Origin of the sequence: Streptomyces sp. NPDC050988 (assembly GCF_044456225.1) — a bacterium.
Taxonomy (GTDB): domain Bacteria; phylum Actinomycetota; class Actinomycetes; order Streptomycetales; family Streptomycetaceae; genus Streptomyces.
The window spans coordinates 567,563-752,786 of the sequence record NZ_JBITFQ010000002.1; the positions used below are offsets into that span (position 1 = coordinate 567,563).

Here is a 185,224-nt window from a genome sequence, read left to right on the forward strand (position 1 = left end):
GCGTCACATGATCGCGACGGGGCGTCTGGGCCCGGGAGACCGCATCCCGCCCGAGGCCGAGCTCGGCGAGGAGCTGGGCGTCTCGCGGGGTCCGTTGCGCGAGGCCGTACGGATGCTCGCGGCGCTCGGTGTGGTGGAGCCGCGGCACGGTTCGGGCACCTACGTCTCGCAGCTCCGGCCCGAGGACGTCATCGGAAGTCTCTCGCTGACCCTCGAACTCCTGCCGCTGTCCGGCCTGTTGGAGGTCTACGAGATCCGGCGGGTGCTGGAGGCGCATGTCGCCGCGAAGGCCGCCGCGCGCCGGACCCCCGAGACGGTGAAGACGCTCTACTCGCTCATCGAGTCCATGGAGGCCACCGAGGACCCCACCGAGGCCTCGGAGCTCGACCACCGATTCCACGCCGAGGTGGCGCGGGCCGCCGAGAACCCCACGCTCGCCTCCCTGCTCGCGGTCTTCCGCGCCCGCTCCCGCAAGTACCAGGTCTTCACCCTCCCCGAGGGCCCGGAGATGCGACGCAAGAGCGACGCGGACCACCGGGTCCTCGCCACGGCGATCGCCGACCGCGACCCGGGCGCCGCCGCCGGCGCGGCCGAGGCGCACGTCGCCCAGACGGAACGGTGGCTGCGCGCCTTCATGCCACCGGTGGAGGAGAACGACGGCGGACCGGAGGACACCGCGAGCTGACGTCGCCCGTTCTCGGAGCACGGTCAGTCGCGGGCGGTCACCCGTATCGGGTGAGGAGTGACTGGAGGTAGTCCTCCAACCGGTTGGTGAGCGTCTTGGGTGTCAGGTCATGTCTGCCCAGTTCCCGCCAGGGCCCGGCGACCTTCCCCGCGTCCGGTGCGAAGGCGAGGGCATCCAGCAGACGCCAGTACAGGTGGGCTCCGGGCTCCCAGTCGAGCGCTCCCCCAGCCGCCAAGTAGTCGTCGGCCAGGCCCATTCCGGCCTCGACGCCGTGCAGCAGGGCGAGCGCGGTGGAGCAGTGGGCCACGTCCAGGTCTGCCGGACCCCAGGAGGTCTCCACCCAGTCCACGACCCCGGTGACCGCCAAGTCCGCGCCATGGCCGGTGAAGAGGACGTTGCCGGGGTGAAAGTCTCGGTGCAGAAAACAGGGCCGGTAGGGCGGGGGCGGACGACGGATGACGTCCACGGCCCGTCGCCACAGCTCGGGCCGCCGCGTGCCTTCGGGCAACCGCACGCGATCGGGTGCCGTCCAGGCCTCGTACGTACGAGGCCGTGTCCGCGTCGGCACGAACAGCCCGTGGAGGTTGAGGAGTTGTCGAGCCAGTAGCTCGATCCTGCGCGGTACGTCCTCGTCGTCGTCCAGCCTGACACGTCCAGGCAGCCAGGACATCAGGAGCGAGGGGTGGTCGCAGTGCTCCGCCAGGGCATCCACACCATGGAAGTCGGCGGCCGGCACGGGCGTCTCCACGAGGAACCTCAGCATGTCCGCTTCGCGCGTGAGCAGCGCCTGCGCGTGCTTGACGAAGAACGGCTTGACGAACGACCGCAGGACGAGGGACCGGGGTTCGCCCTTCCCTGCGATGTCGAGACGGCGCATCTGCGAGGTCCAGCCGCCGCGCAGCGGGGCGACGGCCGTGATGCGATCGCCTTCATCCAGCGTCTTCTCCACCCAGGCACGGGTGTTGGACCAGCCCCGATCGTCCACTCCGGCACCCATGACGTCCGCATGCTCCCCCGTGTCCACGAGGACAGCCTACTGATCACCAAGTGGCCCGGAACTCAATAGAATCGCGCGATGGTGACCTTCGAGATCGACGATGTGACGCCCGCTGTCGAGCCGTTGCCCACCCGGCCTCTCGGTGACCTGGTCGTGGACGCGCTCGCCGTTGGCGGTGACCCGAACACCCCGGTCGTCGAGCCGAACGGTGTGCATCCGCTGCTCGGGGCGGTGGGGCGCGCGTTCGCCGATCACCGTCGGCTCGTGCTCACTCCGGACGCGGTGTGGCTGACGATCGCGCAGGGCCTCGCCCAGCACATCCGTCTGCACGCCGAGGAACTGCGGCCGAGGCTGGTGCGTCACGCGGGCCGCAAACGGCTCACCGTGACCGTCGACGGGCCGATGCCGCACGACCCGAACTCCTGGCAGGACGCTGTGGAGTTGTTCCACGAACTGCTCGCGGCGGAGATCGACGGCACCGGCACGACCGCCGACCTCTTCGAGTGCGACTTCTCCACCAGTACCGACGTCGAGCGGGTCGTGGGGCGCATCGTCATGCTCGACGCGTACGCGCCGTACTTCGCCGTGTGGATGACCTTCGTCTGCGGAATCCCGTCGATCACGCTGGCCGGCACGGTCGAGGACTGGCAGCGGATCCGCGCACGGCTGGACGCGGTCGCCGAGCTGGGCTTGGAGACGTGGTGCCGGTCGCTCGTCCCGATGGCCGACCAGTTCGTCCGTGCCGCGGCGGGCGACGTCGACACCGCGTTCTGGCGCCGCATCTACAGCCCGGTCGACGCCTACGGCGGCGAGGTGGTCACCGGGTGGATCGCGCGGTTCTATCCGTACCTGACCCGCCACGGTGTCGTCACTAGGCCGAATCCACTGCTGGAACTCCCCCTCGACGAACCGCGCGACCTGACCCTCGACGGCATGTTCTACACAGGCCCAGGAGTGCGCAGCGACGACGTGCCGGCCACCCTGTCACGGCTGGTCGTCCACATCAACGATCGGGTGGAAGGCGACAATCGAGTGGTCGCCCTGCATGCCGGACTCGTGGGTGTCGGCCAGGACGACGACGGATCGCTGCGGCCGGTGGCGGGCTGGCATCTCGCGTCGGCTGCGGTCGAGATGGACGACGTGATCGACCGGATCGTACGTGACCATGCCACCACCCCCACGCGGTCTCCGGACGGGCTCTGGTTCGAAGGGTGCGCGGACCTGGTGGCGCTCTACAGCCGTGTCGGCTCCGCGACACTGTTCGACGGCGCCTGGCGACTGCGGCCCATCGCCGACCGCCGCACGGTGTGGCGCGGCCACCGCGCGCACTCGATCGCGGTCGTCATCGACCTCGCGGACGGCCGGAGCCTCGGCGCTGTCGACAACTCCCTTACAGGGGCCACCCATTGGGTCGGCTGCCGGATCGGGGAAGCACCGTCCGACAGCGAAGACACGAACCGCCCGCGCCTCCACCTCATCGACGAGCCGAACGAGGTCCCGGTGTACGGCACTTCACTCGCCTTCCTCCTCGACGCGGCCCTGGAGTCGGGCGGTGACATCGCGCACCTGGAGACCGGCCGACTCGACGAACTGGACCGCGGCCTCGTCTGACCGAGGCGACCGGATCCAGGGTTCGGGAACCGGCGGGCGGCACGCCGCCGGGCGAGCCGCCCGGTCGGACCACCGGTGTCAGGCGCTGTACTGGTGAGCCGGATACGTCAGATATCCGGCGTCGCCGCCCTGGTAGTAGGTCGCCTCGTCGACGGGCGCGACGGGGACACCCGTGCGCAGGCGTTCCACCAGGTCGGGGTTGGCGATGAAGGCGCGGCCGAAGCTGATGAGGTCCGCTCCCAGACCGAGCCAGTGGTCGGCCTCGGACCGGCCGGTCTGCTTGGGCCCCATGGGGACGACCGGGTTCATGACGAGATTGCCCGGCCAGGCACGGCGGAGTGCCACCAACACCTCTTCGTCCGCGGTCGCTTCGAGATGGACGTACGCCAACTCCAGCCGGGCCAACTCGCCGAGCAGGGCGGTGTAGAGCTCCGTGACGTCCGACTCCCGCACGCCCCAGAACGTCCCACCCGGGGAGAGCCGGATGCCCGTGTGCGCCGCGCCGACCGCCTCGACGGTCTCGGACACCGCCTCGACGGCGAACCTGATCCGGTGGGCCACGGAGCCTCCGTACCCGTCCGTGCGCAGGTTGGCGTTGGACGAGAGGAACTGTGAGATCAGGTATCCGTTGGCTCCGTGCAGTTCCACTCCGTCGAATCCAGCGCCCACGGCCCGGCGTGCCGCGTCGGCGTAGGAGCGGGCGTGCTCCGGGACCTCCGAGGTCTCCAGCGCCCGGGGTACGGGGGCCGGCTGGGGCCCGGTCGGCGTGAAGACGTCGCCGACGGCGGGCACGGCCGACGGGCCGACGGGCCGCATGCCTGTGGTGTCGGGATGCGAGACGCGCCCGCCGTGCATGAGCTGGGCGAAGATCCGTCCGCCGTTGGCGTGCACGGCGTCCGTCACCGGCTGCCACGAGGCCTGCTGCTCCTCGGTGTGCAGACCGGGCGTGCCCGGGTTGGACTGCCCGATCAGGCTCGGCTGGACGCCCTCGCTCACGATCAGCCCGGCGGTCGCGCGCTGGGCGTAGTAGGTGGCCATCGACGGCGTCGCCAGGCCACCGGCAGCGGCCCTCACCCGGGTCATGGGGGCCATCACGACGCGGTTGGGCAGCGTCAGTTCGCCGAGCTGATGGCGCTGGAACAGGCTCGTCACTTCAGGACTCCTTCGCGATCCGGTGGCCCGGGTCCCGGGCACGTCGGCTACGCTAAAACCTGACATTGACGTCAGAGGCAAGGCCTGTGTCGCAGGTAACAACGGGGAGCGGGGAGAACGGCATGCGTATCGGAGAGCTCGCCGAACAGGCAGGCGTCAGCGTCCGGTCGCTGCGCTACTACGAGGAACAGGGCCTGCTCACCAGCACCCGCAGTGCCAGTGGCCAGCGGCACTACACGGACTACGAGGTCGAGCGGGTCACGTTCATCCAGCGGCTGTACGCGGCCGGCCTGTCCAGCCGGACCATCACCGAACTGCTCCCCTGCGTCGACTCTCCCAGCGAGGAGAACTCGGACGCCGCCCTCGAACGCATGGGCCAGGAACGCGACCGGCTCACCGCACACATCGAGGAACTCGTTCAGACCCGCGATGCCCTGGACGGCCTGATGGCCTCGGCCCGAGCACACCGCGAGCAGTTCCAGGCGGCCGCCTCCACCTGACACCTCCACCTGACACCTCCGCCTGACTCCACCGCCCGCGCTCCGCCCGACGCGGTGACACAGGACAAAGCGGGCCTCACCATGTACGTATGACGGACGAGACGATCGTGAACACGCATCAGGCCGAGGCCTGGAACGGCTATGAGGGCACCCACTGGGCCGATCACCAGACGCGCTACGACAATCTCAACGACGCCGCCAACGAGCCTCTCCTGGCCGCCGCCCGTATCAAGGACACCGACGCGGTCCTCGACATCGGCTGCGGCAACGGACGTCTCACCCGCCTCGCGGCCGGCCTGGGGGCCCGAGCCCTTGGTGTCGATCTGTCCATGCCGATGCTGGCGCGGGCCAGGGCGAGCGCCGCCGAGGAGAAGCTCGACAACGTCTCCTTCGTACAGGGCGACGCCCAGGTGTACCCCTTTCCCGAGGCGGGCTTCGACGTGGCGCTCAGCCGCTTCGGGGTGATGTTCTTCGCCGATCCGGTGGCCGCGTTCTCCAATATCGGACGGGCTCTGCGGCCGGGCGGACGCCTCGCCTTCGTCTGTCCGCAGGCCTTCAGCCGTATGGAACAGTCCGTCGTCCTCGCCGCCGTCGCCGAGCACGTGCCCCTGCCCGACCTGTCCCAGGAGACGACGACAGGCCCCGCCTCCTTCGCCGACCCCGGGCGCACCACGGGCGTTCTGCGCGGCGCCGGGTTCGAGGACGCCGACGCAGAGGCGATCGAACGGACTCAGCTGTGGGGCGCGGACGCGGAGGACGCCGCCACCTTCCTCTTCGGCTGGGGCCCCATGCGGCACTGGCTGCGGGACGCCGACCCGCAGGCCACGGAGCGTGCCCGGCGCGCTGCGGTCGACGCCTTCCGCGCCTACGAGTCGGACACCGGCGTGCGGCTGACAGCCCGACTCTGGCTGGTGACCGCCACCTGGCCGGCAGTCGCGTGAACAAGCCGACCGCGGGGCGGGGAGCAGCGATGGCAACGGGGGTAGCGGCATGATCCGGCCACTTCTCTACCTCGACGTGGACGGGCCGCTCAACCCCTACGCCGCCAAGCCGCACCGGCGGCCCGCGGGGTACGACACGCATCGGATGAAGCCCGAGGGCTGGATCGCTCAGCACCCCAGTACGCCACGGGCCTACGTGAAGCCGCTGCGGGTGTGGCTCAACCCCGAACACGGTTCCCGGCTACGGGAGTTGGGCGAGCGATACGACCTGGTGTGGGCGACCACCTGGGGCGCGGAGGCCAACACGTTCATCGGGCCTGTCATCGGCCTTCCGCGGTTGCCGGTCGTGGACTGGCCCACGACACATGACATACGCCCGGACGGCACGTTCTGGAAGACCCGTCACCTGGTCGCTCACGCCGAGGGCCGCCCTTTCGCGTGGGTCGACGACGACCTCGACGACACCGACCGCGCCTTCGTCGCCTCGCACCACGGGGGCCCGGCGCTTCTCCATCATGTCGACGCCCGGGTCGGGCTGCTCGACACCGACTTCGCCGTCCTCGACTCCTTCGCCCGCGGGCTGTGATCCTCGGCGGACCCACTCGGGCCGTACAACCTCCGGTCGGCTCGGAGGTCTTCCTTTCCGGGGTGCGACATGGGATCGGAACACCAGATCGCCTTCTTCCTGAGGGAGTTGGCGGGTCGGAATACACAGCGTCGCGTGGCGGCGGCGAAGGGGCTGGGCAAGGTCGGCCGTCGCGAGCACGCCTGGGTGCTCGCCGAGACGGCCGGTGACCCGGTGCCCCAGGTCCGCGAGGCCGCGGCCATCGGCCTCGGCCGGCTCGGGGTGCCGGAGGCGGGCGAGAAGGTGCTGCCGCTCCTGATGGGCGACATGGATCCATGGGTACGCCGCAGGGCCTCGCTCGCCGCGATCCACCTTGGTCTTCACGGCGACGGAATCGTGCGTGCCTTCACGAAGCTGCTCGACGACCCGGAGTATCACGTCCGTATCAACGCTCTCGTCGGCCTGACGGCATTGGGCGTGCCCGGCGATGTGCCGACGCTGGTGAGCCTGCTCGGCGATCCGGACGGCGCCGTGTGGGGACGGGCCCGGAGCCTGATCTACGAGCTGAGGGACGATCCGGCCGTGAAGGCCGAGGTGATCCGGACGGCCCGGCAGGGCGAAGGCGCCGCACGCGTGGAGGCACTCACGTTGCTGCCGGGCCGGTGCACCGAGCGACTGCTCGACTCGCTGCTCGCCGGGCTGAGCGACCCGTCCCCCGATGTACGGATCGCGGTGGCGTCGCGACTGTCCGACGTGGAGACACCACGGATTCGTGACGCTCTTGCCACCGCGCTCGACGTGGAACAGAGCCCGGCCGTGGCGGCGCGTCTGCTGCGCATGCTGGAACAGCCGGGCGACCAGCAACTGATCGGCCCGGCACGGCGATGGCTGCGCGACCCGGTGGCCGGTCCGGCGGCCGCTCGCGCCTTGGGAGAGGTGGACACCGGGACCGCCGTGGATCACCTGCGCGGCGTCGTCGCCGACACGGCGATACCGGGACCGACCCGTGCCGCCGCCGCGAAAGCCATCGGCGAGTGCGGGAGATGGGACGCCGTATGGCTCCTGCTCCCGCTGCTCGACGACCCGGACACGGACGTGCGGACAGGTGCCGTCGACGGCCTGGGCGCAGCCGTCTACGGCGGGCTGCGCCTCTGGGAGCGTCGGCCCGTGACCCGGGCCCTGGTCGCTCGCCTCACCGCCGAGCCGAGCACCGCCTGGCGGACGGCCTATGCCCTGATCGGGCTGGCGGACGCCCTGCCGGACCTGCGACACCTGGCCGACAGCGCCGAGGAGGACGAGGTCCGGGCCGCGGTGCTCCCGCTGCTCGTCCCGGAAGACCGCGATGGCCCGGGTCACGGGAACTACGGCGCCGAGGAGGACCTACGCCGCTTGGTGCGGGGTCTCGACGACCCTCAGGAGCCGGTCCGGTACAGCGCCGCGCACGCTCTCAGCAAGTGGCTCGAGGTCGGCTTCGCGCCCCCGCCGGACCGCGAGGCGCTGCACGAGCGACTGACGGCCCTGGCCTCGGACCCGTCCCCGCTGCTGCGGCAGGCCGCGGCCGCCGTGCTCCAGGCCCTTGCGGATCCAGGTGGCCGGAACTGACCGCCACGGAAAACCACCTGACAGGTCGACCTCGGGGCGCTACTGTCGCTCGCGATGACGACTCACTCTGTTCACAGAATGGGGGTCCCGTCCGCGCAAGGTGAGTGCTGATGCTCACTGACACCGCGTACGAGGATCTCCGCCTTTCCTTCTGGCCGCGCGTGCGAGAGTTCGCCGTGCCGCCCTCCATGATCGAGACCGCGACCGCCCGTCGCCGTGCCGGGGACTGGGCCGGGGCATGCGCCGCCGCGGGTGTGGATGTCGATCTCGATCTGCGGTCCCTGGCTCGTACCCGAGGCCGGGACCTCGCCGCCCAAGTCCGCGCGGATCTCCGCCACTTGGCTCCCGACCTGCTGCGCTGGCACATGCCGAGGATCGCTCCCCACGGGTTGCTGCGGCCAGGCCTGACGATCGCCCTGACGCGGTACGACGCGGTGGAGCGTGACGGCCCGGGCACGCGTGACAGCCCCGGCACGGTGTGTCTGGTGGTCCGGACGGCTCCCGCCTGGGCGGACGCCGGTCAGCGCATCAGCCTCGCGCTGTGGGACGGATCCCATGCCGATGCCGACGCCCGCCGTCACCCGCACCCCCGGCCGAACCGGCGGTTCCGCCTGGATCTGCACCGTCATCTGTGGGACGCGCGCAGGAGCGATGAGCTACGGGTCCGGTCGGGAGCCGATCGGCCGGCCGGCGAGGGCCTTCCCTCGGTGACGGCAGGTGAGGGCCTTCCCTCGCTGACGGCAGGTGAGGTCCTTCCCTGGCTGACGGCCGGTGAGGGCCTCGCCCTGGTGAACCCGGATGTGCCGGAGCTGGAGCCGGTGCCGTGGGATCCGCGCTGTGCCGTCGACCGGTGGGCCGCCGAGGCCCGGATACTGCTCCGCGCCGAGGGACGGTCCACCGGTACCGTCGCCGTACGAGTGGGATCCGGGCAGCGGTTGCTGCTGGACCTGGTCGCGGACGGTGAGGGCCCGGGGTCGCACGGGTTCACCGTCGCGGTGGCGCCCACGAAAGGCGCCACCGCAGCGCTGCCCGTCCTGCCCGACGCGGCGACCTGGACGCTGCCCGACCTGGAGCTGATCCGGAGCGGTTCGATCGAGCTCGATCAGCTGCACCCGCTGGTCGCTTCGGCGTTGGCACCGGACCACTCCCCGGCAGGTCCCTTCCGGACCCGCGAGCGGGCCCCCACGCTGCCAGGGCAACCGCACCTCGTGGAGTGCCGGGGAGAACAGCACCGGATCGGCCTGGTCGACGGTGTCCTGTCCCCGCTGGACCACGACCCCGGAGAGATCCGCCGGGAGGAACTCCTGGCCGAGCTGACCGGCACACCACTCCCCTGCCTCCAGACCATCGACACGGCCCACCGTCATCCGGACTGCCTCACCGGTGTCCGGGAGCGCCTCCACCACGGCGACATCGCCGGAGCGCTGGCCGTCGTCGAGGGCCTGCTGGGTCCCGACGCACTGCTGCGCGACGGCGCGCTGCGGGACGAACTGGAGAAGGCCGCGCGGCGGCGCGTCACGTACGGGCTCTTCCGGGCGGACCTCGTCGGCCCGGGGCCCGGCCGCGTCCGCCCGAGTCTGCCTCGTCCTCCCGGCCACCGCTCCCATCCACGCCACACGACCGGCCGCTGATCCAGGGACATCTCTCCCTGTCTTCCACTCCCGCCTGCCCCATCCGCACCCCTGTCCTTAGTCGCCCCTGCCTTTACTCGCCCCTGCCTCACTCGCCGCTCCACGAACCCTCAGGTGATCAAACATGCCCTCATACAGCCCGTTCGCCGCGCCCAGCGCACCCTCCGACTCGACGGACCACATTTCCCAACTGGACATAGCGGGCGACCTGTTGGCCCGTCTGCACGACACCACCACCGAACCGCGCCCCGACATCCAACTGGAGGCCCTCACGCTGGCCGTCGCCGCGGACCTGCCCGTCCTCCTGTGGGGCGAGCCGGGTATCGGCAAGACAGCGGCCCTGACACAGCTCGCCGCGTCCCTGGACCTTCCGCTGACCACCGTCATCGCCAGCGTGCACGAGCCGTCGGACTTCTCCGGGCTGCCCGTCATCGGCGACGATCCCGCGGAACAGGGCGTCCCGATGGCCCCGCCGGACTGGGCGGTCCGACTCGTACGAGCCGGCCGCGGGCTGCTGTTCCTGGACGAGTTGTCCACCGCGCCGCCCGCCGTGCAGGCCGCGCTGCTTCGCCTCGTACTCGAACGGCGCATCGGCGCCCTGCAGTTGCCGCCCGGCGTACGCATCGTGGCCGCCGCCAATCCGCGGTCCTCGGCGGCCGACGGCTGGGAGCTGAGCCCGCCCCTGGCCAACCGGTTCGTCCATCTCCACTGGACCCATGACCACGACGTGGTGGTTCGCGGTCTCGGCGGGACCTGGCCGCGGGCCACACTGCCGCGGCTGGATCCGGAGCGGCTGCCGGAGGCCGTGGGCTTCGCCCGTCGCGCCGTGTGCGAACTCCTCTCCGCCCGCCCCGGACTCGTACACCGGCTGCCGAGCAACGAGACGCGCCGGGGCGGGCCTTGGCCGTCACCCCGCAGCTGGGAGATGACCCTGTGCCTGATCGCCTTCGCGACCGCGGCCGGTTCCTCCAGGGAGGTGCTGTCCCTGCTCGTCAGGGGAACGGTGGGCGACGGCCCAGGTCTGGAACTGCTGGCCGGCCTGGACCGGATGGACCTCCCGGACCCCGAACTGCTGCTCGCCGACCCGGAGTCCGCCGCCCTGCCCGAGCGCGGGGACCTGCGCCAGGCCGTGCTCGACGGTGTCGTGGCCGCCGTCCGCAAGCGCCCGGACAAGGCGCGCTGGGACGCCGCGTGGGCGCTGCTGGTGCGGGCGCTGGACACCGGAGCCCCGGACCTGGTGGTCGTCCCGGCGACCACACTCGCCTCGCTGCGTCAGCAGGACTGGGACGTTCCGGCATCGATCGAACGGCTTGCCGGAGCGGTGTCCATCTCCCGGCGGGCAGACCGGGCGGCGGCCCGGGCCGCGGTCGCCACCGGGGCGAGCCGGTGATCCCGGATCCGCCGAGGGCGCTGGACCTCGACAAGCTCTTCGCCGCCCGGTTGCAGGCGGCCCGAGCCCGGCCCTACCTGGCGACGGCCCTGTTCGCCCTGCACACCGTGGAGTCACGTTCGGTACCGACGATGGGCGTCGACCGGCACTGGCGGTGCTACGTCTCACCGGCGTTCGTCGATCGCACGCCGGTGGAGGAGCTGGCCGGTGTGTGGGTGCACGAGGTGTCGCACCTGCTGCGCGACCACCACGGGCGCAGTGACAGGGTCGCCAGGGAGCGCGGACTGACCGGCCCCGGGGAACGGCTGCGGATGAACATCGCCGCGGACTGCGAGATCAACGACGACGCGTACGGCGACGGGTTGGCCTGGCCCCAGGACGTCGTCGAGCCGGGCACCCTGGGGCTGCCCGAGGGGCAGCTCATGGAGGACTATCTGCGACAGTTCCGGCTCGGGCCGCGCACCCAGGACCACGCCTGGCTGGACTGCGGCAGTGGCGCGGACGGTCTGGACAGGGAGTGGGAACTGGGACCGAACGGCGCGCACGGCCTCAGCGCGCAGGAACGCGACGCGGTTAGGTTCCGGGTGGCGCAGGGCATCAAGGGCCGTCCGGGGAGTGCCCCCAAGGCATGGCGGCGATGGGCCGACGAGGCCTTCCAACCACCGCAGCCGTGGCGGGAGTTGCTGGGCGCGGCGATCCGTTCGGCGACCTCGGGCTCCGGCGCGGGCCAGGACTACAGCTACGGCCGTCCGTCACGCCGGTCGGCCGGAGTGCCGGGCGTCGTGCTCCCCAGTCTCCGGCGCAGACCGCCCCGGGTCTCCGTGATCATCGACACCTCGGGCTCGGTCAGCGACGCCGAACTGGGCGGCGCTCTCAGCGAGGTTGCCGCGATCTCCCGTGCCGTGGGTGGCCGCCGGGACCTGGTCTCCGTGCTGCCGTGCGACGCGTCCGCCGAGGTCGTGCACCCGCTGTGCAGTGCCGAGGGGATTCCACTGCTGGGCGGCGGGGGCACGGACCTGCGCACGGGCTTCGCCAAGGCGCTCCGCACCCGGCCGCGGCCGGACGTCGTCGTGGTCCTGACCGACGGTCAGACACCCTGGCCGAGCGCGCAGCCGTCCTGCCGGACGGTGGTGGGTCTGTTCCCCCGGCCGTACGGCTCCGGGTCGTGGGACGAGGACGATCCAGAGTACGTCCCCGACCCCCCGCCCACGTGGGCTCGTGTGGTGGAGATCGGCTCGGCTCCCGCCGGTCGGTGATCCTTTCAGTTCAACTCGCTTATCTGGGGCCTGAGTTCATGCTCGTGGCCCGACTGGCGTGATGTCCGGCTCGGCGATCCCGGCCGGACATCACGTCTGTGCGTCTCGGCGGCCCCGCCGGACATCACGCCTGTGCGAAAGGACTGCGCGCCGACGCGAAAGACGGCATCCCACGGCCCTGCCAGAGTCGTCACCAGGCCGAACCCGGGACTGTCCTCGGAGCGACGGTTCGACAGCAGCCCATTCCCACCACACCCCGGCCCGCCCGCCCGACGGGCGAGTCCCGGGCGAGCATCGAAGGATCCGCATGACCTCGACCCCGCAGGTACAGACCGTCCGCGGCCCCGTGGCGGCAAGTGACCTCGGCGCCGTACTGATGCACGAGCACGTCTTCGTTCTCAGCGAGGAACTCCGGCAGGCCCTTCCGGAAACCTGGGACGAACAGGAACAGATCAGCGACGCCGTGACCCGGCTGAAGACCCTTGCCGCGACGGGCGTCACCACCATCGTCGACCCCACCGTCATCGGGCTCGGACGCAACATCGCGCGAGTCGCCCTGGTGAACGAGCAGGTCGACCTCAACATCGTGGCGGCGACCGGCCTTTACACCCTGGCCGACGTCCCCGACTTCTTCCGGTACCACGGACCGGGCACGATGCTCGGCGGCCCCGAGGCCATGACCGACCTGTTCGTCCGTGAACTCACCACGGGTATCGCGGACACCGGCATCAGGGCCGCGTTCCTGAAGTGCGCGATCGAGGACCAACTCACCCCGGGAGTGGAGCGGGTGATGCGAGCGGTGGCCCAGGCCCATCTGCGCACCGGCGCTCCGATCACGGTGCACACCAGCGCGAGTGCTCGTACGGGTCTCGTCGCGCAGGACGTCCTGCGCAGCGAAGGCGTGGACCTCGGGGCGGTCGTCATCGGCCACAGCGGTGACACCGCCGACCTGGACTATCTGCACCAGCTCATCGACAACGGCTCGTACGTCGGCATGGACCGCTTCGGCCTCGACATCCTCCTGCCAGGCGACCAGCGGGTGGCGACCGTCGCGACGCTCGCGCACGAAGGGTTCGCCGAGCGGATGGTCCTGTCGCACGACGCGTCGTGCCACATCGACTGGTTCCCGCCCGGCGTACGGGAGCAGATCGCGCCGAACTGGCACTACACGCACCTGCACGACAAGGTGCTTCCGGCGCTGCGTCGTGCCGGCGTCACCGAGGCGCAGCTCACCACCATGCTGGTCGACAATCCACGCCGGTACTTCAGCCCGCCCAACGGCTAGCCGCCTCTGGATTCGCGAGGTGTCATGCCGAACTCCGAACGGAACGCGGTGGCGAACGAGGCATGGCTGCCGAAACCGCAGGAATGGGCGATCTCCGCGATCGAGTACGTGGACCAACTCGCACTGGCCAGCCGGGATCGGGCGACGTTCAGCCGTTCGCGGCGGATGAGGTCGCGCGCGGTGGTGTCGGCCGCCTGCAGCACCTGCTGGACATAGCGCGCCGACCAGCCGAGCGCCCGCGCGACGCCGACGACGTCCAGGTCCCTGTCGCAGGCATGCTGGCGGATGTAGCGCCGGATCGCGGCCTCGACGGTCGCTCGTTGCCCGGTGGGCGCCGAATCATTGCCACCCTCCGCGGCCAGACACACCAGGTCCAGCAGCCGGTCGCACGCGATGTCGAAGGTCGACTCCGAGAGATGCTCGCGCTCCTCGTGCAGTGTGGCAGTCAACTGCCGGATGACCCGGCCCAGTCCGCGGTCACCGCTGAGCATGTGCGGTCCCCCGGCCGCTACCGGGCTTCGACCGGCGACGTTCTGGCCGGCCATGAGGAAGGAGATCCCCACGAAGTCGTCACCGTGCGCGAACGTCAGCGGGCGGTCGATGTCGCACAGCACCATGCTGCCGGGCGCTATCTCACCCGACGACGCACCCTGTTCGACCCAGGCCGTCCCGGCGAGCGGTACGAGGAGTTCGTACGTGCCTCGGGGGTCGGACCGGATGTGCCGGGTGTCCCTGTCGACCACTTCCTCTCGGCCGGCGCACAGGGCGAGGCCGTAGACCTTCGACCGCTGCCACTCCAGGCGTCCGGCCCATGGAGCGCGGCGATCCGGCACTTTGATGCGGCTCGCACCGTGGAGGCCGGTGAAGACCTCGTCCCAGGCGCTCGCCGAGGAGACCGTGAGGTCCTGGTTCCGGGAAGGCACGCCTCATCGTAAGGCCGGCCGAGAGCCGCTCCGCAGCTGTGAGCCAGCTCACGTCGCCGGGATCGAACTCCTGGGCCGGTCCCGCGTCTTGTCTGCGCGCAGCCGAACGGCCTCGTATCGGGATCCGCCTCCATGAGGCCCCTCAACCAAAGGATGGACATGTTTGACCGCGTTGCGGAATTGACGGTTCGGTGGCCCAGAGCTGTGCTTGTAGTGGCCTCCGTCCTCGTTGCTGCGATGAGCGTCGTGGGTGTGGGCGCCTTCGGGAAACTGGTGGGCGGCGGCTTCGACGACCCTGATTCGCAGTCCACACAAGCCAGCCGGGTCATCGACGACAAGTTCGGCGGGGAAGCGAACCTGGTGCTGCTGGTCAGCAGTGGCACGCAGCGCGTCACCGACCCGGCGGTGGAGCAGGACGGCCGACAGCTGGTCGCCGATCTGCGCAAGGAACCCGAGCTCAGCAACATCGTCTCCTACTGGGACACCCAGAGCGACTCGCTGCTTGCCCGTGACGGCCGTTCGGCCATGGTCCTCGCCCATGTGAAGGGCGACGAGTCGACGCGGGAAGAGCACGCGCACGACATCATCGACACGTACACGGGCCGGTACGAGGGACTCACCGTCCAGGCCGGCGGCGGTACGGCGGTGGGCGCCGAACTGTCGGAGCAGGTTCTGAAGGACCTCCTCCTCGCGGAGATCATCGCGGTCCCCGTGACGCTGCTGCTCCTCCTCATCGTGTTCGGGGGCGTGGTCGCGGCTCTGCTGCCGCTCGCCATCGGCACGGTGGCGGTCGCCGGAACCTTCGCGGAACTCGCGCTCCTGGGCAGCGTCACCGACGTGTCGGTCTTCTCGATCAACCTGACCACCGCCCTCGGGCTCGGACTCGGCATCGACTACGCGCTGTTGATGATCAGCCGTTTCCGGGAGCAGCTCGCGTTGGGGACGAGCGTCGCCGACTCGGTTCGAACGACGGTGCACACGGCGGGACGTACGGTCGTGTTCTCGGCCGGCACGGTCGCGGTCGCGCTCACCGCGCTCCTGGTCTTCCCGCAGTACTTCCTCCGCTCGTTCGCCTATGCCGGCGTGGGTGTGGTCGTCATCGCGGCCGTCGGCACCCTCTTCGTGATGCCCGCTCTGCTCATGTTGTTGGGGCATCGCATCAACAGCGGCAGGCTCCCCTGGCCCAAGGCCGACCGTCATCGCCGGCGCGCACCGTTCTGGGGCCGGCTGGCCGGGACCGTGATGCGCCGGCCGGTGCTGACGAGCGTGCCGGTCCTCGCGGTGCTCCTGCTCGCCGCGGCGCCGCTCCTCGGCGTCACGTTCGGTACCCCCGACGAGAGGGTTCTTCCCGAGGACGCCGCGAGCCGGCAGGTGTCCACGGCGTTGCAGGCGGACTTCGCGGGCGATGACGAGGCCGCCATCCAAGTGGTCGCCGACGGGTCCGTGAACTACGAGGCCGTCGACGCGTACGCGGAGAAGCTGTCGCTCCTCGACGGGGTCGTTCGCGTCGAGGCGGCGACGGGCACCTACGCACAGGGCAAGGCGCAGGCCCCCGGCCCGGCGAACGAAGCCCTGGAACGCCCTGACGCACAGCGGGTCACCGTCATCGGTTCCGCTCCGCCCAAGTCGGACGACGCGCAGTCTCTCGTCCAGGAGGTCCGGGACGTCGCGGCGCCCGCGGGCGCCAAGGAGGTCCTGGTCGGAGGCGGGGACGCGGAGCTGCTCGACACCAAGGACTCGATCGCGAGCCGGCTTCCCCTGGCCGGCGGCCTGGTCGCTGTCACCACCTTCATCCTGCTCTTCCTGTTCACCGGAAGCATCGTCCAGCCGCTCCGCGCGCTGGCGTTGAACATCATCAGCCTGGCCGCGGCGATCGGCGCGATGACCTGGATCTTCCAGGACGGCCATCTCAGCTCCGTGCTGGGATTCACCGCCCAGCCGATGGACACGTCCATGACGGTGCTGCTCTTCTGCATCGCCTTCGGTCTGTCCATGGACTACGAGGTGTTCGTCACCAGCAGGATCAAGGAACTCCACGACGAGGGCGAGAGCACCAAGGACGCCGTCGTCCACGGCCTCGGCCACACCGGGAAGATCGTCAGCGCCGCGGCCTGTCTTCTCGCGGTCGGCTTCTTCGCGTTCGCCACGGCGAAGGTCAGCTTCATGCAGATGTTCGGCCTCGGCAGCGGTCTGGCCATCCTCATCGACGCCATCGCCGTACGCGGAGTGCTGCTCCCGGCCGCCATGCGACTACTCGGCCGCTCGGCCTGGTATGCGCCGGGGCCGCTTCGCAAGTTCCACCAGCGTTTCGGAATCAGTGAGAACGGCCCCGCAAGCAGCCACGCCACCGCGGGAGTCGAATCAATTTCAATGAAGGAGTCCGCACGAAATGCGTAACCTCATGAAGATCGGCGTTGCCGCCGGAGTCGGCGTCGTCCTGCTGACCGGCTGCCAGAGCGACGATTCCACCGACGACGCGTCGAACGACAAGCCGTCGACGCCGGAAACAAGCGCGGTCCAGGAAGTTCCGAGCACCCCCGCGACTCCGAGCAACGCCGGCGCGAGTGGCCAGACGGACAGCCTCGAGGGCGGGTGGCTCGGGGAATCCGATGTCGACAAGGTCGCGATGATCGTCCAGAAGAAGAAGGTCATGCTCGCCTTCCAGTCCGCGGACGGTCAGAAGCGGCAGGCGTGCGAGGGCCTTCTTCAGCAGAAGTCGATCCTCCTCAAATGCGTCGAGGACAACAAGGACCGTGTGAAGGGCACCGTCGAGATTTCGAGCGGCGAGAAGATCGCGATTGCCTGGACGTCCGGAAAGAAGGATCTCCTGACGAAGAGCGGTAACGGTCAGATGGACTTCTCGCAGTGGGGCCTTCCGTCGCCTCCGGCGACGGGCTGACACCTGAGCTGACACCTGATTTGCCTCCCGCTTCGGCGGCAACGCCTCCCGAACGGAGACGAATGCCGCCGAAGCGGGAGACTGTGCCCGACCACTACGGGAGGCTTCATGGCACCCCTTTCACCGCCTGTCCCAGAAGGCGACAGGAACAGCACCAGCAATTCCTGTGTGAACTCGGTCGGTCGTCTCATTGGACGGTCAGCGGAAACGGCGATCATCGACGGGCTCTTCGGCACCGCCGTCGCGAGGGGTACGGCGCTGCTGCTGACCGGAGAGGCAGGGGTGGGCAAAAGCGCGCTGCTGGACGCCGCGGCGCTGCGTGCTTCCGAAAACGGATTCCGCGTACTGCGTGTCGTCGGCTCCCAGTTCGAGGAGGGCGTCAGTTTCTCGGCCCTGAACCAGATATTGCAGCCGCTGGCCGGAGAGATCTCCGCTCTGCCCGCGCGGCAGGCGGAAACACTGCAAGTGGTCCGCGGGCTGTCCGAGGGCCAGCCGACCGAGCTGCTGGCCATCACGAACGCCGTGCACATCCTGCTGTCGCGGGCCGCCGTAGAGAGCAGTCCCCTTGCTCTCGTCATCGATGACGTGGCGTGGGTGGACCGCCCGAGCGCCACGGTTCTGAGTGCCGTCGCCCGCTACATACGCACCGGCCCCATCGCCCTGCTGGCCGCGTCCCGGACCGGCGACGAGTCGTTCCTGAGCAGTTCCGGGATACCGACGTACGAGGTCCAGCCGCTGGACGACGTAGCGGCGAACGAGCTGGTGACCGAGCGGTTCCCGGCCATGGCGGCCAGGGTCCGTCGGCGCCTTGTCGCGGAAGCCCGGGGGAACCCGCTGGCGCTGCTGGAGTTGCCCGTCTCGCTCAACGACGCACAGCAGTCGGAGCGAGGAACGCTGCCGACGGTGCTGCCGTTGACCGAGCGCCTCAAGAGGATCTTCTCCACGCGGGTCGGCGCGCTCCCGGACGCCACCCGGAAGCTGCTCCTGCTCGCCGTCCTGGACGGCTCGGGCGATCTGCACATCCTCCGGCAGGCCATGGGCGACCCCGACGGTCTGACGGAACTGTGCCCTGCCGAGAGGAACGGCCTCGTACAGGTCGACACCCTGACGGGCCGTCTGGTCTTCCGGCACCCGCTCACCCGGTCCGCGGTCATGGATCTGTCGACCAGCGCCGAACGCCGGTGGGGACATCTGGCGCTGGCCGCGGAACTCCCCGAAGGATCCGAACGCCGTGCCCGGCACCTGGCCGAGGCCGCCGTGGGCCCCGACGACCAGGTGGCCGCCCTCCTGCACCGGGTGGCCTACAGCACCCTGCACCGCGGTGACGCCGTCGGCGCCGTCACCACCCTGCTGCGCGCCTCGGAGCTGAGCAGCACGGGGACGGCCAAGGGGCGAAGGCTGGCCGAGGCCGCCTACCTGGGCGCCAACATCACCGGTGACCTCCGCAACGTACGCGCACTGCTGGACCGGGCCGGCCGCGCCGATCCGGTCGGCGCCGACTCCTTGGCGGCCGCCGTCGCCGCGGCAAGCCAACTCCTCAACGGCGAGGGCGATGTGGACACCGCCCACCGGCTTCTCGTCGGTGCCGTCGAACACCACGAACTGCCCGACGGGGCGGACGACACCGTCCTCCGCGAGGCGCTGCACACCCTCCTGGGCGTCTGCTTCTTCGGCGGACGGCCGGACCTGTGGCGCGCCTTCGACCAGGCCGTCGCGCGATGCCGGCCGTGCTCCTCGGATCCTCTGCTGACGGTGATGCGGGGCGCCTTCGGTGACCCGGCCCACGCGGCACTGTCCGTACTGGACGAGCTCGACGGGCGCATCGCCGGCCTCCACCAGGAGACCGACCCCACGCGCATCATCCGGGCCGCCGTCTCCGCCGCCTATGTCGACCGGCTGCCGGGCTGCCGCAGCGCGTTGCGGCGCGTCATCGACGACGGCCGCGGCGGCGGCGCCATCACGTCGGCGATCGAGGCGCTCTTCCTCCTGGCGAACGACGCGTACACCAGCGGACAGTGGGACGAACTCCGAAGGACCACGGACGAGGGTCTCGGGTGGTGCACGACATACAACTACCCCGTGCTGGCGTGCACTGCCCAGTTCCTCCAGGGGCTGGTGGCCGCCGCGCAAGGAGACAGCGCCACCGCGCGACAGATCGCGGACCGCCTCAACTCCTGGGGGAACCCCCGAGGCCTGGGCATGCTCCGCGTCTACGCCTCCCACATCCGGGCCCTTTCGGCGCTCGGCGGCGCGGACTTCGACGCCGCCCACCGCTTCCTGGGCGAAGTGGGCACCCCCGGACAACTGCCGCCTCACATGCCGCACGCCCTGTGGCTCCTGCTGGACTTCACCGAGGCCGCCGCCCACTCCGGCCGCCACTCCGAAGCGGCCGCGCACGTCGCGGTGGTCAGAAAGACCGACATCCCGTCGATCTCGCCGCGCCTGGCCATGCTGACGGATGCCGCCGAGGCGATCGCCAACCCGGACTTCGTGGACCATGAACTGTTCGAAGCCGCCATCGCCACGCCCGGCGCCGAGCGATGGCCGTTCGACTGGGCCCGGATCTGTCTGGCGTACGGCGAGAGGCTGCGCCGGGCCAAGGCGGGCGTCGAGGCCCGTGTGCACCTGGAGGCCGCGCTCAGCACGTTCGATCGCCTGGGGGCCGCCCCCTGGAGCGCGCGAGCGGGCAACGAGCTGCGGGCGAGCGGGATCCCCATCAGGACGGTCATCCCCGGCGCGGCCCGACCGTCACAACTGACCCCGCAGGAACGGCAGGTGGCACAACTGGCCGCCACCGGGCTGACCAACAAGCAGATAGCCGCGCGGCTCTTCCTGTCTCCCCGAACCGTGGCCGCCCATCTGCGCAGTGTCTTCCGGAAGTTGAACGTCACCTCGCGCGCGGGACTGCGCGACGCACTGACCGGCCTGACCCAGCCGTCTCCACCGCCCGCGCCCGAGGACGGCCCGCCTGCGAAGGTGAACAGGCGGGCCGTCGCGGAGTGGTGACTGTCTATCGGCGCGTGCCGCGGTCGGCCCGCTCGATGAGCTTGGTGACGGCTTCCGGGTGGCTGATCATGACGGAGTGGGAGGCGCCCCGGACCTCGACCGTGCCACGCGCGTGGGCGCGCTGGTACTCGAAGCGCTGCAGCGCCGGCGGAATGGCCTTGTCCGAGGTCGCGACCAGACCCCAGGAGGGAATGGTGTGCCAGGCGGCATCCTGGGTGACATCGGTCAGGGAAGACGCGCTGAACGGCCTCTGCGCGGCGTGCATGACATTGGTGACCGACACCGGAAGGTCTCCGGCGAAGGCGCTGCGGAACTTGTCGGCCTTGAGGTAGAGGTCCGAGCCGGTGCTGCCGTCCGGGTTCGGGAACGGTACGGGGTCGACCGCGTCGGGGATCTCGCTGCCCGGGTACTTGCCGAGGAGTTCGCCGACCTGCTCGCCCTTGTCGGGCACGAACGCGGCGACGTAGACGAGTGCCTTGACGTTGGGGTTGCCGGCCGCGGCGTTGGTGATCACCGCGCCGCCGTAGGAGTGGCCGGCCAGGATGACCGGCCCCTTGACGGACTTGAGGACGCTCGCCAGGTAGGGCGCGTCGGTCGGCAGTCCACGCAGCGGGTTGGCGGGGGCGACGACCGGATAGCCCTCTTTCTGGAGCTGCTTGATCACGTCGTTCCAGCTCGCGGACGCGTCGGCGAAGCCGCCGTGCACGAGCACCACCGTCGGCTTGGCGGCGTCCTTCGGGGTGGACGTCGGCGCCGCTGACGCCGTCGTTGCCAGGAGGACAGCCACCGCGGCACCCGCGGTGCCCGCAGCGGCTATTCCTTGACGTACGACCTTCTTGCGCATGTTTCGGTTCTCTGCTTTCTGGTGGCACGAATTTCTGATGGCACGAAATCCCGTCGGGATTCGTGAGAGCTCGCGCTCGTTGCGGGTGACCGTTCCCGTGCGGGGGTTACGCCTGGTGGGCGGCGGCCTGCTTGATCAGCTCCGCCACGGCTTCCGGCTGGGAGACGTAGATGGCGTGGCTTCCGGCGACCTCGGCGACGGTGGCTCCGGTTCGCTCGGCCATCGCGCGCTGTGCGGGCGGCGGGATCATGCGGTCGTCGGTCGCGACGAGATACCAGCTCGGCTTGGCGCGCCAGGCGGCCTCCGTGACCGTTCCGTTGAGGGCACCCAGGCCCCAGGGAACCTGCGAGTCGGCCATGAACCGGGCGTCCTCGGCCGGCACGTCGTCCGCGAACGACGCGGCGAACTTCTCGCGGTCCAGGAAGAGGAAGCCGTCCTGGGGCGGCAGGATCGGCGGAACGGGCGCGCCGGGGGCCGGGTCGGCGATCAGGGTGCCGACCGACTCGTCCTTGTCCGGCGCGAAGGCCGCGATGTAGACGAGCGCGGCCACACCGTCGTGCCGGCCGGCCTCGGTGATCACGGCCCCTCCGTAGGAGTGCCCGACGAGTACGGACGGCCCGTCCTGCGAGTCGAGGACCTGATGGGTGACCGCCACGTCGCCTTCGAGGGAGTGGGTCGGGTTCTGCACGACGCTGACGTTGAAGCCGTCGCGGCTGAGGAGGCGGTACACCGCCTGCCAGCCCGAGCCGTCGACGAATCCTCCATGTACGAGAACGATGTTCTTCACGGTGCTCATGCGATTGCTCCTTGTTTGTCGGAAGCTTCCGGGCAGGTACAAGCTAGGTCGGGCCGTCCATGCGGGCTTCGACCAAATGACCTAGTTCACGAAGCGTGTGACTGCCCGTGAGAAGGCCTCCGGCTCCTCGATGTGGCCGAAGTGGCCGCTGTTCTCCAGGACCAGGAGTTCCGATCCGGGGATCAGCTCATGCAGTTCCTCGGCCCACCGGACGCCGCAGATGACGTCGTGGCGGCCGACGACGACGAGGGTCGGCACGGTCAGTGAGCCGAGGTCCGCACGGTCGTCGATGATGTGCGGGTCGAGGTTCTCGTCCAGTCCGGAGATGTGCGTGGCCCGCACGGAGTCACGCAAGGGGGCGAACTCCTCCTCCCGGCCCCAGTAGTCGGCGAAGTACGAGGGGAGCAGCCCCCTGGCTACGGCGGTCATCTGCGCGTCGTCGGAGATCGTGGGGATGGCCTGGAAGGCCGCGAGGACCTCGGGGAGTCCGGGGTGGTCGGCGTGCCGCTCGGCGAACAGCTGGACCAGGCGCATGGCCTCCGCGCCGTGTTCGGGGCCGGTCAGCGGTGCGCTGTCGTAGAGGATCACCCCGGCGACGCGCTCCGGGTGGTTCAGGGCGTGGTACTGGACGACGAATCCGCCGTGCGAGTGCCCCAGGAGGTGTACCTCGGGCACGCCGAGGTGGTCGATCAGCGCCCCGAGGAACCGGCTGTAGCGCGGCCGGGTGTAGCCGTGGGGGTGGGAGGGCAGTTTGCCGGAGGCTCCGGTGCCGACCGGCTCCGGGTAGACCATCGTCAGGTGCCGCTCCAGCGCGGGCATCCGCAGGTACTCCCAGAAGATGCCGGGTCCACCGGAGTGCGCGATGCACACCGGTCCGGTGCCGTGGACGTGATAGCGCTGCACGACTCCGTCGATCTCGACGGTGTGCGTTCCGGCGGCCAGGGGTTCGGTCGCGGAGGTGGTCATGGGGTACTCCGTATCCAGCAGGTGTCGATGACACCGGCAGGACGTCGGAGCGAGGACGAAGTTCGACCCGAACTACGTGACGCCCGTCACATGGGAGTGAGCGACTGGAGGGCCCGGACCGGCCTGGGGTGCACGAGGCGCAGCCGGTGCGGACGACCGGCGTCGTCCAGGGTCATCAGCCAGGCCACCGAGGGCGGGCAGTGGTCGGGATCGTCGGCGGGGGCGAGAAGATCCATCTCCCAGACGACGAGGGACCGGCTTGCCACCGCATGGACCAGGCGCTGCCGTACGCCGGCATCGAGGTCGCCGTCCATGCCACGCACGAGGAGGCTCCGGTCGCCCACCGGTTCGTTGCCTCTGAGCAGTGCGATCTCGGGCGACCAGCGTTCCGTCAGCAGTGCACCGAACTGTCCGCTCTCGGCGGCGGCCAGGGTCTCGCGTGCCTCGGCGCGGCTGGCACGGGTGCGCCGCCCGGTGTCGCCGTGCGGGGCGTCCGCGGTGGCGGTGAGGGCGGTCGCGAGCTTGGCCCGTCCCTGGTTGAGCCGGCTGCGGACCGTACCGACCGGGACGCCGCACGCGTCGGCAATCCGCTCGTAGGAGGTGACGCCGGTGCTGAAGTGACGCAGTACCAGGGGCAGTCGCAGTGCGGGGGAAAGCTCCTCGATGGCCTCCCAGATCCAGTCCCGCATCGCGTGGTGCTCCAGCCGGCGCTCCGGTCCGGCCTCCGTGGAGGGCACGTGCAGATCGTCGATCGGCCGGAAGGCGACGGAGCCTCGCAGCAGGGAACGGGCGGCGTTGCGCACGATCATCCGCAGCCATGGGCCGATGGCCGCCGGGTCGCGGACGTCGCCCACCCGGCGGAGCGCGGTCACGGCCGCGTCCTGGAGTACGTCGTCGACGTCGGGCCCCGGTCCCAGGATGCTGAGTGCCACCGCGCGCATGCCTGCCCGATGCCGTTCAAGCAGCAGACCCAGGGCGGTGATGTCACCCGCCTGCGCCGCACGCGTGAGCACCGCGTCCTCAAGACGTGCGGTGTCATCTGCGTTGGGGCTCATGGGGTGTTCCTCTTCCGGCGTCTCCCGTCCTGTGTGTGACCGTACTTGGGGCGGCCCGGTGCCGTCACGGCCGCCCTGGGAAAGCCGGGTTCCGGGGGTACTCAGCCGTCCTGCACCGTGACCTGCCGGTCCTGGTCGGGGAGGCGGAGGAGTGCCGCTCCCAGTGGGGTGAGGGTGTGCAGGACGGTGTTCGCGTGGCGGTGGCTGGCGATGAGTCCCGAGTCGCGCAGCACCGTGGTGTGGTGGCTGGCGTTGGCGGGGGACACCGAGACCGCGCGGGCGATCTCCGAGTTGGTGGCGCCGTACGTCACCGCGAGCAGTACCGCGGCGCGGGTTCGTCCGAGCAGTGCCGACAACGGCGCCTCGGCCGGGCCCTGTTGGGGAACGGGACCGCCTGATGCCAGCGGGTACAGCAGTACGGGCGGCAGGTCGGGGTCGGCGAAGGAGACCGGCTTCTGCCAGCAGAAGTACGAGGGGATCAGGACCAGGCCGCGGCCGCCCAGGTGCAGATCGCGATCGACGCCGCCCACGTACTCCACTTCCAGGACGGGGGCTTTCCAGCGCATGGCCGGCCCCAGCCCCCCGAGCAGCCCCTCCGCTCCACCGTGCAGCAGATCGCGGCCCCGGCGGGCGCACTCGGCGTCGACGCGGGCCTGCATACGGTCGCCGTAGGGGGCGATGACCGCGTTGTGGTACTTGCGCAGCGCCGCGACCAAGTCCTCGCGCACGTCCTTGTCGGCCAGGCGGTACATGTCCGTCGGCACGTTCCTCACCTGGGCCAGCAGGCCGATCTCGTGCCGGACCCGGGCGGGCGGTGTGTCGAGGATCGCGTCGAGCCCGCTCTTCAGCCCGTGGCTTGCCTCGGCCGGGGTCAGAAAGTCGGGGAAGTACGTGGCGCGCGGGAAGAGCGGCAACAGCAATGTGCGTACGACAGTGCCCAGTTGCTGTGCGGCGATGGCGGCCCGGGCGTCGCGGTGCCAGGCGGCATGGGCCCAGCGCCCCATCTGGGACTGCAACCGGTGCAGGCTGGCGGTGATCTCCCATAAGGGGTCGGGGCGGCAGGCGAGCCGCGTTCGGACGAGATCCTCCGACGTGAAGTGGATACGCAGCACGGTCCCCCCATGCGTGATTCCTGCCCGGCGCGGCAGAAAATGCCGCGCCGGTCCTCGTGAAGACAATGACTGGAACGGATCATCCTCCGGGCGTACACAGCGGGGTCAGTGCTGTGTACGCCCGCCCGAACCATCAGCCCTGGATCAGGGCGGCCACCTCTGTGCGTATGGCGGGCATGTCTGCGAGGACCGTACCCGGGCAGTCGGTGGCTGCCCAGTGCTGGTGACCGCCGATGGCCGGCGCGACGCGGGCGGCTCCGCTCACCGGATTGACGTAGGACACCTTCCCCAAAGGGGCGATCGCATGGCGCTCGGCCAGTTCGGCCAGGAGCTGGATGAGCGCGGTACGTGCGGCGGTCGTCGGGGGCGTGGTCGTCAGTGTCCCCAGAAAGGCGATTCCAAGGTTTCCGCTGTTGTATCCCTGGACGTGCGCGCCGGTGACGAGCCGTCCGGACGCGTCATGCGCGGGCGTGCCGTCGGTACCGGACCAACGCCCTTCGTACACAAGGCCGTTCCTGTCGATCAGGAAGTTGTAGCCGATGTCGCCGTAGCCCTTGCCGACGGTGTCGTTGCGGTAGATCGCGCGTACCACCGCGGCCGGGTCCGGATTGGTGCTCCCGTCGGCGGTGTGGTGCACGGTGAGGGTCTGGACCGGGTAGTACTCCGGCGGCCAGATCTCCGTGCCGTCGGCGCCGTACCGCAGGGTCTCGTCCGCGCCCCAGGCCGCGCGCGAGCGCAACGTGTACGCGGCGGAGGCGGCAGTGGCCGCGGGCGGGCGGGGCACGACGCTCAACGCGGCGGCGACTCCGAGGCCACCCAGGAACACTCGTCGCGATACCGGGGACGCCGTGCGAGCTGGGCTACGGGAGCCTGCGGGGTTCGAGTCCGGGACCGTCATCGCGTGATTCCTCCTGTGGGGGTGTCCTGGCCGGTCGAAGCTGCCCGCTCCTTCCCTCGGGGAGCGGGCAGCCGGTGGAACGGAGGAGTGCCCTAGATGGCGCAGGCGGGCTTCGGGTTGTAGAGGCGGTTCCAGGTGCTGGGGCCCACGATGCCGTCGGCTCCGCCGTCGGTGCCGTTGCACGTCTGCACGTAGTAGATGCCCTGCGCGGTGGCCGGGCCGTAGTCCCCGTCCACCTCAAGGTAGGTCGGGTACTTGCTGTAGACGTTGATGAGGCACTGCACCTGACGAACCGCGTTGCCCTCAGCGTTGGGACGGACCGTGGGCCGCGCGGTGTCGGCGATGTAGTTGCAGTACGGCTCGGCGACCGCGGCACTCGCGGAGGGCGCGACCACGAGGCTTCCTCCGAAGGCCAGTACGGCGGTACTGCACAGGAGGGCTAGGCGGCGGGTACGCATGATGTCTCTCCCGAGGTGTGTGTTTGTTGTGATGAAAGTAAGAGTGCGTGTGAACGCGACCGCCGGTCTACGAGATTCGAACAGGCCGAAAGAAGGCAGGTCAGGCACTCCTTCGCGCCAGACATGCCAGATGCGCCAGATGTCAGGACGCGGGATTCCAGACGCCGTCGAACAACGCCAGTTCCAGCACATCCGGGCGTGACCCGGGCCAGCCGATCCCCGCGGAGGCGAGTTGCTCGGTCGCGGAATGGACCCATCCCAGGTACACCCCGTACCGATGGGAGGTCCAGCCGCTGTCCGACCAGATCCAGGTGGCCACGTCCGACGCGGAGGCCAGTGCCATGTCGGCGCCGACCCGCGTGGCATGAGCCCTCATCACATGTGCGACCCGTTGGTCCAGGATCAGCGCGCGGGGAGCGACAGGAGCGTCCGTCGCCAGGTCGGGGAAGGACACCTGGTCGAGGAGGTACGCCTGGTCGAGGAAGTACAGGAACTTGGTGAAGAACGCCGGACCCAGTTCTTTCACCGCCCCGCGCAGGCCGTCGTACGCCGCGACGGCGCCCTCCCGGCGAAGGGTGTCGCCGGCCATGGCCAACGCGTCGTCGACAGTCGGCTTCGCCAGGATCTCCTTGAGGCGGTGCGGACCGTAGCCGGTCCGGCCCTGTCCCCATACGTACGACGCGACCAGGGCCTCGGACCACTGCGAGCGCTCCGCTGCCCCGCGGGTCGCGGCGACTACCTGGTCACGGCTGATTCTCGCGGTTCCTGTTCGCGACCGCTCGGGGAACTCGACGGGCCAAGGCTCGACGCCGGACCAGTGTGCGGGCTTGTACTCCACGGCATGGCCGCCGGCACCCGCCGCGTACCAAGCACCGGATCCGGTCAGCCAAAGTTCCAGCGCGCGCACCGCGGTTGGGGGCAACAGGCGCTTCCTCAGCTCGTCGTCCAGCGCGTCCGCGAGATCCTGACGTCCCATCCCGCACCCCCCGTTTCCTCTGACACCTCGAAAGCCCGCAGAGTACCGGGGGACTTACTGATTCCGGACTCGAAATCGGCCTGGAGGCAGGTCAGATTGGTCTCGGAGCAGGTGTTGTCAGTGGTCTCACTTAGAGTTCCGGTCACTTGATCAGTGAAGTGCGGGGAGGCACATATGGGGTGGGTCACGGCCGGCGACTACGAGGTCGGCCTCGATGGCGGAAAGGTGGTGTGCCGCAACGCCGCGGGGCGGCAGTTGAAGTCCGTACCGGCCAAACTCGCGGACGATCCCGCGGTCATGGGACTGCGGCAGCTCGCCGAGTGGCTGGAACGGCACGAGCGCCAGTGCCTCGCCGATGTCGAGAAGTGGATGGTGCGCTCGCTTCCGGTGCCCCTCGCCGTCATCGCCCGGGTGTGGCCGGATCCCGCCTGGCAGAGCGCGTTGCGCGATCTCGTCGTCACCGGTCCGGACGGCGCAGTGGCCGGATTCCTCCGGGACGCCGACCTCGACCGCGGGCTCGGCCTCGTCGACCTCGACGGAGACAGCGTGCGTATCGCCCCCGAGCTGGTCCACCTCCCCCACCCCGTCCTTCTCGACGACCTTGAGGAACTGCGGGAGTTCGCCATCGAACTCGGCGTCGAGCAGCGGGCCCAGCAGCTCTTCCGCGAAGTGTGGCGGCGCCCCGCGGGCCTCGACGCCGAGGCCACCAGCGTGGAGGACTACGCGGGCGGCGCGTTCAAGCAACTGCGCTTCCTGCACGGCAGGACCACCCAGCTCGGCTACCGCGTGCGCGGCGGCAACGCCGTCTGCCCCGTGCGGGAGGACGCCCGTGGTGTCGAGGCCCGGGTCTGGATCGGTGACTACGACGGTTACGAGGAGACGGAGACCGGCCCCCTCATGTGGACCGACGGCTCCGGCCGGGTGCTGAAGCTCGGTCAGGTGGGGCCCGTCGCCTGGTCGGAGGGCATGCGCATGGCTGCCGCCCTGTTCGCCGGGCGTGACATCGAGGACGAGGAGCAGGCGGCATGACCACCTACGCACACACCACCGCGACCGCGCTCCTCGAAGCCGGCGCCGTCCTGCCCGTGGGCACCACCACCGGCGAGGACGCCGACTCCCTCACCGTACGGACGTACACCCACCCCGCGCTGGACGGCAGGCTCGCCGTCCGTCTCGTGCCGGGCACCCTCGGCGAGGCCGAGGACCTGGCCCTGGAGTTCCTCGGTCTGGCCCGCGAACCGGAGACTCCCGAGGTCGGACAGGTGCGCCGAGAGACCCTCGGCTTCCCCGCCTGGGCGCTGGTCAACGACCCGGCCAACGGGCACCACGCACTGGCCTTGGTCAAGGACGTCGAGCGGCTGGCGCGCCAGGCCAAGTCCCGCCCCGGCACCGCCAAAGAGGGCTTCGAGGAGCTCGGCGTACGGCTCGGCCGTGCCGTGCCGCACTTCCTGCCCACCTTCTACGAGCAGGCCGCCCGGATCTTCCTCCAGCACGAGAACACGACGTACGCCGCGGCCTTCTTCGGCAAGGCCCGCGAGGCCGAGCGGGTGCACGCGCTCGCCGTCGACGAGGAACGGCAGCGCGCCGTGTTCCTGGAGTTCGCCTTCGCGGGGGCACTGACGGTCAAGGCGCTCAAGGAGTATGTGAAGGACCTGGCCCACCGGCTCGACCCGGCCACGGCGTGGTCGCAGTTCCGGCAGCTGTGCGTGGAGCGCTGCGCGGCGGGCATGCCTCCGTACGCTTCGCTGCCGCAGGACGCCCGCGGCCTGATCAAGGCCGCCGGGCTGAACCGGGTCACCGAGGAATGCGCCCTGGTGGCCGACCTGGTCGCCTCTCCCGCCGCGGTGCGAGCGCCCGTCTCCTTCTGGACCGCCTACCGAGCCACCCTCGCGGTCCTCGCCGAACAGCAACCGGCCGTACGGGCACGGCTGCTGGAGATCATGCCGACCACCTTGGGACGCGAGGTCAAGGACGACGAGTTCTGGTTGACGCTGCTCGCGGAGAGCGGCGCCGATCGCCTCCTCACCGGCGAGAACGACGAGGAGGGCGAGGACGGCGAGGACGGCAAGAACAGTCGGGACAGTCTGGTCAGCCGGGCCGGTCAGGACGGCGAGAAGACGGAAGCCGTCGACGCGGCGGAGTGGCTCAGCCGCTGGGCCGCGCACCGCAAGCACGGCGGCACGGTCAGCAGCCGCTCACCGCTCACCCTCCGGCTCGTCGAACGGATGGCACCGCGGCTGCGTGCCGACGGCCGGGCCGTGGACCTGTTCACGGGCCGCTGGCACGCCGGTGCCGACCTCGACCTGCTGGACCTGTGCGTGGCACGGGGAGTCCCCCTCGCGATGCCGGACGCGGACAAGGAGGTGTATCTGTCCCTCGACCGCTGGGTCCGCGATCGTCAGCCCGGTGGGCGCGACCTGGCCGCCACCGCCGCGGATCCGCGTTTCCGGCCCCTGCTGCACCGGGCCATCGATGCGCTGAGCAACGACCGGACACTCGCCGGCGTGCTGGAGGCTCTCGCCGCCCATCCCGTACTGGGTGACGTGCTGCGCGAGTGGCTGGACGACGCGGTCGAGAGGTTCCGGGCCTCGACGGGCCTGCCCGGAGCCCGCGCAGCACTCAGCCGCCTGCGCCCCTTCCGACCGGTCGCCGCCAGGGTCAGCCCTCAAGCGGTCGCGCGTGTCGGGGAGCACGAGATCGCGCCGCTGCTCGGCCGCACCCTGCGGTCCGGCATCCCCGACGAACTGGGCTGGCCCGCCCTGGACGAGGCGCTGCGCCTCCTCGACTCCGACACCGAGACCAAGAGCAAGAGCAAGCACGGCCGCAACCGCAACCACAACCACGACGACGACCCATTGCGCCTGACCGAGGCCTGGCCGGCGCTGATCCTCTCCCGCAGGCACAAGGCCGTCGTCGTCGGACCGGACAAGGTGCTGCTCGACCACGATCTGCGCCTGCCCGTCGAACTGGACCGCTGGCAGCAACCGCAGTTCCGCTACACCGACGGTGAACTGCTCGTGATGTGGCGGCAGGACAGCAAGCAGTTCGGCTACTGGTCGGCCCGGCCGTCCGAGGTGTTCACCCTCGGCGGGGAGCAACTGCCCCACTGGTACGGCAACGACGCCGGTGACCCCTCCATCCCCCTGTCCGGCGGCGGCCGTGCCACCGGCGGACGCACGCTGCACGCAGGTGACACCGTCCTGCCACCGAGCCGGTCAGTCATAGGCGACGGCACGACCTGCTGGCGCCAGGGCCGGCAAGGCCGACAGCAGGTCTGGCTGGAGTACGACCCGGACACCGGTACGCACGGACGGGCGTCCCTGCCCGCCTTCCTGCGGTCCGGTATCCGCGAGGACGCCACGCTCCTGCAGCACCTCTGCGAGGTCATGCCCTTGCAACCCGGCCTGGAACACAGCCCCTTCGGCACCGACGGCTCGGTGCTCGGCCGCTGGGTTCGCTCGCAGGTCGAAGACACCGAGACGACGATGACCGCCGGTACGCCGGACGGCCGGACCGTCACACTGCGGGCGGCGGGCTTCCCTCTCGGTGCGCTCCGACTGCCCGGAGGCGCCGAGCCCGTCGCCGCGTACCTCCATCAGCATGTCGCGCTGTTCGCCTCCGACGACACCTCGGACACCGGCGAGCTGGGCCGGGTGACACCCGGTCAGCGGGGCGGGGAGTACGCCGCCGGCACCCGGCTCGTACCACCTGTCGCCTTCTGGCACGCACTGCGTCCCCGTGACGAGCGGGCGTCCGCCCTACTGCGCGCTCTGACGGACGAGACGGCGGCCGACGTGCTGGAGGCCGCGGCCCAGGCGCTGGCCGAGCGTGAGGATCAGCTCGTCAAGGCCGGTGACGCCGCCAAGACCGGCGTCGACGGCAAGCCAGTCGTCCCGGCCGCGGACGATTTCGTTCGGCGTGCCGTGTCGGCGGCCCTGCCCGACCTCACCGACGAACGGCTGCTCATCGGCGTGTCCGCCCTGGTCCGTACTGCGCTCCAACTCGCCGGGACGGCCGCCGCGTTCGTGGCACCGCCGGCCGAGAAGAAGCGGCCCGAACAGCGGCAGAACGAGGAGATGTTCGCCGACTACCGCCCCAAGCACGGCGAGGACCGGAACCTTCGCGCGGTCACCGCCGGCATCGCCGATCTGGGGGGATGGTGGGGAGGCAACCACGCGTGGACCGCGCTGCGCCAGATCCGGGCCGTGAACCACGTGCTGTCCGGACGGCCCGCCGAGGGCAAGCCGCTCCCCGATCTCGCGCGGACGGGCGCCCTCGGTGACGGCTGGCGGAGCGAGGAGCGCACGACCCCCAGCATCGGCATAGTGTGGCCGTCTCTCCTGGGCGTGCTGCGGCCGCTGGCCTACCGGGCCGCCACGCCCGTCCTGACCGACGCCGAACGGGAATCCCTGCTCCTGCTGCTCGAAGCGGTCACCGAAGGACCGCTGGCCGCACCCGGAGGCGGGCTGCGCGAGATCCTGCTGAGCGAGCCGCACGACAAGCAGCAGCGTGCCGGCCAGGTACTCCGCCGGGACGGGCGCACCGTGGTCTTCCTCGGCTGCCACAACATCGACGCCCAGAGCGGCCGGGTCAATTGGCTCGCCCTCGACCACGACCCCTCCGGCGCGTTCGGCGCCGTCGCCCACTTCACCCTGGACAAGGAGACCGCGGTGCCGTCGGCGTTCCCCGCCGACGGGCTGGCCGCCCTCGCCCGGATGATCCGGGACAAGGGTGCCGCCCCCTGGCACTCCGGGGCGCCCGCAGCGTTCGCCGCCGCGACCCGCGACGGTCTGGGCCCCATCCAGGCCACCGTGCTCCTCGCCGCGCGTCCGCAGAACCCCAGCGCCGACGTACTCGCCACGATCGGTCTGAAACCCCGGCAGATGGACCTGGGCAACGGCCGTCTGTCGTCGCTCGGCCGGGAGGACCGGTTCGCCCTCATGAGCGCGCTGCTGCCCGAGGACCCTGCCGATCTGTGGACGACCGGACCGGACCTCACGGCAGCGGGCCGGGTGTGGGCCGAGCGCCTCGGTTCCGTCGTCCGCCTGCCCGAGGACCTCGCGGTCGACCTCGCCGGTCTGCCCGCCGACTCCGCCGAGGCCGTGCTCAACCCGGGGCTCACCCCGTGGATCAGCCGCACGACGGTGCAACGACCGGACAAGGACGGCAACCTCGTCCCGGCGGACCCCGCGGCCGTGCCCGGACGGTACGACCTGACCCGTGCCGTCGCCTCCCTGGCCGCACTCGCCTACGGCCTGCCGTACGGGAGTCCGCTGCGCGCCCTCCTCCCCGAGGGCCTCGCCGCCCTGCGCCGCCGGCTCACCGACCCCGGGCTGCTGCTCGATCTCGACGTCGAGTGGACGGACAGGGGCGGCTCGACGGCCGTCGAACTGCGCAAGGCATACGGGCTTCCCGCCACCGGAGGAGCCGACGAACACGGCCTGACGCCTGTCGGGGAGGCCCTCGTGCTGCGCCCCTGGTACGGCGATCAGGAGACGGTCCTGCTCCGCCCCGCGGCCCTCACCGGTCCGGACGACGCGGTCCTCGGGCTCCTGGAGGGCCTGGTGGGTCCTGACCGCGACGGTGGCCTCCAGGCCCTGCGCTCGATCCTCGGCGACGGACTCGACCGCGCTCTGGCGGCCGGCCTCGACCCAGAGGGACCCGTCGGTTACGCCCAGGACCCCACTGTCGTCGCACCCACACTGGTCACCGAAGTGGCCTCGGCACACGGTCTGAGCGAGGACGCGGCCGCGCTCTACCTCCAGTTGCTGGCCCTGCCCGATCCGACGGACCGCAACTGCGCCCGCTGGACCGGCTGGAAGCCCGCTCGGCTGAAGAAGGCCCGCACCGAACTGGCCGCCACCGACCTGGTCGTCGAGGCGAAGCGACCGCGCGCCGGACGCACCCTGTTCCTGCCCTGCGGCTGGCGCGACCTCAAGTCCCCCGCCCTGCCCGTGGAGACCTGGAAGGAGGGCCTCTACCCGGTGCGCGACCGCTCGCGCGCCGTGCCCCACCTCCCGGTGCCCGACCTGTTCGCCCGCGCCTGGCAGCGCGTCCAGGACGGTGACGCGCCCGCCTACGAGAAGCTCACCACCCGCGCCACCCGGAAGGGCCGCCGCCGATGACCACCACCGAGCCGACCTCCCGAGCCACAGGACGAGCCGACCGGACGAACCCTTGCTGACGGCTCCCCGGATGACGACCCCTCTGCCGACCACCCCTCTGCTCACGACCTCCCGACCCGACCGGACGGACCACCGATGACCACCACCCTGGCCGCCGACACGGCCCGCCAGATCACCCCGCCCGAGGACCGGCACGCCACCGAGCTGGCATTCCTCGCCGCCTACGACGACGGGCCGCGCCCACCCGCGTGGCGGCTCACGCCCCGTGCCGTCGTCACGTTCGTCATGGGCAGCGACGGCCGGGCCCTGCGGCTGCCCGACCACGCCCCGGCGCCCGAGGGTGTGCCGCGGCGCCTCGTCGTAGAAGGCAAGTTCGTCGGCGACCGAGCCCTGGTCGAGCGGTGCGTCGTCACCCTCGCGGGCGAGCGCGGGCTGCTGCTCGTCGGCGAGCCCGGCACCGCCAAGTCCATGCTGTCCGAGCTGCTGTCCGCCGCCGTCTGCGGCACCAGCGGCCTGGTCGTCCAGGGCACCGCGGGCACGACGGAGGACCAGCTGAAGTACGGCTGGAACTACGCCCTGTTGCTGGCCCAGGGACCCAGCAGGCAGGCCCTCGTGCCCTCGCCGGTCCTGACCGCCATGACCCGGGGAGCCGTCGCCCGGGTTGAGGAGGTCACCCGCTGTCTGCCCGAAGTGCAGGACGCGCTGGTGTCGTTGCTCTCCGAGCGGCGCATCGCCGTACCCGAACTGGCGGGCACCGAGGACTCCCTGGCGCACGCGGCGCCCGGCTTCAGTCTCATCGCGACCGCCAACCTGCGCGACAAGGGGGTCTCCGAGATGTCGGCCGCGCTCAAGCGCCGCTTCAACTTCGAGACCGTCGGCCCCATCGCGGACCTCGACGCCGAGACCGCGCTCGTACGCAGCCAGGCACGTGCCTCGGTCGAGCGGGCCGGAGCCCCCTTCCGCGTCGACGACGCCGTACTGGAAGCCCTCATCACCGCCTTCCGGGACCTGCGGGAGGGCAGGTCCGCGGAAGGCTGGGAGGTCGAGCGGCCCTCCACGGTGATGAGCACCGCGGAGGCCGTGTCCGTGGCGGGCGCGCTGGGGCTCGCCGCCGCCTACTTCCCGGGCGACCGTGACGTCCTCGGCCTGCTGCCCGGTCATCTCCTCGGCGTGGTCCGCAAGGACGACCCCGCCGACGCGGCCCGGCTGCGCGGCTACTGGGACGGCCCCGTCAGGCGCCGCGCCGAACAGGGCTCCGCCACCTGGCGCACCCTGTGGGACCTGCGCACCGTCCTGGAGGACTGACCACCGTGCCCCTCTCCCCCGAGGAAGCCGTCGCGGCCCTCACCGACCCGGCGGCGCCCTACCTCATCGGCGTACGGCACCACGCGCCCTCGCTGGCCGCGGCCGTGCCCGCGCTGCTGGACGCGGCCAAGCCCGATGTGCTGCTCGTCGAACTCCCCGGCGAGATGCAGGAATGGCTGCCCTGGCTCGGTCACGAGGAGACGCGGGCCCCGGTCGCCCTCGCCGCCGCTCCCGGCGACGGGGGCGGCGGCCGGGGTCCGGCCTTCTATCCGTTCGCCGACTTCTCGCCCGAACTCGCCGCCGTGCGCTGGGCCGCGCGGCACGACGTGCCGGTCGTCGCGTGCGACCTGCCGCTCGCCGACCGGGCGTGGAGCGCCGAACGGCACGCTCCCGCATGCCCGGACGACGGTACGGACAGGTCCTCCGCTCCGGAGCCGTCCGGCCCGACCACCGATCCGGCCTCTGCACAGGCGCCCGGCAGCCCCGCTGCTCCACCAACCGCACAGACAGCCGAGGGCCGCGCCCCCTCGCCGGCCACCGGCGGGACAGCGGACGCTCCTGATCCCGTCGGCGTCCACGACACGTCCCGCCGAGCCGGCCTCGCCACCGCGCTACGGGCCCGGCTCACGGGCCGTACCGGTGACGACCTGTGGGACCGCCTCGTCGAGACGGCCGCCCCGGGCTCGCCTCCCGAAGCGCTGCGGCGGGCCGCGCTGCTGACGGGCTGGGCGCTGCGCGAGGACGCGGCCGCCTCGGGCGGCGTGCCCGAGCTGGACCTGCGCCGCGAGGAGTGGATGCGCGCCCGGCTGGCCGCCGCCACCGCGAACGGCGAACGCGCCGCCGTGCTCGTCGGCGCCTTCCACGCCCCGGCGTTGACGTCACCGGGTACACCGGCGGAAGTCCAACCGCCCGCCCCTCGCGGCACAGACGCCGAGGCCCCGGCATGGACGACGTCGTTCATCCCCTACACCTACGCGCTTCTCGACGAGCGGTCCGGCTACCCGGCGGGCATCCGGGACCCGGAATGGCAACACCTGGTCCTGGGCGCGGCAGGCGACCCGGCCGCGTTGGAAGAGGCCCTGACACGGGCCGCCGTACAGATCTGTGCCCAACTGCGCTCCCTCGGCCACCCGTCGGGACCCGCCGACGCCCGCGAGATCTGCCGCCTGGCGGGAGACCTCGCCCGGCTGCGTGGACTGCCCGCGGCCGGCCGGGGCGAGCTGGTTGAAGCGGTGCAGACCGTACTCACCCAGGGTGAGCCGTACGGGCGTGGCCGGGCCGTCGCACAGGCGATGGAGCGGGTGCTCGTGGGAACGCGCGGCGGCCGCCCGGCACCGGGAGCGCCCCGGAGTGGACTCGCCCCGGCGGTGGAGGCGGAGCTGGCGGCATTGGGGCTGCCGGGGCCCGACAGCCGCGGCGCCGACGCCACGCGGGATCTGCGCCTGGACCCGCTGCGTTCCGACCTGGACGCCCGCCGCGAACTCCTGTTGCAGCGCCTGACCGTGTGCGGTGTGCCGTACGGAGAGGCCAAGGAAGTCGTCGGCGCCGGCGGCTCCGAGGCGCTGACCTCCCGCTGGGAGGTGCGCTGGACACCTGCCACGGCGGCCATGCTGACCGCGGCCGGTGTCCGGGGAGTCACCCCCGCGCAGGCCGCCGACGGATTGCTGCGCGAACGCCGGCGCGCGGAGCGGGACGAGGGCGGACCCACGGCCGCGCAGAGCCTGCACGGCCTTCGGCAGGCGGCGGAGTGCGGCCTGCCCACGCTCACGGACGAACGCCTCGCCGACGTCCGCGAGGTGCTGCCGCACTCCGCCACGCTGCCGGAACTCCTCGCCGGTCTGGCCCTGTTGGACCGTCTGCGGGCGGGTCACGTCGCAGGCCTCGATACCGACGAGGAACGCATGGCCGCGGTGGCCACCGTGGCCGAGCTGCTGACCGCCGCGGCGGTGCGGCAGGTGGACGGTCTCACGGGTTCCGAGGACCGGGGCGACGCGCACGCGCTGCTCGAACTCGCCCATCGCGCGGACCTCTTGGGCGGCATACGGCTCACCGACGCGCTCGCCCGGCTCGCCGCCGACGGCTCCCCGCTGATGCGCGGCGCCGCCGGAGCCGTACGCGTTCTCCTCGGTCACGAGGACCCGCATGTTCTCGGCGACCGCATCGCCTCCTGGGTCGACTCGGCCAACACTCCCGAGGCCCGGACCGCCCTCACCGACCGGCTCATCGGGGTGCTCACCGCCGCGGGACCGCTCCTGGAGGCGGCGGCTCCCGCCCTGGAGCCGCTGCTCAACCGCATCATCGAGATGCCCGACCGGCAGTTCCTCGACCGGCTCCCTTCGCTCCGGGGAGGTTTCGACACCCTCAGTCCGGCGGCACGCGACCGGCTTCTCGACACCGTCGAAGAGCGCCTCGCCACCACGCATCTCACCGACACCGGCGGCGTCGACCCCGCCGCACTCGCCACCTGGACCCGCGCGGACCTCGCGGCCCGCGCCGCCCTCCGCACGCTCGGGCTCCTGCCTCCGCCCCATCCGCCCAATCCACCCAATCCACCCAAAGGGGACGAGCTCGTTCCGGCGGCCGAAAACCCCGACGCGCGCGAAGCCGCCAAGGCACCTGGAAGCCCCGAGGCCGAGGCAAGCGAACCAACCGAAGCAACCGAAGCAACCGGGCGAGTCGTTGAGCACTCCCCCGAGGATCACGTCCTCGCGTCCGCCGACCGCTGGCGGCTCGTACTCGGCCGTCGTACGGATCAACTGCCGCGCTCGGCCTCGGCGTTCGCGACCGCGCTGGACGAGTTGTACGGCAGCGGACGCGGCGAGGGCAGCAGGGGCGACCTGACCGGACCTCGCCGACGCGGCGGGGGCGGCCGGGAGGCTTCGTACCCGGGAGTGCGTGAGTGGTCCGAGGAACTGGCCGCCCTGTTCGGACCCGGCATTCGGGAAGAGGTACTGGCGGCGGCCGCGGCGTCGGGCCGAAAGGACGTGATAGCCGAGCTCAACCCGGACAGCGTGCGCCCCTCCGTCGACCTGCTGCGCACCGTGCTCCAGCACGCGGGAGGACTGCCCGAGGCACAGCTGGCCGCGCTGCGCCCGCTGGTCCGCCGCCTGGTCGAGGCACTGACCCGGGAACTGGCCACACGGCTGCGTCCCGCGCTGCACGGCGCGGTCCTGCCGCGCCCCAGCCGACGACCGGGCGGCGGCCTCGATCTGCCCCGCACACTGCGCGCCAACCTCGCGACCGCGCGCCGCGGCCCGGACGGCACCGTCCAGGTCATCCCGGAGCACCCCGTCTTCCGTTCGCGCGCCAAACGCGCCGCGGACTGGCGGCTGATCCTGGTCACCGACGTCTCGGGTTCGATGGAGGCATCGACGGTCTGGGCGGCCCTCACGGCTTCCGTCCTGGCCGGAGTGCCGACCCTCTCGACGCATTTCCTGGCCTTCTCCACGGAGGTCATCGACCTCACCGGCCATGTCGACGACCCGTTGTCGCTGCTCCTTGAGGTCAGCGTGGGCGGCGGCACCCACATCGCCGCCGGGCTGCGCCACGCCCGCGAGCTCGTCACCGTGCCGTCCCGCACCCTCGTCGTGGTCATCAGCGACTTCGAGGAGGGGTATCCCCTCGGTGGTCTGCTGGCCGAAGTCCGCGGTCTCGTCGGGGCGGGATGCCACGTGCTCGGCTGCGCGAGCCTGGACGACGCCGGTCGCCCCCGCTACTCGACCGGCGTCGCGGGACAACTCGTCGCCGCGGGCATGCCCGTCGCCGCCCTCAGCCCACTCGAACTCGCCCGCTGGGTAGGGGAGAAAGTCTCTTGAGCCTCGACCTGCCTCCGGTCGCCCCGGCCGTGACCGCCGAACTCGTCCAAGGGCTCACGCCCCGCCTCCGCAAGCGGCTGGACGCCGGGATCACCAAACTGGCGGGACGGCCGTCCGTCCGCGACGGTGACACCGTACGCATCTCCGTCGACGACGACACCCACCTCGAACTGCACGCCCCCGGCGGCACCGTGACCAGCACGGCCGCGATCCGCTGCGGCTGTCTGCTGGCACCGGACTGCCTGCACCGCGCGGCCGCGGCCTCGGCGGCACCGATCGCCGAACCCGAGTTGGAATCCGAGCCGCAGTCACAGTCGACACCGGACGCCATGCCCGCGCCGGTCGGCGAGGACACGCCCGTCTCCCCGAACGCACCGGCCTCCACGCCGAGGCCGATCTCGGCGGACGCCCAGTCCACGTCGCCCACTGAGCCCGAGACCCCCACCCCCGACCAACGCGCCGCCGCACAATCCATGTACGAAGCCGCGGCCGCCGTACTCGAAGCCGGTACGGACGGGGCGGGGGCCGTACTGCAGGCGGAGTTGCTGCGCGCCGCTCACACCGCGCGGATCAGCGGCCTGCCCAGGATCGCCGCCTCGGCGCTCTCCGTGGTCACGCAACTGCGCGCCGCCCGCTGCGCCGACCCGGCGTACCGCCTCACCGATCTGACCACGGCACTCCGCGAAGTCCTCGGGACGGCCCATCGCCTTCCGGGCTCAACCGGCCCCGAACTCGCCGCCCTGCGCGGCACCGCACGGCAGCCGTACACCCCGGACGGATCCCTGCGGCTGTACGGGCTGTTCTCCGAGCCCGTCCTCACGGCGACCGGCTACGCGGGAGCGGTCACCTGGACGTCCGACGCCGAGGGCCGCCTCTACACGGTCTCGGATGTCGTCCCGGGCGGGGCCGGTCGGGCGGTGGGTGCGGCCGACCGGGCCGTACGCATCGGGGACACGGCTCTCACCCACCGTGAACTGTCAAGGGCCGGGCTCGCCGTGTCGGGGGCGACCGTCTCCCCGACGGGCCGACTGGGTGCGGGAGCGGGCGTACGGGCCGTGCGCGCGTCCGGCGCCGCCTGGCGAGAGGATCCTCTCGCCGGTCTGTGGGCGCTGCCCGTCGCCGATCAGGTTTCACGTGCCCTGACCGGCGGGGACGGCCTGCTGTTCCTCGACGTGACCCTCACCGGTACGGTCCGCGAGGGGGCGGGCGACTGCCTGCTCGCCGACTGCGACGGACTGACGCTCCGTCTCGCCGCCGCCCACGACCACCCCGCACTTCCCTACCGCGACAACCTCCGTCTCCTCGCGGCGGCCCCGGGCACCCGACTCCGGGTCGTCGCGCGCCTCGACCCGTCTCCCCTGCCCCGGGCGCTGCTCCTCGCCGCGGACCACCCGCGCGATCCCGAAGCCCATCTCGACCTGGGTCTCGACCGCCTCCAGCACGCGGACCTGCCCGCCCCGGCGATGGCACCCGCCGGATCCCCACCCGCCACGGACGAGGCACCACTGCATCTCCTGCGCCGCCGTGTCCACCAGGCGGCCTCGGCGGGCCGTCGCGTGCTCGCCTTCCCCGGAGACAGCGCCACCGACAGCCGACGCCTGGGCCGCTACGGTCTCGCCTGCGCCGGAGACCTCCTCGACGAACTCCATTCGGCCGCCGCGGACCGGTCCCGCGACGTCTTCGGCCGTCTCGTCCCCGCCGACGTCAACCGGTTCGCCCACGCCTGGCTCGCGGCGGCCCACTACACCGAGGAGGTCGACCGATCGCTGTGCGCCGCGGCGTGGGGAGCGGATCCGGCGCTGTCGCCCTCCCCCTGAACGAGGCCGGTGGCTCCCCTCAGAGCGCCAGGAACTCGGACAGGCCGTCCAGGAGCCGTTCGACGTCCTCCGTGTTGTTGTAGGGGGCCAGGCCGATCCGGAGGCCACCGGTGTCACCCAGTCCGAGTCGGCGGGAGGCCTCGATCGCGTAGAAGGACCCCGACGGAGCGTGGACGCCACGCTCCGCGAGGAACCGGTAGGCCTCCGCCGACGAGCGACCGTCGAAGGTGAGCAACAGGGTCGGAGTGCGGTCGACGGCCCTGGAGTGGACTTGAACCCCTTGGAACGAGGACAAGCCCTTGTCGAGTTGTGCGCGCAGGGCGTGCTCATGGGCTTCAAGGGCCATGAACGCCGAGGCAAGGCGCTGCCGTCGCGTTCCTGTGGCCTCCGGGTCGAGCTCGGCGAGGAAATCCACGGCCGCTTCCGTGCCCGCCAGGAACTCGTAGGGCAGCGTGCCCAGTTCGAAGCGCTCCGGCACCGCGTCGGTCGAGGGAAGGAGCTTGTCCGGCCGCAACGTCTCCAGCAACTCCGGCCGGGCGGCGAGGACTCCGTGGTGGGGGCCGAGGAACTTGTACGGAGAACAGACGAAGAAGTCCGCGCCGAGCCGCTCCAGGTCGACCAGCGTGTGGGCGGCGTGGTGGACGCCGTCGACGTACGTCAGCGCTCCGGCATCGCGAGCCAGGCCGGAGATCTCGGCGATCGGGGGACGCGTTCCGATCAGGTTGGAGGCGGCGGTCACGGCGACCAGTCGGGTGCGCGGAGACAGAACGGCACGGACGTCGGCGGCGGTCAGTTCTCCGGTGGCGGGGTCGAAGTCGGCCCAGCGCACGGTGGCACCGGCCTGGGCAGCTGCCTGAACCCATGGGCGGATGTTGGCGTCGTGATCGAGACGAGTGACGACCACCTCGTCCCCGGGCGACCACGTCTTGGCGAGGGCGCGGGAGAAGTCGTAGGTGAGCTGGGTGGCGCTACGGCCGAAGACGATCCCTCTCGGGTCCGCTCCCAACAGGTCGGCCAGGGCCTGCCGGGCCTTGGTGACGATGCTCTCGGCGTTCCGCTCCCCCGGTGTCCCTTGCCCCCGGTTCGACAATGGCTGCGCCAGCGCATCGGCGATGGCCCGGATGACGGGCTGTGGCGTCTGGGTACCGCCGGGCCCGTCGAAGTGTGCCGTCCCGGCGCTCAGCGCCGGGAACTGGGAGCGGAGGGCGGTGATGTCGTACGTCACGAGGGCTCCTGTCCATGTCCGGAATGCGGCCGCATCGGCGCTCCGCCTGACAACGGTCGCAGTCTCCAGTACGTCCACCAGGACGGGCCTGTGGGACAGCGGCCGGCCGCTGTCCCACAGGTTGCCGTCATCCCACAGAGTGTCCCCCTGCGCCAAGTCACCGCGACGGGCGGAGCATCCTCGGCGGAGTGAAGTCGGTGTACGCGGGATCCAACGGCAGGTCCGCACCGGTACCGAGATCCAGCACCTTCTGGTACTCCGGACCCATCGCGCGCACCGAGGCGTTGAGCCGTGTCGGTGTGGTACTCGGCCACTTCCCGTCGTCGATCCGGTCGAGCAGAGTCCGCAGCATGACCAGTTCGTCGGCGGAGCTGAACGAGCAGTGCCCACCGCGGTCCACCCAGAGCTGTCGCAGTGAGGCGGAGTTGCCGTGGCGGCGGATCTGGTCGGCGTACCACCTCTCCTGATCGGTCACCGCGCCGCCGTCGCCGGTCGAGTGCAGGGTGACGACGGGAGCCGGCGTCGTACCGCGGACGATGCCGTGGCGGTACTGGTAGGCCACCGCCTTCGCGTCGGGCCGGATACGCGGCGCCTTCGCCAGGCGCTTCAGGTCGGCGTCCAGGTCCCCTCCGGGTGCGGCGGCGTACGCGTCGCGGACCAGGTCCTGCCGGCTCGACTTGGCGAGCAGCCGACCGTAGTCGATGCCCGTGTTCCAGGACGGGTTGCCGCCCGCGCGGTCCTCCAACTCGGTCCGGCCGACCGGGCCGATGCCATAGCTGTACGCCCATTTCGTCCACAGCGACTGGGCGGCGACCAGTTCTTCGGTCGTCTTCGGCTTCGGACCGTGCGCCGCGTACCACCCCGGGATGTTCGCCACGGCTCCGGCGAGGGCCAACCGGGCGCGCCCCTCGGGCGTTTCGAGGGCACGGTCGATCGCGGCGGCCAACGCGTCCCGGCTGACCGCGGCATCCTCGCCGGCCCGGACCAACTCGATGTCCTCGCCGGGCGCGAGGAGGGTCCTGACGACGAAGGTGATGTCGAGACCGGAGTTCCACGTCGCGTGTGTGTCGTACTCCGCGCACATCGTGGCCACCCCGTCGAAGCGCTTCGGGTTCCGCTCGGCGAGCAGCGCCGCGATCAGACCGCCCTGCGACATGCCGCTGGACACGGTCCGCCGCGGCTCGCCCACGTGCTCCTCGAACCAGTCGAGCAGCGCGACCTGGTCGGTCACCCCGTCCTGGACGCCGTAGCCGATGCCGTCGTTCTTGAACTTCGACGCCGCCACCGCGTATCCGTGCTCGATCAGCCACTGTTCGGTCTCGACCCGGTTCGCCACCTGAACGCCCTCCGGCACCCATTCGGCCAGGAAGTACCCGTGGCTGTAGAGCACCAGCGTCCCGTTCCAGCGGGCGGGCAACTCGACGCGGTACTCCGCCCCGTCGATCTCACCGGTGAACGTCTTCCGTCCTCCGTCAGCGGCCGACGCCTCCGCCGACGCGCCGGCGGGCGGCCCTCCGACCACCAGCCCGGCCACCAACCCCGCCAGCGCCGCACCCACCAGTCCCACCCGGGCCGTCCGCCGACGCCACCGGCCCGCCCCACTCGTCCTTCTGCTCACTCTCGTCTCCCGTCGTCGTTCACAGCCGTACTCAAGGGCAGACTGCGTGACGGGCACGTTCTCATCGGTACCGACGACCTGCCTTCGGCACCAGCAACCGCGCGTCGGTGGCGAGGTTCGCCAGGCGGCCGTCGGTTGAGGCCCTGCCGAAGCATCCGTGTCGGTCCCAGCGAACCTTATGCGTTCCTCATCCGTTGTCCTCAAGGGCCGCCCCCCGTGGCGGCCCTACCCCTGACCGGGCCCGGAGAGACACATGAGGAGGAGGTGTCGCATGGCACAGCAAACCCGTGCGGCCTCCCCCGGTAGCAGGAACTTCACGCCCGTCACCGGCGCGCTCCTGTCGGTGTTGCTCGCTCTCCTCGGCGTTCTCGGTCTCCAGGGCATCCCCGCCGCTGCCTCTCCCGTCGCACCGGTGTCGGCCGCGGCAGCTGCGCGCCAGAGCCTGGCACCGGCAGCGGAGGTTCCCCCGGCGACGAGTGTGGCCACCACGGCCGATGCCCGTAGCAACGCCGACGACAAGTGCGCCACCACCTGCGGCCAGCAGCCCCGCGTGGGCAGAGCCACTCCGGGCGAGTGGCACACCCTGACTCCGGGCGGGGTGTCCGTCCCGCCCGGCCTGGTGCTGCCTCTGCCGGAGTCCGGGCCGCAACTGCCGCTCCCGCAGGGCACCTTCACGCCTCCACAGCACTCCGAGCGTCACAGCGGGCGGGGCCCGCCGCCCTCCAACGGCATCTGACGTCACCCAGTCGATCCCCACCGCACCCTTCTCACGGCTGCGGTATGCCTGTTGGAGGCACCCTTGACGCGCGCCATCCGCGTGCGGGCGTTCTTCGCCCTTGCCGTTCTCGCCCTGTCGCTCTACATCACGCTGACCGTGCAGGTCCGCCTCGGACTCGATCTGCGTGGCGGCACCCAGATCGTCCTGGAAACCCGGGACTCACCCACGGCCAAGGCCGACTCGGAGGCCACCGACCGCACTTTGGAGGTACTGCGCCACCGCATCGACGCGCTCGGCGTCGTCGAACCCACCATCGCCCGCTCCGGAGACAACCGGATCATCGTCGAGCTGCCCGGCATCCAGGACCCGCGTGAGGCCGCCGACGTCCTGGGCCGTACCGCCCAACTCGCTTTCCATCCGGTCCTCGGAACCGCGGACGGCGGCGAAACCGCACGACAGTCGATGCCCGAGAAGTCGGCGGAACGCGTCCTCCCGGACGAATCCGGTCAGCCATTGCGCCTGGGTCCGTCGGCGCTCACCGGCGCGGACGTCGACAGCGCCGAGGCGCGCATCGACCAGCAGAGCGGGGTCGGCTGGTACGTCGGTGTCGACTTCAAGGGAGCGGGCGGCGACGCCTGGGCCCGTCTGACGGGCGAGGCGGCGTGCCGTCCGGCCGGCGATCCGGCCCGCCGCGTCGCCATCGTCCTGGACGACAAGGTCATCTCCTCCCCGCAGGTCAACTCCTCCGTCGCCTGCCGTACGGGCATCGACGGCGGGTCCACCCAGATCACCGGTTCCTTCAGCCGTGACGAGGCCCGCGAACTGGGTCTGCTCATCAACGGCGGAGCCCTGCCGGTGCCGGTCGAGACCGTCGAACAGCGCACCGTCGGCCCGACCCTGGGCGCATCGGCCATCGAGGCCAGTGCCCGGGCCGCCGTCATCGGCACCGCGCTGACCTCCCTGTTCATCATCGCCGTCTACCGGCTCCTCGGTGCACTGGCCGCCGTGGCCCTGGCCTGCTACGGACTCATCTCCTACACGGCTCTGGCCGCGCTCGGCGCCACCCTCACCCTCCCCGGGCTCGCCGGGTTCGTCCTGGCCATCGGTATGGCCGTCGACGCCAACGTGCTCGTCTTCGAACGGGCCCGCGAGGAATACGCGGCCCGCCAGAGCAGGGGCCTGCGCGCCGCCCTCACCGCCGGATTCCGCAACGCGTTCAGCGCCATCGCCGACTCGAACATCACCACGCTCATCGCCGCGGGCCTCCTCTTCTTCCTCGCTTCCGGTCCTGTCCGCGGCTTCGGCGTCACCCTCGGCATCGGCGTGCTCGCCTCCATGCTCAGCGCCCTGGTCATCACCCGCGTACTCGCCGATTACGCGGTCGCCCGTCGATCCGTACGACGCCGTCCCCGTCTCACCGGCATCGCGGACACCGGGAAGGTCCGCGACTGGCTCGTCCGCCGCAATCCCGACCTGATGCGCCGTCGCCGCACCTGGCTGGCCGCGTCCGCCGTCGCCCTCGTCCTGGCCACCTCGGGCATCGCGCTCCGGGGCCTGGACTTCGGCGTCGAGTTCACCGGCGGACGGCTCATGGAGTACGCCACCTCCGCCCCGGTCGACGCCGACCGCGCCCGGGACGCCCTGGCCGACGCGGGTCTGCCCCGCGCGGTCGTCCAGACCTCCGGCGACGGCGACCTCTCCGTACGGACGGACCAACTGTCCAACGCCGAGGCGGCGAAGGTGGACAGGACGATCGCTGACATCGCGGGCAGTGCCGAGAAGATCCGCGACGAGCTCATCGGCCCCAGCCTCGGGGACGAACTGCGCCGAGGGGCTCTCATCGCCCTCGCCACGGCACTGGCCGCCCAGTTGCTGTATCTCGCGGTGCGCTTCCGCTGGACCTTCGGCACCTCCGCGGTCGCCGCGATGGCACACGACGCCCTGATCCTCGTAGGTGTCTTCGCCTGGCTCGGCAAGCCGATCGACGGAGTGTTCCTCGCGGCTCTGCTGACCGTGATCGGATACTCCGTCAACGACTCCGTCGTCGTCTTCGACCGGATCAGGGAACTGTCGGCCGGCGACCGGAAGACCCCCTTCTCGCGCCTCGCCAACACCGCGATCCTGCAAACCCTCCCCCGCACGGTGAACACGGGCATGGGAGCCGTGTTCATCCTCTCCGCCCTCACCCTGCTGGGCGGAGACTCCCTGACCGACTTCGCCCTCGCCCTTCTCATCGGCATCGTCGTGGGCACGTACTCCTCGATGTTCACCGCCGCACCCCTGGCCATCGAACTACAGGCCCGCAGCACCGAACCGCCGCCCAGCGCCACGACCCGATCAGCCCCACGAGGCGCGGCAGCGATCTAGGAGCACAGCGAGAATCCGCTTCTGACCTGGGCATACGAAGTCGATCGAGCATGGCGCGACATCTCCGGATCAGTCACCTCTCACCGGGCGGTCCGGCTGATATCGTCCTGGCCCACCGAACAGACAGGGGGTTGCCCCTGCGACGTCGGGACGAAGGAGTGCTGCGCCATGCGAGTTCTCTTGGTCGGAGCGGGAGGCGTCGGGACCGCGATCACGAGGATCGCGGCCCGGCGTTCCTTCTACGAGCACATGGTCGTCGCCGACTACGACCCGGCGCGGGCGGAGTCGGCCGTCACGGCCCTCGGGGAGGACGAGCACAGGTTCACGGCGATGCAGCTCGACGCCTCGGACACCGCCGGCGTGCAGGCCGCCCTCGCCGAGCACCGCTGTGACGTCCTGCTCAACGCAACCGACCCCCGTTTCGTGCTGCCGCTGTTCGACGCGGCGCTCACCCATGGCGCCCACTACCTGGACATGGCGATGTCCCTGTCCCGGCCGCACCCGACCCGCCCCTACCAGGAGTGCGGCGTGAAACTGGGGGACGCGCAGTTCGAACGGTCCGCCGAGTGGGAGGCGGCGGACCGGCTCGCGCTGGTCGGCATGGGTGTGGAGCCGGGTCTGTCGGACGTCTTCGCCCGCTACGCCGCCGACGTCCTCTTCGACGAGATCGAGGAGATCGGCATCCGTGACGGCGCCAACCTGGTCGTGGACGGCTACGACTTCGCCCCGTCCTTCAGCATCTGGACGACCATCGAGGAATGCCTCAACCCACCGGTCGTCTACGAAGCGGAGCGGGGCTGGTTCACCACACCGCCCTTCAGCGAGCCGGAGGTCTTCGACTTCCCGGAGGACATCGGTCCGGTGGAGTGCGTCAACGTCGAGCACGAGGAAGTGCTGCTGGTCCCCCGGTGGTTGAAGGCCGGGCGGGTCACCTTCAAGTACGGACTCGGCGACGAGTTCATCGGCGTCCTCCAGACCCTGCACAAACTGGGCCTGGACCGCACCGACCCGGTCACCGTGAATGGCGGCACCGACACCGGCATCGGAACGGCGGGCAAGGTCACGGTCTCCCCGCGGGACGTGGTCGCCGCCTGTCTGCCCGACCCGGCCGGCCTCGGGGACCGTATGCACGGCAAGACGTGCGCGGGTACGTGGGTCAAGGGCACAAAGGACGGCCGGCCCCGGGAGGTCTACCTCTACCACGTGGTCGACAACCAGTGGTCGATGCGGGAGTACGGCTCCCAGGCCGTGGTCTGGCAGACCGCGATCAACCCCGTGGCCGCTCTCGAACTCATCGCGTCGGGAGCCTGGCACGGCAGCGGAGTGCTCGGTCCCGAGGCACTGCCGCCCCGGCCGTTCCTCGACCTGCTGACGGCGTACGGGTCACCGTGGGGCATGCGTGAGGACACGCCCGTAACCGGGCCCGGGTCCGTCGGCCCCACCGTCTGAACTACCCGCTGCCGCTCACACACCCGAAGACGTCTGCCCAGGTGACATACGTATCCAAGAGGCCCTCAATGGCGTAAAAAGTTCCACAACGCCCTGTTGTATGGATTCACGCGCAACCGGAGCGAGGGAACATGGCCAACGACACCGCGGACGCGCCCCCACCTGTCGGGTTGAAGGCCATGCGATCGGCTTCGTCGACGCGCTCGTCATCGGTCTCAACTCCACCTCCCCGGCGTACTCGCTGGCGGCGGTCATCGGTCCGATCGTGGCGCTGGTGGGCATCTACGCCCCGGGCGTGATGATCGCGTCGTTCGTGCCGATGCTGTTGATCGCATCGGCGTTCTACTACCTCAACAAGGTCGACCAGGACTGCGGCACGACGTTCTCGTGGGTCACCCGGGCCATGGGCCCGTGGGCCGGCTGGCTCGGTGGATGGGCCATCGCGATGACCGGAGTTCTGGTGGTCGGATCGCTGGCGGACGTCGCCGTGAGCTTCGCGCTCCTCGCCTTCGGCCTCGACAGTTGGGCCGACGACGACTTCGTACGCCAGTCGCTCGCGGTGCTGCTCATCCTCGTGATGACGGCCGTGTGCGTCGTCGGCACCGAGGTGTCGGCCAAGGTGCAGAACGTCCTCATCCTGGCGCAGGTCGCCTGTCTGATCGCCTTCGTCGTGGTGGCGCTCTACCGGGTCTACGCGGACACGAGCACCTTCGACTCCATCAAACCGTCCTTCGAGTGGCTGGATCCCTTCGGAGCCGGCGGCGCGTCACTGACCGGGGCCCTGCTGCTGGGGGTGTTCATCTACTGGGGCTGGGAGTCGGCGGTCAATCTCACCGAGGAGGTCGAGAACTCCGCCACCGCTCCCGGCAAGGCGGGCGTCTGGTCGACGGTCGTGCTCCTGGTGACCTATCTGTCGGTCGGTTTCGCGGTCGTGGCCTACGCCGGTACGACCTTCCTCGCCGACAACGCCGACGAGGAGGAGTTCATCTTCGCCCTGCTCGCCACCGAGGTGATGGGCGGCTGGGACTGGGTCGTACTGCTGGCGGTGTCGACGTCCGCCCTGGCGTCGACACAGACGACGATCATCCCGGCGTCGCGCACGGCGCTGTCCATGGCCCGCCGTCACGCGTTGCCCGAGCACTTCGCACACATCCACCCGCGGTTCCGCACGCCCGACGTCAGTACGTGGTGGGTCGCCGGCATCGCCATCGCCTGGTACCTCGTCGTCAACCAGATCAGCACCAACGCCCTCTTCGACTCGCTCACCGCGCTGTCGCTGCTGATCGCGTTCTACTACGCGCTCACGGGTGTGGCCTGCGCGGTCTACTACCGCCGCCATCTCACCGAGAGCGTGCGCTACTTCGTACTCATCGGCCTGGGCCCGCTGGTCGGCGCCGGGCTGCTGGCCTGGCTGCTGGTGGAGTCGGTCTCCGACATGGCCGATCCCGAGAACTCCTACAGCGGTGTCTCGTGGTTCGGGCTCGGTCCCCCTCTCGTCATCGGCATCGGGATCGCCCTCGTCGGTCTCGTGCTCATGGTCGTACGGCGGCTGATGTCGCCGGCCTTCTGGTCGGAACGCCCGAGTGTGGCCGACGCCGATCTCGTCCACCGCAAGGAGTCCTGAGATGTCGGTTGTCCTCGGATACGACGAGTCGCCGGGCGCCGCACGTGCGCTGCGCGTCGCGATCGAGGTGTCCGCCGCGTTCGACGAGCCGCTCGTGCTGGTCTACGGTGCCGCGGCTCCGGGGACGGGGGGCGAGGAGTACGGGGCTCACCACGAAGCCGTCCGCGAGGCCGGGCGCGTCGCACTCGACCACGCCGTCAGGGTGGCCGACGAGGCCGACGTACGGACAACCGTCGAAATCATCGACCAGAAGCCGGCCCAGGCACTGATCGATGCCGCGTCACGCCACGGGGCGCGGTTCATCGTGGTGGGCAGCTGGGGAGAGAGCCCGATGCGCGGGGCACTGCTGGGCTCAACTCCCCACAAGCTGCTGCACCTGTCGAGCGTCCCGGTCCTGTGCGTGCCGACCGAACAGTGAGCCGTGCCTTCCGACCTCAGTGATGAGTTTTCGCGCCCGTACCCGTCACACCTACGACGGGACATTGCGAGGCGGAAGGATGACGTCATGAGTGCGGATGCGCGGCTGGAGGAGCTGAGTGTGAGCGGGCTGGGCGAGGTCGACGAGCCGACGTTCACGGGGCTGGCGGAGCGGCACCGGCGGGAGCTGCACGTGCACTGCTACCGGATGCTCGGGTCGTTCGAGGACGCCGAGGACACCGTGCAGGAGACGTTCCTGCGTGCCTGGCGGCGGCGGGAGACGTTCGAGGGGCGGTCGACGTTCCGGGCCTGGCTGTACCGGATCGCCACCAACGCCTGCCTGGACCTGCTCGCCAAGCACCGGCCTGAGCCCGCGACCGGCGGCGAGGTGCTGTGGCTGCAGCCCTACCCGGACCGGCTGCTCGACGAACTGCCCGCGGGCGACGCGGACGAGCCGGAGACCGTCGCCGTCGCACGGGAGACCATCGAGCTGGCGTACTTGGTCGCGGTCCAGCACCTCGCACCGCGCCCGCGGGCCGTGCTGATCCTGCGGGATGTGCTCGGCTGGCCGGCCAAGGAGGTCGCGGAGCTCCTCGGGGACTCCGTCAACTCCGTGAACAGCGCGCTGCAGCGCGCCCGCGCCGGCATGCGGGAGCACCTGCCCGCCGAGCGCCAGGACTGGACCGGCGGCGAACAGGACGCCGGGACACGCGAGCTGGTGCGCCGCTTCACCGACGCCAGCGTCGCCACGGACATCCCCAGGATCGCCGCCATGCTGCGGGACGACGTCCGCTGCTCGATGCCGCCCACGCCGGGCCTGCACGTCGGCCGCGACGCCGTGGTGAACGACTGGGTCGAGGACGGCTTCGAGGGCATGAAGGGCCTGCGCGGCATCCCCACCTCCGTGAACCGGCAGCCCGCCGTCGCCTTCTACCTCTGGCAGGAGCAGGAGGGCGCGTACCTGCCGCTGACGATCGACGTGCTGCGCGTCACCGGCGGGGCGATCACCGAGATCGTCACGTTCCACGACGACCAGTTCCCGCGGCTCGGGCTGCCGGAGCGCCTGCCGGCGAACGGCACGGAGTAGTCCCGGTGCGGACACTCACGCTGCGCGCCGGCGCGCGCGTGGCGGTGATCGCGGCCCAGTGGCACGACGCGTTCGGCGTCGTCACCCATGGACGGGTGCAGCTGGAGCTGCGCGACGGCGAGCCCGGACCGGTCCTCGGACGCGACGCCGGGTTCTGGCTCCGCGGCACCGGCGTCCGCGCCCTGCGCAACCCCGGCCGTCGCACGGCGAGGGTACGCATCGTCACCCCCAGGGCCGACACCGCCACACACCAGTCGACAGACCCCGTACGCCAGTCACCGAATGACGGAGGAACGACATGAACAGCATGAATGACACCGGGATCGTCGCAGGCCCGGCCTCGGGCCGGACCAGCCACACCCACCGATTCCGCGGGCTCGTCGGCACCGGCTTGATCGCCACGCTCACGGCGATGGTGGCCACCACCCTCGCCGCGGCGCTCGCCCGGGCCGTTGGCGTCGACTTCGAGGTCTCCGACGGTGGCGAGACGATCCCGTTGTCCGGGTTCGCCGTGGTGACCGGCTTCTTCTCGGTCGTGGGCATCGTCATTGCCGTCGCTCTTCTTCGTTGGAGCGCTCGACCCGCCCAGCGATTCGTGTGGACGGCAGTGTCACTGACCGTGATCTCGTTGGTCCCGCCCCTCCTCTCCGGGGCGGAAACCACCACCATCACGGCCCTCCTCGGGCTGCACCTCGTCCCTGCGGCGGTGATGATCCCGACCCTGGCGCGGAGCCTCCGCACCCGGACCGGTTGACGACCCCGCAACGGACAATGCGCGGTGGAGTGGCCCTCAGGGCCCCTCCGTTCCAGCTTCCCGCTCGATGACTCACCCGGCCATCAGGCTGCGGATTCGGCCAGCAGCGCGTCGATCTGGCCCAGGCCTGCGGACATGCCCTCGGCCATGCCCATGGACACCAGCTGTTCCATCGCCTCGGCCGTGGGGAACGTACTCTCGACCGTCATCAGGGTGGCGGCCTCGCCGTCCGCGGTGAGCCGCACGCGGACGATCATCGTCGGCATGTCCGGGTTGGGCTTGCCGGTGTCATCGGCGAAGCCGTCCTCGAACTCCAGCCCGTTCGGGCTGTCGACAGTCAGGACGCGCCACCACCCGTAGTGCTTGTCACCTTCCGGCCCGGTCATGAAGTACGTGACCGAACCGCCCGGAGTCAGGTCGTGGTCGACAACGGTCGCGGGGTAGGTCGGCGGTCCCCACCACCTCTCCAACTGCCGAGGGTCCTCCCAGACCTGCCACACCCGGGCCGGCAACGCGTCGAACCGCGCGGTGATCGTCAGCGCGAGAGCTTCAGGGTTCTTCTGGACATCGATCACAGTCATGACAGGTGCTCCTTGCCGTTTTCGGGATCGGAGTGGGGATGGGAATCGGGACCGCGCTCTGAACCTGGGCCTGGGCCTGAATCTGGGCCTGAATCTGGCTCTGGTCCTGGTCCCGGATCGGCAAGGATCGCGCCGATCCGGTCGATGCGACCACGCCACACATCTGCCAGCTGGTCCAGCAGCCGATGGGCCTCACCCAGGGAGTCCGCGTTGCCGCGTACTCGCTGCTCCCGGCCCTGCCGCTCCTTGGTGACCAGCCCGGCCTGTTCCAGGACCGCCACATGTTTCTGCACGGCCGCGAAACTCATCGGGAACCGCCGGGCGAGCTCCGAGACCGAGTACTCCCCGGCCAGAGTGAGAGCCACGATCTCGCGCCGCGTCGCATCGGCCAAGGCATGAAAGATGCGATCGGCTCGCTCTGCGGATCCCTGACGTACAACCATTAAGTTGTACGTTAGCCGCTACGGCCGGGCCGAGCAAGCGGGGCGCCGTCGCTGTCCCGATCAAGCGTTGGTGGACTTGATTGCGGCGTCCTCGTCCCGGCAGGAGACACTGGATCCGTGCTGATCATGGACGCCGTACTGGAGACACACCTGACCGCCGACTTCGCTCTGTGGCCCGTTGCCGAATTGCCTCCGGATCGGCTCCTGGTCCTGTCCGGTGAACTGTCGCCACACGAAATCGGCACCGCCATGGCGGTTCTGACGACCTACAACAAGGGGCGGCGCGAACGCCGACCACGGGCGCCCAAGGACAGCCTGGAGCAGGTCGGGCGTCTGGTGGCGACCGAGTGCGTCGTCGCTCCCGGCGGCCTGCGAATACGGGACACGGCCACCGGGGTCACAGCGGTGCCCGGGTGCTGTTGCGGGCTGGAGAACTGGCGGGAGTGGCTCGATCTGACGAACGGCGACGAGCCGTGGCTCGGCCACGACCCCTGGCCGCGCATCGAGCATGCCGGTGCGATTGCCCGGCTGTGGCCCGATGGGGATCGACCGGAGGGTCTTCCCATCGAGCTTCCGCTGGCTCAACTGCCTGAGCAGCTGGGCCTGGTTCGGGAGCGGCTTGCCGGATTCCTCCGTGCGGTTGAGGCGTGGGCTACGAGTTACGCCCCGTCCATCGCCGACGCCGTGGTCGCGAAGCTCGATGAAGATCTCGCCGTCAGCGCCCCTCTCCACCGAGTCGAGAGCTGAGCGCCGACCGGTCGGGCCAGTCCGTCTCAGGCCGCCGGGGTGTCCAGTGGGCGCAGTTCGTCGGCGTACGAGACGGAGATGCGGCGCATCAGGCCGTCCTCGGTGATGTCGTACTGGCCGAGGCGCCACAGCGGTGGCGAGTAGGCGTGGATCGAGACGGCGTCGTCGGTGGCGCCGGTGAGCCGGTGGATGTGCTCGGGGCCGAAGCAGAAGGACTCGCCGGTGGTGACGGTGACGGACAGGTGGCTGCCGCCGATGCGCGGGTTGGACTCGTGGAGCGCGCCCTGGACGATGCCGACGGCGCCGGAGGAGATGTCGTGGTCGTGCCAGCCGGTGTCGTTCTGGCGGGTCCAGCAGAGCAGCCAGACGTCGACGTATTCGTCGCGGTACAAGGACGCGTAGTGGCGCTGTTCGTCGGAGAAGGCGACCTGTTCGCGCCAGAGGTCGGGGCGGGTGGCGAGGTCGTCGACGAGCGCCTGGAGTTCGCGCTTGTCGAGGGTGCGGTCGGGCAGGGACTCGTACGTCATGAGTGGCTCCCTTCGGGTCGGGTCCGCCACGGGGACACGGCTCGGGCGCCGCCGTACAGGAGGCGGGCGGGGTTGGTGATGCGCAGCGCGTGGACAGCGGCCGCCGCGCCGAGGTCGGGGATGACCGGAGGTGCATACGGGCGGTCGCTGCCGCCGACGACCACGTCGATGCCGACGGCACGAACGACCGCGTCCACGGCGCGAGTTCCGTAGGAAGAGGTCTCGTAGAACGCTTCGAAGTCGACCTGGCCCCGCCCGCCGCCGCGGATCGCGAGCCGTTCGCCGTGGAGCGGGGCGAGGCCCGCGAGGGCGGCGAAGCAGACGCGCAGGTGGGGGTGTCGGGCGCGACCGAAGGCGCGGAAGGCGAACCAAGACGCGTGCATCTGGTGCACGTACGGGACCAGGGCCGGCCACCACGGAGGGGCGTCTTGCGTGGGCTGGACCGCGCCTGGGTGGATGAAGAGCGGTTTGCCGAGGCGGGTGAGGACGTCGAGGAAGGGGGCGCACCGGGTCCAGCCGGCCGCGTCGAGGAGGGCTGTGGCGGGCAGTTGGAGGCCCACGCAGCCGCGCCGGAGTTCGCGTTCGACGGCCTCCGGGTCCGGTGCCGACAGGCAGGGTGCGGCCCAGACGCCGAAGGGGGCCGGCAGTGCGAGGGCGCCGTCGTGGAACGCCGCCAGCAGTGGGGCGGACTCGGCGGGCGGCAGGTACTCGATGCCGAGGGGGCTGGACAGGGAGACGAGGGCGAGGCCGAGGCCGTCGGTGGCGGCAAGACGCGTACGGGCCGTGATGTCGTGGTCGGCCGGGTCGACCTCGTAGGGCGGTTCGCTGTCCACGTGCAGGGTCCAGCCGTCGAGGTACGGCGGTGTGGTGCGGGAGCGCAGCAACTCGATGAAGTCGGCTGGCCAGATGTGCTGGTGGACGTCGGTGGGCACGCGGCGGTCCTCGGGCTGGCAAGGATAGGAGGCAAGGTTGAGGAGGGGCGGTCAACCAAGGTTAAGCGTTTCACTTATACGGTTAACTTAAGCGATTAACAAGCGGGCCTGTCAAGCATGCGTTGGCGGCGGCGAGCGGGCCCGCGCTCGAGAGCGACGCCCGAGTACGGACGGGACCGCGGCGGCGCCCGGCGGGCCGGGTGCCCACAATGCGGACGCGTCCCGGTAGGCTTCCCGGCATGGCCAGGCCCAGCAAGCGCACCACCCTTCGGGAGGTGGCCGAGGCCACGGGCCTCTCCACCGCCGCCGTCTCCTACGCCCTGCGCGGCAAACACGTCTCCAAGGAGACCGAAGAACGGGTGCGCCAGGCCGCGGCCGAACTCGGCTACGAGGCCGATCCCATCGCCCGCGCACTGGTCAGCGGCCGCACCAGCATGGTCGGCGTCCTCGCGGGCGACCTCCAGGACCTGTGGCAGCAGCAGTTGATGGCGGCCATCGGCCGGGAACTGCTGGCCGGCGACCGCTACGCGCTGATCCTCGACGCGGGTGGCGACCCCGACCGCGAACTGGCTCTCGCCAAGCAGCTGCGCGACCAGCGGGTCGACGCGCTGCTGGTGTCTCCCGTGAACCCCTCCGCGAAGGGCTGGGCATCCATCGCCGACTCGCTGCCGGTGGTGGCCGTCGGCGACTCGCTGAGCCGGGCCCGTACGGCCGGGCAGGTCATCTTCGACAACCGGGCCGGTATCGACGCCGTACTGGAGTATCTGCACGGCCTCGGCCACCGCCGGGTGACCGTTCTGACCCCGACCCGCCCGAGCACCCCGGACCGGCCCGCCGACGTCTATGTCCGCGAGGCGGCCGACCGCCTCGGCCTCCAGGCCGAACTGGTCCCCTGCCCTCAGGAGTTGGGCGAGGCGACAGCGGTGGCGCGCGGCGTTCTGGACGGGTCCCGCCCCGCGACCGCCGTGTTCTGCTTCTCGGACTCACTGGCGTACGGGGTGTACGCGGCCGCGGCGGACGCCTCACTGGAGGTCGGCCGGGACGTCTCCGTGGTCGGCTTCGACAACCATCCGGTGTCGCGGGTGCTCACTCCACCGCTGACCACCGTGGACTGGGGGTTGACCCAGATCGCGGCGGAGGCTGCACGGCTGACGGTCGCGGCGATCGAGGGCAAGCGCGTCCGGAAGAAGCGGGTGCTGTGCGCACCGCAGATGAGCGAGCGCGGGTCTGCCGTGCGGGTGTGAGACCTCGGCGAGCGCCTGGCCGAGGACGTCACTGACCGACCGCGGCGGAAACCAGAACCCGCCTCTCCCGATCCACGACGCTCACCCCTCCCACTCCCCCGCCGTCCAGGCGTGACACGCGACCAGCAGCCACACGGATGTGCTGGCGGTCGCGGCGGGTGTCTTCGTCACGCGGCCTTCGCTACCCGGCGGCCTCGGGCAGCGTGTGCTTGGCCAGGCGGCCCTCCTGCATGACCAGCACCACGTTGGCGGGGTCGGCGAGCACATCGATGTCGGCGACAGGATCGCCGTCGCACACGACGACGTCGGCGGTCTTTCCCGGTTCGATGGTGCCGAGAGTGTCGTCGAGCCCCATCAGCTGAGCGGCGTTCAGCGTGCCGGCGCGGATGACGTCCAGCGGCGACATGCCCAGTTTCACCATGTGGCCGAGCTCTTCGAGGTTCCGGGCGTGCGGGACGGCTCCCGCGTCGGTGCCGAGGGCCACCTTCACTCCGCGCCGGACCGCCTCGCTCAGCCGCTCGATGGCGGCATCGGCCATCCGCATCTTCTTCTCGTATGCCTCTGCCGTGTAGCGTTCCCGGCCCATGTGGAAGGTCGACAGGGTCGGTACGACGAACGCGCCCTTCTCCAGCATGAGATCGATGCCCTCGTCGTCGATGAGGTAGCCGTGTTCGATGCTGGACACGCCGCCGCGCAGGGCGTTCTTGATGCCCTGTGTGCCCTGTGCGTGCGCGGCGACCGGACGACCGCGATGGCATCGTGTCTCGTCCACCACCGCCGCGATCTCCTCGACGGTCAGCCCCTCGTCCTCGGGCTGGTCGCTCGGGCTGTTCACGCCGCCGGTCGCGCAGATCTTGATGACGTCGGCACCCTCGTGGAGCAACCGCCTCGTCGACAGCCGAACCTGGACCGGGTCGTCCGCCAGTTCGCTGAAGGGCTCGGGAAGGGCCGCCGACGGGTCGAACCCGCTCGGCAGGCTGAAGTCGGCATGCCCTCCGGTGTGACTCATCAGCCTCACCGCGACGTGCAGTCGGGGCCCCTCGATCAGGCCCTGCGCCACCGCGTCCCGATAGCCGGCGTCGATGCCGCCGAGGTCCCGCGCCGTCGTGATTCCGGCGTGCAACGTCTCGCGCATGCGCCGCGCCCGCTCGAAGACGGTGACCGTCGGCCGGTTGGTCAGCAGTCTCCCCCGGAAATCGGCGTTGCTGTCCATGAGGAAATGCACATGGCAGTCGAAGAAACCCGGCAGGAGCGTACGTCCGCCGAGATCGATGACCGTCGCACCCTCGGGCGCTGGTGACGAGCTCTCAGGTCCGACGTAGGTGAACATGCCGTCCTCCACCACCACGGTCACCGACGCGACGGGGGCGGCACCGGTTCCGTCGATCAGGCGGGCGTTGGTGAACACGGTGGGGCTCGCGGATCCGTGTACGTGGTTCTCGGTCATTTCCCACTCCTGTCCCGCGAGAGGCGCGGTGTCATGACTTCCGGTCCGTCCCCTGCCTGGTCCGCCTGGTCCGCCTGGTCCGCCTGGTCCGCCTGGTCCGCCTCGTCGGCCTGGTCGGCGAACACCGGCGGGCGCAGCGAGGCCCAGGGCCGCTCCGCCTCCAACTGCGCCGCCACGGCGACCAGCAGGTCCTCCCGCCCATAGGCCGCCGCGAGCTGGATTCCGATGGGCTCGCCGGACTCGGTCAGTGTCGCGGGCACTGCGATCGCGGGCTGCCCTGTCGTGTTGAACGGCGCGGTGAAGGTAAGCACGTCGACCGACTTCCGCAGGCCATCGGCTTCCTGCCACGGCCAGCCCACCGGCTTCGGCGTCGTGGCGAACACCGGGCTCAGCAGCAGGTCGTACTCCTGCCACCAGTCCGCCATGGCGGCCCGCAGCCGCTCCTGCCAGACGAAGGCGTCGGCCAGCTCCAGTCCCGTGATCTCCCGCCCACGCCGCAGCCAGAACCTGGTCACGGCGTCGAGGTCGTCCGGTCCTGGCCGCTCACCGAGTTCCGCGCTCAGCGCCTCGACGGTCTGGACCGCGGTGACGCTGAGCGCGTCGAAGAACGCCTTCAGGCACATCGGATCCAGCATCGGTTCGGGATGGGCCTCCTCGACCTCGTGTCCGAGCCGCTCGAGTATCCGGGCTGTGTCCAGCACAGCCTCCCGTACGGACCGCACGACCTGCGGGGCGTGGTCGGGCGTCCGGGCGAGGAAACCGACCCGGAGCCGTCCCGGATCGCGGCCGACCATCGCGGTCAGGCCGCCCGGGGGAAGGGGGGCGGGGCCGCCGCGGTCGCCCGGCGCACCACCGCTCACCGCGTCGAGCACCGCCGCGGTGTCCCGTACGGACCGGGTGACCACAGCAGGGACACTGTGGCCCCACCTGTTGGATGTGCCAGGGCCCGCGCTGATCCGCCCGAGGCTCGGCTTCAGACCTACCAGATGACAGAACGCGGCCGGCATCCGGATCGAACCGCCGCCGTCGCCTCCCTGCGCCACGGGCACCATACCCGCGGCGACCGAGGCCGACGCGCCGCCCGACGAACCACCGGACGTCAGGTCGGTGCGCCACGGATTCCGCGTGACACCGTGGACGCCGCTTTCGCTGACCGAGAGCAGGCCGAACTCCGGCGTCGAGGTCTGGCCGACGACCACGAAACCGGCCGCCCTGAGCCGCCGGTTGATGACGGCGTCCTCTTTGGCGACGCGGTGGTGCCGGGCCACCCAGGCGGACCCGTAGTGCGCCGGGTCGCCCTCGCTGTCGTTGAGCGCCTTCACCAGCGTGGGCACACCCGCGAAGGGGGCGTCCTCGCGGATGCGCCCCGCCTCCGCGATTGCCTGTTCGTACCGTCGGTGAGTGATGGCGTTGATCTGCGGATCGGTCGCTTCGATGCGCTCGATGGCGGCCTCGACCAGCTCCCTCGGTGACGCCTCACCCCGCCGGACCAGGTCCGCCTGGGCCACGGCGTCCATGGTGGCCAGGGCCCTCCTCATTCACGTACCTCCTTGTCCGCGATGCCCGCGTGTGCGCCTGCGCCTGGAGCTGTGTCTGCGGCTGCGTCCGCGTCCGCGTCCGCGGGGAAGTGGCACGCCGCCGCGTGCCCCGCCCGCACCGTGGACAGTTCCGGAACCTCCGCCCAGCAACGGGACTCGGCATGGGAACACCGGGAGGCGAAAGCGCACCCCTGAGCGTCTGCCCGCTGCTCACGCGCAGCCTCTTCCGACGGACTCATCGCGCCCGGTTCGGGCCGGTCCCGTGGGTCGGGCGACGGGACGGCGTCGAGCAGCGCCCTGGTGTACCAGTGCGCCGGTGAGGCGAAGAGTGCTTCCGCCTCCGCGACCTCCACGACACGGCCCGCGTACATCACCACCACCCGGTCCGAGACGGCCTGGACCACTGCGAGGTCGTGGGAGATGAAGACGTAGGTCAACTCCTCGGCCTGCTGGATCGTGAGCAGCAGATCCAGCACTTGTGCCTGCACGGAGACGTCCAGCGCCGAGGTCGGCTCGTCGAGGACCACGGCCTCCGGCCGGGCGGCGATCGCGCGGGCGATGGCGATGCGCTGCTTCTGGCCGCCGGAGAACTCGTGCGGCAGCCTGCCCGCGGCCTCCGGCGGCAGGCCGACCTCGGTCAGCACCTCGTCGATCCGCCGGCGTGCCTCGGCGCCCGTCACGCCGCTCGTGGCCAGTGGCTCGCGCACCGAAGTCGCCACCCGCAGCTTGGGGTTGAGCGAACCCGCCGGATGCTGGAACACCATCTGGACGGCACGCCGGAATGCCTGCAGCCGCTTGCCCCGGAACCCGCTGTAGTCGGCGCCGTCCTTCTCCAGCCGACCCGAGGTCGGCCGGTCCAACCGGACCAGCATCTTGGCGAGGGTGCTCTTGCCCGAGCCGGACTCGCCGACGACGCCCAGTACTTCGCCCCTGCCGACACGCAGGGAGACGTCCCTGAGCGCATGCACGGTATGGCCGTCCGAGCGGAAACCGCGGCTCAGCCCGTCCACCGTGAAGAGCGCGGAGCTGTCCGCATCGGCGGAGCCGTCCAAGTCACCGGTCCCGTACGTACCGGCGTTACCGTTCCCGTTCGCGGACTCGGGCCGGACCCGCTTACCCACCGTGGGCACCGAACCGAGCAGCATCTTCGTGTACTCCGAAGCCGGACGCAGCAGCACCTCCTCCACGGCGCCGGTCTCGACGATCTCACCGTCCTTCATGACCGCCACCCGGTCCGCGGTCTGCGCGATCACCCCGATGTCGTGGGAGATCAGCAGGATCGCGACACCGAACTCGTCGCGGATCGTCCGGAGCAGCCTCAGGATCTCGGCCTGCACCGTGACGTCCAGCGCGGTCGTCGGCTCGTCGGCCAGGAGCAGCCGTGGCTCGCCGGCCAGGGCGAGCGCCATGGCCACGCGCTGGCGCAGTCCGCCGGAGAGCTGGTGCGGGTACTGGCGTGCCCTGCGCTCCGGTTCCGGGACACGTACCCGGCGCAGCAGTTCGACCACTGCCTGCCGCTGTGCGTCTCCCTTCAGACCGCGGTGCCGTGTCAGCACCTCACCGATCTGCCTGCCCACCCGCATGCTCGGATCCAGCGCTCCCATGGCGTCCTGGAAGACCATCGCGACCTCGCTGCCGCGCAGTCGCGTGAGCGCCTTGTCGTCCACGGCCGACAGGTCGGTGCCGCACACCTCGAACAGTTCGGCGGTCACCTGTGCCTGCTTCGGCAGCAGTCCGAGGCAGGCCATCGCGACGGAGGTCTTGCCACTCCCGCTCTCGCCGATCAGGCCGACTATCTCCCCGGCCCGTACCGTCAGGTCGACCCCGCGGACGCTGGCCGGCGCCGTACCGTACCGGACGTTGAAGTCACGGAATCGCAGGACGGCTTCCGCGGGGTTCTCGTCGTCCATCTCCGTCTTCCCGGTGCCCTCCACCGCTGTGGCGTTCATCGGCGCTCCGTCATGCGATCCACGCGTCCTTGAAGAACATGCGCGTACTGGATGCCTCGGTCTTGAATCCCGCCAGCTTGCTGGACCAGACGTCGTACACCGCGGGTGAGGCATACGGGACGATCATGTACGCCTTCTCGGCCACGTACTGGTTCAGTTCCTGGTACATCCGGCTGCGGTCCTTGTCGCTGTCGGCCTTGGCGATGGCGTCCGACATCCGCTGCCAGAGTTCCGGGTCGTCGACCTTCGTCGTCTTCCCGTTCTTCTCGAACCACAGGCTCAGGTACTGACTGGCATCGGCGTTGAGCGATGACGTCAGCTGCATCATGTCGGCGTTCCACTTGCCCGACAGCAGGTTGCTGACCAGCTGCTCGAAGGGGATCTGGGCGATGTCCACCGTCACGCCGATCTTCGACAGCTGTTCCTTGACGAGTTGTGCGGTGGCGAGCTTGTCCGGCCGGTTCGACCGGATCGCCAGTTTGAGCTTCACCGGTCCCGCACCCGAATCGGCGAGGAGTTGCTTCGCCTTGGCCGGGTCGTACTGGCTGTTGGGCAGTTCTGCCTTCTTGCCGTCCAGGATCGGGTCTCCGGCCGGGATGACCCCGGAGGCGACACCGGCTCCCTGCGCCCCGATGCTGATCAGCTGCTTCCGGTCGATGCCGAGACTGATCGCCTGCCGCACCTTGTCGTTGGCCAGCGGGCCGTCCAGGGTGTTCAGGCCGAGCCAGTAGGCGCCGACGTCGTATCCGTCGCCCACGTTGAACTTGCGCTTCTTGAGCGAGGCCGCGTTCTTCGGCAGGGCGACCTGGATGCTGTCCACGGTCCCTGACTGCAGGGCCTGCACCCTAGTGGCCTCGTCGGGTATGACCCGGTACTCGACCTGGTCGATGTACGGCTTCGGCTTGTCCCAGTAACCGTCGAACCGAACGGTCTTGATGAGGGAGCCCTCCCGGAACTCCGCGAGCTTGTACGGGCCCGTCCCGTTCTCCTTCGTCTTGAGGGCGTTGGCCGATTGGGACTTGACCCACTTCTCGCTGACGATTCCGGCGCTCCACGGCTGGGCGAGCAGGTGCAGCAGGGACGACTGCGGCTTCGCCAGCGTCACCACGACCTTGTCAGCGCTCGGGGCGGTCACGTCCTTGAACCTGTAGAGCGCCGCGTACGGCGAGTGCACCGTGGGATCGGTGATCCGCTTGAGGCTGAACGCGACGTCACTCGCCTTGACCGCCTGGCCGTCGTGGAAGGTGACGCCGGGGCGCAGCGTGAACTCGTACCTGGTCGGCGTCGCCTTCTTCCACGAGGCCGCCAGTGCCGGCTTCAGGGTGCTGCCGTCGGGTCCCAGTGAGAGGAGGCCCTCGTAGAACTGTGCGGCCATGCGCTTGGCGTCGAACGCCTGGGCCAGGATGGGATCCAGACCGCTGAGCGGCTGGCTCTCGTCACCGACGACGAGGGTGCCGCCGCGGTGCGGCTTGCCGCTTCCCGTACCGGACTGCGTCTGCCCACCGCCTCCGCAGCCCGAGAGCGCCATCGACGCGGCGGTGATCGCCGCCAGGGTGAGGGCCAGTTTCCTGACCGGTTTGAGTGATATAAGCGATCTGGGTGATGTCGGCGATATCGGTGAGGACATGGTGAGGCCGCCTTCTTTCGGGCGTGGGGCAGGGACGGTTGAGCGCAGGCTCTGTGCCGTGCGGCTGAGGTCAGACGACGGAGCGGCGTGAGATCGCGAAACCCTCGCCGATGAGTCCCCATGCGACGGAGGACAGGAGCAGGGCTCCGCCGGCGCCGAGGACCAGCCATGGCGAGTCCGTCAGGTAGTTCTGTGCCTCGGCGATCATCCGGCCCCAGCTCGGCGTCGGCGGCTGAACTCCGAGGCCGAGATAGCTGAGCGCCGACTCCAGCAGGATGACGATGGCTGCCGAGTTGGCGAGCTGGACCATCATCAGAGGAAGCACGTTGGGGAGCAGATGCTTCAGTACGATCATGAAGGACGGCACTCCGGAGATCCGTGCGGAGAGTACGAACTCCAGCTCGCGGACTTCGAGGCAGCGCGCCCTCACGATCCGGGCGAAGTGCGGTAGCGACACGAACGACAGCACCGCGATCAGGGTCGTCGTCGAGGGCGAGAAGACGGTCACCGCGGCAAGCCCGAGCAGGAGCGAGGGAAACGACAGCATCAGGTCGACCCCGCCCATGAGAAGGGTGTCCAGCCAACGGCCACCGACGCCCGCCGCGAACCCGACGGCCGAACCGGCCACCAGCGCCAGCACGGAGCCTGCCAGCGCGATCGACAGCGAGGTGCGCCCGGCGACGCACAGCCGGACGAAGTAGTCCCGGCCCAGGTCGTCCGTGCCCAGCCAGTGGGTCCCGTTGGGAGCCGCGAAGGGCGGTCCGGCCACCTCGTTCGCGGAGAACGGCCGGATCAGGGGCGCCACGTATGCCATGGCGACCAGCACGACTAGGATGCCGAGTCCGACTGCGACCCCGGCGCTGGGCCGGAACTTGCGCCGCCGCGGGCGAACGGCGGATCCCTCGACGGCGTCCAAAGCGTCCACGGCGTCGGCTGCGTTGGACGCGTCAGGTGTGTCGGACAGCACCGGCGACTCACTCATCGTGATTCACCTACCTTGGGGTCGATCAGACGGTGGATCAGGTCCACCGCGAGGTTCATCACGATGTAGGTCAGGCCGAGCAGCAGGATGCAGGCCTGGGTGACCGCGTAGTCCTTCTGGAGCAGCGAGTTGACGGTGAGCTGGCCGATGCCGGGGATCGCGAAGACGTTCTCGATCAGGATGGAGTTGCCGACCAGGCCTGCCAGTTGCAGTCCGGCCACCGTGACCACCGGGCCCGACGCGTTCCGCACGCCGTGCCGGAGCGTCGCCTGCCAGCGCGTCGCTCCGGTCGCCAGAGCGGTGCGCATGTAGTCCTGTTCATAGACCTCGATCATCGAGGCGCGCATGAACCGGCACAGTGTCGAACCGAGGGGAAGTCCCAGGGCGAGCGCAGGGAGGACGATGCTCTGCAGGTTCCGCACCGGGTCGTCCGAGAGGGGTACGAAGCCGACGGCCGGCCAGGTCGGAACGACGTACGAGGCCGCGAGTATCAGGCAGAGGCCGAAGACGAACACCGGCGTCGCCAGCCCGAGGAAGGCCGATCCTCGCGCCAGCCGGTCGAAGAGCCGGCCCTGGCGGAGGGCCGCCAGCACTCCGGCGGGCACGCCCCACAGAACCGACACCACCGTGGCGGCCAGGGCGAGTTGCAATGTGTTCGGGAGTCGCTGCTTGATGAGGTCGAGGACCGGCAGTCCGTTGTAGACCGACTGTCCGAAGTCCCCGTGGAACAGCCTGCCGAGCCAGAGCAGGTACTGCTCCGTCACTGAGCGGTTGAGCCCGAGGTCCTCCGTGAGCCGTGCCCGGGTCGCCGCGTCGGAGTACGGCCCGGCCAGGACGTCCGCCGGGTTTCCCGGCAGCAGCCGGACAAGTCCGAACGCGACGATCGACAGCACCAACAGGACGGCGAGCCCTCGAAGGACCCTTCGGGCGATGAACGGAATCAGGGGCGGCAGGCTGGTTGCCCGCCTCAGGAGTCCCGCACCCGTGAGAGAGCGGCTGGGTGGGCCCAGTCCGGTGATGTGCTGCAATCCCAAAACCTCCCGGTTGGGATCGGATCCGTACTGAGTACGGTGGATGGTGAGCGGTACCCTGCCCATTCCGAAACGGCGGGTGAAGCATCGTGTCCCGTTCAGCGGACCGGTGTCCGCGCCGGCCATCCCGCACCCCTTCGACACGCCCGGGGGCACGACTCAGTCGGGTGCCGCCGGTTCGGCACCCGACGCGTCGTCAGGTCTGCTCAGCGCAAGGAACGTGCGATGGCGGCGGCGAAGCCTTGCGGGTTCTCGTGCATCAGGTCGTGTCCGGCGTCGGGAACCCCGATGACAGGAATCCCGGCGGCGCGCATCACGTCTTCCTCTTCGTAGGGCCGGCTGTGAGCCCCCACGACGAGCGCGCGGCGGTGCGGCAGGGCGAGGAAGCGCTCGGCCATGTCCGGTTCCGTTGCCTGGACGAGCCCGACGGCGCTGCGGTACAGGGCACGTGGATCGGTCACCCTCACACGGGCGGCGTAGGTCGGGTCGTAGGTGTTGAGCAGGAGGTCGAACCCGTGGTCCAGGTACTCGGATTCGGCGTACTGGGCGATGGACTTGCTGAACAGTCCGCCCCCGGCATGCCAGTTGGGCTCTGCCGCGATGACGCGGGAGAAGAGTTCCTCTCTCTCCGAGGCCAGGATGATGGCGATGGCACCGCCCATGGAATGGCCGACGAGGACGGCCTGCCGAATGCCGAGGTGGTCGAGTACGTCGGCGACGGTCCGCGCGTGGTCGTGCAGGGTGTACGAGAAGTCGGCCGGGCGGTCGCTGTATCCATGGCCGAGCAGGTCCACGATGACGGCTCGGTGGCCGACGAGCGAGGGCTGTGTCGCGATGTGGGTGAAGTCGGCGGAGCCCGCGCATCCCAGGCCGTGCACATAGACATGTGGTGGCCCCGTCGTGCTGCCCGGGATGTCGGTCCAGCGGATGTGACCGCCGACGGCTGGGAGGAAGAGCGAGTCCACCGACAGGCTCCCTTCGGTTCGTGGGGCGGTGTGCCGTTGAGGGCCGGGCCGCGAAAACCGCGCCATCGTATGCCCTTGGCGATCAGGGGCACCTGGGAGCGCCGGCCGGCGGTGGAGAGGCCGCAACGCTGAAAAGCCCTACGCCTCGTCGATCAGTTCGGCGGAACGATGATGATGACGACATTGCCGATCTTCTGCCCCGTCTCGACGTACCGATGGGCGTCGGCGATCTGCTCCAGTGGATAGCGCCGGTCGATGACCGGACGGAATTCTCCCGACTCCATCAGCTCCCGGAAATACCGCGCCATCTCCTGGTCCTGCTTCGGAAAGGGGAACTTGACTTTCCTGCCGCGGAAGAGAGGCGTGACGAGTGGCAGAAGGAGGTTCTGGCACCAGGGGCCAAGGTCGGACGACAGATAGACCCCGCCGGGTTTCAACAGCCGCTTGCAGTGGCCGAACGTGCTCTTGCCGACCGCGTCGAACACCGCGTCGTAGCTCTGCCGGTCCCTGGTGAAGTCCTGGGCCGTGTGGTCCACGACCCGGTCCGCGCCCAGGCCCTCCACCAGCTCCATGTGCGCCCCGTCGCACACCGCGGTCACGGTGGCCCCGCGATGTTTCAGGAGCTGCACGGCCGCGGAGCCGATGGCGCCTGTCGCGCCGTACACGAGGACGGCCTGTCCGGGCCGGATGCCCGCCTTGTCGACGAACGCCAGCGCGTAGTGGGAGCCCTCGGTGCCGGGAGCGGCCTCCTCGAAGGTCACACCGTCCGGCATGGTCGCGATGGCACCGTCGTGCGGAACCGACAGGTACTCGGCATGTGTTCCGAACCGGCCCTCGTTGTAGCCGAACACCCGGTCGCCTGCCTTGAAGGACGTGACATCGCTGCCGACCGCGTCCACCACTCCCGCGTACTCGGTCCCGGGCACCGTACGCCGGGGCCGGGCAAGGCCGGTGAGTACGCGTACGAAGAAGGGACTGGCCGCTCGATAGGCACAGTCCGTGCGGTTGACCGTGGTCGCGTGCACCTTCACCAGAACGTCCTGGTCCCCGATCGACGGCTTGTCCACCTCGGCGACCCTGATCACGTCGGGCGGACCGTACCGGTTGTGCACCGCTGCCTTCATGGGCGAACCATAGCGGCAGGCCACGTCGTGCTCAGGCGGTCCCGTCGTACCGCTGGAGCTTGGAGATGACCAGCTTGCCGAACGAGGTGGCGATCCCGCAGAGATCCTTGGAAGCGTCCGGTTCGTATCGACCGACGACGATGCTGAAGGAGTTGTACGAGTCGTCGGAACTGATCCTGATGTTCTGATCTCGCGAGGAGGCTGTGTGATTCCGTAGGCGGCGAGTTCCTGATCGTCGAGCGCGAACAGCATCGCGAGCACGATCGCCACAGGGCTGACACGGTGTCCTTCGAGGTTCGGGGACATGCGCCGGAGGCTATGTGTGTGGTGTGGGGAGGGGTCCCTGAACCGCCGGCCGAACGAAGCCGCCGTACGCGCGGCCGTCATCGCCTACCGGCCCGCACCACCCGGACAGGCCCATACCACCCGGACATTGGAGGATCGCGTGACCGAGACCACGAAGCAGGCAGTGTCCGAGGGCGCCGAGAGCGGACGGACCGATCCCCTGGTGCAGGTGTCCCTGCAGCAGTTGCGAAGGCGTACCAGCATGAAGTGGCGCGCCCATCCCGAGGACGTACTGCCCCTGTGGGTGGCGGAGATGGACGTTCCGCTGGCTCCCTGCGTCGCCGACGCACTGCACAGAGCCATCGGCCTGGGCGACACCGGGTATGCCCACGGAACCGCCTATGCCGAGGCCCTGGCCGCCTTCGCCGCCGACCGCTGGCGGTGGGAGGGTCTTCGCGTCGGGAACACGGCCATCGTCCCCGACGTCATGTTGGGGATCGTCGAGGTTCTCCGGCTCATCACGGACCCGGGCGACGCCGTCGTCGTGTGCTCGCCCGTCTATCCGCCGTTCTACGCCTTCGTGGGCCACGACGCCCGCGAGGTGATCGAGGCTCCCCTGGGCCCCGATCTGCGTATCGACCTCGCTGCCCTGGAGGACGCGTTCGTACGGGCGCGGCGGCATGGTCGGCGTCCGGCGTTTCTGCTGTGCAACCCGCACAACCCGAGCGGTGTCGTGCACACCCGCCAGGACCTGGAGTCCATCGCCGCACTCGCCCGCCGACATGGCGTCCGCGTGGTCTCCGACGAGATCCACGCCCCGCTCGTACTGCCAGGCGCCACGTTCACGCCGTTTCTCGGTGTGCCCGGATCGGAGAACGGCTTCGCCCTGATGTCCGCCTCCAAGGCGTGGAACCTGGCCGGGCTCAAAGCCGCCCTGGCCATCGCCGGCGAGGAGGCTGCCGCCGACCTCCGCCGGATGCCCGAGGAGGTCGGTCACGGGCCCAGCCACCTGGGGATCCTCGCCCACACGGCCGCGCTCCAGGAGGGCGTGGACTGGCTCGACGAACTGCTGGACGGGCTCGACGCGAACCGAACCCTGCTGGGGCAGCTCATCGCGGAACACCTTCCCGGCATCCGGTACCTGCCGCCGCAGGGCACCTACTTGGCGTGGCTGGACTGCACACGGCTGGGACTGCACGACGAACACCGGGCCCACGGTCCCGGCATCGTGTCCGACCTCGCCGGACCGGCACAGATGTTCCTCGACGAAGCCCGCGTCGCCCTCAGCTCCGGCCACGTCTTCGGCACCGGCGGCGCGGGGTGCGTACGCCTCAACTTCGCCACCTCACCGGCCATCCTGCGCCAGGCGCTCGACAGGATGGGGCGCGCGGTGCGGGAGTTGAGGTGAGGCCGACACGCGCGTTCCGGCCTCACCTCAGGTCCCGCTCGCGTGTCCCGGCGTCAGCGGCCCGCGCGGATCAGGCTCGTCAGATAGCTCCACAGTGATGAGCGCTGCCGGGCGGACGGGTCCGGCAGCACCGGCTCGGCCGGTTCCGCCGCCGGGTCGTGCGCCGGCGGCAGATCGGGCACCGAGGCGAGTTCGTACCGTACGGGCAGCGAGCGCAGGCCGCGCATGAAGGGCGAGGAGCGCCACGGGAGTTGGTCGACGGGGAGTGCGAGGTCGAGTCGGGAGAACCGCTCGAACAGGCGGCTCACGCCCACCGCAGCGACCGTGGACGCGAGTTCGCGCGCCGGGCACTGGCGGCGGCCCGCGCCCCAGGACAGGTGCGCCCGGGTGCTGACGGTGGTGCTCTTCGCCACGCTGTCCGCGAAGACCGGGTCGGCGTGCGCCGCCGCCGAGGAGACCCAGACCGGGTCGCCCGCGCGGATCGTGTACTTCCCGAGCGGGGTGTCCTTGGTGGCGAAGCGCGGCACGAAGTTCACCAGCGGAGGCTTTCGCATGACCACCCGGTTCATGGTCTCCCTGACCATCCCGGCGGACAGGCTGGCACGCGCGCCGCCGTCGCCCGACAGGACCTCGACCACCGTGTTGGAGATGAGGATGCCGACGTGGTCGGACGTCATGCCCAGCAGCATGAACAGCTCACGGGCCAACTCGTCGAGCGAGAGGTCCGGGTGTGCGTCCAGCAGGTGCGAGGGGAAGTCGTCCCCCGGCGTCTTCAGTTTCATCGCCGCCAGTTCGGCCAGCGTCGCCAACAGGCGCTCCAGGGCGGGCTCCGCGTCCGGACCCGCGTCCAGGACCCGCCACATGTCCATCAGCGCGTCGTCGCCCTGTGAACCGGGGAAGCCGAGCAGGTGACTTGCCACCATCAGCGGCAGGGGCCGGGAGAACTGGGCGGACAGATCAGCGAGGCCCGTTCCGCCTGCTTGGCCCACCAGGGTGATCAGTTCGTCGGCGTAGGCGGTGACGGCCGTCTTGAGCTTCTTCGCCTGGGGATGGCGCGGGTCCTGGAACGGCCTGAGAGCCGTGTCCCACGCCGTACGCAACCGCGGGTATCCGGGACCGCCCTGGATCAGTACGTGGTTGACCTCGAGGGACGGCCCGAGCGGCCAGTCGGCGGGGACGCGCCCCTCCGAGCGGGCTCGCCAGTTCTCCAGGCCCTTCGGCCAGGCGTCGTCGTCCTGGAGTACCTCGAGTGACTCCCGGTAGCCGAGGACCAACCAGGCGGGTACGCCCAGGAGATCGACCGGGGCGACCGGGCCGTGGCGCTGCCTCAGCCGTTCGTACACCAGTGAGGGACGTGTCTCGTAGTCCCGGGTGAGCAGCGGTTCGGGAGTCATCGCCTCCAACGGTGTGTCGTCCAGATCCACGGATCCGCCGTCGCCCAACTGGGATTCCATCGCCTTGCCGCCCCTTCCGCACTCCCCGTACCGACTCGCCTTCAGCCGGTAGTTGGAAACGTGGGGACCTTACCCCAGGGGGCATACGTGGGCGAACGACGGGTGCCGCCGTGGCGTCGTCGTTCGTGTGCGGGAAGCCGCGCGTCGTGTGTCAGGCCGCGGTGTACCCCAGTTGGCGCCTCATGTAGGGGGTCATCAGGGTCTTTGCCTTGGCCAGGGTGGTGGTCCGGCCGCCGAGTACCGCGGTCTCGCCGCCCAGTACGGGCAGCATGGTCACTCCGTCCGCCTGGCCGAACGGCACGATGAGCGGGGTGCGCTGGATGGGCCGGTACGAGCGGGACTGTGTGCGGTGCTTGCCCGAACTGCCCAGGTAGGCGCGGATGTTGTGGGCGGCGAGGTCCGCCTGGGCGAGCGCGGCGGGAGTGATCTTGAGCTCGCTCGCGTCGTTCACGTCGCCGACCGCGAATACATCCGATCGGCCCTCGGCCCGGAGCATCCGGTCGACCTTCACATGCCCGCTCGCGTTCAGCCAGTCACCGTGCCCACCCAGGCGCAGCCAGAGCGTGTTGGGGGTGGTGCCCGTCGCCCAGAAGGAGCGGTCGGCCGCCACCACGTTCCCGCGCGCGTCGCGGTACGTACCGAAGTCGTGGCCCGGGGACATGAACGAGTCGAGCCGCACCTCCACGTCGTGGGACTCCAGCCAGGCGCGGGCCTTGCGCCCGGCCCGCTCGCTGCCCGTCGAGTGGAGCAGGGCCGGGCCGGAGTGGGCGAGCGTCACCCGGGCGTCCGGCCGGGCCAGACGGATCTCGGCGGCCAGCTCGACGCCGGAAGGGCCACCGCCGACAACCAGTACATGATCCGCGGTGGCGACGCTCCGCTGGTGCTCGGCGAACGACTTGGCCGCCTCCTCGGCGGTGGTGCCGGAGAAACGAGCCGGTTCGGGATAGTCGGCGCCGGTGGCGATCACCACCACGTCGTACGGGAGGCGCTCGCCGGTGGCCAGCACCACCTCTCGCTCGGCGGTGTCGACACGGACCGCCTTGCCCACGGCCACCCGGCCGTTGCCGAGCAGCCGGTCGTACGGGATGAACGGAGCCATCGTCCATTCCGGACGCACTCCGGCGCGCAGGGAGGCGATGCGGTGGAAGAAGACGTCTTTGCGATCGACCAGCGTGACCCGCGCCGTCCCGTCCAGCCGTTTCGCCAGCCGGACGCCCGCGTAGCCGCCGCCTATCACCACTACATCGCCGTCACGCACGCCGAATCTCCTGTGCCTATGGGGGGCGAGGGCCGGGGCGGGTGGGGCGCCGGCATCGACCACTCGACTGTCGGCGAGCGTAACGGTTGAAACCTAAAGGGCTCATGAACTTCTGTGGACGTTCTGTGAAGTGACGGCATGAATGTCGACTTTCAGCCCGACCGGAGAACGCAAACAAGTCATTGGCCGGTGAACCACGGACAGGTTGGGCTGGTGGATTTACATGATCCAAACCCGGGGAATAACGTGGCTCTCCACGACTGGTGCTCGACAGTTTCGCGGTTCTCACCCTACGTACACACAGGAGTGTCCATGACTGATGCACGAGAGAACTCCGACCAGGAGGCACTCTCCAAGATCGACACCACCGTGCCGCAATCGGCCCGGATCTGGAACTACTGGCTGGGCGGCAAGGACAACTACGAAGTCGACCGCATAGCCGGTGACGCGTTCCGTGACATTTTCCCCGGGATCGAGACCGGAGCCCGCGCCGCCCGCTATTTCCTCGCCCGCGCCGTCCGTCATCTCGCCGCCGAGGAGGGAATCCGGCAGTTCCTGGACATCGGTACCGGGCTGCCGAATGTGGACAACACCCATGAGATCGCCCAGCGGGTGGCGCCGGAATGCCGGATCGTCTACGTCGACAACGACCCGTTGGTGCTGGCACACGCCCGCGCACTGCTGGTCAGCAGCTCGGTGGGGGTCACCAACTACGTCGACGCCGATCTGCGCGACCCGAGCACGATCCTGCGGGAGGCGGCGAAGACGCTGGACTTCGACCAGCCCGTCGCCCTCATGCTGATGGGCATCCTCGGCCACATCGAGGACCACGACGAAGCACGTTCGATCGTGCGGCAGTTGGTGGACGGTCTGCCGGCCGGCAGTTTCCTCGTGCAGTACGACAGCACCGACACCAGTGACGCCTATGTCGATGCCATCCGGCAGTACAACGAGGGTGGCTCGATCCCGTACATCCTTCGCAGCCCCGAGCAGATCGAGCGCTACTTCGACGGCCTGGAACTGCTGGAGCCGGGCGTGGCCTCGTGCTCCCGCTGGCGTCCCGACACCGAGGCATTGGGCCTCCCGGCGGAAGTCCATCAGTACGGAGGCGTCGCCCTCAAGCGCTGAACTCCGACGAGCGGCAGCCCACTTGGCCCACGCCGCCGCGACGGCCGCCGGACGCGACGACCGGCACTCACTCCATCGGTCACCGGGAGTCCTGATCCCTTCGGGTCAGGTCTCCCGAAGGATGCGATGGAGGATCGTGCACGTCGCGTCCGGCGAATCGGCCTGGACGACCAGGCGGTTCATGACACCCCAGTAGTACTCGATCTCGCTCGGCTTGTCGGGATAGACGGCGCTGGCGAGCTGTTCCAGGTACACCATGTCGGGCAGCAGTCCGCCGGGCAGGCGCACGATGGTGACCGGACCTCCGGCGGCGGCGTGGCCACCGGCGAGGAACGGCACGATCTGTACGGTGATCTGCGGGAGTTGGCAGATCTCGATGAGGTGCTGGAGCTGGGCGCGCATCGTGCCGGTGCCACCCACCGGGCGGCGCAGTGCCGCCTCGTCGATCACCGCCCAGAACTGAGCCGCTCGCTGCCGGTGCAGGATCTGCCGGCGTTTCATGCGCAGGGTGACCCGCCGATCGATCTCGTCCGCCGCAGCCTCCGGACAGCTGAGCCGGACGGCGGCGCGAGCGTAGTCGGGAATCTGCAGCAGGTCGGGAACGACCTGTGGCTGGAAGCAGCGGATGAGGCTCGCCGCCTGTTCGGCCCCGAGGTAGGCCTGCGTCCAGGCGGGCACGACGTCGTTGTACGGCTGCCACCAGCCGGGGGTGTTGGCCTGTCTGGCCAGAGCCATCAAGGTGGCGCGCTCGGCCTCGTCGGTGACTCCGTAGAGAGTGAGCAGGTCGGACACGTCACGCATCTTGAACCCGTGGCGGCCCCACTCCATTCTGCTGATCTTGGACTGAGAGGCGCGGATGGCCTCGCCCGCCTCCTCCCGGGAGAAGTGCAGTTCTTCCCGGAGCCGGCGCAGCCGTGCCCCCAGCACCAGACGCGGCACCGTCGGCCCCGACGCGGTACGGGCGTTCAGCTCGGCGTCCGCCTCCGGTGTGCCCACGGTCTCTGTGGCGCCCATGGATGTTCTCCCTGGCGTTGAACTCAACTCCCCGCGCATACAAGCTCGTTGGCCGTCATTCTAGATGACTGGGTCCACGGCTCGGCCGTCGGCGCTTGGCGTCGTTCGGCGTCTGGCTCCACCCGGGCCGGTCCGTGCCGGCCGGCCAGGTTTCCCTTGCAGAGTTCGGCGATCTCGTCGTGTCGCCCCTCCCTGCGGTCGCCACCCTGCGGGCAGGGCCGGCACGGAGCCACCGTCCACCACGGCGCTCAGCATCCTCACCACCCACGGCCATGGCGCCGTCGGGTGAAGTCCGGGCGCACACTGGTGACTTGCTCTGAGTAGCCGTACTCATGTGCGCTCCGCTGACCACGCACACACTGCGAGCATGAGACGACTTTCCAGCGAAAATCATCGCATTCACCGCATACCGCGCCCCTCGCGCGTCCGCCGCGGCGCGATACCCGCGGCGCTGTGCGCACTCGCCCTCACTCTCACCGCCTGCGGCTCCGAACGAGCGGCAGGCAAGGACCCGAAGGACGGAACCGACGACCGGGTCGAGGCCGGCTCGACCGCGACCGCCCCCGCCACGGTCTTCCCCACCGACTCCTCGGATCCCGAGTCCTCGGACCCCGACTTCCTGGCGTTCATGGAACTCCTCGTCTCCATCACCGAACCCTGCCTGAAGTACGAGCCGACCGAGGAGCCCCCTACGGAACCGCCGGAGGAACCGGATCCCACGGAGCAACCCGTCACACCCCTGCCCGAGCCGTTACCGCCGGACGCGACGCCGCCCCCGGTGGAGCCCAGAGACCCGGATGACGCCAGGAAAGAGGTGGAGCTGAGCGCCGTGGAGAAATGCGATGCCCGTGTCCACTCCCGCCGCATCGCGAAAGCCCTCAAGGACACCCCCGATCCGACACCGGGACAGGTCAGGGATGTCCTGCGCGGCCTCGGTTACGTCGACCAGCGGATCCACGGCCCACAACGCTCCGGCGAGAGCGTGGAGTTCACCCTCGACCTGCGGCTGCTGGGCGGTGAGCTGTGCCTCTCCGGCAAGGTCACCGGCACGAGGACCGTCACCGATGCGTACGGCGGCTCTCCTGAGGTCGGCTGCACGGATGTCCGACGCCTGCGCTGAACAGCGGCTGCCGGGCACGGAACCCCGTGCCTGGCGGCCGACGGCCGGGATCTGTCAGTCGCAGCGGGGGCGAGCGCGAATGTCGGATAGGTGTGGCATCATCCGCTGCCATGTCGTCACTACCTGTTGGGCCGTCAAGAACCGGTCGCCGTCTATTCGTTGGCCTGGTCGCGTTGCTCGTGGCGACCGGCACGACCGTGGCCGATGCCGTCACAGCGCCCAAGGCCAGGGCGAGCAAGTCCGAGGCCGCGACACCCGATCGCCTTCGCTACGACGTGACCCTGCGCGGCAACGCCGACGGCTCCCGCTGGACGGGCCGCCAACGGGTGACGTTCCGCAACGCCTCCGAACGCCCCCTGCACGAGGTGTACGTACGTCTGTGGGGCAACGGAGACGACAAGTGCGGCACGCCCGGCAAGCCGTCCCCCATCAGGCTGACCAAGGTGCGCGGCGGCACCCCCGGCCAACTCACCGTGAACTGCACGGCGTTGCGCATCACCCTGCCGAAGCCGCTCGCGCGCGGTGAGCGGACGGCCGTCGCCTTCGACGTGTCCATCACCGTGCCCGAGCGCAACGCCCGCTTCGGCCGTGAGGGCGCGTTCCGCTTCCTGGGCAACGCCCTGCCGGTGCTCGCCGTGCACGACGCGAAGGGCTGGCACCTCGATCCGTACGTGTCGACCGGCGAGAGCTTCTACGCCCTGGCGAGCGACTTCCGGGCACGCATCGACCACCCATCAGCCCTCAAGGTCCCGGCGACCGGCCGCACTTGGACCAGCCCCGGCAAGCGCGGACGTACGGTCACGCACAGCGTCGCGCACAGGGTCCGGGACTTCGCGTGGGCGGCGGGCCCGTTCCGCACGGCGACCGAGACCTCTCCCGGGGGCGTGCGCGTGAAGTCGTACTGGGCGCCGAACACACCCGCCGCGGGTGTACGCCTCAACCGGAAGGACGGCGTCGCCGCCATCGACCGGTTCGGCAGGGAGTTCGGCCGCTATCCGGACGGCGAGATCGACCTCGTGATGACCAAGGAGTTCGGCGGCGGCATGGAGTACCCCGGCCTGGTCCTCCTCGGCACCACCGAAGAGGGCGGCGCCGTCGTCCACGAGGTGGCCCACCAGTGGTGGTACGGCATCGTGGGCAACGACGAGTACGGCGCGCCCTGGCTCGACGAGAGCTTCGCCCAGTACGCCAACGCCCGCTTCTACGGCTGGGACACCAGCGACTGCTGGTCCGACGACTGGCCGAGCGAGAGCACCGCGCTCACCAACTCGATGGCCTACTGGGCCGAGCACCGCGACGAGTACCACCTGATCTACACGGCCGGCCCCTGCGCCCTGGCGCGCCTGGAGGAAACACTCGGAGCCGACACCATGGCAGGCCTCCTCAAGCGGTACGCCCGTGACCACTGGTACGGCCTCTCCACCACCGCCGATTTCAAGAAGGCCGCGCAGTCCGTGACGGACAAGGACCTGGGGCCGTTCTGGGAGAGGTACCGCATTCGCTGAGGTAACGCGGGGCGTACGACGGGGAGATGACTCCGGGATCAGCTGTCGGCGGCCATCACTTTGGTCACCTTGCCGTGGGTGTCGGCCTCCAGATAGCCGCTCTTGTTGTAGTCGTTGCTGAGGTACACGGCCATACCGGCCGGGGTGTTGAACACCTTGTCCGGCTGCCTGACCACCAAGTAGCGGCTCGTGGGGTCCTCGACCTTCAGCTTCTTCCGGGCCTCGACGATCAGCGCCGGGACCGCGTCCCAATCGAATGCGTCCAGGCTCAACGCCTGCTTTCCGCCCGCCAGTGAGCCCTTGATGATTCCCTTCTCCAGACCCCGGTCGACCCGGTAGGTGTACATCTCATACTGGGTCCGGCTGCCCTTGACCATCACGTAGGCGGAGATGTGCTCGGGGTACACCGTGAAATCGCCGAATCGGTCGCTGCCCGTCTCCTTCTTGAACGCCTTGATCGCGGTGCGGATGCCGTCGGGCGTCAGCAGATCGGTGGTGCTTCCCTTTTTCGTCTGCCCGGGCGTGGGCGTGGGCGTCGAGGCATCCGCGGACGATTCGGCCGTCGACGTACTGCTGCTCGACGGTGTCGCTCTCGCCCCGTTCCCCGCGCCCCCGGAGGACGAGGAGTCGGACTTCTCCCCGTCCGGCACCAGGGTCCACCCGAGGACGCCGACGAGCGCTGCCGCGGCGGCGGACAGCACGACCCTGGACCATCGCCTGTGCCGGGACGGCCGGCCGGGTGTCGGCGCACCGGCAGGGGCCACCGGGTACGGCGTAGGGGTGGCGGGCAGGCCGGGAACCGCGTCCTGCGGTGCCGGGTACCCGGTCGGTGGGCCGAACTTGCCCGATCCGGACGGAGACGGCGGGGCGGTCGGGGCGGCCGACGGAGGCGTCAGCCGGTAGGAAGTGGTGCCCTCGGCCACGGGGGCGGCCGCTCCGCCCTCGGCCACGGAAGCCAGCATCCGGTCGAGGGTCTCGGCATCCGGACGCGCTGCCGGATCCCGCACCAGCACACGCATCAGTACGTCCGCCAGAGGCCCGGCCTTCACCGGTGGCGGGACCTCCTCGTAGAGGACGGCCGCGAGGGTGGCCAGCGTCGTGCCCCGGCGCAGGGGGTGCCGGCCCTCGACGGCGGCGTACAACATCATCGCCAACGACCAGAGGTCCGACGCCGCTCCGCCGTCGTTGCCCGAGACTCGCTCCGGCGCCATGTAGTCGGCCGTGCCGATGATCGACCCGGTGGCGGTGAGGGCCGTCGATTCGCGGATCGCCGCGATCCCGAAGTCCGTGAGCACGGGGCGGCCGTCGGGGCGCAGCAGCACGTTGGCGGGCTTGACGTCCCGGTGCTGGATGCCCGCGTCGTGCGCGGCGCGCAGTGCGGCCAGCACCTCGCGTCCGAGCCGGGCCGTCCCGGCCGTGTCCATCGGTCCACGGCCCAGGCGGTCGGCCAGCGATCCGCCGCCGACCAGTTCCATGACGATCCATGGATAGGTGCCCTCGCCGCCGTCGACGATGTGGTGGATCGTCACGACGTTCGGGTGGTCGATCCTGGCCAGCGCCCTGGCCTCGCGCAGGACCCGCTCCCGCAGCATCCGCGCCCCGTCCGGATCGTACTCGGCCAGCCCCGCGTCCGGCGGCCGCACCTCCTTGACGGCCACACTCCGGTGCAGGACAAGGTCCGTGGCCCGCCAGACCGTACCCATCCCGCCGCCACCGAGGCGCGACTCCAACTGGAACCGCCCGTCGATGACGCGTCTGTCGCCGTCCCCCTCGCTCATGCGCGGGAGCTTAGAGGACACATCCGACAGTGCCTTCTCCGGGCAGGGCGGTAGGGGGCGCGTAGCAGATGCTGATCCCGTGAGCGGGGCCCGTCAGGCGCTTACTTCCCGACGACGGGGTATACAGGGCGTGCAGGCATCCGCGTCACCGGCCTCGCCCTAGGAGGAGTTGTGCCCGGGATGATCGAGAAGATCAAACGGTTCGCCAGGAGCCCTCAGGGGCGGCGCACCATCGAACAGGTACGCCGTGCCTCCGCCGATCCGCGGCGACGGGCCCAGGCCCGGGGGTTCCTGAGCAAGCTGCGTCGGCGGGGCTGACGTCACAGAGGTCGCTCGGACAGTCGCCGGGCACGGGTGCGGGAGAACGCCGCGATGTCCCGGCGTCCGCCCAACACCCGTGCCCGGCGCCGTGCGTCAGTCCACGATCATGACACCGCTCCGCGCTGCTCCGCCCGTGCGGGCCAGCGCGCTGCTGAAGTTGTCCTCGACCTCCGTCTTCTCCACCGTGTCCGGGTAGGGGTTCGTGCACGCGATTCCCGCGGTGGAGCCGGACATCAGGCTCGAGCACGGGCCGGGCTTGCGGTCCGGCAGGCCGAGGATGTGCCCCAGCTCGTGGGCCGAGATGCGGATCGTGTTGTAGCCCTGGTTCACGGCCTGGCGTCCGATGTAGACGGTTCCGTTGCCCAGTGTGGTGGGCAGGGCGCGGGGCCAGCCGTTGTCCGCCAGGACCCGGATGTTGGCGCGTTGCCCGGTCGCGACCGGGCGCAGTTCGACGGCGTCGACACTCTCGTTCCAGATCGCCGCACCGCGGTCGACGGCGGACTTGAACTCCGCGGACCCGCTCGCGTCGTAGGTGACGACACGGGCGGCGACGGCGCTGTCCGCGACCTCGGAGGGAGCGGTCACGGACGGGGTGGCCACGGCCTGGCCGCCCATCAGCGAAAGGGTCACCGTCAGGACGGCTGCGAGTCCGATCGTCGGCTTACGGACGTGCATGGTCGACCTCCTTGTGGGGGAAAGGTAGTCGTGCTCATGACATTCCATGGCCCCCTGCCCAGCGAGGCCGGACGCCAATCCGTCAATCCGGCCCCGAGGCAACGCCCTTCCCGATTCAGAAGCGGCGCCGCTGAATCCCATGGCGGGGAGCTGTTGGACTTCGGGATCAGGCAGGGGCAGTGTGGGCAGGCGGATCCCCGCGCCCCCGATGGGTCCGATGTGCCTGATGGGTCCGTCCCGTACCGCACCACCCGGAGATCACTCGATGAGTCACGTCATGAATCCTGACCGCTACGACGGCACCATGCGCTACCGGCGCACCGGGCGTTCGGGGCTCGACCTGCCCGTCCTGTCCCTGGGCTACTGGCACAACTTCGGGGACGACCGGTCCTTCGAGAGACAGCGCGCGATCGCTCTGCGCGCCTTCGACCTCGGCATCACCCATCACGACCTCGCGAACAACTACGGTCCGCCGTACGGCGCCGCGGAGACCAACTTCGGGCGGCTGATGAAGCAGGACCTCGCGCCGTACCGGGACGAGCTGGTGATCTCCACCAAGGCCGGCTGGGACATGTGGCCCGGCCCCTACGGCCAGGGCGGCGGCTCCCGCAAGTACATGCTCGCCTCGCTCGACCAGTCGCTGCGCCGCACGGGGCTGGAGTACGTGGACGTCTTCTACTCCCACCGGCTCGACGCCGACACTCCCCTCGAGGAGACGATGGGGGCGCTCGACACCGCCGTCCGCCAGGGCAAGGCCCTGTACGTCGGCATCTCCTCCTACGACGCCGAGCGCAGCCGCGCGGCGGCCGCCATCCTCCGAGACCTGGGCACCCCCCTCCTCATTCACCAGCCGTCGTACAGCATGCTGAACCGCTGGGTCGAGACCGACGGTCTGCTCGACACCGCGGAGCAGGAGGGTTTCGGGGTCATCGGCTTCACGGCTCTCGCCCAGGGGCTGCTGACCGGGCGCTATCTCGACGGGGTCCCGCAGGACTCGCGGGCGGCACAGGGGACCTCGTTCGACACCACGTGGCTGTCGGACGACATGCTGCGCAGGCTGCGCGCCCTCAACGACATCGCGGCCCGGCGCGGTCAGAGCCTGGCCCAGATGGCCCTCGCCTGGGCCCTGCGGGACGAACGCGTCACCTCGCTCGTCATCGGCGCGTCGCGCCCCGAGCAGGTGGAGCAGAACGTCGCCGCGCTGGAGAACCCCGACTTCAGCAGCGAGGAACTGGCCGAGATCGACAAGTACGCCACCGACGGCGGCGTCGACCTGTGGCGGGACGCCCGCCTGGGCAACCTGGGATGACCGGTGCTCCCGCACCAGCTGCACTCGCGTCCGCCCCTTGCCGGGCGACTTCGGCAGGCACCTTCCGCGGGTGAGGAACACAGCAGGCCGGGCCCGGCTTCGTCTCAGGAAGCCGGGCCCGGCGGGCCCACACGCTGCAGGCGCTCCACGCGCCGCACGTCAGCCCTGACGGGCCTTGAAGCGCGGGTTCTTCTTGTTGATCACGAACACCGTGCCCCGTCGGCGCACGACCTGCGCCCCGGGCATGGACTTCAGTGAGCGCAACGACTTGCGCACCTTCATGGCTCTGCTCTCCTCCTGCTCGGATGCCGACCCCTCGTCATCGGGTCGGTGACGCCGCACGTCCGTAGCGCCGCTCGAACCGCTCCACGCGGCCCGCGCTGTCCATCACCCGCGAGGTCCCCGTGTAGAACGGGTGGCTGGCCGACGAGACCTCGACGTCGATCAGCGGGTAGGTGTTGCCGTCCTCCCATTCGATCGTCCTCGTCGAGTCCGCGGTCGAACGGGTGAGGAACGCGACGTCCGCGGCACGGTCCCGGTAGACGACCGGGCGGGAAACGGGGTGAATGCCGATCTTCATGCGCTGTCCTTCCTCACTGCCGTCCACCGAAGGGCGACGGCATCGTCTGCCTCCTCAACTTGACGGAGGCATGTCATTCTGTCCTCTACAACAGAGGACCCCGCAGCCGTATTCCTGACCGGAACAGCAGGCCCCGAGCCCTCGGCCTAGTCGTCGAGTTCCGTGAAGAGCGTCAGCTGAAGATCGCCCGGTGCCTCGAGCCGGGAGTTCAGCGAGTTCCAGGGAGTACGTGTCGGCTCGGCGATCACCTGGGCCCCGGCGGCGGCCAGCTTCGACGTGGTGGCGGCGGAGTCGTCGACCTCGAAGGCGACCCGAATGTGGCCGGCCACGCGTCGGCCGACCTCGACCTCGTCGATGAAGGCGGCGTGGTGGGGATCGGTGATCTCCAAGGTGGCACGACCGGCGTCAAGGATGGTGACCCGTCCGTCGGCGGAGGCGAACGCGCCTTGCTCGGTCAGACCGAGGACATCGCGGTAGAAGTGCAGCGCCGCGTCGTAGTCGGCCGCCGTGACCACCAGGCGGAGGCTGCGGACAGCGGGTTCGTCGGACATGTCGGCCCCCTGAGGATCTCGGCTACTGACACGTCAACCCGGTGATCGGCCGGACGATTCCCCGTCCGTACGGGCCCGGCGCGGGGGTGGCCGATGCCCGGGCAGGCGGTGGCCTGCCAGGGTGGGTCACCCGGCAGGCCACCGCCCGATGTCAGCCAATCCTCGCTGTCAGTCGCTCCATGCGGTCAACCGCATCGGCCCGTCGGGCGGGTGCGGGTCACCACGTCGGTGACGCCGGTCGTCGCGTCCAGCCACACCACCTGGCCGCCCGCCACCGCGGCGGCCGACGACTGCTCGCCGCGGTTGCAGGAGACGCGGCCCTTGCGAGTGCCGGGGTCCTCGGGCGAGCCGCCCGCCGCGAACTGGTGGAGCTTGGGAACCGACTCGTTGCGGATCTCGGTGTCGGGAAGGTAGGTGCCGACCGTCACCGCGTCCTCGGACACCGTCACGTCGTACGCGTTCAGGGCGTCGGGCCCGGTCTGCGGACTGATGTCCACCACGCCGGAACCGTCGAGTGCGGCGCGACGCAGGGCCGTCCTGCCCTCGGCCGTGCCCTCGTCGAGAAGCCAGAAGACGTACGAGCCGTTGATGGCCGTCGGGCCGAGGCTCGTGCCGCCGGGGGCCGTCTGGATCTCCTTCTTCTCACCGGTCGCGACATCGACGACGACCGTGTTCAGCGCGTACTCGGCGCGCACCCGTTTCCGCTCCTGGTAGGCGACCTTGCCGTTGCTCGCCGACGAGGAGTACGCCCGGTGGTAGGTCCCGCCGCCGGTCGTCACCTTGTTGGCCGGGTCCTTCAGACTCAGGTAGGCCACGCCCTGACGGCCGCCGTGGTTCTGGTAGTCGAAGGCCACCACGTCACCGTCGACGTCCACCGAACTGCCCACGGCCCTGCCGTGCCACAGCACCTTCACGGGACCGCCCGCGAGCGGCCTGGCCAGGATGTCGACGCCGTCGGAACCGTGCGCCTGCCACACCACCGTCCTGCCGTCGGTCGCCGGATTGACGTGGTAGCGGCCGTCGTTGGGACTCATCAGCTTGAGCTGTCCCTCGCCGTCGGCGCGTCCGGCCCACACCGAGTACGGCTCCGAGCCCTCCTCGTTGGACTTGGACGCCGCCCACCAGCCGCCGCCCGCACCCAGGTTCGTACGGGTGGTGTTGACCCGGTCGAGGAGCGGATCGGAGTCCACGCCAAGGGCCAGCTCCCAGCCGGGCACGATTCCGTGGGCGGTGAAGGCGCGTTGCAGCGCCTTCTGGCCGCCCGCCGGTATGCCCAGGTCCTGGGCTGCCGCGAGCACGGCGGCCCGTCCCTCGGTGAAGCCGTCGAGCGGTGTGAGGTACTCGGTCAGGGCCTTGTAGACGATCCGGTCGGTGACCTCGGCGCCCAGGTCCTCGCGGGCGTCCCAGAGCGCCCCGCCGAAGATGGTCGAGTTGAGGTGGACGCCGCCGTTGTCGGTGGCGAAGCCGACGCCGAGGAACGACTTGGCCGTGTTCCGCCCGTCGTTGAGGTCGCGCAGGGCACACTCCCGGGGAGCCTTCGTACGGCAGAGCCGCTCACCGAGGAGACCCGTGTCGGGGTCCGTCACCGGGATGTCGTACACATCGGTCTCGATCGCGTTGCCGAAGTAGTCCGCGATCGCCTCGTTCATGGCGCCGGACTGGCCCGCGTAGACGAGGTTCGCGGAGTGCTCGATCACGCCGTGCGTCATCTCGTGGCCGACGACGTCCACGCTCGCGGAGAGCGGGCGGTACTCGGCGTCGCCGGTGCCGTACACCATCTTCTGGCCGTCCCAGAAGGCGTTGACGTACGGCTGCCCGTAATCGGTGACGCCCACCAGGGAGTTGATGGTCATGCCGCGGCCGTCGAGGCTGTTCCGGCCGTGCTTGTTCTTGAAGTAGTCGTAGACCTGCCCGGCGGCCCAGTGCGCGTCGACGGCTCCCGATTCGGTGGCCTCGGTGCCGAACGCGGGGGTCGGCGAGCCGAACTCCTGGATGCCGTCGGGCCATTGCCCGCCCACGTCACTGGCCCACTTGCCGCGCGCGTCCCAGGTGGACAGGACGTTGTCGGTGAGGTCGTCGCTCGGTATCCGGGTGCGGTCGCGCAGCACGTACTCGCCGCGCGCCTCGTCGAGTTCCACGTCGAGGGCGACGGTCGTGCCGTCCAGCCGGACACCGGATCCCTTCTCCGCGGCGCGCGCCCGCTTCTGCGCGGTGCCCGCCGCCGGCCTCCCGGCCACCGGGCCGGGGGCGCCGAACGTCTTGATACCGCTGTACTGGAGGACCGGGTATCCGGCGCGGGCGTCGATGTAGACCTCTCGCTGTACGGGTTCACCGCTCGCCGGGTCGGTGCCGCGCACGGTGACCCGCTGGGTGAGGACGCCCGCTCCGGTGGGCAGGACGACGAGCCCGCGGGCGGTACCGGTGAGCGGGGCCTCGCCCTCGTCCCCCTCCTGCGGGGCCTGCACGGCGAAGTGCTTCGAGTTGAGGTCGGCGAGGACGGCGTCGACGGCCCGCTCGACGGCGAGTTTCTCGCCGACCTCGGGCGTCGTACCGGTGCGCAGTTCGGTGAAGTACTTGCCCGAGGTGCCGGTGACGACCCGCTGGCCGTCCTTCTTCTCCATGCGGACGACGTACTGGCCACCCAGGACGGGCACGCCGCGGTGCCTCTGCTGAAGCCGGACCGTCTCCTGGCCGCCGGCGGTGGTGGTCCCGGCGGGCACGAGATCGCGCTGCGCGTCCGCGATGCGGTACCGGCTCTGCTTGTCGTCCAGGTACGTGCGGGCCGCGCCCGCCGCGCTGCCGGTCGACGGCGCCTGCTCCCGGATGTCCCGTACGAGCGCGGGTGTCCGCGTCTCCTGGCCCGGTATCACCTCGCCCGGGCTCGGCGGTTGCGGTGCCCCCGCCGTCGCCGCGTCGGCAGGTACCGCCGAGACGACGAGTGCGGCGACACCGAACAGCGCCGCCGCACCCGACAACCCGCTCGACCGCGCTCCGGAACCGCGTCTGCGGCCTCTGACCCCTCTGGAGTGCTGCACGCTCCCCAACCCCCTCGCCAGCCATGCCGGTGGCCGAGCGCCGCCCGGCAAAGGGCCATCGAAGCCGCGATACGCCACCCCATCAATGGGGCAGGCGTGTCCACAGGTGACTTCCGGCCGGTGGTCGACGCAAGGTGCCGAGGAGTGCCCGTGGGAGAGGGCGGACGCCTCGGATGATGCCTGGCGGCGTCTGCGCCGCTTGTACCGGTGCGCCTGCCTGGTTGCCGACAGCGCTGGTGGGTTGAGGGTGGCTGCGGGCCGATGGCGGATCTCCGGGACGGCCTGTCTGATCGGGTCGCTCGCGGCGTGAGCGGTGAACACACCCACCTGGGAGTTCTCGATCGCCCGGCCACGCCTGTGTACCGCCGCTGCTGCACGCCCGCCGAGGCGTGGTCCCCGCTCGACAGCCGACAGCAACCGAACAGGTGGGCGCGAGCACTCGCCCGGGACTCAACTCGGCCGAACCGTCCCGCGATCCGGACCATTGTCTCGTCGAACAATGCCCGTCGGCGGGCAGGGTCCACGCCATGGTCCGCGGCCACCGCACGATCTTCAGGGGTCCACCGGACCCTCGATGACGCGGATGCCCCGCACGCCGAACTCCTTGGCCATGTAGCGGGTCAGGACGATCAGGCCGCCCTTCATCGACACGTACGCCGAGTAGCCGGGCTCCAGACCGGAGGCCATCCCAGCGTTGCTGGTCGTGTTGACGACGGCCCCGCCGTCGGCCATCAACGGCAGCAGCGTCTGGGTCAGGAAGTACGGGCCCTTCAACAGGACCCGCACGAACCGGTCGAAGTATTCCTCGGTGGTGTCCTCGAACATCGCCATCCGCCCGAAGCCGGCGTTGTTGACGCGGTCGAGAGGATCGCTCTGTCGTTTTCGCGGGTCACGACAATTGAATGGAATCAATGGAATCAACGGATCTCGTGGAACACGATCAGCCGAGGATGAGCGGGAGTTTCGCGGCCAGTTCGCCCAGTTCTCCGTACTCCGCGTCGGTCGGGGCACGCCGTCCGGTACCGACCAACAGTGCGTCCCTGTCGGAGAACGACGCGGGGAACGCGGACCCGGCGATCTTCTCCAGCATCTCGCGGGACAGGGCGAGCCCCTCCGCGGGCGGGCCCGCCGCGTCCTGGAGGTGTGCGACCAGGTCGAGGTGGTGCAGCGTCCACTCAAGGACGTACGCGGAGAGGTAGTCGCCCGTGGTGAGGACCTGGTCGCGCGTGCCCACCCGGAGCCCCGGGTCGGCGAGTTCGGCGGCGCGACCGGCGGCCGAGCCGACGTCGTCCAGGTGGAACTTGAGCAGCCACGGCTCCCCGTACGCGGCCGCCAGCCGGACGGTCAGCGCGTCGAGCGGGTCGTCGCCCGTCGGTGGCGTTTCGGCGAGGTCCCAGTAGGTCACCGCGTCGCGGGTCGGTTCCCCCTCGGCGGGAGTCACGAGGGTGATCAGGACGTCCTGAGCGTCGATGACCAGGTGGCACACCAGGTCGCGTACGAGCCATCCGGTACAGCCGGACGGCCGGGCGAAGTCCTCGTCCGGCAGTTCCGCGACCGCCGCGCGCAACGCCGTCCAGGAGCGTGAGAAGAGATCCACCTCGGCAAGGTAGTGCGGTGCCGCGACGACGGACAAGCGCATTGCGAGGGCGAGATGAGTAGGGTGATCCCGGTGACGACGGTCTCCTCCTTCACGCAACTGGTGGTGCTGCGCGGCAACAGCGCGAGCGGCAAAAGCTCGGTGGCCGCCGGGTTGCGCGAACGATATGGGCGGGGTCTCGCCGTGGTGAGCCAGGACACCCTCCGCCGGGATGTGCTGCGCGAGCGCGACATCCCCGGCGGCGCGAACATCGGCCTGATCGAACTGACCGTCCGGCACGCCCTGGAACACGGCTTCCACACCGTGCTCGAAGGCATCCTGTACGTCGCGCACTACGGCGAGATGCTGGCGCGGCTCCTGACCGACCACCCGGACCGCGCCCATTGCTTCTACCTGGACGTCCCCTTCGAGGAAACCCTCGCCCGGCACGCCGGCAAACCGATCGCCCACACGGTCGGCGAGAGCGAACTGCGCGACTGGTACCGGCCGTTGGACCTCCTGCCGGGCGACATCGAGACCGTGATTCCCGCAGCCAGCTCGCTCACCGAAACCGTGGACCAGGTCATGCGCCGGTCCGGCCTGGCCGCGCTGGCGGAAACCGAAGGCACGCCACGGGCGCCCGGAGGTACGCGCCGCCGGTGAGGCGCGCGCCGATGCCGGCGCGCCCTTGAGTGCCCCAACTCACAAGGCGCCCGGCCCCTCTCACGGAACAACCGGGGAGGGCCGGCCGTTCATCCGTATGTGGCTGCGGCGGGGACAGTGTCCCCGGGCCTCACCTCAAGCCCATGGGGACGATCGTTCGGCTGAAGCCCCATGGAGCACCCCGCCGAGAGGCGACCGCCCTCCGCACGCCACGACCTACGGCCCCGGCTGGTCTCCCCCGTCCAGTCGGGGCTTTCCCCTGCTTGGGGTGTGCCCGAGCAGGGCGGCGACGCAGCCGCTCCGGCGGCCCTTCCCACGGCCGGTGGCGGCGGAGCGGCTGCCGTGACAGGGTCGGCGTGCTCGTGAACAGGTCGTTGGTAAGGGGAAGTTCGTGGACAAGCTGGTCTGGGACACGCTGGTCGAGTCGATGAAGAACGCGTACACCGCGGGTCTGGGCGAAGGTGCCGTGCCACGCCCGGTCATCATGCCGCTGGTGCGCGGCGAACTCGTCGGTCTGATCCGGGTACGCCCCACCAGCGCCGGCAGGGACGCGCAGACCGGTATCGCCCAGCTCTCGAACATCGCCGCGGCGGCGGGCGCGGACGAAGTCGTCCTCGTCTGGGAGACCCACGACGTCGCCACCGCCTGTCGGCTGCCGGTCACCGGCCCGGCCCCCTGTCTGAACATGGTGCACGCCACGAAGGACGGCGGCCACGTGCTCCACCGGCTCCCGTACACCGAACAGGCTTCGCCCCGCTCCCCCAAGGGAGAGGCATCGGCCGCGCCCCACTGGCTTCCCGCGCCCGAGCCGCAGCCGGGCGGCGAACTGGTCCCGCCGATCCGGGCCGCCGTCGACTTCTCCTTCACCCCGCTGGAGATGGACCACCCCTCGCCCTTCGGGGTCACCGTCGTCCTGATGGAAGAGGACGGCTACGACATCCGCCTCACGGACACGTTCACCCCCTGACAGCTCCATGGCGTACGTTCCGAGACCGTCCGCCTCGACGAGCCCCGGCGACGAGCCACCGTGTCCCGTGGCTACATGTCGCCCGTTGCCGCTCCGAGCAGGGCGACGAGTTCCCGTTTGAGCACCTTCCCGCTCGGGCCCAGGGGGAGAGCGGCGGCGAACTCCACGCGGCGCGGGTACTTGTAGGAGGCGATGCGCCGACGGGTCCAGGCGATGATGCCCTCCGCGAGAGACTCGTCCGTCGCGGCGCCGGGGCGGGGGACGATCACCGCGCATATCTCCTGGCCGTAGCGCGCGTCCGGGACGCCGATCACTGCGGCCTGGGCCACGGACGGGTGGCGGGACAGGATCTCCTCGACCTCGCGCGGGTACACGTTGTACCCGCCGCGCACGATCATGTCCTTCTTGCGGTCGACGATCGTCAGATAGCCCTCGGCGTCCTTGACTCCGAGGTCGCCCGAGCGGAACCAGCCGTCCACGAGCGCGGCGGCGGTGGCCGCGGGGTCGTCGAGGTAGCCGACCATGACGTTGTGTCCCCGGACCACGATCTCGCCGACCTCGCCCGGCGGGAGCAGCACGATCCTGTCCTCGGTACCGGCCCTGGCTATCTCCGCCTCCACTCCCCGGATCGGCTTGCCCACGGTGCCCGGCCGACGGGGCCAGGCACTCTGGTTGTAGGCGACGCACGGGGAGGTTTCCGTCAGGCCGTAGCCCTCGTAGACGGGGCAGCCGAAGGTCGCCTCGAAGTCCTGGAGCACCCTGACCGGCAGCGCCGAGCCCCCGGAGTACGCACGGGCGAGCGGCGGACGGCGGGCGTCGACGGCCGCGGCCTCCAGCAGCGTGATGTACATCGTCGGCACGCCCATGAGGACCGTGCAGTCCTCACGCACCATCAGGTCGAGGGCCGCGTCCGGTGTGAAGCGGGACATCAGGACGAGGGTCGCGCCGGCGCGGAAGCACGTCCCCATGCCGCAGACCTGGCCGAAGGTGTGGAACAGGGGCAGGCAGCCCAGGAGGACGTCGTCGGAGCGCATGGCGAAGGGCGAGAGCATCGTCGTGTCGATGTTCAGGACCAGATTGAGGTGGCTGAGCATGACGCCCTTGGGGCGGCCCGTGGTGCCCGAGGTGTAGAGGATCAGCGCGATGTCGTCCGGCGCACAGGGCACCGGGGCCTCGACCGGCACGGCCCGAGCCGCGAGCCTGTCCAGCGCCGTCCCGCTGCCAGCGTCGTCCGTCTCCACCGTCAGCAGCGGCACCTCCGCACGCTTCGCCGCCCGATCCCCCTCCCCTAGGAGCGACCCCGCGCACAGCATGGCCCGGACCTCCGCGTGCCGGAGGATGTACTCGATCTCCTCCGTCTTCAGCAGCGCGTTCACCGGTACGACGGTCGCGCCGACGGCGAGAACGCCGAAGTACGCCGCCGGGAAGGCCGGCGTGTTGGACAGCAGCAGCGCGACCCGGTCGCCAGGGCCGATGCCCCGGTCGCGCAGCACCGCCGCGTATCGGCGTGCGGTCAGCCAGAGGTCCCCGTACGAGATGCGCCGGTGGCCGGCCACCAGCGCCGTGTGGTCGGGGCAGCGCGTCGCGGAGTCGGCAAGCACATCCGCCGCGGAGAGCGTGGCACCGCCCCTCATCGGCGCGGTCCGCGCATTCCGGAACGGCCGGAAGAATCCTTGTGAATCCGTGGGAGGGAGATTTCACATTCGGTCATTGATACTCCGCTTTCACGCGAAGGCACACTTTGCAGGGACCGCACGGCATCCTACGATGAGGCGCGCCGGAGGGAAAGCGACAGAGAGCGAGTGTGAGACATGTCCGAGTACATGGATTTCTTCGCACGCCTTGGGCAGGAGACATCCGAGCGGAAAAGAGAGTTTCTGGAGCTCGGCCGTATCGCGGGCCGCTTCCCGGCGGCCGGTACGGCACACCATGGCGAGATCTCGATCTGGTGCAGCAACGACTACTTAGGTATGGGACAGCACCCGGACGTTCTGGCGGCGATGAAGTTCGCCGTCGACGAATGCGGGGCCGGCTCCGGCGGCTCGCGCAACATAGGCGGGACGAACCACTATCACGTCGCATTGGAGGCCGAACTCGCCGCGCTGCACGGAAAGCAGGACGCGGTGTTGTTCACCTCCGGGTATTCCGCCAACGAGGGCGCGCTCTCCGTGCTCGCCGGCCGCATCGACGACTGTGCCGTGTTCTCCGACCAGTTGAACCACGCGTCGATCATCGACGGTTTGCGGCACAGCGGAGCCCAGAAGTTCATCTACCGGCACAACGACTGTGCGCATCTCGAGAAACTGCTGTCCGGTGTGGATCCGCGGCGGCCAAAACTCGTCGTGACGGAGTCCGTGCACTCGATGCGCGGCGATATCGCGCCACTCGCGGAGATCGCCGACATCGCCAAGCGGTACGGGGCAGTGACGTTCGTGGACGAGGTGCACGCCGTCGGCATGTACGGCCCCGAGGGTGCCGGCATCGCGGCGCAGGAGGGCCTCGCCCCCGCGTTCACCGTGGTCATGGGGACGCTGGCCAAGGGCTTCGGGATGACCGGCGGCTATGTCGCCGGGCCCGCCGTCCTGATGGACGCGGTCCGGGCCTTCGCCCGCTCGTTCATCTTCACCACGGCACTGCCGCCCGCGGTGGCGGCCGGCGCGCTCGCGGCCGTACGGCATCTGCGCGGCTCCGAGCGGGAACGCGAGCGGCTCGCGGCCAACGCGACCCTGATGCATGGCCTGTTGCGGGACAGGGGCATCCCCTTCCTGTCCGACCAGACCCACATCGTGTCGGTCCTGGTCGGCGAGGACCGCCTCTGCAAGACGATGTCCGCGCTGCTGCTGGAACGGCACGGCGCCTATGTGCAGGCCATCAACGCGCCGAGCGTGCCGATGGGCGAGGAGATCCTCCGGGTCGCGCCCTCCGCCGTTCACGAGACGGCCGACGTCCGCCGGTTCGTCGACACGCTGGACGCGATCTGGACCGAACTCGGCGCGTCACGCGGAGACGCAGCGGTGGCGGCGGCCCCCTAGATGTGCCGGCCGCCGCGACGCCCGCGCGATCCGCGGGGCCGGACCAGGTGTGTTGTCCGGGGACGTTGGTGACGGTCGGCACGCCTAGGGGGATTGCGCCGAGATGCGCCGCATCTCCGCGGACTCGGCCAGCACCTCCTCCCAGGTCCCCGCCGCGTCCACGCGCCCGTCCTTCAGGACCACCACCCGGGCGGCGGCGCGCAGCAGCGCGGGCCGGTGCGACACCGCGAGGACGGTGACCGAGTCGTCCAGCAGCCGGTTCCACAGGAGTTGCTCGGTCGCGGGGTCCAGGGCGCTGGAGACGTCGTCCAGGACCAGGAGTTCAGGGCGTCGGGCCAGCATCCGCGCGATCGCCGTCCGCTGGAGCTGGCCGCCGGACAGCCTGAGGCCCCGCGGGCCCACGACGGTGTCGGCACCGTTCTGCATGGCCGCCACGTCGGGGGCCAGGACCGCGGTGTGCGCGATGTCCTCGAAGATCCTCCCGTCGTCGTCGCCGAGGCCCAGCAGGACGTTGTCCCGCAGCGATCCGCTGAACAGGCGCGGGTCCTGGGGGGTGTAGCCGCAGCGCGGAGGCACCAGGAAGTTCGCGGGGTCGGGGATCGGTTCCCCGTTCCACAGGACGGTGCCGCGCTCGTGCGGCAGCAGGCCCAGGACGGCCCGTATCAGCGTCGATTTGCCCGAGCCGACGCCGCCGGTGACCACGGTGACGGAATGGCGTACGACGGTCAGGTCGACGTCCTCGACCCCGCGCTCCGAGCCGGGGTGCCGTGCGGTCAGCCCGCGGACCGTCAACTCCCGGAGCGCGGGCACCCGTTCGGGCAAGGGTGCCGGTTCCTCGGCCGGCGTCCGGGGCCGTCTTCCGAGGAAGTCCGCGATCCGGCCCAGCGCCACGGAGACCCGCTGCAGTCGCACCGAGAGGATCCCGATCGAGGCCAGCGCCTCGGCGAGGATCTGCAGATAGAAGGTGAACAGGGCCAGGTCACCGACACTGAACGTCCCGCTGTGTGCCCGGCCCGCCGTCAGCAGCAGCACGACGCCGATGCCCAGGGGGGCCGCGTTGCCGATCACGGTCCGCTGCACGCCCGCGAACAGTTCCTCGCGCACCGCCGCCTTCGCCCGGGCCTCGTTCAACCGGCCGATGTGCGCCGCCACCTGGTCCTCGGCGGCCGCCGCCTGCACCGCCTTCACGGCCCCGACCGCCTCTCGCAGGGCGCCCGCGACCTCGGCCGAGGCGCTGCGGGTGGCGCGCCGGTAGCGGAGGAAGCGGCCGTGGATCGCCGCCGTGACCACGGCGACCAGGACCAGCAACGCCAGCAGCGCACTCGTGACGATCGCGTCGATCCGCATCATGACGGTGACGGAGGCGGCGACGAACAGCCAGTGGGCGAGGTTGGTGGGCGCCCAGGCCACGAAGAAGCCCGTCTCGTCGACGTCCTCGCCCACCACCCGCAGCCCCTCCCCCGGCGTGGTGCGGCCCGCGGCGCCCCGGCCGCGCAGGGCGGAGCTCAGCAGTTCCCGCCGCATCCGCATCGTCGTTCCGTACTGGACCCGCGGCTCCAGCCGGTTGATCATCACGCCGAACTGCAGGCACAGCCGTGCCCCCTCGATCGCGGCCACCCAGGCGATGAGCAGCCAGACCCCGCCGCCTGCACCGATCTCGTCGAACAGCCGCTGGAACAGCAGCCCCACCGCCAGGGTCCCGGCCCTCAGCAGGACCCACAGCCCGGTCAGTGTCCAGTACGCGCCCGCCGAACCGCGCAGCACTGCGCCGAGCCGCCGGAACGTGCCCCGTGCGTCGATGTCGGCCACCTCCCGCCCCGTCAGCCGGCGCGCAGCAGTTCGTGGAAACGCGAGGTCGGGTCGGCGGCGAGCACGGTCTGCTCCCCGTGCTCGACCACCGTCCCCGCGTCGAGGACGAGGATGCGGTCCACGTGGCGCAGCGCGTGCGGCCGGTGCTGGACGACGACGGCGGTCCGCCCCTCGAGCAGCCGCTCCATCGCGGGCATGAGCAGCCGTTCGGTGTGCGGGTCCAGCCGGGCCGTCGGCTCGTCCATCAGGACCACGGCCGGGTCCCGCAGGAACACCCGGGCCAGCGCGAGAAGTTGCTCCTCCCCCGCGGACATCCCGCGGGCTCCGGTGCCCAGCACGGTGTCCAGACCGTCGGGCAGTTCGCGCCACCAGTCCGTGAGCCCGGCCTCGTCCAGCGCGGCGCACACCCGGCGATCGTCGACGGAGTGGTCGAAGAAGGTGAGGTTGTCGCGGAGCGTGGCGTGGAAGACCTGCACCTCCTGGGTGACCAGGGCGACCCGGCCGCGCAGCGCCCGGGTGTCGAGTCCGGCCACGTCCTGGCCGCCGACGCTGACGCCGCCGCTCACCGGGTGGTGCAGTCCGAACAGCAGCCGTACGACGGTCGACTTGCCGCTTCCGGTACGGCCGACGATGCCGAGCCGTTCCCCGGGACTCAGTCGGAACGAGACGTCACGCAGCACGGGTTCACCGGGGTCGTACCAGAAGGACACGCGGTCGAGCCGGGCACCCAGGGGTCCCGCGGGCAGGTGGCGGGTGCCGGTGCGCCCGGCGTCGTCGTCCTGGCGCAGCAGTTCCTGGAGGCGCTGCACGCTCACCGCGGCCCCTTCCAGGTCGTGGAAGCGGGTGGTGACGGCCAGCAGCGGGCGGCGCAGCAGCATGGCGTACGACAGGCAGGCGAAGGCCGTGCCGGTGGAGAGCTGTCCGCGGTCGTGCAGCCATACGCTGACGCCCAGGGCGAGGACCACGCTGACCGTGGACAGGCCCTGGACCGTGGCGGGCCAGCGCACGGAGACCCGCGCCGCCAGGCGTGCCCGCCGGTACAGGTCGGCCTGCCGGGTCTCCAGGGCTCGCAGGGTGTGGGCGGAGGCTCCGTTGGTTCTGAGGTCCTCGGCGCCGGCGAGACGTTCCTCCAGGAAGCCCAGGAGTTCCGCGGACGCGGTCTGCCGGGCGGCGACGAAGGGCATGGCCTTCCCCACGAGCCGGCGCAGCAGCAGGAGCGTTCCCACGGCGAACGGCGCGAAGACCAGGGCCAGTCGCCAGTCGAGCTGGAAGAGTGCGCCGAGGATTCCGACGACCAGCAGCATCTGGGCGAGGACTTCCAGGAGCAGCGCGGACATCACCGCGGCGAGTCTGGTGACATCGCCGTCGACGCGGTCGACGAGTTCGCCGGGAGGGTAACGCTGGTAGAAGCGGGAGGGCCGGCGCAGACAGTGGGCCACCAGGTCGGCGCGCAGCCGGTTGGTGGTGCGCCAGGCGAGCCGCGCGGCCACGGCGTCGCAGCCGATCGTCACCACGAGCAGCCCGAGGGCCGCCGCCAGGTACCAGGCGGCGACCGCGAGCAGCAGGTCCGAGGGGCTCCGGGACAGCGTGTGGTCGATGAACCGGCGCAGCATCTGGGGTGCCACCAGCTGGAGCCCGATGCCCAGCGGAACGAGCACCGCGAGGAGGAGGACGGACGGCCGTTCCCCGCGCAGATAGCGGAACAGTACGGAGAGCTGCCGTAACGGACTGCCTGCCAACGCGTTCCTCCCCGGGCGCCGGGCGGCGGAAGGCCTCAGCATAAAGTCCGCTCCGGGCGTTGGGAATGACGCGTACACCGGTGAACTCGCCATAGGGAGGCGCCGCGACGAGGCCGGGAATGGGCCGCCCACATGCGGAATGTGATCCGCCGTTTAATGTCGGGTTAACGCCGTCCAGGACGCCGTTGCCGCCGATTCATCGCGCTGTTAGACTCCACGGGTCTTCTGGGCAATTCGCCTTGCACGCCGTTGTGCGTACTAACCATTCTCGGCCATGTTTCGCCGGCACCCGCGCACGCCAGGGTCGGCCGAGTTCGCGCACCCGCATTGGACCGACGCCCGGAGACAGCACCAGCACGGAGCACCGCCTTGAACGACCGGATACCAACGGAACCAAGGGGGATACTCAATGTCGGCCGACGCGCACAACGGGGTCAGAACCGCGGGAAAAGCAGTGGTCACCGGCGCCGCGGGTTTCATCGGATCCCATCTCGTCGAGGCATTGCGGCGCAGCGGCACAAACGTGGTGGCCATCGACAGGAAATCGAGCTGGGCCACCGGTGAAAGCCCGCCGACCGCCGAGCTGGGATCCCTCCACACGATCCGCGCCGACCTCGTCTCAGCAGATCTGTCGGCTTGTCTTGATAATGCCGCCACGGTCTTCCACTTAGCCGCATTGCCGGGTGTGCGCCCGTCCTGGACGCAATTCCCGGACTATCTCCACTGCAACGTATTGGCCACCCAACGCCTTATGGACGCCTGTGTCCGGGCCGGCGTGCCCCGCGTGGTCATGGCCTCGTCCTCGAGCGTGTACGGCGGGGCGGAGGGCACGATGAGCGAGGACGACCTCCCTCGGCCGCTGTCCCCCTACGGGGTCACCAAACTCGCCGCGGAACGGCTCGCGCTCGCCTTCGCCGCCCGCCGCGACGCCGCCCTGTCGGTGAGCGCCCTGCGGTTCTTCACCGTCTACGGCCCCGGTCAGCGCCCGGACATGTTCATCGGCCGGGTCATCCGCGCCACCCTGGAGAACAAGCCGATCGAGGTCTACGGCGACGGTACCCAGATCCGCGACTTCGTCCACGTGTCGGACATCGTGCACGCGCTGACACTCGCCGCGACAACACCCGACGAGCGCAGCAGCGTCCTGAACATCGGCACGGGACGTTTCGCGTCGATGAACGAAGTCCTGGCCCTGACCGGCGAGTTGACCGGCAGGACACCCGACGCGCGGTACGGTCCGGCGCGCATCGGCGACGTACGGGCCACGACGGCCGACGTCGGGCGAGCGCGGAAGCGGCTGGGATTCACCGCGCGGACCGATCTGCGCGCCGGGCTGGCCACGCAGATCGAGTGGGCCAGGCAGTCGCTCGCCCGGACCCCACCGCACGAAACCGCCTCGCCGGCCCAGATGGCGCCCACCCACCGGTCGTAGCCGGCATGTGCGGCTTCGTGGGATTCAGCGACATCAGCGGTGGCCAGGAGGCCGCCCGCGCCACGGCCGAACGGATGCTGGCCGCGGTGGCGCACCGCGGCCCCGACGGCAGCAACTGGTGCCACCACCGGGGCGTGACCTTCGCGCACTGTGCCCTCACCTTCGTCGACCCCGACCGGGGCCGGCAGCCGTTCGTCTCCGCGAGCGGTGCCACCGCGCTCGTCCTCAACGGGGAGATCTACAACCACGAGGAGCTCCGCCGCGAACTGCTGGCTGCAGGAGTCCGGTTGCGCACGGCCGGCGACACCGAGGTGCTCGTGGAGTTGTACGAGCTGCACGGCATGAAGGTGCTGGAGCGGGTGCGCGGCATGTACGCCTTCGTGCTGCACGACGCGCGCACCGCGACGACGGTGCTGGCCCGCGACCCGATGGGCAAGAAGCCGCTCTACTACACGCGTGTCCCCGGCGGGATCGCCTTCGCCTCCGAACTCACCGCGCTGCTGCGCCATCCCGACGCACCACGCACCCCGGACGTCCGGGCCCTCGCCGGCTATCTGACGCTCCAGGCGTTCTGTGCGCCCGGATCGGCCGTGACCGACGTGCACAAGGTCCGCCCCGGCAGCTACCTGGAGCACTCCGGCGGCCGGTTGCGCGAAGTGGAGTTCTGGCGGCCCCGGTTGGCGACAGCCTCGCGGACACCGGGCGTGCGGGAGGCCGCCGCACGCTTCGAGGAGCTGTTCCGGGCCGCGGTCACCCGCCGGGTCACGAGCACGGACCGCCGGCTCGGTGTGCTGCTGAGCGGGGGCCTGGACTCCAGCGCGGTGGCCGCCGTCGCCCAGCAACTCTCCCCGCAACGGCCCGTGTTGACCTTCAGCGCGGGGTTCGAACAGCACGACTTCGACGAGAGCGCCCACGCCCGCTCGGTGTCCCGGCATCTCGGCACCGAGCACCACGTCGTCCGTATCGGCGGACGCCAACTCGCCGACGTGGTGGAGTCGGAGTACGCTCGGGCCGACGAACCCCTGGCCGATCCCTCCCTGCTGCCCACCCGCATCGTCTGCCGGACGGCACGGCAGCACGTCCGCGGTGTGCTCACCGGGGACGGCGCCGACGAACTACTCCTCGGATACCGGTACTTCCAGGCCGAGCGGGCGATCGAGATGCTGCTGCGGCTGATGCCGGCCCCCCGGCTGGAGGCCCTGGTACGAACCCTCGTACGCAGGCTGCCCGCGCGGTCCGGGAATCTGCCCGCCGCCGCGGCCCTCGGACTGCTGGCGCGCGGGCTGCGCGCGGCACCCGAGCACCGCTTCTACCTGTCCACCGCCCCCTTCGGCCCGGCCGAACTGCCCGGCCTGCTCCGCCCGGACGCCCATGCGGCCCTGGCCGGGCACGACCCCTTCGCCGAGGTCTCCAGACTCCTGGACGGCCAGCCCGGCCTGACGGGCGTGCAGCGCAGCCAACTCGCCGTCGTCGCCCACTTCCTGCGCGATGTGATCCTCACCAAGACCGACCGCGGCGGTATGCGAAGCGCCCTCGAACTGCGCGCTCCCTTCCTCGACCTGGACCTCGTCGAGTACGGCAACGCGCTGCCCACCTCACTGAAGCTGCGCCGCTTCACCGGCAAGTACCTGTTGCGCCGGGTCGCCGCCGACTGGCTGCCGACCGACATCGTGCGGCGTACCAAGCTCGGGTTCCGCGCCCCGCTGGCCGCCCTGCTGCGGAATGAATTGCGCCCCCTGCTCCTTGACACGCTCTCCTCGTCCGCGCTGGACCGCGGCGGGCTGTTCGACGCCCGTGCCGTACGGCTGCTGACCGACGACCACCTCAGCGGCCGCCGCGACACCTCACGCAAGTTGTGGGCACTCCTGACGTACCAGCTCTGGTACCAGGCGCTCCCCACGCACACCCCGTCCCCTGCATGCCTCGATCTCACCGAGGAGCCCCACCGTGCGCCCTGACCGTCCGCACATACAGGTGCTGTCCCCCCGGACCTGGGGGGAGTTCGGCAACTACCTCGCCGCCACCCGGTTCTCGCGGGTGCTGCGCGGCGCCGTCGACGCGGAAGTGACGCTGCTGGAAGCAGAACCGATCCTCCCCTGGCTCGGCGAGGCCGGTGCCGAGATCCGCACGATCTCGCTGGAGAGCCCGGACGCGACCGTCCGCACCCGGCGCTACATGGCCCTGATGGCCCGTCTCCAGGAACGTTTCCCCAGCGGTTTCGAGGCCGACCCGACCCATGAGCAGATCACCGAACTGGCGCCGCTCACCGAGCACTTGCGCTCCACCGCTCCAGACGTGGTGGTCGGCACGAAGGGCTTCGTGGCGCGGCTGTGCGTGGCCGCCGTACGGTTGGCGGGACTGCGCACCCGGGTGGTCAGCCATGTCACCAACCCGGGACTCCTCCAGCTGCCACTGCACCGCAGTCCGCATCCCGACCTGACGCTGGTGGGTTTCGCCTGGGCGAAGGACCACCTCCTCGCACAGACCGGCGGCGATCCGGACCGGGTGCGGGTGGTGGGACCGCTGGTCGCCCAGCACGACCTGCGCGACTTCATGACCAGCGAGTCGGCCGCTCCGTCGGCCGGCCCCTGGGGCGGGGACACCGACTCCGGCCGCCCCCGGCTGATCGTCTTCTGCAACCGCGGCGGAGACGTCTATCTGGAACTGGTGCACCACATCGCCGCACACCATCCGGACACCGACCTGGTGTTCGTCGGCTACGACGACCCCGACCTCGCCCGCCGCGCCGCCGCCGGCGCCGAGAGGCTCAAGCACTGGCGCTTCCACAGCCGACTCACGCAGGCCGAGTACTTCGACTACATCGACCGCGCGTCCAGATCGCCGTACGGACTGCTCGTCTCGAAAGCGGGCCCCAACACCACCCTGGAGGCGGCCTACTTCGGGATCCCGGTGCTCATGCTGGAGTCGGGGCTGCCGATGGAGCAGTGGGTGCCGGGGCTGATCCACGAACACCGCCTCGGCCGGGCCTGCGCCGCGCCCGACGACCTGTTCCACACCGTCGACGACTGGCTGACCCGCCCGTCGGCGATCGAGGACCACAAGAAGGCCGCCATCGGCTTCGCCGAGTCCGTGCTCGACCAGGAGGCGGTGGCCCGCCGGATCGCGGCCGCCGTGCGGCCCCTGCTGGACGCCCGGTGAAGCCCCGCATCCGGCTCGTCGCCACGCCCGACGGGGTCCGGGCCGAGGGCGACAAGGAGGCACGGCTCGGGCACGCCCTCGGCGGGGACCCGCTGGCCGGGGGTGCGCCGCCCGAGGGCGTCTTCGCCGCCTGGAAGTGGGACGGCGAACGCCTCCTCGTCCGCAACGACCGCTACGGCATGCACCCGCTCCACTACCGAGCCGACGCCGACTCCCTGACCGTCTCCCCCGATCCCCTCGCCCTGCTCCTGCCCGGCGAGAGCGCCGAACTCGACGACGACGCCCTGGCCGTCTTCATCCGGCTGGGCTTCTTCCTCGCCGAGGACACCCCCTTCACCGCGATCCGTGCGCTGCCCCCGGCCGCCACACTGACCTGGACCCGCGACGGGCCCCTGATCCGTTCGCCCGCACTCCCCGTGCCGGGGCCCGCGGCCCTCACACAGACCGATGCCGTGGACGGCTTCGTCGAGTTGTTCCGCGCGGCCGTCGCCCGTCGGCTGCCCGCGGAACCGTACGTCCTGCCGCTGAGCGGTGGCCGGGACTCCCGGCACATCCTGCTGGAGCTCTGCCGCCAGGGGGCCACGCCGCGGCTGTGCGTCAGCGGCGCGAAGTTCCCGCCCGACCCGGGTGCCGACGCCCGCGTCGCCGCCCACCTCGCCGAACGCCTCGGCCTGCCGCACCGCACCGTCGCCCGGCCGCGCTCGCAGTTCCGCGCCGAACACACCGCCAACCCGGCACAGGGCATGGGCACCCTGGACGGCGCCTGGACGCTGTCCCTGCTGGCCTTCCTGCGCCGCCACAGCGGCCTCTGGTACGACGGGATCGGCGGTGGCGAACTCGCGCAGAACCCCAGCATCGCGCTGATCAGGAAGAATCCGTACGACGTGACGGACCTGCCGGGGCTCGCGGACCGGCTGCTGGCCGCCGGCCGCACCGGAGCGCACGTCGAGCACCTCCTGGGACCCCGCACCAGCGTGCTGTGGAGCCGGGAACGGGCCCGAGCCCGGCTCGTGCGGGAACTGGCCCGGCACGCCGACGCCGCCTTTCCGCTCGGCTCGTTCTTCTTCTGGAACCGGACCCGGCGGTCCATCTCCCTCGCCCCTTTCACACTGGGCGACGACCACGCGGTGATCCACACCCCCTACCTCGACCACGCGCTCGTCGACCACCTCGCCTCGGTGCCGCACCGCTTCCAGATCGACGGCACCTTCCACGACCAGGCGCTGCACAGGGCGTTCCCGGAACACGCCGGCCTGGGCTTCGCCTCGGCCGTCCCGCAGCGGCACGGGCTCGTCCTGGTGGGGCACCGGCTGGCGTACCTGACCCGGCTGCTCGGCCACACCCTGCACAGCGAACGGGACTGGTGGCGCAGCCGTGACCGGATCCTGCAGCGGCTCCTGGCCGCGGGCCGCGGCCCGGGGGCACCGCAGCGGGTCAGCCGACTCCAGCCGCTGGCCCTCTACCTGCTCCAGCTGGAGTCCCTCGCGGCCGGAAGAGCCGCCTGAGTCCGGACGACAACACCGCCCGAACTACCCCAGAAGGAGGGGACATCATGCGGAAGACACTGCCCGTCATCAGTACCGGTGCGGCGTCGGGGACCGCGTCGGGCGGCTGCTCGACGGCCGTCACCAACGCACCGGCCCGCCCCGGCCTGCCGCGCTGGCGCAAGCGGAACCTGCGGATCGCGCTGGTCCGCCACCACGACCTGTGCCTCAACACCCGTCAGATCACCCAGATCCAGAAGCGGGCCGGCGTCCTGCCGCACCTCGGACTGGGCTACATCCACACCGCGCTCAAATCGGCCGGCTTCCACAACGTCATCCAGGTCGACACCCCCGCCCTCGGCCTGGACAGCGAGGGTCTGCGCAAACTGCTCGCCGACTTCGAACCGGACCTGGTCGGCGTCAGCACCACCACGCCCGGTCTGCCCGGTGCCGTCGAGGCCTGCCAGGCGGCCAAGAGCACCGGCGCCAAGGTCATCCTCGGCGGCCCGCACAGCGAGGTCTACGCGCGCGAGAACCTCTTCCACGACTGCATCGACTACGTTGGCGTCGGCGAGGGCATCACGATCATGCCGGAGCTGGCCGAGGCGATGGAGCAGGGCGACAAACCGGAGGGCATCCGCGGCCTGGTCACCCGCGAACACGACGGCGGCGCCGCGCCGATGGTGAACCTGGAGGAGGTCGGCTGGCCCTCCCGCGACGCCCTGCCGATGAACAGCTACTACTCGATCATGGCTCCCCGGCCGTTCGCGACGATGATCTCCAGCCGGGGCTGCCCCTTCAAGTGCAGCTTCTGCTTCAAGCAGGCCGTCGACAAGAAGTCGATGTACCGCTCCCCCGAGGACGTCGTCGGGGAGATGACGGAACTCAAGAACCGGTGGGGGGTGAAGGAGATCATGTTCTACGACGACGTGTTCACCCTGCACCGCGGCCGGGTCCGGGAGATCTGCGAGCTGATCGGCGAAGAGGGCCTGAAGGTGCGCTGGGAGGCGCCGACCCGCGTGGACCTGGTGCCGGAACCCCTGCTGAAGGCGATGGCCGGGGCGGGCTGTGTACGACTGCGGTTCGGCATCGAGCACGGCGACTCGGAGATCCTCAAGCGGATGCGCAAGGAGAGCGACATCGAGAAGATCGAACGGGCCGTCACCTCGGCGCACGAGGCGGGCATCAAGGGCTTCGGCTACTTCATCGTCGGGTGGCTCGGCGAGACCCGGGAGCAGTTCCGCGCCACCGTCGACCTCGCCTGCCGCATCCCGCTGGACTACGCGAGCTTCTACACCGCGACCCCGCTGCCGGGCACCCCGCTGCACACCGAGTCCGTGGAGGCGGGGCAGATACCCGCCGACTACTGGGACCGGTTCGTGCAGGGTGAGTTCGACGCACGGATCGGCTATCTGGTGCCCGACGCCCAGCGCCGCGCCCAGGCCGCCTACCGCGCGTTCTTCCTGCGCCGCTCCATGGCGAAGCCGCTGCTGTCCCACATGGCCTCGACCGGCCAGTGGCGCAACACGCTGGACGGTCTGCGCAGCCTGGCCCGGTCGACCTCGAACACCGACCGTGACTTCTGAGACCACCCGCCCGGCCGCCTCCGTGCGACCGGGCCCTCCCGTCCGTCTCAACGCGCCGCTGCCGGCCCACGGCCGGAAGCGGCGCGGCGAACCGTTCCTCACCCACCACATCCGCAGGACCATGGCCCGCGGCTTCCGCCCGCCGCCGTCCTGGTCGGTCCCGGTGCGGTACCTCCTGCCCGACGGTCCGTCGGGCGAGGCACTCCCGCTCTCCGGTGCCCGGGCAGCCGCCGACGCCCTGCGGACCGGCACCCCCGCCCTCGCCCTGATCGCCCCGACCTACGTCTCCCGCGGCACCCTCGCCGAGCAGACGGAGCGCCTCGACGCCCTGCTCGACCGAGTCGCCGAACTGACCGAGGACCATCCGGACACCCCCGCTGTGCTGTTCGTGGGCATGCAGTGGTCCTCCGACAAGGAGGAGGACGAGTCCGTACGGCGGCTACGGACGCTGCTGCTCCGGGCCCGCACCCGGTTGCCGCACGTGCCCGTGTGCGGCCTCTCCCTGCCAGGTCCCGGCAAGCCCCGCACCCTCAACGCCGCGATCGAGGTGGCCGAACTGCTCGGCTGCACGGGCGTGGGCTGGGTCGACGACGACGTGACCCTGGACCCGGGCTGTCTGTCGCGACTGGTGCGGGACTTCCTGGCGGGCGGCTGCCGGGGCGCGGTGGGCGCCGCGAAGATCCCGCACACCAAGGAGTTCGCGACCTCGCGACTGCTGGCCCGTGCCAAGGCGATCGCGGCGCCCGCGACCAACTACCCGCACGGCTGCTGCATCCTGGTGGCCACCGACGTCCTGTCCGGCGGCATGCCCGGCCGCTACGTCTCCGACGACGGCTACGTCTGCTTCCGGCTCCTCGATCCCACCCTGCCGGATCCACTCGCCCGGCTGCGCCTCGTACCGGACGCCCGCTGCCACTACTACGTCGCCGGTCCCGCGGGCGAGACCCGCCGCAGGATCCGCAGGCTCCTCCTCAACCACCTCGTCGATCTCGCCGACTGGCCACTGCCCGTGGTCCGGCACTACTTCCGCCACATCCTGTTCGCCGGCCTGTGGCCGCTGACCGGCTTCGACGGCAGCGGCGGACGGCGGCGCGGTATCCAGAACGCGCTGATCAAGTGGCTCTACTTCGCCTGGTTCGCGGGGGTGGGGACGGAGCTGTACCTGCGCGGGCTGACCGGCCGGCCGCTGCGCGCCGTCGAGTGGGCCCCGTATTCGGCCGTACACCCCCTCACACCCGCTGACCAGGAGCGTTGATGAAGGTACTTTCTCTCCATTCCGCCGGTCACGACACCGGCGTCGGCTACTTCGAGGACGGCCGGCTGGTCTTCGGCATCGAGACCGAACGGCTCACCCGCGTCAAGCACGACCACCGTTCCGACATCGCGCTGCAGCACGTGCTGTCCCAGGAGTGCGTGGACACCGACGGGATCGACCTGGTGGCGGTCAGCACCCCGGTCCGCAGCGCCCTGCTGCGGATCCCGGACCTGGACCACGCGATGGAGCGGATCAACGCCGGCGCGCCCCACCACCGGACCACCTGCGACCTGCTCGGCCGGCGGGTCGACTGCGTGGTCGTCACGCACGAGCTCTCGCACGCCGCGCTCGCCGCCCACTACGCGGGCCACGAGGACGGCACTCTCGTGCTGGTCAACGAGGGCCGCGGACAGCTCACCCGCAGTTCCCTGTTCCGGGTCGAGGAGGACCGCCTGGAGTGGATCGCGAAGGATCCGCTGCCCTGGTACGGCAACGGCTTCGGCTGGACCGCGATCGGCCACCTCCTGGGCTTCGGCAAGAGCCCAAGCGTCGCCGGCAAGGTGATGGCGCTCGGCGGCTACGGGCAGCCGGACGCCCGCATACGCGAGCAGTTGCAAGGGGTCGATCCCCGCGTGATGCACGATCTGGAGCTGGCCGAGCGAGTACGCGCCGAACTCGCCGAACGCCCGGAGTTCCACCCCGAGTTCGAGACGGCGGCACACGTCGTCGCCACCTTCCAGGAACTGTTCACCGAAGCCGTGCACGACGTGCTCGACAGACATGTCACCCGCACCGCCACGGGCGTGGGACCCATCGCCCTCGGCGGTGGCTGCGCACTGAACATCGTCGCCAACTCGGCGCTGCGCGAGGCCTTCGGCCGCGACATCGCCGTCCCGCCGGCCTGCGGCGACGCGGGCCACCTGGCGGGCGCCGGCATCTACGCCCTCACCTACGTACTGGGCCAGAGGCCCGAACCTCTCAGCGTGTACGGCAACGGCACGGGCGAGCCCCGCGCCGACGTCCTGGCCGCCCTGGAAACCTCAGGACTGAAGGCCGTTCCGTACGACGTCCAGGCGGTCACCCGGCTGCTCGCGGACGGCGGTGTGGTGGCCCTGACGGAGGGGGCGGCCGAACTCGGGCCCCGGGCGCTCGGACATCGCTCGCTGCTGGGCAGCCCGGCCGCCTCGGGGATGCGCAAGCGGATGAGCGAGAAGCTCAAGCAGCGGGAGTGGTACCGACCGTTGGGAGCCGTGATGCGCGACGAGCGTTTCGCCGAGCTCTACCCGGGCGGCCGGCCGTCCCCGTACATGCTCTTCGAGTACCAGCTGCCGGAGGGCACGGCGCCGGAGGCCCGGCACATCAACGGGACCTGCCGGATCCAGACCCTGGGTGCCGACCAGCCGCGGCTGCACGGGCTGCTCGCCTCCTTCGAGGCGCAGACAGGTGTCCCGGCCCTGATCAACACCTCGCTCAACGGCCCCGGCCGGGCCATCGCGCACACCGCCCGGCACGTGCTGGACGACTTCGCGCACAGCGATGTCGACCTGTTCGTCTTCGACGACGTGATGGCCTACCGGAGCGAGCCCCGGTAGGCCGTCGGCCGACGGTCAGTGCACGAGGTGCCGCGGCAGCAGCCGGTCCAGAACGTCGTCGGTGTACAGGCCGACGACGGGGACCAGCCCCGAGGAGGCCGGCTGCTCCCGGACCGCGTCGAGCGCCTGGGCGCGCAGCCGCTCCAGCAGCGCCTCGACGTCCTTCGCGGGCACGGCCCCGGTGCGCATCAGATGACCGAGGTTTCCCTCCCGCTCGCCATTGCGGTCGTAGTCCGTCAGGTCGTCGGCGATCGTGATGATCGTGCCGAACGCCTCGGCGAACCTCCTCGCGGGGTCGACGGACCTCTCCTGCCGACCGCAGATCGCGGAGAGCGAGCCGTAGCAGCCGAGGAAGGTGGCGCCGTAGGTGCTGGCGTTGGCGCACCACTCGTCGAGGTTCTCCGCGCGGTGGCTCTTGGTGCGGATCTGGCCGGTGCAGACCGCGGTGAAGTCGTGTTCGAGCACGTCGGTCACGGCGCGGGCGTCCGCGGCGAGGGCACACATCTCGTGCAGCGCCGTCAGGTGCAGGTGCAGGCACAGACAGGCGAGTTCGACGCGGTTGAGCCCGGTGTCGTCGTCCATGAGGTCGTCGAGCAGCTTCATGGCCACGATGTCCATGGCCAGCGCCCGGGCCACCGCGGTGCGCCGCTCCGGTTCGGTGACCCACTCGGTGAGGAAGTGCGGCACCCTCAGGTACAGGCGCAACGCCGCGGTGTGGGCCACGAGTTCGGGCGAGCCGCCGTTGCGGGCGACGAAGTCGGTGACATGGTCGCGGTTCGCGGCCTCGGTGACCAGCATGGACGTGGTGTAGGCCTCGGGCAGCACCGCGGTCACGGCCGGTCCGCCGTGATCTCGGCGAGCGTGGATCGCCAGTCGCCGTGTTCCAGCGCCCCGGCGAAGCCCACGTAGTCTGCGCCCGCCTCCAGGTACGCGGTGACGTGCTCCCGTCGGCGGACGTTGCCGCTCACGAACAGGATCTGGTCGGGATGGAGCTGCCGCCGGAAGTGGCGGACCACGTCGGCGGGGACCTGGGCGTAGCGGGAGTACAGGTACACCATGTGGAAGCCGAAGCTGCGGGTGACCGCGATGTACCGGTCGATCTGTTCGGGGCTCGTGGTGGCCACCGGCACCGTGCCGAGCAGGTCGCCCGTCTTGTGGTCCTCGCCGAAGGTGAGGGCGACGGTGAGCAGGAGTTCGGGCCAGTCCTCGCGGTCGGCCCGGCCGGGCAGGTTGATCAGGGTCTCCAGGTAGCTCTTCCACACGTAGTAGTCGTCGCGGGAGCCGAGCAGCGCGGGCAGGATGACGGCGTCGGCGCCGCGGGCCAGCGGAAAGCCGAAACCTTTCCGCGGCGGGAAGTGCAGCAGCACCGGCAGTGAGCTGACCTCTTTGATCGCCGCGACGTACGGGTCCATGCGGGACTCGAACGACTCGTAGTCGGTACTGGCGAGGATGAGGGCGGGACAGCCGAGGTCGTCCAGGATCTTCGCCTTCTCCACGGCCTCGGCCTGCGGCACCTTGAACGGGTCGATGATGTGGACGGGCCCCCGCTCGTGACCCCGCAGCCGCCCGAGGACCGCTCCTGGGCCCAGCAGGGGTGGTACGGCCGGGACTTCCGTGCGCTGGACCAACTGCGGTGACGTGTTCACCGGCGTTCCCCCTCGTTGTCCGGTCGTGGCGCGCTGCGCGCCGTCATGCAAGGTCCGCGCTCGGCTCGGCCGCCGCCGAAGTCACCGTCACGGTGCTCGCCCTGGCCAGCGCGGCCACGACGGACGCGGTGGTGTAGAGCGCTTTCGTGTCCAGGACGACGGAGCCCAGCGCGGCCTTGCCGCGCCGCCCGCGTTCCCAGTGCTCACGTGCGTCGGGGTCGAACTCCATCGGGCCGGGCACCCGGCACCATGCGGACGGCCGCCAACTGCCGTCCTTCTCCTGCGAGTCGGTCAGGTAGGAGACCGCCCGGCGGACGGCATCACGGCCCTCCGGCAACTCGCCGGCCAGCACGGCACGCAGGGCGAATGCGGTGGCGAAGGCGGAGCCCTCCGGCTCCCACTCGGTACGCACGGCACCGTCCGCACCGATTCTGGCGGCGGCCCAGCGGGCGGCTGCCCGTGCCTCGGGACGGTCCCCGGCCGGTCGGCCGTCGGCGAGCGCCTCGGCCGCCAGCGCGGTGGGGTACTCGCGATCCGGCCACCAGTAGGCGGGCCACGATCCGTCCGGCCGCTGGATCTCCCGGAGTCTGCTCAACAGCCGCTCATGCACGGGCAGTTGCAGCAGCCCGGCGGCGGCCGAGGTCACACACACATGACTGGCGTACCAGGCGTCCCAACGGGGGGCCACCCGGTCCAGGAAGGGTGAGGCGATCTGCGGCAGATAGCTGGAGATGCCGCCGTCCTGCTGAAGGTGCGCCGCGACGAAGCGGTATCCCTCGTCCGCGCGGAGGTCGTCCTCGGCTCCCAGCGCCTCGGCCAGTCGCAGGACCCAGGAAGTGATGTCGGCGTCACCGGGAACCTGGGGGCAGTAGCCCCAGCCGTCCGACGGGCCGCGGGCCTGTCTCAGCAGCTCCCAGGCGGACTCCGCGGCCAATCGCCCGGGGCCTTCGGGTAATTCCGCGAGTGAGGCACCGACAAAGGCAGTGGCCCAGAACTGGCCTGGGCCACGGACTTCGTAGTCGTTCCACCAACCGTCCGCATCACGTGCGGTCCGGAGGAATTCCGTTGCCCTCGAAAGGGCTTGTTCGGCTGATTCGCCGAGGGGTAATCGCTGTGCACCGTTCACGAATCTCTCCTTTCTGGGGAGAGGCGACGAGCCGGGCCACCGTACCGACGCGTGGACACGCACCGGCAGGACGATTCCCCAACCCTACACGCGTTCGTATCGGCGAGACAGAGTCACTTTCCTCCGGCCCGCCGCACGGACTCGCGGCGGATTCACACGAATTGCATGTGGGTACGCCTCCGCAATCGCACCGACATGACGCCGCCGCTCGCCAGAACCAGCAGCGCGGTCACCACGACGGCATGCGTCGCGCCCGAGACGAGGGAACCGCTGCCGGCGCCGTCGACGGCGTACGTGATGATCTCCCGGGTCGACCAGAACGGCAGCACCTTGGCCACGTCCTTGGCCGGGTCGATCACCATCTGGGCGCCGATGACGGAGATCAGCAGCAGGGTGCCCTCCAGGTCCCGGGGCACGGCGAGGCCGAGCAGCAGCCCGAGCGGGACCGCCACCAGGGAGGTAAGCGCCAGTTCCACGGCGACCGCCTGCGGGTTCGCCACGTCCTGGTCCACGATCACGACCACGGCGTACAGCGCGGAGATCAGCAGCCCTGCCGTGAGGAGGGCGAGCATGCGACCCAGGTACAGATGCCGGGGCCGGAAGCCGGACAGGGTGAGCCGGGGCTCGATCTCCCGGCCGCCGACGGCAGAGAAGAGGGCTGCGGTACTCACCGCGAACCCGACGCCCAGGCTGGCGAACCGGATGGCCTGGCCGGGCTGGTCGTGCCGGCCGAGATAGAACACCAGCGGCACGAGGAGGAGCAGGCCCAGCACTCCACGCCTGCGCAGCAGTTCACGCAATGTCATCTCGGCCATGCGCAGGGTCCGGTTCATCGGCCCGCCTCCTGCTTCCTCGGGCTGAGGTCCAGCACATGGTCGACCTGGTCGAGCTGGTTGAGCATGTGGGTCACGACGACGATGGCCTTGCCCTGGTCGCGCCAGCCCCAGACGTTCTGCCAGAAGTCCACGTAGGACCCCCGGTCGAAGCCCTGGTAGGGCTCGTCGAGCAGCAGGACGTCCGGGTCGCCGAGGGAGGAGAGGACGACGTTCAGCTTCTGCCGGGTACCGCCCGACAGGTCCTTGGCCAGGGTGCCGCGGGCGACCTGCCAGTCGAGCTTGGAGGCGAGTTCGCGCCCCCGGCGGTCGGCGTCCCGGCCGCCCATGCCCCGGCCCGTGCCGAACAGCGTGAAGTGTTCGCGCGGCGTGAGGAAGCCCATGACGCCGGCGTTCTGGGGGCAGTAGCCGAGGCGTCCGGAGATGGTCACCCGGCCCTCGTCCGGGGCGAGCAGCCCGGCACAGATCTTGAGCATGCTCGACTTGCCGGCTCCGTTGCTGCCCACGATCGCCGCGACCTCGCCCGCGCGCACGACGAGGTCGATGCCGTTGAGGACGCGGCGGCGGCCATAGCTCTTGACGATCCCGTGCGCGTGCAGCAGGACGTCCCGCCCGGACGACGGCCCGGACGTCCCGCCCAACTGCTGTTCCGCACGTGCGGAATACCTCATGTGTGACACCTTCTTCCTTCCGCCGCCCGCGACGAATGGCGCGGAATGCTGTGCCGTCAGCCTGCCACAGAGCGGCGAGCGGGCCGCACACACCGCCGACACACAGGGTGGGGCGGAAAAATTCGGCCGACTATTTTCGGCCGTTTCCCGGATGTCGTCCGAGAGGAACTCCGCGCGACGGCAGCGGAATTCGGCCAGGCCACCATCCGATTCCCGCACGTCCGCCCGGACGATTCACCGAACCGGCGCAACCGGAACGCAGGCATTTCGGCCATCGGCCCGGAACAGGACGGCTGTCTTGTGATCACTTCAAGGCGCCGGTTAGAGTACGCCCCGTCGAAATCAGCACACTCCGCACATTGTGCTGCACGCACGTCGACAGTGAATTCCCCTTCGTCCGCGGATATCCGGCGAAGGGCCGGAACGGTGGTGCACGGGTCGGCCGGCGAAGGGATGCGGATGCTCGGGGGCACCGGAAGCGGGCGCACATGGTGGCAACGCACCGTGGCCCGCGGTTTCGACCCCCTGCCCCCACCGGACACCCTGGTGACGCTGGTCAGGCTGGGAGATGTCCAGCGGGACCCGGCGGACCTGGTGTCGGGACTGCCCTCCGGTGGACTCGGGGTGCTGCTGCCCACGTACGTGGCGCGCTGCGATCCGACGGCCCACGAGACCGCGCTGCGTCATCTACTCCACGCTCTCGACGACGTACGGGAGACCCGTCCCGGGCTGCCCCTGACGATCTGGCTGGGCATGCAGTACGGCCCCGGCGAGCATGCGGAGGCCGTCGCACGGCTTCGCAGGTTGACCAGGGCCACCGCCGTACCCGTCGTCGGGTTCGCACTGCCGGGCCGGGGGAAGATCCGGACGGTCAACACGGCGCTCAGGCTGTCCGAGCGGCTCGGCCACACCGGCTGGCTGTGGACCGACGACGACGTCGAGTTCGGCCCCGGCTGTCTCGCCCGGCTCGTCGACCGCTTCCACGAACGCGACTGCGCCGGCGCGGTCGGCGCCCACCTCGTGGCCCTGCCGCGTGCGTCGGCCGCGTCACGGACCATGGACCGTATCTCCGGCGTCACCGTGCCGCCGGGCTCCTACCCCGCGGCGGCCTGCATGCTCGTCGCGGCCGACGTCGTGGCCGACGGCATCCCGGCCCGCCGACTCGCCGACGACGGCTATGTGCTCTTCGAACTCCTCGACCCCGACGCGGCCGACCCGCTGCACGACCTGGAAGTACTGCCCGACGCCCGGGGCAGCTTCTACCGGGTGACCCGGACCCACGACACGCTGCGCCGGCTGCGCCGGTCCCTCTACAGCCATGTGACGTGCACGGCCGACTACCCCTGGGCGACCGCACGGACGTACCTCACCGGCACCCTGTTCCACGGCCTGTGGCCGCTCGCCGCCTGGGACGGCAGCGGCGGCCCCGTACGGGGACTGAAGCGCTGGACGGTCAAGGCCGTACACCTGACCTGGTTCTGCTCGGTCGCCGCGAGTCTCGCCGTACGGGGCGCGGCGGGCCGCCCGCTGCGGCACGTGCCGTGGGGCGACGACGGCGACTTCATGAGCCCGGCCGCCGAGGGACGGCCCGCGGCGGCACGCACCGGACCCTGACACGGGACGGCCGCCCGGCACGGCGGCCGTCCGCACGCCACCACAGGCGGCTGCCCGCTGCGGCGGCCCCGGAATGGAGACGCCGTGCGGACATCGGCACACAAGGAGGCGGCGGTCACCGTCGTCCTGCCTCACTACGACTGCGCCGACTATCTGGGCGCGGCGGCGGCCTCGGTCCTCGCCCAGGACCGGACCGACCTCCGCCTGATCGTGGTGGACGACCGCTCCCCCGACGAGACATGGACGGCCGCCCTGCGCCCGTACGCCGACGATCCGCGTCTGACCGTGCTGCGCACCTCCGAGAACGTCGGCCATCTGCGCATCAAGAACAAGGTCCTGGAACGCGTGGACACCCCGTACGTCGCCTTCCAGGACGCCGACGACATCAGCCTGCCGGGCCGGCTGCGCCATCAACTCGCCGTGCTGGAACGGGACAAGGCCGACCTGGTGGGCTGCGCCTACGAGTACATCGACGCCGCGGGCCGGAGCACGGGCCGCCGCCGGATGCCGCGCAACGGCAACCTGTGGATGCGCCTCGGCCGTTCGACCGTGGTGCTGCACCCGTCGTCGGTCGTGCGTCGCGAGGTGCTGGAGCGGCTCGGCGGCTTCGACGGCACCGTCCGGCTGGGCGCGGACACCGACTTCCACCTCCGGGCGGCCCGGCTGTACCGGTTGCGCAGCGTGCGCCACGTCCTGTACCGCTACCGGATCTGGCCCCAGTCGCTGACGCAGGCGCCGGAGACGGGCTTCGGGTCCGCGGAACGCAGCTCCTACACACGGGCCATGAACGCCCAGGAGCGCCGCCGCCGCGAGGCGACGACCCGCGAGGAGCTGCTGCCCCTGCTGGTCGCGCCGCCCAACGACATCGACTTCACGCTGGACCCGGTCGCGGTGGGCGGGTGACGGGTGACCGGCGTGGAACCGAAACCGACCGAGATCGGCGTGGTCGTCGCGGCACCCGAGGGCGAATGGGAGCCCGCGGTGCACAGCCTGCTGCGTCAGTCCCTGCCGCCCGCCGCGATCACGGTGGTCACGCCGGCCGACCCGCCGCCGGACCAACTGCCGGACCCGCGGCCGCACTTCGCGCGCTGCACGTCCGAAACCGCCGCCGAGGTCTGCGTCGAGGCCGCGCGCGCCACCCGGACTCCCTACGTCGCCTTCCTCCACGGCCGCGACGAGGCGCTGCCGGACTGGCTGCGCCACCTGGCCGGGGCGGCCCGCGACGATGCGGGCCTCGTCCAGTGCGGCGTTCTCCGGCTGCGGGCGGACGCGTTGGTCGAGGGCATCACCCTGACGCCCGGCCTCGACGGTGCCGCGTACGCCGTACGCCGTGATCTGCTGGGGACTACGGGCCGTGGGGCCGCGTGGGTCATGGTGCCGCGACTGCTGGTGCGACGCCGCACCGACGACACCACCGCCACCGTGTCCGCCGCCCGGGCCGCGGGGGCCCGCCTCGTGGAGGACACCCACCTCACCCCTTCCACCCACGCGCCCTCCGTGGCCGTGTCCGGACACGGACGGACCCCGGACCTCGTCTCCGTCGTGATCCCCGTCCGCGACGGCGCGCTCACGCTGCCGGCACAGCTGCGTGCGCTCGCCTCCCAGACCTACACGGCGCCCTGGGAGGTCCTCGTCGTCGACAACGGCTCGATCGACGCGACGCGCGAGGTGGCGGAGAAGGCGCGCCCCGACCTGCCGGGCCTGCGGATCGTCGACGCCCACGAGCGCCCCGGCGAGGGCTACGCCCGCAACCGCGGAACCGCCGCCGCCCGCGGTGACTTCATCGCCTTCTGTGACGCTGACGACGTCGCCGACCCCGGCTGGCTCGCCGGGCTGGCCGCGGCCGCCCCGGACGCCGACCTCGTCGGCGGCAGCCTGGACAGCAGTGTGCTCAGCCCCTCGTACGCCGACGAGCAGCCGATGCCGATGACCGAGCAGACGGACTTCCTGCCCTTCGCGCGAGGCGCCAATTGCGCCGTCTGGAAAGACGTGTTGACGACGATCGGCGGGTGGGACGAGAACTACCGGGGCGGCGGCGAGGACATGGACCTGTCCTGGCGGGCCCACCTGTGCGGCTTCCGGGTCGGCTACGCGCACGACGCCCGCATGCACTACCGGTTGCGTGCCGAACTCTCCGGCCTGGCCCGGCAGAAGTGGAACTACGGCAGGTCCGGAGCCCGGCTGTACGCCGCCTACCGCCACGCCGGATTCGAGCGCCGCGACAACCGGACGGTCCTCATGAACTGGTCCTGGCTGCTCCTGCACACCTCCGACCTCGCCCGCTCCCCGAGCCTGCGGCGCCGCTGGATCCGCTACGGTGCCCGTCTCTCCGGCTTCCTGGCCGGCAGCGCGGAACAGGGCGTCAGATACCTCTGACGCCCGCGTGTCACCGTGCTCCCCCGACGCCCGCGCGCCACCGTGTTCCCCGCCCGGCCACGACAGCTGCGACCGCGCCGGGACGAGGTGGGCCACCTTCTGGGCGTCGAGGCAGGCCGTCCTCAGGGCCGCCCCCAACCGGGCTTTGCATGATCATGCGTAATGATGCATACTCTTCCCATGTCTAAGGTCCTCACCTCCCTGCCCACCGGCGAGCGCGTCGGCATCGCCTTCTCGGGCGGACTCGACACCTCGGTCGCGGTCGCCTGGATGCGCGACAAGGGCGCCGTCCCGTGCACGTACACCGCCGACATCGGTCAGTACGACGAGCCCGACATCGCCTCGGTGCCCGGCCGTGCGCAGGCCTACGGCGCGGAGATCGCGCGCCTGGTCGACTGCCGGGCCGCGCTGGTGGAGGAGGGCCTGGCCGCGCTCACCTGTGGCGCGTTCCACATCCGCTCGGGCGGGCGCGCGTACTTCAACACGACCCCCCTCGGCCGCGCCGTGACGGGCACGCTGCTGGTGCGGGCGATGCTGGAGGACGACGTACAGATCTGGGGCGACGGCTCCACCTTCAAGGGCAACGACATCGAGCGGTTCTACCGCTACGGCCTGCTCGCCAACCCGCATCTGCGGATCTACAAGCCCTGGCTGGACGCGGACTTCGTGACCGAGCTGGGCGGCCGCAAGGAAATGTCGGAGTGGCTGCTCGCCCACGGCCTGCCCTACCGGGACAGCACGGAGAAGGCGTACTCCACCGACGCCAACATCTGGGGTGCCACCCACGAGGCGAAGACGCTGGAGCACCTGGACACGGGGGTGGAGACCGTCGAGCCGATCATGGGCGTGCGGTTCTGGGACCCCGAGGTCGAGATCCTCACCGAGGACGTGACGATCGGCTTCGACCAGGGCCGCCCGGTGACGATCAACGGCAAGGAGTTCGACTCCGCCGTCGACCTGGTCATGGAGGCCAACGCCATCGGCGGCCGGCACGGCCTCGGCATGTCCGACCAGATCGAGAACCGCATCATCGAGGCCAAGAGCCGCGGCATCTACGAGGCCCCCGGCATGGCTCTCCTGCACGCCGCGTACGAGCGTCTCGTCAACGCCATCCACAACGAGGACACCCTCGCCCAGTACTACAACGAGGGCCGGCGCCTCGGCCGGCTGATGTACGAGGGCCGCTGGCTGGACCCGCAGGCGCTGATGGTGCGCGAGTCCCTGCAGCGCTGGGTCGGCGCGGCCGTCACCGGTGAGGTGACACTGCGGCTGCGGCGCGGTGAGGACTACTCGCTCCTCGACACCACGGGCCCGGCGTTCAGCTACCACCCGGACAAGCTGTCCATGGAGCGCACCGAGGACTCCGCCTTCGGCCCGGTGGACCGGATCGGCCAGCTCACCATGCGCAACCTCGACATCGCCGACTCGCGCGCCAAGCTGGAGCAGTACGTCGGCCTCGGCCTGATCGGCACCGGCAGCCCCGCGATCGGCGCTTCCCAGGCCGCCGCGACCGGCCTCATCGGCACCATGCCGGAGATGCCGGAGGGCGGCGCCGAGGCCATCGCCTCCCGCGGCGAGGTCTCCGAGGAGGACGCGCTGCTGGACCGTGCCGCGATGGAGTCCGGCACGGACTGACCGCCCATGGAGGTGCACCGCACCACCGCAAGGGGCCGGGGGGGGGGGGGGCCCCCCCCGGCCCGCCCCCGCGGGGCGCCCCCCCCGGCGCCGCCCCCCCCCGGGGGGGGGGGGGGGCGGGGGGGGCCGGGGGGGGGCGGGGGGGCCCCGCCCCCCCCCCCCCCCCCCCCCGCCGCGCCCCCCCCCCCCCCCCCCGCCCCCCCCCCCCCCCCCCTTGCGTTCCACACCTGGCAGACCGACTCGGCACGGGTGTCAGGCGGCTTCGCGTTCACCTTGAAGGTTGAAATTGAGACAGCACGTGCGGGAGGTACTGAAGCCACCCGAGTGCACGCTTCTCCAGGCATATGCAGCCCAAGGCAGTTGTGTCCCGGTCATGGATCCGCCGGACAAGCCTGGTCAGAGTGAGGATCATGGCGTGGATGATGCGAGTACCATCCGGCGTCAGCACCACACAATGCAGGAGGAGAGGTAGCTGCCATGTCCGAAGTCGAGTCAGCGACCACGGAACTCAAGACGCAGTACGCCGCTCAGGTGGCTGCGGACCTTGAGCGCAACACCAAGGAACAGGACCGTATCGGCGCCGAAGTGGCCGCGCTCCAGGAGCAGTTGAGTGCCCTGCAGCACGACCAGGCCCTGCTGGTGAACCTGCAGCGGACGCTGGGCGCGGAGGGCCTCGAAGCCGGTTCGAGCGAGGAGGAGAGTGTCACGGCAGCCAAGCCTTCGCTGCCGCGACAGGCCTCGGCCGAGACCAAGTCGGGCAGGCGCAAGAAGGCAACTGCCGCCAAGCCGAAGAAGGCAGCGGCCAAAACCGCCGAGCCGAAGGCGTCCGCGCCTGCGGCGAAGCTGCCCACCCTCGTGGAGCTGATCCACAGCCACCTCGGCAGGCAGTCCGAACCGCGGTCCTCCGCGGAGATCAGCACCGCGCTCGCCCAGGCCCACCCCGACCGCGACATCAAGCCCAAGGTCGTGCGCACCACGGTGGAAGGGCTCGTCGCCAAGGGCCATGTCCAGCGCACCAAGCAGGGCTCGTCCGTCTTCTACACGGCGGCCGAGACTCCTGCTGCCGACAACTCCGCGGAGCAGGAGCCGGTCACCGCCTGACACTGCCTCGTCGGGGGTGACACACACGGTCGGGGTGACACGTCTCACCCCACGGTGGGGTACAGGCAGGTGGCACAGCGGCGGCCGGACGCGGCCGCCGCCCGGCGGACAGTACAACTCCGCGAGCCACCACACCGTGGCTGACATCGGGCCGCCGCGCGATGCCATGTTGACAGCACTCGGCGGAACTCACAGACTCATCGACATGACCGGACACTGGTTCGACACGACGGGGCCGCTGCGCGTCCCGGATCGGACCGGGTGCGAGCGCTCAGGCCGCTAGCCGGGCAGCTGTCGAGCCGTTCGCTCGCCGCGCCCCCGCCCTGACAGTGCCGGTCCTCCTTCCTCACGGTCCGGATCGACTCCCACTTCCTCATGGCCCGGACGACTCCCGGTGCACGGTCGCACCGCGTCGCTGAACTCCTCCGTTCGCGGCAGGCGAGGGCACGTCTCCTGAGCAACCTGCCGTCCGCCGCCGGAAGCACACGTGTGAAGTTCACGTACGAGGAGTTGGAAGCCATGACTGTCATGAGCGCCGGGCCACAGCCCGCACTGCGCGAGGCCCGTGTCCCCGAGGGCGGGATGTACGAGGGCGCACGCGTCCTGCGCCGCCTGCCCGAAGGGTGGGAGGAGCGCCCGTACGAACACTTCGAGGTGGTGCCCCAAGGGCGCACGATCGGGGCGGAGATACGGGGCCTCAGTCTCGCGCGGCCGTTGGGAGACGCCCTGCGAGAGGAGGTCAACCGAGCACTGCTGGAGTGGAAGGTGCTGTTCTTCCGGGGTCAGCGGCTGACATCCGCGCAGCAGCGTGACTTCGCCCGGCAGTGGGGGGAGTTGGAGACCAACCCGCTGCTCGCCCGGGGTTCCAGTGAGGATGTCGTCCGCTTCGACAAGGGCAGTGGATCCGCCCCCACCTTCGAGAACGTCTGGCACGCCGACGTGACCTTCCGGGAGCGGCCCGCGCTCGGTGCCGTGCTTCAGCTGCACGAGGTTCCGCCGCTCGGCGGGGACACCATGTGGGCCGACATGGCCGCCGCCTACGACAATCTGCCGCAGGAGGTGAAGGACCGCGTCGACGGGGCCACCGCCGTACACGACTTCATCCCCGGCTTCGCCCGCTTCTACCCGCCCGAGCGGCTCGTACCGCTCCAGGACGTCTTTCCGCCCGTGGAGCATCCGGTGGTGCGCACCCACCCGGAGACCGGGCGGCGGCTGCTCTTCGTCAACACCTCGTTCACCACCCGGATCACCGGCATGGACCGCGAGGAGAGCGACCGGCTGCTGCGCCACCTCACGCAGCAGGCCCATGTACCGGAGTACCAGGTGCGGTTCCAGTGGCAGCCGGGCGATGTCGCCTTCTGGGACAACCGCGCGACCCAGCACTACGCGGTGAACGACTACGCGCCGCACCCCCGGGTGGCGGAGCGGGTCGCCATCGCGGGCGACCGGCCGTACGCGTAGCCGGGCCACCCGGCAGCGACGGGCTCACCCTCACCCCTCGGACACAGGTTCCTGTCCCGGTGCGAGGGCCTTGAGCCAGTCCTCGACGGCGACGACATCCGCCCACTGCGGGAACAGCTTCTCGTTGAGGAACCTGTGCACCTCGGGGTCGGTGTCCAGGCAGACGTCCGACAGGACGGTCAGCCCGAAGTCCAGGTCGTTGGCCTGGCACAGGGTGTACAGCACGACACCGCTGGTGGCGATGCCCGCGAGAACAAGGCTGTCGATACCGCGCGCCCTGAGCACCAGGTCGAGGTCGCTGCCCGAGAACGCGCTCCCCCGCCGTTTGGTGACCACGATGTCGCCCTTCTGAGGAGCGACATCGTGGTGGATCTCGGTGCCGGGGTCTCCCTCGTCGAAGAGGCCGGCCTCCACGGCGGCGGTGAGCGCCCTGTTGCGCGGGCTGACTTCGGGCTGCCCCGGCCGTAACCCGATGACCACGTAGACCACGGGGACGCCCGCCCCGTGGGCGCCGTCGATCGCCCGGCGCAGGCGCGTCAGGTATCCCGAGCCGTCGTCGGCGATGTCGACGACGACCCGTTGGACGTCCATCACGAGGAGAGCCGTGTTGGCCATGGCGCGGTCCCTTCTGCTCTTCAGCGGAATCAGGAGCAAGTCTGGGCGATCGACCGAGCCGTGGTGGGGTGTTCCGAGTCTCTGTCCGCGGTTCCGAGGCTCGCCTACTCCCCTTCCTGTTCCCGCGGCACGTCCCAGCGGGCGAGGTCCCTGAGCCAGACCGCCGCCGTGCTGTCCGACGGGGCGCGCCAGTCGCCGCGGGGCGAGAGGGAACCACCGGCCAGGACCTTCGGCCCGTTCGGCATGGCCGAGCGCTTGAACTGGGCGAACCCGAAGAAGCGACGGCAGAAGGTCTCCAGCCAGTGCCGGATCTCCTTCAGGTCGTACGCCGTCCGCTTGGCCTCGGGGAACCCCGGCGGCCACACACCGGCGCCCTGGTCGTGCCAGGCGTGCCAGGCGAGAAAGCCGATCTTCGACGGCCGGAAGCCGTGGCGCAGGATGTGGAAGAGGGTGAAGTCGTGCAGCGCGTACGGGCCGATCTTGGACTCCGTGGACTGCAGTTCCTCTCCCGGCACCAGCTCCGGGCTGATCTCCGTGTCGAGGATCGCGGCCAGCGTCTCGTTGGTCTCCTCCTCGAACTGGCCACTGCTGATGACCCATCGGATCAGGTGCTGGATGAGTGTCTTCGGGACACCGGAGTTGACGTTGTAGTGGCTCATCTGGTCGCCGACGCCATAGGTGCACCAGCCGAGCGCCAGCTCGGACAGGTCCCCGGTGCCGAGGACGATGCCCCCGCGCTGGTTGGCCAGCCGGAACAGGTAGTCGGTGCGCAGCCCGGCCTGCACGTTCTCGAAGGTCACGTCGTACACCGGCTCACCGGAGGAGAACGGGTGCTCGATCTCCTGGAGCATGAGCCGGGCCGTCGGCGTGATGTCCAGTTCGGCGGCGGTGACGCCGAGCGAGCGCATCAGCTTGTGCGCGTTGCTCTTGGTGCCCTCGCTGGTCGCGAAACCGGGCAGGGTGAAGGCGAGGATGTCGCTGCGCGGGCGGCCCGCGCGGTCCATGGCACGGGCGGCGACGATCAGCGCGTGCGTGGAGTCGAGGCCGCCCGACACTCCGATGACGACCTTCGGGCCGCCGATCGCCGCCAGTCGCTGCTGCAGACCGGTGACCTGGATGTTGTACGCCTCGTAGCAGTCCTGGGCGAGGCGGCTGGGGTCGGCGGGCACGAACGGGAATCGCTCGACCCGGCGGCGCAGTCCGAGGTCCGTCGCGGGCGGGTCGAGCCGGAACGACACGGACCGGAAGCCGCTGGTGCGCGCGGCGTGGGTGCGGCGGTTGTCGTCGAACGTGCCCATCCGGTGCCGGGCCTGTCGCAGCAGGTCGAGGTCGATGTCCGCCACCGCGTACTGGTCGTCGAGCGGGAACCGGTCGGTCTCGGCCAGCAGTTCACCGTTCTCGTAGATCATGGTCTGGCCGTCCCAGGACAGGTCGGTGGACGACTCTCCCAGTCCGGCCGCCGCGTAGACGTAGGCGGCCAGGCAGCGGGCGGACGCGGCGCGGCACAACAACCGCCGGTCCTCGGCCCGGCCGACCGTGATCGGGCTGCCCGAGAGGTTGAGAAGGACGGTCGCCCCGGCCAGCGCCGCCTCCGCGCTCGGGGGCACCGGTACCCACATGTCCTCGCAGATCTCCGCGTGCAGCACCAGGCCAGGGACGTCCTCGGCCGCGAAGAGCAGGTCCGTGCCGAACGGCACGGTCGCTCCGCCGACCTGGATCGTTCCGCCCCGCTCGTCGTCGCCCGCGGCGATCTGCCGCCGCTCGTAGAACTCGCGGTAGTTCGGCAGGTAGGACTTGGGTGCGACACCGAGGATCCGCCCGCGGTGCACCATCACCGCGCAGTTGTAGACGCGGTGGCGATGCCGCAGCGGGGCCCCGACGACGAGCACCGTCAGCAGCTCCGCCGACCCGGCGACCACGGTCTGGAGCGCCTCCTCGACCTCGTCGAGCAGCGCGTCCTGCAGCAGCAGGTCCTCGATCGAGTAGCCGGACAGGCAGAGTTCGGGGAACACGGCGACGGCGACCCCCTCCTGCGCACATCGGCGGCCCTGTCGCAGGACCGCCTCCGCGTTGGCGGGCGGGTCGGCGATGGCCGCATGGCCGGTGCACGCGGCGATCCGCGCGAAGCCGTGCTGGTAGATCGACCAAAGATTCACGATTTCGAAGTGCCCTTTCCAGCAAGCAGTTTCACGATGGGTACCTCCCGGCACCCGACAAGCGTCGGCCCACCACCGTCAGTCGGCATGGACCGGCCGTTCGAAGAACGTCTCCAGTACGACCGTCGCATGCGTCCCACTCACGCCCTCGATCTCGTAGAGCCGCCGCAGGACGTCCTGCAACTGCTCCGTGGTGGCCGTGCGCACCTTCACGAGGACGGAGGCCGTGCCCGCGATGACGTGCGCTTCCTGGACCTCGGGAATGGCGGCGAACGATTCGGACGCCTCCCCCATCCAGGCCGACGAGTCGACCATGACGAAGGCGAGCACACCCCGCCCGAGGGCGGCCGGATCGACCTCCACGGTCGTACGGCGGATGACGCCGCGTTCACGGAGCTTACGTACGCGATCGTGGGCCGCACCGGCCGACAGGCCGACCGCCCTGCCGAGCAGCGCGTAGGCCTGCCCGGCGTCGCGCTGCAGCTCCGCGATCAGCGCCCTGTCGACGTCGTCCACGATCCCGTTGGTCATCCCCATGCCTCAACCATATCCGGTTCGGTCATATTAGGATCGCAGCGAATGGCGTTCAGGTCCGCATGACGCTCAGATCCACACGGAGAGAGGTTGGCCATGCCCGGCGAGATTCTCAACAATCTGTACGAGGTTCTGGATGAGCGCTTCCGCACCGGGCGGTGCGCGAACGGCGACGCGCGTCTGGAGCAGTTGTACTCCGACTGCCGCTGGGCCGAGGGGCCGCTCTATCTGCCCGCCTGGCGGCAGCTGATCTGGAGCGACATCCCCAACGACCGCCTGCTCCGGTGGGACGAGGCGACGGGCGCGATCGGGGTCTTCCGCTCCCCCGCCGGCCACGTGAACTGCAACACGCTCGACCGCGAGGGCCGGCTGGTGAGCTGCGAGCAGGGCAACCGCCGGGTCACCCGCACCGAGCACGACGGCCGCGTCACCGTGCTCGCCGACCGCTTCGAGGGCAAGCGGTTCAACAGCCCGAACGACGCGGTCGTACGCTCCGACGGCTCCGTCTGGTTCACGGACCCGGACTTCGGAATCACCAGCGACTACGAGGGGTTCCGGGCCGAGAGCGAGATCGGCAGCTGCGACGTCTATCGGATCGACCCGGTGACAGGCGGGATCGACCGGGTCGCGGACGGCTTCGGCGGGCCGAACGGCCTGGTCTTCTCGGCGGACGAAAGGCAGTTGTACGTCGCCGACACGAAAGCCGGACAGATCCGCGTCTTCGACGTGCGCGAGGATCGCACCCTCTCGGACGGCAAGGTCTTCGCCCAGCACACCGAGGGCGGCTTCGACAACATCCGCTTCGACGACGAAGGGCGCCTGTGGGCCGCCGCGTTCGACGAGGGTGTGCACTGCTACGACCCGGACGGCACCCTCATCGGACGACTGCGCGTGCCCGAGCCGGTCTCCAACATCGCCTTCGGCGGCCCGAAGAACAACCGCCTCTTCATCACGGCCACGACCTCGCTGTACTCGCTCATGATGTCCGTGACGGGCCTGCCCCGGGTGCGGTGAGGGCCGTACGACCTCCCGGCACACCCGCTCCAGGGCGTCGGTCGAGGTGTTTCGGCCGATTCTCGACGGGCCGCGAGATGCTCACCTCCGTGCATTGACCTCTTCGGCGTACTGCCCAACGGTGGATCCTCCCTACTCGGCGCAGGAAGGGAAGTTCCCGTGCGAAGACGGCACTTCGTCAGTGGATTGATCGGCACCGCGGCAGGGTTCGGGCTGACCACGGCGGCCGGGCCGTTCGCGGCCGCCCGCAGCGCTGCCGCCGCGTTTCCCCCGGGCTGGCAGCCCGTGCCCGTGCCGAACGGGCAGGAGGCCGCGCAGCTCGTCGACGTGGCCGCCGCCGGGCCGGGGCTCGCGTGGTCCGTGGGCGAGGAGGGCCGGAACGGCTCCGCACGGGGCAGGCCCCTGGCGATGCTCTGGGACGGTACGGCGTGGACACGGACCGGCCTGGGCCATCTGGACTTCGCCGGACAACTGCACTCCGTCGCGGGCAGCTCCCCCGACGCGGCGTGGGCCGTCGGCACCGACACCTCCGGCCACGGGCACCTGCTGGCCTGGGACGGCGTCACCTGGCAGGAGGTGGCGTATCCGGGGCAGGAGGACACCGGGACCGAACTCACCGGCGTGACGGTGGCCCCCGACGGGCGGGCCTGGGTCTCCGGCCGCAACAGTGAGGGGCAGGGGCTGCTGCACTGGAACAAGCAGGAGTGGCGCTGGTGCGCGCTGCTGCCGAGCACGGTGACCGAGGCGCCGTCGGGCGTCCACCGCACACCGGGTGGCGAGATATGGGTGTACGGAACCGGTGTCGTCGCTCGCTGGGACGGAGCCTGGACCGAACTGCCGCCGCCCACAGGGTTCCGCTTCGGCGTCACCGGGCTTCTCCCCTGCGCCGAAAACGACGTCTGGCTCACCGCCTACGACTACGGAGTCGGCGGGCCGCCCGGAAAGCCGCCCAGCTGCGTCCTGCGGCACTGGGACGGCACCACTTGGAGCCATGTCACGCCGCCGTTCACCGTCGGCCTGCTCAGCGGCATCACCGGCGACGACCAGGGACGGCCGGACCGTATCGCCGGCTGGGACTTCTGGGACCAGACACGGGCGCACTGTCTGCGCTGGGACGGCACGGCGTGGGTGAGCGAACGCGGCCCGCTCGCGACAACACCGGTCGTACTCAACGCACTTGCCCGGGTACCCGGAACCGGCGAGTACTGGTCCGTCGGTACGACCTCATCCTCCCCCTACCCACCCGCGCAGGCGCACGTGGAGCACTTCGGCCCCTGAGGCACGCCCGTGCAGCCGAGGTCACGGTTTACGGGCGAGGCCGCCGTGCTCGCCGACGGGTCCGGGAGTGGCAGAGGAGGTGTCCGGGCGCCAGAGGGGGACCGAGACGACCCCGGGCTCGATGAGGTCCAGGCCGTCGAAGTACGCCGTGATCTCGTCGACGGTACGCAGGTTGTACGGGACGGCGCCGCTTTCGTTGTAGGCGTCCTGGGCCTGCTCGAAGACCGGATCGATGCCCCGCGAGCCGTCGTTGATGGAGAGATGGCTCCCGGACGGCAGCGCGTCCATGAGGCGGGCGACGATGGAGCGCGCCTGGTCGTGGTCGGCGACGTGGCCCAGGATGTTGCTCAGGACGAGGGCGGTGGGGCGGGTGAGGTCCAGCGTCTCGGCGGCGGCCGCCAGGATGCGCTCCGGGTCCAGCACGTCGGCGTCGACGAAGGCGGTCGCCCCCTCCGGGGTGGAGTGGAGCAGGTCGCGGGCGTGTGCCACCACCAGCGGGTCGTTGTCGACGTAGACGATCCTGGACTCCGGCGCGATGCGCTGGGCGACCTCATGGGTGTTGTCAGCGGTCGGCAGACCGGTTCCGACGTCCAGGAACTGCCGGATGCCCGCCTCGGCGACCAGGTACGTGATGTTGCGACACAGGAAGGCGCGGCTGCTGCGGGCGATGGTCACGATGCCGGGGAAGACGGCGGTGTACGCGTCGCCGGCCTCCTGATCCACGGGGTAGTTGTCCTTGCCGCCCAGCCAGTAGTTCCAGATCCGCGCAGAGTGCGGCACCGAAGTGTCGATCTTCTGATGCGCCTCGGATCCGGGCGTCGTCGCGTGGTCGGTCATGAGTGCAGCCCGTCTCTCGGCCGAGGCATGGATGGTTCACCGCACAACGTACGTCCCAACTGGCTTGTCACATACACCAGTTCACGCATCCCACGGGTTCGAGCTGCGGCTTTCGTGGAGTGGCTGGGCGGGGTTGGGTTGGGTTGGACAGCGCCGGGCGGGACGCGGATCACCCGGCCTTCTAGGCAAGGCCTTTGAGCATGCCGTGCCAGTACAGCGCCGGCAGCCCGTAGCGCTTGAGCAGCCACATGTCCCGGCGTTCCTTGGTGGTGTCGACCAAGGGGATGCTGGGGGTGGGGCGCAGGTCGTAGTCGAACTCGGCGAGCAGCATCCTGTCGCGGGCCGTGACCAACGGGCAGGAGGTGTAGCCGTCGTAACGGCGCAGCTCACGGGGCTCACCCTTGGGATCGGCCTCGATCTCGGCCAGCAGGTTGGCGACCACGACGGGGGCCTGCCTGCGGACGGCGGCGCCGGTCTTGGAGGTGGGCAGGTTCGCGACGTCGCCAAGGGCGAACACATTGCGGTGGCGCGGGTGTTGGAGGGTGTACTGGTCGACCTCCACATAGCCGTACGGACTGGTGGGATCGGCGAGCGGGCTGTGCTTGACCCAGTCGGGGGCACTCTGCGGCGGTACGGCGTGGAGCAGATCGAAACCGAGGGTCTCCTCGTCGCCCGTGGAGCGATCGGTCACTGTCAGCCGGCGGGCAGCGCCATCGACCGAGGTCATCTCCGAGTTCAGTCGCACCTCGATGCCATAGCGCTCGGCGACCCGCTCCAGGGCCCGGCGCCAGACCGGCACGGCGAACATGGAGTCCGCGGGCAGGACGAGGACGACTCGGATGCGGTCCAGAACCCCTTGCCTGCGCCAGTGGTCGGCGGCCAGGTAGGCGATCTTCTGCGGGGCGCCGCCGCACTTGACCGGGCCGGTCGGCTGGGTGAAGACCGCGGTGCCCGAGCGCAGGCCACGAATCAGTTCCCAGGTGTACGGAGCATGCTCGAAGGAGTAGTTGCTGGAGACGGCCCCGTGTCCGACAGCTGCGTCCAGGCCGGGAACTGCGTCCCAGTCCAGCTGGAGACCGGGAGCCATGACCAGGTGGTCGTAGCCGATGGTGCGGTGCTCGGTGGTGGTGACCGTCCGCGCCTCGGGGTCGACGGATGCGGCGGCCTCGCGGATCCAGCACACCCGCCTCGGCATCACGGAGGCTTCGGGGCGGCGGGTGACGTCCAGCGGGGCCTGACCGCCGCCGACCAGGGTCCACAGCGGCTGGTACCAGTGGGTGCTCGCGGGTTCGAGCACCGCGACATCGGTGACACCGGCTCGGCGCAAGCGGGCAGCGACCGTGACACCGGCGGTGCCGCCTCCGACGATCAGCACCCGGTGGCGCCTCCGAGCGGAACGGCGGGCGGAGGACGTGGCTGGCATGAAGGGCTCCTCACGATCTTCACGCAATACCCCCGTAGGTATTTCGAGGGTAGGCGATGCTCGCCGTCAGGGCCAATGCCACACCGTCAAATTGCCTGGCAGGCAAGGTAGTTGACGTCAGCCGTCGAAGCTGCGGCGGGAGGCCTCGATGTGGCCGAAGTACCGGTGGGTCCAGTCACACATTCCGTCCACCGTCGCCCGCAGGCCCTGGCCCGGCTCGGTGAGGGTGTACTCGACCCGGGGCGGCACGGTGGGGTGCACCTTCCGGTCGACCAGGCCGTTGCGTTCCAGCATGCGCAGGTTCTGCGTGAGCATCTTGTGGCTGATGCCCTCGACCTCGTCCCGCAGTTCACTGAACCGCAGGGTGCGCTCACCGAGGGACTCGATGATCAGGAGCGCCCACTTGTTGGCGACGTCCGAGAAGATCTCCCGCGCCAGAGAGTCCGCGCGTGTCAGGTCCGCCTCGTCGGGCGAGTCGCTGAACTGCTTGGTCACCATCAAGTTCCCCAGTCACTGAAAAGTGCGTTCTTCCATGTCAGCGCTCACTCTCCTACGGTTTCCCAGTAACCACAAGAGACCACGGGATTCGTGGTTCGACGGAAACGAGCCCTCATGGCAAGGGCTCCACAACAAGGAGTCAGCATGGCCATCACTCTGGTGAACCCCGAAGGACTGACGAAGGTCGACCTCTACCGGCAGGTGTCGGTCGCCACCGGGTCGAAGCTGGTCCACCTCGCCGGGCAGGTCGCCTGGGACGCCGACGGGGTCACGGTCGGTGAAGGTGACTTCGCCGCACAGGTCGAGCAGTCCTACCTCAACGTCGGCACGGCCCTGGCCGGGGTCGGCGCCTCGTTCGACAACGTGGTGAAACTGACCGTCTACCTCGTCGACTGGACCCCCGGCAAGATGCCCCTGTTCGCGGAGGGGGTCGCACGCGCCGCCGCGAAGCTGGGAGTCACCCCGGCCGCACCGCTCACCGGGGTGGGCGTCGCCGCCCTGGCCGCCCCCGACCTCCTGGTCGAGGTCGAGGCCACGGCGATCATCGACTGAGCTGGTGGCGTTCTACCACTCCGCTCACCCTGGCTGCGCAGCCATGAGCTTGCGGGTGAACCTGTGCATGTGCGGGTCGAGGGTGTCCCCGGGCTCGGCGAGGACCTGTGACAGGGACAGCCACTTGATCGCCGAGAATTCGTCCTCGTCGAAGGTGACGACGCTGCCGGCATCCGCCCGCAGGACGTACCAGAGCGACACGTCAGTGTGCCGTCCCTGCCCGCGCGTCCGCGTGATGGTCAGAAAGAACGGCTGCCTGCCGGCGACCGCCGACGGAACGGCGTCGATGGACAGTTCCTCTCGGCACTCACGCACCACCGTGTCCCACGGGTCCTCCATCGGCTCGACATGACCACCGCTGGGAAGCCACAGACCGGCCTTCCGGTGGGCGACCAGCAGGAGTTCGCCGCGCTTCTCGTCCAGGACCACGAAGTAGCTGACGAGATGGACCGGCGGCACATCGGGTTTCCGTACCCGGTAGAGCGGAGCTCCGCCGGCAACCCACTCCACCGCCTCGGCGAGATGGACACGCTCCTGTTCGTCCCAGGGAGGAACACCCTCCAGCAGACTCGTCAGCCGTGCACGAAGAAGCTGGTCACGCTCGTCTGAAGCACCGGTCGCGTTCACTGAGTTCATGATGCCAAGAGCGGTGGTGCCGCGAGGGCGGCATGGACCGCAAAGGGTTCTTCGCAAAGAGGTCTTTGCGAAGAACCCTTTGCGGTCTAGAGTCACGCGGTATGCCCGAACCCAGCGAGCAGCCACAGGACTTGACTCCCCATCCGGACTCGGTCGTCCTGGACGCCACGGGGCTACGTGCCCTCGCGCACCCAGTGCGGGTGCAGTTGGTCGGACTGCTGCGGAAGCACGGCCCGTCGACCGCCACCCGGCTCGCGGAGCGGCTGGGCGTCAATTCCGGCACGGCCAGCTACCATCTGCGCCAGCTCGGTGCGGCCGGTCTCGTCGAGGAGGACACGGAACGCGGCAACGCGCGGGAGCGCTGGTGGCGTTCGGTGCACCAGCGGACGTGGTTCAACGATCACGAGCTGGTCGAGCGGGAACCCGAGGCCGCACTCGCCTACCTGCAGTCCGTCGCCGCCACCTACACCTCGCGCACCCAGCAGGCGCTCAACGAGCTTCAGACCATGCCTCGTGTCTGGCGGGACACCTTCGACATGAGCGACTGGCCCCTGCGGATCACCCCCGAGGAGGCTTCCGCGCTCTACGAGGAGTTGAGGGCCGTCATCTCCCGCTATCGGCAGGACACACCGGGGGCGACGGCGCAGGCCCCCGAGGGCGCCGAACGGTTCTCCGTGATCACCCACCTCCTGCCCGAACCCGACGCGCCCTCCACCTCGACGGGCACGAACGCGGGCACGGGCACGGGCGCAGGCGCGGACACCGACGCAGCCGCAGCCGCAGCCGCAGCCGCGGAGAGGCCATGACGAAGAAGGCTTCCGGTACGGGCGACTTAGCCGACGCGCGCACCCTGCGTGCGCTGGGCGGGGTGCTCGCGGCAATGGCGGTGTCGCTTACGGGCACTCGGATCTCCGGCATCGCGCTGCCTCGGACGCGGGGGCAGAGCCTCGAAGCAGTCGTCCGAGGCGCGCCCGCTGGAAGCAAACCCGTAACCAAGGGGTTACGCTTTCTGTCATGGACGACGTGGCCCACGCGATAGCGGATCCCGTGCGCAGGGAAATCCTTCTCATGCTGCGTGGGGCCACGCTCACGGTCGGGGAGATCGCGCGTTGCTTCACCATCAGCCGGCCGGCGATCAGTCGCCATCTGCGGGTGCTGCGGGAGTGCGGGCTGGTCCGCGACGAACTCGTGGGACGGCAGCGGATGTACAGGCTCGATGCGGCACCGTTGGCGGAGCTGGCCGAGTGGGTCGCCGTGATTCGCGCGCCGGGCGGCTGGGATCAGCGCCTGGACGCCCTTGAGACAGAGGTTCGTCGCACCCGCCGTGAGAGGTCCACGCGTCGCACGGCACCACATGGAGAACGTACGGAGGACACCGCATGAAACCACTGCCCAGTGCCCGGCTCGTGCCCACCGCCGACGGCAACGACCTGATCCTGACCCGTACGTTCCGGGCGCCCATCGAGGACGTCTGGGCGAGCGTCACCGAATCGGAGCGCACGGCACGGTGGTTCGGCCCCTGGGAAGGGGACGCGGCGCCGGGTCGTACCATCCGCGTCCGGATGGCGTTCGAGGAAGGCGAGGCGTGGACCGAGGTGCGCATCGACGCGTGCGAGCCGCCGCGGCACCTCGCCGTCTCCACGTCCGACGAAGCGGGCGACTGGCGCATGGAACTGCGGCTGTCCGAGGCGGCCGGGACGACGGAACTCCAGTTCGTCCACCACCTCACGACGACGAAAGGACTCGGCGAGATCGGGCCGGGCTGGGAGTACTACCTCGACATGCTCGTCGCCTCACGCGACGGCACTCCGGCGCCGAGTTTCGACGACTACTACCCCTCGCAGCAGGCCTACTTCGAGTCCCTGGCCGAATAGTGGTTCTCCGCCAGGGCGGGGTCGTCGGCCCCGTGCGGCGGACGTGCGTCAGTGCGATTCGCGGCTCACCTCCGAGCCGCTGGAGCCGACGAGGAAGTCCAGGTCGGCGCCGGTGTCGGCCTGGAGGACGTGGTCGACGTAGAGGCGTTCCCAGCCGCGCCGGGGGCTCGCGAAACCCGTGACGGTGGCCTTGGTGGGGGTCCTGCGGGCCAGTTCGTCGGCCGATACGTCGAGGTCGATGCGGCGGGCCTGGACGTCGAGGCTGATGTGGTCCCCCGTACGAGCGAGGGCGAGCGGGCCACCGGCCGCGGCCTCCGGGGCCACGTGCAGGACTACGGTGCCGTACGCGGTGCCGCTCATGCGTCCGTCGCAGACGCGGACCATGTCACGGACGCCCTGTTCGAGGAGCTTCTTCGGGAGCGGCATGTTCGCCACCTCGGGCATGCCCGGGTAGCCCTTGGGGCCGCAGCCGCGCAGCACGAGGACCGAGTCGGCGTCGACGTCGAGATCGGGGTCGTCGATGCGGGCGTGGAAGTCCTCGATCGAGTCGAAGACGACCGCCCGGCCCCGATGGCGCAGCAGGTGCGGGGAGGCGGCGGCGGGTTTGATGAGCGCGCCGTCCGGGGCGAGGTTGCCGCGGAGCACGGCGATGCCGCCCTCGGCGACCAACGGCTCGGTGCGCGTGCGGATGACCTCGCCGTCCCAGATCGGCGCGTCGTCGAGATGGTCCACCAGCGGTTCGCCGGTGACCGTGAGCGCGTCCGGGTCGAGCAGGTCGCGTACTTCGCGCAGGACGGCGGACAGGCCTCCGGCGCGGTGGAAGTCCTCCATGAGGAAGCGTCCGGCCGGCTGCAGGTCGACCAGGACCGGCACCCTGGAGCCGATGCGGTCGAAGTCGTCGAGCGACAGGTCTACCCCCAACCGCCCCGCGATGGCCAGGAGATGGACGACCGCGTTGGTCGAGCCGCCGATCGCGGCCAGCGCGACGATCGCGTTGTGGAAGGACGCCTGAGTCAGGAAGCTCCCCGGTCGTCGGTCGGCAGCGACCATGTCCACCGCCAGTCGGCCGGTGCCGTGCGCGGCCTCCAGCAGCCGGCTGTCGGGTGCGGGCGTGCCGGCCACACCGGGCACGACCGTGCCGAGGGCCTCGGCCACCAGCGCCATCGTCGAAGCGGTCCCCATCGTGTTGCAGTGCCCACGGCTGCGGATCATCGCCGACTCGGAACGGACGAACTGCTCCTGCGAGAGCGTGCCGGCCCGCACCTCCTCCGACAGCCGCCACACGTCCGTGCCGCACCCCAGCGGCGTACCGCGGAACGTGCCGGTGAGCATCGGGCCGCCCGGCACGACGACGGCCGGCAGGTCCACCGAGGCGGCGGCCATCAGCAGCGACGGGATCGTCTTGTCGCAGCCTCCCAACAGGACGACGCCGTCGATGGGATTGGCCCGCAGCATCTCCTCCGTGGCCATCGCCGCCATGTTGCGCCAGAGCATCGCCGTGGGCCGCACCTGTGTCTCGCCCAGCGACACCACGGGCAGATCCAGCGGAATGCCGCCCGCCTCGTGGACGCCGTCGCGGACCGAGGCCGCCACCTCGTTCAGATGCGCGTTGCAGGGAGTCAGGTCCGAGGCGGTGTTGGCGATGGCGATCTGCGGGCGGCCGTCGAAGGCGTCACCGGGCACACCGCGGCGCATCCACGCCCGGTGGATATAGGCGTTGCGGTCCTGACCCGCGTACCACTGGGCGCTGCGGAGCGTCACCATTGAGCTCCTTCCAATAATCGACACAGAGGTCTAATCTTTGGAACGCCATGAAGCATACGCAGGCGTTCGAAGGTTCGACAGACCTCGGCGCGGACGGCTCAACAGGCGCCGACAGCAGCCGACTTGTGGGATCGGACCGGGTGCTCGCCGTCCTCAGGGAGCTCGCCCGGTATCCCGACGGAGTGGGCCTGGAGGAGTTGACGCGGGTGATCGGCAGCCCCAAGCCGACCGTGCACCGGGCGCTCGGTGCGCTGCGCCGGGCGGGTCTGGCCGACCAGGACGTCCGCGGCCGCTATGTGCTCGGTGACGAGTTCCTGCGGATGGCCTTCGCGCACCACGAGGCCCGCCCCGAGCACGTACGTATCCGTCCCGCACTGGAAGCGCTGGCCCACCGGTTCGGCGAGACCTCGCACTACGCGGTCCTCGACGGGCGCGAGGTCGTCTACCGCGCCAAGGTCGACCCGCCCACCGGGGCCGTCCGGCTGACCTCGACGGTGGGCGGCCGCAACCCCACGCACACGACCGCCGTCGGAAAGCTGTTGCTCGCCCAGCAGTTGGACACACTCGACGACGTGGAGGCATGGATCGGCTCGACACCCCTGGTACGCCGCACTCCGCGGACCCTGTGCGCGGCCGCCGCCCTGCACGGCGAACTGCGGATCACGCGCGAACGCGGCTACGGTCTCGACGACCAGGAGAACGAGACCGGCGTCAACTGCCTCTCCCTGCCCGTGTACGCGACCTCACCGACCGTCCCCTCCGGCGCACTGAGCATCAGCGCACTGGCGTACCGGACTCCCCTTGACACCCTGGTCGGCGCCCTCGACGAGATCCGTACCGTACTCGGGCCGCTGGGAGAACCGCTCGGCACCCAGCACCGGCACGTGCTCGGGCCGCGGTGAACGCCCGCCTGATGCGTGCCTTCGTACTGACCGCGCCCGGGAAGTACGCGGTCCAGGAGGTTCCGGTGCCGGTGGCGGTTCCCGGCGAGGTCGTCGTCGATGTCGAGCGGGTCGGCGTGTGCGGCACCGACGTCGAGTTCTTCACTGGTGAGATGGCCTACCTCCACCAGGGCCACTCCACCTACCCGACGCGGATCGGCCACGAGTGGGCCGGTCGCGTGGCCGCGGTCGGCGACGGCGTCGATCCCGCCTGGATCGGCAGGCGGGTCATGGGCGACACGATGCTGGGCTGCGGCCTCTGCCGACGTTGCCGCCGGGGTCACCAGCATGTGTGCGAGAAGCGGCAGGAGGTCGGCATACGCGGGCAGCGGCCCGGTGCTCTGGCGGAGCAACTCGCCGTACCGGCCTCCTCGTTGCACGCTCTGCCCGATTCGGTCGGTCCCGTACTCGGCGCGCTGGTGGAGCCGGGCGGCAACGCCCTGCGCGCCGCACAGGCCGCCGAACTGCGGTCCGGTGACCGGGCGTTGGTGCTGGGTCCGGGGACCATAGGGCTGTTGGTCGCGATGTTCGCCCGTGCCGCCGGCGCGGAGGTGCATCTGATGGGACGCACCGAAGAGTCGCTCGCCTTCGCCGGCACGCTGGGCTTCGCACACGAATGGACGGAGGACTCCGTCCCGGACCTGCCGTTCGACGCGGTGATCGACGCCTCCAACGCCGTCCATCTGCCCAGCCTGGCGCTGGAGTCGGTCGAGCCGGCCGGCCGCGTCGTGTACGTGGGCCTGGCCGGTGAACCGAGCCGGATCGACACCCGCACGCTCGCCCTCAAGGACGTCACGGCCGTGGGCGTCCTGTCCGCCTCCCCCGGCCTCGACGCCACGATCCGCGCCTACGCCGACGGATCCGTCGACCCCAGTCCCCTCGTCGCCGCGACCGTCGGCCTGGATCAGGTCGGTGACGTCCTGGCAGGCATCCGCCCGGCCCACGCGGGGCCCGGTCCCAAGATCCACGTCGATCCCCGACTGGTCTGAGCGGGTCCCCGGCCGCGACGAACGCGGACACGGAAGCGGACACGGAGACGGACACGGACCACGGTGACGCGGAGCCTCGCCAGGTACTTCGAGGCGTTCGTGCGCCCTCCGCGCCGGTGAGAGGGGGCACTCGACCGGCGTGGGAGTGCGTGCTCGTCGAGTGCCTGCTTCGAGCCGTGGAGTGACGTCGTCGGGGCGTGAACACGCCCTCCGCGCGCGGTTACCGAGTGGCGGCCGGGGCTGTTTGGCTTTGACATGCAGCGCGTGCTGCCGAGTTGCCCGGACCATCACGAGGGTGCCGTCCGGGCGTTCCCCCCACCCGGCCTCCCTGACCGCGGGTCAGGTCCGAGCCGCCCGCACCCTTCCCGAGTCCCGATGCCCCCGACACCACCCTGTTCAGCCATGTTCGTGCGCGTCCCGTCACGTCCGCTCATGCCTTGGGAGGAAATGTGTCTGCCCCGGAAAGCTCGCCCGAAAGCGCCGCCGGGTCCACCGACGAGCAACGCTTCACCAGCCTCAGCACCCAGGCGGCGCGTCAGCTCGCCACCACCACCAAGTCCGAACCGCAGATGCAGGCCATCACCTCGCGATGGCTGCTCAAGATGCTGCCGTGGGTGGACATCAAGGGCGGCACCTACCGGGTGAACCGTCGACTCCAGCTCCGCGTCGGCCGGGGCCGGGTGCAGTTCGAGCAGAACGGCGCGGACGACATCAAGGTCATCCCCCAGACACTGACCGAACTGCCCGCCCTGCGCGGCTACTCCGACACCGCGGCCCTCAAGGAGATCTCCTCCCGCTTCCGGGTGCGGGAGGTGCGCGCCGGCCAGGTCATGTTCGACGCCGGGCAGCCCGTCACAGAGGCCTACCTGGTCGTCCACGGCCGGTTCACCCGCTACACCATCGGAAAGTACGGCGAGGAGGAGGTCACCGGCGTCATCACGGACGGCGACGGAATGGGCGACGAGGCGATCGGCCAGGCCGACCCCCTGTGGCTCAGCTCGGTGCGGGCCGAGACCGCGGGCGTGGTCCTCTCCCTCAACTGGGACACCCTGATGCAGTTCGTGGACCGCACCCCGTCCCTCGCCGCCCAGCTGACCGCGTTCGCGGAGCAGCAGAGCAAACCCATGAACCGCAAGGGCGAGGCCGATGTCCCCGTACAGGCGGGCCATGTGGGCGAGCCGGTCCTCGCCGGCGGCTTCGTCGACTACGACCTCGTCCCGCGCGAGTACGAGCTGTCCCTCACGCAGACCGTGCTGCGCGTCCACACCAGGGTCGCCGACCTCTACAACCACCCGATGAACCAGACCGAGCAGCAACTGCGCCTGACCGTCGAGGAGATCCGCGAGCGCCAGGAGTGGGAGCTGGTCAACAACCGCGAGTTCGGCCTGCTGCACAACGTCGACTACGGGCAACGCGTCAGTACGTACTCCGGGGCCCCCACACCGGACGACCTCGACGAGCTGCTGTCGATGCGCCGCAAGACCCGGCTGTTCCTGGCCCATCCGAAGGCGATCGCCGCCTTCTTCCGGCAGTGCAACCGGCGAGGCCTGGTGCCCGGCACGGTGAACGTCGAGGGCCACGAGGTGCCCTCCTGGCGGGGTGTTCCGTTCTTTCCGTGCGGCAAGATCCCGATCAGCCCGCAGCACACCAGCAGCATCATCGCGCTGCGCACCGGAGAGAAGGACCAGGGGGTCGTCGGTCTCCACCAGACCGGCATTCCCGAGGAGTTCGAGCCCGGGTTGAACGTGCGGTTCATGGGCATCGACACCACCGCGATCATGAGCTACCTCGTCACCGCCTACTACTCGATGGCCATCCTCGTGCCCGACGCCGCCGGGATCCTGGAGAACGTCCAGGTCGGGCGGACCGCGGAATGAGCACACCATCGGCTTCCGGTTCGCCGTCGCGGCTGCCCGGTCCGCCGAGCCTCGCCCGTCCTCCCCGGCGGGGCGGGGCCATCCCCGGGCTGCGGTACCGGCCCGTCGCCCCCGCCGACCCGGCCAAGGCCGCCGAGGTCGACCGCAGGCTGGAGGAGTGGGCGCGCGGGCTGGATCTGTTCCCGGTGGCGTGGAAGGGGGACTTCTCGGGCTTCCAGTTCGGCCGGGCCGTCGTCCTGCAGCACCCCGGGGCGGCCGACCTCGAACGGCTCACCTCGGCGGGCAAGTTGCTCCTCGCCGAGAACCTCGTCGACAACCTCTACTGCGAGGAGGACGAGGGCAAGGGGGGCTCACCGCGCGGGCTGGGCGGCCGGCTGATCATGGCCCAGGCGGCACTCGATCCCTACCACGGCACCCCCGAACTGGAGGAGGAGTGGCGTCGCGGCGTACGGGCCGACGGGCCGCTGCGCTCGTACCACTTCGCGCTGCGGGACTACGCCGTCTTCGCCACTCCCAGTCAGACCGACAGGTTCGTGCACGACATCGCTCGCCTGCATCTGGGCTACCTCGGCGAGGCCGCCTGGTCGGAGATCCGGTACGTGCCGCAGGTCTGGGAGTACCTGGTGATGCGGCAGTTCAACAACTTCCGGCCCTGCTTGTCGATCGTCGACGCCGTGGACGGCTACGAACTGCCCGCTGCCGTGTACGCCCGGCCGGAGATCCAGCGGATCACCGCCCTCGCGGGCAACGCCACCACGATCGTCAACGACCTGTACTCCTTCACCAGGGAGCTGGCCGGCGATCCGACACATCTGAATCTGCCCCAGGTCATCGCCGCGAACGAGCGGCGCGGGCTGAAGTCCGCCTATCTCAAGGCGGTCGAGATCCACAACAGGATCATGGCGGCGTTCGAGGAGGAGTCGGCGCTCCTGTCCGCCACCTCACCCCTCGTCGAGCGCTACGCACAGGGGCTGTCCGACTGGGTGGCCGGCAACCACGAATGGCACGCCACCAACACCCATCGCTACTTCTTGCCCAACTACTGGTGAAGCGCGCTGAACTGACACGCCGTCATACGCACCAGCATGAGGAGTCACCGTTGACCACCGCCCCCCACGCCTCCATCACGGCAGCCCCGGTGCCGACCCAGTCCACTTACCAGACCCGCGTCGCGGACTACTGGAACGCCGAGGAGAACCCGGTCAACCTCGAACTCGGCAGGATCGACGACCTCTACCACCATCACTACGGCATCGGCGCGGCCGACCGGTCCGTGCTCGACGAGACCGACCCCGACCTGCGCCGGGAGCGGCTCACCGCCGAACTGCACCGTCTGGAGCAGGAACAGGCCGTGCTCCTCTCCAGCCACCTCGGTCCCCTCTCCCCCGACGACCGCGTCTTCGACGCCGGCTGCGGACGCGGCGGCGGCAGCGTCGTGGCGAACCTGATGTACGACTGCCACGCCGACGGAGTCACCATCTCCGCCAAGCAGGCCGAGTTCGCCAACGCGCAGGCCCGCAAGCGGGGCATCGACGACAAGGTCGCCTATCACCACCGGAACATGCTGGACACCGGCTTCCGGTCGGGCGCCTACGCGGCGTCCTGGAACAACGAGTCCACCATGTACGTGGAACTGGACCTGCTGTTCGCCGAGCACGCCCGGCTGCTGCGCCGCGGCGGACGCTATGTGACGATCACCGGCTGCTACAACGACGCGTACGGGCGGGCCTCCCGCGAGGTGTCCCTCATCAACGCCCACTACATCTGCGACATCCACCCACGGTCGGAGTACTTCCGCGCGATGGCCCGGAACCGGCTGGTGCCCGTCCATGTGCGGGACCTGACCGCCGACGCCCTCCCCTACTGGGAACTCCGCAAGCAGGCCGACCATCTGGTCACGGGCATCGAGGACACGTTCCTCACCGCGTACAAGAACAGCAGCTTCCAGTATCTGCTGATCGCGGCCGACCGCGTCTGACGTACCACCGACGTACCACCCGGGAAGTCGGCGCAGACCGGTCGCGAGGACCGGTCTGCGCCGTGCCGTTGAGGGTCAGGGCTGCTGGGCCGTGGGATCAGCCTCCGGCGGTGGCTTCTACACGCGAACAGCCTCGGTGGGGAGCCGCAGCGACAACTGCGGCCAGGTGTGGATGTCGCGTTGCATCTGACGGTCGTGGGTGGCCAGGACGACGGCCGCTTCTGTGGTGTGGAGAGCCTCGGTGAGTTCGTCGACCAGGGCGATGGACAGGTGGTTGGTGGGCTCGTCCAGCAGCAGGACGTGTGGGCGGGCGGCGAGGGCCAGGGCGAGGTCGAGTCGGCGCTGCTGTCCCATGGACAGCTCGGCGACGGCCTTGTTGGCGTCGCGTGAACTGAGCAGGCCCAGCACGCCGAGTCCTGTCACCTCGCCCTCCTTCAGGACGCCCGCGCTGACCAGTCGCGCGGTGTGCTGGTGGTAGAGGTCATGGGCCCGCCGGTGGGTGGCTCGCGGCGACTCCTGTCCGAGCAGGTGCAGTCGCAGCTTGCGCGACCGGTGCAGCCGGCCTGTGGTGGGGGCGAGTTGTCCCGCCAGGACAGCCAGGAGCGTGGACTTGCCCGCCCCGTTCGGCCCGGTGACCGCCAGCCGGTCGCCGGATGTCAGCGACAGGCCGGTCGGCCGGTGCAGCCGCCCGTCGACGGTCACCTCCTCCACGCGCAGCAGAACGACGCCGGGCCGTGCGGGCAGATCGGGCAGACGGAAGCGCTGGGGCGGGACGGGCGCGGTCACCTTGTGCTGCTCCAGGTCCGCCTGGCGCCGATGGACTGAGCGGACCAGCGCACCGGCGCGGGTGGCTCGCTGGTGCTTGTCGGTGCCCTTGTCCGGCCGCCAGCCGGTGCTCAGGCGGTTCTGCGATTCGGACAGGGCCTGCTTGAGGCGGGTGTGTTCGGCCTGCTGCAGTTCGTACTCCGTCTCCCACCGGGCGAGTTCGGCCTCGCGGCCTTCGCGGTAGCCGGGGTACCCGCCGCCGTAGACGCGCGGGCTGCCGTCGCGGGTGGGATCGAGGTCGATGATCGTGGTGGCAACGTCCGACAGCAGCGCCCGGTCGTGGCTGACCACGACGACACCGCCGGAGTGGGCGCGCAACCTGGCGGTGAGGTACTCAAGACCCGCCAGGTCGAGGTGGTTGGTCGGCTCGTCCAGCAGCAGGAGGTCGTACTCGGCGCCCAGCAGACAGGCCAGCCGGATCCGGTACCGCTGTCCGACGGAGAGGGTGGCGAGGAGACGGGTGCGGTCGCTGACGGCGCCCAGCCCCGCGAGGGCGACGTCGACCCGGCGGTCGGCGTCCCAGGCGTCCAGCGCCTGCGCCGCCTCCAGGGCGTCGGCGTAGTCCTGTTCGGCACCGGGCCACGCTTCGGCGAGGCCCGTCGCTGCAGCGTCCAGCTGTCGGAGGGCGGCGCGGGCATCGGCGAGGTGCTCGTCAACGATGTCGCCGACCGTCCGCTCGTCCTCGGCCGGCATCTCCTGCTCGGCCAATGCCAGCGTGCCCACGCGGTGCACGGTCCCCTCGTCGGGCGTCAGCGTGCCGGCGAGTACGTGCAGCAGGGTCGACTTGCCGCGTCCGTTCTCGCCGACGACGCCCCAGCGCGAACCCGGGGCGACCTTCATGTCGACCTGGAGCAGGACGGTTCGGCCACCGCGGTCGACGCGAACGCCGGTGCAGGTCAGCTGGGCCCGATCGCGGGCAGGCAGATTGAGAGTGGTCACGTTCTTCTTCCTCCGGAAGGAGGCACACGTCACCCCTGGGTCGTCGGGGTGGAAGCGCGCCTTCGCTCTGACGGACGGCCAGGCCCAAGACAGGGCGGGCCGCGGGCGCATCACGGCTCCCGGCACCTCAGCTGCGGTGTGAGGGGCGGAGCCTGGGGCCCGGTCAGAGATAGAGGACGTAACTCATGTCTCCACGCTAACAACCCGCCGCACGTATCGCGACGGGTTTTCGGCGCACGAAGATCGGCTACGCCGTGGGGCACGTCCGGCCGCAGGGCGGGAGCGGTCCTGCCCCCGGGGGGCGGCGTGGGCAGAGTCGGTCAGACAGGCTCGGCCGTCGTGCCGCGTACGACGAGATGCGGCGGGGGCCCGCCTTCGACGTCCTGGGCCCCGGCGGCCGGGCCGCGCTCGACCAGCACGGGACGCTCCCCGAGGCCCTCGACATCCTCAAGGAGAACGGGCTGACCTCGGTGGAGGTCAGCACCGGTGGCTTCGTACCCTCCTCTGGTGCAACGCCTGGCCCGAGAACGCGGTGTGGAAGTTCGTCGGCGTCGGCATCGGAAACGACGTCCCCTACTGGACCGAGTTCCTGCGCGCCCTCGCGGAGATCGACCCGGACATGGCCGTGAACATCGAGCACGAGGACGCGGCCTACTCCCAGACCGAGAGACTGGCGCTGGCGGCCAAGAACCTGCGCAGCGCCGCCGCCGCGCTCTGACCCGCTCGCGGGCCGCGGCTCCGGCCCACCCGCGTCACCTGGCCCCGCGCCCGCTCACCGGGCGCGGGGCCCTGTCCTGTCCCGGGGTGGCCGCACCGCCCGGGATCGGTGTGCGGGCGGGGCCTCCGGCGAGTACGTCCTGGATGTTGTCCACGGCGAGGTCCACCATCGCGGCCCGCGTGGCCTCGGTCGCGGAACCGATGTGCGGAAGCGTGACCGCGTGGGGCTCGGCGACCAGCGGGGAGAGTTCCTGGCCCATGGGTTCGCGCTCGTAGACGTCGAGACCCGCCGAGTGGATGACGCCGTCGCGCAGGGCCCGCAGCAGGGCGTCCTCGTCCACGACACCACCGCGCGAGGTGCTGACGAGGGTGGCGGTGGGCTTCATGGCCGCCAGTTCGGCCGTGCCGATGAGGTGACGCGTCTGCGGGGTGAGCGGGACGTGCAGCGAGACGACGTCGGCCTCGGCGAACAGCGTGGGCAGGTCCACCGATGTGGAGAGGGCATCGTCGGGTGCGTACGGGTCGTGGTGCAGGACCCGCATGCCGAAGCCCTGGGACCGGCGTGCCACCGCTCGTCCGATCTGGCCGTAGCCGATGAGGCCGAGCGTGGCACCGTGCACGTCGAGGCCCAGGTAGTCGTCCATCCGGAACAGGCCCCACCGACCGGCAGCCAGTGAGTCGCGGGCGGCGCCGAGCCGCCTGCGGGCCATGAGGATGAGCGAGAAGGTGAGGTCGGCGGTGGTCTCGGCGAGAACGCCGGGGGTGTGGGTGACCACGACGCCGCGTTCGGCCGCCGCCTCCCGGTCGACCGCGTCGTAGCCCATGCTCGCCAGTGCCACGACCCGCAGCGTGGGCCCGGCCGCGTCCAGCAGGGCGGCGTCCACCCGGTCGTTGCCCAGGGCCAGGATGGCGCTCGCGCCCTTCGCCAGTTGCGCCAGATCCCGCGGTTCGGGCTTGCTCGTCCCCGGCCACGCCACGACCTCGGTGTGGGACGCCAGGCGGGCGACGCCGCCGCCGGGGAGGTCGGACCGGGTGGTGAGCACACGCTGCTTCATCTGTTTCTCCCGTGCTTGATCCGCGTTTCACGAAATCAGTGAAGTCGATTTGGTTCGATTCGATTCGTGAAGACGCTAGTCAGCACATTCCAGAGCAACAAATAGCCACTTTGTGTGACGTCATCGAAAATCGGGATGCATTACTCCGACGATTCTGAAGACTCCAACGGCTTCGTAGACTCCATCGGCTTCTTAGACTCCATCGGCGCGTCCCCGAAGGCTGCGTCCTCATCGAATTCTGTGATCAATTCATGGAAGAGGTCGTGCACGGCGTGTGCGGGTTCCGACAGCGGCTGATGGTCGGAGGTGCACAGGGACAGTTTCACCGTGATCGCCGGATTGACGATCCGGCGTACCACGAGATTCCGTACGTCGAGGGTCGCGCGGGCGGCGGACCAGGGCAGGACCGTCGCTCCGACGTCGGCGCCCACCGCGCTGATCAGGGTCAGGACCGACTCGATCTCGCCGACCACCCTGGGTTCGAGCGACGCGTGCTGGAACGCGGCGTCGACGACCTGTCTGATGGTGTGGATGCGGCTGGGCAGCAGCAGCGGGACGCCGGCCAGCTCTTCGAGGGAGACGTCGCCGTCCCCGGAGGGCACCGATCCGCCCGGCGCCGCGATCAGGAACAGGTCCTCGGTGCGCAGCGGCTCGAACTGCACGCCCCGCAGCGGCCCGGCCCCGTAGATGAACGCCATGTCCATCCGGCCGGTCATGATCGCCTCGCTGATCACACCGCCGAAGTTCTCGTTGATGTGCAGCAGGATGTCCGGGTAGCGCTCGCGCACGCTCCTGAGCAGGGGCAGCGCGAGCGCCGCGCCCATGCTGTAGGGGGCGAGGCCCACCGAGACGCTGCCCGCGGGCGCCCGTCCGGAGATGTCGACCGCCGCGTGGGCGAGGTCGATCTGGCGCAGGATGAGCTGCGCGTGCCGGTACAGCGCGCGGCCCGCCTCGGTCGGGGCCACACCGCGTTTGCTGCGGATCAGCAGCTGCTGTTTGAACTGGGCCTCCAGCGCCGAGAGTTGCTGGCTCAGCGCGGGCTGCGCGATGTGCAGGATGTCCGCCGCGCGCGTGATGCTCCCGGCATCCACGATCTTCACGAACGAGTAGAGACGCCTGGTGTCCATGTGCGGCCTTCCAGCGGGGGCGGAGCCTCATGGTAGGCGCGGGGCCGCCGGACGGACCTTTGCGCGTGCGCTCGACGTCATATCCAACGGCGATCGCGTCACGCACAACGCGTATTTGCCGCCTCCTCGCGTTCGGACTACGTTCACCGAAACGCGATTTCCAGGTCGCTCGAACGAACGGCTCGCGTATCTCACAGGAATTGTAACGGGCTAGTTAATTCCTCTTCTCGGGCGGCGCACCGGCCCCGTCCGCGGAGCGCCGGAACGACATTGCGGCGCCGCTGTTTTTCTTATTCTGTCCGGAGGATGTCATGACGCACAGGGTTGATCTCGTGGCCGACCTCGGCGAGGGGTTCGGCGCCTACACGATGGGCGACGACGAGGCCCTCCTCGATGTGCTGACATCGGCGAACATCGCCTGCGGATTCCACGCGGGCGATCCCCGGATCATGGACGCCACCGTCCGCCACTGCGTGCGGCGCGGCGTGGCCGTGGGCGCGCATCCCAGCTTTCCCGATCTCGTCGGGTTCGGCCGCCGCGCGATGGATCTGACACCGGACGAGGTCCGCACCGACGTGCTCTACCAGGTCGGCGCGCTCCAGGCGTTCGCCGTGGCACACGGCACCCGCGTACGGCATGTGGCACCGCACGGCCGACTGGGCAACCTGGTGGCGACCCGGCCCGACTACGCGGCGGCCGTCGCGGACGCGGTCGCCTCCCTCGACCCGTCGCTGATCGTCCTGGCGCAGGACGGCGAGCTCGCCGACGCCGCACGCGCCTGCGGCCTGCGGGTGGGCATCGTCGGGATCGCCGACCGGGCCTATCGCGACGACGGCACGCTGGTGCCGCGGAGCGAGCCGGGCGCGGTCATCCACGAGGAGAAGGAGATCGCCGAGCGGACGATCCGCATGGTGACCGAGGGCGTCATACGCAGTGTCGGCGGGCGTGACATCCCCGTCGACTGCGACACCGTGCTGCTGCACGGAGACACCCCGGGCGCGATCTCCCTGGCCCACCGCGTGCGCCAGGACCTGCTCGCCGCCGACGTCGAGATCACGGCCCTTGCCGACGTGCTCGACGGAAAGGCCGCCTGACATGAGTGGCAGCGCCGACATCGTGGACAGCGCCGACACCGCGCGCGGCAGCGTCGTGATCGTGGACTGCGGCGACTCGGCCGTCGTGGCCAAGGCCGTCGGTATGGACGCCGAGCGCGCCTGGCAGACCGTGCACGCCCTCGCCGACGCCTTCGGCGCGGTACGGCTCGACGGGGTGCACGGCCTCGTGCCCACCTACGACTCGCTGCTCGTCGAGTTCGACTGCGCGGACACCGATCACGAGACGGTGCGGCGCGTGCTGCGGCACGAGGCGGACCGGCTCGGCGAGGGTCCGGTGACGCCGCCCGCGGCACGGCGTTTCGTCGTCCCGGTGGTCTACGGCGGCGAGTTCGGACCCGATCTGCCCGTCGTCGCCGACCAGCTGGGGCTGAGCGAGCGCGAGGTGGTGGAGCTGCACTCCGCCGCGGACCTCACCGTCCGCTGCCTCGGCGCACCGGCCGGCGCCCCGATGATGGACGGTCCGGCGTTCCCCCGGCCCGTACCGCGACTGTCCTCGCCCCGCACCCGGGTGCTGCCCGGCTCGGTCGCGGTGGCCGGGCGGCAGGCCGTGATCTGCCCGATGCCGTCCCCCGGCGGCTGGCCGCTGCTCGGCCGCACTCCCCTGCGCGTCCTGGAGGACCTCGACGCCGACCCGCTGACCGCCTACCGGCCCGGCGACACCTTCCGCTTCGTACCCATCACGCCCGAGCAGTGGGACGACCACGCGGGCCGCTCCCTGGCGGTGTCGCATGGCTGACACCCTGGACATCCTCCGAGCCGGGATGGCGACCGTGCAGGATCTGGGCCGGTTCGGCCGCTCCCGCTACGGGCTGCCGGTGAACGGCGCGCTCGACCAGCACTCCGCCCGCGTCGCCAACGTGCTCTGCGGCAACGACGAGGGCGCGCCGCTGCTGGAGATCACCGCCCTGGACTTCAGCTGCACGCCGTCGACCGACGTACTCGTGGCGGTGACCGGCGCGCCCGCGGACCTGACCGTCGACGGCGTCGTACGACCGCAGTGGGAGCCCCTCTCCGTGCGTTCCGGCGAGACGATCCGCATCGGCGGCATCCGGAGCGGCATCCGGGTCTACCTGGCCGTGCTGGGCTCGTTCAACACCCCTTATCTGCAAGGCAGTTGTGCCCCCGACACCATCCTCGGCTTCGGCCACTCGCTGCGCGACGGGGACGAGCTCGGCCTCCAGCGGCACTGTCCGCCCGTCGACCACCCTGAGTACCGCATCCCGCTGTTCCGGCTGCGGGCACCGGTGCCCCGCTTCCCCGTGACCCGCCTGCCGTCGCCGTGGACGATCGACGTGACCGACGGCCCCGACCTCGCCGAGTTCGGTGACACGGCGGACCGGCTGTTCCGGTCGGAGTTCACCGTGAGCCCGCAGAGCAACCACATCGGCCTGCGGATGGCCGGTGACGTGCCCCGTCGCGTGGCGACCGGCGAGGTGCTCTCGCGCGGTGTCCCCGTCGGAGCCGTCGAGGTCCCCGCGGGCGACGAGCTGCTCGTCCTGCACCGCGGCCGCGGCGTCACCGCCGGCTATCCGGTACTGGCCGTCGTGACCGCGACCGGCCTGTCCGCGCTCGGCCAGGTCGGACCGGGCCAGACCGTCCGTTTCCGGCGCCGGACCGTCGCCGAGGCGGTGGCCGCCCACCGCTCCCAGCGAAGCGCCGTCCAGGCCCTCCAGAACCGGGTGCGCACCGTCTTCGACGCCCTGCGCATCCCCTCAAGCCCCGCACGCACCGTCCCCGTCTCCCCGTAACCTGCCAGCAGACAGGAGAACGTCATGAGTACCGTGGCCGCTCAGCCGGTGCCAAACACCGTCGATCCGAAAACCGCGCGAAAGGTAACCCTCGCCGGGTGCGTGGGTATCTTCGCCGAGCTCTACGACAACGGAATCTTCGGCTTCATGGCGGGCACCCTGGCCGTCGTGTTCTTCCCGAACGCGGACAACGCGACCGCCGTCCAGTTCGTCTTCCTCGGCTACGCCGTCTCGTTCTTCTTCCGCCCCCTCGGCGCGATCATCTGCGGCCACCTCGGCGACCGCATCGGACGACAGCGCATGCTCGTCTTCGTCATCATGCTGATCAGCGTCGCGACCGCGGCGATCGGCGTCCTGCCGACGTACGCGAGCATCGGCATCGCGGCTCCCGCCCTGCTCATCCTGTTGCGTGTCGCACAGGGCTTCTCGGTCGGCGGCGAGGCCTCCGGCGCGATGAGCTTCCTCGCCGAGCACGCCCCCGAGGGCAAGCGCGGCCTCTACACGAGTTACGCCCAGATCGCCTCGTTCCTCTCCCTGCTCACCGGAACGCTGATCGCCGCGGCCATGACCAGCGGCCTCGGCCAGGACCGTATGGAGTCGTGGGGCTGGCGCATCCCGTTCCTGCTCGCCGTGCCGCTCGGCATCACCGGTATCTACATCCGCAAGCGGATCAGCGACACCCCCAACTTCAATCGGCTCAAGGAAGAGGGCGGGCTGTCGAAGAACCCTCTCAAGGAGGCCTTCACCTCTGCCGAACACCGGCGGGCCATGCTCCTCGCCCTGTTCATCCCGCTCATGAACGGCTCCGGCTACTACGTCCTGTTCAGCTACATGCCGACGTTCATGAACACCGAGCTCAACTTCAGCAAGGTGCAGGGCCTGCTCGTCACCGCGACCAGCCTGGTGGCCATCTCGATCGCCATCCCGTACATGGGCGGCCTCTCCGACCGCATCGGGCGCAAGAAGGTCCTCGCGGGCGCCGCTGTCGCCATGGCCATCGCCGGCATTCCCTGTTACCTGCTCATCGGCACCGGCAGCGTCCCGCTCGCCATCCTGGGCGCCTCCATCATGGCGGTCATCTTCGCCGGGCACACCGGCGTCATCCACATCCTGCTCGTCGAGCTGTTCCCCACCCGCGTGCGCTACTCCGCCTACGGGCTCGGCTACAACGTCTCGGCCGCCCTCTTCGGCGGTACCGCTCCCCTGCTGATGACGTACCTCATCAACAAGACCGGCAACGTCAACATGCCCGCCTTCTACGCGGTCGTCACCGCGCTCGGCACGCTCATCGCCGTGTCCCGGGTCAAGGACAGGGCACACCTGCCGCTGCGCGACGCGTAGCCCGGCCGAACGCCCTCACCCCCCACTCTCTTTCACCCCCCACCTCTCTCCAGAGACCTCTAGGAGCGCATCCACATGCCCTTTTCCGACTACAACACCGCCCTGGTGACAGGAGCCTCCACCGGAATCGGAGCCGTGGTCGTCGAGCGGCTTACCAAGCAGGGGCTCGAAGTCCACGCCGTCGCCCGTAACGCCGAGCGGCTCGACGACCTCGCCCGGCGTACGGGCTGCATCCCGCACGCCGTCGACATCACCGACACCGCCGCCCTCACCGAGACCCTGCGGGGCATCGAGGTCGACGTCCTGGTCAACAACGCCGGGGTCTCCCGCACCGGGAACATCCTCTCCGCCGACGAGTTCGCCGTGGACGAGCAGATCGCGGTCAACCTCCAGGCCGTACTGCACCTCGTACGCCTGATCATGCCCGGGATGGTCGAGCGCGACCTCGGGCACATCGTCAACATCAGCTCGATCGCCGGCGTCTACAACTTCGGCGGGAACACCGTCTACCACGCCACCAAGGCGGCCGTGCACACCCTCTCCCGACAGCTGCGCGTCGACGGCTACGGCCGCCGGATCCGGGTCACCGAGATCTGCCCCGGCCGGGTGGAGACGGAGATCTTCGGTCGGCTCCTCGGCGACATGGAGGAGGCCCAGAAGCAGTTCTACGACGGCTACGAGTCGCTCAAGCCGGAGGACATCGCGGACGCCATCGAGTTCGCCGTCGGCTCGCCGCGCCACGTGAACATCGGCCATGTCGAGATCCTGCCGACGTTCCAGGTGCCGGGTGGTCTGAACTTCGAGAGGCGGACCGACTGACATGGCGACCTCCACAACCGCCTTGACGGCCCTGCGCGTTCAGCGCATCAAGCCCTCACCTAGCACCGCGGCCGCCCAGCGCGTCCGCGAGTTGAAGGCACAGGGACTCGCCATCCTCGACCTCACCGTGGGCGAGCCCGACTTCGACACCCCCGAGCATGTGAAGGCCGCCGCGGTCGAGGCGATCCGGCGGGGCGACACGAAGTACACCCCGGTCAACGGCACCCCCCAACTGCGGGCCGCCATCGCCCAGAAGCTGGAGCAGCGGCACGGGCTGCGCTACTCCGCCGACCGGATCGCCGTCGGCGGAGGGGCGAAGCAGGTCATCTTCCTCGCGCTGATGGCCACGCTGGACACGGGCGACGAGGTGATCGTCCCCGCTCCCTACTGGGTGTCCTATCCGGACATGGTCCTCGCCAACGACGGCACACCGGTCGTCGTGCCCTGCCCGGAGTCGGAGGGCTTCAAGCTGACTCCGCGGCGGCTGGAGTCGGCGATCACCGACCGGACGCGCTGGGTGATCCTCAACGCCCCGAGCAACCCCACGGGCGCCGCGTACACGGTCGACGAACTCCGCGCCCTGGCCGACGTGTTGCTCGACCACCCGCACGTCCAGGTCCTGACCGACGAGATCTACGACGAGATCTGGTTCGAGCCGGGTCAGGTCCCCAGCCTCGCCACCGTCGAACCACGCCTGACCGACCGGGTGTTCCTCACCAACGGTGTCTCGAAGGCCTACGCGATGACCGGCTGGCGGATCGGCTACGGCGCCGGTTCCGCCGCGCTGGTGGCGGCCGTCAACACCCTGCAGTCGCAGATCTCGTCCTGCCCGTCGTCGATCAGCCAGGCCGCCGCGACCGCCGCCCTCACCGGCGACCAGGACTTCGTACGCGACTGTGTGGCCGTCTACCGCGGCCGCCGCGACGTGACGGTGAAGCTGATCGACGACATCCCCGGTCTGTCCTGCACGCCGCCCAGCGGCGGCTTCTACGCCTTCGTGAACTGCACGGGCCTACTGGGGAAGCGGACTCCCTCGGGTGAAGTGATCGGCTCGGACGAGGACTTCGCCGGCTATCTGCTGGAGTCGCAGCAGGTGGCGGTCATCCACGGGGCCGCGTACGGATCACCCGGCTACTTCCGGATCTCCTTCGCGACCTCGACCGACGTCCTCACCGAGGCCTGCGAGCGGATCGGCCGCGCCTGCGCGGACCTGTCCCCGGCCGACCCCTCCTGAAGACCTGCCCGCCCCTCCTGAAGACCCGAAGGAGCGTCATGATCCGCGTCAACACAAAGTTCGACCGGCCCGATCCGGACCTGGTCGAGCAGCTGAGCAAGTACTCCGCCGCCACAATCCACGAAGCGCAGGGCCGCCTGGGGGCCCTCGACTCGACCATCAAGCCGGTCGACCCCGCGATGTCGCTGTGCGGCCCCGCGTTCACCGTGCGCTGCGCTCCTCGCGACAACATCATGTTGCAGGTCGCCATCGCCCACGCCCAGCCAGGTGACGTCATCGTGGTCTCCGCCGGCGAGTACGCCGAGGCGGGCTCCTTCGGCGACGTACTGGCCAACGCGTGTGTCGCCAAGGGCCTGGGCGGCCTTGTCACCGACACGGGTGTCCGGGACACGCGGGAACTCCGCGAACTCGGCTTCCCTGTCTTCTCGTACAGCGTGTGCATGAAGGGCACCGTCAAGGAGACCGTGGGGCCGATGGCCGAACCGGTGCTGATCGGGGGCGAGATCGTCCATCCCGGCGACGTCGTGCGCGCCGACGCCGACGGAGTGGTGGTCGTACGGCGCGACGACGTGGCGGACGTCGTTCGCAAGTCCCAGGAACGGGTCGAGGCCGAGGACGCCTACATCGCGGCCTACCGCTCCGGAAAGAGCGTCATCGAGGTCAGCAACCTCGCCGCCGTACTCGAAGCGAAGGGGCTCGTCATCGACGCGTAGCCACCCGTCTCAGCCGCTGTGCCTGGACACGGTCCGTGAGGCCCGCCGGAGGAGTGGGCTGCGGTTACCGAGAGTATTTCGCGCACCTGCCTCCATGCTCGTGTCGTTCTCGGCGCTTGACCACACCGGTACCGGTTCCGACCGCTCCGGAGCAGGGAACTCGCCCGCCGGCTGCACGGCCCAACGGCCCGAGTAACCCGACCGGCCAGGAATCGTGGATGTGTTTGGGATCCGTCGACACGGCTACTCAGCAGGGGTGTCCGACGGCCGGCCCGGATGAAGGGCACCGGAGAGTTGAGTTCGCAGCTCCCGGTGCCATCCGCTGGAGTCGGCCACGAGGAGGACGAGAAACAGGACGAACGCGGTGGACCTCCAGGGAGAGCGCGTTCCATGCAGGACTCGTAAATGTCCGCCCCGCACAGACCGTAGTAAAATAGTTGCGGATGGTGCACTCTCACGTGCATCCACCCGGAAGGGCGGCTCCGGCGTGATCGCGTCGGGGTCGTTGCCTCGGCCGATGCCGGTCGTGGTCTTCCGTGGAGCAGCCGACGCCGGGCAGGCGCCTCGCTCAGAGGGGAAGCGGCATGATCCAGGCAGCCGACATCCGAGAATGGCGCAACCAGGACGTCGTCGACCCGAAAGGGCACAGGATCGGCGTGCTCGAAGCGGTCTACGTGGACACCGCCACCGACGAACCGGCCGTGGCCACCGTCCGGACGGGACTGCCAACCCGGCAGCGTCTGGTCTTCGTCCCCCTCGACGAGACGACCCTCGGGCCGGGCTACCTCAAGGTCTCATACACCAAGAGCCTGGTGAAGAAGGCTCCTTCGATCGGCACGGACGACATTCTGCCCGCCGAGCAGGAGGAAGAGATCTTCCACTACTACGGCATCGCCTACAAGCCGGGCGCCAACGGCGAGCGGCAGCTCGCGCGCCGCTGAGACGGCGGACCGCTCGACGGATCGAAGAGACTCGACAGGACTCGACGGGGCCCGAAGGGACTCGAAGGGAGGTGGGCGGGAGATGGTGCTCTTCCTGCTGCTGGTACTCGCCGCGGTCATCCTGGGGATCATCGGCGTGGCAGCGGACGGCCTCGGCTACCTGCTGGTCATCGGCATCATGCTCCTGGCGGCCGATGTGATCGTCGCCGCCTTCCGCTGGTCCCAGCGCGCCAAGCGGCGTCCCGTTCGCTGACCGGACCGGAGCCGGGCCGTTCCGCGTACGGGATCGGATCTCCCCGCGCCCGCCCCTCCGAGCCCCTGCCCCCCTTACGGGGACAGCCCTGCCTTCTCGCACGCGCGCCGGAGTTCCGGAGTGCAGATCTGGTCGACGGTGTACACGCCGCCCTTGACGAGTGTCTGCTCGATGTTGTCGACCGTCACCGCACTCGGAGTGAGAAGGACGGACGGGACGTCCTCGGTGGTGGGACTGTCGGTCGACGTGGTGGCGACGTCGTCGAGACCCTCGCCGCGCGCCAGGGCGACGGCCATGGCGGCGGCCGCGTCGGCCTCGGCCGCGAAGGGCTTGTACACCGTCATGTACTGCTCGCCCCTGAGGATGCGCCGCACGGCCTCTATGTCGGCGTCCTGGCCGGTGATGGGAGGCAGCTTCCTGACTCCGGCGCTCTTGAAGGCGGCGATGGCACCAGCGGCGATGGAGTCGTTGGCCGCCAGGACGCCGTCGATCCGGTCGGGGCCGAGAGCCGCGATGGCGGCGGACATGCTGGTGTGGGCGTTGTCCTTGCTCCAGCCCAGGATGTCGTACGACCTGCTGATCGTCACCTTGCCTGTGATGGCGGACCGGGTCCCCCGCTTGTACCAGGCCGCGTTGGGACTGGTCGGATCACCGTTCAGCATGACGATGTTCTCGCCCTTCCCCCTGTCTTCCATGGCCTTCAGGAGAGCCTCGCCCTGGAGCCTGCCGACCTGTGCGCCGTCGACGGTGACGTAGCCGGAGATCGGGCCCTCGGCGAGCCGGTCGTAGGCGACGACCGGGACATCCGCCCTGCGCGCCTCCTGGATGGAGGAGCGGACCGCCCTGGTGTCGGCGGCGTCGAGGATCAGGACCTCGACCCCCTTGGTGATCATGGACATCAGCTGTTGCCGCTGCCTCGCCGCGTCGTTCTCGGCGTTGACGTACTCCATGGTGCAGCGGGGGCACAGCTCTTTGAGGCGCTGCTCGATGAGGGGCTTGTCGGAGTGCTCCCAGCGGGGGACCGCCCGGCTCGGGAGCAGCAGACCGACGGTGAAGCCGTCCGCGTCCGCCACGTCGTCTCCTCCACAGGCGGCCAGGGACATCGCCATGAGCCCGGCGACGAGCGCCGCGACGAAACGCCTCGTACGCGTTCTCATGGCACGGCCCCTTGTTCCGTCCCGGGCTCCTGTCCCGCCCCGGGCTCCGGGTCCGCGGGAGTCGGCTCGTGCGGCGGCACGACGACCTCGCTCCACACCTGCTTGCCGTCGGCGACCGGCATCGAACCGAAGGCCTCCGACATCGCCTCGACCAGGAGCAGGCCGCGGCCGCCGGTCGACTCCCAGTCCACGCTCACCGGCTTGGCGGGCGCACGCGGCGAGGAGTCGGTCACGCAGACCCGGAGCCGGTCCCCGCGGAGCATCAGATCGACGCGGACCGGTCCCTGGGTGTGCACGAGGGCATTGGTGACGAGTTCGGAGACGACCAGCAGCACCGAGTCGGCGACGTCCTCGACCCGCCACTTGCGCAGCGTGCGCGCGGTGAACCGGCGGGCGTGCATGACGGCGTCGGGCAGCCGCCACACCGCCCAACCGGCCCGGATCGGCCGGGACTTCATACCGTCGTAGCGGAGCAGCAGCAGCGCCACGTCGTCCTCGCGACGGTCGACACCGCCGAGCAGCTCGTCGGCCATCCGCCCCGGATCCGCGGGATCGGCGGCGGCGAGCGCGCCGCGTGTGCGCCGCATGCCTTCGTCCAGAGGCAGATCGGCGGCCTCGACCAGCCCGTCGGTGACCAGGGCGAGCACCGTGCCAGGGGTCAACGCGACGGTGGTCATGGGGAATTCGGCCTCCGCGAGAATGCCCAGCGGGAGCCCGCCCTCGACCTGCACCTCCTCGGTCCTGCCGTCGGGATGGCGTATCAACGGTGCGAGGTGCCCGGCCCGGACGAAGAGGGTGTTGCCCTCCTCCAGGTCCAGTTCGACGTAGCAGCAGGTGGCGAACAGATCGGTCTCCATGCCGACGAGGAGCCGGTTGGCGCGTGAGACGACCACGTCGGGCGGATGGCCCTCGACCGCGTACGCCCTGACCGCGGTGCGCATCTGACCCATGATCGTCGCGGCTCCGGCGCTGTGGCCCTGCACGTCTCCGATGACCAGCGCCACCCGGTCCTCCGACAGGGCGATGACGTCGTACCAGTCACCGCCCACCTGCAGCCCTCGCCGGGCGGGCAGATAGCGGGCGACAGCCGTCCCGCCGGGCAGCTCCGGGAGGCGCCGGGGCAGCAGACTGCGCTGCAGCATCGTCGCGAGCTCCTGCTCGGCGTCGTGTGCGTGCGCGCGGTTGAGCGCCTGGCCGACCAGCGCCGCGGTGGCGGTGAACAGGGACCGCTCCTCGGGGACGAAGTCGTGGGGCTCGTCCCAGCCGACCAGGCACACACCCGCGACCCGGCCCTTGGCGGGAAGCGGCAGCACGGCCAGCCCGCCGGCACCGACGCCCGCGAGTCCGGGTTCGAGAGCCGTGCCGGCGGACCACAGGTTCATCCGTCCGTCCCGCAGCGCCAGTTGCAGGGTGGGCAGGGCGCTGACCGGTGCGTCGGGCCACTCCGAACGCCACTCGGAACGCCATGTCTCCGGCCAGGCCGCGGGCTGAGGCGGATCGAGCACGGTGACCACGAGCCGGTCGTCCCGCAACTCGGCGAGTGCCACCCGGTCGGCGCCCAGCGGCTCGCGCAGGGCGCCGACCACCACCCGGCCGACGTCACGGACCGTTGTCGCGTCGTCGAGTGCGGCGGTCAGCCACTGGATCCTGGACACGTCGTCGGCGCTCTGCCGCAGGACCGAGGTCGCCGTCACCACGCCCAGCACCTGCTCCGGACACTCGTCGGTGCTCGCCACTACCCGGCAGGTCAGGCTCAGCCAGCGCATCCCACCGGTGGGGCGGCGGATACGAAACTCCAGCTCCCGGCGGCCGAACGCCTCCGTGGACGGCTCCAGTACCGAGATCAGCGCGTGCATGTCCTCCGGGAGCGCGTGCGCGAGCAGGGTGTCCACCTTGCCGTCGAAGTCGTCCGGTGTGATGCCGACCAGATCGAGCAGAGCCTCGTCCGCCTCGATCAGACCGGTGTCCGGCATCAGGACGAACGAGCCGACGCCCAGACTCCGCAGGGCGGTACTCAGCAGCGAGGTGGGCACGGGGCCGTCGGCCGTAGGGCGGAGCATGCCTGTGATCGCGTCTGCGTACTGCTCCAGGAAGCGCCGCTGCTCGGCCTCGAAACCGACCGGGGACGCTCCCACGACGACGAGACAGCCCAGCCGCCTGCCCTCCGTCCCGAGCGGGAGGGCGGCGAGCGGTGCCTCTGTCGGCGGTGCTTCTGTCGGCGGCTCCTGGGCCTGCCGCGCCTGTGCCTGGGGCAGCCGTGCCGACGACGGCGTCGGACCGCCCCGGGAAAGCCCGCCCCCGGTATCCCGTCCCTCGGAAAACCGGCCTTCGGGGCGCCGGCCTTCGGAGTCCCGGCCCTCCGAGCGGGTGGCGAGGTCCGCGAGGTCCAGCCACAGCGGCCGGTCGGTGCGGAAGGCGTGCGCCGCCGGCGAGTCACCGGACAGGGGCAGACGTTCCGGTGGCAGGTACTGGGACGTGCCGCGTCCGGCCGTCTCCACCAGCCGGAGATCGCCGTTCCCGGCATCGGGGACATAGACCGCTGCCAACGCCACTCCGGCGAAGGCCAGGGGCCTGTCGCTCGCGGCGGCCTCCGGCAGAGGCGGCCGTGAACCGTTGTCGTCGGCGCCGGCCCGGGACTCCCGCGGCTCCGAGACTCCGGCCAGGGCGCGGCCGTCATGATGCATGTCCGCGACCTACCTCCGGTCCATGCGGCAGGTGCCGCTGGGTTGAGATCGGGCGCCCACCTACCAGAATCGCATATCGGGACTAACCCGACAGATCCAGTTGATCGCCGTCAGTGGCAGACCGCCTCACCGGCGCCCGCACCGGCCATGAGAAATCGTCTCGACGCCCGCCGTACAGCCGCTTTCGCGCAGTGTCCGGCGCCCGTCGCCGACGACAGGAGCCGGACCGCTGCGACCGACGGCCGGAGCCGGGCCGCTGCGTTCGCAGATCACCACGGCCGGTGCCACAGTTGAGACGTGTTCGTCTTGCCACGCCGATCACACGCCAGCCCTTGACGCCACGGCACGCCCGGATCCCCTGACCGTCTCAGGCCGGGCGCGGAGAACCGTGAGCGCCCCTCGTCACGCGAGGTGAAGGACAAGGGAGGTCTTTCACATGAAGGCCTGCATCCGGGGCGCGGCCGCCGTCGTGACCGTGATCTCGACGGTTGTCGCCCTTGAGGCCTGCGGGCAGGACGCCGAGGACAACTCCGACACCGGGAACACGCTGAGCATCGGCGTGCTGCTTCCGGACTCCACCACGGCCCGCTGGGAGACACAGGACCGGCCCCTGCTCCAGCAGAGGATCACGGAGCTGTGCGAGGAGTGCGTGGTCGAGAACGCCAACGCCAAGGGCGATGTGGCCATCCAGCAGGAACAGATGGACTCGATGCTCACCAAGGGGATCGACGCCATCGTCCTCGTGGCCGTGGACGCCACATCGCTCCGCCCCGCGGTCAGGAAGGCGGATGAGGCGGGCGTCCCGGTCATCGCCTACGACCGCCTCGCCGAGGGCCCGATCGCGGGCTATGCCTCCTTCGACGGCGAGGAGGTCGGCAGACTCCAGGGCAGGGCGCTGCTCACAGCGATGGGCGACAGGGCGCCCGACGACCAGATCGTCATGATGAACGGCGATCCCACCGACCCCAACGCGGTGTCGTTCAAGAAGGGCGCGCTGTCCGTGCTTCAAGGGCGGGTGAAGATCGGCAAGGCATACGACACCACCCAGTGGAGGACGGAGACCGCGCACATGAACATGTCCGCCGCGATCGCGGCCCTCGGGGTCGAGAACATCGACGGGGTGTACGCGGCCAACGACGGCCTGGCCGCCGGCTGTATCGCCGCCCTCAAGGCGAACAAGGTCGCCCCGCTGCCCCCGGTCACCGGGCAGGACGCCGAGCTCGGAGCCGTACGGCGCATCGTCGGCGGCGAGCAGTACATGACCGTCTACAAGCCCTTCCTGCCCGAGGCTTCGGCCGGGGCCGCCATGGCCGTGGCCGCGGCCCGCGACGAAAGCCTCGACCGGGTCGCCAAGGGCGAGGTGACACCCCGTGGCGGGCACACGGTTCCGGCCGTCCTGCTCACCCCCGTGTCCGTGACGGTCGACACCATCAAGGACACCTTGGTGAAGGACGGTACCTACACGGTCGAGCAGATCTGCACCCCCCAACTCGGGGCCGCCTGCGCCAGGGCCGGACTCACCTGACAAGCAGGTTCCGACCAGGTCCGGCCCGCCCCCGGGAAGGAGATGGTTTCCGTGACGGGTCCCCCGTTGCTGGCACTGCGCGGCGTGTGCAAACGCTTCGGTGTCATCGAGGTCCTCGACGACATCGAGCTGGAGATCCACGCCGGACAGGTCGTCGCTCTGCTGGGCGACAACGGGGCGGGCAAGTCCACCCTGGTCAAGGTGATCTCCGGGGTCTCCCCCGCGGACAGGGGCTCCATCGAGTGGGAGGGCCGTGCGGTCCACATCAGGCGTCCCCACGACGCCCGGGACCTCGGCATCGCCGCCGTCTACCAGGACCTCGCTCTGTGCGGAAACCTCGACGTCGTCGGCAATCTGTTCCTCGGGCAGGAGATCCGCAGGCTCGGGTTCCTCGACGAGGTGGAGATGGAGCGCCGCACCCGAGGCCTGCTGGACCGTCTGACCCGGGGCATCCCCGATCTGCGCGCCCCCGTCGTCTCGCTGTCCAGCGGTCAGCGGCAGACGGTCGCCATCGCTCGTTCGCTGCTCGGCGACCCGCGAGTTCTCCTCCTGGACGAACCGACCGCGGCGCTGGGATTCGAGCAGACCAGCGAGGTCCTGGACCTCGTCGACCAGTTGCGTGACCGTGGCCTCGGCGTCCTGCTCATCAGTCACAACATGGGGGACATCAAGGCGCTCGCGGACCGGGCGGCCGTCCTGCGACTGGGCCGCAACAACGGCTTCTTCGACGTGAACACCGCGTCCCAGGAACAGATCATCTCCTCCATCACCGGCGCCACGGAGAACGAGCCCCGCCGGACGGCCTCCCAGGAGGCGGGATGGTGAAAGGGATGCGCGACAGCGCGGACACGACACGGTCCGAGCCGCCCGCACCGGGCGCCGGGGCCGGCCGGCCGCACCGCGGGCGGGCCGTCGCCCGTGCCGCGGAGAGGGGGATCGCCTTCTTCCGGCGCAAGCTGCGCGCCGGCGAACTGGGCTCGCTCCCCGTCGTCCTCGTCCTCGCCGCGGTCTGGATCACCTTCCAGTCGCTCAACTCGAACTTCCTGTCCCCACGGAACCTGTCCAACCTCAGCGTGGACATCGTGGGTACGGGTCTGATCGCGGTCGGCATCGTCTTCGTACTGCTGCTCGGTGAACTCGATCTGTCGGTCGGCTCGATCAGCGGTCTCGCGGCGGCGGCCTTCGCCGTGCTGAACGTCAACCACGGCGTGCCGGAGTGGCTCGCCGTCATCATCGCGGTGCTCGCGGGAACCCTGGCGGGAACCGTCCAGGGCTTCTCCGTGGCCAGGACCCGGGTGCCTGCGTTCGTCGTCACCCTCGCCGGGCTGCTCACCTGGAACGGCCTCATGCTCTACATCCTCGGGACCAGCGGCACCGTCAACCTCGACGAGAACGGGCTGGTCGCCAAGTTGACCAGTTACTACTTCACCAACGACGCCGCGGCCTACGGTCTGGCGACGGTCGCGGCGGGCGTGGTCTTCCTGGTGTCCTACCAGGACATGCGGCGGCGCAAGGCCGTCGGTATGCCGCACCGCTCGCTCCGGGGGATCACGGTGCGCACGGGAGTGGTCGCGGTGGTGGCGTTCACCGCCGCGTATCTGCTCAACCGTTTCCAGGGGCTGCCGCTCGCACTCCTGATCTTCCTCGTGGTGGTGGCCGGCCTCGACCTCGTTCTCCGCCGTACGCACTACGGGCGACAGGTCTACGCGCTGGGCGGCAGCATGGAGGCGGCCCGGCGCGCCAGCCTCAGTGTGACGCGGGTGCAGACCGCGGTGCTCGCGGTCTCAGGCACCATGGCCGCGATCGGCGGCCTGTTCCTGGCCTCGCGCATCACCTCGGTGAGCCAGGGTTCGGGATCAGGCGTTCTGCTGGTCAACGCCATCGCGGCGGCCGTCATCGGCGGCACCAGCCTGTTCGGCGGACGCGGCACCACCTGGTCCGCGGTGCTCGGCATGCTGATCATCCAGTCGATCGCCTCGGGCATGGCGATCACGGACACCCCGACGGCCGTCCAGTTCATCATCACGGGCGGGGTGCTCTTCGCCGCGGTGCTCATCGACTCGCTGTCGCGACGCTCCCAGCAGGCCCGCGGACGGGCTTGACAGTCTCGTACGCATCCGCCGCGACCACCCGGAAGACCGTCCGGGCGGTATCTATCTGAAACGTCAAGTAATGGCCATAGGTTGCTCGGTTGCGTACACCAACTGTCCCTCCAGCACCTACTCTCGCCCCAAGTCCATTCGACGATGAACAGGCGAGCTGAGAGCAATGGAGCCACTTCGTCCCACGGATCCGGAGCACTTGGGACCGTACCGTCCTGTCGCGCGACTCGGCGCCGGAGGGATGGGAGAGGTCTTCCTCGCCCGTGACGACCAGCGGCGGACCGTGGCCGTCAAGGCCATCCGACCGGAGCTGGCCGCGAACAGGGACTTCCGGATCCGGTTCCGGCGCGAGGTGGACGCGGCACGGGCGGTGAGCGGCCGATACACGGCCACCGTCGTGGACGCCGACCCGGACGGCCGGGTCCCCTGGCTCGCCACCGCGCACATCCTCGGTCCGACGCTGGCCGACGCGGTCGAGGAACACGGGCCGCTGCCGCCGAAGTCGGTGCTGGCCCTCGGAGCCGGACTCGCCGAGGCCCTGATCGCCGTGCACTCCGCGGGGCTCGTGCACCGCGATCTCAAACCGTCCAATGTGCTGCTCTCCGCCGAGGGTCCCCGGGTCATCGACTTCGGCATCGTCCGCGCCACCGACGGCTACGAACTCACCCTGTCCGGTGTGCTGTTGGGCTCCCCGCGCTATATGTGCCCCGAGCACGCCACGGGTGACCCGATGGGCCCGGAGGGGGACGTGTTCTGTCTCGGCTCGGTCCTCGCCTTCGCCGCCACCGGGAACGCACCCTTCGACGGTTCGTCGGCAGCCACCCTGCTGTACCAAGTGGTGCACGGTACGCCGGATCTGACGGGTGTTCCGGATCCGCTGGACACGATCATCGGACTCTGTCTCGACAAGTCCCCGACGGCCCGGCCCACTCCGGACCGGGTGTCGGCGGCGTGCGCGCCCGGTGGTACCGACGCGCTGGACTGGGAGGGCTGGCTGCCGGAGCCCGTGGCCGCCTCGATCGGCGCGCAGGCCGCCGACCTCATGGACCTGGACCTCGGGCCCGGATCCGGTGCGGACGTCGTGGAGGGGAAGCGCGCCCACGCCGCCACCGGCGGCACGGTCGCCGCCGGTGTCCGCACCGACCCACGCGCGGGCGTCCACCAGCTCGTCACCGAGCGCCCGAGCCCCAGCCGTGTCGTCTTCCCCCATGTCCCGACGCCCGGCCCGACGCCCGGCCCGCCTCCCGGGAAGTCGTCGCCCGGCCCCGTCCCCCACCGCTCACGGCGACGGGCCCGACCGCGCCCCTCCCGCCGTACGGTCCTCGCGGCCGCCGCGCTCGGCGCCGTCACTCTTGGTTCCGGCGTCGCCGCACTCCTCGGTGAGCCGAAGGACCGGACCGAGCCGGCCGCGAAGCCGGCCGGGCCGGCGCCGAAGCCGCTGTGGGTCTACCAGGGGGACGCGCTCGTCAAGGCACCGGCGACCTTCTACGAGGACACGGCCCTGCTCAAGTCGCAGTCGGGCACGTTGTTGTCCCTCGGCCTCGCCGACGGCACCCGCCCCCGGTGGACCTACCGGGGCGTCAGCCAGTCCCCCACCCCGCCGCTCCTCGTCGCGGGCGACGTCGTCGCCCTCGGCACGGGAGCGACCGTGCTGGGCGTCGACCCGGGCACGGGCATCGAGCGGTTCTCCCTGGACTTCGGAGAGGACTTCCGGTTCGACACGCTGCTCGGCGGGTTCAGCGACCAGAGGGTCACCATCTCGGGTCTGCGGTTCAGCCGCCCGGACGGATCGCAGGGGTCGGCCACCTCCACGAACGTCGTCCTCAACACGGATCTGCGTGCGCGCCGGGCCAATGTCATCCCGATCAGCGAGGAGGACATCGGCCTCGACCTCAAGCCCGTCATGGCGTCCAGCCGCTTCGTCTACCTGGACGGGCTGCACCGGCTCACGGCCCGTGGCACCGCGAGCCGTGGGGACGTGCTGTGGCGCCGGCCCCTGAACTCCGACTCCGACGCCCGGTCGGCCCCGGTGGTGCTCGGCGGAACCGTCTTCGCCGTCGACAGCGAACTCATCGCCGTGGACCTGGAGTCCGGTGCGGTGCGCTGGCGGGTGAAGGAGGAGAAGGGCGGATTCGCCTCCGTCGCCGCCGCGGCCGGCACGGTGTACTGCACCACCAGGAACCCGCACGGCGTGCAGGCGTTCGACGCCGCCGACGGCACCCGGCGCTGGTTCCGCCGGACCCCTCGGCTCGATCTGGGCAACGCCCTCGTCGCGGGCGGCGGCTCGGTGTTCGTCACGGCGGCCCGCAACAGGGACGGGTTCTACGCGATCGACGCCCAACAGGGCGAGCTGCTCTGGAACTTCACCGACGGCCAGGACGCCGGCATCAACGACTGGCAACTCGCCTGCGACAGCGACGGCCCGCTGATAGCCCAGCACTTCAACAAGGTGTACGCCCTCCCGATACCCCGGCCCTGAGGGCCCCCGGGACCGAGTTCCGCACACCACCCTCACCTCAGGTCCCCGATCCGGCGCCCACTTGAACGACTGTGCGACGGGACGCGAGTGACCCGTGATGCAATGGGGCCACCGAACAGATCTTGGGGCGGAGTGGGCGTGTTGAGCAACGGTGGGCCCGGCGCGGCAGGTTTCCAGCCGCTGGAGGACGGCGATCCGCGGATCGTGGGCGGCTACCGGCTGGTGGCACGGCTCGGGTCCGGCGGCATGGGGCGGGTCTATCTCTCGCACACGCCGGGCGGACGGGCCGTCGCCGTCAAGGTGATCCGGCCGGAACTGGCCGAGAACGCCGAGTTCCGCAAGCGGTTCCAGGCCGAGGTGGCGGCCGCGAGCCGGGTGCACGGGCTCTATACGGCCCCGGTCGTGGACAGCGACACCGAAGGCTCCGTCCCGTGGTGCGCGACCGCCTATGTGCCGGGGCCGTCCCTCGCCGACGCGATACGCGACCACGGGCCACTGCCCGTCGACACCGTGCTGCGGCTGATCGCCGGGGTCGCGGAGGCACTGCAGGCGGTGCACCGCGAGGGCATCGTGCACCGGGACCTCAAGCCGTCGAACGTGCTGCTGGCCGACGACGGCCCGCGCGTCATCGACTTCGGTGTCGCACGGGCCGCGGACGCCACCTCGGTCACACAGAGCGGCATGGCTCTCGGCACGGTCGCCTATATGGCCCCGGAACAGGCGCTCGGCGGTGAGGCCGCCCCCTCGGCCGATGTGTTCGCGCTGGGACAGACCGCCGTGTTCGCCTCGACGGGCAGCGGTGCCTTCGGGGAAGGGGACGCGCACGCGGTGCTCTACCGGGTGGTGCACGAGCAGCCCGACCTCGGCCAAGTGCCTGAGCAGATACGGGAGTTGGTGGCGCTGTGTCTGCGCAAGCCCGCCGCCGAGCGGCCTTCCGTCGAGGAGGTCATCCGCTCCGTCCAGACCATCCAGGCACATCGCGGTGACGAGGCCCGGCACGCCTCGGGGGCATGGCTGCCGGGCGAACTGGCGGCGGGGATAGCGGCTCGGGCCGAAGGAGCCCACCAGGCGCAGGCCCACGCCCAGGCCCAGGCCCAGGCGGAGGCGGCCCCGAGCACTCACGGGTCCGGCGGTTTCGGAGCCGCAGGGTCCGGCGGTTTCGGAGCCGCAGGGTCCGGCGGTTTCGGAGCCGCAGGGTCCGGCGGTTTCGGAGCCGCTGCCTCCGGAGGCGTCTTCGGCCCCGCCGGCTCCGGCGGCTCCGGCGGTTTCGGCCCCCCGGCGGCCTACTCCCCCACCTCGCCGTCCCACGCGGCCCAGTCCCCAGCCGCACAGTCCCACGCCGCCCTGCCCGGGCCGTTCGTGATGGGATCTCCGGCCGCACCGGGTGCGTACACACCGCCTCCATGGCCCCAGCCGCAGGAGCCGGCCGTCGCGCAGACCTCCCCGGTCGCCGCGAACCGCGCGGGCCGCGGGGCCCGGCCATGGATGCTGTCGGCGGCCGCAGTCGTGCTCGTCGCCGGTGGGGCGGCCGCCGCGCTGCTGCTCGTCCCGGGGGACGGCGACAAGGACGACACCGGGTCCGCGGAGGTGGCCACGTCGCGGTCGGCTCCGAAGGCCGAGAAGTCCCCGTCGGCATCCGCTTCACCGTCCACCAAGGCGTCCAAGAAGCCGAAGCCCACCAAATCCGTGCTGCCGTCCGGCCCTTCGGGGCCCGCGACCCCCACACAGGCTCCGAACCCGGCTCCCCCGGCCGCGTCCAGCAAGCCGGCGGCGCCCGAGGCCCCTGCCCCGGTCACGTACTCCGGGATCCGGATGACCGCGAACCACGACCTGTATCTGGCGGACACCCCGGTGCGCCCCAAGGCTGACTCCGGGAGTTCGGACGAGGACCTGACGTACGCCGTCTACTCCTCGGGCGCCGTCCTCGCCCCCGGCACCACCTCCGGCAGCTCCCTCGCCTTGCTTCCTGCGGGACGGCAGGGAACCGTGGAGGCGTGCAAGGGCGCGACCGCCTACAAGAGTTACATCTGGATCAAGGACCTGACCGCCGGCCGGCAGATGTGCGTCATCAGCGGGACGGGACACGTGGGGCTGGTGACGTACAAGGGCTCGTCCGGGACGACGTACGCCACCTTGGACGTGAAGGTGTGGCGCGACGCGGTCTAGGTCGAATCTCCGGCCCCGTCCCGACAGTTCCTGGTCCCTGCGGAGCCCGGTCCCTACAACTCCTGGTCCCCGAAAGGGAGCGCGTCCAGGTCCCCGTCGAACTCCCCGACGTTCGGGAGCATCAGCTCCAGGGCGTCGGACGGCTCGTCCCTGCGGCTGTCCGGGCCCAGGAGTGCCTGCTCGGTCCAGATGCATTTTCCGGTCGCGGTGTAGCGCGTGCCCCAGCGCCGGGAGAGTGCCGTGATCAGTTGCAGGCCGCGCCCGCCCTCGTCGGTGTCCGTCGCCCGGCGGATGCGGGGCATCGTCAGGCTGCCGTCGAAGACCTCGCAGACCAGCTCGGCGTCGTGCAGGAGGCGCATGCTGACGGGGCCCTTGGCGTGGCGTACGACGTTGCCGACCAGTTCGCTGGCCAGGAGTTCCGTGGTCGGTGTCAGGCTTTCGAGGCCCCAGGCGGAGAGCTGCTCACGGACGTGACGGCGGGCCTGGCCCGCGGCCCTGGGGTCCTCGGGGAGCGACCACGAGGCCATCCTCTCCACGGGCAGGGCGTGCAGCCGCGCGACGAGGAGTGCCGCGTCGTCGGCCGCCTGGTGCTCGGCGGGGAGAAGACCGGCCGTGAGGGTGTCACAGAGGCGTTCGAGACGGTCGCGCTCCCCGTCCGGATCCACGTCCGTGATGTGCGCCGCGCGCAACAGCCCGGCCAGGTCCGCCATCCCCTCGTCGACGTCGCGCGTGGAGGACTCCACCAGACCGTCGGTGTAGAGCACGAGCAGGCTGCCCTCCGGCACCGCCAGCTCGACCGTCTCGAAGGGTGGTTCGGCCGCGCCCAGCGGAGGGTCGGGGGCCAGTTCCGGAAAGTGGACCCTGCCGTCGGGGTGGACCACGGCCGGCGGGGGATGACCTGCCCGGGTGATGGAGCAGATCTGCGTGGTCGAGTCGTACAGCGCGTAAAGGCAGGTGACGTACGACTCCTCGCCCATGCCGCCGACGATGTCGTTCAGATGGCTCATGATCTCGTCGGGCGGCAGTTCCAGGTCGGCGAGGGTGTGGACGGCCGTGCGCAGGCGGCCCATGGTCGCCGCCTCCGGCAGGCCGTGGCCCATCACGTCGCCGACCACCAGGGCGACCTGGCCGCCCGAGAGCGGGATGATGTCGTACCAGTCGCCCCCCACGTCCATACCCTGTCCCGCGGGGAGGTAGCGGGCCGCCGCCGTGCACGCCGACGGGGTGGGCAGGTCCCGGGGGAGCAGGCCGCGCTGGAGTTCGCGGGAGCGGGTGTGTTCGGCGTCGTAGAGCCTCGCCCGTTCCAGGGCCTGGGCGACCAGGGCGCTGATCGTGGTCAGCAGGGTGCGTTCGTCGTCGGTGAGGCGGCGCGGTCGGTCGAAGGCCACGACGCAGACGCCGAAGGTGACTCCGGACGCCGTCAGCGGCAGGAACGCCCACGCCTGTTTGCCCGCACGGCCGGGCAGATGGGCCTGCGCCGGTGAACGCGCGGCGAGTTCGTGGACGGATGACAGGAACAGTGGTGTGTTGGACGTGATCGCGTCCCAGCCGGGGTCGCCGGACACCCGCGGGCGGCGGTCGACAACGGTGAGGAAGTCGTCCGGGTAGCCGACCGCCCCGACGGTGTGCAGCGATTCGCCCTCGACGGTCTGCACCAGGAGTCCGGCGGCGGCGAAGAGCGGCAGCACCCGTGGGGCGAGCGCGTCCACCACGTCCCGTGACGTCGTCGCCTTCGCGAGGGCGGCCGTCAGCTCCGTCATCTGGGCCGCGCGCTCGGAGGCCCTCCGCTCCGTGGCCTCACGCTCCTCCTCGTGCCGCCGCCTCTGGGTGACGTCGGTGAAATACAGGGTGCGGCCGTCGGGGCCGGGGACCAGCCGCAGGTGGTACCGGCGGTTGTTCTCCGGCATGTGCACGTCGAAGCTGGCGGGCTTGTCCTCGGCCGCCGCCTTGCGAAAGCGGCTCTCCATGCCGGACACCCGCTGCGCGGTGGGCAGGTCCCACAGGACACGCCCGAACAGCTCCTTCTCGGAGAGGCCCAGCGTGCGTTCCGCCTCCAGGTTGGCGAAGGTGATCCGCCACTCGTCGTCGAACGCCAGGAATCCGTCGCTCATATGGCGCAGGGCGCGGCTGAGGGCGTCACGGGCGGACCGGGACTCGTCGCTCTCCCAGCCCACGCCGATCATCCGGCAGGGTTCGCCGTGTTCGTCGTACGTCGCCCTGCCGCGGGCCTGGGTCCAGCCGTACGTACCGTCCAGGCGGCGTACGCGGTACTCCGCCTCGTACACCGTGTGGTCGCGGATCGCCCGCTGCGCGGCGCCCAGCGTCGGGGCCAGGTCGTCGGGGTGGACGATCCTCATCCAGTTCTCGATCTTGCCGGTGAAGTCTGCCGGTCTGGTGCCGTAGAGCTTCAGGGCCGCCTCGTCCCAGATCAGGTCGCCGGTCCGGATGTCCCAGTCCCAGGAGCCGACGCTGACCTCCTTGAGGGCCTGCCGGAGGCGCTCGCCGCTGAGTTCGGTCTGCGCGGGCCCGGCCGGCGGGGGTGCCTGGGCCATGCGTTCCTCGGTCCAGGCGATCACGGCGCGCAGGAAGTCCCACTGCTCCGGGGTGGGTTCGCCTCCCTCGCCCGTGACGACGGAGAGGGCACCGATGGTGCGGTCCCCGCCGGACAGCGGGACGGCCGCCAGTCCGCTGCCCGGCCAGGTGTCCTCCGCCGGCAGTGGCTGTCCGGTGGGCGTCCGCGGTGCCCAGACGCCGCTGCCCTGGTGCAGGGCGCGGGCGGGGGCCAGCGGGCCTTCCTGGTCGATGATCTCCCAGGCCCGGGTGAGGACCGGTGGGAGACCGGCGGCAGACACCAGCCGCAGGGCGGACATGGGGCCGCGAAGGTGGATCATCCCTCCCAGGGCACCGAGCTCGCCCACCGCGTGCTGGAGCGCCAACCGGAAGATCTCGCTCTCCGCGACACCTGGTTCCACCGTGCCGAGCAGAGCCAGCCGTGCATTCATACGATGAATTTTACCGTTCTGGCCTCATTGGAATGCGGGCCTTCGCAGGAATCACACCCTCGCCTTCACCCTCCCTTACCTGGCCTTCAACACCCTTTGACGCAGGTCGAGTTGCCTGCCGTGGACGATGGCGGGTCCGGCACCGACCGGATCGAGCCGTACGTCTCCACACCGATCCTCGCACCGCCCCCGGCAATCGTCGCGGGCTGGACGCGGGGAGGACGAAGAGTGAGCCAGACCACAACAAAAACGGTGCCGTATCGATAGCGGCAGGGCTACTCTGGACATCGAGGTGAACGAAACAGTTTCGTTCAGGGCTCCGCGCATGTCCCCGGCGAGGACGCCGCCCATCGCCCCTCCCCATGGAGAACGCCTGCCATGACCTCCGTACTCATCGTGAACGACCAGTCCCTGCAGCGGCTCGGTCTGCGGATGCTCCTGGCCGCCGAGCCCGACCTGACCGTCGTCGGCGAAGCGGCGACCGGGGCCGAGGCGGTCCGTCTCAGCGCCGAACTCCGCCCCGACGTCGTCCTGTTGGACAGCGGCGTCGCCGCCACGGACGGCGTCGCGACCATCCGCCGTATCGCCCATCCCTCCCTCCTGCCGCTCGTTTCCGAACTCACCGGAGCCGACGGGCAGCGCCCGCGCGTACTCGTCCTGACACCTGCCGGCCGGGAGGGAAACGCCTACGCCGCCCTGCGCGCCGGAGCGGCCGGATTCCTTCTCCAGGACGCCACTCCCGACGAGCTGGCCGCGGCCATCCGTATCGTGGCGGCGGGAGACGCCGTGATCACTCCCGGGCTGACCCGCACGCTCATCGAGACGGTCCGCCAGCAGCGCCCCGCCCGCCGGCTCGACGGGCAGGTCGGCCTCGGCACCCTCACCGGGCGCGAACGCGACGTCCTCACCGCCGTCGCGTCCGGCTGGTCCAACGCCGAGATCGCCGAGCGCCTGTCCATCGCTCCGACCACCGTGAAGACCCACGTCAGCAACATCCTCGCCAAGATCGGCGCCCACGCCCGCGTCCAGGCGGTGGTCTTCGCCTACGAGTCCGGCCTGGTGCGGCCGGCGGCCTGACACCGATCGGTACGCGCCCGCCGGCCGCGATCGCCGACAGGCGCGCACCGATCCAGAAATCTGCCGGACGGTAGCCGCCCGTCACCTGATCGTCACGATTCCGGACGCCTGGGCCCATACAGGCGCCGTTGCCCTCGTCGGATTCACACGGAGTTCCCCGCCCGGGTGCAGGCGGAGGCGATCGTGGCGCATTCTTGCTGTGTCAGCCACTCGGCGGCGCACGGACGAGGTAGGGCGATGACTGGGAGAGCCGAGCACGACACCCGGACGCCCGGACGCCTGGCCGCACTGCTGACCGGGATCACGGCGGAGGCGATCGGTGCGGCCGACGGCTTCGCGGGAGGCGTGTACCTGCGGTCCAGTACGCCCGGGCTACTGCGGCTCGCCGTGCTCTCCGGACTGCCGGGGCCGCTGTTCCGCCCCTGGTGGCGGCTGCACGTCGACCGTCGGTTCCCCGTCGCGGACGCCTACCGGCTGGGCGTCCAGGTGGTGCTCCCGGACGCCACGGAGACCATGCGCCGCTACCCCCAGTTCGCGGCGGGCCTGCCGTTCCCGTTCGGGTCCGTGTACGTGCCCGTGGTCGGCGGATCGACGGTCTACGGCGTACTGACCCTCCTGCGCCCCGCGACGTCGGACGCCACCACGGTGCTGCCCGACCGTGACCGCATGGCGCAGCTGGCCGAGGACCTGGGCGCGGCTCTGCGGAGCCTGGAGGACGGCGACGGGTCTCCGGTCGCCTGGGACGACGAACCGCTGTGCGTGCGGCCACCGGCGGCCGGGCCCCCTGCCGCGCCCATCGGGCGCTTCTCCTGGGATCCGGCAACGGATGTCGTGACCGCGGACAACCGGCTGCGCGCCCTGCTCGGGGTGGCGCCGGGAGAGGCCGCAGACACCCCGCAGGCCCTCGCGGACGCCGTGGCCGCCGCCGACTCCCATCAGATCCTGGCCGCCCTGCGGGAGACGGCCGCGGGAAGACCGCCGCCGCTGCCCCTGCACGTGCACGCCGTCGACGGCACTCTTCGGCTGCTGGAACTCTGGACCCCGCACGACACGTCCGTACCGCCCGGAACGCACCCCGTCCGCGGCATCGTCCTCGATCCGGACATCGGATCGGCGGCCGACAAGGCGGCCGACCTGCTCCCGGAGGGCGTGTTCTGCCTCGACCGGCTGGGCCTGATCGTCTACGCGAATCCTCGGGCGGCCGAGCTGCTGGGCCGGCCGCGCTCCGAGCTTCTGGGCCGCATCCTGTGGGAGGCGGTGCCATGGCTCGACCGGCCCGCCTACGAGGACCACCTGCGAGAGGCCCTGCTGTCACCTCATCCGGTGCACTGCCACGTCGTACGGCCGCTCCAGGACGAGGACAAGCCCCTCGCGGATCCCCAGGGAGGCGACTGGTTCTCGCTCTCCGTCTATCCGGGTCCCGACATCCTGACCTGCAAGATCGTTCCGGCCGACCGTATGGCGGACCCGCCTCCCGAGCCGGCGCCGCAGCCCGAAACGATCGCACCGCCGGACGCGCCCCTGGCCGACGGTTCTCCGGCCGCGGTCACCTCGATGGCCCCGCTGTACCGCCCGATCATCCTCGCGATCGCGCTGACCGAGGCGGTCACCGCCCACCAGGTCTCCGCGGTCGTGATGCAGGAGCTGCTGCCGGCCTTCGGCGGCCGTCGGCTCGCCATCTACCTGCTGCAGGACCGGCATCTGTATCTGGCCTGGGAGTCGGGCTTCCCCAAGGGGTTCCTCGCGCCCTTCGACGGGGTCGGCCTCGACACCCGGCTGCCCGGCGTGGAGACCCTCACCACCGGCCGGCCGCTCTTCTTCGAGTCGATGCATCAGCTCACGGCCGCCTACCCCGGCATCCCGCTCGACGCCACGGAGGGCGCCCGGGCCTTCCTGCCCCTCATCGCCTCCGGGCGCCCCGTCGGCTCCTGCATTCTCGGCTTCGACCGTCCCCGGGACTTCAGCACCGAGGAACGTACGGTGCTCACCGCCCTCGCCGGGCTGATCGCCCACGCCATGGAGAAGGCACACCGCTACGACACCGAGGCCGCGCTCGCCCGCGGGCTCCAGCAGGCGCTCCTCCCCCGGCGGCTGTCGGGCCATCCGCGGGTCGAGACCGTCGGGCGCTATCTGGCGGGCACCCAGGGAATGGACGTGGGAGGCGACTGGTACGACGTCGTCGAGTCCGGGGACGGTCTCGCGCTGGTCATCGGCGACGTCCAGGGACACGGCGTCCAGGCCGCCGCCACCATGGGTCAACTGCGCAGCGCCGTAAGGGCCTTCGCACTCGGCGACCATCCGCCCGACGAGGTCCTCAGCGGCACCAACCGTCTTCTGATCGACCTCGATCCCGGCCTGTTCGCCAGTTGCTGCTACATCCGGCTGGACCCCGTCACCGGTCTGGCCCGGGTCGCCCGCGCCGGGCATCCCCCGCCGATCCTGCGCTACCCGGACGGCCGCACCCACGTCCTGGACATCCCCGGCGGCGTCGTGCTCGGCGTCGACCAGCACGCCCAGTACCCGGTGACGGAGCTGCAGCTGGAGCCCGGCGCCATCCTCGCGCTCTACACGGACGGGCTGGTCGAGCGGCCCGGCGTCGACATCGACGAGGGCATCACCGCACTGCGCGTGGCCCTGGCCCGGGCCGGTTCCCCCGCTGCCCGCCCGGGAGGCCGTTCACTGGCCGCCGTCGCCGACCGGCTCACCGCCAGGGCCCGGCATGTCGCCGACCGCCCCGACGACATAGCGCTGCTGCTGACGGCACGCCGCCCGATGGGACGCCCCCGCTGAGCGACAGCGCTCCGTGCGGCACTCCCCGTACGGGACTCAACCGCGCGGCGGAGGAATCGGGCGCCCGAGACGCACGGGGACGCCCGGGGAATACAGCACGCTGACCGGTTCGCCCAGCAGCGCCGGCAGCCCGGCGGACTCGACGAGGTTCTCCTCGCAGGCGACCAGCGTCGCCCGGTGCAGCGGCCAGCGCGGATGGTCGTTCGGCAGGAAGCCGGCGTCGCCGAAGAACGGGTTGTGCATGCCCCACCGGGCGGTCAGGAAGTGCTCAAGACTGTTCGGCTCGGTTATGCGCTCCCCGGGCCGGACGACGAGCCGGCTGTACGCGCCGCGCGGCCCCGGCACACGCCTCGCGCTGGTGTAGCCGACCGTGTCCCCGCCGGTCCGCACGGACATGCGCGACCACACGTACGGCAGCCGGAACGCCAGGCGCCCCATGACCACCGGCACGAGCCGGGACGCGTCCATGGACCGGAAGACCACACCGCGCCGACCGTGCGCGTCCACCGAGTACAGGCGCACGTTGGTCTCCGGGAAGGAGCCGAGGTACGGCACTCCCGGCAGGCGCAGCCAGCCCACCTTGTGCATCCGGAAAGCGACCAGCCCGACGAAGGTGACTCCGTCGACGGTGTCGGGAACGGTGCCGTCCGGCAGCAGTCCCGCCACGGCCGCCGGATCCACGGCCCAGTGCACGAAGGTGAGGTCCAGCCACTGCTGGGTGAGCAGGGGGCGGCGGAGTGCGACCGGGGCGTCGGGCGTGATCGGTTCCGGCACGGACGAGGTGATCGACACGAGCGAAAGCATCGCAGGCCCCTGTCCGGGGCACGGCGAGAACGCGTGCTGTGTGACGCGTCTGGCACCGGTGGGCCCCGGTGCCGTAGTCCCGGGCCCCGCCGTCGTGCGTCGGCCCCGGACGTGTCCCGGGGCCGCGGCGGGGGTCAGACATCGGTGGGCAGGCCGCTCACCTCCGCGATGCCGCGCAGTTCCTCGTCCTGGCGGTGTCGTTCACCGATGAAGTCGGCGATCTCCTGGCACCTGGCCGGATCGGCCGCGGTGCCGGAGTCCGTGACGACCCTGACGGGTCCGACCTCGTCGGTCTCGATCTCGACGATCTGGTTGTCCAGCCGTCCCGTGACGGCGACGGCCACGACGAGGGACGCCTCGTCGCGGACCTCCTGCGAGACGCCGGCACCGTCCTCGCCTTCGAGACTCAACTCGATCGGCCCAGCCCGTTGCTCCTGCATCGCCTCCAGCACTGGCTCGACCATGCGGAGCAGCACCGCGTAGTCCGACGGCGCCATACGCACGCGCAACAAGTCGAGATAGACGTCCACGGGCCGGTCTTCGGGCGGAAACTCTGATTCGCTCATGGGACTCGACTTCCCCGATGTGGCCAACATGATCGCATCTGGGACCAAAATGGTGGATCTCAGCGCCCACCGCCACTCGGGAGCCGGCCGGTGCCTGCTCTAGGCGCCGCGACGGATCCTGGCGGCCTTGCGGGCCTCCGCCGTCTGCCGGGCCTCGGCGGACCGGCGGGACTCGCCACCGGTACGTCCCGGCCGGGTGCCCATGCCGCGGAAGGGCGTACCGCCGCGCTGCGGGCGCTCCGTGACCGGCGCGCTCCCGTTGACCGGGATCCCGGAGGGCGCCTGGGCACCCGTGATGCGGCTCAGCTCTGCCTCTCCCGAGCGGACCTGGGTGATCTGCGGCCTGATACGGGCGTCGGACATCAGACGGGTCATGTCACGGCGCTGATTGGGCAGAACGAGCGTGACGACGCTGCCGGACTCCCCGGCACGGGCCGTACGCCCTCCGCGGTGCAGGTAGTCCTTGTGGTCGGCAGGCGGGTCCACGTTGACGACGAGGTCGAGGTCGTCGATGTGGATGCCTCGTGCCGCGACGTTGGTCGCCACCAGCACCGTGACCTGGCCGTCCTTGAACTGGGCCAGGGTGCGGGTGCGCTGGGGCTGCGACTTGCCGCCGTGCAGCGCCGCGGCCTTCACTCCGCTGCCCAGCAGGTGCCGGGTGAACTGGTCGACGGCGTGCTTGGTGTCCAGGAACATCAGCACCCGCCCGTCGCGGGCGGCGATCTCCGTGGCGGTGGCGTGCTTGTCGGCGCCGTGCACGTACAGCACGTGGTGCTCCATCGTGGTGACCGTGCCCGCCGACGGGTCGACCGAGTGGACCACCGGGTCGTTGAGGTAGCGCCGGACCAGGAGGTCGATGTTGCGGTCGAGGGTGGCCGAGAACAGCATCCGCTGGCCGTCGGGCCGTACCTGGTCGAGCAGCTCGGTGACCTGGGGCATGAAGCCCATGTCGGCCATCTGGTCGGCCTCGTCCAGAACGGTGATCTCCACCCGGTCCAGGCGGCAGTCCTTGCGCTCGACGAGGTCCATGAGACGGCCCGGGGTCGCGACGACGACCTCGGCACCGGCCCGCAGCGCCCCGGCCTGGCGGCCGATCGACATACCGCCGACGACGGTGGCCAGCCGCAGCTTGAGCGGCCGGGCGTACGGCGTCAGCGCGTCGGTGACCTGCTGGGCCAGCTCACGGGTGGGCACGAGGATCATCGCGAGCGGCTTCCGGGGCTCCGCACGCCGCCCGGCCAGACGCACGAGGAGTGCCAGGCCGAAGGCGAGCGTCTTGCCGGAGCCGGTGCGCCCGCGGCCGAGGACGTCACGGCCCGCGAGGGAGTTGGGCAGCGTGGCGGCCTGGATCGGGAACGGCTCGGTCACGCCGAGGCGGGTGAGCGTGTCCAGCAACTCGGCGGGGAGGCCCAGTTCACCGAAGGTGGCGACCGCGGGGAGGCCCGGGTTGACGGTGGCCGGCGGTGTGAACTCGCCCTGCGGCGCGGCGGGCCGACGCCCATTGCCACCCGACCGGGTGACGGGCCGCCCCTGGCCCTGCGGGCGGGCGCGGCCACCCCGGCCGGAACCGCCGAAGCCGTCCTTTCGGCCCTTGGAAAAACCGTCGTTCGTGCGAGCTGAACGGTTCATGAAGAACCTTCCTCGATAGGGCACGTATCGAGGAATTCTCGGCGGGCAGAAGCCGAACGAATTGCAAGAACGAGCCGGGTGCGGGACCGGAAAATGATCCGGCCGCAGCGATGTGACACAAGAAGGAAGTCCTGGTCGGGACTTCCTGGAAAAATCAGCAAGCTGGGGCCCCACCGCGAGGTGGGACCCCAGCCGCCTTGTGCGATTCGACGTCAGGCAGGCGTGATGTTCTCCGCCTGCGGGCCCTTCTGACCCTGGGTGATGTCGAAGTTCACCTTCTGGCCCTCCTGGAGCTCACGAAAGCCCTGGGTGGCGATGTTCGAGTAGTGGGCGAAGACGTCGGGGCCGCCGCCCTCCTGCTCGATGAAGCCGAAGCCCTTTTCCGAGTTGAACCACTTGACGGTTCCAGTAGCCATGTCATTTCCCCTTCGGGGCAGTACCCGGGGGTCCGCACTGTGTGAACCCCTGCGTCGCCGCAATGAACCCGTCCGGAAAGAGCGCCGGAAATACAAAAGCGCCCGGCGATATGTAATCATCCGAGCCACTTGAAGTGTGCGGGAACTACAATTGCAACTGGATCAAGACTATCACGACACACCCACACGGCAACGGCTGACCCGCCCTTCCGTTGTTCAGGGGCCGGGCCCCGGGTCGGGCTTCACGGCGTCGGTGATTCCGGCGCGGGCGGCCTCGAGCTGGGCGGCGAAGGCGACACCGAGGAAGAGGGCGACCCCGGTGAGGTTCGCCCACAGCAGCAGGGCGACGAAGGCGGTGAGCGGTCCGTACACGGCACCGAAGGACCCGCTGCTTGCGACGTAGAAGGCCAGGAGCCAGGTGGCCGCGACCCACAGCACCAGATGGACCGCCGAGCCGAAGGCGAGCCAGGTGTAGCCCGGCTGGTCCCTGCGGGGAGCCCAGCGGAAGATCACCGCCGAGGCGACCCAGACGAACACCACACCCAGCGGCACCTGGAGCGGCCCCCACCAGTCGAGGTTGTCGCGCGACCAGCCGAGGGCCTGGACCACCGACTCCCCCACCGCGTCCCCGGCGACCAGGACCAGGAAACCGAGGACCATCGGCATGCCCGCGGCGAGGGCGAGCAGCAGGGACCGCCCGTACTTGGCCAGGGCCGGACGGTCGCGCTCGATCCCGTAGATGCGGTTGGCACCCCTTTCGACCTGGGCCATCGCCGAGGCCAGGTTGAGTATCGCGAAGGCCAGGCCCAGCCACATCGCCAGGGCACTCCAGATCCCGGAGCCGGCGCTGCGCTCGGTCTCGGCCAGGGCGTCCTCGACCAGGTCGGCGCTGGCGCCGGGCACGATCCGGCTGAGGGTGAGTTCGATGATCCGGCCGACGCTCTCGGTGTGGACGGTGGTGGCGACGCCCACCAGGGCGATGGTGAAGGGCACCATGCCCAGGACCACCTGGAAGGCGAGGGAGCGCGCGCTGGTGAAGCCGTCGGCGTAGCGGAAGCGGGAGAACGCGTCCAGCAGCAGGCGACGGCCCCCGTAGTGCCGCAGCGCGGTGAGCGCCTCGTCACCTGACAGCTCCTCCCCGATCATGTCCCGCGTCTGCGGGACGTGCCCAGCGGTGCCCATCGCTCACGTCTCCTCGTTCTGTGAAATTCGGTGAATCCTTTTCCGGGTCGGGAATGATTCGGCCCTTCGGGGGAAGCCCGCCGAATTCTCGACCCACCCGTGTTTGGACGGGCTTTCCCCGGTCAGCCGTAATAGTAGAGCGCACTGTCGAAGCAGTGAGGACGTGATCCGCAGTGGCCAGGAACCAGAAGGCACGAGCCAAGACGGAGCAGGCCAAGGGCAAGGCCAAGGAGGCCACGGGCCGTGCGGTCGGCAATGAGCGGCTGACCGCCGAGGGCCGGGCCGAGCAGGCCAAGGGCGATGCCCGCCAGGCCAAGGAAAAGACGAAGGACATATTCCGTCACTGATGTCGATCATCCATTCCGCAGGGCCCGCTGCGTGCTTGCGGCGGGCCCGCCTGCTTTCAGGTCTTTTCAGGCGAAGGAGCGAAGAATGTGCGGGGAGCACCGGACGCACCCCATCGACACAGTTACGGTCCCGGGCCGGCCTCGTTCACCGGGACCGCGCAGTCCGGCCGAGGTGCGCGAGGCGGTCAGGCACGCCTTCGAAGGCGCACGACGATCCCGCAGGCGCGACACCGTGGCCGGTGACGAGGCCTGTGACGAGGCCGTCGGCGACGCCCTGCTCGTCGCTTCGGAGCTCACCACCAACGCGATGCTGCACGGCGGCGGTGTCACCCAGTTCGAGGTGACGCTGGACGACTGGGACGTACGTCTGTCGGTGAGCGACCGCAGCCAGGAACTCCCGACATCGGCACGGCACATCGACGAGCGGGGGTTCATGCGGGCCGGGGGCCACGGCTGGCCGATCGTCTGCCATCTCGCCCGTGACATCACGATCTCGGAGCTCGACGCCGGCGGAAAGCGCATCACCGCCGTCGTACCGCTCTCGCCCCGGTAGGAACCGGGCACCGTCTCCCTGCTTCAGCCTCCGCTGCCTCCCCGCCTCAGCGCCCGTCGGCCTCGCTTCGGCATCGTCCGTATTCAGCCGCGCGTGGCGAGAGGGCCTTCGGCGTGGCGAGAGCCTCCTCGTTTCACGCCGAGAGGGCCTGCCGGGTCTGGCGGGGCGTGCCCGCCGCAGGTGGTGCGCCCGGGACCGCGGGGCGCACCGGGTAGGTGGTCTTCGCCGGGTCCACGACCGGGTCCCCCAGCACGATCCGGCCCGCCGCCTGCAGCGCGTCGCACTCGTCGGTGGGCAGGGCCACATGGCTGACACCCAGCCCGGCGCCGGAACCGAGGGGCTGCCAGTAGCCGTACCGGCGACGGCCGTTGGCGTGCACGGTCAGCCAGACGGGAACGCGCTGCACCGTGATGAGACGCAGAACCTCGGCACCGCCGGGGCCGAGCGGAGCGGGTGTGCGAGGAAGGGCTCGGAGCATGGTCAGCGGTCTCCGTCCAGGGCGCTCGGCATGGCTCGGCGGTGGGGGGTGGGCGTCATGTACGGGCGGCCTTTCGTCGGACGGGTGCGATCACGCATCGCCGGGACGACGACGTTCTCGCTGCTCCGCATTGTTGCGGAGGGCACTGACAAAGCGGCCGGAGCGGCTCCGGAGCACCCTCCGAAGCCGCTCGTCCGGCCCCTCGTGACCGACGGGTGTCCCGGTTCCGGACTCCCACGCCTCGGTTTCCGGCCCGCGCCCCTCGGTTTCAAGCCCCGCGTGTCCCGGCGATGAGCGCGTTCCGGCCGTGAACGAACCGCCCGAGCCGCTCCGGGCGGTTCGCTCGCCGTGGCGCCTTCAGCGGATCCTGGCGCCGTAGACGTGGGTGACCGTCATCGTCATGAGCACTCTGCGGTCGGTCACCATCACCGACCGGTACTCGTCCCAGTCCGGGTGCTCACCGGCGGCGCGCCGGTAGTAGTCCACCAGTGCCTCGACCTCCGGGCCGTGGGGGTCGGTTCCCGGTCCGGTGAGGGTCACCGTGCCCTCGGCCGTCGCCCATGACCAGCCGTCGGGGCCGGTGACCTCCAAGGCCGCTCGTGGGTCCCTGCGCAGGTTCGCCGTCTTGGCTCGTCCCTCGGTCATCGAAACGTGGAGAACATCGGCCTCCCGGTCGTAGAAGGGCATGACGGGCGACAGCTGGGGGCGGCCGTCCGACTTGATCGTCGCGAGAACGCCGAGCCGGCTCTCCGCGAGCAGCGTGCGTGGGTCGAAAGGTGTGGCGGTCATGTCCAGGGCCAAGTCGCGACCACGGTCCGGCTATTCCCAGCGGGGCGACGCCGACTCCCGACGGCGCGAGACCAGCGGTCGGCGGGGCAAGACCGACGGTCGGTCATGTCCGTGTTCCTGAGGGCTTGCGGAACTGCTCGATCATCGCCGCGTAGCCGTCACCGCCGCGTCCGTCGGCCACGGCCCGGTCGGCCAGGGCCTGGATGAACCTGGGCAGGTCGGCGTCGACACCGCGGGACTCGCTCTCGTGGGCGAGGTGCTCCATCGCGGCCCGGTGGGTGTCGAGGGTGGCGTCGAGGGCCGGGTACGTACCTTCGGCGATCTGCTGCGCGTAGCCGGGCAGCCAGTCGGTCACGATCCCGACCCCCTGCCTCACGAGCGGGACGAACGCCGCGGGATCCACACCCGCCGCCCCGAGCAGCGCGGCGCCGTGCAGGAATCCGTTCAGGACGCCCCACATCAGGCCCAGCACGGCCATGTCGTGCAGCGCTGACAGGGTGTGGTCGCCGCCGAGGTACGTCGTTGCCCCGGCCAGGCTCCTCAGTACGGGCTCGTGCAGGTCGAAGGCCGCCCTGGGCCCGCTGTAGAGGATGATGGCGTCCGCCGTGCCGATGCCCGGCGGGACGGCCAGGATCACGCCGTCGAGGTAGTCGCTGCCGTGCCGTGCCGCCCACTCGGCCGTCTCACGGGCCTGCGCCGAGGTGCCCGAGGTCAGGTTGACCAGGGTCCGGCCGTCGAGGAGCTCCCCGACCGGATCGAGGAGCTTGTGCGCGGTGTCGTGGTCCGAGAGGCAGACGACCACGAGTGAGCCGGCCTCGACGGCGTCGGCGATCGAGTCCGCGAGTGTCGCGCCCTGTGCGATCAGTGGTTCCGCCTTGGCCGCCGTGCGGTTCCACACGGTCGTGGGGTGGCCGTCGCGCAGGAACACTCCGGCCAGCGCCTGGCCCATCAGCCCCAGTCCGACGACCGTCACGGGCGTGCGGTCCTCATCGCGATTCTGTGTCATGTGTTCCCCCTGAGTGAGTCGGTGGTCATGGCAGAATCGTCAACGTTCACACCGGTATGAAGGTCAAGGGGGAATCGGCGTGCTGATCGGGGAGTTGAGCCGCCGGACCGGGGTCCGCACGCATCAGCTGCGCTACTACGAGGCCCAGGGACTGCTGGAGCCCGAGCGCGGCACGAGCGGCTACCGTGAGTACTCGGACGACGCCGTACTGACCGTCGCCCAGATCAGGAAGCTGCTCGAAGCCGGGCTGTCGACCGAGGAGATCGGGTACCTGCAGCCCTGCGTCACGGGCACGGCCCCCGATCTCGAACCCTGTCCGGAGCTCCTGGACACCCTTCGGGCGCGCCTGAAGGGGCTGGACGAACACATCGACACCCTCACCCGCTCCCGCCAGGTCCTCCACGACTACATCGACGCCACCGAGCGGCATGTGACTCAGGGATCTCAGGCGTGATCGCGCTCCGCCGGACAGGTCGGGCCCGTACGACGCGGTGGGGGCGCCCTGGTGGCAAGATGGGCCTCCAGTGGAGCCGCGAGGGCGCTTCGACCACATAAGCGGGTGACACATGACGGACGAGCCCGGCGAGGTCTGGGAGCGGTTCGCCGTCGCTCTGGCGGAGATGGCGCGGGACCTGCTGGCCCAGGACTCGGCGCAGGACACCTTGGACCGCATCGTGGAGCACGCGACGGTTCTGATCAACGGATGCGACCACGCCGGCATTCTCACCGTGCGGCGGGGCGAGGTGCACGCACTGGCGGCGACGAGCGATCTCGTGCGCCGCGCGGACCGGATCCAGCAGGATCTGCGGGAAGGCCCCTGCTTCGACGCCGTGACCGACCGCATGCAGGTCTACACGATCCAGGACCTGCGCCAACCCCATGACCGCTGGCCCCGCTTCGCCCCCGAGCTGAACAAGCTGGGCATGGGCAGCGCGATGGGCTTTCTCCTCTTCACCGAGGACGACGATCTCGGCGCCCTCAACGTGTACTCCCGGCAGCCCGGCACCTTCGACGACGACGCACAGCGGGCCGGCTGGATCCTCGCCTCGCACGCGGCCGTGGCGTTCTCCGCGGCCCGTACGCATCAGCAGCTCGGCCACGCCCTGGAGACCCGGCACGAGATCGGCGAGGCCATGGGCATCCTCATGGAGCGCCACGGGCTGACCGAGGACACGGCCTTCAAAGTACTCAAGAAGGCATCGCAGGACCGCAACATCAAACTGCGCGAGATCGCCCGTCTGATCTGCGAGACCGGCGAGAAGCCGGGCTGACCGTCCTCGGCCGGAACGGGTCCGCCGCGCCGGTGGGGGCCGGCGGCCCCCACCGGCGCGGGCGAACGGCGGGTCAAGTGGTGGCGCAGGCGGTGCCGTTGAGCCCGAACGCGGTCGGGGATGTGTTGGTGGCGCCCTTGCTGCCGGTGAAGCCGACCGTGACCGAACCGGCGGCAGGGATGGTGGCGGTGTAGGAGGCGGGGGTGACGCTCACCGCGCCGCCGTTCTGGGTGGGGGTCCCGCCCCACATGTTGGTGACGGTCTGGCCGTTGGCGAAGGCGAAGGCGAGCGTCCAGCCGCTGATGGCGCTGGTGCCCGTGTTGCGGATGGTGATCTCACCCTGGAAGCCGCCCGGCCACTCGCCGACGACCCGGTATCCGACCGAGCAGCCCACACCGGGCGTGCTGCCGCCCTCGTCGGTGGTGACGTTCACCGTGGCCGAGCGGGCCGAACGGTTCCCGGCCGCGTCGCGGGCGTAGACGGCGAAGGTGTACGTCGTGTCGGCGGTTAGGCCTGTCACGGCGACGGTGTTGGTGGTGGAGGCGGCGACCGTGGTCTCGGAGCCGCCGCTGACGCGGACCACGTCGTAGCCGGTGACGCCGACGTTGTCCGTGGCGGCCGTCCAGGTGAGGGTCAGGGAGGTGGCCGTCACCGCGGAGGCGGTCGGGGTTCCGGGGGCGGTCGGGGCCTGGGTGTCCCCCGGGTTTCCGCCGCCGAAGACGGTCGCTTCGCGGGAGGTCTGGGCGATGCCGTTGGCGCCGTTGAAGATGCGCTGGCCCCAGGAACTGAGCCGGCTGGGGTCGAAGCCGATCGACAGGTCGAGGATCGGATCGGTGTTGCCGCTCCAGCTCCAGGCCAGATAGCCGAGCCTGAGCTGCTGGGCCGCCGCCATCATGGTGTCCTCGTCCGGGTCGCCCCACTGGTCGGGAGGCCCGCCGAACTCACCGATGAGGATGGGGAGTCCGGCGTTGACGAAGGCGTTCAGATAGTCGGTGATCTCCTGGGCGGTGTCGTACACGCTGTACATGTGGATCGAGAAGATCAGGTTGCCGGTGGTGTCGGCGTCGTACACGGACTGGGCGTTGGCCCGCATGACGCCCTGCCAGTCCTGGCCCCAGTTGGGCGCGTCCACCATGATCGTGTGCTCGAACCCTGCGTTGCGCAGCTTCTTGATCGCGGCGATCGTGGGATCGGTCCAGCCGGCCGGGTTGGTGTTGCCCCAGGGCTCGTTGCCGATGTTGACGATGACGTAGTTCTCTTCGCCGGCCAGTACGTCCTTGAGGCCGATCCAGTAGTCGGCCGCCTGGTCGAGGGTCCCGGCCGCGGCGTCCTCGCCGTATCCGGTGGTGTCGTGCACCTCCAGGACGCAGATGAGCCGGTTGGCCTTGCACTGGCTGACGATGCCGGCGACGTCCGCGGCGCTGTTCTTGGACCAGCGGTGACCGTTGGAGAGGACGACGCGGACGGTGTTGGCGCCGAGCGCCTTGACGTCGGCCAGCGACTGCGTCTCGCCCGGGTACCAGGTGTGGGCGTGGTTGACGCCACGCATGATGAAGTCGTTGCCATTGCCCTCGACCAGGCGGCCGTCGCTGATGTGGAGGCCGGTGGCGAGGGCGCCGGGCGACGACTGGGCATGAGCCGTCGCCGGACCCAGTACACCGAGAGTGACGAGCCCGAGGAGGGTGACCAGCCGGGTCAGCAGGGCGGCGACGCGGCTCGTTCGTAACGCGCTGGTCGTCGTGGTTCCTGTCGTGCTTCTTGTCGTGCCTCGTGTGGTGCTTCTTGTTGTTCTCACTGCGACTCCAGGGAGTGAGCGCCAAGAAACCTGAGCATCAGAAGAAACGTGGGAGCGCTCCCATAGAGGCACCGCGACAGGAACATGTCAATACATCGCGCAGTGCGGCCTCCGAGGCCGCCACCGCACGATCACCGCATGCGCAGCAGCGAACACACTGCCGATTCCTCCATCGTGCGGAGCTTCTTCAGCAGGTCCGGGGTCGTGCTCTGGTTCACCTGGGTGGTGAGCGAGACGGTGAGGGAGCGCCGGCCGTCCGGTGTCGCGGCGATCAGCTGGGTGTATCCGGGGGTGTTGCCGGTGTGCCCGAGCACCACTCCGCACCGGGTGGTGTAGCGGAAGATGCCGAGCCCCGCCTTGTTGCGGCCGGGGCCGGCCGGTTCGGAGGCGCCGTCCACCCAGCGGCGCTGTGCGTGCAGCGCGGCCGGGGAGGTCAGTGCGCCGCTCGCGTAGCCGCGGATGAAGCGGTTCATGTCCCGCGGTGTGGCGATGATTCCGCCCGAGGCCCAGACTCCGGAGGCGCCGATCAGCTCGCTGACGTCCAGCGGCGGGACCTCGCTCACGTCATAGCCGTGCATGAAGGGCCGCACCATCTCGTATCCCTGCGGGAGGCTGGTGTCGTGCAGGCCCAGGGGCCGGTAGACGATCTTGCGGAGCAGCGTCTCGTAGGGTTCGCCGGTCACCGCTTCGGCCATGAGGGCGACGGCGATGTTGTCCGAGTTCGAGTAGCGGTACTGGGAGCCCGGGCGGAACAGCAGACGCTCGTCACGGACGAAGTCGAGCAGGCGCCGCGAGTCGAAGTGCCGTCGGGGGTCGGCCGCGAGCAGCCGCAGGAACTCCGGATCCCGGCTGAAGTCCGGCAGACCGCTGGTGTGCTGCAGCAACTGGCGCAGCGTCACCTTGGCCCAGGCCCGGGGCAGGCGTGGCAGTCGCGCCTTGATGGTGTCGTCCAGGTCCAGAGCGCCCTGCTGGACGAGATGGAGGGCCACCGCGCCGCTGTACGCCTTGCTCGCGCTGGCGGTCCGGGTGTGGTCGCTGGTGCCGATCGGGCGGCCGGTCGTCAGGTCGGCGACTCCGGCGCGCAGCACGCGACGCCTGTCGCCGCTCTGCAGGAGGACCACCACTCCCGGCGGGCCGCCCGGAGCCGCGACCAGCCCGTCGAGTTGTCGTTGCAACTGGTCCGGCTTGTCGCGGGAACCGTCGCCGGGCGCGGCGGCGGCCGGGTGCAGCGTCCCGCCGCCGATCGAGACGGTGGCCAGCACGGTGACCAGGCACAGGCGCAGACGAGGGTGGCGCTGAAGCGGCATCATCATTCCCGGGCAGACGGGGCAGGACACGCCCAGCATCGGCTCGCCGGGGCCCCACCGCTCGCGCATCTGCGCCAAACAGCCGATCAGGGCGCCGGGCAGTGGTGCGCGGCCGGAGCACGGGCCAGGGAATGGGCATGGGCTGGAGCGGCGGGGCGACGGCAGGGCTCGGCGGGCGACGGGCGAGTACGAGCACGCCGTCGGCCTGTCGCCGTTGCTCATCTGGCCGACGGAGCAAGCGCCCCCGCCGCACCGTCCGCGTCGCCCCGCTCCGCCGCGTAGCCCAGCCGTGCCGCTCGGCCGTCCAGGAGTTCCGTGCCCAGAGGCGTGAGGGTGTGGCGCATGGTGTTGCGTACGCGCAGGCTGTGAATCAGGCCCGCGTCACGGAGTACGGTCGCGTGTTCGCTGACCGACGCGGGCGAGATGGCCAGGCGGCGGGCGATCTCGTTGCCGGTCGCGTTCTCCGTCTCCGCGATCGTGGCGAGGGTCGCCGCCCGGGTGCGGCCGAGGAGCCGGTCGAGTGCGCTCGCTCTCCCCACGGCGCCGCCGGGCCGCAAGGTGTCGATGCCGCGGTTCACCGGATACACCAGTACCGGGGAAAGGGAGCCGTCGCGCAGGGCGATGGGTCTCCCCCGGCAGAAGTACGAGGGAACGAGCCGCAGCCCGCGCCCCTGGAGGTGCACGTCCCGGTCCTCGGGATAGGACACCTGAAGGACCGGCGCACGCCATTGCACCGTGGGGTGCAGCCCGCTCAGCAGCCGGTCGGTCCCGCCGGCCAGGAACGCCTTTGCGCGCAGGGCCCGTTCGGCGTCGACCGAGGCGCTGATCTGCGTCCAGTACGGGTGCAGCGCCTGCCGGTGATACGTACGCAGGGCTGTGCCGAGGCCCCGTCTGGCCGCGGGCAGCCCCGAGGCGAGCGCGGTCGACCACGAGGGCAGTCTGCGCTGCTGTCCGAGGGTCGCCACATCCGTCCGGAGGCGAACCTGAGAGGTGGACAGGATCGTGTCGACCGCCGCTTCGGGGTCGGTGGTCCCCTCGGCCGGTGTCAGGAAGTCCGGCGAGTACCCGCGCGGCGGAACGAGATGAAGCAGCGGCCGGGCGGCCGTGTCCATCGACGTCCGGACGTGCGTGCGCCATCGCCGCAGCGCGACATCGATGTCCGGACCGCTGAGCACATGAAGGCTGAGCAGGGCTTCCCAAGCGGGATCCGGCCCGGTCGCGAGGCGAATCCGGCCGAGGTCCTCCGCGCTGAAATGGATACGCAGCATCAGCTTCCCCCCGAAAGGCTGCTACCCCAGGCGCCCCACTCTTGCCGATGAACGCAGGGCGCGATAGCTCCGATTTCGCCAGCCCTGGTCTTTCGGCGACGGCCGAAACTGTTCCTGTGCGCTCCCCGAACCGGCCTAGTTTCAGGGCCAGTCACCACGGGGGAACGGCGACGGAAACCGCCGACGGTTTCCGTCGCCGCCCGTAGGCAAACGGAGGACTTCGTGACACCTGCACGTCGAATGGTCGGATCGCTCGCGGTCGCGGCAGCTCTCGTCGCCGGGACCACCGTCCTGGCCACCGCCCCTGCGTCCGCCCAGGCCGACGCGTCCGCGCCCGCCCAGGCCCAGCGCGCCGACTGGGACGGCAACATCTACCTCTACTACAGCGCGTCCGGCAACAGCTCCTGGAGCAAGTACGCCGGCTGGGTCAGCGACTTCGCCGGGCACACCTTCGCCGCAGGGGGTGAAGGCAGCGGCCAGCGCGTGAAGAACAACGTGAACCGCGCCTGGAACAACGACGCGAGCTACGCCGCGCGGATCTACTACAACGAGAACTACAACGCGAGCGGCAGCGCTCCCTACGACGACTTCTACCCCGGCAACGCTCGGCAGCTCAACAGCGGTGTTCGCAACAACAACGCCTCGATGAGCTGGTGGTACGTCGGCTGACATCGGGCTCGGGCCCGTCCGAGAGCATCGGACGGGCCCTTCGTCGGGCTCTTCGTACGGGCCCTTCGTACCGGCTCTTCGTACGGCCGCACACACAAGGGGGACATGACATGCGGGCGCGAACCATGCGGCGCGCACTGCGGATCGGGGCCGCGGTCGCCCTCTCCGCCGCCCTCGCGGGCTGTGCGGAGGGACAGGCTGCCGAGCCGAGGCCGAAGGCGTCCGGTCCGCCTCCCGTGACCGGTGTGCCGACGATGCTCGGCGTCGGATCGCTGGTCCTGCCCATCGAGCCCTACCTGTTCACCGACCGGCAGGTCGCCCGGCTGTTCCGGGCGCGGGCCGTGCTCACAGCGTCCTGCATGAAGCGTTTCGGCCACCACTGGCCCGTCCCCACCGAGCCCGCGCCCGACACCGGCACGCTGAATCCGGCCAACACGGCTCACCGGTACGGGATCACCGATGCCCGGCTCGCCGCCCGGTACGGATACCACCCGGCTCCCGGCACAGCACCGGGCCGCACCAAGGAGAAGAGCGCGGGACCCAAGCCCGGGCCGGAAGAGATGCTCCTCCTGACGGGCCTCCGCGACGACGGCGCCCCGGCGGACAAGGACGCACGCGGGCGCGCCATCCCTGCGGGCGGATGCCAGGGCGAGGCCACGGCGGCCCTGTCGGGCGACCCGGACAAGATCGGCAACCGCGAGCTCGTCGGCACGATCAACATCGGCAGCTACAGCGACTCGCAGAAGGATCCACGAGTGGTGGAGGTCTTCCGCGCCTGGTCGCGCTGTATGAAGCGACACGGCCACCAGTACGCCGATCCGACCCAAGCACCGGGCAAGGACCCCGAGTTCACGGGCCCGAAGGCCACCCAGGCCGAGATCGCCCTGGCCGGCGCGGACGTAGGGTGCAAACGCGAGACGAACGTCATCGGCGTCTGGTCCTCGGTCGACGCGGCCTACCAGCGGCGGGCGATGAGCGCGAAGACCCGGGAACTCGCCGCGATCAAGCGGGACATCCGCAGGCAGGTCACCAACGCGGACCGGGTGCTGAGGACCGGCTGACGGCACGCGACCGGTCCTCATCCGGTCGCGGCGGCTCCCGTGATGCCCGCGTCGAAGGGAACGGACGTGTGCTGGTGGACGATCTGCCAGCGGTCGCCCGCCGCGCGGTAGCCGGTGGTCACCCGCGCCGTGGTGTCCAGCGACCCACCGCCGACCAGCGTGGCACGCATCCGTACGAGCGCGTGGCTGAACGCGATGCTCTCGTCGACCCGTACGCGGAATTCGAGGACCTCGCGCTCCACGGGCCCGGCCAGTGTCGAGAACCACATCTCCTCGGCCTTGCGGAGGGCCTCGATCCCGCGCTGCTCCAGACCGCTCACGGGGTGGAACACCTCGACGTCCGGCGCGTAGCAGGCCATCGCCCGGTCGAAGTCCCGCTCGCGGCCGGCCGCGGTCAGTTCCGCGTCCAGGCGGCGGATCTCCCCCTCGGCGTCCTCGTCCTCCCAGAACGCGCGCACCTCCATGGCCCCGATGGTCGCCACAGGGTGCTTCGCCGCCGCCTCGACGGCCTCCTCCAGGCTGTCGCACTCCAGGATGTCGAACCCGGCGACGTACTCCTTCGTCTCCGCGAACGGCCCGTCGCTGCGCAGCACTTCACCGTTCCGCACCCGCACGGTGACCGCCTCGGCGGGCATCCGCAGACGGTGGCCGTGCAGCCGAACGCCGCGCTGGACGCCATGCTCCTCGACCCAGGGTTCGACGGGGGCCATGCCAGAGGCGTCGGCGGTGTCGTCTCCGCAGACCAGCAGCATGTACTTCATGTTTCCTCCAGAGATCGACGAGGCCCCTGTGGGCCCCTGCACCCCATCGACGAACAGCGGTGCGCCGATTCGACACCTCGCCAGGATCTCTTGTCCAAGGGCTGGTCAGGTCCGCTCGGCGGGTTCGGCGGTCCAGGTGATGTGCGGGGGTTCGACGCGGGCGCACAGGGGGCCGCCCTGTTCGTCGGTCAGGCCGAGGCGGGCCACCAGCAGGCCTTCGCGGGCGGCCGCGGCCAGTACTTCCTCGGGGACGACGTCGAGCATGAGCTTGGCGCGGCGGAACATGCTGAAGACGCCGGACTCGTCGACGGTGCCCCAGGACAGGTAGACGAACCGGCGGCCCAGCCGGTCCTGCACATAGGGGCCTTTGACCTCGGTGCCGGTCGGTGAGGTGACCGCGGTGCACTCCAGGGTCCAGGTGGCGGACTTGGCGTCGCCCGGGTGCGGTTCGAGGAGTTCGGCCGGACGGTCACGGCGTTGGACGGCGACATGGACGTTGTCGTACGCCGGGACCCTGCCGTCGGCGGAGGCGGGGCTGGTACGGCCGGGCAGGTCGACGGCGTCGATTCGGATGCGCATACCTGCCATCATCGCTTCGCTGTCCAGGGCAGGATCAGCCCCTCCGGCGCCAGATCAGCCCCTCCGGCGTCTGAGGAGCGGGGGTTCGGGGGCTGGCCCCCGAAAAGGGACGGGAACGGGTAGGGGCGGCGGGGGCGAAAGATGTGCATTGAAAACCCCTGACGGGTGGAGCACTCTTGGCGAACTGCCTCGACCGGCAGGCACAGAAGCTGGGCAGGCACAGAATGGGAGGCGGAATGCGGCAGCCGGAGGACAGGCTTCTGGCGGAAGCCCTCGGCAGCATCAATCCCGGTGGGAAGTTCGCCTCCCGGTTTATGAGGAACGACGTCGGCGAGTCCGACCATGAGCTGCCGCTGGACTTCGACACCACTCTCGAACGCGTCCGCACGCTGCTCTTCGGCATGGCCCGCGGCGCACATCCGGTGGTCCTCGAAGCGACGACGGACCGAGTGACCCTGCGCGTACTCACCGGCGGCGGAGCCCTCTCCATGAACCCGGTGGTGATCACCGTGGTCGTGACCCGCGCGGGCGAGTGGGCGACCCGGATCCATGTGCGGGCCGTCGCGAAGGAGGGCCTGATCAAGCAGCGGGCCGGCCGGAAGACGGCCGAGAACGTCGTGGCGCTGCTGGACGGAACCGACCCGCGCCCCTGAGCCGTACGCACCGCCGCGGGGCCGGGGGCGGGCGGCGGGGGGGGGCCGGCGCCGGGCCCGGCCGGGGGCCGGGACACCCCTCGCCCCCGACAGGGGAAGCACCGACTAATCGAGCCCCCCCCCCCCCCCCC

156 protein-coding genes and 1 pseudogene (1 of these 157 only partly in view) are annotated in these 185,224 nt (G+C 70.5%); 86 read left to right on the forward strand and 71 right to left on the reverse strand.

Annotated features, from left to right (window positions below):
• Nucleotides 1-685: the 3' portion of a FadR/GntR family transcriptional regulator gene (locus tag ACIBEI_RS07410; protein WP_398885997.1), read on the forward strand. The gene continues 32 nt to the left of window position 1, outside the view; 685 of the gene's 717 nt are visible here — the last part of the coding sequence; its start codon lies beyond the left edge, outside the window; it ends in the stop codon at nt 683-685.
• Between the two features lie 37 nt (nt 686-722).
• Here ACIBEI_RS07410 and ACIBEI_RS07415 read toward each other — a convergent pair whose 3' ends face one another.
• A complete protein-coding gene (locus ACIBEI_RS07415; protein WP_398886337.1) occupies nt 723-1,682 on the reverse strand; it encodes a phosphotransferase family protein in 960 nt (319 codons plus the stop codon).
• A gap of 78 nt (nt 1,683-1,760) precedes the next feature.
• On the opposite strand from ACIBEI_RS07415, the gene ACIBEI_RS07420 reads away from it, so the two are divergent.
• Nucleotides 1,761-3,293: a DUF4419 domain-containing protein gene (locus ACIBEI_RS07420; RefSeq protein ID WP_398885999.1), complete on the forward strand. Its 1,533-nt coding sequence runs from the start codon at nt 1,761-1,763 to the stop codon at nt 3,291-3,293.
• Between the two features lie 78 nt (nt 3,294-3,371).
• On the opposite strand, the gene ACIBEI_RS07425 is transcribed toward ACIBEI_RS07420, so the two are convergent.
• A complete protein-coding gene (locus ACIBEI_RS07425) occupies nt 3,372-4,445 on the reverse strand; it encodes an alkene reductase (RefSeq protein ID WP_398886001.1) in 1,074 nt (357 codons plus the stop codon).
• A gap of 122 nt (nt 4,446-4,567) precedes the next feature.
• On the opposite strand from ACIBEI_RS07425, the gene ACIBEI_RS07430 reads away from it, so the two are divergent.
• The 8 genes from ACIBEI_RS07430 (at nt 4,568) to ACIBEI_RS07465 (ending at nt 13,615) form a co-directional block, all read left to right on the forward strand.
• The gene (locus ACIBEI_RS07430) at nt 4,568-4,945 is read left to right on the forward strand and encodes a MerR family transcriptional regulator (RefSeq protein ID WP_398886003.1); all 378 of its coding nucleotides are present in this window, start codon (nt 4,568-4,570) and stop codon (nt 4,943-4,945) included.
• A gap of 89 nt (nt 4,946-5,034) precedes the next feature.
• Nucleotides 5,035-5,886, forward strand: a complete 852-nt coding sequence (locus ACIBEI_RS07435) for a class I SAM-dependent methyltransferase (RefSeq protein ID WP_398886005.1) — start codon at nt 5,035-5,037, stop codon at nt 5,884-5,886.
• A 49-nt stretch (nt 5,887-5,935) separates the two neighbouring features.
• On the forward strand, nt 5,936-6,472 hold the full coding sequence (locus ACIBEI_RS07440; RefSeq protein WP_398886007.1) for a hypothetical protein: 537 nt from the start codon (nt 5,936-5,938) through the stop codon (nt 6,470-6,472).
• Nucleotides 6,473-6,541: 69 nt separating this feature from the next.
• The gene (locus ACIBEI_RS07445; protein WP_398886009.1) at nt 6,542-8,053 is read left to right on the forward strand and encodes a HEAT repeat domain-containing protein; all 1,512 of its coding nucleotides are present in this window, start codon (nt 6,542-6,544) and stop codon (nt 8,051-8,053) included.
• A 110-nt stretch (nt 8,054-8,163) separates the two neighbouring features.
• Complete coding sequence (locus tag ACIBEI_RS07450; protein ID WP_398886010.1) at nt 8,164-9,684, forward strand: hypothetical protein; 1,521 nt, start codon at nt 8,164-8,166, stop codon at nt 9,682-9,684.
• 124 nt (nt 9,685-9,808) lie between these two features.
• Nucleotides 9,809-11,074 carry an AAA family ATPase gene (locus ACIBEI_RS07455; protein ID WP_398886012.1) on the forward strand — a complete coding sequence of 422 codons (1,266 nt, stop codon included), beginning with the start codon at nt 9,809-9,811 and terminating at the stop codon, nt 11,072-11,074.
• Nucleotides 11,071-12,330: a VWA-like domain-containing protein gene (locus tag ACIBEI_RS07460; RefSeq protein ID WP_398886014.1), complete on the forward strand. Its 1,260-nt coding sequence runs from the start codon at nt 11,071-11,073 to the stop codon at nt 12,328-12,330. Before ACIBEI_RS07455 ends, ACIBEI_RS07460 begins: the two co-directional genes overlap by 4 nt.
• 307 nt (nt 12,331-12,637) lie before the next feature.
• Nucleotides 12,638-13,615: a phosphotriesterase gene (locus tag ACIBEI_RS07465; RefSeq protein ID WP_398886016.1), complete on the forward strand. Its 978-nt coding sequence runs from the start codon at nt 12,638-12,640 to the stop codon at nt 13,613-13,615.
• Here the strand turns inward: ACIBEI_RS07465 and ACIBEI_RS07470 are convergent.
• Nucleotides 13,612-14,538, reverse strand: coding sequence for an AraC family transcriptional regulator (locus ACIBEI_RS07470; RefSeq protein ID WP_398886018.1), 927 nt, complete (start codon nt 14,536-14,538; stop codon nt 13,612-13,614). The two genes, ACIBEI_RS07465 and ACIBEI_RS07470, sit on opposite strands and share 4 nt — an antisense overlap.
• 159 nt (nt 14,539-14,697) lie before the next feature.
• Between ACIBEI_RS07470 and ACIBEI_RS07475 the strand changes: the two genes are divergently transcribed.
• From ACIBEI_RS07475 to ACIBEI_RS07485, 3 genes are all read left to right on the forward strand, one after another.
• Nucleotides 14,698-16,935: an MMPL family transporter gene (locus ACIBEI_RS07475; protein WP_398886020.1), complete on the forward strand. Its 2,238-nt coding sequence runs from the start codon at nt 14,698-14,700 to the stop codon at nt 16,933-16,935.
• Nucleotides 16,928-17,437 carry a hypothetical protein gene (locus ACIBEI_RS07480; RefSeq protein ID WP_398886022.1) on the forward strand — a complete coding sequence of 170 codons (510 nt, stop codon included), beginning with the start codon at nt 16,928-16,930 and terminating at the stop codon, nt 17,435-17,437. The genes ACIBEI_RS07475 and ACIBEI_RS07480 overlap by 8 nt, the downstream gene beginning before the upstream one ends.
• A 168-nt stretch (nt 17,438-17,605) precedes the next feature.
• Complete coding sequence (locus ACIBEI_RS07485; protein WP_398886024.1) at nt 17,606-20,443, forward strand: ATP-binding protein; 2,838 nt, start codon at nt 17,606-17,608, stop codon at nt 20,441-20,443.
• 4 nt (nt 20,444-20,447) lie between these two features.
• Here ACIBEI_RS07485 and ACIBEI_RS07490 read toward each other — a convergent pair whose 3' ends face one another.
• The 8 genes from ACIBEI_RS07490 to ACIBEI_RS07525 all read right to left on the reverse strand — a co-directional run bounded on the left by ACIBEI_RS07490 (nt 20,448) and on the right by ACIBEI_RS07525 (nt 27,548).
• A complete protein-coding gene (locus ACIBEI_RS07490; protein WP_398886026.1) occupies nt 20,448-21,287 on the reverse strand; it encodes an alpha/beta fold hydrolase in 840 nt (279 codons plus the stop codon).
• Between the two features lie 106 nt (nt 21,288-21,393).
• Nucleotides 21,394-22,083, reverse strand: coding sequence for an alpha/beta fold hydrolase (locus ACIBEI_RS07495; RefSeq protein WP_398886028.1), 690 nt, complete (start codon nt 22,081-22,083; stop codon nt 21,394-21,396).
• 81 nt (nt 22,084-22,164) lie between these two features.
• Complete coding sequence (locus tag ACIBEI_RS07500; protein WP_398886030.1) at nt 22,165-23,049, reverse strand: alpha/beta fold hydrolase; 885 nt, start codon at nt 23,047-23,049, stop codon at nt 22,165-22,167.
• An 86-nt stretch (nt 23,050-23,135) separates the two neighbouring features.
• Complete coding sequence (locus tag ACIBEI_RS07505; protein WP_398886032.1) at nt 23,136-24,104, reverse strand: RNA polymerase sigma factor; 969 nt, start codon at nt 24,102-24,104, stop codon at nt 23,136-23,138.
• Between the two features lie 101 nt (nt 24,105-24,205).
• Nucleotides 24,206-25,216, reverse strand: a complete 1,011-nt coding sequence (locus tag ACIBEI_RS07510) for an ArsR/SmtB family transcription factor (protein WP_398886034.1) — start codon at nt 25,214-25,216, stop codon at nt 24,206-24,208.
• 133 nt (nt 25,217-25,349) lie between these two features.
• Nucleotides 25,350-26,000 (reverse strand): N-acetylmuramoyl-L-alanine amidase, encoded by a 651-nt coding sequence (locus ACIBEI_RS07515; protein ID WP_398886339.1) that lies wholly within the window; start codon nt 25,998-26,000, stop codon nt 25,350-25,352.
• Between the two features lie 206 nt (nt 26,001-26,206).
• Nucleotides 26,207-26,572 (reverse strand): peptidoglycan-binding protein, encoded by a 366-nt coding sequence (locus ACIBEI_RS07520; RefSeq protein WP_398886036.1) that lies wholly within the window; start codon nt 26,570-26,572, stop codon nt 26,207-26,209.
• 142 nt (nt 26,573-26,714) lie between these two features.
• A complete protein-coding gene (locus tag ACIBEI_RS07525) occupies nt 26,715-27,548 on the reverse strand; it encodes a hypothetical protein (RefSeq protein ID WP_398886038.1) in 834 nt (277 codons plus the stop codon).
• A 174-nt stretch (nt 27,549-27,722) separates the two neighbouring features.
• Between ACIBEI_RS07525 and ACIBEI_RS07530 the strand changes: the two genes are divergently transcribed.
• The 5 genes from ACIBEI_RS07530 (at nt 27,723) to ACIBEI_RS07550 (ending at nt 40,610) form a co-directional block, all read left to right on the forward strand.
• On the forward strand, nt 27,723-28,577 hold the full coding sequence (locus ACIBEI_RS07530) for a DUF4132 domain-containing protein (RefSeq protein WP_398886040.1): 855 nt from the start codon (nt 27,723-27,725) through the stop codon (nt 28,575-28,577).
• Entirely contained in the window at nt 28,574-33,673 is a 5,100-nt protein-coding gene (locus ACIBEI_RS07535; protein ID WP_398886042.1) for a hypothetical protein, read from the forward strand. Before ACIBEI_RS07530 ends, ACIBEI_RS07535 begins: the two co-directional genes overlap by 4 nt.
• 135 nt (nt 33,674-33,808) lie before the next feature.
• Nucleotides 33,809-34,978 (forward strand): AAA family ATPase, encoded by a 1,170-nt coding sequence (locus tag ACIBEI_RS07540; RefSeq protein WP_398886044.1) that lies wholly within the window; start codon nt 33,809-33,811, stop codon nt 34,976-34,978.
• Nucleotides 34,979-34,983: 5 nt separating this feature from the next.
• Entirely contained in the window at nt 34,984-38,793 is a 3,810-nt protein-coding gene (locus ACIBEI_RS07545) for a DUF5682 family protein (protein ID WP_398886046.1), read from the forward strand.
• The gene (locus ACIBEI_RS07550; protein WP_398886048.1) at nt 38,790-40,610 is read left to right on the forward strand and encodes a hypothetical protein; all 1,821 of its coding nucleotides are present in this window, start codon (nt 38,790-38,792) and stop codon (nt 40,608-40,610) included. The genes ACIBEI_RS07545 and ACIBEI_RS07550 overlap by 4 nt, the downstream gene beginning before the upstream one ends.
• 19 nt (nt 40,611-40,629) lie before the next feature.
• Here the strand turns inward: ACIBEI_RS07550 and ACIBEI_RS07555 are convergent, their stop codons facing one another.
• Nucleotides 40,630-41,835, reverse strand: a complete 1,206-nt coding sequence (locus ACIBEI_RS07555) for a cysteine desulfurase-like protein (RefSeq protein ID WP_398886049.1) — start codon at nt 41,833-41,835, stop codon at nt 40,630-40,632.
• A 157-nt stretch (nt 41,836-41,992) separates the two neighbouring features.
• Nucleotides 41,993-43,453, reverse strand: a complete 1,461-nt coding sequence (locus tag ACIBEI_RS07560) for an alpha/beta hydrolase family protein (protein ID WP_398886051.1) — start codon at nt 43,451-43,453, stop codon at nt 41,993-41,995.
• A 271-nt stretch (nt 43,454-43,724) separates the two neighbouring features.
• Between ACIBEI_RS07560 and ACIBEI_RS07565 the strand changes: the two genes are divergently transcribed.
• From ACIBEI_RS07565 to ACIBEI_RS07600, 8 genes and pseudogenes are all read left to right on the forward strand, one after another.
• Entirely contained in the window at nt 43,725-44,189 is a 465-nt protein-coding gene (locus ACIBEI_RS07565) for a hypothetical protein (RefSeq protein ID WP_398886053.1), read from the forward strand.
• A 63-nt stretch (nt 44,190-44,252) separates the two neighbouring features.
• Nucleotides 44,253-46,538, forward strand: a complete 2,286-nt coding sequence (gene secD, locus ACIBEI_RS07570) for a protein translocase subunit SecD (protein ID WP_398886055.1) — start codon at nt 44,253-44,255, stop codon at nt 46,536-46,538.
• 168 nt (nt 46,539-46,706) lie between these two features.
• Nucleotides 46,707-47,987 (forward strand): saccharopine dehydrogenase family protein, encoded by a 1,281-nt coding sequence (locus ACIBEI_RS07575; RefSeq protein WP_398886057.1) that lies wholly within the window; start codon nt 46,707-46,709, stop codon nt 47,985-47,987.
• A 131-nt stretch (nt 47,988-48,118) separates the two neighbouring features.
• Nucleotides 48,119-49,611, forward strand: a pseudogene (locus tag ACIBEI_RS07580) (APC family permease).
• Nucleotide 49,612: 1 nt separating this feature from the next.
• Nucleotides 49,613-50,029 carry a universal stress protein gene (locus tag ACIBEI_RS07585; RefSeq protein WP_398886059.1) on the forward strand — a complete coding sequence of 139 codons (417 nt, stop codon included), beginning with the start codon at nt 49,613-49,615 and terminating at the stop codon, nt 50,027-50,029.
• A gap of 87 nt (nt 50,030-50,116) precedes the next feature.
• Nucleotides 50,117-51,115, forward strand: coding sequence for an RNA polymerase subunit sigma-70 (locus tag ACIBEI_RS07590; RefSeq protein WP_398886061.1), 999 nt, complete (start codon nt 50,117-50,119; stop codon nt 51,113-51,115).
• A 5-nt stretch (nt 51,116-51,120) separates the two neighbouring features.
• Nucleotides 51,121-51,417, forward strand: a complete 297-nt coding sequence (locus ACIBEI_RS07595; protein WP_398886063.1) for a hypothetical protein — start codon at nt 51,121-51,123, stop codon at nt 51,415-51,417.
• Nucleotides 51,414-51,869: a DUF6069 family protein gene (locus ACIBEI_RS07600; protein ID WP_398886065.1), complete on the forward strand. Its 456-nt coding sequence runs from the start codon at nt 51,414-51,416 to the stop codon at nt 51,867-51,869. The genes ACIBEI_RS07595 and ACIBEI_RS07600 overlap by 4 nt, the downstream gene beginning before the upstream one ends.
• A gap of 83 nt (nt 51,870-51,952) precedes the next feature.
• On the opposite strand, the gene ACIBEI_RS07605 is transcribed toward ACIBEI_RS07600, so the two are convergent.
• Both ACIBEI_RS07605 and ACIBEI_RS07610 read right to left on the reverse strand, forming a co-directional pair.
• On the reverse strand, nt 51,953-52,450 hold the full coding sequence (locus ACIBEI_RS07605) for an SRPBCC domain-containing protein (protein WP_398886067.1): 498 nt from the start codon (nt 52,448-52,450) through the stop codon (nt 51,953-51,955).
• Nucleotides 52,447-52,893, reverse strand: coding sequence for an ArsR/SmtB family transcription factor (locus ACIBEI_RS07610; protein ID WP_398886069.1), 447 nt, complete (start codon nt 52,891-52,893; stop codon nt 52,447-52,449). Before ACIBEI_RS07610 ends, ACIBEI_RS07605 begins: the two co-directional genes overlap by 4 nt.
• 126 nt (nt 52,894-53,019) lie before the next feature.
• On the opposite strand from ACIBEI_RS07610, the gene ACIBEI_RS07615 reads away from it, so the two are divergent.
• A complete protein-coding gene (locus ACIBEI_RS07615) occupies nt 53,020-53,640 on the forward strand; it encodes a hypothetical protein (RefSeq protein WP_398886342.1) in 621 nt (206 codons plus the stop codon).
• Nucleotides 53,641-53,666: 26 nt separating this feature from the next.
• On the opposite strand, the gene ACIBEI_RS07620 is transcribed toward ACIBEI_RS07615, so the two are convergent.
• Together ACIBEI_RS07620 and ACIBEI_RS07625 are read right to left on the reverse strand one after the other, a co-directional pair.
• Nucleotides 53,667-54,167: a cysteine dioxygenase family protein gene (locus tag ACIBEI_RS07620; protein ID WP_269655168.1), complete on the reverse strand. Its 501-nt coding sequence runs from the start codon at nt 54,165-54,167 to the stop codon at nt 53,667-53,669.
• Complete coding sequence (locus ACIBEI_RS07625; protein WP_398886072.1) at nt 54,164-55,099, reverse strand: amidohydrolase; 936 nt, start codon at nt 55,097-55,099, stop codon at nt 54,164-54,166. Before ACIBEI_RS07625 ends, ACIBEI_RS07620 begins: the two co-directional genes overlap by 4 nt.
• 239 nt (nt 55,100-55,338) lie before the next feature.
• Here ACIBEI_RS07625 and ACIBEI_RS07630 point away from each other — a divergent pair, with 239 nt between their 5' ends.
• The gene (locus ACIBEI_RS07630) at nt 55,339-56,343 is read left to right on the forward strand and encodes a LacI family DNA-binding transcriptional regulator (RefSeq protein ID WP_398886074.1); all 1,005 of its coding nucleotides are present in this window, start codon (nt 55,339-55,341) and stop codon (nt 56,341-56,343) included.
• 181 nt (nt 56,344-56,524) lie between these two features.
• On the opposite strand, the gene ACIBEI_RS07635 is transcribed toward ACIBEI_RS07630, so the two are convergent.
• The 8 genes from ACIBEI_RS07635 to ACIBEI_RS07670 form a co-directional block, all read right to left on the reverse strand.
• Nucleotides 56,525-57,790, reverse strand: coding sequence for an amidohydrolase family protein (locus tag ACIBEI_RS07635; RefSeq protein ID WP_398886076.1), 1,266 nt, complete (start codon nt 57,788-57,790; stop codon nt 56,525-56,527).
• Nucleotides 57,787-59,328 carry an amidase gene (locus ACIBEI_RS07640; protein WP_398886078.1) on the reverse strand — a complete coding sequence of 514 codons (1,542 nt, stop codon included), beginning with the start codon at nt 59,326-59,328 and terminating at the stop codon, nt 57,787-57,789. Before ACIBEI_RS07640 ends, ACIBEI_RS07635 begins: the two co-directional genes overlap by 4 nt.
• Nucleotides 59,325-61,277 (reverse strand): dipeptide ABC transporter ATP-binding protein, encoded by a 1,953-nt coding sequence (locus ACIBEI_RS07645; protein ID WP_398886080.1) that lies wholly within the window; start codon nt 61,275-61,277, stop codon nt 59,325-59,327. Before ACIBEI_RS07645 ends, ACIBEI_RS07640 begins: the two co-directional genes overlap by 4 nt.
• Before the next feature lie 10 nt (nt 61,278-61,287).
• Complete coding sequence (locus ACIBEI_RS07650; RefSeq protein ID WP_398886082.1) at nt 61,288-62,904, reverse strand: ABC transporter substrate-binding protein; 1,617 nt, start codon at nt 62,902-62,904, stop codon at nt 61,288-61,290.
• A gap of 70 nt (nt 62,905-62,974) precedes the next feature.
• Nucleotides 62,975-63,886 carry an ABC transporter permease gene (locus ACIBEI_RS07655; RefSeq protein WP_398886084.1) on the reverse strand — a complete coding sequence of 304 codons (912 nt, stop codon included), beginning with the start codon at nt 63,884-63,886 and terminating at the stop codon, nt 62,975-62,977.
• The gene (locus ACIBEI_RS07660; protein ID WP_398886344.1) at nt 63,883-64,857 is read right to left on the reverse strand and encodes an ABC transporter permease; all 975 of its coding nucleotides are present in this window, start codon (nt 64,855-64,857) and stop codon (nt 63,883-63,885) included. The genes ACIBEI_RS07655 and ACIBEI_RS07660 overlap by 4 nt, the downstream gene beginning before the upstream one ends.
• A 266-nt stretch (nt 64,858-65,123) precedes the next feature.
• A complete protein-coding gene (locus ACIBEI_RS07665) occupies nt 65,124-65,882 on the reverse strand; it encodes an alpha/beta fold hydrolase (protein WP_398886086.1) in 759 nt (252 codons plus the stop codon).
• Between the two features lie 152 nt (nt 65,883-66,034).
• Complete coding sequence (locus ACIBEI_RS07670) at nt 66,035-67,006, reverse strand: NAD(P)-dependent alcohol dehydrogenase (protein WP_398886088.1); 972 nt, start codon at nt 67,004-67,006, stop codon at nt 66,035-66,037.
• A 65-nt stretch (nt 67,007-67,071) separates the two neighbouring features.
• Here ACIBEI_RS07670 and ACIBEI_RS07675 point away from each other — a divergent pair, with 65 nt between their 5' ends.
• Both ACIBEI_RS07675 and ACIBEI_RS07680 read left to right on the forward strand, forming a co-directional pair.
• Nucleotides 67,072-67,194: a hypothetical protein gene (locus ACIBEI_RS07675; RefSeq protein ID WP_398886090.1), complete on the forward strand. Its 123-nt coding sequence runs from the start codon at nt 67,072-67,074 to the stop codon at nt 67,192-67,194.
• A gap of 257 nt (nt 67,195-67,451) precedes the next feature.
• Nucleotides 67,452-68,699, forward strand: coding sequence for a MalY/PatB family protein (locus tag ACIBEI_RS07680; RefSeq protein WP_398886092.1), 1,248 nt, complete (start codon nt 67,452-67,454; stop codon nt 68,697-68,699).
• A 53-nt stretch (nt 68,700-68,752) separates the two neighbouring features.
• Here ACIBEI_RS07680 and ACIBEI_RS07685 read toward each other — a convergent pair whose 3' ends face one another.
• Entirely contained in the window at nt 68,753-70,153 is a 1,401-nt protein-coding gene (locus ACIBEI_RS07685; RefSeq protein WP_398886094.1) for a cytochrome P450, read from the reverse strand.
• A gap of 151 nt (nt 70,154-70,304) precedes the next feature.
• On the reverse strand, nt 70,305-71,411 hold the full coding sequence (locus ACIBEI_RS07690) for an NAD(P)/FAD-dependent oxidoreductase (RefSeq protein ID WP_398886096.1): 1,107 nt from the start codon (nt 71,409-71,411) through the stop codon (nt 70,305-70,307).
• 312 nt (nt 71,412-71,723) lie between these two features.
• On the opposite strand from ACIBEI_RS07690, the gene ACIBEI_RS07695 reads away from it, so the two are divergent.
• On the forward strand, nt 71,724-72,539 hold the full coding sequence (locus ACIBEI_RS07695; protein WP_398886098.1) for an SAM-dependent methyltransferase: 816 nt from the start codon (nt 71,724-71,726) through the stop codon (nt 72,537-72,539).
• A 105-nt stretch (nt 72,540-72,644) separates the two neighbouring features.
• Here the strand turns inward: ACIBEI_RS07695 and ACIBEI_RS07700 are convergent, their stop codons facing one another.
• A complete protein-coding gene (locus ACIBEI_RS07700; RefSeq protein WP_398886100.1) occupies nt 72,645-73,553 on the reverse strand; it encodes a helix-turn-helix domain-containing protein in 909 nt (302 codons plus the stop codon).
• Between the two features lie 367 nt (nt 73,554-73,920).
• Here ACIBEI_RS07700 and ACIBEI_RS07705 point away from each other — a divergent pair, with 367 nt between their 5' ends.
• Nucleotides 73,921-74,673, forward strand: coding sequence for a hypothetical protein (locus ACIBEI_RS07705; protein ID WP_398886102.1), 753 nt, complete (start codon nt 73,921-73,923; stop codon nt 74,671-74,673).
• Between the two features lie 110 nt (nt 74,674-74,783).
• The gene (locus ACIBEI_RS07710; protein WP_398886105.1) at nt 74,784-76,178 is read left to right on the forward strand and encodes a M1 family metallopeptidase; all 1,395 of its coding nucleotides are present in this window, start codon (nt 74,784-74,786) and stop codon (nt 76,176-76,178) included.
• 38 nt (nt 76,179-76,216) lie between these two features.
• On the opposite strand, the gene ACIBEI_RS07715 is transcribed toward ACIBEI_RS07710, so the two are convergent.
• Nucleotides 76,217-77,956 (reverse strand): protein kinase, encoded by a 1,740-nt coding sequence (locus ACIBEI_RS07715; protein ID WP_398886107.1) that lies wholly within the window; start codon nt 77,954-77,956, stop codon nt 76,217-76,219.
• A gap of 180 nt (nt 77,957-78,136) precedes the next feature.
• Here ACIBEI_RS07715 and ACIBEI_RS07720 point away from each other — a divergent pair, with 180 nt between their 5' ends.
• Nucleotides 78,137-78,274, forward strand: a complete 138-nt coding sequence (locus ACIBEI_RS07720) for a hypothetical protein (RefSeq protein ID WP_398886364.1) — start codon at nt 78,137-78,139, stop codon at nt 78,272-78,274.
• A gap of 96 nt (nt 78,275-78,370) precedes the next feature.
• Here ACIBEI_RS07720 and ACIBEI_RS07725 read toward each other — a convergent pair whose 3' ends face one another.
• A complete protein-coding gene (locus ACIBEI_RS07725) occupies nt 78,371-78,952 on the reverse strand; it encodes a snapalysin family zinc-dependent metalloprotease (RefSeq protein ID WP_398886109.1) in 582 nt (193 codons plus the stop codon).
• A 265-nt stretch (nt 78,953-79,217) separates the two neighbouring features.
• Between ACIBEI_RS07725 and mgrA the strand changes: the two genes are divergently transcribed.
• Nucleotides 79,218-80,261, forward strand: coding sequence for an L-glyceraldehyde 3-phosphate reductase (gene mgrA, locus ACIBEI_RS07730; protein WP_398886111.1), 1,044 nt, complete (start codon nt 79,218-79,220; stop codon nt 80,259-80,261).
• A 159-nt stretch (nt 80,262-80,420) separates the two neighbouring features.
• Here the strand turns inward: mgrA and ykgO are convergent, their stop codons facing one another.
• The 6 genes from ykgO to ACIBEI_RS07760 all read right to left on the reverse strand — a co-directional run bounded on the left by ykgO (nt 80,421) and on the right by ACIBEI_RS07760 (nt 86,024).
• A complete protein-coding gene (ykgO, locus tag ACIBEI_RS07735) occupies nt 80,421-80,543 on the reverse strand; it encodes a type B 50S ribosomal protein L36 (RefSeq protein ID WP_055617363.1) in 123 nt (40 codons plus the stop codon).
• A 37-nt stretch (nt 80,544-80,580) separates the two neighbouring features.
• Nucleotides 80,581-80,841, reverse strand: a complete 261-nt coding sequence (locus ACIBEI_RS07740; protein WP_398886113.1) for a type B 50S ribosomal protein L31 — start codon at nt 80,839-80,841, stop codon at nt 80,581-80,583.
• 146 nt (nt 80,842-80,987) lie between these two features.
• Nucleotides 80,988-81,392, reverse strand: coding sequence for a VOC family protein (locus ACIBEI_RS07745; RefSeq protein ID WP_398886116.1), 405 nt, complete (start codon nt 81,390-81,392; stop codon nt 80,988-80,990).
• A 185-nt stretch (nt 81,393-81,577) separates the two neighbouring features.
• The gene (locus ACIBEI_RS07750) at nt 81,578-84,427 is read right to left on the reverse strand and encodes a M4 family metallopeptidase (protein WP_398886118.1); all 2,850 of its coding nucleotides are present in this window, start codon (nt 84,425-84,427) and stop codon (nt 81,578-81,580) included.
• Nucleotides 84,428-84,979: 552 nt separating this feature from the next.
• The gene (locus ACIBEI_RS07755; RefSeq protein WP_398886120.1) at nt 84,980-85,438 is read right to left on the reverse strand and encodes an SDR family NAD(P)-dependent oxidoreductase; all 459 of its coding nucleotides are present in this window, start codon (nt 85,436-85,438) and stop codon (nt 84,980-84,982) included.
• Complete coding sequence (locus tag ACIBEI_RS07760; RefSeq protein ID WP_398886122.1) at nt 85,368-86,024, reverse strand: maleylpyruvate isomerase N-terminal domain-containing protein; 657 nt, start codon at nt 86,022-86,024, stop codon at nt 85,368-85,370. Before ACIBEI_RS07760 ends, ACIBEI_RS07755 begins: the two co-directional genes overlap by 71 nt.
• Nucleotides 86,025-86,078: 54 nt before the next feature.
• Here ACIBEI_RS07760 and ACIBEI_RS07765 point away from each other — a divergent pair, with 54 nt between their 5' ends.
• Together ACIBEI_RS07765 and ACIBEI_RS07770 are read left to right on the forward strand one after the other, a co-directional pair.
• On the forward strand, nt 86,079-86,666 hold the full coding sequence (locus ACIBEI_RS07765) for an AAA family ATPase (RefSeq protein WP_398886124.1): 588 nt from the start codon (nt 86,079-86,081) through the stop codon (nt 86,664-86,666).
• A gap of 391 nt (nt 86,667-87,057) precedes the next feature.
• The gene (locus ACIBEI_RS07770; protein WP_398886126.1) at nt 87,058-87,633 is read left to right on the forward strand and encodes a hypothetical protein; all 576 of its coding nucleotides are present in this window, start codon (nt 87,058-87,060) and stop codon (nt 87,631-87,633) included.
• Nucleotides 87,634-87,704: 71 nt separating this feature from the next.
• Here the strand turns inward: ACIBEI_RS07770 and ACIBEI_RS07775 are convergent, their stop codons facing one another.
• Complete coding sequence (locus ACIBEI_RS07775; RefSeq protein ID WP_398886128.1) at nt 87,705-89,267, reverse strand: long-chain fatty acid--CoA ligase; 1,563 nt, start codon at nt 89,265-89,267, stop codon at nt 87,705-87,707.
• 177 nt (nt 89,268-89,444) lie between these two features.
• Between ACIBEI_RS07775 and hemA the strand changes: the two genes are divergently transcribed.
• Complete coding sequence (gene hemA, locus ACIBEI_RS07780) at nt 89,445-90,665, forward strand: 5-aminolevulinate synthase (RefSeq protein ID WP_398886130.1); 1,221 nt, start codon at nt 89,445-89,447, stop codon at nt 90,663-90,665.
• An 84-nt stretch (nt 90,666-90,749) separates the two neighbouring features.
• Here hemA and ACIBEI_RS07785 read toward each other — a convergent pair whose 3' ends face one another.
• Nucleotides 90,750-92,474, reverse strand: a complete 1,725-nt coding sequence (locus ACIBEI_RS07785) for an ATP-binding cassette domain-containing protein (protein WP_398886132.1) — start codon at nt 92,472-92,474, stop codon at nt 90,750-90,752.
• An 11-nt stretch (nt 92,475-92,485) separates the two neighbouring features.
• On the reverse strand, nt 92,486-94,213 hold the full coding sequence (locus ACIBEI_RS07790; RefSeq protein ID WP_398886134.1) for an ABC transporter ATP-binding protein: 1,728 nt from the start codon (nt 94,211-94,213) through the stop codon (nt 92,486-92,488).
• A gap of 409 nt (nt 94,214-94,622) precedes the next feature.
• On the opposite strand from ACIBEI_RS07790, the gene ACIBEI_RS07795 reads away from it, so the two are divergent.
• From ACIBEI_RS07795 to ACIBEI_RS07825, 7 genes are read left to right on the forward strand one after another with little or no spacing between them, the layout of a single operon-like run.
• Nucleotides 94,623-95,645 (forward strand): NAD-dependent epimerase/dehydratase family protein, encoded by a 1,023-nt coding sequence (locus tag ACIBEI_RS07795; RefSeq protein WP_398886137.1) that lies wholly within the window; start codon nt 94,623-94,625, stop codon nt 95,643-95,645.
• Nucleotides 95,646-95,662: 17 nt separating this feature from the next.
• Nucleotides 95,663-97,603 carry an asparagine synthase (glutamine-hydrolyzing) gene (gene asnB, locus ACIBEI_RS07800; RefSeq protein ID WP_398886138.1) on the forward strand — a complete coding sequence of 647 codons (1,941 nt, stop codon included), beginning with the start codon at nt 95,663-95,665 and terminating at the stop codon, nt 97,601-97,603.
• On the forward strand, nt 97,593-98,804 hold the full coding sequence (locus ACIBEI_RS07805) for a Moenomycin biosynthesis protein MoeGT1 (protein WP_398886140.1): 1,212 nt from the start codon (nt 97,593-97,595) through the stop codon (nt 98,802-98,804). Before asnB ends, ACIBEI_RS07805 begins: the two co-directional genes overlap by 11 nt.
• On the forward strand, nt 98,801-100,309 hold the full coding sequence (locus tag ACIBEI_RS07810; protein WP_398886142.1) for an asparagine synthase-related protein: 1,509 nt from the start codon (nt 98,801-98,803) through the stop codon (nt 100,307-100,309). Before ACIBEI_RS07805 ends, ACIBEI_RS07810 begins: the two co-directional genes overlap by 4 nt.
• 47 nt (nt 100,310-100,356) lie before the next feature.
• A complete protein-coding gene (locus tag ACIBEI_RS07815) occupies nt 100,357-101,874 on the forward strand; it encodes a B12-binding domain-containing radical SAM protein (protein WP_398886144.1) in 1,518 nt (505 codons plus the stop codon).
• Nucleotides 101,864-103,129: a hypothetical protein gene (locus tag ACIBEI_RS07820; protein ID WP_398886146.1), complete on the forward strand. Its 1,266-nt coding sequence runs from the start codon at nt 101,864-101,866 to the stop codon at nt 103,127-103,129. Before ACIBEI_RS07815 ends, ACIBEI_RS07820 begins: the two co-directional genes overlap by 11 nt.
• Nucleotides 103,129-104,721, forward strand: a complete 1,593-nt coding sequence (locus tag ACIBEI_RS07825) for a carbamoyltransferase C-terminal domain-containing protein (RefSeq protein ID WP_398886148.1) — start codon at nt 103,129-103,131, stop codon at nt 104,719-104,721. The genes ACIBEI_RS07820 and ACIBEI_RS07825 overlap by 1 nt, the downstream gene beginning before the upstream one ends.
• A gap of 15 nt (nt 104,722-104,736) precedes the next feature.
• Here the strand turns inward: ACIBEI_RS07825 and ACIBEI_RS07830 are convergent, their stop codons facing one another.
• The 5 genes from ACIBEI_RS07830 to ACIBEI_RS07850 form a co-directional block, all read right to left on the reverse strand.
• Nucleotides 104,737-105,555 carry a Moenomycin biosynthesis protein MoeN5 gene (locus ACIBEI_RS07830; protein ID WP_398886150.1) on the reverse strand — a complete coding sequence of 273 codons (819 nt, stop codon included), beginning with the start codon at nt 105,553-105,555 and terminating at the stop codon, nt 104,737-104,739.
• On the reverse strand, nt 105,552-106,367 hold the full coding sequence (locus ACIBEI_RS07835; RefSeq protein WP_398886152.1) for a geranylgeranylglyceryl/heptaprenylglyceryl phosphate synthase: 816 nt from the start codon (nt 106,365-106,367) through the stop codon (nt 105,552-105,554). The genes ACIBEI_RS07830 and ACIBEI_RS07835 overlap by 4 nt, the downstream gene beginning before the upstream one ends.
• A gap of 43 nt (nt 106,368-106,410) precedes the next feature.
• Entirely contained in the window at nt 106,411-107,301 is an 891-nt protein-coding gene (locus ACIBEI_RS07840; protein ID WP_398886154.1) for a prenyltransferase/squalene oxidase repeat-containing protein, read from the reverse strand.
• Nucleotides 107,302-107,645: 344 nt separating this feature from the next.
• Complete coding sequence (locus ACIBEI_RS07845) at nt 107,646-108,326, reverse strand: hypothetical protein (protein WP_269647183.1); 681 nt, start codon at nt 108,324-108,326, stop codon at nt 107,646-107,648.
• Nucleotides 108,323-108,997, reverse strand: coding sequence for an ABC transporter ATP-binding protein (locus tag ACIBEI_RS07850; protein ID WP_398886156.1), 675 nt, complete (start codon nt 108,995-108,997; stop codon nt 108,323-108,325). Before ACIBEI_RS07850 ends, ACIBEI_RS07845 begins: the two co-directional genes overlap by 4 nt.
• Before the next feature lie 504 nt (nt 108,998-109,501).
• Between ACIBEI_RS07850 and ACIBEI_RS07855 the strand changes: the two genes are divergently transcribed.
• The 6 genes from ACIBEI_RS07855 (at nt 109,502) to ACIBEI_RS07880 (ending at nt 117,184) form a co-directional block, all read left to right on the forward strand.
• Nucleotides 109,502-110,611 (forward strand): glycosyltransferase family 2 protein, encoded by a 1,110-nt coding sequence (locus ACIBEI_RS07855; protein WP_398886158.1) that lies wholly within the window; start codon nt 109,502-109,504, stop codon nt 110,609-110,611.
• 84 nt (nt 110,612-110,695) lie between these two features.
• Nucleotides 110,696-111,514 (forward strand): glycosyltransferase family 2 protein, encoded by an 819-nt coding sequence (locus tag ACIBEI_RS07860; RefSeq protein ID WP_398886160.1) that lies wholly within the window; start codon nt 110,696-110,698, stop codon nt 111,512-111,514.
• Nucleotides 111,515-111,526: 12 nt separating this feature from the next.
• Nucleotides 111,527-112,987 carry a glycosyltransferase gene (locus tag ACIBEI_RS07865; RefSeq protein WP_398886162.1) on the forward strand — a complete coding sequence of 487 codons (1,461 nt, stop codon included), beginning with the start codon at nt 111,527-111,529 and terminating at the stop codon, nt 112,985-112,987.
• Between the two features lie 180 nt (nt 112,988-113,167).
• Nucleotides 113,168-114,622 (forward strand): argininosuccinate synthase, encoded by a 1,455-nt coding sequence (gene argG, locus ACIBEI_RS07870; protein WP_266756234.1) that lies wholly within the window; start codon nt 113,168-113,170, stop codon nt 114,620-114,622.
• Nucleotides 114,623-115,099: 477 nt separating this feature from the next.
• Nucleotides 115,100-115,723 (forward strand): BlaI/MecI/CopY family transcriptional regulator, encoded by a 624-nt coding sequence (locus ACIBEI_RS07875; RefSeq protein WP_398886165.1) that lies wholly within the window; start codon nt 115,100-115,102, stop codon nt 115,721-115,723.
• Between the two features lie 519 nt (nt 115,724-116,242).
• Nucleotides 116,243-117,184 (forward strand): TauD/TfdA dioxygenase family protein, encoded by a 942-nt coding sequence (locus ACIBEI_RS07880; RefSeq protein ID WP_398886167.1) that lies wholly within the window; start codon nt 116,243-116,245, stop codon nt 117,182-117,184.
• Nucleotides 117,185-117,214: 30 nt separating this feature from the next.
• Here the strand turns inward: ACIBEI_RS07880 and ACIBEI_RS07885 are convergent, their stop codons facing one another.
• The 3 genes from ACIBEI_RS07885 to ACIBEI_RS07895 all read right to left on the reverse strand — a co-directional run bounded on the left by ACIBEI_RS07885 (nt 117,215) and on the right by ACIBEI_RS07895 (nt 120,471).
• A complete protein-coding gene (locus tag ACIBEI_RS07885) occupies nt 117,215-117,799 on the reverse strand; it encodes a cysteine hydrolase family protein (protein ID WP_398886169.1) in 585 nt (194 codons plus the stop codon).
• Between the two features lie 104 nt (nt 117,800-117,903).
• Nucleotides 117,904-119,955: an NAD(+) synthase gene (locus ACIBEI_RS07890; RefSeq protein ID WP_398886171.1), complete on the reverse strand. Its 2,052-nt coding sequence runs from the start codon at nt 119,953-119,955 to the stop codon at nt 117,904-117,906.
• 78 nt (nt 119,956-120,033) lie between these two features.
• Entirely contained in the window at nt 120,034-120,471 is a 438-nt protein-coding gene (locus ACIBEI_RS07895; RefSeq protein ID WP_398886346.1) for an Lrp/AsnC family transcriptional regulator, read from the reverse strand.
• Between the two features lie 114 nt (nt 120,472-120,585).
• Between ACIBEI_RS07895 and ACIBEI_RS07900 the strand changes: the two genes are divergently transcribed.
• Nucleotides 120,586-121,503, forward strand: a complete 918-nt coding sequence (locus tag ACIBEI_RS07900) for an SMP-30/gluconolactonase/LRE family protein (protein WP_398886173.1) — start codon at nt 120,586-120,588, stop codon at nt 121,501-121,503.
• 159 nt (nt 121,504-121,662) lie between these two features.
• A complete protein-coding gene (locus tag ACIBEI_RS07905) occupies nt 121,663-122,781 on the forward strand; it encodes a hypothetical protein (RefSeq protein WP_398886175.1) in 1,119 nt (372 codons plus the stop codon).
• Between the two features lie 21 nt (nt 122,782-122,802).
• On the opposite strand, the gene ACIBEI_RS07910 is transcribed toward ACIBEI_RS07905, so the two are convergent.
• From ACIBEI_RS07910 to ACIBEI_RS07920, 3 genes are all read right to left on the reverse strand, one after another.
• Nucleotides 122,803-123,618 carry an SAM-dependent methyltransferase gene (locus tag ACIBEI_RS07910; protein ID WP_398886177.1) on the reverse strand — a complete coding sequence of 272 codons (816 nt, stop codon included), beginning with the start codon at nt 123,616-123,618 and terminating at the stop codon, nt 122,803-122,805.
• A gap of 181 nt (nt 123,619-123,799) precedes the next feature.
• Nucleotides 123,800-125,041, reverse strand: coding sequence for an FAD-dependent oxidoreductase (locus tag ACIBEI_RS07915; protein ID WP_398886179.1), 1,242 nt, complete (start codon nt 125,039-125,041; stop codon nt 123,800-123,802).
• Between the two features lie 117 nt (nt 125,042-125,158).
• Nucleotides 125,159-125,539, reverse strand: a complete 381-nt coding sequence (locus ACIBEI_RS07920; protein ID WP_055616014.1) for a helix-turn-helix domain-containing protein — start codon at nt 125,537-125,539, stop codon at nt 125,159-125,161.
• 144 nt (nt 125,540-125,683) lie between these two features.
• Here ACIBEI_RS07920 and ACIBEI_RS07925 point away from each other — a divergent pair, with 144 nt between their 5' ends.
• Complete coding sequence (locus tag ACIBEI_RS07925) at nt 125,684-126,091, forward strand: RidA family protein (protein ID WP_398886182.1); 408 nt, start codon at nt 125,684-125,686, stop codon at nt 126,089-126,091.
• Nucleotides 126,092-126,115: 24 nt separating this feature from the next.
• Here ACIBEI_RS07925 and ACIBEI_RS07930 read toward each other — a convergent pair whose 3' ends face one another.
• Nucleotides 126,116-126,727: an NUDIX hydrolase gene (locus tag ACIBEI_RS07930; RefSeq protein WP_398886184.1), complete on the reverse strand. Its 612-nt coding sequence runs from the start codon at nt 126,725-126,727 to the stop codon at nt 126,116-126,118.
• Nucleotides 126,728-126,828: 101 nt separating this feature from the next.
• On the opposite strand from ACIBEI_RS07930, the gene ACIBEI_RS07935 reads away from it, so the two are divergent.
• From ACIBEI_RS07935 to ACIBEI_RS07945, 3 genes are all read left to right on the forward strand, one after another.
• Nucleotides 126,829-127,533, forward strand: coding sequence for an ArsR/SmtB family transcription factor (locus ACIBEI_RS07935; protein WP_398886186.1), 705 nt, complete (start codon nt 126,829-126,831; stop codon nt 127,531-127,533).
• A 208-nt stretch (nt 127,534-127,741) separates the two neighbouring features.
• A complete protein-coding gene (locus tag ACIBEI_RS07940) occupies nt 127,742-128,110 on the forward strand; it encodes a metalloregulator ArsR/SmtB family transcription factor (RefSeq protein ID WP_398886188.1) in 369 nt (122 codons plus the stop codon).
• On the forward strand, nt 128,107-128,601 hold the full coding sequence (locus ACIBEI_RS07945) for an SRPBCC family protein (RefSeq protein ID WP_398886190.1): 495 nt from the start codon (nt 128,107-128,109) through the stop codon (nt 128,599-128,601). Before ACIBEI_RS07940 ends, ACIBEI_RS07945 begins: the two co-directional genes overlap by 4 nt.
• A 48-nt stretch (nt 128,602-128,649) precedes the next feature.
• On the opposite strand, the gene ACIBEI_RS07950 is transcribed toward ACIBEI_RS07945, so the two are convergent.
• On the reverse strand, nt 128,650-130,365 hold the full coding sequence (locus ACIBEI_RS07950; protein ID WP_398886192.1) for an IlvD/Edd family dehydratase: 1,716 nt from the start codon (nt 130,363-130,365) through the stop codon (nt 128,650-128,652).
• Nucleotides 130,366-130,412: 47 nt separating this feature from the next.
• Between ACIBEI_RS07950 and ACIBEI_RS07955 the strand changes: the two genes are divergently transcribed.
• The 5 genes from ACIBEI_RS07955 (at nt 130,413) to ACIBEI_RS07975 (ending at nt 136,150) form a co-directional block, all read left to right on the forward strand.
• The gene (locus ACIBEI_RS07955) at nt 130,413-131,267 is read left to right on the forward strand and encodes an IclR family transcriptional regulator (RefSeq protein WP_398886194.1); all 855 of its coding nucleotides are present in this window, start codon (nt 130,413-130,415) and stop codon (nt 131,265-131,267) included.
• 11 nt (nt 131,268-131,278) lie between these two features.
• On the forward strand, nt 131,279-132,295 hold the full coding sequence (locus ACIBEI_RS07960) for a zinc-binding dehydrogenase (protein ID WP_398886196.1): 1,017 nt from the start codon (nt 131,279-131,281) through the stop codon (nt 132,293-132,295).
• Nucleotides 132,296-132,744: 449 nt separating this feature from the next.
• Nucleotides 132,745-134,172 carry a family 2B encapsulin nanocompartment shell protein gene (locus tag ACIBEI_RS07965; RefSeq protein WP_398886198.1) on the forward strand — a complete coding sequence of 476 codons (1,428 nt, stop codon included), beginning with the start codon at nt 132,745-132,747 and terminating at the stop codon, nt 134,170-134,172.
• Nucleotides 134,169-135,221, forward strand: coding sequence for a family 2 encapsulin nanocompartment cargo protein terpene cyclase (locus tag ACIBEI_RS07970; RefSeq protein ID WP_398886200.1), 1,053 nt, complete (start codon nt 134,169-134,171; stop codon nt 135,219-135,221). Before ACIBEI_RS07965 ends, ACIBEI_RS07970 begins: the two co-directional genes overlap by 4 nt.
• 50 nt (nt 135,222-135,271) lie before the next feature.
• Complete coding sequence (locus ACIBEI_RS07975; RefSeq protein ID WP_398886202.1) at nt 135,272-136,150, forward strand: geranyl diphosphate 2-C-methyltransferase; 879 nt, start codon at nt 135,272-135,274, stop codon at nt 136,148-136,150.
• A gap of 117 nt (nt 136,151-136,267) precedes the next feature.
• Here the strand turns inward: ACIBEI_RS07975 and ACIBEI_RS07980 are convergent, their stop codons facing one another.
• Complete coding sequence (locus ACIBEI_RS07980) at nt 136,268-137,914, reverse strand: ABC-F family ATP-binding cassette domain-containing protein (RefSeq protein ID WP_398886204.1); 1,647 nt, start codon at nt 137,912-137,914, stop codon at nt 136,268-136,270.
• Between the two features lie 532 nt (nt 137,915-138,446).
• Between ACIBEI_RS07980 and ACIBEI_RS07985 the strand changes: the two genes are divergently transcribed.
• Nucleotides 138,447-138,632, forward strand: coding sequence for a hypothetical protein (locus tag ACIBEI_RS07985; RefSeq protein ID WP_398886206.1), 186 nt, complete (start codon nt 138,447-138,449; stop codon nt 138,630-138,632).
• Nucleotides 138,633-138,666: 34 nt separating this feature from the next.
• On the opposite strand, the gene ACIBEI_RS07990 is transcribed toward ACIBEI_RS07985, so the two are convergent.
• Together ACIBEI_RS07990 and nac are read right to left on the reverse strand one after the other, a co-directional pair.
• Nucleotides 138,667-139,686, reverse strand: coding sequence for a 2-hydroxyacid dehydrogenase (locus tag ACIBEI_RS07990; RefSeq protein WP_398886208.1), 1,020 nt, complete (start codon nt 139,684-139,686; stop codon nt 138,667-138,669).
• 140 nt (nt 139,687-139,826) lie between these two features.
• Nucleotides 139,827-140,813: a nitrogen assimilation transcriptional regulator NAC gene (gene nac, locus ACIBEI_RS07995; protein ID WP_398886210.1), complete on the reverse strand. Its 987-nt coding sequence runs from the start codon at nt 140,811-140,813 to the stop codon at nt 139,827-139,829.
• A gap of 311 nt (nt 140,814-141,124) precedes the next feature.
• On the opposite strand from nac, the gene ACIBEI_RS08000 reads away from it, so the two are divergent.
• The 9 genes from ACIBEI_RS08000 (at nt 141,125) to ACIBEI_RS08040 (ending at nt 148,977) form a co-directional block, all read left to right on the forward strand.
• Nucleotides 141,125-141,907: a LamB/YcsF family protein gene (locus tag ACIBEI_RS08000; RefSeq protein WP_398886212.1), complete on the forward strand. Its 783-nt coding sequence runs from the start codon at nt 141,125-141,127 to the stop codon at nt 141,905-141,907.
• Between the two features lies 1 nt (nt 141,908).
• Complete coding sequence (locus ACIBEI_RS08005; RefSeq protein WP_398886214.1) at nt 141,909-142,664, forward strand: allophanate hydrolase subunit 1; 756 nt, start codon at nt 141,909-141,911, stop codon at nt 142,662-142,664.
• Nucleotides 142,657-143,676, forward strand: a complete 1,020-nt coding sequence (locus ACIBEI_RS08010) for a biotin-dependent carboxyltransferase family protein (protein WP_398886216.1) — start codon at nt 142,657-142,659, stop codon at nt 143,674-143,676. Before ACIBEI_RS08005 ends, ACIBEI_RS08010 begins: the two co-directional genes overlap by 8 nt.
• Nucleotides 143,677-143,778: 102 nt before the next feature.
• Nucleotides 143,779-145,017, forward strand: a complete 1,239-nt coding sequence (locus tag ACIBEI_RS08015; RefSeq protein ID WP_398886218.1) for an MFS transporter — start codon at nt 143,779-143,781, stop codon at nt 145,015-145,017.
• 75 nt (nt 145,018-145,092) lie between these two features.
• Nucleotides 145,093-145,836: an SDR family oxidoreductase gene (locus ACIBEI_RS08020; RefSeq protein ID WP_392784672.1), complete on the forward strand. Its 744-nt coding sequence runs from the start codon at nt 145,093-145,095 to the stop codon at nt 145,834-145,836.
• Between the two features lies 1 nt (nt 145,837).
• The gene (locus ACIBEI_RS08025; protein ID WP_398886220.1) at nt 145,838-147,070 is read left to right on the forward strand and encodes an aspartate transaminase; all 1,233 of its coding nucleotides are present in this window, start codon (nt 145,838-145,840) and stop codon (nt 147,068-147,070) included.
• Nucleotides 147,071-147,108: 38 nt separating this feature from the next.
• On the forward strand, nt 147,109-147,783 hold the full coding sequence (locus ACIBEI_RS08030) for a 4-carboxy-4-hydroxy-2-oxoadipate aldolase/oxaloacetate decarboxylase (protein ID WP_266756136.1): 675 nt from the start codon (nt 147,109-147,111) through the stop codon (nt 147,781-147,783).
• A gap of 584 nt (nt 147,784-148,367) precedes the next feature.
• Nucleotides 148,368-148,724 carry a PRC-barrel domain-containing protein gene (locus ACIBEI_RS08035; protein ID WP_398886222.1) on the forward strand — a complete coding sequence of 119 codons (357 nt, stop codon included), beginning with the start codon at nt 148,368-148,370 and terminating at the stop codon, nt 148,722-148,724.
• An 82-nt stretch (nt 148,725-148,806) separates the two neighbouring features.
• On the forward strand, nt 148,807-148,977 hold the full coding sequence (locus ACIBEI_RS08040) for a hypothetical protein (RefSeq protein ID WP_398886224.1): 171 nt from the start codon (nt 148,807-148,809) through the stop codon (nt 148,975-148,977).
• A 74-nt stretch (nt 148,978-149,051) separates the two neighbouring features.
• Here ACIBEI_RS08040 and ACIBEI_RS08045 read toward each other — a convergent pair whose 3' ends face one another.
• A complete protein-coding gene (locus ACIBEI_RS08045; protein WP_398886226.1) occupies nt 149,052-150,134 on the reverse strand; it encodes a substrate-binding domain-containing protein in 1,083 nt (360 codons plus the stop codon).
• Nucleotides 150,131-152,818 carry a SpoIIE family protein phosphatase gene (locus ACIBEI_RS08050; protein ID WP_398886227.1) on the reverse strand — a complete coding sequence of 896 codons (2,688 nt, stop codon included), beginning with the start codon at nt 152,816-152,818 and terminating at the stop codon, nt 150,131-150,133. Before ACIBEI_RS08050 ends, ACIBEI_RS08045 begins: the two co-directional genes overlap by 4 nt.
• 436 nt (nt 152,819-153,254) lie before the next feature.
• Between ACIBEI_RS08050 and ACIBEI_RS08055 the strand changes: the two genes are divergently transcribed.
• The 5 genes from ACIBEI_RS08055 to ACIBEI_RS08075 all read left to right on the forward strand — a co-directional run bounded on the left by ACIBEI_RS08055 (nt 153,255) and on the right by ACIBEI_RS08075 (nt 161,090).
• Nucleotides 153,255-154,343 carry a sugar ABC transporter substrate-binding protein gene (locus ACIBEI_RS08055; RefSeq protein WP_398886229.1) on the forward strand — a complete coding sequence of 363 codons (1,089 nt, stop codon included), beginning with the start codon at nt 153,255-153,257 and terminating at the stop codon, nt 154,341-154,343.
• Nucleotides 154,344-154,385: 42 nt separating this feature from the next.
• Nucleotides 154,386-155,168: an ATP-binding cassette domain-containing protein gene (locus tag ACIBEI_RS08060; protein ID WP_398886231.1), complete on the forward strand. Its 783-nt coding sequence runs from the start codon at nt 154,386-154,388 to the stop codon at nt 155,166-155,168.
• Nucleotides 155,162-156,445, forward strand: coding sequence for a sugar ABC transporter permease (locus ACIBEI_RS08065; RefSeq protein ID WP_398886233.1), 1,284 nt, complete (start codon nt 155,162-155,164; stop codon nt 156,443-156,445). The genes ACIBEI_RS08060 and ACIBEI_RS08065 overlap by 7 nt, the downstream gene beginning before the upstream one ends.
• A gap of 241 nt (nt 156,446-156,686) precedes the next feature.
• The gene (locus ACIBEI_RS08070; RefSeq protein ID WP_398886235.1) at nt 156,687-158,924 is read left to right on the forward strand and encodes a PQQ-binding-like beta-propeller repeat protein; all 2,238 of its coding nucleotides are present in this window, start codon (nt 156,687-156,689) and stop codon (nt 158,922-158,924) included.
• Nucleotides 158,925-159,062: 138 nt separating this feature from the next.
• Nucleotides 159,063-161,090 carry a serine/threonine-protein kinase gene (locus tag ACIBEI_RS08075; protein WP_398886237.1) on the forward strand — a complete coding sequence of 676 codons (2,028 nt, stop codon included), beginning with the start codon at nt 159,063-159,065 and terminating at the stop codon, nt 161,088-161,090.
• A gap of 53 nt (nt 161,091-161,143) precedes the next feature.
• Here ACIBEI_RS08075 and ACIBEI_RS08080 read toward each other — a convergent pair whose 3' ends face one another.
• Nucleotides 161,144-164,092, reverse strand: coding sequence for a SpoIIE family protein phosphatase (locus ACIBEI_RS08080; RefSeq protein ID WP_398886239.1), 2,949 nt, complete (start codon nt 164,090-164,092; stop codon nt 161,144-161,146).
• A gap of 378 nt (nt 164,093-164,470) precedes the next feature.
• On the opposite strand from ACIBEI_RS08080, the gene ACIBEI_RS08085 reads away from it, so the two are divergent.
• A complete protein-coding gene (locus ACIBEI_RS08085; RefSeq protein WP_398886240.1) occupies nt 164,471-165,169 on the forward strand; it encodes a LuxR C-terminal-related transcriptional regulator in 699 nt (232 codons plus the stop codon).
• Between the two features lie 237 nt (nt 165,170-165,406).
• Nucleotides 165,407-167,959, forward strand: coding sequence for a SpoIIE family protein phosphatase (locus ACIBEI_RS08090; protein ID WP_398886242.1), 2,553 nt, complete (start codon nt 165,407-165,409; stop codon nt 167,957-167,959).
• 36 nt (nt 167,960-167,995) lie between these two features.
• Here ACIBEI_RS08090 and ACIBEI_RS08095 read toward each other — a convergent pair whose 3' ends face one another.
• From ACIBEI_RS08095 to ACIBEI_RS08115, 5 genes are all read right to left on the reverse strand, one after another.
• Nucleotides 167,996-168,763, reverse strand: a complete 768-nt coding sequence (locus ACIBEI_RS08095) for a YqjF family protein (protein WP_398886244.1) — start codon at nt 168,761-168,763, stop codon at nt 167,996-167,998.
• Between the two features lie 134 nt (nt 168,764-168,897).
• Nucleotides 168,898-169,329 carry a hypothetical protein gene (locus ACIBEI_RS08100; protein ID WP_398886246.1) on the reverse strand — a complete coding sequence of 144 codons (432 nt, stop codon included), beginning with the start codon at nt 169,327-169,329 and terminating at the stop codon, nt 168,898-168,900.
• Between the two features lie 99 nt (nt 169,330-169,428).
• Nucleotides 169,429-170,958: a DEAD/DEAH box helicase gene (locus tag ACIBEI_RS08105; RefSeq protein ID WP_398886248.1), complete on the reverse strand. Its 1,530-nt coding sequence runs from the start codon at nt 170,956-170,958 to the stop codon at nt 169,429-169,431.
• A gap of 212 nt (nt 170,959-171,170) precedes the next feature.
• Nucleotides 171,171-171,374 (reverse strand): cold-shock protein, encoded by a 204-nt coding sequence (locus tag ACIBEI_RS08110; protein WP_055614959.1) that lies wholly within the window; start codon nt 171,372-171,374, stop codon nt 171,171-171,173.
• Nucleotides 171,375-171,590: 216 nt separating this feature from the next.
• Nucleotides 171,591-172,556: a YihY/virulence factor BrkB family protein gene (locus tag ACIBEI_RS08115; protein ID WP_398886251.1), complete on the reverse strand. Its 966-nt coding sequence runs from the start codon at nt 172,554-172,556 to the stop codon at nt 171,591-171,593.
• A 173-nt stretch (nt 172,557-172,729) separates the two neighbouring features.
• Here ACIBEI_RS08115 and ACIBEI_RS08120 point away from each other — a divergent pair, with 173 nt between their 5' ends.
• Both ACIBEI_RS08120 and ACIBEI_RS08125 read left to right on the forward strand, forming a co-directional pair.
• The gene (locus ACIBEI_RS08120) at nt 172,730-172,903 is read left to right on the forward strand and encodes a CsbD family protein (RefSeq protein ID WP_398886253.1); all 174 of its coding nucleotides are present in this window, start codon (nt 172,730-172,732) and stop codon (nt 172,901-172,903) included.
• An 85-nt stretch (nt 172,904-172,988) separates the two neighbouring features.
• Nucleotides 172,989-173,456 carry an ATP-binding protein gene (locus ACIBEI_RS08125; RefSeq protein WP_398886255.1) on the forward strand — a complete coding sequence of 156 codons (468 nt, stop codon included), beginning with the start codon at nt 172,989-172,991 and terminating at the stop codon, nt 173,454-173,456.
• Nucleotides 173,457-173,589: 133 nt separating this feature from the next.
• On the opposite strand, the gene ACIBEI_RS08130 is transcribed toward ACIBEI_RS08125, so the two are convergent.
• The 3 genes from ACIBEI_RS08130 to ACIBEI_RS08140 form a co-directional block, all read right to left on the reverse strand.
• Nucleotides 173,590-173,934 (reverse strand): hypothetical protein, encoded by a 345-nt coding sequence (locus ACIBEI_RS08130; RefSeq protein ID WP_398886257.1) that lies wholly within the window; start codon nt 173,932-173,934, stop codon nt 173,590-173,592.
• 357 nt (nt 173,935-174,291) lie between these two features.
• On the reverse strand, nt 174,292-174,723 hold the full coding sequence (locus tag ACIBEI_RS08135) for a PPOX class F420-dependent oxidoreductase (protein ID WP_398886259.1): 432 nt from the start codon (nt 174,721-174,723) through the stop codon (nt 174,292-174,294).
• A 103-nt stretch (nt 174,724-174,826) separates the two neighbouring features.
• Nucleotides 174,827-175,729, reverse strand: coding sequence for an NAD(P)-dependent oxidoreductase (locus tag ACIBEI_RS08140; protein ID WP_398886261.1), 903 nt, complete (start codon nt 175,727-175,729; stop codon nt 174,827-174,829).
• A 79-nt stretch (nt 175,730-175,808) separates the two neighbouring features.
• Between ACIBEI_RS08140 and ACIBEI_RS08145 the strand changes: the two genes are divergently transcribed.
• Nucleotides 175,809-176,183, forward strand: coding sequence for a MerR family transcriptional regulator (locus tag ACIBEI_RS08145; RefSeq protein WP_398886263.1), 375 nt, complete (start codon nt 175,809-175,811; stop codon nt 176,181-176,183).
• A gap of 112 nt (nt 176,184-176,295) precedes the next feature.
• Nucleotides 176,296-177,000 carry a GAF and ANTAR domain-containing protein gene (locus ACIBEI_RS08150; protein WP_398886265.1) on the forward strand — a complete coding sequence of 235 codons (705 nt, stop codon included), beginning with the start codon at nt 176,296-176,298 and terminating at the stop codon, nt 176,998-177,000.
• A 73-nt stretch (nt 177,001-177,073) separates the two neighbouring features.
• Here ACIBEI_RS08150 and ACIBEI_RS08155 read toward each other — a convergent pair whose 3' ends face one another.
• The 3 genes from ACIBEI_RS08155 to ACIBEI_RS08165 all read right to left on the reverse strand — a co-directional run bounded on the left by ACIBEI_RS08155 (nt 177,074) and on the right by ACIBEI_RS08165 (nt 181,370).
• The gene (locus tag ACIBEI_RS08155; protein ID WP_398886347.1) at nt 177,074-178,699 is read right to left on the reverse strand and encodes a cellulase family glycosylhydrolase; all 1,626 of its coding nucleotides are present in this window, start codon (nt 178,697-178,699) and stop codon (nt 177,074-177,076) included.
• Nucleotides 178,700-178,926: 227 nt separating this feature from the next.
• On the reverse strand, nt 178,927-180,102 hold the full coding sequence (locus ACIBEI_RS08160; RefSeq protein ID WP_398886350.1) for a serine hydrolase domain-containing protein: 1,176 nt from the start codon (nt 180,100-180,102) through the stop codon (nt 178,927-178,929).
• A gap of 218 nt (nt 180,103-180,320) precedes the next feature.
• A complete protein-coding gene (locus ACIBEI_RS08165) occupies nt 180,321-181,370 on the reverse strand; it encodes an ArsR family transcriptional regulator (RefSeq protein ID WP_398886267.1) in 1,050 nt (349 codons plus the stop codon).
• Nucleotides 181,371-181,592: 222 nt separating this feature from the next.
• On the opposite strand from ACIBEI_RS08165, the gene ACIBEI_RS08170 reads away from it, so the two are divergent.
• Together ACIBEI_RS08170 and ACIBEI_RS08175 are read left to right on the forward strand one after the other, a co-directional pair.
• A complete protein-coding gene (locus ACIBEI_RS08170) occupies nt 181,593-182,039 on the forward strand; it encodes a hypothetical protein (protein WP_398886269.1) in 447 nt (148 codons plus the stop codon).
• A gap of 110 nt (nt 182,040-182,149) precedes the next feature.
• Nucleotides 182,150-183,100, forward strand: coding sequence for a hypothetical protein (locus ACIBEI_RS08175; protein WP_398886271.1), 951 nt, complete (start codon nt 182,150-182,152; stop codon nt 183,098-183,100).
• A 17-nt stretch (nt 183,101-183,117) separates the two neighbouring features.
• Here the strand turns inward: ACIBEI_RS08175 and ACIBEI_RS08180 are convergent, their stop codons facing one another.
• Both ACIBEI_RS08180 and ACIBEI_RS08185 read right to left on the reverse strand, forming a co-directional pair.
• On the reverse strand, nt 183,118-183,861 hold the full coding sequence (locus ACIBEI_RS08180) for a nuclear transport factor 2 family protein (RefSeq protein WP_398886273.1): 744 nt from the start codon (nt 183,859-183,861) through the stop codon (nt 183,118-183,120).
• Nucleotides 183,862-183,966: 105 nt separating this feature from the next.
• Nucleotides 183,967-184,440 carry a DUF5990 family protein gene (locus ACIBEI_RS08185; RefSeq protein WP_398886275.1) on the reverse strand — a complete coding sequence of 158 codons (474 nt, stop codon included), beginning with the start codon at nt 184,438-184,440 and terminating at the stop codon, nt 183,967-183,969.
• A gap of 236 nt (nt 184,441-184,676) precedes the next feature.
• Between ACIBEI_RS08185 and ACIBEI_RS08190 the strand changes: the two genes are divergently transcribed.
• Entirely contained in the window at nt 184,677-185,093 is a 417-nt protein-coding gene (locus tag ACIBEI_RS08190; protein ID WP_398886276.1) for a hypothetical protein, read from the forward strand.
• Nucleotides 185,094-185,224 lie beyond the last annotated feature (131 nt).

What these genes read in the sequence shown, in the direction of transcription:
- ACIBEI_RS07930 (WP_398886184.1), bottom strand. Translation starts at nt 126,727, where the DNA reads ATGAACTCAGTGAACGCGACCGGTGCTTCAGACGAGCGTGACCAGCTT.
- ACIBEI_RS07815 (WP_398886144.1), top strand. Translation starts at nt 100,357, where the DNA reads ATGCGGAAGACACTGCCCGTCATCAGTACCGGTGCGGCGTCGGGGACC.
- ACIBEI_RS08040 (WP_398886224.1), top strand. Translation starts at nt 148,807, where the DNA reads ATGGTGCTCTTCCTGCTGCTGGTACTCGCCGCGGTCATCCTGGGGATC.
- ACIBEI_RS07565 (WP_398886053.1), top strand. Translation starts at nt 43,725, where the DNA reads ATGGCACAGCAAACCCGTGCGGCCTCCCCCGGTAGCAGGAACTTCACG.
- ACIBEI_RS07520 (WP_398886036.1), bottom strand. Translation starts at nt 26,572, where the DNA reads ATGCGTACCCGCCGCCTAGCCCTCCTGTGCAGTACCGCCGTACTGGCC.
- ACIBEI_RS08030 (WP_266756136.1), top strand. Translation starts at nt 147,109, where the DNA reads ATGATCCGCGTCAACACAAAGTTCGACCGGCCCGATCCGGACCTGGTC.
- ACIBEI_RS07415 (WP_398886337.1), bottom strand. Translation starts at nt 1,682, where the DNA reads ATGGGTGCCGGAGTGGACGATCGGGGCTGGTCCAACACCCGTGCCTGG.
- ACIBEI_RS07695 (WP_398886098.1), top strand. Translation starts at nt 71,724, where the DNA reads ATGACTGATGCACGAGAGAACTCCGACCAGGAGGCACTCTCCAAGATC.
- ACIBEI_RS08035 (WP_398886222.1), top strand. Translation starts at nt 148,368, where the DNA reads ATGATCCAGGCAGCCGACATCCGAGAATGGCGCAACCAGGACGTCGTC.
- ACIBEI_RS07490 (WP_398886026.1), bottom strand. Translation starts at nt 21,287, where the DNA reads ATGCGCAAGAAGGTCGTACGTCAAGGAATAGCCGCTGCGGGCACCGCG.
- ACIBEI_RS07715 (WP_398886107.1), bottom strand. Translation starts at nt 77,956, where the DNA reads ATGAGCGAGGGGGACGGCGACAGACGCGTCATCGACGGGCGGTTCCAG.
- ACIBEI_RS08000 (WP_398886212.1), top strand. Translation starts at nt 141,125, where the DNA reads ATGACGCACAGGGTTGATCTCGTGGCCGACCTCGGCGAGGGGTTCGGC.
- ACIBEI_RS08100 (WP_398886246.1), bottom strand. Translation starts at nt 169,329, where the DNA reads ATGAGCGAATCAGAGTTTCCGCCCGAAGACCGGCCCGTGGACGTCTAT.
- ACIBEI_RS07940 (WP_398886188.1), top strand. Translation starts at nt 127,742, where the DNA reads ATGGACGACGTGGCCCACGCGATAGCGGATCCCGTGCGCAGGGAAATC.
- ACIBEI_RS07450 (WP_398886010.1), top strand. Translation starts at nt 8,164, where the DNA reads ATGCTCACTGACACCGCGTACGAGGATCTCCGCCTTTCCTTCTGGCCG.
- ACIBEI_RS07710 (WP_398886105.1), top strand. Translation starts at nt 74,784, where the DNA reads ATGTCGTCACTACCTGTTGGGCCGTCAAGAACCGGTCGCCGTCTATTC.
- ACIBEI_RS07540 (WP_398886044.1), top strand. Translation starts at nt 33,809, where the DNA reads ATGACCACCACCCTGGCCGCCGACACGGCCCGCCAGATCACCCCGCCC.
- ACIBEI_RS08065 (WP_398886233.1), top strand. Translation starts at nt 155,162, where the DNA reads ATGGTGAAAGGGATGCGCGACAGCGCGGACACGACACGGTCCGAGCCG.
- ACIBEI_RS07505 (WP_398886032.1), bottom strand. Translation starts at nt 24,104, where the DNA reads ATGAGCCCCAACGCAGATGACACCGCACGTCTTGAGGACGCGGTGCTC.
- ACIBEI_RS08080 (WP_398886239.1), bottom strand. Translation starts at nt 164,092, where the DNA reads ATGAATGCACGGCTGGCTCTGCTCGGCACGGTGGAACCAGGTGTCGCG.
- ACIBEI_RS08190 (WP_398886276.1), top strand. Translation starts at nt 184,677, where the DNA reads ATGCGGCAGCCGGAGGACAGGCTTCTGGCGGAAGCCCTCGGCAGCATC.
- ACIBEI_RS08180 (WP_398886273.1), bottom strand. Translation starts at nt 183,861, where the DNA reads ATGAAGTACATGCTGCTGGTCTGCGGAGACGACACCGCCGACGCCTCT.
- ACIBEI_RS07740 (WP_398886113.1), bottom strand. Translation starts at nt 80,841, where the DNA reads ATGAAGATCGGCATTCACCCCGTTTCCCGCCCGGTCGTCTACCGGGAC.
- ACIBEI_RS07430 (WP_398886003.1), top strand. Translation starts at nt 4,568, where the DNA reads ATGCGTATCGGAGAGCTCGCCGAACAGGCAGGCGTCAGCGTCCGGTCG.
- ACIBEI_RS08085 (WP_398886240.1), top strand. Translation starts at nt 164,471, where the DNA reads ATGACCTCCGTACTCATCGTGAACGACCAGTCCCTGCAGCGGCTCGGT.
- ACIBEI_RS08160 (WP_398886350.1), bottom strand. Translation starts at nt 180,102, where the DNA reads ATGCCGCTTCAGCGCCACCCTCGTCTGCGCCTGTGCCTGGTCACCGTG.
- ykgO (WP_055617363.1), bottom strand. Translation starts at nt 80,543, where the DNA reads ATGAAGGTGCGCAAGTCGTTGCGCTCACTGAAGTCCATGCCCGGGGCG.
- ACIBEI_RS08050 (WP_398886227.1), bottom strand. Translation starts at nt 152,818, where the DNA reads ATGCATCATGACGGCCGCGCCCTGGCCGGAGTCTCGGAGCCGCGGGAG.
- ACIBEI_RS07600 (WP_398886065.1), top strand. Translation starts at nt 51,414, where the DNA reads ATGAACAGCATGAATGACACCGGGATCGTCGCAGGCCCGGCCTCGGGC.
- ACIBEI_RS08130 (WP_398886257.1), bottom strand. Translation starts at nt 173,934, where the DNA reads ATGCTCCGAGCCCTTCCTCGCACACCCGCTCCGCTCGGCCCCGGCGGT.
- ACIBEI_RS08055 (WP_398886229.1), top strand. Translation starts at nt 153,255, where the DNA reads ATGAAGGCCTGCATCCGGGGCGCGGCCGCCGTCGTGACCGTGATCTCG.
- ACIBEI_RS08020 (WP_392784672.1), top strand. Translation starts at nt 145,093, where the DNA reads ATGCCCTTTTCCGACTACAACACCGCCCTGGTGACAGGAGCCTCCACC.
- ACIBEI_RS07920 (WP_055616014.1), bottom strand. Translation starts at nt 125,539, where the DNA reads ATGGTGACCAAGCAGTTCAGCGACTCGCCCGACGAGGCGGACCTGACA.
- ACIBEI_RS07635 (WP_398886076.1), bottom strand. Translation starts at nt 57,790, where the DNA reads ATGACCGAGAACCACGTACACGGATCCGCGAGCCCCACCGTGTTCACC.
- ACIBEI_RS08070 (WP_398886235.1), top strand. Translation starts at nt 156,687, where the DNA reads ATGGGAGAGGTCTTCCTCGCCCGTGACGACCAGCGGCGGACCGTGGCC.
- ACIBEI_RS07630 (WP_398886074.1), top strand. Translation starts at nt 55,339, where the DNA reads ATGGCCAGGCCCAGCAAGCGCACCACCCTTCGGGAGGTGGCCGAGGCC.
- ACIBEI_RS07535 (WP_398886042.1), top strand. Translation starts at nt 28,574, where the DNA reads ATGACCACCTACGCACACACCACCGCGACCGCGCTCCTCGAAGCCGGC.
- ACIBEI_RS08115 (WP_398886251.1), bottom strand. Translation starts at nt 172,556, where the DNA reads ATGGGCACCGCTGGGCACGTCCCGCAGACGCGGGACATGATCGGGGAG.
- ACIBEI_RS07480 (WP_398886022.1), top strand. Translation starts at nt 16,928, where the DNA reads ATGCGTAACCTCATGAAGATCGGCGTTGCCGCCGGAGTCGGCGTCGTC.
- mgrA (WP_398886111.1), top strand. Translation starts at nt 79,218, where the DNA reads ATGAGTCACGTCATGAATCCTGACCGCTACGACGGCACCATGCGCTAC.
- ACIBEI_RS07875 (WP_398886165.1), top strand. Translation starts at nt 115,100, where the DNA reads ATGTCCGAAGTCGAGTCAGCGACCACGGAACTCAAGACGCAGTACGCC.
- ACIBEI_RS07495 (WP_398886028.1), bottom strand. Translation starts at nt 22,083, where the DNA reads ATGAGCACCGTGAAGAACATCGTTCTCGTACATGGAGGATTCGTCGAC.
- ACIBEI_RS07915 (WP_398886179.1), bottom strand. Translation starts at nt 125,041, where the DNA reads ATGCCAGCCACGTCCTCCGCCCGCCGTTCCGCTCGGAGGCGCCACCGG.
- ACIBEI_RS07590 (WP_398886061.1), top strand. Translation starts at nt 50,117, where the DNA reads ATGAGTGCGGATGCGCGGCTGGAGGAGCTGAGTGTGAGCGGGCTGGGC.
- ACIBEI_RS07455 (WP_398886012.1), top strand. Translation starts at nt 9,809, where the DNA reads ATGCCCTCATACAGCCCGTTCGCCGCGCCCAGCGCACCCTCCGACTCG.
- ACIBEI_RS08140 (WP_398886261.1), bottom strand. Translation starts at nt 175,729, where the DNA reads ATGACACAGAATCGCGATGAGGACCGCACGCCCGTGACGGTCGTCGGA.
- ACIBEI_RS07475 (WP_398886020.1), top strand. Translation starts at nt 14,698, where the DNA reads ATGTTTGACCGCGTTGCGGAATTGACGGTTCGGTGGCCCAGAGCTGTG.
- ACIBEI_RS07465 (WP_398886016.1), top strand. Translation starts at nt 12,638, where the DNA reads ATGACCTCGACCCCGCAGGTACAGACCGTCCGCGGCCCCGTGGCGGCA.
- ACIBEI_RS07945 (WP_398886190.1), top strand. Translation starts at nt 128,107, where the DNA reads ATGAAACCACTGCCCAGTGCCCGGCTCGTGCCCACCGCCGACGGCAAC.
- ACIBEI_RS08025 (WP_398886220.1), top strand. Translation starts at nt 145,838, where the DNA reads ATGGCGACCTCCACAACCGCCTTGACGGCCCTGCGCGTTCAGCGCATC.
- ACIBEI_RS08125 (WP_398886255.1), top strand. Translation starts at nt 172,989, where the DNA reads ATGTGCGGGGAGCACCGGACGCACCCCATCGACACAGTTACGGTCCCG.
- ACIBEI_RS07885 (WP_398886169.1), bottom strand. Translation starts at nt 117,799, where the DNA reads ATGGCCAACACGGCTCTCCTCGTGATGGACGTCCAACGGGTCGTCGTC.
- ACIBEI_RS07845 (WP_269647183.1), bottom strand. Translation starts at nt 108,326, where the DNA reads ATGAACCGGACCCTGCGCATGGCCGAGATGACATTGCGTGAACTGCTG.
- ACIBEI_RS07530 (WP_398886040.1), top strand. Translation starts at nt 27,723, where the DNA reads ATGGGGTGGGTCACGGCCGGCGACTACGAGGTCGGCCTCGATGGCGGA.
- ACIBEI_RS07795 (WP_398886137.1), top strand. Translation starts at nt 94,623, where the DNA reads ATGTCGGCCGACGCGCACAACGGGGTCAGAACCGCGGGAAAAGCAGTG.
- ACIBEI_RS07420 (WP_398885999.1), top strand. Translation starts at nt 1,761, where the DNA reads ATGGTGACCTTCGAGATCGACGATGTGACGCCCGCTGTCGAGCCGTTG.
- ACIBEI_RS07500 (WP_398886030.1), bottom strand. Translation starts at nt 23,049, where the DNA reads ATGACCACCTCCGCGACCGAACCCCTGGCCGCCGGAACGCACACCGTC.
- ACIBEI_RS07575 (WP_398886057.1), top strand. Translation starts at nt 46,707, where the DNA reads ATGCGAGTTCTCTTGGTCGGAGCGGGAGGCGTCGGGACCGCGATCACG.
- ACIBEI_RS07700 (WP_398886100.1), bottom strand. Translation starts at nt 73,553, where the DNA reads ATGGGCGCCACAGAGACCGTGGGCACACCGGAGGCGGACGCCGAGCTG.
- ACIBEI_RS08010 (WP_398886216.1), top strand. Translation starts at nt 142,657, where the DNA reads ATGGCTGACACCCTGGACATCCTCCGAGCCGGGATGGCGACCGTGCAG.
- ACIBEI_RS07645 (WP_398886080.1), bottom strand. Translation starts at nt 61,277, where the DNA reads ATGAACGCCACAGCGGTGGAGGGCACCGGGAAGACGGAGATGGACGAC.
- ACIBEI_RS07850 (WP_398886156.1), bottom strand. Translation starts at nt 108,997, where the DNA reads ATGAGGTATTCCGCACGTGCGGAACAGCAGTTGGGCGGGACGTCCGGG.
- ACIBEI_RS07950 (WP_398886192.1), bottom strand. Translation starts at nt 130,365, where the DNA reads ATGGTGACGCTCCGCAGCGCCCAGTGGTACGCGGGTCAGGACCGCAAC.
- ACIBEI_RS07685 (WP_398886094.1), bottom strand. Translation starts at nt 70,153, where the DNA reads ATGGAATCCCAGTTGGGCGACGGCGGATCCGTGGATCTGGACGACACA.
- hemA (WP_398886130.1), top strand. Translation starts at nt 89,445, where the DNA reads ATGTCCGAGTACATGGATTTCTTCGCACGCCTTGGGCAGGAGACATCC.
- ACIBEI_RS07705 (WP_398886102.1), top strand. Translation starts at nt 73,921, where the DNA reads ATGAGACGACTTTCCAGCGAAAATCATCGCATTCACCGCATACCGCGC.
- nac (WP_398886210.1), bottom strand. Translation starts at nt 140,813, where the DNA reads ATGGACACCAGGCGTCTCTACTCGTTCGTGAAGATCGTGGATGCCGGG.
- ACIBEI_RS07925 (WP_398886182.1), top strand. Translation starts at nt 125,684, where the DNA reads ATGGCCATCACTCTGGTGAACCCCGAAGGACTGACGAAGGTCGACCTC.
- ACIBEI_RS07765 (WP_398886124.1), top strand. Translation starts at nt 86,079, where the DNA reads ATGAGTAGGGTGATCCCGGTGACGACGGTCTCCTCCTTCACGCAACTG.
- ACIBEI_RS08045 (WP_398886226.1), bottom strand. Translation starts at nt 150,134, where the DNA reads ATGAGAACGCGTACGAGGCGTTTCGTCGCGGCGCTCGTCGCCGGGCTC.
- ACIBEI_RS07970 (WP_398886200.1), top strand. Translation starts at nt 134,169, where the DNA reads ATGAGCACACCATCGGCTTCCGGTTCGCCGTCGCGGCTGCCCGGTCCG.
- ACIBEI_RS07745 (WP_398886116.1), bottom strand. Translation starts at nt 81,392, where the DNA reads ATGTCCGACGAACCCGCTGTCCGCAGCCTCCGCCTGGTGGTCACGGCG.
- ACIBEI_RS07440 (WP_398886007.1), top strand. Translation starts at nt 5,936, where the DNA reads ATGATCCGGCCACTTCTCTACCTCGACGTGGACGGGCCGCTCAACCCC.
- ACIBEI_RS08150 (WP_398886265.1), top strand. Translation starts at nt 176,296, where the DNA reads ATGACGGACGAGCCCGGCGAGGTCTGGGAGCGGTTCGCCGTCGCTCTG.
- ACIBEI_RS07585 (WP_398886059.1), top strand. Translation starts at nt 49,613, where the DNA reads ATGTCGGTTGTCCTCGGATACGACGAGTCGCCGGGCGCCGCACGTGCG.
- ACIBEI_RS07620 (WP_269655168.1), bottom strand. Translation starts at nt 54,167, where the DNA reads ATGACGTACGAGTCCCTGCCCGACCGCACCCTCGACAAGCGCGAACTC.
- ACIBEI_RS07775 (WP_398886128.1), bottom strand. Translation starts at nt 89,267, where the DNA reads ATGAGGGGCGGTGCCACGCTCTCCGCGGCGGATGTGCTTGCCGACTCC.
- ACIBEI_RS08110 (WP_055614959.1), bottom strand. Translation starts at nt 171,374, where the DNA reads ATGGCTACTGGAACCGTCAAGTGGTTCAACTCGGAAAAGGGCTTCGGC.
- ACIBEI_RS07640 (WP_398886078.1), bottom strand. Translation starts at nt 59,328, where the DNA reads ATGAGGAGGGCCCTGGCCACCATGGACGCCGTGGCCCAGGCGGACCTG.
- ACIBEI_RS07960 (WP_398886196.1), top strand. Translation starts at nt 131,279, where the DNA reads ATGCGTGCCTTCGTACTGACCGCGCCCGGGAAGTACGCGGTCCAGGAG.
- ACIBEI_RS07605 (WP_398886067.1), bottom strand. Translation starts at nt 52,450, where the DNA reads ATGACTGTGATCGATGTCCAGAAGAACCCTGAAGCTCTCGCGCTGACG.
- ACIBEI_RS07880 (WP_398886167.1), top strand. Translation starts at nt 116,243, where the DNA reads ATGACTGTCATGAGCGCCGGGCCACAGCCCGCACTGCGCGAGGCCCGT.
- ACIBEI_RS07910 (WP_398886177.1), bottom strand. Translation starts at nt 123,618, where the DNA reads ATGACCGACCACGCGACGACGCCCGGATCCGAGGCGCATCAGAAGATC.
- ACIBEI_RS07900 (WP_398886173.1), top strand. Translation starts at nt 120,586, where the DNA reads ATGCCCGGCGAGATTCTCAACAATCTGTACGAGGTTCTGGATGAGCGC.
- argG (WP_266756234.1), top strand. Translation starts at nt 113,168, where the DNA reads ATGTCTAAGGTCCTCACCTCCCTGCCCACCGGCGAGCGCGTCGGCATC.
- ACIBEI_RS07720 (WP_398886364.1), top strand. Translation starts at nt 78,137, where the DNA reads ATGATCGAGAAGATCAAACGGTTCGCCAGGAGCCCTCAGGGGCGGCGC.
- ACIBEI_RS07935 (WP_398886186.1), top strand. Translation starts at nt 126,829, where the DNA reads ATGCCCGAACCCAGCGAGCAGCCACAGGACTTGACTCCCCATCCGGAC.
- ACIBEI_RS07610 (WP_398886069.1), bottom strand. Translation starts at nt 52,893, where the DNA reads ATGGTTGTACGTCAGGGATCCGCAGAGCGAGCCGATCGCATCTTTCAT.
- ACIBEI_RS07445 (WP_398886009.1), top strand. Translation starts at nt 6,542, where the DNA reads ATGGGATCGGAACACCAGATCGCCTTCTTCCTGAGGGAGTTGGCGGGT.
- ACIBEI_RS08090 (WP_398886242.1), top strand. Translation starts at nt 165,407, where the DNA reads ATGACTGGGAGAGCCGAGCACGACACCCGGACGCCCGGACGCCTGGCC.
- ACIBEI_RS07675 (WP_398886090.1), top strand. Translation starts at nt 67,072, where the DNA reads ATGACCAGCTTGCCGAACGAGGTGGCGATCCCGCAGAGATCCTTGGAA.
- ACIBEI_RS07525 (WP_398886038.1), bottom strand. Translation starts at nt 27,548, where the DNA reads ATGGGACGTCAGGATCTCGCGGACGCGCTGGACGACGAGCTGAGGAAG.
- ACIBEI_RS08060 (WP_398886231.1), top strand. Translation starts at nt 154,386, where the DNA reads ATGGTTTCCGTGACGGGTCCCCCGTTGCTGGCACTGCGCGGCGTGTGC.
- ACIBEI_RS07650 (WP_398886082.1), bottom strand. Translation starts at nt 62,904, where the DNA reads ATGTCCTCACCGATATCGCCGACATCACCCAGATCGCTTATATCACTC.
- ACIBEI_RS07670 (WP_398886088.1), bottom strand. Translation starts at nt 67,006, where the DNA reads ATGAAGGCAGCGGTGCACAACCGGTACGGTCCGCCCGACGTGATCAGG.
- ACIBEI_RS07825 (WP_398886148.1), top strand. Translation starts at nt 103,129, where the DNA reads ATGAAGGTACTTTCTCTCCATTCCGCCGGTCACGACACCGGCGTCGGC.
- ACIBEI_RS08105 (WP_398886248.1), bottom strand. Translation starts at nt 170,958, where the DNA reads ATGAACCGTTCAGCTCGCACGAACGACGGTTTTTCCAAGGGCCGAAAG.
- ACIBEI_RS07655 (WP_398886084.1), bottom strand. Translation starts at nt 63,886, where the DNA reads ATGAGTGAGTCGCCGGTGCTGTCCGACACACCTGACGCGTCCAACGCA.
- ACIBEI_RS07990 (WP_398886208.1), bottom strand. Translation starts at nt 139,686, where the DNA reads ATGAAGCAGCGTGTGCTCACCACCCGGTCCGACCTCCCCGGCGGCGGC.
- ACIBEI_RS08005 (WP_398886214.1), top strand. Translation starts at nt 141,909, where the DNA reads ATGAGTGGCAGCGCCGACATCGTGGACAGCGCCGACACCGCGCGCGGC.
- ACIBEI_RS08175 (WP_398886271.1), top strand. Translation starts at nt 182,150, where the DNA reads ATGCGGGCGCGAACCATGCGGCGCGCACTGCGGATCGGGGCCGCGGTC.
- ACIBEI_RS08185 (WP_398886275.1), bottom strand. Translation starts at nt 184,440, where the DNA reads ATGCGCATCCGAATCGACGCCGTCGACCTGCCCGGCCGTACCAGCCCC.
- ACIBEI_RS08165 (WP_398886267.1), bottom strand. Translation starts at nt 181,370, where the DNA reads ATGCTGCGTATCCATTTCAGCGCGGAGGACCTCGGCCGGATTCGCCTC.
- ACIBEI_RS07615 (WP_398886342.1), top strand. Translation starts at nt 53,020, where the DNA reads ATGGACGCCGTACTGGAGACACACCTGACCGCCGACTTCGCTCTGTGG.
- ACIBEI_RS07955 (WP_398886194.1), top strand. Translation starts at nt 130,413, where the DNA reads ATGAAGCATACGCAGGCGTTCGAAGGTTCGACAGACCTCGGCGCGGAC.
- ACIBEI_RS08135 (WP_398886259.1), bottom strand. Translation starts at nt 174,723, where the DNA reads ATGACCGCCACACCTTTCGACCCACGCACGCTGCTCGCGGAGAGCCGG.
- ACIBEI_RS07725 (WP_398886109.1), bottom strand. Translation starts at nt 78,952, where the DNA reads ATGCACGTCCGTAAGCCGACGATCGGACTCGCAGCCGTCCTGACGGTG.
- ACIBEI_RS08095 (WP_398886244.1), bottom strand. Translation starts at nt 168,763, where the DNA reads ATGCTTTCGCTCGTGTCGATCACCTCGTCCGTGCCGGAACCGATCACG.
- ACIBEI_RS07435 (WP_398886005.1), top strand. Translation starts at nt 5,035, where the DNA reads ATGACGGACGAGACGATCGTGAACACGCATCAGGCCGAGGCCTGGAAC.